Below are 230,686 nucleotides of genomic sequence, written 5' to 3' on the forward strand. Positions count from 1 at the left end.
GGTGGCCGAGACAGGCGCTCAATCCTTCCCATCCCATAACCCACAGCACCGATGCGCTTGAACCAGAGTTGACGCCCAAAATCAAATTCCCCCGGAATATTCGGAGCCGGCGGTGGCATCACCACAGCGTTCAGCCGGATATGATCACCGGGCAGAATCCCCCCTTCAGGGAGAATATCGGAATCATTTCCCCTGATCACCAGACGTACCCGCAGGGTTTTCCCGGCGCTTTCCGGGTGCAAGGCCGTCGGCAGCGCCACTCCATCCAGCACAATTCGGATGACACCGCCTGTTGTCCTGTCCACCGTGTTGAGTATGCCTTCCAGCAATAGCGGACGGCTTTTTTGTATCACTGTAGGGGTAGCAAGAAGTGCGGTCCGCAAGAGGGCCAGTTGAAACCCCACAACGCCAAATAACACTGCCCAGAGGATACAGGAGACCCAGAAATACCGCCGCCGGGCCCACAGGGCCGCCACAAGCAGTGGTCCCAGGATAATCAGCCCCCCAAAAGGCTGAGGTTCCTTGTCGAGCGAAAAATACAGGCCAATGCCAGCGGCCAGGCATACGGGTCCCCAGAGAAATACCCTTGGCCGTTCGCGCTCCAGTATGCCCTCGAAGAAGCCGGGAACTGTAATTTTTCTCCCCCCCAATCGGCCAAAAAAGACCCTAAATAACAAATAGTTTTAATTTTTTAACACATCGGGCTTCCTTTTTCCGATATAATTATGCTAGAAATCTGCCAAACCTGTTGGATGTGGTGAGTATATAGACAATACCTCCTATCATACGTATCTCCACACACCATGAAATTCAGAGAGTAAATGATCGGGGTTATATGGTAACTCAGAACAAAAAAGTTGTGACCCGTTTTGCGCCTTCGCCGACCGGTTTTCTGCATATCGGAGGCGCCCGGACCGCCTTGTTTAACTGGCTGTTTGCCAAACATCACAATGGCAAGTTTCTGCTGAGAATCGAAGATACCGACCGCAAGCGCTCAACCCAAGAAGCCATCGACGCCATTTTCGATGGCATGTCTTGGCTGGGGCTGCATCACGACGGCGACGTGGTCTATCAGTATGCCAACCGTGAACGGCATGTGGAAGTCGCTCAGAAGTTACTGGCCGAAGGCAAAGCGTATTATTGTTATTGTTCTGCAGAAGAGCTGGAAGAAATGCGGGCCAAGGCCCGCGCCGAAGGACGCCCCATCAAATATGACGGCCGCTGGCGCGACCGGGATCCGTCCGAAGCTCCCAAAGGTGTTGCCCCGGTGGTGCGCTTTAAGGCCCCGCAAACCGGCGAGCAGGTCATTCACGATCACGTCCAGGGCAAGGTGACGGTCGCCAATGAGCAGCTTGATGATATGATCCTGTTGCGGGCGGACGGTTCCCCCACCTATATGCTCTCAGTTGTCGTGGATGATCATGATATGGGTGTGACCCATGTGATCCGAGGTGATGACCACCTGACCAATGCGTTCCGGCAGGCACAGTTGATCCGGGCACTGGGCTGGGACCTGCCAGAATACGCCCATATCCCCCTGATCCATGGCACGGACGGCGCCAAACTGTCCAAACGGCACGGCGCTCTCGGGGTGGACGCCTATCGCGATATGGGCTTCTTGCCCAGCGCGCTGAAAAATTACCTGCTGCGGCTGGGTTGGGCCCATGGGGATGATGAAATCATTTCCGAAGCCCAGGCCATCGAATGGTTTGGCCTGGAAGGAATTGGCAAGTCCCCTGCCCGTTTTGATTTCGCCAAATTGGAAAACCTGAACGGGTATTATATTCGCGAGGTGGAAAGCAACGACACACTTGTGACATTGATCCGCGAACCTGTGGAAAAACAAATTAACCGGGCGCTCACGGAACAGGAAATCGCCCTTCTAGTGAATGCTATGGATGAATTCAAGCCACGGGCCAAGACCCTCAATGATCTGGCAGAAAGCACGGTGTTTCTGTTTGCAAGCCGCCCCCTCGCGCTGAATGACAAAGCGAAAAAATTACTGAATGACGCGGCCCGCCACATGCTGGGCAAACTGTTGCCCCGGCTGGAACAGGTGGAAAACTGGAAAGTACCGGCACTGGAAAACGAAATCAAATCCTTTGCCGAAAATGAAGAATTAAAACTGGGCAAAATTGCCCAACCCTTAAGAGCTGCCCTTACGGGCAGCAATATGTCGCCTGGTATATTTGATGTTCTCGTATGGCTCGGCAAACAGGAAAGCCTGGAGCGAATCAAGGATCAGGCGCAATGACCGTCTCTCAGGGACGGTATCGGGAAAAGATTGTCGACATATAGGTCAGCCTGTAATGGGCCCTTCATATATGTTGGCTAATCATAACGACGCGGAAAATGGCCTGACATCAGGGTCCGTAGACTGCATAACAGACTGAAGGAAAGGAAGTGGGATTTATGTCGAATACAAGCGAAAAACTAGTTTCATCAGAAACTGCCAAACTGACAATTGGGGACAAAACCACTGAACTGCCGATTTTCAAAGGATCCACGGGGCCTGATGTCATTGATATTCGGTCTCTTTATAAAGAGACCGGTATGTTTACCTATGACCCGGGTTTTACCTCCACGGCCAGCTGTGAATCCAGCATCACCTATATTGACGGTGATGAAGGTATACTTTTGTATCGGGGCTACCCCATTGATGAACTGGCCAACAAAAGCGACTTTATGGAAGTCGCTTATCTGTTGCTGCATGGAGAGCTCCCCAATCAGGCGGAAAAGGAAAAATTTGTTCATGACATCACTTATCACACCATGATTCATGAACAGATGACCAAATTCTTCTCTGGTTTTCGCAGGGATGCGCATCCCATGGCCATAATGGTCGGTGTTGTGGGCGCCATGTCCGCCTTTTATCATGACAGCACGGATATCAGCGATCCGATCCAGCGCAAAATCGCCTCCTATCGCCTGATTGCCAAAATGCCGACCATTGCGGCCATGTCCTATAAATATTCCGTGGGGCAACCCTTTGTCTATCCGCGCAATGACCTGAATTATGCGGAAAACTTCCTGTATATGACATTCGGCGTGCCCACATGCGAACCTTACCAAGTCAATCCGATCCTGTCCAAGGCCATGGACAGGATCTTTACCCTGCATGCGGATCACGAACAGAACGCCTCCACCTCTACTGTCCGTCTGGCCGGCTCTTCCGGGGCCAATCCGTTTGCCTGTATCGCCGCCGGGATTGCCTCTCTGTGGGGGCCGGCGCATGGCGGCGCGAATGAAGCCTGCCTGAATATGCTTCAGGAAATCGGTCACACCGACAACATTCCGGAATATATCAAACGGGCCAAGGATAAAAACGACCCGTTCCGTCTGATGGGATTTGGTCACCGCGTTTATAAAAATTATGACCCCCGCGCCAAGGTCCTGCAGGCAACGGCTCATCAGGTGCTTGCTGAACTGGGGATCGAAAATGATCCGCTGCTGGATGTGGCCCGGGAGCTGGAGCGCATTGCCCTGGAAGACGAATATTTCATTGAGAAAAAACTTTACCCCAATGTGGACTTCTATTCCGGAATCATCCTGAAAGCCATGGGCTTCCCCACTGAAATGTTTACGGTGTTGTTTGCGCTGGCCCGCACAGTTGGCTGGGTTGCCCAATGGGGAGAAATGATTGAGGACCCGACCCAGAAAATCGGTCGTCCCCGCCAGCTTTACACCGGCGCCACAGCCCGGGAATATATACCAATAGATCAACGCTGATCCGCAGCGGAATACCCCTCCTAAAAAAGAAAGCCCGGCTTCAGCCGGGCTTTTTCTGTTTACGAGAGATCCTAGAGTGAATTGATGAACGCATCATTCACTCTAGGTTTTTACTCCGGATAGCGATGCGTCATCGCCTTTACTGTTCGATAAGTTCGATCATATATCCGTCGGGGTCCTTGATAAAAGCGATAACCGTTGTCCCGTGTTTCATGGGTCCGGGTTTGCGCGTCACTTCGACCCCCGCCGCATCAAGCTCCTCGCAGACTTTATAGATGTCCTTGACCCCAAGAGCGATATGACCAAATCCATTGCCCAGATCATACCGTTCCTCCTGGCCCCAATTATGCGTAAGCTCGATAACCGTATTGTTTTTTTCATCGCCATATCCCACAAAAGCCAGGGTAAACTTGCCTTCGGGATAATCCTTTTTACGCAGCAACTTCATCCCCAGCTTATTGCAATAAAAGTCCAGCGACCTGTCCAGATCCATCACACGGATCATGGTATGCAGCAAACGAAATTCGCTCATGGAAGACCTCCATTTCGGATAAAGCCTAAATTTTTCAGCTTTCGGCAATCATCGCCGTATAAGTGGCTTCCGCCACGACCTGCCCGGCCACTTTTCCAATCCCCTTGAATTTCCATACACTGCGGCGGTTTTGCTCTTTACTGACATGAAGCTCAAGCCTGTCTCCGGGCACAACAGGCTTCCGAAACTTGGCGCCTTCGATAGACATGAAATAGACGAGCTTGCCTTCTGCTTCCTCACCAAGGCTGAGCATGACAAGCGCCGCCGCAGTCTGAGCCATGGCTTCCACAATAAGAACCCCCGGCATCACCGGTTTCTGAGGAAAATGTCCCTGGAAAAAAGGTTCATTCATCGTCACATTCTTAATGCCCGTGGCCGCCTCTCCCGGCACAATATCCTGCAACCGGTCCACAAGAAGCATGGGATACCGATGCGGTATGACTTCCATAATCCTTACTACATCAACTTCTGCCGGGATTTCTTTGATTTCCTCGTTCATGATATTCCATTCTTTCTTGTCGTGGATCTTGAGAACAATTGCCGACTAAATAAAGCTTTTACTCCTCAAGCGCAAGTTTGATGAAAACAAATACCCCGCGTCAATGCGGGGTATAAGTGTACCATCAAAATAGGTGACGGCTTTTTCTTACTTGCCTTCAACCTGGGGCAATTCCACCTTAACAGTGGGCAGAACCTGATCCAGTTGCTCAATGACCTTTGTGGTCACGTCAAGCCCCGGCACCTGCTCAATAATCAGGCTCTTATCCATAATTACTGTGGCCCCGTGTTCATTGAGTACTTTCTGCAAAATGGGCTTCAGGGCCCGCTGCACTTCGTTCTGGGCATTGACCAGAGCGGCCTCCATTTGCCGCTGTTTGAGCTGAACTTCCCGCTGCACGGCAACAACCTTGCCCTGGAATTCCCTCACCTTGGCCTCATAGGCCTCCTTCTGCATAATGGATCTCTGGGTTTTAAGAGATTCCTCTTCTTCTTTCAGCTGTTTTTCCTTCGCCGCAATTTCATTCTGAAATTTCTGGCGAATCTGGTCCAGCTGTGCCTGGATATCCTTACCGGCAGCAGAATTGAAACGCACCATGCGCGTGTCAATCACCGCAATGACTGCTTTAGGTAAAGTTTCCGCATAGAGGTGTTTGATTCCTGCCATAAACCCGATGGTTGAAGCAAGCGCCACCACCGTTGCTAATCTTGTAAAATGTCTCATTAAAACCTTGTTCCGATGTTAAATTGGAAAAATTCTGTTTTGTCCGCCTCATCTTTAAGCAATGCCTTGGCAAAGTCAATCCTGAAGGGACCAAAAGGCGACATCCAGGAAAAACCGATACCAGCGGATACCCGCGGAGAAACGCTGTCCCCGATGACCTGGTGAGTAAGGCCAGTGGCCGCATTCACCAGAGATGGCGGCTCATCAATTCCAAACAACGCCCCCGCATCAACAAAGGCGCTGGCCTCGATCCCCATTTCCCGTGCCCCTGCCCCCAATGGTACAAACAGTTCGATGGATCCCGTATAATAGGTATTTCCGCCAAGAGCATCGCGGGTGATGCTGTCACGCGGTCCAACCCCTCCCCGTTCAAATCCGCGCATTTTCGGGGTTCCAAGGAAAAACCGGTCACTCAGACGCACATCATCACTGATGCCGAAGACATTGCCCCCTTCTACGCCTACATTGAAGACCCAGTTGCCGAAGAACGGATGATAAAAGTCATAACTCGCCCGGCTGCGCAGATATTTAGTGTTGCCGCCAAGCCCCGCAAAGTCCTGGTTAAAGACAAGCCGCTGCCCCCGGCTGGGATGCTGACGATTATCCAGCGTATCATAAGACAACCCATACCCGATGGAGGAAGTGGTGAAATCTCCCCGGTTACTTTCTAGATAGGGACTGCTGGAGATAAATGTGGTTTCCACTTTGTCCCGACGGAAGGTATACCGCGAACTCATCACAATATATTCGGTCACCGGAAACGCGGTTCTCAGACTCGCGCCATAGGTCTGCTGAGTGAAATCAGCTTCAAGGAAGTCTGTATCCCGAACAAAAAGATCAACACCGGCCACCACGGCCCGATCCATGAAATAAGGCTCTGTAAAGCTGATATCTACTTCCTTGCGGAAACTGGAGATTCGCGTACCAAGACGCAGGCTCTGCCCCTTGCCCATAAAGTTTCGCTCCCCGATACTGAAATCGAAAAGGAAATTTTCACTGCTTGAAAAACCGGCCCCCACGGACAATTCACCTGTGGCCTGTTCTTCGACAGTCACTTCAAGAATGGTCTTGTCCGGCGCGCTGCCTTCGACCTGTTCGATGGTGGCTTCCTTGAAAAAACCCAAGCTCTTGATGCGGATTTCCGAACGCTTCACCTTCGCAGAGTTATAGGCATCGCCTTCCACAAGACGCATTTCCCGACGGATTACCTTGTCATGGGTGCGCACATTACCGGTAATATTAATTCGCTCCACATAGACCCTGGGCGCCTTGTTCACCACATAGGTAATGTCCACAGTCCGTTCCTTACGGTTACGCCGGACTCTGGGGCGGACGTCCACGAAGGCATACCCCTTAAGACCGGCCACATCGGTCAACAGTTCGACTGTCCGGTCAATCTGGGAAGAATTGTAGATGTTGCCTTCTCTGGTCACCACCAAAGGCTCCAACAATTCGGATTTCAGGTCAGGAATTCTGCTGTCAACGGTTATTTTGCCGAAAGAATAAACCTCACCTTCTTCAACGGTAATATTGATAAAGAAATGCTCCTTGTCCCGGGCCAGCTCCGCGACCGCCGAAGTAATGCGGAAATCCGCATACCCTTTGGATCGGTAAAAATCACGCAGCAACTGTTTGTCATAAGCCAGGCGATCGGGGTCATAGGTGTCTTCAGAGGTCAAAAACTTCCACCAGCGGCTTTCCTTGGTCGCCATGACGCCGCGCAGGTCGTCGTTATTAAAGGCTTTGTTGCCCATAAAGTTGATTTTGCCGATTTTGCTTTTCGGCCCTTCGCTGATCTCAAAAACCAGATTCACCCGGTTCTGATCCAGCTGGATAACCTTGGGCTCGATGGTCGCCGCAAACCGTCCCCCCCGGCGATACACTTCCAGAAGCCGCTGCACATCCGCACGCACCTTGGCCCGCGAGAATACGATCCGCGGCCTAAGCTGGATTTCTTCATACAGCTTGTCGTCTTTTTTGTATTTGTTCCCCTCGAAAGCGATACGGTTGATGATCGGGTTTTCCACCACTTCCACCACCAGGGTATTGCCGGCTCGGCCGATTTTTACGTCTGAAAACAGCCCGGTATTGAAAAGTCTTTTAAGTGAAATATCGACTTTCTGCTCATCATAATCCTCCCCCTCGGAAACAATCAGGTAGGATTTAATGGTTTCGGCTTCGATCCGTTGGTTCCCAACGACCTGAATAGACTGAATCGCATCTCCATAGGCGCCGGTTTGCGCCAGACCACCCGATACAGGTCCCAGAAATGAAAATGTTAATGAACAAACAAATCCAAGAGTAATAAAAAAGCGATTTTTCACCGGTACTGTTTCCTGCTTATTTATATTCTTTGTTTATATAAGCCGGTTATCCCACCAAGCCCATAATGTCATTCAGCGTGGCAAACACCATTAACCCGAGAATGAGAATCAATCCAATACGAAATCCTAATTCCTGGGTTTTTTCACTCAGTTTTCTCCCCAAAGCTGCTTCGAAACCGTAAAACAGCAGATGTCCCCCATCCAGCATCGGTATCGGCAAAAGGTTGATAATACCCAAATTTATCGAAATCATGGCAATAATCGAGATATAGGAAAATATGCCTTGCTCAGCAGATTGGCTGACCACCTGAGCAATCTTGATTGGCCCGCCCAGTTCCTTGGCGGAACGGTCTCCGAACAAGATCTGCCCCAACCCCCGAAACGACATTTGAATAATGTCCCAGGTCCGTTCGACGCCGGCCCAGAATGCTGCGGGCACACTAAGCTCACGGATTTCTGAACGCCCTACGGAACGCACCCCGATAAGGGCAACCCGTTGAATATTTCCGTACCCGTCATCCACTTCTTCAAGGCGCGGGGTCAGGCTCACTTCAATGAGACGTCCGCCCCGGTCAATCTCCAGACTGACCGGTTCCTCCAGATTGAGCATGATTCGGGTTTTGATGTCATTAAAGCTTTCGACAGCAACCCCATCCACAGAAACAATACGATCATTCGGCTGTAATCCGGCCTGTTCAGCGGGGCTTCCGGGCACCACCTCATCCACAATCGGCGGCGTATAGATCTGCCCAAAAGTTATGTAAAACGAGGCCAGAATCAATACCGCCAGCAACAGATTTGCAAAAGGACCGGCAAAAACAATCGCCGCGCGTTGCGGTAGGCTTTTATAATGGAAGGCGACCTTTCGTTCTTCCTCACTCATATGGGGAAGGGAGCCATCAGGAGTGCTGGCGGCACTGGCATCGCCAAAGAATTTGACATATCCCCCCAGCGGAATATAGCTGATCTTCCAGCGGGTTCCTTTCCTGTCAGTCCAGCCCCAGATTTCGCGACCAAACCCGATGGAAAACACCTCTACCCGCACACCGCACATCCGGGCCACAATGTAATGGCCCCATTCATGGATAAAAACCAGAACGGAAAGGGCGACGATAAACGCCCCGGCATAAAATATAAACGAAAATAGAGTATCCATGACCCGTCTTTATTTCTCTATCAGTTCGCCGGCAACACGTCTTGCTTCCTGATCCACATCCATCACAGTTTGCAAACATGTCAAAGGGGATGCCCCTATCGTCTCCAGCGTTGTTTCAACGATCCCGGCAATATCCAGGAACCCTATTTTCCCCTCCAGAAATGCATATACGGCAACTTCATTCGCCGCGTTGAGGATAGTAGGCGCACTTCCCCCGGTTTGCAATGCCTCTCTTGTCAATTTTAGGGCCGGGAACTTGTTAGTATCGGGTTCGGAGAAGTCCAACCGGCCCAACTCCGCCAGGTTAAGCTCTTTTGCCGGGGTTTCGATCCTTTCCGGCCAAGCCAGGGCATAGGAAATAGGCGTGCGCATATCGGGTGACCCTAATTGCGCCAGGACGGAGCCATCCACATAAGACACCATGCTGTGAATAACGGATTGCGGATGTACAAGGATATTGATCTGATGTTCTTCTACCGGGAACAGGTGATATGCCTCGATCAGCTCCAGCCCCTTATTCATCATGGTGGCTGAATCCACAGAAATCTTGGCCCCCATATCCCAGTTGGGGTGGGAAACGGCTTCACGGGGGCTGACATACGCCATTTCCTCGCGGCTTTTGGTGCGGAACGGCCCGCCCGAAGCGGTCAGGGTGATATGGGCCACCTTCTTCGGTTGGGCAAAATCAAAAACCTGAAAAATCGCATTATGCTCTGAGTCCACCGGCAGCAGGGTCGCATGATGATCACGCACCTCTTTCATCATCAATTCCCCCGCACAAACCAGGCATTCCTTATTGGCCAGCGCAACCGTCGCGCCCCGACGCACCGCATTGAGCGTCGGCCGCAGCCCCGCGGCGCCGACGATGGACGCCATCACCCAATCCGCCTCCATCAGGGCCGCCTCGCTCAGCGCCTGCTCACCTGCTGCGGCGATAATGCCGGTTCCCGCCAGAGCGGTCTTCAGCTCCGCATATTTCGTTTCATCGGCCAGGACCGCCATGCGGGCCCCGAAAGCGATAGCCTGTTTTGCAAGTTTTTCTACATTGCTGTTGGCGGTCAGAGCCAGAACTTCAAACCGCTCCGGATGCCGCCGGATTAAATCCAGCGTATTGCAACCAACTGACCCTGTGGATCCCAGAACGGTAACCCTGCGAACCGCATTGTCCTGTTTTGCATCCGGCATTCCCATGAAATTCAAGCTCCTACAGCATGAAATAATAATAGGCGGCAACAACCGGGGCCACAAAAATAATTCCATCCACCCGGTCCATAACTCCCCCGTGGCCGGGAATAATAGCCCCGGAATCCTTGACGTTGAAATGCCGTTTCAGGGCGGATTCAACCAGGTCTCCGACCTGGCTCCACAACGCCATGAGACAGGCCGCAACGGCCATCATCAGCAAAGGTGTAAATGCCATGACATATGCCGCTAGGGTTCCGGTTATCCCGGCAAACACCATACCGCCAATCAGTCCCGCCCAGGTTTTTTTCGGGCTAATTCGGGGCGCCAGCTTTGGCCCGCCAATCTTTTTACCGGCAAAATAGGCACCGGTATCCATCGACCAGACAATAATCATCATCCATAAAACAATCAAGCCGCCCTGTTCTTCATAATGGCGCAGATAGATCAGCCCCACCCCCGGCAGAACGGCATAAAGCAGGCCCACAAGGCCCCAGACAAGGCTGGCACCACTCCGCCATGCGACAAGGAGCAAAACCGCCACATACGCCGCGACCCACTCCCCCTTCGGCGAGATTGCCTCACTGGTGGCATAAGCCGCCGCCAGCAGTCCTGCAACCTGCACCGCAAAGAGGAGCCAGGGGGTGCGTCCTTCACAAATGTTGTCCCATTCAAACAGAATCAGCCCAGCCATCAGAACCACAAGCAGAAAATACGGCAGGCCGCCATACAGAATCGCCCCAACAGCGATAGGCAACATAACGCCTGCGGACAATATTCTGATGGTAAGGTTATTCATGGGCGCCCTGACACATCCGACATGCGAGCGGCTCAGGGCCGCGCCCCGTAGCGGCGTTCGCGTTTGTTGAATTCCTCTATGGCGCCCTGAAGAATATCCTCGTTGAAATCGGGCCATAAAGTATCAATAAAGATAAACTCCGAATAGGCCGCCTGCCAGAGCAGAAAATTGCTCAACCGCTGTTCGCCACTGGTGCGAATGATCAGATCCGGATCCGGTATGTCCGCCGTATACAGATGATCGGAGAAGAGTTTCTCATCAATCATGTCGGGGTCAATGTCCCCGGCCTTGACCTTGCGGGCAATTTCCCGAGCGGCACAGACGATTTCTGCCTGTCCCCCGTAATTTAGGGCAAGGATAAGCTGTAATCCGGTATTCTGGCGGGTTTTTTCTTCCGCCTCAGCAATCAGCTTGAGGATCGAAGGACTCAACCGGTCACGCCCGCCGATAAAACGCAGACGCACATTCTGACGGTCCAGTTCGGTGACTTCATTCTGAAGGTAATGGCTCAACAGCCCCATCAGATCCCTCACCTCATCTTCGGGCCTTTTCCAGTTTTCCGATGAAAAGGCATAGAGGGTCAGATAGTTCACCCCCAGCGAGGAACAGGTCCGGACACAGTTCCGGACCACTTCGGCCCCCTTGCGGTGTCCGGCAACCCGCGGCAAGAGGCGCTTTTTGGCCCAACGTCCATTGCCATCCATAATGATGGCAATGTGTTGCGGCGGGGTCAGCGCCCCTGCCTTGGCCGAAATTCTGCTTGCCTCTTTCACCACGTACATGCACAAATTCCTGTAAAATCCCGTCAAACTTGCATGATTTCTTTTTCTTTGGCGGCTGTCAGCCGGTCAATTTCGGCGATTTTTTCATCAGTCAGTTTCTGAACCTTGTCGGCCAGAACTTTTTGTTCATCTTGACTGATTTCACCATCTTTTTCCAGCTTCTTGATGTGATCCATGCCGTCGCGTCGCACGTTACGCACGGCAACACGTGCCTGTTCCGCATATTTCCCGGCAACCTTGGTCAGTTCCTGACGACGTTCTTCATTCAGCTCCGGTATCGGGATGCGCAAAGTTTGACCGTCGACGACCGGATTAAGGCCCAGTCCCGCGTTACGGATCGCCTTTTCCGCGGCGGCCACCATTCCCTTGTCCCAGATCTGCACCGAAATCATGCGCGCTTCCGGTGTTGAAATCGTGCCGATCTGATTGAGCGGCATCTGTGAACCATACGCTTCAACCACGACCGGATCCAGAAGATTCACGGACGCGCGGCCGGTTCTCAGGCCGGAAAATTCGGTTTTCAGATTTTCAATAGCGCCCTGCATGCGCCGGTTCAGATCCTTTAAATCAAGCTCAGAAGACATGACTATTCCTCCTGACATATCTTGGTAAACTGGCCCTCATCCTTAAGGACTCGGGCGAATTCACCGGGTTCGTGAATTGAAAAAACAAGAATGGGGATGTTATTTTCCCGGGCCAGCGCGATAGCCGAAGCATCCATGACCTTCAAATCCTTGGTCAGCACCTCACGATAGCCGAGCTGTTGATATCGTTTTGCGGTCGGATCCTTTTTGGGGTCCGCCGTATAAACCCCGTTGACCTGGGTGCCCTTCAGCAGGGCATCGCAATTCATTTCTGCTGCCCGCAACGCCGCCGCCGTGTCCGTGGTGAAAAAGGGATTGCCGGTGCCGGCCGCAAACACCACCACCCGGCCCTTTTCCATATGGCGGATCGCCCGACGCCGAATATAGGGTTCACAGACCGAAGCAATGGGAAATGCCGACTGAACCCGCGTATCCACATCTATATTTTCCAGCGCATTCTGAATCGCCAGAGCGTTCATCACCGTGGCCAGCATGCCCATATGGTCTGAGGAAGTCCGGTCAAACCCCCTGGCCACGCCGGTCATGCCCCGGAAAATATTTCCGCCGCCGACCACAAGACACACTTGCACCCCCATTTCCCGAACCGTTTTGATTTCCCCGGCCACCCGGGTCACCATATCCGGATCAATTCCGTATTCCTTGTCGCCCATCAGGGCTTCGCCGGAAAGCTTCAGGAGGACGCGTTTGTATCGAGCCTCATCAGACATTTTGGCCACCTTGATTCAGATAGTAGTTAACATCATGCCACCCGGATGATTTGAGTCAGACAGGGCACAACTTTATTGTTATTGTGCGCATCTTGCCTGAGCCGGGGGCATAAGTCCATGATGAATAGAAAAATCGGGTCCATCTCTTCTGTATTTTTCACACAGGAGAAATGAACCCGACGAAATTTTCAGTTAATTGCCGGCAGCGGCAGCCACTTCGGCGGCAAAATCAGATTCTTCTTTTTGAATGCCTTCCCCCAGCACCAGGCGAACATAACCGACAAGTTTGATGTCTTTCCCGGCTTTTTTGGCGACATTTTCAACAACCTTGGAGATTTTGGTCTCTCCGTCAATCACGAAGGTCTGTTCCAGCAGAACCACTTCCTCATAGAATTTACGGATCCGCCCTTCGATCATTTTTTCAATGATATTGTCCGGTTTGCCGGATTCACGGGCCTGTTCGACAAGCACATTGCGCTCACGCTCCAGCAGCGCCGGATCAAGGTCCTCAACACTGAGCGATTGCGGCGCCGTGGCCGCCACATGCATGGCTAGCTGTTTGCCAAGAGCCTGAAGTTCCGCTTCGTCAGCCTCTGATTCCAGCGCCACCAGCACGGCGATTTTACCCATATTATCGGCAACGGCGCCATGAATATAGGACGCCACAACACCTTTATCCACTGACAGCCCGACAGCCCGACGGAACGTCATATTTTCGCCAATAGTCCCCACGGCTTCCTTGATTTCTTCTTCCACGGTGCGGTCCGTACCCGGATAGGGCGCATTTTTTGTTGCTTCATAATCCCCATTCTGGGTCAAAGCCACGCCAGCAATATTCCGCACCAGCGCCTGGAACTGCTCATTACGAGCCACAAAATCGGTTTCCGAGTTTACTTCAACAGCCACGGCCCGAGGACCTTCGGCGGCCACAGCCACAAGCCCTTCGGCGGCCACCCGCCCGGCTTTTTTCGCGGCTTTGGCAATACCTTTCTGACGCAACCAGTCAATCGACGCTTCCAGATCCCCATCGTTTTCCGCAAGAGCCTTTTTACAATCCATCATACCTGCGCCGGTCTTTTCGCGCAGCTCCTTCACAAGTGCAGCAGTAATTTGAGCCATTTTTCTTCCTTGATGCGTTCTTTAAAATTAACGAATTACAGGCCCCGGATCAGAGCGGCCCAAACACCGCCACACAGATTTGGGACCTGTAACACCAATGAATTTCTTTAAGAAGCCTGCTGTTCGCCGGCTTCAGCGTCTTTGTCCGTGCCTTCTTCCTGGGCAGTCTCTTCTGCGGCGACTTCGACAGACGCTTCTTCCTCTGCGCCCTCAGCCTGATCATCGGCCGGCGCCCCTTCTTCCGTCGGCAGGGTTTCTACGGCAACGTCTTCAGACGCCCCAATATCCACACCCTGCTCTGTCAGTTCTTGCTGAATGCCATCAAGAACCGCATCAGCGACCAGATCGCAATACATCTGAATGGCGCGGGTGGCATCATCATTGCCAGGGATCGGGAAGTCCACATTGTCCGGATTGCTGTTGGTGTCCACCACGGCTACAACCGGAATACCCAGCTTCTTGGCTTCCTGAATCGCCAGTTCTTCCTTATTGGTATCAATCACAAACAGGATATTGGGCAGCCCCCCCATATCTTTGATCCCGCCAAGAGACCGTTCCAGCTTCTCCTGTTCCCGGGTCAGCTGCAGGATTTCTTTTTTGGTCAATCCGGAATGTTCCTGACCCAGAATCTCCTCAAGATGCTTCAGACGCTTGATGGAATTGGAAATCGTCTGCCAGTTGGTGAGCATCCCGCCGAGCCAGCGATGGTTTACATAAAACTGGCCACAACGTTTTGCCGCTTCGGCGATGGGTGCGGACGCCTGGCGCTTGGTCCCGACAAACAGCACTCGCCCGCCAGCAGCGGTGACGTCACGGATCTGCTCCAACGCCCGATGCAGCAGCGGTACGGTAATAGACAGATTGATGATATGAACCTTATTGCGAACCCCGAAAATATATTCGCCCATACGGGGGTTCCAACGGTGAGCCTGATGGCCAAAATGCACACCAGCTTCCAGCAGCTGGCGCATGGTAAAACTTGGCAACGCCATATGTTTTCTCCTTTTCCGGTTAATCCTCCGCGAGTTTGGCTTCCCGATCCCTTCGGGAAACACCGGAAAGTCGGCCCCGATATGTGGGGGACTAACTTCATACCCGCGTGCGAAGTAAAGGCGTCTTACGCCGAAATGATCAGAAGATCAAGAAAAATATACAGCCGCCGCAGCTTGGGGGCTTTTATGCATTGATGACCGCGTCATCGTGACCTCTCGAAGCCCCCTGCCGTCGCTCCCGCGCAGGCGGGAGCGGCGATCCCGCCATGTTGTCTTATAAAAAAAGCTGGCGTGCCGCGCCTTCTCCAAAAAAACAGAACGGCACTGGGATAGAGCCGCTCTGTCGAGATTAAAGGTTTCTTTTTGTTTTGGTTATACCTTCTTTATTTATCTTTATGTCTGTCAGGCACCCGGTTCGCCTCACAGGGGGAATACCCCTCCTCTCTTTATTTCGGTTGTTCCGGATTTCGGTTGTTCCGGTCCTTTCTTTGCCCTGACATTTGTCAAGTGATAGTTATCAGGAAACGGTAGCCGGGACCGCGCTAATATCTCAAGCAGGTCCCGGACCCGTTCATCGTTTCAGGCATCGTTTCAGGACCGCACCCGGCGGCGCATGACACCGATTCCGACCAGGCTCATCCCCAGCAGGCCAAGAATGGCCGGTTCGGAAATTCTCATGGCGGTTACATTGACCTGGGTTTGCAGGGTTGTGAACCCGTCTTCAGCGGCGGCAAACCCCCGGCATCCCGGCGCCAGCCCCACAGAGGCACAATCATCCGCGTCCAGATTGTCCAGAGCGCCCAGATCCAGAGTCACCGTATATTTATATTCGTCGATGATGAAACTGAAAGACAGGTTTTCCGGGTTGGTCAGTGCATAAATATCCGCGCACGGATCGCCCAGCGGATTGGCGCAAGGTTCTGCATTGAGGGTTTCCTCAAACACCACAAACAAATCAAATTCCACCGCCGGCAAAGAAGAACCGGCCGGCATTGTTGGCGTCATCACCACAGAATCCTCTATGGTCACGGAAGTCAGGCTGTCGCCCGTGATCACATTATTATAATGGGTGAGTGTCGCCGCATCCTTGGCGGGGCCGTTGGTGACCAGTCCCGTCACTGTGGTAACCCCCGTAGAGCCGGCTGTCGGGTTATTGACATCGGCAACAAAGTTCTGATCACTCAGGACCAGGTGGCTTTGTTGGTTCTCGGGGTTTGCCGGCGTACCCCAGGACAGTACCGTTCCCGTATTGGTCACGGCCGCAGCCGGTTCCTCATCAACAAACGCCGCCGTGGCTTCCAGGGTCCATTCGGTAATCAAAGCCGCTTGTGCGGCCTGACCGATCACCATACTGCCCAGCGCAACGGTGACGCCATACATAATTTTCTTCAGATTGTTCATTACAACCTCCTCAACCAGTGTCGTTAAGTTTTGTACCGGGAACAGACCTTTCTCCCATTTCTCCCCTTGAAAGATTTGACCTGGCTTCCTCAAATACGCCAGAGACAAAACCAAAGACACAGATACTGGAGATACGGAACTAAAGATACGGAACTTGATCAGGGATAAGGATGAACCAAGACTGTTCGCAAAAAAATCAAAAACTGGGCTTTGCAGCCTGATATCATAATTTCATGAATGATGCTGTTAAGTAGCAAATACCATGCCATCTTTAAAAGGCTCATATATTATAAGAAGTTGCGGATATACCCTGTCCCCGCATGGCCACAACTGTAATAAATTCCGACACCCCTTTTGCCGAAAAACAAGGCGCAGCGCGGTATAAGAAATATTTTTTATCTTTATTTCAAGGCATTAGGAAAATAATCTAGATCGTAAAGCAGGAGCGACAGCTGTCAAAAATCTTTACACATTATTTTAAGGCAGAAAAAGACATTGTCTTACAATATCTTGGCAAGGAGCCCCCAAGACACCCGCAAAATGCATCAGAATTTCCGATTATTTCACGGGTTTATGGGCCATCCCGGGGTGAGTGTTCTTCTGATCCACTTCATCATATCCTGCATCTTCGCGGATTTTCCGGAACACGCCCTGCGCGCCCTTGACGATTTCCGGTTTAACCGTGACAATCCGATTGTCCGTCAATTGGTGCAGCGCCTCGGCAACGGTTCTGGCCCGACCCAGTTTTTTCAGATTCATCATGGTTGGAAACATCAGGGTCCCCCTGGATTCCTCGATCAGTTCAAGCGGCCGGACCCAGCGGACCTCAACCGCTTCCCTGCCATCGGGGCTGGCCACCTGCCCTTCCGGGGCCATGCACAGAAAGAACCGGGTATCAAAGCGTTTGGGATATTGTTCAGGCGTGATCCAGTGGGCAAAAGGACGGCAGTCCCGCACCGATAACTTCAGGCCGGTTTCAGCCAGAAATGTCCGGACATCAAGACGGTTTTCCAGAAATTTCCGACGGTATTTCCGGTCCAGTTCCGCCCGAACCGCCTCATCAACCAACCGGCCGTTGCGTTCCCCAATAAGAAGACCGGTTTCTTCAAAAACCTCTCGCAACGCAGCGTAGCGCATGCCCCGAAACATCTGAGGCAGGTCGTCCTGATGGGACTCGGGGTCTGCTTCTTCTGCTTGCCGATCCGCGGGATCCACCTTGCCACCGGGAAAAACATAGGCCCCGCCGGCGAATTTGATATTCTGGTGGCGTTTCACCATCAAAATTTCAAGCGTGCCGTATTCGGGGTGACATTCCGCACCGTCCCGGATGATCATAATCGAGGCGGAATCAACAGGTTTTACAGGCGTATCAGTCATGAAGGCAGTCCCGGCGGTTTCATATTCATTGTCAACTCCATCAAGCTATAAGCCCCGTTACAGGCGAAGGAAAGGTGAATGTCTTTTCAGGATGAGAATAAATCTGCATACCCCCTGCTTGAACCAGGCTCTGGCAAAAATTATCAAATCTCCTTAGCGTCCAGAATACCTTTCATGGTGACCAAGGCATTGCGCACGGGCGGGGAAATCGTATAGCCATCCGGCAATTCAATATCCACATCATAATCGCCCGCGTCCTCGACTTTCAGTTTGAAGGTGACGGTGCCCCGCCCGCCTTTATAGTTGTCCAGTAAATCCTTGACCGCCGCCAGAGAAGTGGTCTCTTTCAGATAAATTTCCAGCCCCTTGGCGGTACGGGCCGCCACCGCGTCGATGGCTTCGATGCCCTGGGCGGTCACCCGGAGCGACCCGTCGTCACTAAAACGCACTTCGGCCGTGATAACGACGGACGTTCCAACCTCAAGAATGGGTCTGGCGGCATTCAGCACCTCGGAAAACAGGGTCACTTCATACGCCCCGGAACTGTCCGATAGGCCCAGAAAGGCATATTTGGTCCCGCGCTGGGACCGTTTTTCCTTGATGCTCTGGATGGTTCCGGCCAGCTTGATCGTGCCGCCTTTGCCGCGCGCGCTTTCGGCCATCTGGGTGGAAGGCACCACCTTCTGACGTTCCAGCACCTTGCTATAGGCTTCCAGAGGATGCGCAGACAGATAAAAGCCCACGGCATCCTTTTCATAATTCAGCCGGTCAATCAGCATCCAGTCATTGACCTCCGGCAGCACCAGTTTCGGTTCCTCCACCACATCGCCGAACAGGCTGACCTGGTCGCTGTTGCGTTCCTGGGTGGCGGCGCTGGCCTGCTTCAGAATCAGTTCCACGGACTGGAACACCTGAGCCCGATTAGGATTCAGGCTGTCCAGTGCGCCGGATTTGGCGAGGTTTTCCAGAGCACGCTTGTTGATATATTTGGTGTCAATCCGGCGGCAGAAATCGGCCAGATCCTTGAATGGACCGTTTTTCTCCCGTTCCCTGATCAGGCTTTCCATAGCCGAGCTGCCAACATTTTTGAGAGCCGCCAGCGCATAACGCACCCCCCTGAGCACCCCATCGCCGCGGGCGCCGCCGATTTTCTCCTCATCTTTTTCGCCCTCAATAATCTCCACAGAGAATTCAACTTGAGAAGCATTGACATCCGGCGGCAGGATTGGAATATGCAAGCTGTTAAGCTCTTCCTTGAACACATGCAGCTTGTCCGTGTTATTCAGATCCAAAGACATGATCGCCGCCATGAATTCCACCGGATAATTGGCCTTGAGGTAAGCGGTATGGTAAGCCACCAGCGCATAGGCCGCCGCATGGGATTTGTTGAAGCCGTAGCCCGCGAATTTCGCCACCAAATCAAAAATATGGGCCGCCTGTTTGGGATCAACGCCCTTCTTTTCGGCCCCTTCCTGAAACCGCAAGCGCTGTTTATCCATTTCGGAGGCGATTTTCTTCCCCATGGCGCGGCGCAGCAGGTCGGCCTCGCCCAAGGAATAATCCGCCAGAATTTGGGCAATCTGCATCACCTGTTCCTGATAGATGATCACCCCATAGGTTTCCATCAGTACATCTTTGAGCAGCGGATGCAGATAATCCGGTTCTTCCTCGCCATGCTTACAGGCAATATAGCGCGGAATATTGTCCATCGGACCCGGACGGTACAAGGCGACAACGGCGATGATGTCTTCGAACTTGTCCGGTTTCATCTGAACCAGAACATTCTGCATGCCCGTGCTTTCCAACTGAAACACGCCCACGGTCTTGCCGCTGCCCAGAAGTTCATAAGTCGGCCCGTCATCCAGGGGCACTTGCGAGAGATCTATGGAAATGCCGCGCCGGGCGATGTTGTCCACGGCCTTGTCCAGCACGGTGAGCGTCTTGAGCCCCAGAAAATCGAACTTAACGAGTCCCGCCTGTTCCACAAATTTCATATTATACTGGGTGACAGGCATGTCGGATTTGGGATCGCGATAGAGTGGCACCAGCTTGTCCAGCCGCCGATCCCCGATCACCACACCCGCCGCATGGGTCGAGGCATGGCGGTACAGCCCTTCCAGTTGCAACGCCATTTCAATCAACCGCGCCGTGGTGGGATCGCTGTCCCGTTCCTCCTGCAAGCGTTCTTCCGTCTCCAGGGCTTCCGCCAGCGAAATCGGATTGGCCGGATTGCTGGGAATCATCTTGGACAGCCGGTCCACCTGCCCATAGGGCATTTGCAGCACCCGCCCCACATCACGCACCACGGCCCGCGCTTGCAGTTTTCCAAAAGTAATGATCTGCGCGACCTGGTCATGGCCGTATTTGTCCTGTACATACCGGATCACACGGTCACGCTTTTCCTGACAAAAGTCGATATCGAAGTCTGGCATGGACACCCGTTCGGGATTCAGAAACCGTTCGAACAGCAGACTGAAGCGCAGCGGATCCAGATCAGTGATCCGCAGCGCCCAGGCGACCACCGACCCCGCCCCGGACCCACGTCCAGGTCCCACAGGAATGTCGTGATCCTTGGACCATTGGATAAAATCGGACACGATCAGGAAATACCCCGGAAAGTCCATCTTGATGATAATATCCAGTTCATATTCCAGCCGCTCGAAATAAGGCTTGGCCTTTTCGCGGCGCTCCTCATCGCTTTCGTCACCGGTAAAGACATGCCTTTCCAGCCGCTTTTCCAGACCTTCCCGGGCATAAAGACGCAATGTTTCAGCTTCCGACGTGTTTTCATCGGCCGTAAATTTGGGCAAAATCGGATCAACAGTCGGCACCTTGAACGCACAACGACGGGCGATGACCACCGTGTTGGCCAAAGCTTCGGGCAGATCCGAAAACAGCTCCGCCATTTCCTCAGGCGACTTGAAATAATGTTCTGGGGTGAGCTTGCGCCGGTCCTCCATCTCCACATAGGCGCCTTCCGCGATGCACAGCAAGGCGTCATGGGCCGCATACATGTCGCGGACCGGAAAATATACGTCATTGGTGGCCACCAGCGGTACGTCATGGTCATAGGCAAAATCCAGAAACGTTTCTTCCGTCGCCTGTTCCTCCGGCATGTCGTGACGCATGAGTTCCAGATAAAGGCGCCCTGGAAACAGCTCTTTCAGCTTTAGAAGAATCTGTTCCGCCCGGTCCCGTCGCCCTTCAAGAAGAAAACGTCCTATGGGACCCGCTGGTCCACCGGTAAGACAGATCAGTCCCGCCGTCCGGCCTTCCAGGACGTCCAGGTCGATCTGCGGCGTTTCGTGACCATCTGATTCGAGATGCGCCTTGCTGACCAGTTCCATCAGATTGTGATAGCCTTCTGTGGTCTGGGCCAGAAGTCCAAGCCAGCCAGGTTCGGGGGCCCGTTTCGTCTTGCCGCTCTCCTCTGCTTCATGGCGAATGGCCAGCGACGTACCCACAATGGGTTGAATGCCTGCGGCCGGCAGGGTCAGTGACGCTTCCAGCATGCCAAACATGTTATTGGTATCGGTGATCGCCACCGCCGGCATCCCGAACTTGTGACAGAGCTCCGGCAGCGCCTTGATATGAATGGCACCTTCGGACAATGAATATGCTGAATGAACTCTTAAATGAATAAATTTATGTTCTGTCATCAATTACATGACTTCTTTAAAGTGAAACTTTAAGATTGGAAATACCCGATAATACCCGCGGCAAGAACAGATTCGCACAAATATTGACCTGCATAAATCATATAAAGGCGAAAGCTCCGTCCCTCAAAAGCAAAACTGAGCGAAGAATTGGCCGCCAGAAGGCCGATCCCGACGATCAGGCCCATCACCAGACTCCCTGTGAAGTCCAGATTGGCCGCGGCAATAATAACCGCCAGGCTCAGCGCAAAAACCACACATACACCGCCGGCCAGAATCATTTCCCGTGTCGGATCACTCAGCGTTTCAGGCGACAGGCCGACTTCCTTCATCCAGACCTTACCAAACAGGAACGGGGAATACCACAGACCGCCAAGAATGAATTTGGCGACTGCCGCAAGAAAAATCGCCAACATATTCAGTGAGTCAAGTCCCATGATTCGCCCCTTTTCCCTAGCCCAGAATATCCACCCTTGATGTCGCCAACTATCACGATGAGAGGTTATGCCGGGTGCAGCGTCCCTTCGCGCAGTATAACACATCGATCCATTTTCTGGGCAAGATCGTAATTATGGGTGGCAATCAGCGCGGCCGTCCCCTCCTCCCGGGAGATACCCAGCAGAACCTTCAGCACCTCTTCCCCGGTGGCTTCATCCAGGTTTCCGGTCGGTTCATCGGCCAGCAGGATTTTGGGTTTATTGGCCAGCGCCCGGGCAATGGCGACCCGTTGCTGCTCGCCACCAGATAGGCGGCTGGGGCGGTGCTTCAATCGTTCCCCCAGCCCCATCTTTTCCAACAATTCCCCGGCCCGCGCCTCGGCCTCCTTTCTGGGGCGGCCGGCAATCATCTGGGGCATCATTACATTTTCCAGGGCGGTAAATTCTGGCAGCAGATGGTGAAACTGATAGACAAACCCGATCTCGTGTCGGCGGATCCGGGTACGCCGGAGATCCGACAGTGCATTACACGCCACCCCGTTGATGATCACCTCGCCCTGCTGGGCTTTTTCCAGGAGTCCGGCGATATGAAGCAAGGTGGACTTGCCCGCCCCGCTCGCTCCCGTCAACGCCACCATTTCCCCCCTGTTCAGGTGAAAGTCGACACCCCGGAGAATATGCAAATCCACGTCACCCTGGAAAAAATGCCGATGAATCCCCCTCAACTCCAGCGCCACGGAAGTTTCGTGTCCTGTCATCTTCGTCGCCACGGTTTCCGTCTTGTTCATGATATCTCCTCGCTCATATCCCTCATTCATATCTTAGGCCCCTCATTCATATCTCAGGGCCTCGACGGGGTCGGTTTTTGCCGCCCGCCAGGCAGGATATAGCGTGGCAAGAAACGTCAATGTGAGTGACACCGTAACCACGGCGATCACTTCATCGGGCTGGATGATGGCTGGAATTTCCGAAATAAAGCGGATTTCCGCGTTCCACAATTCCGCGCCGGTGGCCGTTTCCACGAAATCCACTATATTTTGAAGATTATCGGCCACCACGACACCGCCCGCCAGCCCCAGAAAAGTGCCCAGAATACCGATCAGGGATCCGGCAATAAAAAACACCCTGAGAATAGAAGCGCGTGAAGCTCCCATGGTTCTAAGGATAGCAATATCCTTGTTTTTGCTTCGCACCAGCATGATCATGGTGGAGATGATATTAAACACAGCCACCAGAATGATCAGAGTAAGAATGATGAACATCACATTGCGTTCAATTTGCAGCGCATTAAAAAAGCTGCGATTGAGCACCCGCCAGTCAATCAGTCGTCCCTGAAGCCCCAACTCCCGGATTCGTTGCTGAACGAAGGGATAGGTCTCCTCAATGAGATCCGGATGAGTGAGCGTGAGTTCCAGATACTGAACGCTGTTCTCATACTGGAAATATTTCTGGGCCTGATCCAGAGGAATAAAAAAATAGCTGCTGTCGTAATTATATTCGCCGACTTCAAATATGGCCTTGATTTCATAACTGGCTAGGCGCGGTACGGTGCCGAAGGCTGTAACCCGTCCCTTGGGCGTAATCAGGGTGATCAGACTGCCAATCTCCAGCCCGTAAGTATCCGCCAGGCGTTTACCAATGATAATATCGTGCTCCCCTGTCCCGAAATCCGTCAGGGACCCCGCCACGATGTTTTCTGCCACCAACGGGCGATGGCGCAGGTCTTCGGGCCGGATGCCCCGCACCATGGCGCCGGTGGCATAGTCGCCAAAAGACGCCATCACCTGCCCCTCGATCACCGGGTCCACCCGTACCACATTCTCCACAGTCGATAAGGCAGAAGCCGCCGCATCATAATCCGTCATGCGTCCGGCATAGGGCTGATACAATAAATGGCCCTTGAAGCCGATGACCTTGGACAGGATTTCCTCCCGAAATCCCCCCATGACTGACATGGTAACAATCAGGGCAGCCACACCCAGAAAAATCCCGACCAACGAAAAAATCGCAATGACGGAAATAAATCCCTCATGCCCTTTCAGTCTCAAATACCGGAAGGCCAAAGTCCACTCAAAGGCCCGAAACATAAACCGTCCTTTCCCGGCTTTCGACAGAGCCGAAATTATACATCATGGCGCGTGAGCACAACGAATACAACAAGACAAACTGCTGCGGCCATGACTGATTGGGCCATGCCATTGCCGTCTGTGGACCGCCATCCCCCTGCCCCGAAACAGGCGGGATCGCGATGACGCCTGACGAACATTGCCCTCACGCCGCCTGCCCCCGTTATGCCTTTGCGGCAAATCTGTTCAACACCTCGTCCACCGCCATTTCTTCACGCTGACCAGTGCGACGGTTTTTGATCTCGACCACACCTTTCTCCAGCCCCTTGGGCCCCACCACCACCTGCCAAGGCAGTCCAATCAGATCCATATTGGCAAATTTCATGCCGCCCCCAACATCCCGGTCATCATAGAGCACCTCAATGCCGGCCCTGAGCATTTTTTCATACAGATCCTCACTGGTCCGGGTACAGGCCTCATCCTTGGCCCGGAGATTCACCAACCCCACCTGGAACGGGGCGACAGCTTCCGGCCAGATTATACCGGCCTCATCGTGATTGGCCTCGATCAGCGCCCCCACAAGACGGGAGACCCCGATGCCGTAAGAGCCCATTTCCACGGTTAGCAGATTGCCATCCGGTCCCGTAACCCGGGCATTCATGCTGTCGGAATATTTGGTCCCGAAGTAGAAAATGTGCCCCACTTCGATGCCTTTGGCCACCCTTAAGTCTTCCGGGGCCACCGGGCAGTTCGCGGGATCGTGTTTTTCCTCTTCCATGGCATACAGGCTTTGAAGCTGGCGAATGGTTTCGGGATCAATATCCCCGGTCAGTTTATCCAGTTCGAAACCTTCGATCGCCTTGTCATAATACAGCGTGCTTTCACCGGTCTCCGCCAGGATCTGAAATTCGTGGCTCAAGTCTCCGCCAATCGCGCCGGTATCCGCCTTCACCGGAATGGCCACCAGTCCAAGACGGGCAAAGGTGCGCAGATACGCCACATACATTTTGTTATAGGAATCACGCGCCCGCTCCTGATCGAGATCAAAGCTGTAAGTATCCTTCATCAGAAATTCCCGGCCGCGCATAACCCCGAAACGCGGACGGATTTCATCACGAAACTTCCACTGGATATGATACAGAAGCTTCGGCAGGTCCTTGTAACTTTTGATGTTGTTCCGGAACAGATCCGTGATCATTTCCTCATTGGTCGGCCCATACAGCATTTCCCGGTCATGCCGGTCAGTAATCCGCAGCATTTCCTTACCATAGGCATCATAACGACCACTTTCCTGCCACAGCTCCGCCGACTGGATTGTCGGCATCAACAACTCCTGCGCCCCGGCCCGATTCTGCTCTTCACGTACAACCTGTTCGATGTTGCGTAATACCTTTAGCCCAAGCGGCAACCAGATATATATGCCGGCGCTCGTCTGGCGGATCATGCCAGCCCTCAGCATCAATCTGTGAGAAGCGATCTGAGCTTCAGTGGGCGTTTCTTTTAACGTGGGCAGAAAATATGTGGACAGACGCATTTTTTAACTCTGTTTTCTGTTTTTCGCAGTGATGAGTTTTGACTATAGTCTCTGTTATTAACAGGCTTTTTGCGGACTGCAATTATCTTTTCAGGGGAAGCTCAAGTTTTTCTGCCTCCCCTTCGGCACACAGCCGATGAATTTGAGCATAATAGGCTGGCGCTATCGGTTTGCCATTGAAATAGGCCAGGCCGTCGCGCACCTCCACATATCCCAGAATCATTTCCTGTTTCAATCCCGGATGACGGGCATAAAGCGCATTGTCCAGTTCTTTTGCCGTATCAAGAACCAGATAAAATGAAATTTCCGGCAAGACGTCAAACGCCCGGTTGTTCTCAAGATCCGCTGGGGGCACTTTGCGCCCCTTCACATCCACCCCGGGCCGGTAGGTCACATCTTCTTCTGGAACATGGCGGGTCAAAGAAACACAATCCTGTTTTTTGATAAGAATCGCCTGACCAGCCAGGGCCGTCTCCTGAAGCAGAAAAAGTCCAACTGTCATTGTGGCAAAAAACGCACATCTCATCAGTGATCCTTTCTATCCCCCTTTATTGTATACAATTTTTTCACCTGACCCGCATGTTGCAATTTTACAACAAAGTGGGAAAAATTGAAGTTTCATTAAATTTTAAAGATGACAAGCCGAAAGGACTGAACTAACGTTTCTGTCAAACGGGAGGCCCAAGTTTGGGGAGGGAAAAGCCTACACAAAACCAAACACGGGTAACATAAAAAAAGAAAAAGAAAAACCGGCAGAACGGTCTTAATAAAAATAAATAGAAAATAAAAAAAGCAAGGTCATGACCTTGCTTTTTTTATGGCTGTTCCCTTTTGAAAGCGGGCTGGCCGTGTCGGCTTAGAATGAATTGAGCCAACCTATGCACAATTCACTCTAGACAATCTGGTCACTCTAGACAATCTGGATCAGTTCGTATTTAACCACCATCCAAAAACACAGCCAGACAATAAAAGCCAATCCGGTGGTAATCAGCATCTTACGGCCAATCTGTGGTTTGACTGGAGCGCCTTTTTCGATGCCCTCGGGCAGGTTCGCCTGGTCTTCGCTTTCATGATGATTGCGAACGCCGAACGGTAAAACCATAAACAGGATCAACCACCAGGAAATCGTGAAAACCACAATATGACTGACGACACTCATCAGGCGCTCCTTGACCTCAAACCTCTTCCAGTTCCACCAGCGTGCCACAGAAATCCTTGGGATGCAAAAAAAGCACCGGCTTACCATGGGCACCAATCTTGGGTTCACCATCCCCCAAAATACGCATCCCGTCCGCTTTCAGCTTCTCTGCCGCCGCCCTGATGTCTTCAACCTCGTAACAGACATGATGAATGCCGCCGGCCTGATTTTTGGCCAAGAAACCTGCAATGGGGGAGTTTTCGCCCAAAGGATACAACAGTTCGATCTTGGTATTGGGCAGTTCCACAAAAACCGTGGTTACGCCGTGATCCGGCTGATCCACGGCTTCTGAAACCTTTGCCCCGAGCGTATCCCGATACAAGGTTGTCGCTGCATCAAGGTCCGGCACGGCAATAGCCACATGGTTCAGTTTTCCAATCATTGTTATTTCTCCCAATTGCACGATGTTTCTTTTTCGTCATTTCAGACGCGACAGGCTGACCACGGTGACAGGGCCTGTTTCGCGTTCGGTATATGTTTTCGCGGCCCGGCGGGCGGCAATTCTCACTTCTTCCTTCAGAAAACTGTCATCCTTCAGAGCCCGGGCAGGAAGCCTGTTCAAAACGTCCTCCACATTGCGGCGTATCTGCCGTTCCAGCCCCCCGTCCCCCTCATCCGCCAGCCCCAGAATGGTGATTTCGGGCACACAGGCCAGTTCCAGGTTCCGGTCCAGAACCACAGACACAACCAGACCCCCATTATACATCAGCCGCCGTCGGGTCACGATGGCCTCATCCTCGTCGGAAATCAGAAACTGACCATCCAGCGCCACCCGGCCATGTTCCACCTCATCAATGATTGCAGCTTCACCCGGCGCCAGCCGAATTAACGCGCCATTGCGCGGCACCACCACCTGCCCGACGCCAAGATCCCGGGCCAGTTCCGCCTGACGGGTCAGATGGCGCAGTTCCCCATGCACCGGCACGGCGATTTCGGGACGAATCCAGCGATACATTTGGGTCAGTTCCTGCTGTCCCGGATGACCGGACACATGCACAAAAGCATCCTTTTCCGTGATCACCTCTGCGCCCTTTTCGACCAACAGATTATGCAGCCGTCCCAGCACCAGCTCGTTGCCCGGGATAATTTTGGAGGAAAAGACCACCGTATCCCCCGCATTCAATGCAATATGGCGATTGGTGTCCTGAGCAATACGCATCATTGCCGCCCGTGCCTCTCCCTGACAGCCAGTGCAAATATACAACACCTTGTCATCAGGCAGATAACCAGCTTCCTCTTCATCAATCACCGGTGGGAAATCCTTCAGATACCCAACTTCCCGCGCAGCGGCCACATAACGTTTCAGCGACCGCCCCACAAGACAAAGATGGCGTTGACCGGCTTCGGCCACCCGGGCCAGTGTTTCCACCCGGACCACATTGGAGGCAAAAGTGGTGCAGAAAACCTTGCCCTTTTTATCTGAAAGCAGGCGGATCAGGCTCTCTCGCACCGCCTTTTCCGATCCTGTGGGTTGTGTATTGAAGACATTGGTCGAATCACAGACCAAGGCCAACACGCCCTCGTCCCCCATCCGCTTCATTGCTTTGTGATCCACAGGATCACCGATCAGCGGGTCCGGATCCAGTTTCCAGTCTCCGGTATGAAACACACTGCCCAGCGGCGTTTTGATCCGCAGGGCATTTGGCTCCAGAATGGAATGGGTAAGCGCCACCATCTCGATGCTGAAAGGGCCAAGCTCTATTCTTCCGCCCAAGGGCACCTCATGGACTACGGCCTCTTTCTCCAGCCCCAGCTCCTGCAATTTCCCCTGCAAAATCCGGGCGGTAAAGGGAGTGGCGTAAATCGGGCATTGAAGTTGCGGCCAGAGATAAGCCACAGCCCCAACATGATCCTCATGGGCATGGGTAATGACCAGTCCCAGAAGACGGTCCCGGCGTTTTTCAATAAAGCTGACATCCGGCATAATCAGATCAATCCCCGGCAGATAAATATCCGCGAAGGAAATGCCACAATCCACCATCAGCCAGTCCTGATCCCCCAGCGGACCATAGGCGTAAAGATTGAGATTCATACCAATCTCACCAGATCCGCCCAAAGGCAGAAAATGAAGCTCGGGAGTATGTTTTGATTTAGCCATGATCACATTTTGGATTTTGAGTTGCGCACATAAATCTCAAAAAGCCCACGTGTGGTCAATTCCTGATCGACAATTTCAATAATGTCGGTGGCGTCACTGAACAGCGGCGCCAGCCCGCCAGTTGCCAACACCTTCATCGGTTTTGCCGTCTCTGTTTGACGAAATTCCGCCTGAATGCGGGCCACAATCCCCTCAATCAGTCCCACATAGCCCCAAAAGATCCCCGACTGCATGGCGCTGATGGTCCCGGTGCCGATCACCTGCGGCGGTCGTTCGACGGCAATACGCGGCAATTTGGCCGCCGCCATATGCAGTGCTTCCACCGAAAGGTTCACTCCCGGTGAAATCACCCCGCCATGATAGTTTCCATGTTCGTCAATCACGTCGAAAGTGGTCGCCGTACCGAAATCAATAATGATCATCGGGCCACCATAAAGCCTTTGCGCCGCCACAGCATTCACCAGCCGGTCCGCGCCTACTTCCCGGGGATTGTCCAGCTTGACCTTAATGCCAAGCTCCACGCCATCTTCGCCCACCACCAGCGCCGTACAGTTAAAATACCGCCGACACAACAGCTGCAGCGGAAATAGCGCCTGGGGCACCACCGTCGCGATAATGGCTCCATTAATGCGACCCGGATCCACATTTTCCAGATTCATAAGCTGTGCCAGCCAGACCATATATTCATCGGCCGTGCGGCTCGCGGAACTGGAAATACGCCATTTGTGGCGCAGTTCCTTACCGTCATGGAGCGCAAAAACGATATTGGTATTCCCCGCATCAATGGCAAGCAGCATGTCTGATCCCTCTAGGATGATCTGGGAGCGAAAAAAACATCACCGGCGGTGATTATTCTCTGGCCCGTATCTGTTTCAACTTTTAACCCGCCGGTAACATCAAGGTCAATAAATCTTCCGGTAAATTCCTCCTGCGGCAGGCGAACCGTGATGTTTTGCCCAAGCCCCTCTGCCTTGTCCAGCCACGCTGTGCGGATAACGGAAAAGCCATCGCCTTTCCAGCGCCCGATCCAGTAGGCCATAGAAGACGCCAGAAGCTCCAGAGCCTGTTCGGACGTGACGTTCATCCCTGCCGCCATATTCAGGCTGGTCGCCGGATAGAGGGCCTTTTGCGGGTGCGAAGCAAGGTTGACACCAATGCCGATAATCACAAATTCCGGCACGGATGAACCTTTCGCCGCTGCGGCCTGGGATTCCAGCAGGATCCCGGAAACTTTCCGGCCGTCCAGCAGCACATCATTGGGCCATTTGCATCTGGCCCGACTGTCGGACTGCACCAGATCCGCCACCACATCCCGAACGGCAAGGGCCGCGACAAAAGACAGTTGTGATGATGTCACGACGTCACCTTCCCCTTTCAACAACAGGGAACAAAACAGATTTCCCCGTTCAGAAACCCATTCCCGTCCTCGACGGCCACGGCCCGAAGACTGTTCCCGCGCCATAATCCATAACGGCGGCGTTGCCCCCGCAGTGGCCTGTCGTTTGGCTTCTTCATTGGTGCTGTCCAAAACGTCAAATGCCTGAAGGCCGTAACCCTCAGGCATTGAAATGTGTGTTTTTATCGTCATCGGCTCAGGCCATGAAAAACATCATGACAACAGCGCCCTTGCCGCAGCCTGCGCACCTTCAAGGATTGGCGTTGAAACCTGCGGCAGAACAAAAACCAGCACCAGGGCAGCTGAAACCCCCATCACCAGACGCATTTCAAGGGACTGTTGCGGCAGGAACGCTTCCACCGGTTTGTCGAAATACATCACCTTGACAATGCGCAGGTAATAATAGGCGCCAATCACACTGGCCAGCACCCCGATCACGGCAAGGCCATACAGGTCGGCATGAATGGCAGCGGCAAAAACATAAAACTTGCCCCAGAACCCGGCCAGCGGCGGAATCCCCGCAAGGGAAAACATAAGAATGGCCAGCACAGCCGCCATGCCCGGCCGGGTCTGCGCCATGCCGGAAAGATCGGCGATGTCCTCGACCATGCCGTCCTTGCGCCGCATGGACAGTATCACACCAAAGGTGCCGATATTCATCACCAGATAAATGGTCATGTAAATGATCAGACCGCTAATGCCTTCTTGCGTGCCGGAAGCCAGACCCACCAGGGCAAACCCCACATGACCAATGGAAGAATAGGCCATCAGACGCTTGATGTTGGTCTGCACAATGGCCGCCGTGGATCCCAGAATCATGGAGGCAATGGCCATGAAGACCAGGATCTGGTGCCAGGAGTCTTCCAGCGCCCCGAACGGAACAAACAGAACCCGCACCAGCAGAGCCATGGCCGCCACTTTTGGCGCCACGCTGAAGAATGAGGTAATCGGCGTCGGGGCGCCTTCATAAACGTCCGGGGTCCACATATGGAACGGTACCGCAGAGACCTTGAACGCCAATCCCGCCAGAACAAACACCAGCCCGACAATGGCACCGATTGTGCTGTCCTGTGCCGCATGGGCCGTCGTCTGAGTCAGCGCCTCGGCCACCGTCATGAAATTGGTGCTGCCCACAAAGCCGTAGACCAGGGAACTGCCATAAAGCAGCATGCCAGAAGACAAGGCGCCGAGCACAAAATATTTCAGGCCGGATTCGGTGGACCGTTCTGAATCCCGACGAACGGCGCTCAGCACATAAAGACTCAAGGACTGCAACTCCAGCCCCATATACAGCGAAATCAAATCATTGGCCGAAACCATCACCAGCATGCCAAGAGTCGCAAGCATCATCAGGATGGGAACTTCAAAACGTTCCTCCTTCAGCTCACGGAAATATTGCAGGGACATGATCACCGCCAGAATGGCGGCCAGCAACACCAGCCCCTTCATAAAACCGGTAAAGCCGTCCACCACAAACATCTGGGCAAATGTCAGGGCGCGCCCTTCCCCGTTGCCCAGGACAAAGAACAGCGTTACCATCATCACAGCCACAGCAAGCCAAGACACCAGGCCCGTGGACCGGTTGCCCCGAAACACGCCTAGCATCAACAGCGCCATAGCGCCGAGGGCCAGCAGGATTTCCCCCATGGCGGGAGCAAGATCAGGAAGCATTGTTTGTGTCATTTCTTCTTCTCTCTTTTCCTTAACGCGCAGCCTCAGCCAGCCTGAAGGCGTTCATGGCAGTTTCATGATTCTGGATCAGATGCTCAACGGACACATGGACAAAATCCAAGAAAGAGGACGGATAAATCCCCATCCACAGGGTAAAGATCACCAATGGTGCAAAGACCAGAACTTCCCTGGGGGTCATGTCCCGCAATGCCTTAAGCTCCTCTTTCACCAGATCCCCAAATACCACACGCCGGTACAGCCACAGCATATAGGCAGCCCCAAGGATCAGACCTGTTGCGGCAAAGAAAGTGGCCCAGACATTAACTTTGAACAGCCCCGCCAGCACCAGGATCTCACCGACGAAATTGGCCGTCCCCGGCAAGCCCACGGACGCCATGGTGAAAAACATGAAGACCAGGGCATATTTCGGCATGTTATTGACCAACCCGCCATAACGGGCAATTTCCCTTGTATGCATACGGTCATAAATCACCCCGACACACAGGAACAAGGCGCTGGACACAAACCCGTGGGCCAGCATGACAATAATCGCGCCCTCGATGCCTTGCGTGTTAAAGGCAAAGATCCCCAGCGTCACATAGGCCATATGCGCCACCGAGGAATAGGCGATCAGCTTTTTCATATCTTCCTGCATCAACGCCACCAGCGAGGTGTAGACGACCGCCACACAGGACAGCGTATAGACCAGCCACGCGAGTTCTTCGCTGGCCACCGGGAACATGGGCAGGCTGAACCGCAGGAACCCGTACCCGCCCATTTTCAGCAGAATACCCGCCAGGATCACAGAACCGGCCGTAGGCGCCTGAACGTGGGCATCCGGCAACCAGGTATGAACCGGCCACATGGGAACCTTGACCGCAAAAGAGGCGAAAAATGCCAACCACAGCCAGGTCTGGGCGTCCACCGCAAAATTATATTCCATCAGCGCTGGAATGTCCGTGGTGCCGGCCTCAAGATACATATACAACAACGCCAGCAGCATCAGCACTGACCCCAGCAGCGTATACAGGAACAGCTTGTATGAGGCATAAACACGTTCCTTGCCGCCCCAGATGCCAATGATCAGGAACATGGGGATCAGGCCGCCCTCGAAAAACAGATAAAACAGAACAATGTCCAGGGAGCAGAACACACCCAGCATAAGGGTCTCAAGGACCAGGAAGCTGATCATATATTCTTTGATGCGCACCTTGACTGAATCCCAGCTTGCCAGGATACACAGCGGCATGATCAGCGTGGTCAGCAGCACAAACAGCACTGAAATGCCATCCACGCCCATATGGTAACTGATACCGCCGCCCAACCATTCAGCCTTTTCCTCGAACTGGAACCCCGGATCGGTTTTGTCAAACCCGAACCACAGCACCAGCGAAAAGACGAAGGTGGCCAGCGTGGTCAACAGCGCCGCATTTTTGGTGTTGCGCGCAACGATTTCTTCTTCGCCGCGGATCAGCAGAATAAACAGCACTCCGACAAGCGGCAAAAAGGTAATGGCCGAGAGGAAAGGAAAATGTTCCATGATTTAATTCCCCCCCACGATAAACCAGGTTGTGAAGGCCGCCACGCCGATCAGCATGGCAAAAGCATAATGATACAGATATCCGGTTTGCATTTCCCTGAACTTCCGGGCTAGTGCAACAACGGTCGCGGACACCCCATCAGGACCGTAACGGTCGATGGTTCCCAGATCTCCTTTTTTCCACAGAAACGCACCTAAGCGCTTTGCCGGTCGGACAAAAAGAAAATCATAGATTTCATCCACATACCATTTGTTGAGGAACAGATTGTAAAGATATTTGAAGGTCCGGGCCGCCGCCGCCGGCGTTTCCGGCGCCAGAATATAGCTATAAAATGCGACGGCAAAACCGGTAACCATGGCAATGAACGGTGACCAGACCACCCAAGCCGGCACATGATGTGCCGCTTCCATGACATTGTCCCCCAAAACCTTAAGCGACGTGCCCCAGAAGTCCTCATAATGATGGCCGGTGAAATATTCACTGAAGACAAAGCCAGAGGCAATGGCACCAACCGCCAACAGGTAGAGCGGAATCAGCATTACCTGCGGACTTTCATGCACATGATCCTGCACCTTCTTGCTGGCGCGGCTTTCCCCAAAGAACGTCATGAACACCAGCCGCCAGCTGTAGAAGCTGGTAAACAGCGCCGCCAAAACCCCCATGGCAAAAGCATAATCGCTCATGCTAGCCGAAGACGCAAAGGCGGATTCAATGATCATGTCTTTGGAATAATACCCCGCGAAGAACGGGAAACCGGTCAATGCCAGGGTACCAATGGTCATCATGGCAAACGTAATCGGGATCTTCTTCCACAGCCCTCCCATTTTGCGCATGTCCTGTTCATCGCTCATGGCATGGATCACCGACCCAGATCCCAGGAACAGAAGCGCCTTGAAAAAGGCATGGGTAAACAGATGGAAAATCGCCGCGCCGTAAGCCGATACCCCAAGCGCGAAAAACATGTATCCCAGCTGGGAACAGGTGGAATAGGCGATCACTCGCTTGATGTCATTCTGGGCCACACCGATGGTCGCAGCGAAAATCGCCGTGGACGCACCGATAAATGTCACAAAGGCTAGGGCATCCGGGCTGTATTCAAAAATCGGGGAGCAACGCGCCACCATAAACACGCCTGCGGTCACCATGGTTGCCGCATGGATCAAGGCGGACACCGGTGTCGGGCCCTCCATGGCATCCGGCAGCCAGGTATGTAGCCCCAGCTGTGCCGATTTGCCCATCGCGCCAATAAACAGCAGAATGGAAATGGTGGTGATCAGATCAAGCTCCATGCCCAGGAAATAAATGACGTTGTCCGTATAGTCGGGCACGGAGGAAAATACCGTCGTGAAATCCAGGCTGCCAAATGCCATGAAAATGGCAACAATGCCAAGGGCGAAGCCGAAGTCGCCGACCCGGTTCACCACAAATGCCTTGATGGCAGCCGCATTGGCGGACGGTTTTTTGTACCAGAAACCGATCAGCAGATAAGAGGCCAAGCCAACACCTTCCCAGCCAAAAAACAGCTGCAGGAAGTTATCCGCCGTCACCAGCATCAACATGGCGAAAGTGAACAGGGACAGATAAGACATGAAGCGCGGAATGTGCGGATCATGGCTCATATAGCCCACAGAATAAATATGCACCAGCGCCGACACTGTCGTGACCACTACCAGCATCACAGCCGTCAGTGTGTCGATCCGGAACGCCCAGTCCAGTTGCAGATCCCCGGACGAAATCCAGTTCAGCACGGTCACATACGCCTCCTGATGACCCAGCGCCACCTGGCCAAAGGCGATCCAGCTGAGCAGCGCGGAAATCACCAGAAAACTGCAGGTGACAATTTGCGCCCCCCGGTCACCGATCTGCTTGCCGAAAAAACCGGCGATAATCGCCCCAAGCAGGGGCAGGAAGACAATTGCCTGATACATTCTTATTATCCTTTCATCAGATGGATGTCTTCCACGGCGATGGTGCCGCGGTTGCGGAAATAAATCACCAGAATGGCAAGGCCAATGGCGGCTTCACCGGCCGCCACGGTCAGGATGAACATGGCGAAGACCTGGCCCATCATATCCCCCATATAGGCCGAAAACGCCACCAGGTTGATGTTGACCGCCAGCAGCATCAGCTCGACGGACATCAGAATGATAATGACATTCTTTCTGTTCAGGAAAATACCGAAGATACCAAGGGTAAACAAAATGGCAGCAACGGTCAGGTAATGTGCTAATCCGATTTCCATACTTCTACCCCTTATCTAAGCGCCCTGACCGGGTTTGACTTTTACGATTTCATAGGCATCGCTGCGACGGCGACGCACCTGTTCGGAAATATTCTGCTTTTTGACGCCGGGCCGCTTGCGGTGCGTGAGCACAATAGCGCCAATCATGGCCACAAGCAGAATCATGCCCGCCATCTGGAACAAGAAGATATAATCCGTATACAAAAGGCGCCCCATGGCGACAGTGTTGCTGACCTCCTCCGTAATCGGGGCCTGCGTCGCAGAAAGAGTGGTCATGTTGTCCGAAAACTGCCAGCCGGCCACCACGAGGGCAATCTCCGCCAGCAGAATAAGGCCGATGGTCGCCCCGATCGGCAGATAAGACTGGAATCCTTTACGCAGTTCCACAAAATCAATATCCAGCATCATCACCACAAACAGGAACAATACCGCCACGGCGCCCACATAGACGATCACCAAAATCATGGCAAGGAATTCGGCACCCAGCAGTAGGAATAAGGCCGCCGAATTAAAAAACGCCAGGATCAGGAAAAGCACCGAATGAACGGGATTACGGCTGGAGATCACCATTAGGCCGGACAACACCGTAATCGTGGCAAAGATATAAAAACAGATTGTAACGATCATGGTCTTTCCTTACCGGTATGGAGCGTCGAGTTCGATATTCTTGGCAATTTCGCGTTCCCAGCGTTCCCCGTTGGCCAAAAGCTTTTCCTTGTCATACATCAGCTCCTCGCGGGTTTCCGTGGCGAATTCGAAATTCGGCCCTTCCACAATGGCGTCCACCGGGCAGGCTTCCTGACAGTACCCGCAATAGATACATTTGGTCATGTCAATGTCATAGCGGGTCGTACGGCGGCTGCCGTCTTCACGGGGTTCCGATTCAATGGTAATCGCCAACGCCGGGCAGATCGCCTCGCACAGTTTACAGGCGATGCAGCGTTCCTCCCCATTGGGATAGCGCCGCAAGGCATGTTCGCCACGGAAACGCGGACTCAGCGGACCTTTTTCGAATGGATAGTTAATGGTCGCTTTCTTGCGGAACATATATTTTAACGTCAACCACATTGCTGAGCAGAATTCGCTCAACAGAAATGTGCGTGCTGCGTGATCTAGAAACGCCATAATATCACCCGTCTCCTAGCCAATCTTGTCCGTAAAGGCAAGCAAGTAGAGGCCTGTCAAAAATACCCACAGTAACGAAATCGGCAGAAACACCTTCCATCCCAGACGCATCAACTGGTCATAACGATAACGCGGAACCGTCGCCTTGACCCAGGCAAAGACAAAGAAGAAAAACCAGATCTTTGCAAACAGCCAGATCGGCCCCGGAATGTAATACAACGGCGCCCAGTCAAAAGGCGGCAAATACCCGCCAAAAAACAAAATGCTGGTCATGGCGCACATCAACAGGATGTTGGCATATTCCCCAAGGAAAAACAGGGCAAAGGCCATGGAGGAATATTCCACCTGATACCCCGCCACCAGTTCCGCTTCCGCTTCGGGCAGGTCAAAGGGCGGCCGGTTGGTTTCCGCCAGTGCAGAAATAAAGAAAATCACAAACATGGGAAACAGCGGCGACAACCAGAAACCGTTCACTCCAAGAAAGGTGTTGCGCTGGGCTTCCACAATGTCTACCAGATTGAGGCTTTGCACCACCATCAGCACCGTCACCAGCACAAAGCCGATCGAGACTTCATAAGACACCATCTGCGCCGCAGACCGCAACGAGCCGAGAAAGGCATAACGCGAGTTACTGGCCCAGCCGGACATGATGATGCCATATACGCCCAATGAAGAAATAGCAAACAGGTAAAGCACACCCACATTGATGTTGGCCAGCACCATTTCCGCACTCCACGGAATGACCGCCCAGCCCACCAGGGCCAGAATAAAGGTCAAACACGGCGCCAACAAGAAGATGCCCCGGTTGGCACCGGCCGGAATGATCGTTTCCTTAAGAAACAGCTTCAGGCCGTCAGCAAAGGACTGCAAAAGCCCGAAAGGGCCCACCACATTAGGGCCCCGGCGTAACTGCATGGCGGCCCAGACCTTACGGTCCACATAAACGCTCATGGCCACACATAACAGCAGCGGCAAAACAATCAGCAGAATCCAGCCGATAATGTTCAGGGTGTAAACCAGCCCTGAATTCAGCGAAACACCGAGCAGATATTGAAATAAATCACCCATGGGTTCCTGTCGCCTCCTCAGCTTCAGTATGGCCATTAAAAATCGCGCTGCATTCTTCCATGATCCGGGAAGCGCGGGCGATCGGATTGGTCAGATAAAAGTCGGTTACCGGATAGACAAAGGGCTGATCCAGAATGTCTCCCGCTGTGCCGAACTCACCCCAGGAGCTTTGCGGTTTAACGTCCAGTTCAGCGAAATGCGGGTAGTCGGCATACAGTTTTTCCCGAAGCTGTCCCAGCGTATCAAAGGGAAGGGTTTTGCCCAGTACATCGGACAGCGCCCGCAGGATTGTCCAGTCCTCTCGTGCGTCGCCGGGGCCAAAGATTACCTTCAGCGCCATCTGCACGCGGCCTTCTGTATTCACATACAGACCGGATTTTTCCGTATAGGCCACACCCGGCAGAATCACATCGGCGCTTTTCACACCTTCATCCCCGTGGCTCCCCTGATAAATAACAAAGGCCTTGTCCAGACGGCTTGAATCAAACTCATCGGCGCCCAGGTTGAAGACCACTTCGATATCCCCGTTTTCCACGCCATCGAAGATCGCCTCTATGCCGCCCTCACTGGTCAGGCCCAGATCCAGCCCCCCCACCCGGGCCGCCGCCGTATGCAGTACGTTAAAGCCGTTCCAGTCGTCGCGAATCATGCCGAATTTTTCGGCAATATCCCGCGCAGTCTTGAGGATGGCAGCACCGTCTTCACGGGCCAGCGCCCCCTGTCCCAAAATCAATATGGGTTTTTCGGCGGCTTCAAGAACTTTTGCAAAATCATGGCTGCCGGACAGGATATCGTTGAGCACAACCGCGCTGTCACCCAGATGATCCAACTTATAGGTCAGATCAACTTTCGGCCCCACTGCTGCGATCCGGAATCGCGGATCATAGGTCCGGCGTCTAATACGGGCATTGATAATCGGCGCTTCCTTGCGCACGTCACTACCGATGATCAGGCAGGCATCCGCCTCATCAATTCCGGCAATACCCGTATTGAACAGATATGCCGCCCGTGGCGCGGCGGGCAGTTTGGCGCCATCCTGACGGCACTCAAGTTTTGTCGCCCCCAGAGAGGTCAGTAGACCTTTAAGGGCATACATGCTTTCCACATCCTGAAGGTCACCAACAATACCGGCGATTTTGCTGCCATCAAGGCCTTTGAGCCTGTGGGCAATGGTCTCAAATGCCTCTTGCCAACTGGCTTCCACCAGTCTGCCGTCCTTACGCACATAAGGGCGGTCCAGACGGCGAGCTTTCAGACCGTCCACGGCATGGCGTGTCTTGTCGGAAATCCATTCCTCATTCACATCTTCATGAAGACGCGGCAAAATCCGCATCACTTCCCGTCCGCGGCTGTCGGCCCGAATATTACTGCCAACGGCATCATGAACGTCGATGGTTTCCGTGTGCTTCAGCTCCCAGGGTCGGGCCTTGAAGGCATAGGGTTTGCTGGTCAATGCGCCCACGGGGCACAGATCCACCACATTGCCGGACAGTTCAGAACCAAACGCCTGTTCCTGATAAGTGGTGATTTCCATATTCTCCCCCCGCCCCACGGCGCCCAAAGCCGGAACACCGGCCACTTCATCGGCAAACCGCACGCACCGGGTACAGTGAATACAGCGGGTCATGATCGTCTTGATCAGCGGCCCCATGTATTTTTCCTTAACCGCCCGCTTGTTTTCATGGAAGCGATTCTGCCCCATGCCATAAGCCACTGCCTGGTCCTGTAGGTCACATTCCCCGCCCTGGTCGCAGATCGGGCAATCCAGCGGATGATTAATAAGCAGGAATTCCATCACCCCTTCGCGGGCTTTTTTCACCTTTGGCGTATTGGTGCGGATCACCATGCCATCACCTGCGGGCATGGCGCAGGACGCAATCGGTTTGGGTGCTTTTTCCATTTCCACCAAGCACATGCGGCAGTTCCCGGCAATGGACAATCGCTCATGGTAACAGAAACGGGGAATTTCAATCCCGACCGCCTCACAGGCCTGTAAGACGGTCATACCGTCTTCTACAGTTACCTCAATTCCGTCAATCGTCAGCGTTGGCATATCCTACTCCTACGCAGCCTGTTTTTTATATTCTTGGATGCGGCGTTCCACCTCGGGGCGGAAATGACGCATCAGGCCCTGGATCGGCCAAGCCGCGGCATCGCCCAGCGCACAAATGGTGTGCCCTTCCACTTGTTTGGTCACATCCAGCAACATGTCAATCTCTTCCAGTTCTGCATTGCCGGTGACCAGACGTTCCATGACCCGCCACATCCAGCCGGTGCCTTCACGACACGGCGTACACTGGCCGCAGCTTTCATGTTTGTAAAAAGCGGACAGCCGGGCAATGGCCTTGACGATATCCGTGGACTTGTCCATCACAATCACTGCCGCCGTGCCAAGACCGGACTGCACATCCCGCAGGCTGTCAAAATCCATGCGCACATCATCACAGATGCTTTTGGGCAACACCGGAACCGAGGATCCCCCCGGAATCACCGCCAGCAGGTTGTCCCAGCCGCCGCGCACGCCCCCGCAGTGTTTTTCGATCAGCTCCTTCAGGGGAATACCCATTTCCTCTTCCACCGTGCAGGGGTTGTTCACATGGCCTGAAATGCAGAACAGCTTGGTTCCAGTATTATTCGCCCGTCCCAGTCCCGCAAACCAGGCCCCGCCCCGACGCAAAATAGTGGGCACTACAGCAATGGATTCCACATTATTCACCGTGGTCGGGCAGCCAAACAGCCCCACATTGGCCGGGAATGGCGGTTTGAGGCGCGGTTGACCTTTCTTGCCTTCCAGACTTTCAATCAGCGCAGTTTCCTCACCGCAGATATAGGCTCCAGCCCCCCGGTGCACATAAATATCGAAATCATAACCGCTACCGGCGGCATTTTTGCCAATCAGCCCCGCCGCATAGGCTTCCTCAATGGCCGCTTCCAGAACTTTGGCTTCCTGAACAAATTCGCCACGAATATAGATATAGGCTGCGACAGCGCGCATGGCGAAACCGGCCAGCAGGCAGCCTTCGATCAGCTTGTGCGGATCATGGCGCATGATTTCCCGATCCTTGCAGGTGCCCGGCTCGCCTTCGTCTGCATTGACCACCAGGTAATTCGGCCGGCCGTCGCTTTCCTTGGGCATGAAGGACCATTTCAGCCCCGTGGGAAAGCCCGCCCCGCCCCGGCCGCGCAAACCGGACGTTTTCACTTCCTCAATAATCCAGTCACCGCCTTTTTCCATCAGCGCCTTGGTACCGTCCCAATCGCCGCGTTTCTTTGCAGCCTCAAGCCCCCAGCTCTGAAAACCGTACAAATTGGTGAAGATACGATCCTTATCTGCAAGCATTATCCCTCACCTCCTTTACCGACATCCCCGGAAGCTGTATCCTTCGCAAAATCCTTCAACGTTGTGGGCCCGCCCATGGGACAGCAGGTAAACCGCGCCGTCTGGGGCCCGGCCTTGGGTTTTTCCCCCGCCTTGATGGCCCGGATAATCTGTTTCGTGCTGTCGGCATCAAGGTCTTCATAATATTCACCGCCATAGGCCATCACCGGCGCATTCACACAGGCCCCGGCGCATTCCACTTCCAGAAGGGTAAATTCACCATCTTCCGTAGTTTCACCAAATCCAATGCCCAGCTCTTCCTTGCAGGCGGCCACCACATCGTCAGCCCCCCTGAGCCAGCACGGGGTCGTGGTGCATACCTCGATCACATGTTTGCCCACCGGTTTCAGGTTGTACATGGAATAAAAGGTCGCCACCTCATGTACCCGGATATAGGGCATGTCCAGCATATCCGCGATATATTCCATGATCGGCACGGTAATCCAGCCGTTATTCTGCTCCTGCGCCTTGTGCAGCAGAGGCATTACTGCGCTCTGCTGGCGGCCTTCAGGATATTTGGCAATCTGTTTCTTCGCCCATTCCAGATTTTCCGGCGTGAACTCGAACTTTTCTGTTGGCTTGATACTCACGCTCATCGGTCAATTTCTCCGAACACAATATCATAAGACCCGATCAGGGCCGGAACGTCGGCCAGCATATGCCCCTTGGCAAGATGGTCCATGGACTGCAAGTGGGCAAATCCCGGCGCCCGGATTTTACAGCGATATGGCATATTAGATCCGTCAGATACCAAATAGACGCCAAACTCGCCTTTCGGAGCCTCCACGGCAACATAAACTTCGCCTTCCGGCACCTTGAAGCCTTCGGTATACAGCTTGAAGTGATGAATCAGGGCTTCCATGGAATTTTTCATTTCCGCCCGGCGCGGCGGCGCTACTTTTCGATTCTCCGACAGGACCGGTCCCTCCGGCATTTTCTCAAGACACTGTTTGATGATGTTTACACTTTGCAGCATTTCTTCCAGCCGCAAGATGAAACGGTCATAACAGTCGCCATGTTTGCCGATCACCACATCAAAATCCAGCTCATCGTAACAGTCATAAGGCGCAGCCTTGCGAATATCCCAGGCGATACCACTGCCACGTAACATGGGACCGGAAAAGCCCCAGGCCTGGGCGTCTTCTGCGCTGACCACACCAATATCCACATTGCGCTGCTTGAAGATCCGGTTTTCCACCACCAGAACCTCCATTTCCGCAAGGATCTTTGGATACTCTTCACAGAATTTCATGATCCTGTCCGCCAGACCGGCCGGCATATCCTGATGAACGCCGCCAGGACGGAAATAGTTGGCGTGCAGCCGTGCCCCGCAAACCGCCTCATAAAATTCCATCAGCTTTTCCCGTTCCTCAAACAACCACAGAATCGGGGTCAGCGCCCCCACATCCATGGCATGGGTGGTCACATTCAGAATGTGATTGAGGATCCGGCCAATTTCCGCAAACATCACCCTGAGATACTGACCACGTTTGGGCACTTCCAGCCCGAGCAGTTTTTCAATGGCCAGCACAAAGGCGTGTTCCTGATTCATCGGCGAGACATAATCAAGACGGTCAAAATAAGGGATCGCCTGCAAGTAGGTTTTGTGTTCGATCAGCTTTTCCGTCCCACGGTGCAACAGACCGATATGAGGATCGCTGCGCTCCACCACCTCGCCGTCAAGCTCCAGAACCAGACGCAGCACACCGTGCGCTGCCGGGTGCTGAGGTCCGAAATTCAGGTTGAAATTCTTGATATCAACTTCGGTCATCACTTACCCTCCTGCCCTTTGGCTTTCTCAGCAGCCTGTCCTTCAGCCTTCTCATCTCCGGGCAGAATATATTTGGCCCCTTCCCAGGGACTCATAAAATCGAATTTGCGAAATTCCTGCGCGAGCTTCACCGGCTCATACACCACACGTTTCTCTTCCTCGCTATAACGCAGTTCCACATAACCGGTAAGCGGGAAATCCTTGCGCAGCGGGAATCCCTGAAATCCATAATCAGTCAGGATACGGCGTAGATCCGGATTGCCGTCAAACATGATGCCGTACATGTCCCAGGCCTCCCGCTCATACCAGCCGGCGGAAGGAAACACCTCAACCACAGAGGGAACGGGGGTTTCTTCATCGGTCTGCACCTTGACCCGGATGCGCTGATTCTGGGTAATGCTCAGGAGATGATACACCACATCGAAACGTTTGCCGCGCTGCGGATAATCCACACCACACAAATCAATCAGTTGGGTAAACTTGCAGTTGGTATCATCCCGCAAAAAGGTGAGCACTTTGACGATCTGGTCCGCCCGCGCCAAAAGTGTGAGTTCATCAAGAGCCACAATCGTACCGGTGACTTCATTGGGCAGGGCCCCTGCAATATGTTCGCCGAGCTCTTTGAGCGTCTCTTCAATACTCATATCGCCTCTCCCGCCTTAACGATCAATGGAGGCCGTACGGCGGATTTTTTTCTGCAATTGCAGAATACCGTACAGAAGCGCTTCGGCCGTCGGTGGACAGCCCGGCACATAAACATCCACCGGCACAATACGATCACAGCCGCGCACGACCGAATAGGAATAGTGATAATAACCGCCGCCATTGGCACAGCTACCCATGGAAATTACATAACGGGGTTCGGACATCTGGTCATAGACCTTGCGCATGGCGGGGGCCATCTTGTTGGTCAGCGTGCCGGCCACGATCATCACATCCGACTGGCGCGGTGAAGCCCGGGGGGCAAAGCCGAACCGTTCCACATCATACCGGGGCATGCTGGCATGCATCATTTCCACAGCACAGCAGGCCAGCCCAAAAGTCATCCACCACAGGGACCCGGTTCGGGCCCAGGCAATCACATCATCAAGCGAGGTGACGACGAATCCCTTGTCAGCCAGCTCATCGGAAACGGACTTAAAATACGCATCCTGCTCAAGACCGGCCAGTTCCGCCTTGAGGTCGGCTGAGCCCACAGCAGAGCCCGGAGATGATAGTTGCTGAGACATGTTTACTCCCATTCCAGAGCCCCTTTCTTCCACTCATAGATAAAACCGATGGTCAGAATACCGAGGAACACCATCATGGACACAAATCCAAAAATGCCGATATGTCCGAGCGCCACGGCCCAGGGGAAGAGAAAGGCCACTTCCAGGTCAAAGATGATAAAAAGGATAGAGACCAGATAAAACCGCACATCAAACTGACGGCGCGCGTCGCCAAAGGCTTCAAAACCACACTCATAGGCCGAAAGCTTTTCCGCATCGGGGGCTTGCTTGGCCAGCAGCATGGGAAGCGTGAGAAAGACTCCCGACAGCACAATGGCGATCACAAAGAAAATAAGAATTGGAAGATATTCGAGCAGCATTTCGTTCATCTGTGCCCTACCTTTTCATAACTATAGTCCTCAGGCAGGTTTTCCACCCATCCACCAGAACCACTGCCTAAAAGATTCCGGCGCCTCGCAGGATTTGGACATACATAACGCAGTCAGGTTCAAGATGAAACATATAACTTGTTTTGCGCCAAATCCCCCGCCGACCACCCGTTGTGATCAACGTGAACGTTATGGGCCTGTTAATAGACTCTCAGAGGAGAAATTGCCAATAATTTTTTGGTAAAATCGGAAATAAAAATACCCCCCGCAAGACAACGCAGATCCCGCATGAGTCGGAACAAAATAATCCGCGTTGCCAAATTCCCCCACCCCCCTTCTGAAACCTATTCACAATTCACTCTAAAAGACAACACAAAACCGATGCGCCTTGTGGCCTTTTATACCAGGGCTTCTGCAAACGGATCCTGAAAAAAAGGTAAGCTCCTGAAATACGGAGATAAATTTAAAAGACTAGAAAAAAGAAGATAAGGAAGTTATGGCGGGAGTGACGGGGCTCGAACCCGCGACCTCTGGCGTGACAGGCCAGCGCTCTAACCAACTGAGCTACACCCCCCGGGTGCGTGCGACTGATTTAGGGGATGACCCCGATCAAGTCAAGCAACTTTTTTTGTTTTTTTACACGACAAAACAAACAAACTAAGTTGCTGTAATCTTTGAAGGAATGGTGGGCGGTGAGAGACTCGAACTCCCGACATCTTCGGTGTAAACGAAGCGCTCTACCAACTGAGCTAACCGCCCGTTTTTTCCTTCATCACGGCGTCTTGTCACCGTGTGGCTGCATATCTAACGCCTGTTCACAAACTTGTAAAGAATAAAAAAGACGGTTGGCAAAAAAAATGCCAACCGTCTTTAAAAACAAGCAGAATTACTTGTTTACAGCGTCTTTAAGCGCTTTACCTGCCTTGAATTTCGGCTGTTTGGAAGCCGGAATCTGGATTTTTTCGCCTGTGCGGGGGTTACGACCCTCGCTCGCAGCACGTTCTGCGACACTGAAAGTCCCAAAACCTACAAGGCGAACTTCGTCACCAGAGGACAGAGATTCAGTAATAGCATTGAAAACACCGTCCACAGCCTGTGCTGCATCTGCTTTAGAGATATTAGCGGCTGAAGCGACGCTGGCGATAAGATCGTTCTTATTCACTATCTTCCCCTTTTTGTGAGTATACTTGAACTGGTTATGAAGCGGTTGCAGTTTAGACAGCATTTTTTGTTCCGTCAAAGGGAAAACCCACCAAAACTGCGGTTTTTTGCAATAAAGTTTGCTTGACATTGACAGAAAAAAACTTTTACGGCCCATAAAAAACGCCCGGTTTCCACAACCGGACGTTTTAAAGACGGCTATCGTCCCATCCATAGGGTTCACTGGCCAGGACTCAGTTTTGCAGCCCCTCGAAAACGGCCCCGGTTTTAATGGCGCACCCGCTCTTCAAAATCAGAATCGTCGGCATTTTCAGCCAGTGGCGCAACCGGTTCCACATCTTCCGGATCAAGCGGAATAAGCGGGGAAACCAGAGCATGTTCCAGCACTTCTCCCACCGCGGAAACCGGCACGATTTCAAGTCCCTTTTTCACATTATCCGGAATTTCGGCCAGATCCTTTTCATTGTCGATGGGGATCAGCACCTTCTTGATCCCGCTTCTGAGCGCCGCAAGGAGTTTTTCCTTCAGTCCGCCAATGGGCAGCACCCTGCCCCTCAGACTGATTTCGCCAGTCATGGCCACATCCCGGCGCACGGGATTGTTGGTCAGAACTGAAACGATAGAGGTGATCATGGCCACCCCGGCCGACGGGCCATCCTTGGGGGTGGCTCCTTCGGGCACGTGAATATGAATATCCGTCTTGTCAAAAGTGCCCGGCTGGATGCCGTAATCCAGAGCCTTGGAGCGAACATAGCTCATGGCCGCGCGGATCGATTCCTGCATCACATCGCCGAGTTTTCCGGTAATGGTGGTCCGTCCTTTACCCGGTGAAACAATCGCTTCGATGGCCAGGATATCCCCACCCACTTCTGTCCAGGCAAGACCGGTGGTCACCCCGACCATATCGGTATCTTCCAGTTCTCCGAAACGGAAGCGTTTCACACCGGCATATTTTTCCAGATTGCGGGCGGTGATGTGGACGCTTTTCTTTTTGCCAATCACGATTTCCTTCACCGCCTTGCGCACCAGATTGGCGATTTCACGCTCCAGGTTACGCACTCCGGCTTCGCGGGTGTAATAGCGGATCAGGTCCCTCAGCGCCGCTTCGGAAATAGACCATTCATTTTCTTTAAGACCATGATCTTTCTGCTGCTTCGGCACAAGATGCCGTTTGGCGATTTCCACCTTCTCATCCTCGGTGTATCCCGACAGGCGAATAATCTCCATACGGTCCATCAAGGGCTGCGGCATGTTCAGGGTATTGGCCGTGGTGATAAACATCACATCGGACAAGTCATAATCCACTTCAAGATAGTGGTCGTTGAATTTGCTGTTCTGTTCCGGGTCCAGAACCTCAAGCAGGGCAGACGCCGGATCACCGCGATAATCAGCGCCCATCTTATCAATTTCATCGAGCAGAAACAGCGGATTACTCGATCCGGCTTTTTTCATGTTCTGGATAATCTTGCCGGGCATGGACCCGATATAAGTCCGGCGATGCCCGCGAATTTCGGCCTCATCACGCACGCCGCCGACAGAAAAGCGCACAAAGTTACGCCCTGTCGCCGTGGCAATCGACTTACCAAGAGACGTTTTCCCGACACCCGGCGGCCCCACCAGACACAGAATCGGCCCTTTAAGCTTCTTGGCCCGTTGCTGAACCGCCAGATATTCCAGGATACGCTCCTTGACCTTCTCAAGGCCATAATGATCCTTGTTCAGAATCTCCTCAGCCTGTTTGAGATCGCTTTTGACTTTGGATTTTTTGCCCCACGGCAAAGACAGAAGCCAATCCAGATAGTTACGAACCACTGTCGCCTCTGCGGACATAGGGCTCATGGATTTCAGCTTTTTCAGTTCCGCATTGGCTTTTTCGCGGGCTTCCTTGCTGAGTTTGGTTTTCTTGATTTTTTCTTCAAGCTCGGACAGCTCATCACGGCCGTCTTCGGATTCCCCCAGTTCCCGCTGAATGGCTTTCATCTGCTCATTCAGATAATATTCGCGCTGGGTTTTTTCCATCTGGCTTTTGACGCGACGGCGAATCCTTTTCTCCACCTGCATCACGCCGATTTCCGCCTCCATATACCCCAGAATCTTTTCGAGCCGCTGCTCCACATCAGGGTTTTCCAAAAGCTCCTGTTTGTCGGCAATCTTCAGCGACAAATGAGATGTGACCACATCCGCAAGCTTTTCCGGTTCTTCTACCTGTTTTACAGAGGCCAGCACCTCGGGCGGAATTTTTTTGTTCAGTTTAACGTATTGATCAAATTGCGAAACCACGGAACGGGCCAGAGCTTTGACCTCATTCTTTTCCGCACTGACCGTCGGAATATTTTCCACTTCCGCTTCAAAAAAAGCGTCATTATCCCGGTATCTTACAATACGGGCACGACGGTCTCCTTCCACCAGAACCTTGACCGTGCCATCAGGCAGCTTCAGCAGTTGCAGGACATTGGCTAATGTCCCCACCTGATAAATATCCTCGGTCCCCGGATCGTCCTGATTGGCGTCTTTCTGGGACACCAACAAAATCTGCTTATCCTCTTCCATGACATTTTCAAGGGCTCGCACAGATTTTTCGCGCCCGACAAACAGCGGCACGATCATATGTGGAAACACCACAATGTCTCTTAGAGGCAAAATCGGAAATACAGTGCTCATAGGCGTCTATTCTACTCGCTAAGTTGAGATATAACTGTGTAATTCATACACAGGAAGTAAGAACGAACCAGGAAAGTTTCAAGAGCGAAACGGGTTTTTCTGCGCCGGAACGCGGGGCCTGGCGTGTTATCGCCCGCAAGCAATCGCCCCCCTTTACGCCTCATCCCATCCGGTACAGTCCGGCATGAGTCGGCGTGGACCGACAGGTCCGGGCAAAAACCCCTCAGGCCCCTGCCCCGACTTCTTCTTTTTTCTTGTCAGTATAGATATAAAGCGGTTTGCCTTTGCCTTCGACCACGTCGCTGTTGATCACAACTTCTTCGACACCTTCAAGGCCCGGCAATTCAAACATGGTATCCAGCAAAATATCTTCCATGATGGACCGCAGACCACGCGCCCCCGTTTTCCGGGCGATGGCCCGACGGGCAATGGCCAAAAGCGCATCATCGGTGAAGGTCAGCTCGACATCCTCCATGGCAAACAGGCGCTGATATTGTTTGACAAGCGCATTTTTGGGTTTGCTGAGGATTTCGACCAAGGCATTTTCATCCAGATCCGTCAGGGTCGCCAGCACCGGCAACCGGCCAATAAATTCAGGAATGAGCCCGAATTTCAGCAGGTCCTCAGGCTCCAGATCCATCAACAATTCACCGATTTTCTGCTCTTCGGCGCTGCTAACCTTGGCCCCAAAGCCGATGGATTTTCCTTCACGGCGTTGGGCAATGATCCGGTCCAGTCCGGCAAAGGCCCCGCCACAGATAAACAGGATATTGGTCGTATCCACCTGCAGGAACTCCTGCTGCGGATGTTTGCGCCCACCCTGAGGCGGCACGCTGGCGACCGTGCCTTCCATGATTTTCAGCAAGGCCTGCTGCACCCCTTCGCCGGACACGTCGCGGGTAATGGAGGGGTTGTCGGATTTACGGCTGATTTTATCCACTTCGTCAATATAGACGATCCCGCGCTGGGCCCGTTCCACATTATAATCAGCGGCCTGCAGCAATTTCAGGATAATGTTTTCCACATCTTCACCCACATACCCCGCTTCGGTCAGGGTCGTGGCGTCGGCCATGGTGAAAGGCACATCAATAATCCGGGCCAGTGTCTGGGCCAGCAATGTTTTACCACATCCCGTGGGCCCCACCAGCAGAATATTTGATTTCGCCAGCTCCACATCGTTATTGCTGCCCGCATGTTGCAGCCTTTTGTAATGATTGTGAACCGCAACAGACAAAACCTTCTTGGCCTGGTCCTGGCCAATTACATAATCATCAAGCACGGAAAGAATTTCCAACGGTGTCGGCACACCATCACGGGATTTGGACAGCGCCGTCTTGTTTTCTTCCCGGATAATATCCATGCACAATTCGACGCATTCGTCGCAAATAAACACGGTAGGTCCGGCAATCAGCTTTTTGACTTCATGCTGGCTTTTGCCGCAGAAAGAACAATAAAGAGTACTTTTTGATTCGCCAGAATTTGTTTTAGTCATATGGTCCTGTTCCTAATAGCTTCCTGATATATGCTACTCCGACTGGGTACAAAATCTCAATACCTTTTATGCCCCGTTGTCACCATCCGCCTGCACCGCCGGACCTCTGCGCCATCATCTCAATGCCAAGCCTAACGCCGGCTAAGATAAAACAGAATAGATTGCGGTCTGCTCCCTATAGTTAAGGCTTTTTCTGCACATTACAATGGATAAATTCAGTGTAATGGGGAAGTGGAAAAGAATTGATTAACAGAAATGGCAACTTACCGATTATCTGTCTCGAGTCATTCTCGCCCCGGCGAAAAACAGGAATAAAATATAATGAAATATGATGGGAGGAAACCGTTCTGCCAGGGCACCCCCGCTTATGGCGAGGAAATCCAGACAGGAAATCCGGACAGGCCGTACCGGGCGTACGGCCGTGCCAGAACCTGTCGAGACCGAACCAAACCCGTCCATGATTCAGGCTTGACCCAGCCCCCGAGAACCGCCCCCTCAGTCTTCGGAGGGCACATCCTCGCGTTTGACATAAACCTGATCAATCAGTCCAAACTCCCGGGCCTCCTCGGGAGACATGAATTTGTCCCGATCCATTGCCGTTTCAATCACATCAAGCGGCTGACCGGTATGTTTGACATAAATATTATTCAGTCGTTTGCGCAGTTCCAGAATCTCCCGAGCCTGAATTTCAATATCCGCCGCCTGCCCCTGGGCGCCGCCGGAAGGCTGATGAATCATGATCCGGGAATTGGGCAGCGCAAACCGCTGTCCCGGCTCTCCCGCCGCCAGCAGAAGAGAGCCCATGGAACAGGCCTGGCCAATACAAATCGTTGTCACTTTGGGGCGGATATATTGCATCGTGTCATAAATCCCCAGCCCCGCGGTCACCACACCGCCCGGCGAATTAATATAGAAGGCAATATCCTTTTTGGGATTTTCGGCTTCAAGAAACAGAAGCTGGGCCGTAATCAGGCTTGCAACAGCATCATTGACCTGCCCCGTCAGAAAAATGATTCTCTCTTTTAGAAGACGGGAATAAATGTCGTAAGAACGCTCCCCGCGGCTTGTCTGCTCCACCACCATGGGAATCAGGGTGTTCATGTAGGTCTCTGGCATGTCACTCATATTGGTCGTCCTTGCTTTGATCAATAGGCCCGATCTACCCCAACCGGGTTCAGATCCATACTTCTCAGATAAACAAGCGGGCATCGCGACCGACGCCCGCCTCATTACTTTAAATATATTTTCCTGACGTTTGCAACGCTATATCTGTCAGGCCCGAAATCACTCAGGCATCATCTTTTTTGGCTGCGGTTTTCTTGGGTGCAGCCTTTTTGGCTGGAGCTTTCTTAGCAGCGGTTTTCTTCGCAGCCGGTTTCTTTGCAGCAGCCTTCTTGGCCGGTGCTTTTTCTTCCGCACCATCCTCCGCAGCGTCTTTGGCCGGTGCCTTTTTCGCTGCAGCCTTCTTCGGTGCGGCTTTTTTGGCGGCCGGTTTCTTTGCGGCGGCCTTCTTCTTAGCCTTGGCGGCCGCCTCAGCAGTTTCGTCATCGGCCTCAATTGCGGCAATCAGGTCATCCCGGCTAACTTTCTTCTCAGACACTTCCGCCTGCTCAAGAATAAAGTCCACCACCTTTTCTTCATAAAGCGGTGCACGGATCTGGGCCAAGGCATTGGGATTTTTCTGATAGAATTCAAAAACCTGTTTTTCCTGGCCCGGGAAACGCTGGGCTTCCTGGGCGATCTGACGGGTTACCTCGTCCTGGGTCACCGTAATCTCATTTTGTTGACCGATCTCAGACAACAGCAACCCCAGCCGCACACGGCGTTCGGCAATGGCTTTGTATTCTTCTTTCACATCGTCTCCCGGCTCTTCCACCTCTTCGGGTTTCAGATCCGGGTTTTCCTGGACAGCGTCGCGGTACAGATCCATTTTCAACTGATTCCAGATCTGTTCAAATTCCATCTCCACCATCCCGGCCGGAACCTCAAAGGAGACCTGTTCGGCCAAAGCATCCAGAAGCGAACGCTTCAGGCATGTGCGGGACAGGTTATCTGTTTCAGCAGAGAGCTGCTTCTTAATGGCATCCTTGAGTGCATCCAGATTTTCCAGTCCCAGTTTCTGAGCCAGTTCGTCATCCAGTTTGGCGTCTTCCGGTTTCTGAACTTCCTGAACGGTTACTTCGAAGACAGCCGCTTTGCCTTTCAGGTGTTCGGCATGATAATTTTCCGGAAACGTGACATTCACGTCCTTTTTATCCCCGGCCTTAACACCGATAAGCTGCTCTTCAAATCCCGGGATGAAGGTGTTGGAGCCCAGCACGAGCTGATGTCCTTCACCGCTGCCACCGTCAAAAGCTTCACCATCAATCTTGCCGACAAAGTCGATGACAACAGCGTCGCCTTCTTTGGCTTTATAGGTTTTGGCAGCTTTTTTATAGTTTTTCTGCTGGCTGGCAATACCTTCCAGAGCGGTCTGAACCTGTTCTTCTTCCGGCTCCGCCACCAGTTTTTCCAGCTTCAGCTTGGTCAGATCGGGAATGGAGAATTCGGGAACGATTTCCACCTCCATCGCATATTCCAGATCCTTGCCCACATCATAAGATTCGTCGATCTCGATTTTCGGCTGCATGGCCGGGCGCAGCTTTCTTTCTTCCAGAACTTCCTGGGAGGTACTGTGGATGGTTTCTTCCAGAACCTGTCCCATCATATTTTTGCCATGAAGCTTTTTCAGCAGCGAAAGAGGTGCTTTGCCCGGGCGGAATCCCGGCATTTTGATGTTGGCGCGAACCTTTTCCAGTTCCGCGTCAACCTTTGCATCGATGTCCTGCGCCGAAATAACGACCTTGAACCCGCGCTTCAAACCTTCTGAGTGTGTTTCCGTTACCTGCATTGATCGCTCTGTTTCATTTAGATGTTGATCCTGGGCTGCGCCGACAGCCTGATATTAAACTCTATTCACCTCTGTTTTCAAAAGAATCCAGACGCTCTGCCCGGTTCTTTTCTATATGACACTGGTGCGGGTGGAGGGACTTGAACCCCCACGTCCGAAGACACCAGAACCTAAATCTGGCGCGTCTACCAATTCCGCCACACCCGCCTGTTGGCTCAATGTCACATAAGGCTTTGGCGCCTCTGATATAGGATGGTTTGGATCATGTCCAGATATTTTTCTCCCTGCCCGCCTGCCGGCCGCCCTATTTGACCTGATCGGCCAAATCAGTCAGCACCGCCGGAATCTGGGCGGCAATATCCTCAGACACCAGTCCCGGCCCGAACCGGACCGCCGCCGCGCCATGACACCATACGGCCGCCGCTGCAGCCTCAAAGGCCGGCATGCCCTGCGCCAGCAGCCCCGTCACCAGCCCCGCCAGCACGTCACCACTACCGGCCGTGGCCAAGGTCGGCGGGGCATTTTCCGCAATAAGGGCGCGCCCGTCCGGCGCCGCCACTACTGTATCGGGCCCTTTTAGCAAAATCACTGCACCGCTGCGCTCGGCCGCCGCGCGTGCACTCCGCAATTTGTTATATCCCGGCTGTTTTGCCGACAAATCCGGAAACAGCCGCGCAAATTCCCCGTCATGAGGCGTCAACACCGCTTGCGCGCCGACGGCCTGGCGAGCTTCCTGCTGCAATGCCCCAAAAAGCTGTTCCGGGTTATCCTGAAAAACCGTCAACGCATCCGCATCCAGCACCGCATGACGATTGTGAGACAACACCCGCAGCACCCTGAACCATGTGACCTGATCAACCCCGTTGGCGGGCCCCACACACCATACATTCAACCTCTCGTCCCGCAATAGCGTCTCGAAGGTTTCCGCACTGTCCAACGGCTTGACCATCACCGCAGTGAGTTGTGCGGCATGCGCCGGAACAGCATTTTCCGGACAGACCACGCTGCACAGCCCCGCCCCAATCCTGAGCGCCGCGGTCGCCGCCAGGCGCGCCGCGCCTGTATGGGCCAGCCCCCCGCTCATGACGATAGCATGGCCCCGGTTGTATTTATGCCCCGAGGACACAGGCCAGGGAAAATGATCAAGCCAGGCCCGCGGCGTATTGATCGCTGTCAGGGGGGCGATATCATCCAGAACCCGTGGAGAAATACCAATATCAGTGACAAAAATATCCCCACAAAGATTTTTGCCCGGATATAATACATGTCCGGGTTTGCGCCGGAAAAACGTGACCGTGACATCGGCATCAAGACAGCTCCCCTGCCCGGTTTTCGGATCCCGGGCAACCTGGCCGCTGTCGCCCTCAAGGCCACTGGGTACGTCCACCGCGACCCGGACAGCCGGCATTTCATTGGCCCTCATCACCACGTCCGCCGCTACTCCCTGCAATGGCCGGTCCAGCCCCGCCCCAAACAGGGCATCGACGATGATCCGGTGATCTTCTTTCAAAACATCAGGGGACAACTCCTGAATTTTATCCCCTGCCTCCTCCCGCCACCGCCGGGCCATGACCGCCGCATCCCCCCTCAAGCGGCTCGCCTTTCCCAACAGCGCCAGCTCAACGGGCCATCCCGCCGCCCGAAGATGCCGCGCCACAACAAAACCATCCCCGCCATTATTGCCGGGGCCGCACAGGACCATCACCGGCCCCTGGTCGTATAAATCAAGGATTTTGCGAGCAATGGACAAACCCGCAGCCTCCATAAGCTGAACACCGGGAACCCCTGCTTCCATGGTCAGACGATCCGCCATGGCCGTTTCCGCAACCGTCAGGAGGACGTCACCAGGTGGATATGTCATGATCCATGCTTCCTCGCAATTAGAGTCATAGAGTCAATCTCATCACAATTCGCTTTAGACAGATGCGGAACAATTTTCGCATCCGGAAAACAAGATTGTCATTCCGAGCAAACAAAAATGCAATCCGGAATCCGCCCCGATACAGATATTCATTACAGATATTCATTTTTATCTGCATGAAGTTATCATGACATCGAAATGGACCCCGGATCAAGCCCCACGGTTGTCTGGAAAAATAATCAAGGGCAAACTGTCCTGAAAAAGTCAGCAGCCTGTCGTTCTGCGCCTATGAGCTTCTGCCATGTTGACGCGCAATCCAGTCCATGACTTTTTCTTCGAGGATAGACAGCGGCAATGCCCCGTCTTTCAGCACCACGTCATGATATTCACGGATGTCAAACTTGTCCCCTAGTTCGGCTTTTGCCCGTTCCCTGAGCTCAAGAATTTTCAACATGCCGATTTTATAGGCCGTCGCCTGGCCCGGCATAACAATATACCGTTCGATGGCCTTAACCACATCCCCTTTGGGATTGGGGGTATTTTTCAACAGATAGTCAATGGCCTGTTCCCGGGTCCATTTTTTATAATGGATGCCGGTATCCACCACCAGACGACAGGCCCGCCACAACTCCATTGCCAGCCGGCCGAAATCGGAATACGGGTCTTCATAAAAGCCCATTTCCTTCGGCAGAAGCTCCGAATACAGACCCCAGCCTTCCGTATAGGCCGTATAACCGCCGAATTTGCGGAATTTGGGGATGTTTTCCAGCTCCTGCATGATTGCCAGTTGCATATGATGCCCCGGAATGCCTTCATGATAGGCCAACGCCTCCATCTGATAGGTGGGCATGTCCGACATTTTATAAAGATTGGCATAATAAATGCCCGGACGGCTGCCATCCGGCGCCGGGCGGCTGTAAAACGCTTTGCCGGCGGATTTTTCCCGGAACGGCTCTACCGCCTTGACCAGAAGGTCTGCTTTGGGTTTGGTCAGGAACACCTCATCCAGGCGGGATTTCATCGTATTAATGATGGCTTTCGCCTTTTCCAGATACGCCTGTCGCCCTTCTTCCGTTTCCGGATAATAAAAACGTTTATCCGTGCGCGTAAATTCAAAGAAATCCTGCAGGCTGCCATCAAAACCCACTTTTTTCATGATGTCGCGCATTTCCCCATGAATGCGGGCCACTTCCTTAAGCCCCAGCTCGTGGATTTCTTCGGCCGTCATATCGGTCGTGGTGATTTTGCGCAGGCGGAAATTGTAATATTCCTCCCCATCCGGCAGTTTCCAGGCGCCATCATCAGTGGTGGTTGCCGCCTGCTGGCGCTTGGCAATTTCGATCAGCTTTTCATAAGCCGGCCTCACAGAATTCAGCAATGCGGCTTCGGCACGCGCAATCAATTCGGCTTTCTTGTCCTCGCTGATTTCTATATTGTCCAGCTTTTTCTTGAGATCGGCCAGCAGCGTATTGTCCTCACCGTCATCAAAAGGTGCCCCGCTCAGGATATTCTTGGCATCATCTATGACATAATCATAAACAAATTTCGGCGGCAGAATGCCCTTCTCCTCACGAATGCGCAGTTGCTCGAAACGCTGTTCCGCCATATCCTTGAATTTTTCAAGGCGGGAAACATATCCTTCTGCCGCCTGCTCATCCTTGATCACATGAAAATTGACCAGAAATGCCGGGGTCTGTGACTGCCAGCCATACATCTGATTCAGCGGGTAAGAATGATGCCGCCAGCGATAGGCTTCGATTTCCTCCTCTAGAGCCCGCTCCATCAGCCGGTAGCTGAGCTTTGTGGCTTCGTCCAGTTTGTCATAATCAAATTCGGATTTGAGCCGCGCCAGGTTTTTCCTTGCCCGATCCAGCTCCTTTTGCGCCTGTTCTTCGGAATAATCATCCCATTCGCCGGAGTTCTCCATCATGCCCAGATAAGTCTGAAATTCCGGGCTGTCATTGACAGATTCCATGAAGACCGCTTCAAAAAACTGATTAGCGCGCTGTGATTCTGTCTGAACTTCGGCCTGAGCGGCAGCTTGCGACTCACTTGTTTCGGTATGAACCGTTTTATTCGCCTCGGAACAGCCGGAAAGAGCCAACAACGCCATGACGGCTACAGTAGAAAGCATATGTGATTTCATTGAGACGTATCCCCTTATATGTGTTTTTTGAATGAATTACTCAGCCAGCAGAGATTATCAGATGAAGGGAATTTGTACAGACTGAAGGGACTTATCTGAAACAATCTGATTGGCTGCCCCCAAAAATTCGGGCTTGCAACTCAATCAACAGCGCAGGTATGCAAGGGGATCAGAAAGAAGGGAATGGGGCGAGTGACCGGGATCGAACCGGCGACCTCAAGAGCCACAATCTTGCGCTCTAACCGACTGAGCTACACCCGCCCCAAGAAGAATACCGCCCTTTTACGTTCAGTTTCGACAAGCGTCAAGAAAAGTTTTTACTGGACCCCAAACTAGGGCAAAAAATACCAGAAAAAAGGCGCAGCATTCTGCGGAACAGCTCCAAAACCTCCCAGATTGCCTATTATTTCATCAAAAAATGCACTTTTTTTAATCAATCTGGGGCCTGCCCCCACAAGAATACCTTGATTACCCACCTTTCGCAAATTGGCACGATACGTGCTTATATGAGCTGCGTACGGGAAAATCACAAACCGCGCATGGATATCATGCGCCTGAATCTTCCCATACATGAATTTAACCATATAAGCCCTTTTAGGAACGGGAAGCGTCCATGAAAAAGATCGAAGCCATCATCAAACCGTTTAAACTGGATGAAGTGAAAGAGGCCCTGCATGAAATCGGCCTCACCGGCATCACGGTGACTGAGGCAAAAGGTTTTGGTCGCCAGAAAGGACACACGGAATTATACCGCGGCGCAGAATATGTCGTGGATTTTCTGCCCAAGGTCAAAATTGAAATCGTCCTGAGCGACGACCTGCTGGAACGAGCGCTGGAAGCCATCCAGCAGGCCGCAAAAACGGGCCGGATTGGAGACGGCAAAATCTTTGTCAGTGACATTGAACAGGCCATCAGGATCCGGACCGGCGAAACCGGCGACGAGGCCGTCTGACGCAACGGTCTGTGGCGTTTGGTCAAATCAGTAATACCCATAACCAACTTACAGGAAAACAAGAGAATGTCCGACGTAAAAACTATTCTTGAGACCATTAAGGAAAAAGAAATCGCCTTTGTGGATCTTCGTTTCACGGACCCCAAAGGAAAATGGCAGCACCTGACCATGGACGCCAGCGTCGTGGATGAGGACATGTTCGAAGATGGTGTCATGTTTGATGGATCCTCCATTGCCGGGTGGAAAGCCATCAATGAATCCGACATGATTCTGAAACTTGATCCGGCATCAGTAACCATGGACCCGTTTGTCGCCCAGCCCACCATGGTGATTTTCTGTTCCGTGGTCGAACCCTCCACCGGCGAAGGTTATAACCGGGATCCGCGCTCCACTGCCGCCCGGGCCGAAGCCTATCTGAAATATTCCGGCATCGGTGATACCGCCTATTTCGGACCGGAACCGGAATTCTTCATGTTCGACCATGTAACCTTTGATGTTCAGTATAACAAAGCCTTTTACGAACTGGACGACGTGGAAGGCCCCTATAACTCCGGCAAGGATTACGAAGGTTCCAACTATGCCCACCGCCCGGCCATCAAAGGCGGATATTTCCCGGTAGCTCCAGTGGATTCCGCCAGCGACATTCGCGGCGAAATGGTCTCCATCATGAAAGAGCTGGGCCTGCCGATGGACAAACACCATCACGAAGTAGCAGCCTCCCAGCATGAACTGGGTATGATGTTCGGCACCCTGTTGCAGACTGCCGACCGTGTACAGATCTATAAATATGTGGTCCATCAGGTCGCGCACAGCTATGGCAAAACCGCAACCTTTATGCCCAAACCCGTGGCCGCCGACAACGGTTCCGGCATGCATACCCACCAGTCCATCTGGAAAGACGGCAAACCTCTTTTTGCCGGCAGTGGTTATGCCGACCTGTCCGATACGGCACTATATTATATTGGTGGCATCATCAAACACGCCAAAGCCATCAACGCCTTCAGCAACCCGTCCACCAACAGCTACAAGCGGCTGACTCCGGGCTTTGAGGCGCCGGTTCTGCTGGCCTATTCCGCCCGTAACCGCTCCGCTTCCTGCCGGATCCCCTACGCAACAAGCCCGAAAGCCAAACGGATTGAGATCCGCTTCCCGGACCCGACAGCCAACCCGTATCTGGCCTTTTCCGCCATGCTGATGGCCGGCCTGGACGGCATCGAGAACAAAATTCATCCGGGCGATGCCATGGACAAGGATCTTTATGCTCTGCCGCCGGAAGAGCTGAAGGAGGTGCCGACGGTTGCCGCTTCCCTGCGCGAAGCCCTTGAGGCACTGGATGCGGATCGTGAATTCCTGAAAAAAGGTGATGTCTTCAGCGATGACCAGATCGACGCCTACATCGGCCTGAAGATGGAAGAAGTGGAAGCCGTGGAACTCACACCGAACCCGAAAGAGTTCGAACTGTATTATTCCGCCTAAGGTCTTGCGGAAGTTTTTGTTCTGATATAAACCTCTGCATGTGCATGAAATTGGGGGCCGGCCTTGCGTTAGTAAACGTCGAGGCCGGCCTTCTGCATTTACGGATCTTATCAGAAAATTAATGACTCGGTGCTTAGAGTGAATGACGGCTTTCACGTCTGCACCATGGCATAATGAACATCTAATTCTGTAGAGAAAATCTGTACTCCATGAACACCGGCAGCTCTGAAAATACAGCTTATCTCGAATTTCAGAAGAAGGTTTCAGGACAAAATATCAATCCTCAAACCTTGCTGGCGACCGATTACCTTAACCATTTTAATGAAGTTCACATGTTGCTGGAAATGCTGCCGGACATGCCGGAATGTCTGGAAGATGTCCAACACTGGAGTCCGAAAAGTTATCAGGAACATTTTCGGGACAGCGTGTTTCAGGCCAAAGACCTGGCCATTGAGGCCTATGAACATGCCCCTGATGAACATCGCCTGCCCTTTGAAAAAATTGTGCAGCGCATGGATGCCTTGATTTTGCAGACCGTCGCCCAGGTTTCCGCGGCCGTCGCCGAAAAAAACGGGACCGAACTGCACAAAATCATCAAGAATTACAGCCCGAAAATGCAGAAATTGATTGATGAGTGCAGCGCCATTATCAATGGTGCCCGTCCGGTTGTGCATCAGGAAGACATCGACAGCTATTTTTCCGAAACATCCAGGGCCGACGACCTGTTTGACTAGAGTGAATTGTGCATCGGTTGGCTCAATTCACTCTAAACCTTATCCGTCAAGGCCTGAACCGCGAAAACCAAGCTCACAGAACTCAACAATCCTGTTCCGGGTATCCTGCCAGTTCCTGGCCTTGCAATGGCCATGGGATAGGATGCCGATCCTGTCAATATGATTAATGGTGTGATGCATCACCCCAAGTATGAAATGAATCCGCCAGTAAATATCCTCATCCGACATATCGGGATACAGATCCTTGATATGCGGCACGAATTTGTCAAAAACTGCCACCTCCTCTTCAAGAACATTGGCCATGTCGCTGGCTTCTTCCAGATAGGCGCGGGCCAGAAAACGAATATAAACCCCCGTTTCCTCATCATACAGCCACCGAATGGGCGGCGAGATCAACGCGCTGATAATCTGCCGGATTGGCAGTGGGTTACCCTGTGTTTCAGCAGCTTGGGCATATTCAGCCAGCAACTCAAGACGTTCCCGGTTCATGGCCTTGGCCCGGCGCACATACACCGCCTGGAACAATCCCTGTTTTGATCCGAAATAATAATTGACCGCGGACAGGTTAACACCGGCCTCCGTGGTCACTGTTCTGACAGAAACGCTCGCAAAGCTGCTGGTGGAAAACAGTTTTTCTGCTACATCAAGGATGCGTTCCCTAGAGTCCTGCCTCGTATTTGTTTTTTTGTCCATCTCGCGGTCTTTATATTCATTATAAGGTGTTATGGATGTATCTGCATTTAAAACAGACGTTTAAAACCAGTGTACGCTCATATCACTTTTTTGTTAAGTCCGAAAGAAAATTTCTGTCCTATTCTCAGTCGGTCCATAAAAAAAAGTAGGCTTTGGCCGCCATAACGATTATTAAAGGATAACATCACTCCACCCTGTATATTTTGACAAGTGTGAACCATAAATTGATGAAAAAGTCTTATCTGACAGCATTGGGCATTGTTTTATTAATTATCCTTTGGGTTCTTTCCGGTGTTCTGTTTCAAACGGAGGAGGCACCGGGAAACGAAGCCGCAGATAAAGCGTTATCTGCAGATGGCTCATCCCGGGATATCATGACCGTGAGTGTGCACAGCCTTGCCCCTTTGCCATATACTCGAAAAATTATTGTCCGCGGCCATACCGAAGCCATTCGCCAGGTCACCCTCAAAAGCCAGACCAAGGGGCGGGTGGAAGCTTTGCCCGCTGCCGAAGGGACACGAGTGAAAAAAGGTGATGCGGTCTGTCGGCTGAGCATCGACGACCGCCAGGCCAATTACGAGGAAGCAAAGGCACTGAAAAAACAGCGGGAACTGGAGTATAACGCGGCCCGCCAACTGGCTGAAAAAGGGTTCCGTGCTGAAACCAGAACCGCCGAGGCCAAGGCTCTCCTCGAGGCCGCGATTGCGCGCGTGACCCGTAGCAGGCTGGAACTGGACTATACCACCATACGGGCCCCGTTCGATGGTATCGTAAATGAACATTTTGTCGAGGTGGGCACTTATCTTCAGGAAGGCGACAGTTGTGCCCTGATTATGGAGGAAAACCCTTTTCTTGTTGTGGGTGAAGTGGCAGAACGGGAAATATCCTCGCTTCGGGTTGGCGGGCCTGCGCAGGCCCGTTTGTCAAGCGGACGCATTCTTCAGGGAAAAATCCGGTATATTTCCGCAATCGCAGACCCCAATACCCGGACATTCAGAGTGGAACTTGAAGTGGAAAACCCTGACAAGGTCTTACGCGATGGCATTACGGCCGAGCTGATCATCCCCACGGAACAGACAGAAGCCTTTCATATTTCATCGGCCAATCTCGTTCTGGACGGCGCGGGCCGTGTCGGTGTGCGCACTGTGGGGGACGATAATATCGTAGATTTTGTACCGGTGGAAATCATCGGTTCCGATGATAATGGTATCTGGATTACCGGTCCGACGGAAGGCGCAGCACTTGTGGTGGTTGGACAGGATTTCGTCAAAGAGGGGCAGGAAGTCAAAACAGCACCGTATGAAGGGGCTCTCCCATGAATAGCATTATCAACGCTGCCATAGAACATTTCAGGGTTGTCCTGCTTTGCCTGTTCATTATTTTTGTGGGCGGACTGATTTCCTATGCCAACACGCCCAAGGAAGCGGAACCGGACATCACCATTCCCATTATTTATGTGCATATGCATCATGACGGTATCTCGCCTGAGGATTCCGCCCGTCTGCTGATCAAACCGATGGAGGTCACGTTAAGAACCATCGAAGGGGTCAAGGAACTGCGCGGCATTGCCCAGGAAGATGGCGCCAGCCTGGTGATCGAATTCAATGCGGGAATTGATCCGGATCAGGCAATTCTGGACGTCCGAGAACAGGTAGACAAGGCCCGCTCCGAATTGCCCGATGAAACGGATGAACCCAGCGTTACGGAAATCAATTTCAGCGAGTTTCCGATTATCAACATCGTCCTTTATGGCGATGCCCCCGAACGTGCGCTCTATACCATCGCCCGGAACCTGCGGGATGATCTGGAAAGCATTCCCAGCGTTCTGGAAGCCAAGGTGACCGGGGACCGGGAAGATCTTCTGGAGGTCGTCATCGACCCCTTGCGGTTGGAAAGCTACAAACTTTCCCATACCGACATTCTGTCCGTGGTGAGCAACAATAACAAGCTCGTCGCCGCAGGTTCCCTGGATAACGGAACGGGCCGTTTTTCCGTCAAGGTTCCCGGCATCTTTCAGAATGCCCAGGATGTATATGACCTGCCTGTCAAGGTTTCCGGAAACAGCATCGTCACCCTGTCCGACGTGGCGGAAATCAGACGCAGCTATAAGGACCCGACCAGCTATTCCCGGTTCAACGGCAAACCTTCGATCAATATTGCCGTCAGCAAACGGGCCGGCCAGAACGCCATTGACACAGTGGAAGCGGTCAAGCGCCTGATTGAAACCAGAAGCCAGAACTGGCCAACAGGCATAAATTATACGTTTGTGGGCGACAGATCCGAAGAAATCAACAATTCCGTCAGCAGCCTGGAAAACAGCGTAATTTCGGCCATCCTGCTGGTGGCGGTGGCCATTGTTGCGGCGCTCGGCAACCGTTCCGCCTTGCTGGTGGCGATTTCCATTCCCGGATCTTTCCTGCTGTCCATCTTCCTGATTTACATGTTCGGTATGGCCATTAACCAGGTCATCATGTTTGGCCTGATCCTATCGGTGGGGTTGCTGGTGGACGGGGCCATCGTGGTCAGCGAATATGCCGACCGGAAAATGCAGGAAGGCCTGCATAAAAAAGATGCTTACCGCATGGCCTCACAACGCATGGCCTGGCCGATCCTCTCATCAACAGCAACCACGTTGGCTGCATTTTTTCCGTTGTTGTTCTGGCCGGGCATTGCCGGGGAATTTATGAGCTATCTGCCGCTGACCCTGATTTTCACACTGTCCGCCTCTTTTCTGATGGCATTGATTTTTATGCCGACACTGGGTAGTAAAATCGGCAAAAAAGCGGACATCGAGGACGACACTGTCGCCCAGCTTGCCGCTGGTCATTTTGATGTCAAAACCCTCAGAGGCTTCACCGGCAGCTATGTACGTCTGGTGGACCGTTTGATCCGCCGCCCCTTCCGACTGATTTTTGTGCTGTTTGCCCTGCTGTTCAGCATCGTGATCCTTTTTGTCCAATCCGGCACCCCTGTTGAATTCTTTCCTGAGGATCAGCCGCAGCAGGTCGCCCTTCAGGTTCATGCTCGCGGCAACATGTCTTTGGATGAAAAAGATGTGCTGGTGCGCAAGGTGGAAAACCTGATCACTGATGTGGAAGGTATTGAAAATATCCAGTCGGAAACTCTGGCTACCGTCAGTACTGGCTCCAACGCCACAGAAGACGTCATCGGCAAGGTCACCGTTCATTTTGATGACTGGGATCGGCGGCGGCGTTCAGATCTAATTATTGAAGATCTGCGCCAGCGGGTGAGCAACATCCCCGGTGTTCTTGTCGAGGTGGTGCGTCCTGATTTCGGACCAACCCAGGGCAAGGATATTCAGATTGATGTGAGGGCCAACGATGTTCACAAAGCCCGTCAGACGGCAGAAATTATTTTCCAGCATATGGAGCAGAATGTGCAGGGCCTAATGGATCTGGACACCACGCTGCCACTGCCCGGCATTCAATGGGAATTACAGGTGGACCGGGCGTTGGCCGGTCTGTATGGCACCGACCTGCTGAATGTGGGGAGCATGGTTCAGCTCGTCACCAACGGCATCAAGGTGGGCGAATATCGCCCGGATGATACGGATGACGAAGTGGATATTCGGGTGCGTTTCCCGGAACAATACCGTACACTTGACCAGCTGGATGACGTGCGCGTCAACACCCCCGAGGGCCTGGTCCCGATTAGCAATTTTGTCCGCAAGGTCGCCGAACAGAAGATCAGCACCATTGAACGTATTGACACTATGCCCACCTACAAGATCCGCGCCAATGTGGTGACCCAGACGGAACGCGGCCAGAAGGTGCAGGAACTGATGTCCTGGATCAAACAACAGAATTTTGACCGCAACGTCCTGGTCAAATTCGTCGGTCAGGACGAGGATCAACAGGAATCGGAAGATTTTCTCGTCAAGGCATTCATGATGGCCTTGTTCCTCATGGCGTTGATCCTTGTGGCCCAATTCAACAGTTTTTATCACGCCTTCCTCATTCTTCTGGCGGTGCTGCTGTCCACTGTCGGGGTTCTGGCCGGAATCATGATTTTTGACCGGAATTTCGGGATTATCATGACCGGCGTCGGTATCATTTCCCTGGCCGGGATCGTGGTGAACAATAATATTGTGCTGATTGATACCTTCGCGCGCCTGAAAAAAACCGGCATCAATCCCTATATCGCCATTGTCCAGACCGTGGCCCAACGCCTGCGTCCGGTGCTGCTGACCACCTTCACCACGGTTATTGGACTGGCACCCATGGTGTTTCAGGTCAATATTGATTTTACGGCCCGGAATGTGGAAATCGGCTCCCCCTACTCGATCATCTGGGTGGACCTGGCAGTTGCTGTTTCGGTGGGACTATTGTTTGCTACGGTGCTCACCCTACTGTTGACCCCGTGCATGCTGGCCGCCCGGGTCAAGGTTGAGAATTATTTCAAGAAACGCCGCGCACAGCATCAGGATAGCGAAGACGACCCCTCCCGTCCCGCCATGGCGGGAGGTGAACTGGGGGAGAGCGGAAGACTGGGCAAGACCAAATCGGCTGTTTCAGAAACGGTTTCGGAATAACCGCCGGCAGCAGGGCTCTGCACCATTTTCCCGTCGTCGCTTTTTATCCATTTTTCATTCATGCTTCAGGGCAGTTTTGCTTTTTCTGACGGCAAAAGGGATAGACAACAGATAAAATACGCCAAGAACCGACAGGGTAATCCACAAATGTGTAACCAGCAGCGACGCAAAAATCGCCACGCCGAGGAAATAAAACATCACATATTCCCGGTGAATGGCGAGACGTTTGAAACTGAAGGTGGGAATCTTGCTCACCGCCAGAAAGGCAATCAGCGCCACATAGGCGGAACAGAATATGGGATTCCGAAATAAGGCCCAATCCGTTTCAAAAGAAAGAATCATCGGCCACAAGGACAACGCAGCGGCCGCCGGCGACGGGATTCCCGTGAAATAAGTCTTGGCTTTCTTGGCGCTGGATGGTTCCTGCCCCTGGGCCGTGTTAAACCGGGCCAGCCGCAGGGCCATACAGATCACAAAAGCCAGCGCCACAGCCCAGCCCACGCCCTTGATGTCATTGAGCACCCACATATACATAATCAACGCCGGTGCCACCCCGAAAGACACAATATCAGACAGGGAATCCAGTTCTGCGCCAAAACGGCTTGCCCCTTTCAGGAGCCGGGCCACCCGACCGTCAAGACCATCAAAAATTCCGGCCACGATTACCGCCACCACGGCGGCCTCCCACTTGCCTAGAATAGCAAAACGCATGCCGAACATGCCCGAACACAGCGCCAACACCGTAATCACATTGGGCGCCAGACTCCTGAGCGGCATAATCGGCATATGCCGGGCCGCATCCCCCGCCGCTTTTCCGGCCTGGGCTGTGGTGTCGGCTTTGTTTTTGTCGGAGTCTTTTATCGGGTGAATATTGGTCACCGGATTTCACCTTCACGATCACCTTCGCGCGACTTTTCATTGCCGAGAACCGTTTCCCCGGCAACCGCCCGCTGGCCCACACAGACTAATGAACTCACCCCCTTGGGCAGATAAATGTCAACCCGACTGCCAAAACGAATCAGACCAAAGCGTTCGCCGGCCTTGACGGTCTGGCCATCCTCCACCCAACACAAAATACGCCGGGCCACCAGTCCCGCAATCTGGACAAAGGCGATTTCCTTGCCGCTTGCGGTTTTCATCAAAATGGCGTGCCGTTCATTCTCCTCGCTGGCCTTGTCAAGCGCCGCATTGAGATATTTCCCCGGTGTATAGACCTGTCGGACGATCTGCCCGTCAGCGGGAATGCGGTTAACGTGCACATCAAATACATTCATGAAAATGCTGATTCTGACACGTTCCTCATCCCCCATTTCCAGTTCCGCCGGCGGGACGGCAGGACCCACAGACTGCACCACCCCATCCGCCGGACTGATGATCAGTCCTTCCTTGGTCGGCGTTACCCGGTCCGGATCCCGGAAAAAATAAGCACACCACAGAGTCAAAATGACCCCCAGCGGTGGCAGAAAAGGCACTTCCATCAAATACAATAAAATTGTTGCGACGGCGAAGGCGCCCACAAATTTATATCCTTCCCGATGAAGCGGGACAAAAACCGAAAGGAGTGAATCCATAAGCCGTAACCTATATCGTTAAAAGATAAGCTGTTCTAAAATTCCAGTCTGCCTTCATTTTTAAATCAGTATGGCAGGCTCATCAAATGCTTTCAGCGTTTTCTTTGGGTCTTTTTTGTTCGTTTTCCTCCAACGCCTCCAAAAGTTCCATCGCTTCCGTGGCTTCCTGCTGCTTCCGCCACATGCCGTAATACAGCCCCTTATTTTCCAAAAGCTGTTGGTGCCGGCCCCGTTCGACGATCTCACCCTGGTCCATCACCAGAATTTCATCGGCCTCAATGATTGTCGACAAACGGTGCGCAATAATTAACGTTGTTCGGTCCTTCGCCACCATTTTCAGAGCGGCCTGAATGTCCCGCTCCGTATGACTGTCCAGGGCACTGGTCGCTTCATCCAGCAACAAGATGGACGGGTTTTTCAAAATCGTCCGGGCAATGGCCACCCGCTGTTTTTCCCCCCCTGATAATTTCAGGCCACGCTCGCCTACTGGCGTGTCATATCCTTCCGGAAGTGTCCGGATAAAATCATCAATCTGCGCCAGCCGCGCGGCCTCTTCCACCTCTGCATCCGTGGCATCGGGCCTGCCATAACGGATATTGTAGCGGATGGTGTCATTGAACAATACCGTATCCTGGGGCACCACCCCAATATGCCGACGCAGCGACTCCTGGGTAACGAGACGAATGTCCTGGCCGTCGATTTTCACGCTGCCAGCAGAGATATCATAAAACCGAAACAGGATTCGCGAAATGGTGGACTTTCCGGCCCCGCTGGCGCCGACAATGGCCGTCATCCGCCCCGCGGGAATATGAAACGACACATTTTTGAGGATCGGGCGGTCTTCGCGGTAATGAAAAAACACATTTTCAAAGGACACTTCACCGCCCCGGATCTCAAGATCCCTGGCATAGGGCGCATCCGTAATCTCCGGTTTTTCGTGGATAATGGAAAACATCTTTTCCATATCCACCAGAGACTGTTTGATTTCCCGGTATACAAATCCCAAAAAATTGAGCGGCATATAAATCTGAATCAGCAGCGAATTGACAAGCACAAAATCCCCGATGGTCAAACGCCCCTCCACAACCCCGCGTCCTGCCATGATCAACACAATCATCAGCCCCGCAGAAATGATGGCGGCTTGCCCCACATTAAGGAAAGTCAGTGAAAGCTGGCTCCTGACCGACGCTTCCTCATACCGTTTGAGCGCCTGATCATACCGGCGGCTTTCATGAGGTTCATTGCTGAAATATTTGACAGTTTCAAAATTCAGCAGGCTGTCAATGGCCTTGGTATTGGCTTCGGTATCCTGTTTGTTCATCTCCCGGCGAAATTTTAGCCGCCAGTCCGTTACGTACACCGTAAATCCGATATAACTCGCCAGGCTCACAAAAGTCACAAGCGCATAAAAAAAGCCGAACTTGGCCCAGAAAATAGCGGAAATCAGAACCAGTTCAAGAATCGTCGGCAGGATATTGAACAGCATAAATCGCAGCAGAAAATCAATACCGCGCGTGCCGCGTTCAATAATGCGGCTTAAGCCTCCCGTCTTTCGTTCCAGATGGAACCTAAGCGACAGATTGTGCAGATGACGGAATGCGTTCAGCGCAATATTCCGCATAGCGCGCTGGCCGACCCTGACAAAAACAGCGTCTCTGAGTTCACCAAACAACTGCCCCATAATACGCGCCGTCCCATATCCCAAAATCAGCCCCAGCGGCAGAACCACCGCCAGCGTTTCAGCATCCCCTCCTCTATTTTCACCGGCCAGAATGTCCACCGCTTCCTTGAAAATAAACGGCACATATACCCCGATCAGCTTGGCAACCACCAAAAAGGACAGCGCCAGAACCACCCGAAAACGCAAAGCCATCTGCCCCTCCGGCCACAAATAAGGCAGAAGCGACTTGATCGTTTGCCAATGATTATCTTGGGGGGATGGGGAACTCCGGATTGTTTCGGTCATAAATATCAGCCTGATTCTGAGGGGTTAGAGAGAATGGGATAACCTTATTTACCCTATTTTAATGGGGGCGGCGTAAGCTGTCACCGTAGAAGCGTGTTTGCGGTGATGGAGTTTTGAAGTGTCCAACGTTCAGAGTCAATATTCCCGACATGATCAGTTTGACGAGACAGGGGCGATCAGGACCAAATCGGCCAGCATATATGAACTGGACCGGGTGCTGGAGCGCCTGGCCGCGGAAGTCAAAGATCTGGATTTAAACTCCCCCCTGAATTTCAGCTTTATGTGGCATGACATCCCCTTTGCCGGCCAGATCCTGACCCTCAAGGAAAACCGGCTTCACGAACTGAACCTTGTCGCCAATATCGGCCATCTGACCTATAGTGCAGAAGATATTGTCCGGCGCCGGAAAATGCTAGAGATCTTTTTGCCGCTTGTCGAAAAAGGCGAATTCACGATCAACCGCCACAGCCAGATACAGCTTATCGCCCAAACGACTTTCAAGGGCGGCATGCAGGCGAAAAACATTATGACGGCAATCACCTTTACCCTGCTCGACATTCAACCGAAATTGCAGGAAATTGCTCACCGCTTTGTCTAGAGCGAATTGAGCCAACCTATGCACAATTCACTCTAAGATCAGGCGGAAGAGCCGGACAGAGGTCAGCTACCAGCCGTCGCCTCTTCCTGTTCTGGTTTTTGAGGCAGGGTGAATTTCTGACCGGGATAGATCAGATCCGGGTCGCGAATAATATCCCGGTTGGCGCCGAAGATGAGCGTATAATGAAAACCGGAGCCATAAAGTTTGCGGGCGATATGCCACAGACTATTGCCCGGACGCACTACAATTTCGCCCTTCGCCCGGTTCGGATCCATTTTCAGGGCCGGGTCAAAGGGTTGTTCGATGCGCACTTCCACATCGTCCCCTTCCAGAAGCTGATCCAGCCGCAGAACATGTTCGCCGGGACCAAGGTGATGGTTAAATGTCAGGGTCCAGTTGCCGTCCTCATCCCCGGTCACTTCGCCAAGATAGCCGTTATCCAGATAAACACGAACAGAGCTGCCCGGCGCGGAGGTTCCGGAAATCATTACCTTGCCTGCATCGTCATAATCCAGAGAGTCAAGGCCCAGCCCCTTGGTCATATCCCCCAGGTTAACCCGGGCAGGTTTTTGCAATACTTTGCTAGGCCCGTGACCGGCGCGCGGGCTCAAAATCGCCACCACACCTTCCGTTTCGTCATCAATAAAACGTTGTTCATCCCGCTCGGGTACCGCCACAATAACCACGTCGCTGGAATAAATGTCAAAATGCCCCGGCATCTGGGATTTCAGGCTCAGCTCCGTCGGACCGCTGGGCAGGGGATCGTCAAAAATCAACACCCATTCGCCATTGCGGTCGGCGACGGCCGCACCGATCTGCCTGTCCCAGGCATAGACATAAACATCGCTGTTGGGTTCCGCCCGACCCGCAATCACTCCCGTGCCGTTACGGCTGATCCGCACAATATCAAATGTTGGGATAATGGTTTCGGCCACCTCATCGGGGGCGATTTCCACCTGGGTGGTTTTTACTTCTTCTTCACTGAGCCTGTCAGAGGTAAAAAAATCCGTCCGGTCGCCGTCCAAAAAGAAAATAATCCAGATTACAGCGCACACCGCCACCACAGCGAGTAGAACCAAGCTTACTTTCAAGGCCCAGTCCGAACTGCCGGTGTCTCTTCTCTGCGGTGTTTTCCTGAATTGCTCAGCCAAAAAATTATACCGATATTACTTACATGACACATCATTCATATATAACGCCTGCCCCGGACTTTCCAGACTGAATTTGAATTTCTGGATCAGCGTAGCCTTAAAAATATTTTCTATCGTCAAATTTCGGCAAAACTATGTCTGTAGCTTGAGAGTGAAAAATGGTATTTTAATAGAATGAGTATTACAGCTTATGCAGACCTTTATGCAGTCTGGACTTCTTCCAACCCGACCTTTTGCAGCCCGATTTTTCTCGGTCTGAGACATTCCCGTACAAACAGAATCTGAACATGTTGAAAGGACGTATATGGCAACAATAAAATCTCTGTGTGTGTATTGCGGCTCCCGAACCGGGAATAAAGAAAGCTATAAGATGCTGGCAGAACAGCTTGGCCAGATTCTGGCAGCAAACCACATTCGCCTGGTCTATGGCGGCGGTAGTATCGGTCTTATGGGAATTGTCGCCCGCAGCGTCATGGCCCATGGCGGAAAAGTGACTGGCATTATTCCACGTCATCTGGACATCCAGGAAGTGGGGGAAAAAAACATTACCCAGCGCATTGTGGTCAACAACATGCATGAAAGAAAACGCCAGATGTTCGATCATGCCGATGGTTTTGTCATCCTTCCCGGCAGCATCGGTACACTGGACGAAACCATTGAAATGATCACCTGGAAACAACTGCACCTGCATGACAAACCCATTGTACTGATTAATCACAACGGGTATTGGGACCCCCTTCTGGACATGCTGCGTGATATTGTATCCGAAGGTTTCATGAACAATGGCACCCTGTCCCTGTTTGAAGTGGTGGATACTGCCGAAGAAGTCTTACCCCTGCTGCGCACCCTGCCCGAACCGCGCATAGATCCGAAAAACACCCTTTTTTAGACCGATTCTGTTGTTTCGGGACTTCCCTGATGGCAAGTCCGGTGTTATGTTGCGCCACACAACGGAGCAACCCACCTGCTCTGACAAGAACCATTTCCGACAACCCGGCAATCATCAGATTGCCATTGAAGCGAATAAGGGGTCATTATGGCTAAAATTAAAGTTGACAACCCTGTCGTCGAGCTTGACGGCGACGAAATGACACGCATCATCTGGGCCTGGATCAAGGAGCGCCTGATCCATCCCTATCTGGATATTGATCTGCATTATTACGATCTTGGCATTCAGAAACGTGATGAAACAGACGACCAGATCACGGTCGATGCCGCCAACGCCATCAAGGAGATTGGCGTTGGTGTGAAATGCGCCACGATTACCCCTGACGAAGCCCGCGTAAAGGAATTCGGCCTGAAACGCATGTACCGTTCTCCCAACGGCACCATCCGGAACATTCTCGGCGGGACCGTGTTCCGCCAACCGATTATTTGCAGCAACATTCCGCGGCTGGTGCCCGGCTGGACCGATCCGATTGTCATTGGCCGTCATGCCTTCGGTGACCAGTATCGCGCCACCGATTTTGTGGTGCCGGGCAAGGGCCGTCTGACCATCAAATTTGAGCCGGAAGACGGCGGCGAGGTGATCGAGCATGAGGTTTTCCAGTTCCCGGGCGGCGGGGTCGCCATGTCCATGTACAATCTGGATGAAAGCATTCGCGATTTTGCCCGCGCCTGCATGAACTATGGTCTGGATATGGGCTGGCCGGTCTATCTCAGCACCAAGAACACCATCCTGAAAGCCTATGACGGGCGTTTCAAGGATCTGTTCCAAGAAGTTTATGAAAACGAATTCGCCGACAAGTTTGAAAAAGCCGGTATCACCTATGAACATCGTCTGATCGACGATATGGTGGCCTGCGCCCTGAAATGGAACGGCAAATTCGTCTGGGCCTGTAAAAACTATGATGGCGACGTACAGTCCGACACCGTGGCACAAGGGTTTGGTTCCCTGGGCTTGATGACCTCCCGCCTGATGACGCCGGACGGGAAAGTCGTGGAATCAGAAGCCGCCCACGGCACCGTGACCCGGCACTATCGCATGCACCAGGCTGGCGAAGAAACCTCCACCAACCCCATTGCATCCATCTTTGCCTGGACCGGCGGTCTGAAACATCGTGCCAAACTGGACAACAATGAAAAACTGGCCAATTTTGCCGAGACACTGGAAAAAGTCTGTGTCGATACGGTCCAATCCGGCTATATGACCAAGGACCTGGCCCTGCTGGTGGGACCGGATCAGAGCTGGCTGACCACCGGCAAATTCTTTGACAAGATTGACGAGAACCTGAAAGCCGCCATGGCCTGATCAGGGAAAAAATCCAATGTTGAGGCCCGCCGCTCCGGTGGGCCTTTTTATATCTCTTGTTATATCTCTTGGGACGGGTCCTCCTCCGGCTGGCCGTAATCCTCCATGATCCAAGCCTGTTCCCGGATCCGCCGGTTCAATGTCGGATGGTTTTCCATCAAATGGTGAAAGTCATTGGCTTCCAAAACCAGGAGCTGACAGCGGGACTTGGCGATATAACTGGCCGGAAGCACCGTATTTTCATACAAGGAGCGCGCCCCGAAAAACGCCCCTTCCTTCAGGGTTACCACCCCCTTCCGGTCGCGACGCGCCACTTCCCCCGAAACAATCAGATACATGCGTTCGGCTTTGTCCCCCATATGCGCAATCAGCTTGCCTTCCGCAACCACCCGCGAGCGCAGATATTTGGCAATGGTAGTGATCAGCGAGGCATCCAGCCCCCGAAACAACGGCACGCTGGCCACCAACCCCCAACGCACCACAAATTCCCGTCGATGGATTTCGCTGGAAAATCCCGAAGCAATAATGGCAATGGGCAAGGCAAACATCCCCAGACCGAACAACATGACAAAACTGCCGAAGAATTTGCCCGCCACGGTGACCGGCACCACATCGCCATAGCCTACGGTGGTCAGGGTGGCAATCGCCCACCACATGGCTTTGGGGATGTTACCGAAATGCTCTGGCTGGGCATGGCGTTCCAGATAATAGATCAGGGTCGCGGAAAACAGAATGAGCCCCAGCATAATAATCAGCGCCGCCAGCAGCGCCCGGCGTTCCTCGTAAATCACATTGGCAAGAGTGCCCAGCGCCGGGGAATAGCGCATCAGTTTGAACAACCTCAGAAAACGGAACACCCGCAGAATTCTGAAATCAATGCCCAAAAAGGAAAACATCACGGTCGGCGCAATGGCGATAAAGTCAATAATCATCAGGGGGGTGAACAGAAAGCGCCCCCGGAAGGCGGCCTGTCCACTGGCATCAGGACTTTGCCGGTATTCCACACATACCCAAACCCTGAGCAGATATTCGATCCCAAAAATTATCAGGGAAAAAAATTCAAACCACAAGAATTCAATGTGGTAGTTCTGCTCCAGCGGCTGCACGGTCTCCAGCGCGACAGCAATAATATTCAACAGGATCAGCAACACCATAAAAACATCAAAAATCAGCCCTGCAGATGTGCGCGTGCCGCCAATCTCCATGATTTCAAAAAGTCTGCGTCTCAGCCCCCTGCCCCGCGCCTGCATGGTTTTCATATCCCCTCCAGAAAACAAAAAGGCCACCGTTACGGCAGCCTTCTTGGCCTCACTCTCACATGTCGCGGAGCAGCCCCTCCACGGCGTTTAACGCCTCTTGCGCCCTGGTCCCGTCAGGTCCGCCGGCCTGCGCCATGTCCGGGCGACCGCCGCCACCCTTGCCGCCAACCGCCGCCGCCCCGGCCCGCACCAAATCGACCGCATTGATGCGTTCCTTGAGGTCATCGGTCACTGCCGTCAACACGGCAGCCTTGCCGTCATTGACCGCCACGAACGCAATCACGCCGGACCCGATCCGGTCTTTGGCGGCATCGGCCAGCCCCCGCAGATCCTTTGCTGGTACGCCGTCCAGCACCTGTCCGAGAAAGTTATAGGCTCCGACTGTCCGGATTTCCGGTCCTCCGGCCGTCCCGCTGCCGCCCATGGCGATTTTCTTGCGCAGATCCGCAATTTCCTTTTCCAGGGCCTTGCGTTCCTCCAGCAGGTTTTTCACCCGCTCCGGCAACTGCTGCACCGAAATTTTCAGCAGCGCCGTGGCCTCCTGCAACAGGTCCTCTTCCTGTGCCACAAAATTCAGTGCTGCCGCGCCGGTCACTGCCTCGATACGCCGCACCCCGGCGGACACGGCGCCTTCGGAAATGATTTTAAACAGGCCAATATCGCCGGTACGGCGCACATGGGTTCCACCACATAATTCAACGGAAAAATTGTCCTTGCCCGCTGTAGTCGCTCCCAAAGACACAACCCGTACCTCATCGCCGTATTTTTCACCGAACAGGGCGATAGCGCCGGCCGCAATGGCCTCGTCTGGTGTCATCAGATGGGTAACCACCTCGCTGTTCTGACGGATCACCTCATTCACCTGCTCTTCCACGGCCCGGAGCTCCTTATGGCTCAACGCCTTGGAATGGCTGATGTCAAAGCGCAACCGATCGGGGGCCACCAGTGACCCCTTCTGTGTCACGTGCTCGCCCAATATATTGCGCAACGCGGCATGCAGAATATGAGTGGCAGAATGGTTGGCCCGCAGCTTGTCGCGGTTTTCCTCATCCACTTCCAGATGAACAATATCTCCCACCGAAACGCTGCCCTGTTTCACCACACCATGATGTACATGCAGCGCCCCAAGCTGTTTTGACGTGTCCTGCACCTCGATCAGCAGACCGTCTGGCCCGGTGATCATGCCCACATCCCCCATTTGACCACCAGATTCACCATAAAACGGGGTCTGGTTGGTGATCACGGCCACCTTATCGCCCTGGCCTGCCGCAAGGATTTGTTTTCCTCCCACCACAAGATCAAGCACCTTGCCTTCGGATGTGGTCGAATTGTAGCCTACAAATTCCGTGGCCCCATGTTTTTCCCGCGCCTCGAACCATATGTCATCTGTGGCGGTCTCACCGGACCCTTTCCAGGCGGCGCGGGCTTCGGCTTTCTGTTTTTCCATGGCCTTGTGGAAACCGGCCTCATCCACACTCAACCCCTTGCTCCGCAAGGCATCCTGGGTCAAATCCAGTGGAAAACCATAGGTATCATACAGCCGGAACGCCACTTCACCCGGCAAGGCTCCCCCTTCACCCAGGCGGGAAACTTCTTCATCCAGAAGCTTAAGGCCGCGCTCTAGCGTATTTTTAAACCTTGTTTCTTCCAGTTTAAGGGTTTCTCTAATCAGCGCCTCGGCCCGGGTCAGTTCCGGATAGGCCTGTCCCATTTGCGCCATAAGCGCAGGTACCAGCCGGTACATCAGCGGTTCGCTGCACCCGATCATATGGGCATGACGCATGGCCCGACGCATGATCCGCCGCAGCACATATCCGCGCCCTTCATTGGACGGCAAAACACCGTCGGCGATCAGGAAACAGCAGGCCCGCAAATGATCCGCAATCACCCGATGGGACACATTGTGATCGCCATATGGGGCCACGCCGCTGAGTTCCGCGGAGGTTTCGATGAGATGGCGGAACAGGTCGGTTTCGTAATTGTCGTGGACCCCCTGCAAGACGGCGGCAATCCGTTCCAATCCCATGCCCGTATCAATGGACGGTTTGGGCAACGCGACCCTGTTGCCACCGGCCTGCTGGTCATACTGCATAAACACCAGATTCCAGATCTCCACAAAGCGGTCCCCGTCTTCCTCCGCACTGCCTGGTGGGCCGCCCGGAATATCCGCCCCATGATCATAAAAAATCTCGGAACAGGGACCGCACGGACCGGTATCTCCCATGGACCAGAAATTGTCTGCAGTGGCAATACGCACGATCCGTTCTTCCGGCAAACCGGATATTTTCCGCCACAGGTCATAAGCCTCGTCATCCTCGTGATAGACTGTAACCATGAGCCTGTCTGCCGGCAGGTCATATCCTTTGGTAATCAGATCCCAGGCGTAAAAAATAGCTTTTTCCTTGAAATAATCACCAAAGGAGAAATTCCCCAGCATTTCAAAAAAGGTGTGGTGACGGGCGGTATACCCCACATTGTCCAGATCGTTGTGCTTGCCGCCTGCGCGCACACATTTCTGACTGGATGCCGCACGTACATAATCGCGCCGCTCCACGCCGGTAAACACATTCTTGAACGGCACCATGCCCGCATTGGTGAACATCAGGGTCGGATCGTTATGAGGCACCAACGGGCTGCTGGGCACGATCTCATGGTCGTTTTTTGCAAAATACTCCAAAAAAGCACTGCGGATGTCGTTGGTGCCTTTCATATATGCCTTACCCTTTCTGTCACTTATCTGCGGGACCGGGGGTCAGATCCGTCGAATTGGCCCTTTCCCCTCGGTGCCATCACCCTTACATCTTGATAGCCTTTTACCTTGTGCCCCTTTCCCTGTCCAGTGCTGTCTCATGGGGAACCACACCCCGGAACTCTATCTGGAATCATATCATGTCTTTTATCCTACTGATATATCCCCGGCATGCTTGTAAACAGTTTACAGTGAAGTGTTATGAGATGGCTTCCAGACCTGGTCAGTCCAGTGTGGGGAACGTGAAGTTCCTGTCATTAATTATAGAAATAGAAAAGACATATAAAAAATGCCGCAGGTGAACATGTAAACACGTAGACATGTAAAAAAGGCGCCGCATGGCGACGCCTGAAAGTCGGATTAAAACCCGGAAACTCTCTTACTCCTCGTCTGCGACTGCCCCGCCGTCTTTCAGCATAACCTCGTCCAGAATGCCGGAATTTTTCCGCACGGCCTGTTCAATGGCCTGGGCAACTTCCGGGTTTTCCTTAAGAAACCGTTTGGCGTTTTCCCGGCCCTGGCCGATCCGCTGGCTGTCATAGGAATACCAGGATCCGGACTTTTCCACGACCCCGGCCTTGACCCCGAGATCAATCAGTTCACCGGTTTTGGAAATACCTTCCCCGTACATAATGTCAAATTCTACCGTTTTGAACGGTGGGGCCACCTTGTTCTTGACCACCTTGACCTTGGTCTGATTCCCGACGATTTCGTCCTTTTCCTTGATGGCGCCCGTCCGACGAATGTCCAGACGCACCGACGCATAAAACTTCAGCGCATTACCGCCGGTGGTAGTTTCCGGACTGCCATACATAACACCGATCTTCATGCGGATCTGGTTGATGAAAATCACCATGCATTTGGACCGGGAAATGGAACCGGTCAGTTTCCTGAGGGCCTGGCTCATCAAGCGGGCCTGCAGCCCCACATGGGAATCCCCCATTTCCCCCTCCAGTTCGGCGCGCGGGGTGAGCGCGGCCACACTGTCGATCACCAGGAGGTCCACCGCTCCGGAGCGCACCAGCGTATCGGCAATCTCCAGCGCCTGTTCCCCGGTGTCCGGCTGGGAAATCAGCAATTCATCAATATCCACCCCCAACTTGCGGGCATAAACCGGGTCCAGGGCATGTTCCGCATCCACAAAAGCCGCCACACCACCAGCCCGCTGAATTTCCGAGGCCACATGCAACGCCAGCGTGGTTTTCCCGGAGCTTTCCGGACCATAAATTTCAATAATTCGTCCTTTGGGCAATCCGCCAATGCCGAGCGCAATATCCAGACCGAGGGAGCCGGTGGAAACGGCCTCGATATCCACGGCCGTATTGTTCTGCCCCAGCTTCATGACCGATCCCTTGCCAAAAGCCCGTTCAATCTGCCCCAAGGCCGCTTCGAGCGCTTTTTGTTTATCCATGTTTTCCTGTCCGACCAGTTTTAATTGTGTTGTCGCCATGTTGCGTCTCCTCTTATTCCATAGCCTGTGGCAGGTTGCAAACAGGTATAATGTACACTATTTGTTCTATTTTACAAGAACATTTTTAACTTATTGTTTTTAAATTGTAAAACATAAAATATTCGATAAATGTTCTCGTAACGTGAAAAAATCAACAACATAAAAAAGCGCGCCTTGAGACAAAACGCGCCAGAATCAAGCAGAATCAAGAATCAAACAGAATCAAGCAGAATCAAATCGAAACAGCCAAACCAAAAAAGGACGGGCCGGCAACCGCACTCAGTTTTCCAAAACTTCCTTCACCTGCTCGGCCAACTGTTTCAGGCTAAAGGGTTTGGGTAGAAAATTAAAATCCTCCTGCCCCATGCTTTTGTCAAAGGCGTCTTCGGCATAGCCGGAAATAAAAATCACCTTCAGATCGGGGTTGGTTTCCCTGATTTTTTTCACCAGGGTCGGCCCGTCCATCTGCGGCATGACCACATCGCTGATCACCAGATCCAGCTTGCCCTCCAGTTCCTCCACCAGTTGCAGCGCCTTGTCACCGCCGCTGGCTTCGAAAATCTTGTATCCCTTATTCTTGAGCGCGCGCGAGGCAAACATGCGCACAGCGTCCTCATCCTCCACCAGAAGAATATTGCCCTTGCCGGTCAGATCTTTGGCTGCCTTACCCGCCCCTTCCTCACCACCGGCCGGAGCTTTTTCCCGGCCGGCCTCCTTGTGAATCGGCAGATAAATGCTGAACACCGTTCCCCGGCCCAGTTCGCTGGTCGGGAAAATAAATCCGTCGGTCTGCTTGACAATGCCATAAACCGTAGACAGGCCAAGCCCAGTCCCCTTGCCCACCTCCTTGGTGCTGAAAAAGGGTTCGAAAATCTTGCCCAGATGTTCCTTAGGGATCCCGGTTCCGGTGTCTTCCACTTCCAGAAGGACATAGTCATTGGGCGGCATGACCTTGTACCGCTGGCTGATTTTCAGGGATTCCTTATAAGAAACATTGCGCGTGCGGATCACGATCCGCCCGCCATCCGGCATGGCGTCACGGGCATTTACACATAGATTGATGATCACCTGCTCCAATTGCCCCTGGTCCACTTTCACCAGGCCCAAATCACGCCCGTGTTTCATCTCCAGTTCGATATTCTCCCCGATCAACCGCCTGAGCAGGTTGGACAGTTCCGCCAGCACGTCGGTAATCAGAAGAACCTTGGGACGCAACGTCTGCTGGCGGGAAAAGGCCAGTAGCTGCCGGACCAGATTGGCCGCCCGATTGGCGTTCTGTTTGATCTGGATGATGTCGGAAAAGGACTGGTCTCCCGGCCCATGGCGCACCAGCAGCAGGTCGCAGAACCCGGTAATCGCTGTCAGCAAGTTGTTAAAGTCATGGGCAATTCCCCCCGCAAGCTGCCCCACGGCCTGCATCTTCTGGGATTGAGCAAACTGCAATTCCAGGCTTTTCTGCTCCGTCGTGTCAATCAGATACAGAATGGCCACAGCGTCATGACCGGCAAAATTTTCAAGCCGGGTAATATAAAGTTGGCCCCGCTTGTCGGCATCTCCCTTGAAATTGACATCCGCTACGGTATTGGCCGCGCCGGAAGCGATGGTATCATCCACCTTGCCCAGAATATCCCGGTAATCCTCAGCTTCGATAAAGTCTTCGAGCGTTCTGACCTTACCCAATCCCAGATCCCGAAGAAAGTCTCGGAAAACATTGTTGCGTTCCAGCATCTTGCCGCGGGTCGTCACAACGGCAATTCCGATGGGAGAATCCGTGAAAAACCGATCAATCCCCACGCCTTTTTCTCCTGAGACGGACATGGTCGAGTCCGACGTCATATCCGGATTTCTGTCCACGCCACTTTGGGTCACGGCATAACAGGTCAAGTCCTGTTTCTCAAAAATAGAGGCCAGCGCCTTGATCAGCAGGAAATCCAGCACCATTTTCCGCCCCCCGCGAGACGTCAGGGTTACCCGTTCCGGGACTTGTCCGCCCCCCGTACCAAACAGTTCCGAGAACGACGCCGGCAAGGCTATTTCACCGGCGTCAAAAGGTTCCAGAAATTCCTGCACCACAGCATTCATGAAGATGACTTCATGGTGGTCATTAACCGCCAGAAATCCCTGCCCACTTTGCGCCAGAACGGCCCCAATATCTTCCAAACTGATCCGACGGTCCCGGCCCGTGTGCAGGCTTCTTTGGTGTCCCCTATCGGGAGAGACCATCCAGCGGATATAGCCTTCTTCCTCCTTTTCCCGCTCCACAGTCAGGCACAGCGCGTGTTTTTTCCCATCACTGCTGAGGATATCCACTCCCATCTCAAAGCTTTGCCCCCGCGCCATGTTCATGACCGTTACATCCAGTTCGGCCCGCTCCGCCTTATCGGCAAAATTCATGGCCAGAGGAGAGACGATACGATTGTCACTCAGCTGTTGCATCAATTGACGGTAGGCCGTGTTGCAATAGATCGTTTCGCCCCGACGGCTGGTCAGCAGATAGGGGACTTCCGGCGAAACATCCGCTTGCGGAGAGGCGACATCAGCCTGATCCAGCGCCCGCATATACTGTTTCAGGATATAAATCATGATCCCCACCGTCACCAGCACCGACAGGGCGGCCAGGAAAATACCCAGCTCAGGACGGCCGAATCCCAGGCCCAGAAGATAACAGGCCAGCCCCGCCAGAAGACCCGTCCCGGCCAGCGCCACAAGAAACGGATAATCTCTGCGGGGACCCTTCACCAAATTGAAAGGACGGGACCGAGCGTGTTGTGAAGGTCTGGGACTGATGTCATTCATGATCTTGGTCTTATCTTTGCCATGTGGATTGATGAGAAATATCGCATATATCCCAAAGAAGTTTCAAACAAGTTTACAATGCCTCCCCCTTCTCCTGTACCTAATTGTGATGAGATGTCATCGTCATCTCGAGTGAGCGTAAGCGAACGCGGCAATTTTTGGGCCTTGTCCTCTTGAAATTCTTTGAGACCATCCCTTATCCTTCTTCCGTAACCGCTGCTGTTGGACGATAGGTTACCCGTTCCCCTTTTTTCAGGCGCAAAAGATAACTGATCACCTCCGCCACGGCCTTGTAATGTTCAGGATGGATTTCCTCATCCACCTCCACCACCGCATAAAGGGACCGCGCCAAAGGCGGGTTCTCCAAGACCGGAATCTCATGTTCCTCGGCAATTTCCCGAATTTTCAGGGCAATATGATCCATGCCCTTTGCCACCACTTTCGGGACGTCCATTTCTCCATGTTTATACTGCATGGCCACTGCATAATGGGTCGGGTTAGTGACCACCACATCCGCCTCCGGCACCGCACTCATCATCCGGTTTCGGGCCCGCTCCATTCTGATCTGCCGCAGCCGCGCCCGGACCATAGGGTCCCCTTCGGTTTGCTTCAACTCGTCCTTGACTTCCTGTTTGGTCATCCGCAACTGCTTGAGAAACTGAAACCGCTGGAACAGATAATCAAAACCGGCAATCAGTGCCATGATCGCCACCACGCCGCCGAGAATCCGGAGCACCATCAAAAAAACAATATCCACAGCTTCCGAAATCTCATAGGTCATCATGACTTCAAGCTGATCCCGTTCCGGCCAAACCAACAAAAGTACCACACAGGCCACAATAATGATTTTGAGCAGGGATTTCAGGAACTCCACCACATTCTGCATGGAAAATAACCGTTTCACACCGGCCAGCGGGGAAATCTTGCTCAGCTTGGGTTTGATTTTTTCGACGGAAATCATGGGCCTGTGTTGCACCATCGCCCCGGCCAACGCCCCCATGATGAGCAAAATCACCGGCAGCACCATAAAAGCAGCGACATCCAGAAATAGTCCTGCCACATAGGTTTCCAGGCCGGGTCCATCCATCGGCACCGCATAGGAATATTCAAAAACCCGGGCCAGAAGATTACCTATGCCCCTCATGGCACCGGAAGCAGAGACCAAAATAATCAGAGTTGCCGCCAGAAGGATAAAAAAATGCCTGACCTCCTGGCTTTTCGCCACCTCCCCTTTCTCCAGGGCATCCTGGAGTCTCTTCTGGGTCGGCTCTTCTGTCTTCTGGGATTGGTCCTGATCTTCCGCCATGAGATCGTCCGCCTTTTTGCATCACGCCAGAAACTGGCCGATTCCCTTTTCCATATATTCCAGGAACCACGCCATCGCCGCGCCGATCACAATCAGAAAAATAAGAAATCCCATTATGATGTTCAACGGCATGGCGATAAAGAACACCTGCAATTGGGGCATCAGCCGGGCCAATATACCTAGGCCGATGTTAAAAATCAGGCCATAAACAATAAACGGCATGGCAATCTGCACCCCCAACCTGAAAGCCCCCGCCACGGTGTCCAGTACCTGCTGGGCAAAATCAGTAATTTTAATGTCCGAGCCGGCAGGAAACAGAACATAACTGTCGCGCATAGCCAAAATCATCATATGATGCAGATCCGTCACCAGAATAAGCGTCGTCCCCACCAGTGTGAGAAAGGTCCCCATTAGCGCGCTTTGTGCGCCCTGTACGGGGTCAAAAGCCTGGGCCACCGCCAATCCCGTCTGCATGGCGATAATGGTGCCGGCCACATGCAGCGCGCTGGCAATCAGGCGAATGGCGGTCCCAATCAGCAGCCCCACCACCACTTCCCGGAAGATCAGCATGAAAATACCCAGTGGCGTTGCCGGTAGGTCCGGTAGCGCAGTGCGCACCACAACATAAATCAGAAGCGAGACCCCCAGCGCCAGAATCAGCCGCACCCGGATTGGCACTGCCGTCTCCCCCAAGGCAGGAAGCACCATAAAAATACTTCCAAGTCGTGAAAAAACCAGCAGAAAACCAAAAATTTCCTGCGGCAGATATAAGCTAAACAAGACCTATGATCCGTTCGGCAATACGTTGCATGAAAGCACCCAGGGTTTCCCCCATAAACGGCAGGAAAAAAAACAAAGAAATAAAAATGGCCACAATTTTGGGCACAAAGGTCAGGGTCATTTCCTGGATTTGGGTTAACGCCTGGAACATGGAAATAAACAAGCCGACCACCAGGGCCACAATCATCACGGGACCAGCCACCTTGATCAGCACCCACAGAGCATCCTGCGCCACATCAATAACATCTGCCCCATTCATTTAAGCGGATCCTTTAGTTTCAGAGCCCGTAAAGTTTCATGCCCTTCAGATGGGCATTTTGATAATGTCCTGATAGGCAGCAATCACCTTATCCCGCACGGCCACCACCGTTTCCAGCACCATTTCAGCATTCTGCACATGGGTAACCACATCCACAAGATCGGCCTGTTTGTTCAGGGCCTCAATTCCCACAGATTCACTTTTTGCAATGCTGTCCGCGGCATCGCTCAGACTTTCCTTGAGAATAGCGCCAAATGACGCCGACCCTTCAGCTTCCGCCGACCCGACAGGAGAAATTTTTTCGATCTTCTCGTCCGGACCGGCAATCCCCTGATTTTTCAGGGCACTTGAATAGGCGTTAACGGCGTCCAGAGCTTTGATATTCATGACACAGTTTCCTCATTTCCCGTGTTTAGCGCAACAAGTCGATCGTTCGCATGATCATGTTTTTGGACACATCAATGGCATTGAGATTCGCCTCATAGCTGCGCTGGGCCTGTTTCATGTCAATCGCCTCCACCAGGCTGTTGACATTGGGGGTTTTGATATAACCGTTTTCATCCGCCGCCGGATGCCCGGGATCGTATCGCAGACCAAAATTGCTTTGATCGAATTTGACATCATTCACCTTGACCCGCTGCACCCCGAGTTCACGGTCCAGTTCATTCACAAAGGTCACAACCTTGCGCCGGTACGGGTCCTGATCGGGTGACAGGGCTACGGAATCCGCATTGGCCAAATTTTCGGAAATCACGCGCATCCGCACTGTCTGGGCTTTCATCCCCGCCGCAGATATCATCATGGCTTTTGACAGGTCCATCTAAGGATCTCCTTAATCAGCTTTTCTTGAATCAGCTTTTCTTAAATCAGCTTTTCTTGCCCAGGGCCGTTTTCAAAAGCCCCACATGCTTGCGGTACAAATTAACCGCCATGGTATAGTCCATCTGGGTTTCCGTCATCTTCATGAGTTCATCCTCAAGATTAACGGCATTCCCATCAGGCGACGTGCTCATATAGCGGGCCTCCACCTTTTTGATTTCAAAAGACGCACCAGCGCCGCCATTCGGCTTCATATGTTCTTTCTCGTCAACCTGCATCTGCAGGGTGCCGGACGTTGAATAACGGTCCACATGTGCCTTGAAACTGACGTTCTTCAGATCCTTGGGGATATATCCCGGTGTATTGGCATTGGCAATATTCTGTGCCAGGACCTTCTGTCGTTCATTCAGCCATTCCATTTTCTTGCTAAGTGAACTGAAAAGAGAAATTTTGTTCAGGTCCATTCCACAACCCTTGCTTCCTGTATCGTATTTTTCCGCCTTCCCCTCACGATTGGGCTGGATGCACAAAATACGAAATGAGCCTTACGATACTACACCCTGCTGTTATTGTGGAGAGATAAAATTAACATTCTGTTAAGTTCCGGCACCAGGATAAGTTTCTCTTAACCATATTTGTCTTTAAAGAGTCACATAATGGCTGACAAGGCCGCCAGCCTATGATTAATATCTGGGATTAATATCTGGGATTAATATCTGTATCGACCGAAAAAACCGGTGCTAAGCCCCAAAAGATTTCAAACGAAACCGGACCGAAAGCATGACAGGAAACGACGCCCCATTTTCTCAAAGACAAAAGGCCCAAAGACAAAAGGCAGTAGCCCTGAGTCAGGCGGGGAACCGGGAAAACATTCCCCGCATTACCGCCACGGGATTTGGGGCAAACGCCGAAAAGATCCTTGAACTCGCCTTTGCCAGTGGTGTCAAGGTCAGACAGGATGAGGATCTTGTCTCCATTCTGTCCAGTTTCGACGAAGGCAGCCTGATTCCCTTGGAAGCCTTGCAAGCCGTTTCGGAAATCCTGAGTTACCTCTATAACGAACCGATCAGACTGCAAGAACAGAAATATCACGAAATGGCCCGGAAGGATCAGCCGCCCACACCGTCTGGCACAACCCGCAAAGGGGAAAACTGAATGGACATTGCAGCCTATATACAGTTTATCATTGCCTTGCTGTTTGTGATTGGCCTTATCCTGCTTCTGGCTTACGGCGCGAAAAGGCTGGGCCTGGCGGCCCGAGTGACCATCAACTCCCCCAAAGCCCAGGAACGCCGGCTGAATATTGTCGAGGTATTGACAGTTGATTCCAAACGCCGGCTGATGCTGATCCGGCGGGACAATGTAGAACATCTTATCATGCTGGGAGTGGAAAAGGATCTTGTGATCGAACAGAATATTCCCTGTGAGTCCGGCCTGGACAGCTCCGCAAAGGCCATAAAAGAGACCATAAAAAAGAGCTCAACAAAAATCAGGCAGACATCATAATGTTGACATTACGCAGCGTGTGTAAAGACAACCGCTTTTTCCGGTATTCCTTATGGGCCGTGGGTGGTCTCTCTCTGATCGTTCTTCTGTTTTTTGCCGCCTCTCCCGCGCTGGCGCAACAGTTCAGCCTGGATCTTGGGGAAGACGGCACCCTATCCGGCCGGGTTGTGCAGCTGTTGATGCTGATGACGGTGCTCAGCCTGGCCCCGGCCATTCTGGTGGTGGTCACCTCCTTCACCCGCATCATTATTGTCTTTTCGCTGCTCCGCAGTGCGCTGGGCACCCAACAGACGCCGCCCAATGTGGTGCTCATCAGTCTGGCCCTGTTCATGACCGGTTTCATCATGGCTCCCACCTTAAAGTCGGCCTATGAGGAAGGAGTCAGTCCGCTCATCGAGGAACAGATCAGCGAAGAAGAGGCCTTTGATAAAATCACCCAGCCTTTTCATGATTTTATGATGCGTCATGTTCGCGAAAAGGACTTGCAGTTGTTTGTGGATCTGTCGGGCCGGGAACCACCGGCGGATCGGACCTCCACCCCGTTTGAGATTCTCGTACCGGCCTTCATGATCAGCGAATTGCGCCGGGCCTTTGAAATTGGTTTTCTGATTTTTGTGCCTTTTATTGTGATTGATCTGGTGGTTTCATCAATCCTGATGTCCATGGGCATGATGATGTTGCCGCCCATTATGATTTCTCTGCCCTTTAAGCTGATCTTTTTTGTGCTGGTCGATGGCTGGCATCTCATTGCCGGAAGCCTGATCCAGAGTTTTGGCACCTGAAGGCCCTGATCTTGGAAAGTTAACTACCGCTGTTTTCCCCGTCTGGTCTGGTGGAAAATTCGTTGCGGTAGCTATCCATGAAGGTTTCCAGCCGCTCCACACTGGCAATACTCTGGGTCAGGCGTCGCACATCTGCCCCGCTATCCTGCTGCTGGGCCGTGATCACCTCAAAGGCTTCCGCATATCGCCCCCGTTCCATCAACGGCATATAGCGTCTGCGAAGCACCTCAAGCCCTTCCTTGTCTTCTGCCAACGACAACGCCACAGCCAGACGCAGCACCGTCTGCCTTTCATCCAGCGTCAGATCTTCGGGATTTTCCCAGCGCCGGCCCAGCAGTTTGTTATTCTGCTGAACCACCATCGGCCAGTTCTCCGCATTCCAGTAAATATCTGCCCGCAACCGGTCCACATCGGGGCCTTCCTCCTGCTGCAAGAGGACTTCGGCCTCTTCAAACCGGTCCAGCTGAATAAGCGCCCGGGCCTCAATCAATCGTCTTCTGCGCTCAATATCCTCTGGTGTTTGCGCCTGACGCGTCGCCCGCAGGATTTTCAGGGCCTCTTCCGGTTTGGCATCCAGAATATAGATCATCGCCAGCCGGCTCGCCACATCCGCCTGAGCCACCCCTTTCAAGCGATAACGGATCTGGTGTTCAAGAATTTCCGCCGCCTTGCCCAGAAGATCCACCGACACCAGCCGGTCTGCGAGCCGGCGGGCCATATTGTCGCCTGCCGGGCCCAGCGGGGTCAATTCCCGAAAATCATTATAAAGGGCGACCGCCTTGATCGGGGCCAGCTTGTCCGCTTCACCTTCCAGAAACAGCTTGCGGTAAATATCGGACATTAATGTTGTCAGTTCCCGGGTTTTGGCTGATCTTTTGAAATAGGTCGCCGCCTGTTTTAGGGTTTCCAGACCGGTGCGATATTCCTGCTGCGCAACATAAAGTTCCCCCAACCGGGCCAGAAGGCGCAGTTCAAAATCGTCCCCCCGCCAAGCATACCGCAGTTTTTCCAACCGGTCGATTGCCTCTGCCGGCGTGATCTTGCCGGTTTTCAGTTCCAGATTGGCCAAAGCAAGTCGGGCCCAGGCCGCGGTTTTGCGCACCCCGGCCTTGATCACCTTTTCATATTCGCCCTGGGCCTTTTCCATATTACCGGAATCTTCGGTCAGACGCGCTTTCCAGTAGTCCAGTTCCGTCACCTGTTCCGCCGACAGGGGATAACGTCGAAGGATCTTGATCTGCTCATTCATAAATTCCCGATCCCCCGTCCGATAGGCCGCACGGATTGCCGCCAGCACAAACCTAGCACGGTCAGCCGCCTCATGCAGCGACAGGATATCTGCCCCTCTTCGGTAGTCCTCCAGGGCTTCACGATCACGCCCCAACGCCTCATTGGCGACAGCCCGCCACAAATAAGCATCCAGTTCCGTCTCCAGCGTCTTGTGGGTCAGGTGGCGGACCGCCTCTTCATAACGGCGCAAATGAATCTGGGTTACGCCCAACACCGCCCTGAATTCCGGTGTTTGCAACAGTTCCGGATCCCGTTCCAGCATCAGTTGTAAAATGCCATAGGCATCCGGCGCATATCCGTTGGCAAGATAAAACCGCGCCAGATCCCAGCGGGCCATGTTGCGTTCATCTTCACTGGATTGAGACAGCCTATAGAGAAGATTCTTGCGATTGGGGTTATATCCCGACGCCGGATCGGGACCCTCCCGCCATTTTCTGAAATCAATCAGCCTTATTTTTTCAATCCCGTCGGTCTGTCGGGCGTCGCCTTGGTCAATATCGAACTGATTGGACAAACGACTTTTGGACAGGGCCAGGCCTTGCTCTGTAGCTATTCCCACACCGTTTCTGAACCGAGTGACCTGCAACCGGTCGGCATGAAGTTCTACAGCCACGCCTTGCGCCGTTTCCAACACCGTAAACTCGGTGAATTCACGGGGCTTAATGACCCCCTGAGAGGTTTCCAAAGCCGGGATGATGGCCAATTCATCCCCAATCACCGGATCCTGAAGGCGAAAAACGGACCCCGGCGCCTCAAAAGCAAAAAAGAAGTTCTCCCCATGGCCGCTGCCGCGCTGCTGGCCATTGCGGATGGGCAGTTTGGCGGTAGCATAACCGGGCTGAAGATAAACCTTCCAGTCGGTTCCCTTACGATCCACCTTGACAAAATATCCCGGTGTCAGACTGTATTGCAGGACCGTCGCATCCGGATGGTCAATCTCCCTTACTTCATGAACAATTTTACCAAGTCGCGCCCTCAAGGCGGCATGGTCAAAGTCAGCTTGTTTTTCGAAAACCACCCATAGCAGATCATGACGGGTAAAGATGGCCGCCCGCACCTTTTCTGGCCAGGGATAGGTAAGCGTTAAAGCATTACCGGCGTCTTCAACCCCAACCAGCAGCCCGCCTTCGTGATCCACAGGTTGATTGCCTGAAGAAGAAGGAAGAGAGGCCTGCTCCACTTCGACAGAAGCCACCGCCGGGGACGTCGGCTCTTGGTGCAGTTTTTTTTGTTGCAAGGCGGCTTTCCCGCCCCCCCTGTCATTGGTTGCCCTTTCCTGTACCGGAGCCACCTCGATAATGTCCACCGCAACTTTTGTCCCGTCGCGGAAATGATGCAGCCTGCCCGGCTCAAGAATGTCCAGCGTGACAACCAGACGGCCTTCATCCTGTCTGTATCGGGGATTGCCGAAGAACCGCAATGGCCTGTTTTGCAACCTGCCAAAATCAGGAACAGCGTTGCGCCCAAAAGTGATGCGCAGTGTATCTTCGGACAACACCGGCGTGTAGGACACGCGTTCGGCCCAGTCAAATACAATCCGGCTGAAATTGGGATGATCCGCGGACCGGACAGTGAGCGGAACCTGGGCGACGGCCTCGACTCTTCCCCCCATCACCAAGATAAGCGCCAGAACAGGAATCAGAGCAGGCGCCAAAATCCACATTCCGAAGATTCTGTTCGTCTTTTTCTGGAAATAATGCCCGCACACCATCATGTTTTCTTACACACACCCCGTTCACTCAGCAGTTATTCAGCCCGGTCTTCCTTATGCCGGTCTTCCTTATGCCGGTCTTCCTTATGCCGGTCTTCCTTATGAACGACAATATCCACCCGCCGCGCCAGAACATATCGTTCATGCAAGGGAATTTCAGGATCAAGTTCCTTAAACCGTGACGGACCGTTGCCATAGGCTTCAATTGCCTCGGGATACCCGGCCTGACGGATAATGCGTGCCACGGCAATGGCCCGCACCAACGACAATTCCCAGTTGGTGGGATAGCGCACCCCCGTGGTTGGTTCAAGATCCGTATGCCCAACCACGACAATTTTGTTGGGAATGTTGCGTAGTGCCCCGCCCAGCTCCAGCAGCGCCCGATAGGCTTCCGAGGGCAATTCCGAGCTGCCTTTTTCAAAAATCATGTCTGTGGGCACGGATATGGCCAGACGATCATCCAGAACCGTTACCGTACTGCGTTTCAGCAAGGGGTCATATTGCAGTTTGTCTTCAAAAACCTTTTTCAGATACATTAGGCTCAGGGCCGGTTCCTTGTGCACAAGCGCCGTTTCCACCTTTTGCCAATCCGTATCGTCAATTTTCGCCCGTTCAGGATTCAACTGTTCGCTCAGTGATTCCACCACAGCCTTCCATTTGGACACCTGGACCGAATTCATGGAAAACATCAACACAAAAAAGGTGAGCAACAGCGCCAGAAGGTCAGCAAAAACAATCATCCAGCTGCTGGCCACTTTTTTGCGGCTGACGTTCACCCCCTTCTCAATCATTCCGCCCCCCTCCTACGGGGAAAAAAGGCTCTTCCTGCCTTTCCAGGCTTTGAATCGAAGAGAGTCTCTCCCGGTTATAAAAGGTGATTTCGACTTTGTTCTTGTCTCCCTGTACAACGCCTGTTGAAATTTGTTCCTCAGGCACCCCCATATTTTTTAACCGATGGACTATAGCGCCAGCCCGGAGAATATGCAGATCTTCCCAGTATTTCGGTCCCTGGGGCAAATCGCGACCGGTATAGACAAGAAAATCAATTTCCCGTCGCTCAGCGGTCCGCCCACCTTTCAAGAAAGCCGCCAACTGATTAAGGAAGTTCTGCTGATCCAAGCGGAACTGTGCCGTCCCGCGCTCAAAAAGGTCATTGGCCTCAAATTTGACCACAATGATATGGCCGCCCTGGGTCGGAAACTTGCCTTCAAAACCAACAAGCGAGGCAAACACCCCCTGAATCTGGGCATAAAATTCATCGTTGGGAGTTTGCGCCTCAGGATCAGAGGTCACGTCGACAAAATCCGCCTCCGGCTCGAATGGATTTTTGAAAGCCCGGGTCACACTCTCCGTCGCGGCCGCCACCCGGTTTTCTTCCTGGTTGGAAATCGAATTCATCACCATAAAAAAGGCCAGCACAATCAGATACAGGGATACAAAGATCCCTGTTGTCTGGTCCGAAGCCCCCTTAGAGGTGTCATTGTTTTCAGAAGACCCCGGAAGGTTTTCGGTATATCCAGGAAGTCGAAAGTTTTTATCCATATCGGGGGACTACCTGATTTTCACCATTCATAAAACAGGCGTCATTGATGTCAACCGGCCCGTTAACCATAAGTGCAGCCAGCCTATACAATATTGCCCTCACAATCAATCAAAGCTCGCCAGTAACGCATCAATCGCATCTTGGTCATTGGCCTCATGCGACAATTGTGGGCCGTGCAACAGTTCGTCGTGGTCCATTTCTTCTGGTACTTTATCAACAGGGCACTCTTCCGGCAGTTCCGTATCACCAATGGCGCGAGCCAGTTCCGCAAGTTTTTCTTCAAGATGCTTAAGGGTATTGACCACCCTGCTGACGCGCTGTCCCGTAATATCCTGAAAGCTGGACGCCTCAAAGATTTTGGTCGAAATGGCTTCTAGCCTTTCTGCCAGTTCCCCTTTTGCCCCAGCGGCCAGTTCGCCGATCTCTTCCGCCGCATCCATGATGCTGGAAGCGGCCTCTTCCGTGGCATTCACCACTTCATCCAGTTGGTCGGAAGCCTCGGGGATTTTATTTTCGCTCAGATGCTTGGGGCGGATTTGCGAAATGTCGATCTTGGCCTTTTCAATAAAATCCAGAAGTTCCCGGAGTTCATCCTGAAAATGGATGTCAATGAGGGCGACATCTCCTTCAAAGCTCCCCATGACCTCCCCGACAATTTTGGTAACATCCCTGACCGGCACCTGATCACCGAATTTCTTACGGATACTGTCAATCCGCTCTTCAAGGGCGACGATATTGGAACACATAACTTTCCCCTTGCTCCTTGCTGATTGAGGATTTTTTATCCCTGTAGCCTAACAAGGAGTTCTTAATAGCCGGTTAAATCTGCGGTTTTGGACTTAAGGCCTACCCCTCTATGTCGGGAAGTTGCCGTCGGGTCGCCAGCTCTGTTGTCAGTTTTTTTGCAATTTCCGGCGACATATCGGACAGGATAGCGCCCACATTCTTTTCTTTCATTTTTTCCACAATACGGATCAGAATATCCATATCCAGTTTATCAAAGATGCGCGCTGCATCCTTGGACTTCATGGACGAATATGTTTTCACAAGCATATCGAGCTGGGCCTGCTCGCGTTCATCATGAATTTTCAGCAACCCTTCGATGCGGCTTTCAATTTTTTTCAGGGACGCGATTTTTTCATCAATGCGGTTTTCTGTAGCCTTCAACAGCTTCTCCCGCATATCCAGCTCCCGGGACCGGCGTTCAAGCTCTTCACGTCGTTCGGCAAGATCCTGCAAAATCTGAACTTCGGAGCGGCTCCAGACAGCAGGATAGCCCGCCTCATCTGTTATCGCGTCCACAGCCCCGCCCGTTGCGGCCTCAGCCGGGGACGATGTGTTTTCTGTGGGGGGGAGTTGAGTTTCACTCGACGCAGTCTGGTCCCCGGCTGTGGGTGTTACTGCCTCAAGGGTACCGGCCTGCGGTTCAACATTCTCAGCATCCTGGGCCATCGACGTTTCGATGCCCACGGCAAGGTCATAGACCCGGATGCCAAAAAACATCACCAGAACCACAATCATCAAAGGCAACAATCTGAACCCACGCATCTTAAAGTTTTTCCTTCCGTTCCCGCGATATGCTCTCGCTATATGCTCTTGCTATATGCTCTCTGGCAAGTTAACGAACATTTCTTAATGTTTTCAGAATGTCATTTTCCGGTTTTGGGTTTTTCTCTTCTTCCGGTTCCTGCATCTGATCCACGGCCGTACGTCCCTGAGCCAGCCCCTGCTCCAAACGGTCCGCCAGCGCCGTGCCCACATCGGTCATCACCGACAGTTCATCTGCAATACGTCGCGCCTTACCCAAAAGTTCACTCAGACGGGCTTCCTCCTCGCCAAAGGAAGATTTAAGGGTGGCGATGCTTTCCTGGGCCCGGGCCGTGGTCTCATTAAGCTGGCGCACTACCGCTGCCATTTCCTGCTGGGCGCCCCGAAATCTTTTCAGACGATTGTTGAGGATAACGCTGTAGACGATCAGTACGGCCAGAAGTAACAGCACCGCGGCATCAATGACCAGTTCCAGCCCCATCTTCTTATCCTCCTGCCATATGGCGTTTGATCTGATGAATTTTGACCGCTACATACCGCCCCATGCGCCCAATCTTGCCACGCATCATCGGCACACCGGAACAGCGGATGTCAATATCCCCGTCCGGGACGGCATTCAATAGAAGTGTCTGCCCGACTTCCAGGCCCAGAACCTCGCCCAGGGTCATGGTTTGTTCGTCCAGAACGGCTTCCAAAGACACATCGGTCTGCAAAAGTTCGCTGGCCAAGTGATTTTCCCAGATGGTATCCCGGCCGAATTTCTCCCCCATATAACGCTGTAACAGCAGTTCGCGCACGGGTTCAATGGTGGCATAGGGTAGCACCATTTCCAGACGGCCGCCCCGGTCTTCCATATCCGCCCGCATTTTAATCAACAACGCCGCATTGCTGGGTTGGGCAATGGTGGCAAAACGCGGGTTGGTTTCCAACCGGTCAAGCGTAAACGTTACCGCGCTCAACGGCTCAAAAGCCGCGCACAGGTCTTTGAGTATCACCTGCAGCATCTGTTCCACCAGCGTATGCTCAATGGTGGTGTAGGGCCGCCCTTCGATCCGCATGGGCGCCGTCCCCCGCCGCCCCCCCAGCAGGGCATCCACCACGGAATAGATCAGATTGCTGTCAATGGTGATCAGGCCGTAATTATCCCATTCCTTGGCTTTGAAAACCGCCAGCATCGCCGGCAGTGGAATGGAGTTCAGATAATCTCCAAACCGGATCGAAGTCATGTTATCGATGGACACCTCGAAATTGTCCGACGTAAAATTCCTGAGCGACGTAGACATCATCCGCACATAGCGGTCAAAAATGATGTCCAGCATGGGCAGGCGTTCATAGGCCACAAGACCGCTGTTGATCAGCGCCTGAATACCGGATTTTGTGGTGTCATCATCGTCGTCGCCGTCAAAGCCGAGAAGACTGTCGATCTCATCCTGATCCAGAACCCGGTCCGCCCCCATGGCGGCAGCCATATCTGTCTCGTCATCATCAAAGCCATCTTCGCCGGCTTCCGCGGCGGCCATCGCCTCCCATTCGGCGGCAACGGCATCATTGTCAATCTCGTCTTCAGCCATGACTTCAGCTATCCGTTGATCAGAATTTCCTTAAAAAGCACGTCATGAACGCGAGTGGGGTATACGGCTTCATTGACTCGGATCAGCAACTCTTCCTTGAGGCGGAACATGCCCGCCGATCCGTTCAGATCCTCAACCCGCAATTCCCTCAGATAAACCTGAAAATTATCAATGATCCGGGGCAGTTTCTGCTGCAAATCCTCCAGTGAGCTTTGTTTGTCCACTTCAAGAGAAATGGTCAGCTTAAGATAGCTCGGCTTCCCCCCTGCGGTATTCAGATTAACCAGCATAGGATCCAGATCAAGAAACAGCAATTCTGTGGGTTCGTTGGCTTTCGCCGCCGCCAGGGCCGCTTGCTCTTCCCCGGCCGCAGCATCATTGCCATCTTCACCGCCAAGCAGCATCAGAGCAAGGCTTCCCCCCCCCAGAAGAAGCAGCGCCGGCAAAACAATAAACAGCACGATCTTCTTGCCGCTGATTTTCTTTCGTTCCAGCCCCTCGGCAAGGTCTTCATCATTTATTTCATCACTCATGCGCTATTTGACGTCCCTTAAAGATCTGCAGAATATAGTGCTTTTGCCCAACTTATCGTTCGATAGTTAATAACTCGTTAGGATATGTCCCAGGATATGCCCCTATCGGGACTTGACCGCTTTTTTCCGCTGCTTCGTCCCTTGCGCATATGGCTAACACATTATGGTTAACGCCGTGTGTCTAACATACCAGCAAGTGCCCCGGCCAGCAAGTAATCCGGATTGCAACAAAGATATGTTCTCCCCAAAACCATGCCACAACCATAAATGAGGAAATTCCTGCCCGGCAAACTCTGCCAATTCTCCTGGGATCCTCGCCCATAAACACCCTATCCCTTTGTTTTATATAGATAAAAGAATCTGGCACACTCCCTGCATGTAAAACGGCGAAACAGGTGACTGGCTAGAAGGAGCCAAGACATGGACACAAATATTTATGTTGCTTTATCCCATCAGGTCGCCATGCGCCGACAGATGGATATTATCGCCAACAATGTTGCCAATATGAACACCACCGCTTTCAAAAGGGAATCGGTGATGTTCCGCGAATATGTCAATGACGTAAAAGGGGCATTACCCCACTCCCTGCGTAATGTGGCCTTTGTCCAGGATTATGGAATTTCCCGCGAAATGAGTGATGGGGAATACCAGACCACAGGGAATCCCTTTGACGTCGCCATCAGCGGTAAGGGCCTGTTCAAGGTACAGCGGGACAACGGTGACATCGCCTATACCCGCAATGGCCGGCTGGCCCTGGCCGAAGACGGCACCATTGTCCTGTCCACCGGACAACCCATCCTCGATGCGGACGACAATACCATTCAGCTTCCCTCCCCGGCCTATTTCAGCGGAATCGAATTTGCCAATGATGGGACCATCTGGTCCAAGGAAAACGGTATCATCGGCAAACTGGCCATGGTGACCTTTGAGGACACATCAAAATTGAACAAAATCGGGGATAACTTGTTCATCACCGATCAACCCCCCATTGAAGACCCCGATTCCCGGCTGCTTCAGGGGGTAACCGAAAGCTCCAATGTCCAGCCGATTGTGGAAATTACCAAAATGATCAATGTCACCCGCTCCTATATCCAGATGGCCAAGATGATCGAGGATGTCCAGAATTCCCAGAATCAGGCCATCAACCGGCTGACACGACTTGGCTAACAGGGATCAGAAAACAGGAAAAAGATCATGAAAGCACTCAGTATCGCAGCAACCGGCATGTTGGCCCAGCAGCTTAATGTGGAAGTTATTTCCAACAACATCGCCAATATGAACACCACAGGCTTTAAACGTCAGCGGGCAGAGTTTCAGGATCTTCTGTATCAGAATATCGAACGGGTGGGCGCCGCCTCTTCCAATGCCGGGAATATTGTGCCCAGCGGGATTCAGATCGGTGTGGGCGTGAAGGCCGGCGGCGTATACCGCATTACCGAACAGGGCGAACTGGTCAACACCGACACCCCTTTTGACATGGCCATCAACGGCAGCGGTTATTTCCGCATCCAGCTGCCCGATGGCCAGGATGCCTATACCCGGGCCGGTTCTTTTCAGCTAAGCCCTCAGGGCCAACTGGTCACCCCCGAGGGGTATGTGGTCTCCCCCGGCATTACCATCCCGCAGGACGCCATTGACATTTCCATCAACCCTGAAGGCGAGGTTCAGGTCAAACTGGCCGGACAGATCGACCCACAGGTGGTCGGACAGCTGGAACTGGCCATATTCCCGAACCCGGCCGGTCTTGAAGCCACGGGGCAGAATCTGTTCCTGGAAACGCCGGCCTCCGGCGCCGCCAATGTGGGCACCCCCAATGAAGCCGGTTTCGGGGCCATTATCCAAGGGTTTCTGGAAACCTCCAACGTCAACTCGGTGAGCGAGATCACCTCCCTGATCACCGCCCAGCGGGCGTATGAAATGAATTCCAAGGTGATCAGCTCCGCCGATGAAATGATGAGCGTCACATCAAATCTGAGATAAGGGTAAAACACGCCATGACCCGAATTAAATATATCTGCGCCGGCCTCCTGTGTACCCTGGTCTGGATGACCGGGTTTCCCGCAGCTCCGGCTTATTCGGCGAGGGCGGACATTGCCGAAATCAAATCCGAAGCCCAGGTCGATGACAATGTCATCACCCTGGGGGATCTGTTCGATAACCTTGATCAAAAACAGAACCTCTGGGTGATGGACGCCCCTCTGCCGGGCCGCAAAACCTATGTCCCCGCCAGCTATCTTGTGCAATTAACCCGCCAGCACGGCATTTACTGGCGCAACCCCCGCGCTGTGCGGCAGGTTGTGGTCACCCGGACCGGCACGCTTGTGGAGCCGGCCGAACTCAAAACCCTGATCCAGGAGCAAGTCATCCGCCAGCATGCGGACCGCAACCGCCAGGTCAGCCTGTATGGCATGGGGCAGAAAATTGTCCTGCCGCTGGGTTATGACATCCAGGATCTGCGTCTCAGCCGGCTGGACATTGACGGCGGCAGTGGCAAATTTACCGCCGTTATCGAATACCCCGCGGGCAACAACACCTATCGTGAAACCCGCCTTCATGGCCGGCTGGAAGAAGTCACTCGTGTTCCGGCCCTGCGCAACGCCGTTCATCCCGGCGCGCCGATCACCCGTCGGGATATCACCTGGATTACCGTGCCAGCCATCATGGTGCGCAAGAATGTGGTGACCAGCCTGGATGATCTGATCGGCATGACCCCGCGGCGGCCGCTCAAGGCTGAAAACATGATTCGGGTTTCCGACCTCAAGCGCCCGGAAATTGTCGAGCGGGGCAAATTGGTGAACATCACCTATGCCACCGCCAAAATGACCTTAACTGTTTTGGGAAAAGCCATTGAAAGCGGTGGCAAGGGCGATGTGATTCAGGTGATGAATACCGCCTCCCGCAAAACAATCGACGCCGTTGTGACCGGGCCTGCCGAAGTTCATGTCATTGCGGCGGGCAGCAATCTGGCGGCGCTGACCGGAAAATAAGACCGGACCATAAAACCGGAAGATGAAGGAAATTCTGATGTTGAAAAGTCTTGTGAAAATTTGCGGATCATATTCCGGGCCGTACCGGAAGAGAATTTTTGCGCGGGGCGCCTTGATGCTGTTGTCCAGCTTCGCCCTGGCGGGCTGTGGTGCCGTGGACCGTATCGCCAGCATCGGCAAGGCCCCGGACCTGGCCCCTATTGAGGCAGATTCCGTGGTGCCACAAAATGCACCGCCGGAAAAACAGGTGGTGGTCTACCGCCACCCCCCGGCCCCCTATGCCGCCACATCGCACCCCAACGCCAACAGAAACAATTCCCTGTGGAAGATCGGTGCCAAACATTTCTTCAAAGACCAGCGAGCCAGCCAGATCGGTGACATCCTGACCGTCAACATCACCATTAATGACGAAGCCACCATCAATAACAGCACAACCCGCAAACGAACCAATTCGGACAAGGCCAACTCAACCAATTTCCTGGGCCTGGAAAGCAAGCTTGGCGACGTTCTACCCGATGCGGTCGATCCGGCCTCGCTGGTGGACATGGGCAGCACCACCAGCAACTCCGGTTCCGGCACCGTGGATCGCAAGGAAGAAATCAAGCTCACCGTGGCGGCGGTCGTGACCCAGATCTTGCCCAATGGCAACCTCGTCATCCAGGGCCGTCAGGAGGTGCGGGTAAATTTTGAAGTGCGCGAACTGACCATTATGGGGGTGGTTCGGCCGGAAGACATCAGTTCCACCAACACCATCCAGCACACCCAGATTGCCGAGGCCCGGATTTCCTATGGCGGTCGGGGACAGTTGACCGATGTGCAACAACCCCGCTACGGCACACAACTGTTTGACATTCTGTTTCCCTTCTAGAGTGAATTGTGAATAGGGCAAGAAAATATTTGTGTCTGCTGAGCTTCAGCATATTTCATCGCCAAAAAGGCCGCCCCAGAAAAGGGCGGCCTTTTTTGTATCGTACAAGAACGGCTTCAGGATGACTTTTGCGGATAAAGCCAGCCTTTAAACAGGGTGGTGAGCCGGGGCATGATCACGTAGGTCATCAACAGAATCTGGAAAACACACTGCACGACAATCTTGACCTCTACCGGCCAGTGACCGGCCAGCGGCGCCAGCAGCGTGTTGACCAGCAATACCAGAGCAACAACTGTGGGAATCATAATCACCACCATTTTCCAGCGCGGCGGCGGTGCCGCTTCGGGCACTTCCGCATAAGGAAACCAGAACTCAAAGCCCGTGGCTTTGGCGATTTCCGTTTCCCCTTCCACAAGGTCCTCATCCCTAAGGCGTTGCAGAAACGCGGCGCGCACCGGGGATTGTTCCCAGGCCTGCTGATGTTCATGGCTGTCGAAATGCAGCATAAAAACATAACGGCCGCCGGTGGTCACACTGGGGCGGAAAATGCTTAAATTCTGATGGCCCATAAACTCCCGGGCCGCCAGGGACACCTCCTTCGCCCAGCGCTCATACGCCTTTTCCCGCCCGGGCTTGACCTTGCGGGAAATGGTGACCGTCACCGGTTCATTGTCCTGCTCGGGGCAAATTTCAGGGGTTTTGAGTGCTTCTGCGTACATATTCCGACCTTTAAGACTTGTCTTATAAAAAGGTAAGCCATGCACACAGGAAAGACCAGATGCGTGTTACGGCAGTCTGCTATGCACTCAATGCAGATCAAATGGCAGATCAAATACGCCGACCACAAGCAAAAAAACCGCCACCCTATTAAAAGGAAAGCGGCTATGACGGCACAGGGGGAAACGTCATCGAGAGCCCCCGCCTATGTCTTTCCCTGTTATATTTTTTTCTTCAAGGCTTTTGACAAAGTCTTCCAGAGAATTCTGAACCGTTTCTGCCTTTTCGGGCTTAAGGTCAGGCGAAGACGTATTTTTTTCCAGGTAAACAATTTTCAACCTATCCACCTGGGCGGTAATCGCCTCATATAATTTGGGAAGATCAACCGGCTTACTGACATAACCGTTCATGCCAGCCTTCAGATACACATCACGGTCCCCGGCCATGGCGTTCGCCGTCAAAGCAATGATCGGCACGTCTCTGTTTTCCCCGTCCATCGTCCGGATGGCGCGCACCGCCTCCACCCCATCCATCTCGGGCATGTGAATATCCATCAGCACAAGATCAACCTGTTCCTGGTGCAAAGCTCTCACCGCCTCATGCCCGTTCGTCGCATAATGGAGACGAACCTTCGGCACCTTCAACATGGATTCAATCACGGCTCTGTTAATGCTGTTGTCCTCGGCAATCAAAATGGAAACCGGCGCCTCTGCCACAAGCCGTATTTTTTTCCCAATGTCCTTATTGGCCCCATATCCAGAGGCTTTGATAATCTTTGTCTGCGGCGTTTTGGCAAGACGGAGCGTAAACCAGAAATTTGTTCCCTTGCCAGGAACGCTGGTCACATCTATCTCCCCATCCATCAATTCCACCAGTTCCCGGCAAATAGACAGCCCCAATCCCGTACCGCCATATTTCCGGGTCGTGGACGCATCCGCCTGATTGAACTTGTCAAACAGAAAGTGTTTCTTTTCCACATCAAACCCGATGCCCGTGTCCTGAACTTCGAAACGCAACAGTCCATATTCTTTATTTTCTGACAACAAAGTCACCCGAACCAGAATGCTGCCTTTTTCGGTAAATTTCAGGGCATTGCTGATCAGGTTATGCAATAACTGCCGCAGGCGAACCGGGTCACCCTTCCAGATATCCTCAAGCTGGTCGTCAATCAGCACCTTAAAGGTTAGCCCCTTTTCCCGGATTTTCGGTTCCCACAGATTGGAAATGCCCTCCAGCGCCTTCCGCAGGCTGAATTCTATGGACTCCAGCTCAATCTTCCCCGCTTCGATTTTGGTCAGGTCCAGAAGATCATTCAGCATCCGCAGCAGGGAAAGGCCGGAATCCCGCGCCGTTTTAAGATATTCCCGTTGCTGGCGGGTCATGTCCGTATCCAGCAGCAAGGAAATCATGCCCAGCATGCCGTTCATAGGCGTGCGGATTTCATGGCTCATGGCGGCCAGGAAATCAGTCTTGGCCTTATTGGCCTTTTCCGCCTCAAAGCGGGAGCGGAGATTCTCCTCAAACACCTTCTCATAAGCCGCCTGTTTGGCGCTAAGCTGTTTTTGTGTGGCTTTCAGTTCAGCAATATGTTTTTTTAGTTCCTTCTCATGCGCTTCGGCCAACGCCTTGCCTTTGAGGGCTTCGTCCGCCAGAATCTGGTTCAGGATCTTCAGTTTCACGGAATGGCGGATATTGTTTTCAATACTGCGGGCGAGAATATTGACGAAAATCGTATAAAACGACACCATGCTGGCCATTTCGGTGTGTCCCGCGACAACCAGATACAGAATCAACGCCATCAATGGCGGCAGATTGAAGGCCGTATACGCCTTAACATAAGAAGCCGAGGATACAAGCGCCCCCGCCGTCATCCCGGATATGACAAAAACAATAATCAGAATATCTTCATACTGAGTGGCCTGAAACAACAGCCCCACAGTACTGGCCCAGACGAGCCCCATGAGGAAGGTTCCGGACAAAAAAATCCTCAGCCATTTGCCCGGAGACTTTTCCCAATCGCTTTTCCTGAAACTGTACCATGACAGAAAACGATAGGCGCTGACCAGATACACCCCCGCATACCATAATTCCATATATTTTTCGAAAGGCGGCTTGTGCATAGCCAGAAACAGGAAAGTGGCAATCAGGATATTGCTGAACGCAATCAGCACAATATGTTTGTAAAGAAGCCCCACCTGCTCGATTTGAAAAGCGCGCCGCAGATCATGTGGCGTCACATCCTTAAGATATGACGTTTCCGGATAATGATCTTGCACTGTGGCAACGGTCCTAGACAAACGGGTCGACTCCCATAGATATTCCTCAGGGATATTGCTCGGGATACGCTATTTCGTTTTTCTTAAATTTCCGATAATACGTGCAACCGGAAGACAGAAAAATCGCCGGAATGTCCTGCCCTTATACCACAACAAAAAAGCCGCTCAAAGGAGCGGCTTTTCCCAGAAGAAAATATCTTACTTAGCGGGAGTAGAACTCGACAATCAGGTTCGGTTCCATCTGCACAGGATAGGGAATTTCATCCAGTGCCGGCTGACGCAGGAAGGTCACCTTGCACGGGTCCTCCACCTGAATATAATCCGGAATGTCACGCTCGGCAGACTCCTGGGCCTGAAGCACCATCGGAATGTTGCGGGACTTTTCCCGAATTTCGATCACGTCGCCGGGTTTAACCTGATAGCTGGGAATATTCACTTTTTTGCCGTTCACCAGCACATGGCCATGGTTCACGAACTGACGAGCCGCAAAAACAGTCGGCACAAATTTGGCCCGGTAGACCACCGCGTCCAGACGCCGCTCCAGCAGGCCGACCAGGATTTCCCCGGTATCGCCGCGCCGACGGTCGGCTTCTTTATAAATGCGTTTGAACTGTTTTTCCGTAATATTACCGTAATACCCTTTCAGCTTCTGCTTGGCGCGCAGCTGGATGCCGAAGTCGGACAGTTTGCCACGCCGGTTCTGACCATGCTGGCCCGGACCATATTCACGGGAATTGACGGGAGATTTCGGACGTCCCCAGATGTTTTCACCCATCCGGCGGTCAATTTTATATTTGGCCTGAATACGTTTTGTCATCTTTCGAATCGCTTCTGTTAAGAGTTAAAAGTCAGCGCCATAACCCGGTTTTCCAACTATCTAAGACATTTCAGAAAACGGATTATGCAACCCGGGACCTTCCCCCGGGTCATTCGCATTGGCCGGACTATACGCAACTGAAGAAACCTGTCAATAAAAAAGCCTGGAAACCTGGTTTTTTATGCCACAACGCCCCGAAAATTCCACAACGCCCCGAAAATTAAAGGGCGCGCCATTGCCATGTGCGTCATGATGGATCATACCCCGAAGAAAGCCGCGGCGCCTTGTTTTATTCCTTTTCGGGATTTCCGTCTGTTTCCCGCGCCGCTTTTTCCTGTTGCCAGCCCGCCCCTCCCATGGTGGCGAGTGCGCGGATCACGCCCCGGAGGGTGCTGACCTCCTGATGGGTGAAACGAGCCCGGGACAGCATATTGCGCAGATTACGGATCATCACCGGCCGGCGTTCCTCATGGCGCAAATACCCGCTTTTCATCAGTTCGCTTTCCAGATGATCAAACAGTCCTTGCATCTCCTCACCCGTGGCCGGCCGGGTGTCCAGCTCGGGAATATATTCTGCCGGCGTCTCGTCCCCTGCCTGAAACCATTCATAGGCCACCAGGACCACCGCCTGCGCCAGATTAAGACTGGCAAAGGCCGGATTAAGCGGCACCGATACAATTGCGGCGCAAGGCGCCACATCCTCGTTTTTAAGCCCTGCCTTTTCCGGGCCAAACAACACCCCAACCTTGTGCCCCTGACTTACCTGTCGGCGCATCAGGTCGGCGCATCTGCGCGGCGTAATCACGGATTTTTTCATATCCCGCGACCGCGCCGTGGTGGCATAGACATGATGCAGATCGGCGGTCGCCTCGGCTGTAGTGGCATAAATGCGGGCATTGTCCAGCACCACATCTGCACCGGCCGCCGCCGGCCAGGCCGCCGGGTTAGGCCAACCATCACGCGGCGCCACCAGTCTAAGATCGGTCAGGCCGAAATTATACATGGCGCGTACCGCCTTGCCGATATTTTCGCCAAGCTGCGGCCCCACCAGAATAATTGCCGGACCGTTATCATGAAGGATTGCGGGTTGTGTATGGTCTGTGCCTGCCATGGGTTTTCTGACTGCTCACCTTATTCAATTCTGATCCAGGTGGATTTGGCCGCCCCCAGCAAATCGCCATTATGATCAAAAATGGCCGCGCCTGAGAACAGCTTGCGGCCGTCGCGGCGGATCGGCCAACTGATCACAATATAATCCTGCGCCACGGCAACCTCTTTTAACAGCGCCAGATGCTGCCGGCCAATCAGGGCTTTTTCACCGGGTTCAAAAATTGCCCAGGCCGACGGACAATCCAGCACTGCCGCCATCTGCAAGGCGGACACCGTTTCACCCTCGTCGGCCAGATACAGGGACGGCCGCCAGACACAAGCCAGAAGCCCGTCCTTGCGTCCCGCCACCGGTCCGGACATCAAATGCGGGGCGTCACGGGGATCCCGCCTATCGCCGCAGACATAACAGTCGCGGAACGGATTATAGCCCGGAAACACACAGGCTTTTTCCGCCGCCAACGCCTCTTCATAAGTGACAGCCGGGGGAATGTCCTTCAGCACCGCGTCAAGATCATAAGGTTTTCCCTCCACCAGAAGCGTATCGTCCTGATGGAGGCGGGACAGGCCGTCCTGTCGGGACAGATTGAGCGGAACGTCCATGGGGATCGGTTTATACAGGCTCACTTCCGCCGCCATGGGATAGTCCTGCCCCAAAGCCTGAAGCGCAAGGCCAATGCAATAGCCCCCATTGGCACCAAATGGCGGTCCCTGAAACCGTTTGTCGATGGTGATCTGTTGTATCATCTGGACTTATTTCCGTTCCCATGTGGTGCCATCCGGGCCATCCTTGAGGATCACCCCCTGCGCCGCAAGTTCGTCCCGAATCCGGTCAGCCGTGACAAAATCCTTGTTTTTCTTGGCTTCGGCGCGCTCTTCGATCAGACGGTTGACTTCGACCTCCTCGATGGCGTCTTCCCCCCCCGCCATGGTAAACCAGTCGTCCTGGTGCAACAGGCCGAACATATTGGCCGCCGCCTTCAGTTCCTTCACCTTGCCCTCCCGCGCCAGCGCGCTCAGAACCGCAATGGCTTTCGGGGTATTAAGATCATCTCTGAGCGCCTCCAGAAAGTCTTCCGGAATATCTTCTTCCGTGGCTTCGACCCCTTCGGTCAGGCGGTACCAGCGGTCAAGCTGTTTCTTCGCCTGGTCAATGCCGTCGCGGCTGAAATCCAGTGGCTGGCGATAATGGGCGCTGAGCAAAGCGAGGCGAATGGCCTCTCCCCGCACGCCTTCTTCCAAAAGCTCATGCACGGTAATAAAGTTGCCCAGCGACTTGGACATTTTTTCGCCCTCGACCGTGAGATAGCCGTTATGCACCCAGTAACGCGCCAGCGCCGCCCCGCCATGAGCACAGCGGCTTTGGGCGATCTCATTTTCATGATGCGGAAAAATCAGATCCAGTCCGCCGCCGTGAATGTCAATGGTTTCCCCCAAGGTATCTTCAATCATGCAGGAACATTCCAGATGCCAGCCGGGCCGACCCCGTCCCCAGGGACTGTCCCAGCCAGGCTGATCGGCACGGCTGGGTTTCCACAAGACAAAATCGGATGCATCCTTTTTATAAGGCGCCACCTCCACCCGGGCACCGGCGATCATCTCTTCGCGGTTGCGGCCGGACAGTTCGCCGTAATTTTCCATGCTTGGCACATGAAACAGCACATGGCCATCCGCCACATAGGCATACCCCTTGTCGATCAGGGTCTCGATCATGGCAATCATCTGCGGGATATAGTCGGTGGCCCGGGGTCTAAGGTCCGGTAATTCGGCATTCAGCGCCCCCATATCCTCCTCATAAATACGGGTATATTTGGTGGTAATGGCCGAAATATCCTCACCCGTTTCCTGGCTTGCGGTGATGATCTTGTCGTCAATATCGGTGATGTTGCGGGCGTAAGTGACTTTCGGAAAGTCATGACGCAACAGCCGGGCCAGAAGATCGAACACCACCACCGGGCGCGCATTGCCCACATGGGCGTAGTTATAGACGGTCGGTCCGCAAACATACATTTTCACATGATGCGGATCCAGCGGCACAAAGTCTTCTTTCTTTTTGGTCAGCGTATTGAACAGTTTCATGCCGTCTCCCCCAAAAGCCGGGCGCGCACCTTTTCCCGCCCGATAAGCGGCAACAGCGCCCCCATTTCCGGGCCATGATCAAGCCCTGTTATCGCCTGACGGAGCGGCAGGAACAGGGCTTTGCCCTTGGCCCCCGTGGCGTCTTTCACAGCTGTGGTCCAACTTTTCCAGGTGCCCTCGTCCCAGTCTTCTTCCGGCAGCAGTTCTGCCGCCCGCGCGGTAAAGGCCGGGTTCTCGATTTTTGGACGAACCGGCCCCTCTACCAGCGCCCGCCACTCCTTCACATCCCGCAGTTTTTTCAGATTGGGACGCACCGTCAGCCAGAACGCCTCACTGACCCCGGTCATTTCCGGCCGGGTTTTCACCTCATCATAGCTGGTGTCGTGCAAAATCTTGGCATTCAAGACATCCAGGTCATGCGGATCGAATTTCGCCGAAGACCGGCTGTATTTACCAAAGTCAAAACTTTCCACCAGCGGCTCCAGGCGGCAAAACGGTTCAATCGGGTCCGACGATCCCAGCCGCGCCAGCAGGCTGTTGATCGCCATGGGTTCGTACCCGTCTTCCTCACGATAGGCCTGGATGCTGGCGCTGCCAAGCCGTTTGGAGAGCCCTTCCCCACCCTTGCCGGTGAGCAGCGAGAAATGGGCATAGGCGGGCACCTTGCCGCCCAGGGCCTCAAAAATCTGCGCCTGAACCGCGCTGTTGGTGGCGTGATCCTCACCACGCATGATATGGGTGATGCCAAAATCAATATCATCCACCACCGAAGGCAGTGTATAGAGATAAGACCCGTCCTCACGGATCAGGATAGGATCACTCACTGCGGCAAGATCAAAACTCAAATGCCCCTTCACCAGATCGTCCCATTCTATGCGGGCCGGAAGCTCCAGCCTGAAGCGCCAATGGGGCTTGCGTCCTTCCGCCTCATACGCCTTAATCTGTTCCGGCGTGAGGTTCAGCGCTGCCCGGTCGTAAACCGGTGGTTTGCCCTGTCCCAGCTGAATCTTGCGTTTAAGGTCCAGTTCCTGGGCCGTTTCATAACAGGGGTAAAGCCGGCCGGCGGCTTTCAGCTTTTCTGCCGCCGCGTGATAGCGGTCAAAACGGTCCGACTGCCGCACTGTTTCATCCCAATCTAGCCCCAGCCATGTGAGATCTTCCATAATTCCCCGGACATATTCCTCGCTGGAACGCGCCGTGTCCGTATCATCCAGACGCAGCATGAAGACGCCCTTCTGCTGTCGGGCAAACAGCCAGTTCACCAGCGCGGTGCGGATGTTTCCCACATGAAGCCGGCCCGTGGGGCTCGGCGCGAAACGAACTTTTACCGTCATAAACTATCCCTGACCTTTGATCTTTGTGTCATGGCCGCATTTTCCGATCATACTCATACCGGGATTTATGATTTAATCAAAGAATTTTTCAACCGCTCACTTGGAACGAATGGAATGCGATTGACTCTCGTCTTCTGACTCTAAAATGCGCATCATATGTGTCTCAGGCTCTTTGTATCTCAGGCTCTTTGTATCTTAGGCCCTTCGAAATTTCAGAGTCAAAATGATGTACAATTCACTCTAGGCATCCAGATCGCGCAAACGGGCGTTGCGGTACCCATTGGTGATCGGATACCTGCGTTCCCGACCGAAACTGCGGCGGGTGATCTTGACCCCCGGCGGGGACTGGCGCCGTTTATATTCCGCCACATACAGCAGATGTTCGATGCGGGCCACCGTTTCCGCATCATGGCCCTTCTCAACAATCTCGTGGAAGGCCATTTCCTTTTCCACCAGACATGCCAGAATATCGTCCAGCACCTCATAAGGCGGTAGGCTGTCCTCGTCCTTCTGGTCCGGCCGCAGTTCCGCGCTTGGCGGTTTGGTAATAATATTTTCCGGAATGACCTGGCCCGCCGGTCCCCGCGCCCCGCGGGGATGATGTTCGTTGCGCCAGCGACTGAGCCCGAACACATCCGTCTTGTAAATATCCTTGAGCACGGAATAACCGCCACACATATCGCCATACAGTGTGGCGTATCCCACGGACATTTCCGACTTGTTCCCGGTGGTCAGCAGCATGTGGCCAAACTTATTGCTGAGCGCCATCAGCGTCATACCGCGAATGCGGCTTTGCAGGTTTTCTTCAGTGCTGTCCGGTTCGGTTCCGGCAAAGGCCCCGGTCAACATTTGCGCCATGGCCTCCACGGCCGGCACAATGGGGATATTGTCAAGACGCGCCCCGATCATGGCCGCGCAGTCAGCCGCATCCAGCAAGCTTTCCTGACTGGTATATTGGGAGGGCATCATCACCAGATGCACCCTTTCCGCCCCCAGAGCATCCACCGCCACCACGGCGCTCAAGGCACTGTCAATGCCCCCGGACATCCCGATCACCACCCCGGGGAAACGGTTTTTTTCCACATAGTCCCGAAGCCCCAGCATCATGGCCTGATAAATATCCGCGTAACCTTCACCATAAGGGTGCACGTCGCTTTTTTCACACCCCCAGCCCGCTTCTGTGCGCTTCCAGGACAACACTTTCACCTGCTCCTGCCAGCACCGCCCCTGAAAAGCCAGATGATAATCCGCATTAAGGACAAAAGAGCCCCCGTCAAACACCAATTCGTCCTGTCCGCCTATCTGGTTCACATAAATCAGCGGCAGACCGCTTTCCTTGACCCGGCGCACGGCGAGATTCAGGCGTTCATGATGTTTATCCGTTTCAAAGGGAGACCCGTTACTGACCACCAGAAGTTCCGCTCCGGTTTCGGCCAGACACTCGGTCACTTCCGGATACCACATGTCCTCGCAGACCAGCACCCCCAGACGCACCCCGCGAAAATTCACCGGTCCCTGCAAGGGGCCGGGCCGGAACACCCGCACTTCATCAAACACCCCGTAATTGGGCAAGTCATGTTTGTAGCGTATGGCGGCGATTTCTCCCCCGTCCAGCAGGATCAGGGCGTTGTACAACCGGCCATTCTCCTCAGCCCAGCAACTGCCAATAAGCATGGCCGGTCCACCGTCACCAGTGACTTTGGCCAGACGACGGACTTTAGCCATCGCCTGGCGCTGGAAAACCGGTTTGAGGACAAGGTCATCCGGCGGATAGCCGATGAGTACCAGTTCACTGTAGACAACAAGATCTGCCCCCTCCTGCGCCGCCTTATCCCGGGCCTCGAGGATTTTCCGGGCATTGCCTTCAATATCTCCGACAGTGGGATTAAGCGTCGCCAGGGCGATCTTCAAGTTATTTGTCATGAACCTGACCCAACACCTTGATCAAGAAACTTTTTTCATCTCCGCATTCCGGGCATCCCGTTCTTCTTTCAGGCTTTCGGCGATCAGGAAGGCCAGTTCCAGAGACTGGCTGGCGTTAAGCCGCGGATCACAATGGGTGTGATACCGGTCCGCCAGTTTTTCATCCGTAATCGCTTCCGCCCCGCCGATGCATTCGGTGACATTCTGACCGGTCATTTCAAAATGCACACCACCGGCATAGGTGCCTTCACCCTTATGCACCTTGAAGAAACTGCGCACTTCCTGCAATACCCGGTCAAAGGGGCGGGTTTTGAATCCGCTGGTGGATTTGATGGTGTTGCCATGCATTGGGTCCGACGACCACACCACCGTGCGGCCTTCCTCCTTAATGCGCCGGATCACCGGCGGCAGTTTGTCTTCCACCTTGTCCGCGCCCATACGACAGATCAGGGTGATGCGCCCGGCTTCATTGGACGGGTTGAGCTTGTCCAGGATGCGTATCAATTCATCAAGATCCGTGGTCGGTCCCACCTTGACACCAAGCGGATTTTCGATACCCGACAGAAACTCCACATGCGCCTCATCCAGAACCCGGGTCCGGTCTCCGATCCACAACATATGACCGGAGGTGTCATACCATTTCCCGGTGGTGCTGTCGGTACGGGTCAACGCTTCTTCATACCACAGCAGCAATGCCTCATGGGATACATAGAAGTCCGTGCCCTGGAATTGCGGCAATTCAGCATTGACCCCACAGGCTTCCATGAATCTGAGCGCTTCGTCAATACGGTCCGCCATATCCTGATATCGTTCTGCTGCGGGGCTATTGCTGACAAAATCCAGATTCCACTGATGCACCTTGTGCAGGTTGGCAAAGCCCCCCTGGGCAAAGGCCCTGAGCAGGTTCAGAGTGGCCGCCGCCTGACTGTAGGCCCGGCTCATACGCCGGGGGTCCGGGATACGGGCTTCGGGTGTAAAATCAATACCGTTGATGATATCGCCGCGGTAGCTGGGCAATTCCACCCCGTTCTGGACTTCCGTTGCGGCACTGCGCGGTTTCGCAAACTGGCCGGCCATACGCCCCACTTTTACCACCGGACAGGACGCCGCAAAAGTGAGCGCCACCGACATCTGCATCAAAACCCGGAATGTATCGCGAATGTTATTGGCGTGAAATTCCGCAAAACTTTCTGCACAGTCCCCCCCCTGCAACAAAAAAGCCTTGCCCGCGGCCACATCCGCAAGCTGGCTTTTCAGGCGCCGGGCCTCGCCGGCAAACACCAGCGGCGGAGAGTTCCGCAGTTCTTCTTCCACAGCCTCAAGCTCTCCCTGATCGGGATATTCCGGAACCTGCCGGATCGGCTTTGATCTCCAGCTGTCAGGTGTCCAGGTCTTCGTCATCACGTCATCCATTCACATTTAACTGTTACGATTTTGTCATCATTGCGCACCTAATGGCGGCGTTTTTAGATACGCCTGGGCCCATCATATAAGCCTCTTCCAGACTGAATACCAGAAGAAAGCTAGAAAACCCCTATTTTATTCCATTGCGCAGAACTGAAAAGAAATATTATTTCATCAGCACAAATTCTTCCGCGGAGGACGGATGAACCGCCACTGTGCTGTCAAACTGCGCCTTGGTGGCCCCGCATTTCAGCGCAATAGCCACCCCCTGAATGATTTCCGCCGCATCCGGTCCGATCATATGCGCCCCAATCACCTTATCCGTGCTTTTTTGCACAATCAACTTCATCAGGGAGCGTTCCTCCCGTCCCGGCAGGACATATTTCATGGCGCGAAATTCCGAGCGGTACACCTCGATATCCTCACCGAACTTTTCCCGGGCCTCTTCTTCACCATATCCCACTGTGCCGATGGGCGGCTGCGAAAAAATCGCCGTCGGAATATAGTCATAATCCACCCTGGTGGGTGTTTTGTTGAACTGGGTCGCGGCCAGGGCCGCCCCTTCCTTGATCGCTACCGGAGTAAGCTGGACCCGGTCGATCACATCGCCCACGGCAAAAATATTGTCGATGTTGGTTCGATATTCCTCATCCACAATAATGGCGCCGTTTGGTTTCGTCGCTACCCCCAGTTCCTCAAGCCCCAGATTTTCCACATTGGGGACCCGACCGGTGGCATACATGACAGCGCCAACCTCAAGAACAGACCCATCAGTAAGTTTCAGGCTCAAGCCGCGATCTGTCTTTTCGATTGCCGTTACATTGGTTTCAACGCGCACCTCCACGCCTTTTTTGCACATTTCCATATTCAGTTTATCACGAATTTCCCGGTCGAACCCTCGTAAAATCTGTTCCCCCCGATACAAAAGTGAGGTCTTGACACCCAGCCCGTTGAAAATGCCCGCAAATTCCACAGCAATATAACCTCCGCCCACCACGGCGATACGATCCGGCAATTCTTCAAGGTGAAACGCTTCGTTGGAGGTAATGGCATGCTCGATGCCGGGAATATCCGGCAATTGCGGCCGGGCTCCGGTGGCAATCAGAATCTTGTCTGCTGTTACCGTCGTTGTGCCCTCAGCCCCCCTCAGTTCAATGGTGTGACGATCCACAAGCCGACCGCGGGCCTCAATCACCTCCACATTGTGGTTCTTGAGAGTATTCAGGTACAACCCGTTCAGCCGGTCGATTTCCTTATCCTTAGCCCGCACCAGTTCAGGCCAGTTGAATCTCACGCCATCATGATGCCAGCCATATCCCGCAGCATCTGAAAAATGTCCTTTAAATTCAGAAGCATAAACAAATAGTTTTTTAGGTACACACCCCCGGATGACGCAAGTGCCACCAACCCGGTAGTCTTCACACAAACCGACTTTGGCTCCATAACTGGCGGCCATGCGGCTGGCCCGCACCCCGCCGGAGCCAGCGCCTATAACAAAAAAATCATAATCAAACATCATATTGCGTCACTCTAAGTTTATCAGAAATATGATTATGACATCGTGTATAGCATGAAAATATCAAGTGACTGAGCGAAAGAATGCGGTATAGTCGGGAACAACTCTTTGTGAGCTTCTCTTGTTCGGACACATATAAAGGGGGATTTCCATGACCAGAAAACGCCTCACCTTGACCTCACTTCTGGGCGTTGTTGTTATAATTTTGGGCGTACTTCCGTATTTTTTCGGGGATAAGGCCCGTGAAACGCTGGAACAGCAGGCCGCTGTCATCTCCGACATCCCAGGATATGCCCTTGTCATCAAGGACTATGAACAAGGTTGGTTTACTTCCCATGTTGTTTTTAACTTCGGGTTTGACGCCCATACAATTGAAATTATGGAAGAATCCGAAGCCCAGAATGACGCTGAACGCGTTCTGCTGGATCTGCTCAAGGCGGGAGCGGATTTCGAGGCAACCGTGGCCCATGGCCCCGTCACCTTCCAAAACGGTCTGAACTTTGCCTTGCTGAGCCTTGAAGGCCGGCTCAAAGATATTGATTCCCAACTCTATCAGGATTTCCGGAAACTGGCCGGAGTGCCCAATTTTCTGAACTTCCATACTGTCATCGCGTATAACGGCGTAACCACCGCCGATGTAACAAGCCCTGCGTTCAAAGCCGCCCTTCCTACAAATCAGGAACAGCAAATCACCATTGAATCCGGCGGCCTGACCAGTCACACAACCGTCAATGCGGACGTCACTCATTACGTCACCGAGGCAAAAATGCCTCTGTTCAAATTCGAGGCGACCGAAGGCGGCATCATGTTGAAGGATATGTACCTGTCCATGCAAGCCGACAGACTAAATGATTATCTGTGGCTGGGACAGGGGGAAACAGAAATTGGCGAAATAACCGCTCTTGTCGCGGGTAAGAGTTCATTTTCCCTTAAAAACCTGAAAACCACCCATGAAATCAACCGCGAGAGTGATGACACCCTTCAGGCCAGTCTTAAAATGACCCTAAGCCAGGCGGGCGCGGGGGGTAACAATGTAACCGACGGTATTCTTGATCTGACTTTCAATCGCCTGGATATTGACGGCTTAACCCGCTATGTCGAGGAAATCCAGGCCATCTCCCTGACGGAAGACGATCAGCCTCCCCTCACAGAAGAAGAAATTGCCCAGAAGACCATGGACATTATTTCCAGAACCGGTTTCCTTCTTGCGCAACGCTCCCCCGAAATGAGCATCAACAGCCTCAAATTCAAGTTTGGCGAGGGGAATTTCGCTGGTATCGGTACCGTTGCTCTCAAGGGCGAAGGATTGAAAAAGCTTGAAACCCTGAATGATCCACAGACCCTTCTGTCACGACTGGCCGTAGACCTTACTGCAGGATTTGATCAAGCCCTGGCTGAAGCCATCGTAACCATCGGCATGAAGCAGCAGATGGCGGGCACCGGTATCGACATGAGCCATCTTCCGGAAGAACAGCTACAACAGGCCGTCAACATCCAGACAACACTGATGTTACAGACCTATGTGAATCAGGGACTTATTGTTGTTGATGAAGAAAACGGCCTCTATAACGCCCATATTGAAATCAAGAACGGCCAGCAGCTGATCAATGGCAAGCCACTGGATATTCCGCTGGGTCAGTAAGCCGTCCCGCAAAAATTATCCTCCCCTGGAAATTATCCGGCCCTCAGGCCGGCATCAGATCACAGGGGGCCGTCATACGGTACTGGTCGGATTGAAACGGATAAGTGCCGTGCCAAGTATAAGAGGGGAAGAATACCTGCATGCCCTCTTGGGGTTTGATGATTTTGCGGGGAAAGTTCCGGTCTCCCAGATCGAGATTGGCTTCCCCGAATTTGACCCAGCCGGACTTGTCCTGCTTCCCGTCGGCCCGTTTCACTTCATCCGGCAGGGAAACATAATACGGTCCGCTGACCCAGCCTTTGGGGTGCACGTGATTGGTATGAAACCCTTGGCTTTTCAGGCGGCAGGACCAGGACCCGCTAAACGTAATATCGCCGCTCAAACGCCGGACCACAGGATGGGCCGGATCATCGGGCAATCCGGCCACATAACGCCGGGCCGCGTCGTATACGGCCTGCCTCAGTTTCCGGATCACCTCATGTTTTTCCTGATACAGGCTGCCTACCGTCTGGGTCCCGCCGCGCAGAGTCTGGTCCAGGGGCTGGCGCTGGAAGACATGTTTTTCATTCAGAACCTCGGCCAGCGCCTCGTTAAATTCATCCAGCGACGCATATCCTTCTGGCACTTCGATTTCGATGCCGCGCACCAGACGATCATAGTCATTCAGCCAGAACTCCCGTTCGTCCTCTGTCAGGCGCCAGCACACACCCCGCAGCGCCCACATGAGCTGATCATCGGGGTCGATTTTTTCCGCCTCGTCAAGCTGCCGGTGGGCATAGTCCAGATCCCCTTCGGTGATCAACAACTTTGCATATTCGATATGAAACTTTTCCTGCCCCGGCTGTTTCGCCACACAGCGTTCATAATAGTCTTTGGCTTTATCCTTTTCCCCGACCAGAGCATACAGTTCCGCAAAAGCAAAGTCGATTTCAGGCGCATCCGGGAATCGTTGCCGTGCCTGCAGAAGCATTTGCTCCGTCCGGTCCGGCATGCCTGCCTGATTAAGAGCCGTTGCATAACTCAACGGCAGGTCCACCACATCCGGGCGTTGTTGCATGGCCCATTCATAGGATTGCAAAAACTGATCCTGCCTTTCGGCTTCCCAGAGAATGTTGTTTAATATCTTATGGCTTTCCAGATGAGCCGGATCCAGTTCCAGAATTTTCTGATACGCCTTGATCGCCTGCTCCACATCCCCTTCTTCATGAAACACTGCAGCAAGATTCTGCCAGCTCTCCTGCTGCCGGGGATTGCGTCTTAGAACCTCAAAAAAACACTTCTTGGCCTCACCAAGTCTTTTTTCATCCCGCAACAGACCACCCAGATTATGCAGGGCCTTCACATTGTTGGGGTTCAAGGAAACGGCTTTTTCAAACGCCTCAATGGCGTCATCCATCCGGGTCTGCTTTTTAAGGCACAGGCCCAAGGCGTTGTAATAACGGCTGTTCTTGGGATTGAGTTTCAGCGCCTGCTTCAGTTTCTTCAGAGCTTCCTCAAACCGCTCCAGCTTATACAAGGCCACCCCCCAATTGAACCACGCCTCCGCAAAACGGGGTTCCTGTTTCGTGGCTTTTTCATAATGGGGAAGAGCTTCCTCAAGCCGCCCCATATCCGCCAGAAGATTGGCATAGTTCCCCTCAACCGCCGGGTTTTTCGGATTGGCTTTCAGAGATTTTTTCAGAAAATCCTCTGCAGCGGCATAATCGCCCGCCTGCTTGCGAAAAAGCCCCATAAAATGCAGGGCATCCGGCTGAGCGGGGTGGGTCAGGAGAATCTGCTTACAAAGCTGCTCCGCTTCAGCAACCCGGCCCGCCTTCTGAAATTGCAAAACGGTTTGCAGTTTTTGGTGTAGCGTATTTTGAAACATGCCTTCTTGTAACACAAGATAGCCCCAAAAAGAATTGATATAAATTAACCCTTTCGGGGGTTCCGAGGTCTTATTTCTAACTCACTCTACCGTTACCGATTTGGCAAGGTTGCGCGGCTGATCCACATCCGTGCCCTTGGCCACCGCGACATGATAAGACAACAACTGTACCGGAATCGCATAAAGCAGCGGGGTTACAAACTCATCAAGCATCGGCAGTGCAATGGTAGCTTCCGCCTCCTCGCTATCAGTTTTGGCCCCCTGTTCATCAGTGATAAAGATCACCCGGCCCTTTCGGGCAATAACTTCCTGCATGTTGGAAACGGTTTTTTCAAACAACCGGCCCGTGGGTGCAATTACAATAATCGGCACGTTTTCATCAATCAGGGCAATGGGACCGTGTTTCATTTCCCCAGCGGCATAGCCTTCGGCATGAATATAGGAAATTTCCTTGAGCTTCAGTGCCCCTTCCATGGCGATCGGATATTCCGGGCCGCGCCCCAGGTAAATCACGTCCCGCGCCTTGGCCACATCATCGGCCAGCGCCTGAATGGCTTCGTCATGGTTCAGCACCTCCGCCATGCGCGCCGGCACTTCGGTCAATGCCTGGCACAGGCGTTCTTCTTCCCCATGGTCAATCTGTCCGCGCGCCTTCGCCATGGCAATGGCCAGACAGGCGAGCACCGCCAGCTGACAGGTAAAGGCCTTGGTGGACGCCACGCCCACCTCCGGCCCTGCATGGGTGTGAAGCACCATGTCGCTTTCCCGTTCCATGGAGCTTTGTGGCACGTTGACTATGCTGAGAATATGCTGACCCTGCGCCTGCGCATAACGCAGTGCGGCCAACGTGTCGGCCGTCTCCCCTGATTGGGAAATGAAAATGGCGAGCCCGCCTTTGGGCATGACCGCTTCCCGATAGCGGAATTCGGACGCGATATCCACCTCCACATTGAGCCGCGCCTTTTGTTCCAACCAGTATTTGGCCACCATGCCCGCATAATAGGAAGTACCGCAGGCTATGATGGTTACCCGGTCGATGCCCGCAAGATCAAAGGGAAACTCCGGCAATGTAATCTTGCCCTGCAAGGGATCAATAAGTGTGCCCAAGGTCTGCCCGATCACGGTGGGCTGCTCATAAATTTCCTTAAGCATAAAATGGCGATAATTGCCCTTGTCAATCATACCGCCGGAAATGGTCGCCATCGTAACAGGGCGAATCACTTCGCGCCCCGCCTCATCAAACAGGCGAGCGCCATTGCGGGTCAGTTCCACCCTGTCGCCTTCCTCCAGATAGGTGATCTTCCGGGTCAGGTGCGCCAGGGCAATGGCGTCGGAGCCGAGATACATTTCTCCCTCGCCATAGCCCAACACCAGCGGGCTGCCGCGCCGGGCGCCGATCATCAGGTCCTCTTCGCCATCAAAGATCATGGCAAGTGCAAAAGCCCCTTCCAGGCGTTTCAGGGCCGCTTCTGCGGCGGCACGGGGATCAAGCCCCTGGTCCAGAAAACTGGTGATAAGATGGACAATGGTTTCCGTATCGGTTTCCGTTTCGAACTGATGCCCGGCGGCCGAGAGTTCTTCGCGCAAATCACGGAAGTTTTCGATAATGCCGTTATGGACAACGGCCACACGCGGGGTGGCGTGGGGATGGGCGTTCTGTTCCGTCGGCGCCCCGTGGGTGGCCCAGCGGGTGTGTCCAATACCGATCGTGCCCAGCAGCGGGATTTCCCGCAGGCGCTCTTCAAGATTGACCAATTTGCCCTGGGCCCGGCGACGGTCAATTTTTTTCCCATCATAAAGCGTGGCGATTCCAGCCGAATCATACCCCCGATACTCCAGCCGTTTCAGCCCCTCCATGATCCGGGGCACCACCTCCTCTTTGCCAATAATCCCGATAATTCCGCACATGGTTCTGTTCCTGCTGCTGCATTATTTTTTATGTTTTTGCTGTTTGCTCCGGAAGCGGGCCGCCCAGCCGCCCAGTTCCTTCTGTTCCGCCCGGGTTACCGCAAGGGCATCGCCACTCACATTCCGGGTGACGACACTGCCGGCGCCGATAATGGCTCCCTCACCAATCACTACCGGGGCCACCAGCGACGTATTGGAACCAATAAAGGCTCCCTTGCCGATTTCCGTTCTGAACTTATTGAACCCGTCATAATTGCAGGTAATGGTTCCAGCACCGATATTGGCCCCGGCCCCCACATGGGCATCCCCAATATAGGTCAGATGACTGACTTTGGCCCCTTCTTCGATGACGGATTTCTTGACCTCGACGAAATTCCCGATCTTGGCTTTTCGGCCAACGTCTGCTTTGGGCCGGAGCCGTGCAAATGGCCCCACAGAGGCCCCTTCACGCACGACCGCCCCTTCCAAATGGGAGAAGCTGTGGATGGTCACATTGTCCTCAACAACAACGCCCGGTCCGAAAAATACATTGGGGCCGATCACCACATCCTGCCCTATTTTCGTGTCATAGGAAAAATACACTGTGGCCGGGTCCAGAAGGGTTACCCCTTCGGCCATAAAATGATCCCGCATGCGGGCCTGAAAAATCGCTTCAGCTTCGGCCAGTTCTTTGCGGGAATTGATACCCATAACCTCCTCTTCGGGAGCCTCGACCACTGCGCAGGATTGTCCGCGTTGCCGCGCAATGGCAACAATATCTGTCAGATAATATTCCCCAGAGGCATTGGTATTGCTGATTTGCTCCAGAAGATCAAATAACATCCGGCCATCCACTGCCATAATGCCGGAATTGCACAAGGTAATCTGCCGCTGTTCCGTTGTGGCATCCTTGTGCTCTATAATCGCTTCGAGCTCCCCGCTCTCGTTCAGCACAAGACGACCATAAGCCTTGGTATCCTGGGGCCGGAAACCCAATACAACAACGGCCGGCGCTTTCCCGTCCGCCCGAGTGCGGGCAGTCACCATGGCCATCAGGGTATCTTCTGTCAGCATCGGCACATCACCATACAGAATCAGCACATTGCCCTGAAAATCTCCGAGCGCCTCCCGTGCCATCTGCACGGCATGCCCGGTACCCAGCTGCGGCTCCTGGACAACAATTTCCGCCTGATCACCTATGGTAGCCTGCACCTGGTCCTTACCTGCCCCGACCACCACTATTTTTTTAACAGGATTCAGTGCCTCCAGACGATCCATAAGGTGCAGTAACATGGGGCGGTTGGCCAGAGGGTGAAGCACCTTATGCAGAGAGGATTTCATGCGGGTTCCCTTGCCCGCTGCCAGGATAACAACTGCCAGATCAGAAGAATTCATGACTTGTATTCTTTATTCCATTATATAGTACCAACACTGAGCTCAGGAAATCCGGATTGTTCCGGCATGGCATCCATCGCCCCGTTTTCGGGCACTTTGCCACAAGTTTCCTAAAATTTGTATAACTCAAATGTCTTATTCCATGGTTCAGAAGAAATGTCAGCGTTTAATGTCGATTTTATGTCAGAAAAACTATCCGCGGTGCTTTTTGATCTGGACGGCACCTTGGTGGACAGCGCCCGGGATCTTACCCTGAGCCTGAATCATGTGCTGCGTCAAACGGGACGTCCCGAAGTTTCATTGGATGAAGTGCGCCATATGGTTGGACACGGCGCCCGGGCCCTGATCATGAAAGGCATGGAAAAAACCGGCGACGTACCGCCGGAGGAAGAAATTGATCAGCTTCAGGATATGTTTCTGGCCTATTACCAAGCCCACATGTCTGAGGAAACCGTTGTTTTTCCTGGTGTGCACGATGCGCTCAGCCGCCTGAAAAAAAATGGTATTGATCTGGCTATATGCACCAACAAATCAGAGCTCCTGACCCATAAACTGCTTGAGGAACTGGAACTTGCGCCATACTTCACCGCTGTCACCGGCGGCGACAGTTATCCGTTCAGGAAACCGGATCCCCGCACCCTGCTGGCAACCCTGGAAAAAATGGGTCAGTCTGCCGAGAAAGCGCTGATGGTGGGGGATTCCGCCAATGACATCGAGGCCGCCCGGGCGGCGGGTCTTCCCGTCATCGGGGTATCCTTCGGTTATACGCCAGTCCCGGTTCAGGACCTCAAACCGGATATAGTCATTGATCACTATAACGAATTTTTTCCCGCCCTATACACAATTCACTCTAATGTTCCTGTCCCTTGAGCCGCCGCAGGGTTTTTGTCGCCAGATGTCGACTGAGCAGAAGCGGCGGCATCCGCAGAGCATGGGCGCGCAGATACAACAGCTTACAAGACAGCCAACACAGCAGTCCCTTGCGCGGGGCCAGAAGGGCTTCTGGCACCGCAACATCCATAAAGCGGCGCAGAACGGGCGGCGGCTCAGCACCTTGAAGAGCCTCAAAAGCCTGTTCCGGGATCCGGGTGTCCAGAAGCCGGGCGCAATATCGCAATGTATAATAAAGCGGACGGCTGAGACCAAGCTGTTCTGCGCGGCTGGTAAGCCGTTCCCAAAATCCGGGCATCGTCCCGAATTCAGTCAACATGTCATGCTGTTCCAGAAGGTTTCTTAAAGCACCCGCAATCTCACCGTCATGAAAAAGATGCACACTGCTGTGCAGGATCATGTCTTCTGGCGCAAACACCCTCAGCCCCGGTTCGATCTCCCGGCTGGCCGCCCACATCCGGGAAATATCAGGGGTTAAACGACTGGTCAGTGGCAGGATGGTATGATGTACATCGGTACTCACGCCCCGGTCCGGGTGCCGCAGCGGGGGCAATTCATGGGCCCACTGCCGATAATATTTCTGGTCATATTCGTCTGTCACATGATGCACCCATCCGGCATCAAGCAACATTTTTTCCACCGTCTCCAGACGGTCGCGGGCCACCAGGATATCAATATCCGCACTCAAACGCCCCCGCGCCGCCTGCAAACCGCATTTGATATAGGCCACGCCCTTCAAGAGCAGAATATCTCCCCCATCATCAAACAGCGCCCGCTGGATGCGATTGACTTCCCAGACGATCTGTCGCTGGCGCGCCTCGCTGACCAGCTTGGCAGATGTCAGCAGATCCTGCACCTTTGGCGGCAACAGCGACCATATCTCGGTTTTTTCGGCATCCGCCGCCAGACGGCCAGACAGGCTGTGAAGATGCGCAAGAAACAGGCAGGCGTTCCACTGAGCCGGGCTGAACTTCGGCATGTCTTGCGGGCGGGTCAGCGCACGCAGCAGGATATTGTTTTTAATCGCGGAAAACTGTGACATCGGCCCCCTACTCCGGCACTTCACGATCCATGATCCGGTTCACCAGATCAACGCCGTCCTTTAAGGTGGGGTAAACAATTTCCCGAACTATGGACTGATCCACAATCCGGCCAATGGCCCGAAAGGCTTTTTCCCCAATATCCGCATAATTGGCCGAAGACAGCACAAGTTTAAAAAAGGCCATAGGCCGATTCATCGTCCGTATTTCAGGTTTGGCGGACGGGTCAAAGACCGGGAAAATCACCGCTTTTACCGGAGCTGGTTGCATCATATGCCGTAAGGAATCCGAAGGCGGGCGCAAATAACATATGGTGCCTTTGGGGGTGCCTTCATATTCGGGGCTGAAACGCTCTGCTTCTCCCACCCAGGCCTTCATGACAGGGATCGCCTCATTTTTCAGGGAAATTGGCCGCGGATAAGGCACCAGTTCCGCTGTTTGCAGATCCGCCATGCCGAACTCGTCGGAAAACAACCGCCATCCGGCATAGGCCAGTCCCGCTGATAGCGTGCTTTTGCCACTACCCGACATGGCCGGCATGATCACAGCCTTATTATCCCGACTCACCACCCCGGCATGAAACAACAAATAATGGCGGCATCCTACCGCAATCTGCCAGTTCAGGCCCATTTCCGCCGCCACCGCTCCCAGACGCGCCGGCAAAGGAATAAAGTGATCATTCATCAATGTTTCCACATAGGCTTGGGGCTTGATCCAGCGACGATAGAAGGTACGCCCGAACACATGTAAATGGCTGTTCAGAATTGTCCTGTCGGCATCGCTGACGGGATAGTCCCGGTACAAAGACAGAAATTCTTCCCGCACCCGCGCAAAACCAATACGCACATTGACGGCAAAATGCCCCACATTCACCACCAGTCCATCGGTGGAAAGCAATTTGTGAGCGTGTTTTCGGGGAATCTGTCCCACGGTCATGTTCAAGGGGGCAGTAATGTTCATGAGCCCTCTATATACCCAAAATATGAATGATCGCCTAATAAGGGAAGTCTACGCAGCGAAAAAAAGAAACGTCAATGTAAAACAATGCCTCATTCTCTGCCAGTCGGCTGCCGGACAGGCTCGATAAGGCCCATTTTGTCAAATTCTTTCAGCGTGTCGAGAATCTGTTGCCCCAGGGCCGCACTCAAAGGCTGGCCCATAATATTCTCCAGCTCCCGCAGAATATCACCCAGCGAACAGGAGTGATCTTCGATTATCGCCAACACCTCCCGCGCCAACTCGTTCATGGCTTGGGTATGCCCTGAGCGCGTATCATAAATGACATAGGCATCATCCCAGTGCTGCCATAAAAAGCGGGCTGTATCAGGAACCCTGAATACAGCCTTTTCATAAAATGCCATCACAATACAATACCCCCGGTTTTACCCCCTCGTGCTCCAAAAACAAAATTGTCGCAGGCCCCGGATATTTCGCCCGACAGCTTCCCTGAGCTCTCCCGTGCCTTAAGGGGTCCAGTCAATATCCCCGATTTCCGTCAATTTCTGCGTAAGAGCGGACGTTGAAATGGACGTCAGGCAGGACAGACCATCCTGATAAGACGCATGTTCTTTGAGATAGAACCAATGAGACGCCTTGGTGCGGTCAAAATCAACCCATTCATTGCGGTTTTCTTTGACCCGCAGACCAAGCTGGTCAATGTTTTCATACAGATTGGCAAAACACCGCCCATCAGATACCAGTCCCGGGTTAACGCCCGTGGCCCAGGCATTCCCTGCGCTCAAGGTGATCGCCAACGGCGCCATGGCCGCGCCTGTTTTCAATAACCGGCGACGATGCGCTCTTAACTGTTCTTCCGAAGTAAGAGAGGGCGATACTCCCGCACCAGAACCAGTTTTATGAGTGTTTAGATCTTCCATTATTCCAGCCTCATGAAATTGTGCTGTTCAAAAAATGTCGCCAGTGCCAAAATGCTGAACTGTCAAAATACTGAACAAAACTATCGGTTTAATGCCATATGCTCACTTTATATGCAAAATAGGGGCCATATGTTATTCCCTTTAAATTACAATAAGTTACCAAATAACGCCACGAAGAAAAAACCCAATGTGTAAATTATTCCGACACCCGTTCCTATAATGGGCCAAAATGCAGGGTTTTTCAAATAAAGTTTTGTCTGACTAAAAAATAATAAAAGGCAAAAATGTTATTTTTTTGTGACAAACGTGACTTTACCCGTAACACAGGATAGGTTTTCGCAGATTTTGTTTTTTTGCACTGGACAGAGATGACAAAAAAGAACAGCACATTCCCGTCCCTTCCCCGCGAGCTCAGACCTTTGCTTCTGATGCTTCCGCTTGCTCTGGTGCTGTCCTTGCTGATCTATCTTGAGACCATCAGCGTTACAGTGGCGTTTGTGTTGTCCATAGTGTTTATTTTGTGCCTGTTTCAGTTGAGCCGCAAATATGAACAGGAAATGGCGGAGTTGCGCCGCAAAATCATTTTACAGGAACATGAAAGCCGCGACACCAAGGCCTCGCAACTTCTGCTGACGAGCATCATGGAAAACCTGGCTGACCCGTTTCTGCTTCTGGACGCCCGCAAAAGAATCCTCATGGCCAACAAATCCGCTCTGGATATGCTGGGCCATGATATCCTGCGCAAGGATCTATCTCTTTTTATCCGCAGTCACGAAGTCAATGACGCCATCGGGGAGACCATTGAAAGCGGAACATCACACACGGTGGAATATCTTTATGGTAATGTGATGCCACGCAATCTTCTGGTGCGGATTCATGCCCTGGACATTCCTTCGCAAGATCCCGCCTCCAGCCTCAAACGTTATATATTTCTCTCTATTTATGACATTACCCCCATTAAGCAGGCGGAACAGATGCGGGTGGATTTTGTCGCCAACGCCAGCCATGAACTACGCACCCCCCTTGCCTCGATCCTGGGATTTGTCGAGACATTACAGGGCCCGGCGCGCAACGACAGGGAGGCCCAGGACCGTTTTCTCAAAATCATGTATGATGAAGCCTGCCGCATGACCCGGCTGGTGGATGACCTGCTGTCACTGTCCAAAATTGAACGCGAAGCCCATATCCCACCTTCAGGCATGGTGAATCTGCCCACACTTATTGACAGCGTCGTGGAAACCCTTGCCGTCAGGCTTCGAAAAAAAGACATGTCGGTTACGTTTCGCAATGACGATCATATAGACATGGTCCCCGGGGATTATGATCAGCTCACCCAGGTTTTCCAGAATCTGCTGGACAACGCGATCAAATACGGACGGGAAAACAGCGAAATCGACATTCGACTTTATAAAGAAACCGCCACCCCTCCCCTGGATGTTCAGACCTGCAACGTTTCTATCACGAATGCCGGCGCAGGCATCCCCCCGGAACATATCCCGCGCCTGACCGAAAGATTTTACCGGGTGGACACCGCCCGGTCCCGCAGCCTTGGGGGCACCGGGTTGGGGCTGGCCATCGTGAAACATATTCTTCAGCGTCATAAGGGACATATCCGTTTTGAAAGCGAGGTCAACAAATATACCCGCGTCACGGTTTCCCTGCCCCAGACTAATTCTGAGGCTCCCCCAAAATAATCTTCCTCAGTTTGGCGCCAGACTCCTGCCATATTTTCCGAGCGTCATAAAACTTTAACAAAAGTGTCGCATATCAGTCACCGAGGTTGCTTAGTGTCCAGTCCAAGGAAAAAACAGCCCTCCTGTTCAGAGGTAGTTTTTTTCGAATGGAACCCAACACAGTCACACAAAAATCTTCGGAGATAGAAACGTGCTGAAAAAATCCTTATTCACACTGGTCAGCGCCGGAACACTTGCATTGACAATGGCAACAGCAGCCGAGGCCCGGGACCAGATTCGCATTGTCGGATCCTCTACCGTCTTCCCTTTCGCTACGGCGGTTGCCGAGGAATTTGGTCGAACCACTTCCTTTAAAACACCGGTCGTAGAAAGCACCGGCTCCGGCGGCGGACTAAAGCTGTTCTGCGCCGGAATCGGGGAAGGCCACCCGGACATCACCAATGCCTCCCGTCGTATTAAAAAGTCCGAAGTCGAACTTTGCACCTCCAACGGCGTTAATGATATTGTCGAGGTTAAAATCGGCTATGATGGCATCGTTCTGGCCAACTCTAAAGAAGCCGCCCCGATGAAACTGTCTCTGAGGGACATCTGGCTGGCCCTTGCCGCGGAGGTGCCCGTAGGTGGTTCTATGGTCGCCAATCCCTATAAATACTGGAACGAAGTCAACCCCAACCTTCCCAAGAAAAAAATCGAGGTTCTGGGCCCGCCGCCGACGTCTGGGACACGTGACGCCTTTGTGGAACTGGCCATGGAAGGCGGCTGTAAAACCTTCCCGGAAATCAAGGCGATGAAGAAAACCAACAAGAAAAAATATAAAGCCATCTGTCACACCATCCGTGAAGACGGCGCCTATGTGGAAGCCGGGGAAAACGACAACCTGATTGTGGGCAAACTTCAGGCCAACCCCGATGCTCTAGGCATTTTCGGGTACAGCTTCCTGGACCAGAACAGCGATGTGATCCAAGGCAGCATCGTCAATGGCGAACTGCCCACTTTTGAAAAAATTTCCTCCGGCGCTTATCCGGTATCCCGTTCCCTGTATTTTTATGTGAAAAAGGCCCATGTGGGCAAAATTCCGGGCATCCAGGAGTATCTGAATGAATTCACCAGCGAAAAAGCCATGGGCGACTTCGGATATCTGGCGGAAAAAGGGCTGATCCCACTGCCGAAGGAAGAAAAACAAAAATACCGCAATGCAGCCGAAAAGCTGATAGCATTGCAGATGTAAGAACATCCGTCCGGGCCGGTCTCTTGATGACCGGCCTGGCATTATTCCGGCGGAGACACCGGAGCGCTTGACTGGATATAACCGACAACGCAGCGTTACACATGAATATATATTTACTTATATTGATCCTGGGAATAATCTCCACCGTTTCTTTCGTATACGGTCGCAGGAAGGCTCTGGTTTCCGTCCAAGGAGAAATCAGGTTTCTTCATTCTCTGCCCAATCATTACGGCTGGTATGCCGCCATGGTTGGTTTAGTTCCCGGTCTTTTTATCCTGCTGATCTGGCTGGTTTTCGGCTCGACGGTCATTGACAATCTGGTATTGTCCCATATTGCGGCCTCCACTCAAGATCTTTCCAAATTTGAACTCAATGTTCTTTTAAGTGATATTCACAATCTGGCCAAAGGCGACGCCATCTCACGCGCTGTCACCACCGAATTACGCAACGCTGCAGATTATTATATACATGTTTCCCAGTCGGTTTTCTGGATTGTTTCATTGTCGGCTATCGGGGTCACCGGCCTGTGTGCCTTGTTCGGCGTGTATCAGGTCGACCCGGAGCTGAGATCCCGCAACTATCTGGAAGGCATCATCCTGTTTTCCCTGGTGGCTTGTTCCGTTATCGCTATTCTGACCACCATCGGCATTGTCTCCTCCCTTGTGGTGGAAACCATGAGATTCTTTGACAAGGTGTCGGTCACAGAGTTTCTGTTTGGTCTGCAATGGAGTCCACAAACCGCGCTGCGCGCCGATCAGGTGGGAAGTTCTGGCGCGTTCGGAGCCGTACCTTTGTTTGTGGGCACCCTGCTGATTACGGTGATCGCTCTTGTGGTTGCCGCGCCGATCGGCCTGCTGTCCGCCATCTACATGACCGAATTTGCCAGCCGCAAAACCCGTAGTTTTTTCAAACCTCTTCTGGAGGTTCTGGCGGGCATCCCCACTGTTGTCTATGGTTTTTTTGCCGCCCTTGTGGTCGCTCCTGTCATTCGGGGCACAGGCGATATTCTGGGCCTTGAAATTGCTTCCGAAAGTGCCCTGGCGGCCGGTCTGGTCATGGGCATCATGATTATTCCCCTAATGTCTTCCCTGTCGGACGATGTTATTGCGGCAGTCCCCCAAAGCCTGCGGGACGGGTCCTATGGTCTGGGCGCGACCAAGACGGAAACCATTCTGAATGTGGTGCTGCCGGCGGCGCTGCCTGGTATTGTCAGCGCTTTTCTGCTGGCGGCCTCACGCGCCATTGGTGAAACCATGATCGTGGTGATGGCCGCCGGCATGGCCGCCAACCTGACCTTCAACCCCCTTGAAGCCGTAACCACAGTGACGGTCCAGATCGTCGCCCTGCTGACCGGTGACCAGGAATTTGACAGTGCAAAGACCCTATCGGCCTTTGCGCTCGGGCTTGCGTTGTTCCTGATCACGCTAGCAATGAATTATCTGGCCCTCCATGTGGTGCGTAAATATAGGGAACAATATGACTGATCTTCCTAAACCCAATTCTCCCGATATTTTCAACGAGCCCACGGCCTGGAAGACGGAGGCCATGAAACAACGCGTGGCCCGGCGTTATCGCAAGGAAAAGATCTTCAAGGCGCTGGGCCTTGCCGGGCTGCTGTCGGCCTCACTAGCCCTGGCCGTACTGCTGGGCAGCGTGCTTTCATTAGGCTGGAGCGGTTTTATCGAAACCCGCATCAAGCTGGATATTTATATGGATCCGGCCATTATCGGCGACATTAACTCCTCTTCCGGCGCCGAACAGGTTCAGATGATCCAGCGAGCCGATTATGCGGCGCTGCTGCGTGAAAGCCTACGCCAGAAATTCCCCGACGTTAAACAGCGCGGCGATGTATTTGCCCTGATACGGCTGGTCAGCACCGGTGCCCGGGACGAAATCCGCCAAAGACTGCTGGATAACCCCTCTCTTATGGGACAAACCGTGTCTATGACCCTGCTGGCATCCAGCAGCGTCGACATGTTCTTCAAAGGCAAGATCCGCCGGGATGTACCACAAAATGAACGCAAGCTGTCGGATAAGCAAATCGCCTGGATCGACCATCTCGACGCCGAAGGCCGCATCAGCCGGGGAATCAACTGGCAATTCCTCAGCAGCGGCGATTCCCGCGAACCAGAACTTGCCGGGATCTGGGGGGCTGTGGTGGGGTCATTTTACACACTTCTGGTCTGTTTCCTGGTGGCTTTTCCTGTGGGTGTGGCCTCCGCCATCTACCTGGAAGAGTTTGCGCCGAAAAACCGCTGGACTGACCTGATCGAAGTCAACATCAATAACCTGGCAGCCGTCCCATCCATCGTATTTGGCCTTTTGGGGCTCGCCATTTTCCTGAATGTGTTCAATCTGCCACGCTCTGCCCCCGTGGTCGGCGGGCTGACATTGGCGCTGATGACCCTCCCAACCATTATCATTGCCGCCCGTGCGGCCATCCGGGCCGTACCGCCCTCGATCCGGGATGCGGCCATAGGTCTTGGCGCCTCACCGGTACAGGCTTCTTTCCATCACGTTTTGCCACTCAGCATGCCTGGTATTCTGACAGGCACCATCATCGGCATGGCCCAGGCCCTTGGAGAAACGGCCCCCCTGCTGATGATCGGCATGGTGGCGTTTATCGTCGATATTCCTCAGGGTATCACTGAGGCGGCAACGGCCCTTCCCGTCCAAATTTTTCTATGGGCGGACAGTCCGGAGCGAGGCTTCTTGGAAAAAACTGCCGCGGCAATTATCATATTGCTGGGTTTCCTGATTATCATGAACGGTCTCGCCATCTGGCTCAGACAAAAATTTGAAAAACGCTGGTAAACACAATGACGATCATGAATGTACCGACCGAAGAGAAAACCCCCCTGATCGACACGCACCCCTGCAAGATACGGGCGCGCAACGTCAACGTCTATTATGGGGAAAACCAGGCCATCAAGGATGTCAGCATTGACATCAATGCCGGTGAGGTTACGGCTCTGATCGGTCCTTCCGGCTGCGGCAAGTCAACCTTTCTGCGCTGTCTCAACCGGATGAATGACACCATTCCCATTTGCCGGGTCACCGGCCAGATCGAACTGGAGGGTGAGGATATTTACAGCAAGTCTGTCGATGTGGTGCAACTGCGCGCCCGGGTCGGCATGGTGTTTCAGAAACCCAACCCTTTCCCCAAATCCATTTATGACAATGTGGCCTATGGCCCGCGAATTCACGGCCTTGCCAAACACAATACGGAACTGGATGAAATTGTTTTTACCAGCCTGCAAAAAGCCGGCCTTTGGGATGAAGTCAAGGACCGCCTTGACACCCCCGGAACGGCCTTGTCCGGCGGGCAGCAGCAACGTTTGTGCATTGCCCGCACCATCGCCGTCAACCCGGAAGTGATCCTGATGGATGAACCCTGTTCCGCCCTTGATCCCATCGCCACTGCCATTATTGAAGAACTCATCGACGAGCTTAAAGGGCGCTACGCCATTGCCATTGTTACCCACTCCATGCAACAAGCGGCCCGTGTCTCCCAAAAAACGGCCTTTTTCCATCTGGGCAGTCTGGTCGAATATGGGGATACGGTCAACATCTTTACCAATCCTGAAAAAGAGAAAACCAAGGATTATATCACAGGGCGCTACGGATAGAATTTGAGGGTAACGTTAATGACCTTGACGAGCCAGGAAAGAAAACATGAGCGAAAAACATATCGTATCGTCATTTGACGAGGACCTGAACCAGCTTCGCCGCAAAGTCGTCGAAATGGGCAATCTGGTGGAAGAACAGTTCGTCCGGGCGGGAGAAGCCCTGTCCCAGCGTGACCAGGAACTCGCGGCAGAAATTCTTAAAACGGATAGTCTGATCGACCAGCTTGAGCTGGACATTGAAAAGTCTGCTGTGGAAGTTATTGCCCTGCGGGCTCCAGTCGCGGATGACCTGCGGGAAGTCATTTCCACCATCAGAATCAGTTCCGCCCTTGAACGAATGGGGGATTATATCAAGAATCTTGCCAAACGGCTGTCCGTGCTCAGCAAGATCGACCATCTTCCCGGCAGCGCCGCGATCATCAACCAGATGATCAGCATCATCAAAACCATGGTTACTGATATTCTTGACGCCTATGTCAATCGGGACATTCAGAAAGCCATTGATGTCTGGAACCGGGACCAGGAAGTCGATAGCCTGTATGACAGCCTGTTCCGGGAACTTCTGACCTACATGATGGAAAATCCGCGCTATATCACAGCGGCTACACACCTATTGTTTATTGCCAAAAATATCGAGCGGGCCGGGGATCATTGCACCAATATCGCCGAGATTATTTATTACATTGCCGAAGGTGAGCTTCTCGAACTCAAGCGCCCGAAAAAGGACGCCAGCAGCTTCGTCAATATTGAGTTTCATGAACCCGAAAACTGAAGAGAGCCATGAGCGCACATATTTTATTAATTGAAGATGACCTGAATCTTCTGGAACTGGCCAAATACAATCTGGAGCAGGAAAGATTCCGGGTTACCTGTGAAACCGACGGCGAAGAGGGCCTGATCAGTGCCAAGGAAAATCCACCTGATCTTATCCTTCTGGACTGGATGTTGCCCAATCTGTCAGGTATCGAAATCTGCCGCAGACTGCGCCGGGAAAACGCCACCAAAAACATCCCGATCATCATGCTGACGGCCCGAACCGAAGAAACCGATCGCATTCGCGGCCTGGAAACCGGGGCAGATGATTACATCACCAAACCCTTTTCCCCCCGCGAACTGATTGCCCGGATCAACGCCATCCTGCGTCGTATTCGCCCGGCCCTGACCGGCGCAACCCTGGAATATGCCGGCATTGTCATGGATACGGCTTCACACAAAGTGACCCGCAATGGCACTATGCTGCATCTGGGCCCGACTGAATATCGCATGCTAAAACATTTTATGGAAAATCCTGGCCGGGTTTTCTCCCGCGAACAGCTTCTGGATTCAGTCTGGGGCAATGATATTTATGTGGAGTCCAGAACAGTGGACGTTCATATCAGACGCCTGCGCAAAGCCCTGAACATAAATGACATGCCCAATATCATTCGCACGGTCCGTTCTGCCGGTTATGCTCTGGATAAAGACAGTTAGTGCTTTCCCGGGGGAACTGTAAAACTTTTTTGCAAAACTGTCGGTAATTTTTACATTTTCCGGCAGTTATCTTTTTAGGGAAAGAAGAGGTTTCCCTTAAGCTTATGGAAATCAAGGCACTTCTTATACTGGCATATTTTTTGTATATCTCTGTTTTATGGTGTCTGTATCGACAGATTTTGAAAAGCATAATCGCAAGACAGGTCCGATAAAAATACCGCTGGTCATCATAGTTTATTAACTATAAAATATTATGGTGACGGCTATAAAGGCTAACTCATTGATTATTTGAGATCTATTATGGATGATAACAGTGATAAAGATGAAGAAGACCGTCTCTCCATGCGCCAATCCGTCATGATATGGATTGTCGGCGCAATTCTGGGATGGCTTGTCGCTGTTGCATCTGTATATACAGCACTCCGCGCCCCTGACAGCGACATCGCCTCTGACCAGCCCGCATCACAAAACGATGTTTCCCCCGAAGATGCCGAACGCGTGCAGGAAATCATGCCCGCTGCGGGATCGGACGAAAAAAAGAAACCTTCAAAAGATGACCCGTAATACTTGGGGACGGGTGAATTGGGATCAAATTGACTGGTTGCCCTCATCCGGTTACTTTCAGTCCGAAAGACCGGCCTTTGCCAACATATTATGGATGTAAACCACCGGAATGGCATAGGAAATGCCGCTGGGCTGGCTCAGGGCATTTTCCTTAGTTCCTTTTACCTTCACACTGTTGATGATGCCTTCGACCCGGCCGCTATAAATGTTATAGACGGGGCTGCCGCTGTTTCCCGGATACGCTGTCGCATCCAGCTGATAGACATCAAAACGGGGCTGGGTGATAATCTGAACGTCAAGATACCGGGCGGAGGGTTGAGGGATTACAATTGGTGTCACCGAGGAAATAATTCCCTGATGCGTGACCGGATACAACCCCAACACCGCGCCGATCGGATAGCCGGTAAAGGCGACCGCCGTTCCCGCTGGTTGCAGGGCGCCTGTGCCCAAGGCAAGCTTGGGTAATGCCCCGCCCGCAATCTTCAGCAAGGCCACATCATGCTTGTCATCCCGGTCGATAATCTCCACATCGCGCACATCCGGATTTTGTCCTTCCCCCACCAGAACCACAATTTTTTCACCAGGTTTCAAACGGGACTTTTCAGGCAGAACATGAGCATTGGTTACAATATGACGACCTTCGGAAACCGCAAATCCGGTGCCACGAAGCTGTATCCGGGGGGAATTAAGCGGGTGGTAGATTGCAATGCCGACAATGGATTTTTCAATCCGTTTGACCAATCCGGGAAAATTCTGGTCGACGTCATGCGCCAAAGCCACATCCGCCCTACCCGCCCAAACCAGGATCATTCCCGTCAGAAAAACAAACCCAACAACTAATTGACGCATGATCATTCCTTGTCTGATTTTACCATTCCGGGCAACCGGCCAAGCGGCCTCAAATCCCGAGGCCTTTTCTTTTCTGTTCCCTTATCGCACCAGTATATTGCGCAATTCTGGCAGATGATGAATTGCCCGTTGCAACTCCTGGCGCGCTTTTTCCAGCCCCCCATCCTCAATCGGAATGGAAAAGGCCATAATGGCGGAATCCAGTCTCCCATTAAACAGTTTTGCCAGAGCGTCTTGAAGTTTCGCTTCATAAGCACTGGCCGTGATTTTATCATTCACCCAATAGGCATACCATACAAGGCGGTTCCCCTGGCGGGAATGAAGCGTCACTTCGGCAAAAGGATAATCATTATCCCCGCGCTGAACCGTCACCCTTCGTCCTGACGTGCGGTTCCACATGGTCGGGGCGGCAACACCATTGCCATAACGGATCATCTCCTTGTCCCGAAACTGATACGCATAATACGCGATATATAGATCCAGTTCCAGCCCGCTCCCATTCACGATTTTGCGAAATACTTCCCGGTCAGCGCCTTCAAAATAGGGCCGCCACTGCGTTGGCGGCGGCATATCTGTCCACCCCGGCAATACAATGTGATCCAGATGTCGGTCCGCGCTTTGCTGAGACAGCCTGTCTTCAATGTGGGCGCTATATAACGGTCCGACCATCAGAGCGGCCACGGACAGAGAAAGAACTCCGCCGACCCGGCCCCAGGAAACCGGGAAACGCGCCTTTTCCCAGAACGGCTTGTCAAAATCCGTATAGGGATCATTCAGGGCGCGGTTGGTAAAAGTCATGGAAATGGAAATAAAAATCACCAGGACAATGGCAAAAAACAGCCAGCCATAAACCAGGTGATCGGTGCCCACCGCATGTTTCATGCCGGAATAATACCCGATCAACACAATACCCGTGGCCCTGACGCCATTGGCGATCACCGGAACCGCAACAGAAAGCAGGACAACGATAATCTGCCGCCCTAGGGTCTTATAGGCAAGATTCGCCATAAGGAAGCCAAGCGCAATCGTGGCGATCAAAAACCTCAGCCCCGCGCAGGCTTCCGCCACATGAAACTTGCCGCCGGGAATGGTCAGAAATACGCCCTCCACATAAACCGGAATATCCAGAAGGTGAAGCGCCGCCACCACAAAATCCGTTGTAATATCCTGTAATGTGGGGATCAGGAATTCTCCTGTGGGAATTAAGAACAGCAAATAGAAAAAAGGAAACAAGAACGCTGCCACCACCCGGAGCCCAAAAACGGCCAGTATGCTCCCCTGAAGGGCAAGAATCAGGCCCGTCTGGCGCACCACATTGACATCAGCCAAGTCCCCCATCAGCCACACCGCCCCGGCCCCCAGAATCCAAAGCGTCCCCCAGAAACTGGCCTGCGGCACAATTTTCTGAAACGCCTCGCGACGTTCATAAACAACATAGCCAACAATCGGCAGGATCAGCAGACAATAATTATAATAGGGATCATACCACCAAAAATTGACCAGTTGGGTCACCGTGTCCCAGAACCCCCAAATCAGCAGAAGCACCAGGCCGGCCCACATCAATATGGCCCTGATCCAGTGATCCCTGTTCTCTACTGCAAATTCACGATTCACCCTTTTTCCCCATCCAATAAACCATGTCCGGCGGACGCTTTCCGTCCTACTGCTCCATTTTTCTGGCCTATTTTTCTGGCCTATTTTTCTGGCCCATTTTGCCTTCCCGTTTTCTCTCCCCTTCTGTTTTGGAGAAGACGGAGCCGCAAACACGGTGTCCTTATCCCAGAGACCGTGAAATCATGGGGCCCAGCAAATTCGCCACCGGTAAAGGCAATTTCCGCCAGGTCCGGATCATCAACTGATATTTCGGATTCAGAGGATTGATGTCAGGAATCTGCTGCCCTTCTCTGAGATAATATTCATAATGCAGGGGACGCGGCTCAAACCCCCAGTATTTCTTGAAATTAAATGCCCCGGTCCCGTTTTTGCTGCGCCCAAAGTCAAAAATCCGGCATTGCCGTTCTGCGACTGCCCGCGCCATCACGGACCAATACATAAAGTCATTGGCGGCATAGTGACGGGCCGCAACGGTGCCTCCGCCATAATAGGGAAAGACCTCGTCGCGGAAATATATGCTCATGACACTGGATAAAGCTTGCCCATCTTCGGTGCACACCGTCAGAATTTCACAGTCCTTGCCAAACTGTTCCTTCATCTGCCAAAATAGTGATTTGGGGAAAACAGGCGTGCCTAGATTGCGTACACTCTCTGCATAAAGCGCATAGAGCCTGTCTACTGTTTCGTCTATTTCCGCCCGCAGGCGCGCCTTGATCCCCTTGCGCACCATCGCCCGCTGTTTACGGGGAATGGCCTTCATATTGTCCTCATTATCGGGGGAAAGCTCCTTCCGAAAGGTGGAATACAGGCTGTCTTTACAGGGCCAGTCCGCATGGGCCTGGTCCATATTGCGCAATTCCACATAATCCACCTTGAGCTTCACGGACAGCCGGGCGCATTCTTCATCCAGCAGCGCCAGAACTTCATCATCATCCGCCAATGGCCCTCCATAGGTGGAAAAAGCCATGGAAAGCAGCGCGTTACCGAAAAGACGGCTTTTCACATGAACCAGTGGTAAAAGACCACGAATCCTGCCGCCCTGCTCCACATACATAAAATACAGGGGATGGCCCATGCTTTTATAAACCGCCCGGCCCCAGGCCGCCATATGCGCGGCGGTACCTTTCGGGTGAGCCAGAACATAAGCGTTCCACACACTACAGTCCTCTTCAGGCGAAAGATATTTTACCTGCATGACAGCTTCTCCCCCGCGGCGTGGTTCCGGAGAAATACCTCATCCATCCGTCCCCAACGAAAATCCCGAAGCACCTTACGCAGTTTTTTTTCCATCACCCCCAGATTGGTATAATGGCGCAGCCGTGATTTCAGCCCGGCCTGAGTCTGACGGGGTTGATCCGGGTCGATTTCCCACGGGTGGAAATAAAAGATACAGGCCTGTCCATCCTTGCGGTTGACTCGCTTCATCGCCATCTTGCTGATCCCATAAGGCAGCAGCCGGAAGTACCCTCCCCCGCCACAGGGAATTTTCCGTCCGGCCAATTCCACGGTCGTCACCGGCATCTCCCGAAAATCCCGGTCGGCCAGCGGACGAAAGGCAAAACGCGGCGCTTCGGGCATCCCATAATGGTCATGTTTGATGGGATAAATACTGGAACTGTAGGCATAACCGGCCTCGGCCAAAACCTCCAGCGCCCAAAGGTTTCGCGAGCCGATGGAAAAGCTGGCCGCCCGGTAGCCGCGAACGGGCACGCCCCCCACATCTTCAAGCAGCGCCTTGGAACGTCTGGCATCGTCCTGAAACGCCTCGCGACTCTGGTCCGTCACCCGCCAGTGCGCCATGCCATGACTGGCCAGTTCATGACCGGCATCAACAATCCGACGGATCAGGGCGGGATACCGCTCCGCCACCCAACCTAAGGTAAAAAAAGTGGCTTTAACGTCAAAATCCTCAAACAGCGCCAGCACCGCATCCGTATTGCGTTCGACACGGCACGGCAGACTGTCCCAGTCCTCCCGGCGAATATCGTTCTCAAAAGCACCGACCTGAAAATAGTCTTCCACATCCACGGACATGACATTTGTGATCTCTTTGCCGCCTGCAACAGGCTGAGAACTTGCACTCTCCCGGGTCATATCCGTTATTCACCTTTGTTGCCGTTTTTGGTGCCGTTCTTGCCCAGCCACACCGAAGCCATGTCCAAAACCGCCTTAATGGTTTCGTCATGCACCTTCACATATTTTTCCAGTACATTAAGGCGTCTCTCCATTTCCGCAGCATTGAGTTCGGACAACCCGGCGGGGGAAGAGGAACCGGCAACAGGCGCGCCATCCACCTGTCGGCGGACCGAAGACGGACTTTCCAGGGGCCGGGTGGCCAAAGCGCTTTCCTGCTCCATATCCGCAATCACGTCATCCACTACCTTGTCGGTGACTTCGTGCAGTTCCTCAATGGCTCCGAAAAGCAGAATCCGGGAACACAACGTATTGAGGCGGCGCGGGACCCCTTGGGTATATTCATATATTTTTTGGAAGGCTTTTTCCGTAAAGCTCGGATCTTCCTTCCAGCCAACCAGGCGAAGCCGATGAAGAATATACTCCCGGGTTTCCTCATAGGTCATGGCCTGCAAATGATGGGTGGCAATCACCCGCTGACGCAGCTGTTCCAGCTCCGGGTCAAACGCCCATTTGTCACGAAATTCGGGTTGTCCCACCAAAAAACTTTGCAATAAAGCCCGGTCGCCTTTCTGGAAGTTGGACAACATACGCAGTTCTTCCAGCGCCTTGGTCGGCAGGTTCTGCACCTCGTCAATCAGCAGCAGCGCTCTTTTTCCCTGTTCATGATTGCGGGTTAAAAACCTGTCAATATCTTTGAGCAAAACGGACTTTTCCTTGCCTTCCACATCCAGACCGAAGCCTGCCGCGACCATTTTGAGAATATCGTCTGCATTAAGGTTGGTGGTGACAATCTTTGCGGCGACATATTGATCCCGATCCAGCTCCTCCAGAAGATGTTCCACCAGCGTGGTTTTCCCAGCGCCAATTTCACCGGTAATAATGATAAAACCTTCCCCTTGGCTCAACCCATATGTCAAATAGGCCATCGCCTTGCGGTGTGTGCTGCTATCGAAATAGAACCGCGGGTCAGGTGTTAGCTGAAAGGGTTTTCCCTCTAGGCCATAAAATTCTGCATACATCGCGTTACCTAAAGGCTCGCCCTGATCGACAAGGAAATAAAATTGGACGCCCTGTTAAACAGGGGGAAGCGGCTGCCTTCCCGGTCGGAATGCGTATAACTCAATGAAGAAGTCAGGGATTCCGACAGACGGTAAGACATATTAGCCGAAGCTGTCCAGAATTTGTCATCCACGGCCGTATCCTCAAAGTTCGAAAGATTGTACGTTCCGCTGGTGCTGACGGACAGGCGCGGGCTCAGTCTTCTGGTCAAGCTCAAGGAACCCACCCATCTTTTTTCATCCAGCTCGGACACCTCGCTCTCAAAATCTCGATAAAAACCACCGACAGAGAACGTAGTTCGCCCGCGGGTGCCGGTTAAGGTGAGCCGCCAGGTTTTGGTGCGCACAAGATTGTCGCTTACAAAAAGCTGCCCTGGGATCAATTCTCCCGTAAATTCATCAATCAGCGCATCCCCCAGAACCAGAGACTGGAACGTCTGAATCCGGTCATCATAGCTCAGGGAAATCTGGGTCTGCGCCGAAATTCGGTAAAAGGCATCAACGGCAAAGGTATCGCCGTCATACTGGTTGCCATACCGGAACGATAACGAGGTTCGCGGACCGGGGATAAGGCGGAAACCGGCGTCCCAGACAAACCCGTCAAAATCGGCAAAAATGCTGTTCGCCTCACGTTTTGTATAGCCGGCGCTGCCCAGAAGGGTGAACATTCGGCTGAAGCGATAACTCAGGCTAAGACGGGTACCGTAAGTTTTAAAGTCGGAAGTTGTTTGCCGTTCCTCAAAAGAATAATCCGCCGAATATACCCAGCCCAGGCGGCTGAAATCCGTCCCGCTTGCCAAGCTAAAATCGGCGCCGTAGCGGGTGGAGTTACTCAGAAACACCCCCCCCACTGTTGTTTCGTCGGCATCGCTGCGCACATGGGAAACCGTACCGCCCAGCCGGGCCGTGGCAAAACCACCGAAGCGGTGCTGGACATAGGGATTAATCTGGTAAGCCTGAACCGTCGAGCGGTTTTCCGTCCGGTTTGCCTCCACACTGGCAATAGCGGCACGGCGGTCCAGGAACTGCTGGCTGATCCGGGCGGCAGCATCCACAAAAAACAGATCCCGGACCAGTTCGCTGGAAAGGTTTCCTTCCAGACGATGACGGAATTCATCCTTGTCGTCTTCGGCGCCGGGAAAATAGAAATAATTAGGGGTATAGCTCAACGTGGTGTTCAGACGCGCCCCTTCGCCTGTGAGCAGAAGCGTTGGTGAGACCTGCGTGACAAAATCCCCCTGACGTTCCGCAGTGTCGAGATTAACATTATCTGTATAGGTTTCGGTAACGGTCAGAGACGGCGCCAATCGCCAGGTTCCCCCAAAGGCCGTCTGGGAAAGACAAAGCCCCATCACGACCGGAAACAGCGTTCTGACAGACATAGACATGGTGTATTTATACATATTTACCCGCCCTGGATATTGTTATTAGTTAGTTATACCCATATCCATAATATGAGCTGAACTTCTTCTTGCCGCTTGAAAAACGTGACTTGTTCAGCAGCAAATTGATATGTTCACAGGAGCTGATCATGGAAAGAGCTTCTTTCAGTTCCTCTTCCCGGGTTCTGTCGGCTTCCACGATATACAATACCTGACCGACCCTCAGCGCCAGTACAGAGGCTGAACTGTTGGCCAGAACAGGTGGGGAATCAACGATAACCACCCTGTCGGGATAGCGTTTGGCGATTTCATCAATCAACTCTCCCATGCGCTCACTGGCCAGAAGTTCGGTGGTCAGTTTGTGTTTTTTTCCTGCCGGCAACAATGACAGATTGGGCACGTTGGTCCGCAGCAGACAATCGGCCAGGTCCAGCGTTTCATCCTCGATCACATCAATGAGCCCTTTTTCCGCCTTCAGGCCCATCCGTTTCAGAACATCGGCCTTGGCCACATCCGCATCAACCAGAAGCACCGTCAAATCCCGCTCCATCGCCATACTCATGGCCAGACTGATGGCACAAAACGTCTTGCCCTCCTCTGGCTGGGTGCTGGTCACCATGATGATATTGCCGTTAGGAATCGCCGCCTCTCCTTTGGCAAAGGCATTCAGCAGCAGACTGCGTTTGACAATTCGGAATTCCTCGGAAATCTGCGAATGGTCCCCGTCTACAACCAGAATATTCTGCTTTTTCAAGTGTTCCATGTCAATTTCGACTCTTCGGCTTTGCTTGCGGGAAGGTTTCTTTTCCGCAGGCGCCTGAGCTGTCTTGGAACTTTCGGAAGTCGTTGAGGAAGCCGCAGCGGGCGCTGACTCGGCGGCGGCGCTGTCTTTCTTCTCCTCCCCCTCGGCAGGTTTCGCCATTTTCTTGGCAGCCCGCTCCACCAGCGCTTTCATTCTTTTTGAGCTTTGCAGCTGCTTTTTCGATCAGACTCATATTTTCAACTTCTTATAATTGAATTTAGACCGCTTAGACGTAATACCAGTCCATCACCGCATAGACACTGATACAGGAAATAAACAGGCCGACCAGCATGATGGAAAACAGAACCAGCCGTCTTTTCCTCCCTCTCAACTCCTCAGGTGTGGGAATTGCCGAAATACTCCCCAGAACAGGAAGGGAGAGAACATCCCGCAATTTCTGTTCTGTGGAAAAAGTTGAATGCATCTGGCTGAGCAGAAAAGCCACACCAACCCCGGCGCCAAGGCCGACAAAAAGCACACCGACCACAAACAGCAGACGGTTCGGGCTGCTCGGTTCACGGGCTTCCTGCGGGGGCTCAATCACCCTGAACTGCACCCGGTCAGATTTGGTTTCCAGATCCTGTGAAATCCGCGCGGATTCCCGTTTCGCCAGCAGTTTGTCGTAATTGCTTTTAATAATACCGTAGTCCCGGTTCAGTCGGGCCAGTTCGGCTTCAACCTCTGGCACGCGTTGGGCAAAAGACGCCAGCTGTTTCACCTCGGCTTCCTTCTGTTTCAGCCGAGCCTCCAATATGGCGATTTCCCCCTGCAGGTCGATCACCTTCATATTAATTTCGTCATAGACGGGATTGGGGCGAACCCCCACGGTATTCTGGAGTTTTTCCGTATCCCCCTCTTCCAAAGCCTTGGAAATTTCTTGCTGTTCCGCCTGCATCTTCTTGCGCAGATCTTCGATCTGCCCGGTAATAATCCGGACATCCGGATGTTGGTCCTTGTACCCCCGGGCATAAAGCTCATCCAGCCGCCGCTCCAGAATGGCAATGCGTGAAGCCAGATTGCTGCTAGAGCCGGGCGCCGCCCCACCCACTTCCGGCCCCAGTCCTGAGGTAGCCGGCAGATAGGGGGGAATATTTTCCAGATAGGTGGTCAGTTGCTTGTATTTGTTGTTATATTCGCTGATCTGGTTCTTTACGGTCGCCACCGCCTCTTGGGCCGCACGCATTTTTTCAAAATAGGTCATCCCCCTATCCGATAGATAAGACATGTTTTTCTGTTTGAATTCTGCCGTGCGCTGTTCGGCGATTTCCATCTGTTCCTCATATTCACGCAACTGTTCCTCAATGAAACGCAGGGCAGAAGACAAATCCTTGCGGCTGTCCCCCAGCTTGTCTTCAATAAAGATATTCAGAAGCGACTGCACGACTTTCTTGGCAATCGCAGGATTGGGGTGTTCGTAGGAAATCTCAAACAGATTGGCCCCCTGGACATTGATCTTGATATCCTTGGCCAGGTCATCAATCAGTTCCTCCATCTCATCTTCCGTCGTGACGGTCAGATCCAGATCCGTCATCCGCACCACTTTTTCCAGATTAGGGCGGCTGATCAGCGTCTGGCGCATCATCATAATCTGGCCGTAGATATTGTTGGACACCGCAAGACCGCTCATCAGCGGCTTAAGCATGGTTTCCGCGTCCACGTGGATCTTGGAGCTGGATTTATACTGATTCGGGATCTGAGCCACAAAAACCCAACCGGCAATACAAACCACCCAGGATACGATCAGCGCGAAATGCCGTTTCCGCCAAACGCCATAGAGTAATGTGAGTAGTTGCTGATAAATCTCGTTCATAGTTTAAACTTGTCCGCTTCCGGTTGAAATTCTGTAACGTTAAAAACGGAAATCCCGGGCCACAGGTCACCCCGCCGCCCGGAGACTATGCGTCTTAGAAGAAACTTTCCGGAATGATGATCACATCCCCCGGGTTGATTTTGACATTGGCACTTACATCGCCGTCTTTCAGTAGGTCGTCGATCCGCAGGCTGTATTCACGCTGAACCCCGTTTTCCACACGGGCCAACACAGCCCGGTTGCCGGCCGCAAATTCCGTGGTCCCCCCCACTTCGATCATCAGATCCAGCAAGGTCATATTCGCCCGGTATGGAATGGCCCGCGGCGAGGTGGCAGACCCCACCACGCGCACTTGCTGGGCGAAGGGACCACTGAACCCGCTGACAATAACGGTCACAATCGGGCTCTGAATATATTCTGAGAGTTTTTTCTCAATATCCCGGGCCAGTTGCGTAGGTGTACGACCGGTCGCCGGCATGTCATCAATCAGCGGTACGGAAAAGCGCCCGTCGGGACGGACTGTGACACTGGTGGACAATTCAGGATTCCGCCAGACGAAAATCTGCAAGCTGTCAAGAGGCCCCACCACATATTGCGGTCCCGGCCCTTCATCAATCGGTACAAAATTGGCTGAAGGAAGATTGTCTCCTCCCCCGCCTGTACACCCTGCCAGAAACGCCACCCCCATAATTGCTGCAATTTTTGTAAGAGCAGCCCTCATGTTTTTCATTTCCTGAATTATGTTCTTCACAGCGTATTCCCTTCCATCTTACTTATCTGTTTCTTATGACTTCAATGCCCCGATCAGGTCCCCAATTGCCCGACAATATCAGATATGTTTATCCGGAAAGTATTAAATTTATGCAAAAAAATTGCACAAAAATACCTAAATATTCGCCAGACGGTTTGAGCACATGCGGTGTGACATTAATTTCTGACAATATCATACATCATTTTTCCCCTATAAGTCCAATGCCGTATGACCAACCTTGAAGGTCTTACAGATGCCGGTTCATCCACAGTTCCAGCATACAAATATCCCAGGCCAGACTTGCCCCCGGATCCCCTGGGGTCCGGCTGGCCCGGATCACCTGGTCCAGAAACGCCTCTTCCAGGAATTTTCTTTTCTTAAAGTCGTTTAAGGCATCACATACCAGGTCATTGAGCCTGCGGTCCTTGTGAACCCAGGCAAAAAAGGGCAACCCAAAGCCGTGCTTTTTCTTTCGCAGAGTGGCGTCAGGGAGGAATCCCTTCATGGCATATTTAAAAAAGTAACGTAATTTCTGCCCGGGCAGGAGCACGTCAACCGGAATGCCCGCGGCAAATTCCACCAGTTCATCTTCAAGGAAGGGATAATGCACCTCCACCCCCGCCAATCGACACATCTGATTTACTTTACGCAAATCATTGTCCGCCAGAGTAATCTGCAGATCCAGATGCATCATTCGCTGCAGCATATGTCCCTGATCATGCCGATGATAGGTGTTCCGGGTCAGCTTGAGCGGCATTTCCGGATCCAACCCTTCCCGACATTCCGGCCGGAAGATTTCCAGCGGTTCGACCCCCGCGATAAAGCTATAGGAATAGAGCCGGTCTGGCATCGGAGTGGCATAACGACGCGCCAAACGATGCGCCCGGGAAGCCACCGGCAGATGCTGCATACCGGGCAGCGACAAGATCGGTTCCAGAACATACCGTCGGACAGGTTCGGGAATCAGACCATAGGCTTCGATCTTTTTCATCATGACATAGCGTTCGTTACCGGCAAACAGCTCATCACCCCCATCTCCGGCCAGCAACGAAGTCACCCCATTTTCCCGCGCCATTTTGGCACAATAATAGGCGGGTATGGCCGAGGTATTACCATAGGGTTCGTCATAAATATCGGCGATTTTTTCCGCCACGCCGAAAATATCCTGCGGCGTCAGAAACAGCTCATGGTGATCCGTCTGAAAATGTTCGGCCACGATACGGGCATAACCGCTTTCATCATATTTCGGTTCATGAAAGCCGATGGTGAAAGTTTTGCCTTGCCGGTTATGTTTCATCATCAGCCCGGCGACCGTGCTGCTGTCCAAGCCCCCGCTGAGAAACGCCCCCAGATATGTGCGGTCGGTTTCCGCCAGGATACGATTGAAACTTCGGTCCAGAACCTCCCAGAGCCGCGCCCGCCACTCGTCCTGATCCCCCTTGCGCTGATCGGTATAGGGCATGTGCCAGTAAAATCCGCTGCTAACCCGACCTTTGCGATAGCGCACATATTGCGCCGGTTCCAGCTTCTTCATACTGTCATAAATGGTGGTCGGCGCCGGCACCACAAAATAATAGAGATAATTATAGACCGATTGGGGCGTGACTGTTGCGGATACGGTTGGAAACAGTTTCACTGAATCCGTCACGGTCGAAAAAACAAACTCGCCATTCGCCCCCAGTGCATAACACAGGGAATGGATGCCCATGCGATCAATAGCGATTAGCGTTTCCCCGGCCTCCTGATCCTGCAACGCCACCGACCACGGCCCCCGCATGTGGTTCAGAACATCCAGGCCATATCGCCGGTATCCTTCGATAAGAGCCGCTGCCGGCCCCTGCGCGCCGGCAATATCCTGCAACTCTTTTTCCTGCCAGCGGATGGTGCCGCTGGTGGCGGCCATCAGGGCACCGGAGCGGGCAAGGTTGCCTCCCTCCGCGGCCGGGGTCACGCCCAATGCACCGTGTTCCGTGGACACCCCGCCAATTTGTTGTAGCAAATGCCCCTCATGGGGACCACGCACCAGTTTTTCCGCCATCCTGCGGATCAACTCATCCGCAGGATTATTTTCAGGAGCCCGCCCCTGCCACCCGGAAAGTCCAGCCATGTTTCCCCCCCTATACCAGAACTTCTTTTGGCGCCTCATGTCCCAGAAACGCCGTGGGACTGGCCGTAAGACCATATGCCCCGGACTGGAACAACACCACATAATCCCCAACTTCCGCCACCGGAAGAGACATTTTGTGTCCCAACAGGTCCAGCGGCGTACACAGGCAGCCGACAATGTTGGCTTCCTCCGTTTCGCGGCCTTGCATCCTGTTACCGATAACAACCGGATAATTTTTGCGAATAACTTGTCCGAAGTTGCCGGACGCCGCCAGATGATGATGCAAACCACCATCGGTCACCAGAAACACCTGCCCGCGGGAGATCTTGCAGTCCAGCACACGGCTGACATAAATGCCGGCTTCCCCCACCAGATAGCGCCCCAGCTCGATCACTACCGCGGCCCTTGGCAGCTTGTCCCGAAAGGCCGGCAGCAAATTCCCAAGCCCTTCTCCTACAGCTCCAAGATCCAGAGGCATATCGCCGGGGAAATAAGGAATGCCGAACCCGCCACCAATATTAACCTTACGGGGTTCCGTGGGAGCGTGTTCAGCCAACTTCATCGCCAGAGCCAGGGTCTTTTCCTGGGTTTCCAGAATACTGTCTGCCCGCAGGTTTTGAGAACCGCTGAAAATGTGGAACCCTTCAAAATCCAGATCAAGGGTTTTCAATTCCTTCAGCATATCGGGTACCTGTTCGGCATCCACGCCAAACTGTTTCGGGCCACCACCCATTTTCATGCCCGAGGCTTTCAGTTCAAAATCAGGATTGACCCGGATCGCAACCTTCGGCCTGATCCCCTGTTGCCTGGCAAGATCAGCGATCCGGCGCATCTCGCCAAAGGACTCCATATTCAACACCACGCCGGCGGCAATGGCCTGCGACAGCTCCTGATCGCTCTTGCCCGGCCCGGCAAAGCTGATCAAATCCGCCGCCATGCCCGTGTCCAGGGCCACTGCCATTTCTCCGGCCGACGCCACGTCCAGCCCATCCACCAGCGATGCCATATGGTGTACCACGGCCGGCATGGGGTTGGCTTTCATGGCGTAATGCAATTGTATCTCTGCCGGCAAAAGCTTGCGCAGGCGACGCACCCGTTCCGTCATCAGCGCCCGGCTATAGGCGAAAAAGGGCGTACGGCCCACCCGCGCCGCCAGCCGGGAGAGGCCAATGCCCCCTACGGTGATTTCCCCGTCAACAACGGGAAAGCCTGAAATCGGCGCATGTTCAGGTTTCTTGGTCATTCTTTCTGTCCCTGGGTCCTTGCATCTGTTGTTTTTATTCCTGCTGTTTTATTCCGGCTCGGTAAGCTCAGCCGCAATGGCTTTACGATCAATCTTGCCGTTGGGATTACGCGGCAATGTGGACCATTCTATGACCCGGTGTGGCACCATGTAAGAGGGCATTTCCGCCCGGCAAAATGCCAGAAGAGCATCCGTGTCCACTTTTTCCCCGCCCTTTTGTCCCTTCGGAGGGCTCACCACAATCCAGATGGCCTGCCCGAGCTGTTCATGGGCCACGCCGATGGCCGCCACTTCGCCCACCAGACCGCTGGAGAAAACAATTTCCTCCACTTCCGTCGGACTGGTGCGATAGCCGGACGTCTTGATCATTTCATCACGTCTGCCGATAAAATACAGAAATCCGTCCGCATCCCGCTTGACGGTATCCCCGGACCACACGGCAATTTCCGGATTGGGCAGCCCCGCCGGCTGTCCCGGCGCCGGCCGAAACCGCCTTGCCGTCCGTTCCGGATCATTCCAGTACCCCAAACTCACCAGCGCCCCCCTGTGCACCAGTTCCCCGGGTTCATCCACACCGCACAATGTTCCGTCCTCGCGCACCACCAGAATCTCCGCATTGGGGATCGCCCGGCCCATGGAGTCCGGAATCCGGTCTACTTCTTCCGGCGGCAGATAAGTGGACCGGAAGGCTTCCGTCAGGCCGTACATCAGATAGACATCCGTTTGCGGCAATTTCTGGCGCAGCGTCCGGGTCACTGGCACAGGCATACGCCCGCCGGTCGTCGCAATATAACGAAGTGAACCAACCACTTCTTCCGGCCAATCCAGATCGGCAAGCTGAATCCACAAAGGCGGTACACAGGTGATGCCGGTGATCCGGTGTTTTTGCGCTTGGCGGATGACATCCCGCGGCAGCAGGTAATTCATCAGCACCACAGTGGCCCCCACATAAAAGGCTGTGGTCAGCTGACTGAACCCCGCATCGAAACTGAGCGGCAGAACGCTCAGGATCCGGTCTTCGGACGTGTTTTTCAGATAGCTGGACACGCTTTGCGCCCCCACCACCAGATTACGGTGCGAAAGCACCACTCCTTTGGGCAGGCCCGTACTTCCCGAGGTATAAAGAATGGCCGCCATATCCGCGTCAATGCCGCGGTGAAAGCTGCCGTGCCAGCTTTCGCCCTGCGCCATAAATCCCTCATAAGGACGCACCTCTGCCCCGCATGAAGCAGGCGCATCGGGACAGACGCCGGTCAGGATCACATGCTCCAGGTCCGCACATTCCCGCAGATCTCCGACCAGCGCTTCAAAGCGGTCCGGGCTCGTCAGCAGGAAACGCACATTGCAGTCTTTGAGGATATACGCCACCTGGCGGGGTTTGAGCGCCGGGTTGACCGGCACAAACACACCGCCCGCTGCAGAGGCCCCGAACAGTGCGCAAACGGTTTCAAACTGTTTGGGAAGATAAACCGCCACCCGGTCATTTTTCTGCAGGCCTGCCGCCATCAGGGCCCGCCCGAAGGTTTCGAGCTGGTGGCAAAATTCCGCATAACTCCACTGTGCCGTCTTATAGATCAGTGCGGTTTGATCCGGTACCCTGTCGGCATGTGCTTTTATAAAATCATATAACTGGATATTCATTTTTATTTAATTATCAGTAAGATATAAGTCTGTGCGTTCCTGATGAACCTTAGCGGCCAATCGTTAGAAAAATATGAATGGATAAAACTTAACAGCATTTTACCCGTTACCAAATGTTAAACAATCTATATTCTTCTTCCAGAAGAATAATCACGCAGAAAATAATCAGGGCCAGACAATCAGGGCCGGAAGGCGTCATGACCAGCATGAAACCAATCATAAATGAAAAAACACGGCAGTGGCGACCCGATGGGCATTCCCAGACCACGACCATCATGAAGGGGGGGCAATCTTATTACCGCCCTATTCCCATGCCGCACGCACCGGTTTTTCCTGTGGCGGATTTTTCCGAATTCAAATTATGGGGAACACGACAGCCTTCACAGTTTGACGCGCCGCATCTGGACCATTTCATCGCCGCCCGATATGCTCTTTTCGCCGCCCTCAAAGATATGGAATGTCAGCCAGGAGACGAAATCCTGATCCCGGCCTATCATTGTAAAGCTATGATCTATCCGGTCCTGAAAGCGGGAGGCCGGCCGGTCTTCTATAAAGTCAGGGAAGACTTGAGCGCTGACCTGGATGACCTGGAAACAAAACTCTCCAGACATACAAAAGCGGCCCTGTATGTCAGTTATTTCGGGTTTTTCAGGGACATCGAAAAATTCCGCGCCTTTTGCAATAGCCACAACCTGCTGATGATCGAAGATTGCGCCCATGCCCTGTTTGGTCACAACAACGGCATAGCGACCGGATCTTTTGGGGATTACGCCATAGGCAGCGTCAAAAAGTTTTTGCCCGTCTCCTTAGGCGGCATTCTGACCTCCCGCAACGTCTTGAAACGGGGCCTTGCCCGGCGGCGCCCTGCATTGCAAGAGAATGTTAAATTTTTCTACAATACCCTGGAAAGATCGGCCCAATATGGTCGCCATACAGGGGCGGGGCACCTTGTTCATCTTCTGGAGAAACTCCGCAGGCCTGCGGCACCTCCCGCCTCTGCCGACCTGCCTGTGACCCCCGAAAGCCAGGATATGGAAAATCGTTTCATTGACGAGAAGACAAATCATTGTCCGCCACTTGTCACCTATTGGGCAGAACGGCTCTGTCATCAAAAAAGGCTCGTGCAAAAAAGACGGGAGAATTACCAACGTCTGCTCAGCCATGTCAAAGGGATGACACAGCTCAGGCCGCTTCTGCCGCAGTTACCCGACGGGGTTGTCCCCTATATGTTCCCGCTTGCGCTAGATAATCTGGAGAGGGTCTTTCCTTTTCTGGAAGATGGCGGGCTCCCCTTGCAGCGGTTTGGACAGTTTCTGTGGCCTGATAAAACCGTCGCCGCCTGCCGCAACAGCCTGTTCTGGTCCCGTCATGTACTTCAACTCCCCTGCCACCAAGGACTGAGAAGTGAAGAAATAGACTGGATGATCGAGACCGTGCTGCGCTGTCTGGATAAAGCTGCTTAGCGAAAGAAACCGCGTTAACCCGTTTGCCAATCTGGAATAGAATATGTTTGTAGAAGAATATACCCACTATGATCAAATTCCCCCGGCCTATGTCCAGGCCTGTATGGAACATAATCAGAATTTATTCTTTGACCCGCAATGGTTCGCGCTGCTGGAAAAACATATTGTCCAAAATGGCACTGCGGTCAAATATCTATGTTTTCTGGATGAACGAAAAAAAATCGAAGCAATTCTGCCCTTGCTCATCACAAAAACACACCCGCGGAACCTTAACAGTTTTGCCAATTTTTACAGTCTGGATTTTTCCCCCTTATTCACCAAACCCATCCATCAGTGCGGCAAAACGATCAAAAAAATCGCCGAATATTTTTGCCAGCATGCCGCACACTGGGACAGTCTGCACTTATTCCCCGTAGATGCCGACAGTCTGGCGATAATCCAGCTGGAACACGCCTTCCGGGAGAAAGGGTTCGAAACAGTCTTCGACTTTTTTCATCATAACTGGATATATATCAATCCCGGCCTGGAATTTGCACAGTTCCTTGCCCGAAAATCAAAAAAAATACGGGATATTTCCCGCCTCGAACGCAAACTGTTCAAGGAACATAAAGGGGAAATAAAAATCATTCGGACATCGGACAAAAATCTGGAGAACTATATACGTGACTACACCAAAGTCTATGATAACAGCTGGAAGGACAGTGAAAACTATCCGGGGTTCATTCCCGACCTGATCCGGTTGTGTGCGGAAAAAGAGATTTTGCGGCTGGGCATCCTTTATCTGGAAGACATTCCGGTCGCCACCCAACTGAATATTCATCACAACACAACCACTCTGATTTACAAACTCTGTTATGATGAGGCGTATAAATCAAAATCCGTAGGTGCCATTTTGTCGAAAAACATGATGCAGGTCGCCTTTGACGGGGACCGGGCGACATTTATTGATTACGGTTGCGGTAATGACGCATACAAAAAAGACTGGATGTCCCACAGGCTAGAAAAAAAGTCTTTAAAAATTTTCAACAATAATTTTAATGGAAAAAAGGCGGCTCTGAAAAACAGGGTGAGCAAAATTCTCGATCTCCTTCGAGGACAAACCCCATAAAGTCCGGACAGGGGCTTTTCACCCTTTGTTAAATGTCGCTCCTATAGTATAAGAACCCGGTTTTGCATATTTTGCATGAATAAAGATCAACACAGGATAAGGCTTGAAAGATGTCAGCAGTGGAAAATGTCAGGGAAATTCTGAAGGCTACACTTCAAATCGGAGAGCGGGCCGACGCCCTGACTCCCGATACGCCTTTGCTCGGCAATATTCCCGAACTGGATTCCATGGCTGTGGCCATGCTCGTGACTTCCCTGGAAGAACATTTCGATATCTTCATCGAAGATGATGAAATCAGTGCGGAAACTTTTGAAACTTTCGGGGCCCTGTGTGATTTTGTCGAAGAAAAAACCGCGGCCTGATCCAGCCCAACGGGGGTGAATCCCTTTGCAACCTTTCTTTTTTAACAGCACCGCCGGCCAGTTATTCGGGAATTATTTCCCCGCGACCGACGACTGCGAGGCCAAAGGCGACATTCTGTTTTTCCCCCCTTTTGCCGAAGAGCTCAACCGGTCCCGCCACATGATCAGCCGTCAGGCGCGGGCCTTCAACCGCCTGGGATACGGCGTTCTTCTGGTGGACCTGTTCGGTACCGGCGATAGCGCCGGCAGCTATGCCGAAAGTTCCTGGGAAATCTGGATCCAGGACATGAAAACCGCCTGCGACTGGCTTGTGAACCAAAAAAGCCGGCCCATCGCCTTCTGGGCTCTGCGCAGCGGCGCCCTGCTGGCCGCCGACCTGGTTCAGCGCTACCCTCAACTTGCATGCCATCTGTTGCTTTGGGCGCCGGTCAGCCAGGGCAAGGCCTTTATCGCCCAGTTCCTGCGGATCAAGATAGCGGCAGACCTGGCCGAAACCACAACCGGGACTAAAGACGGCGACGAAACAGAAAATGCCCCCCTTGGCACCCGCGACATGTTGGCCCTGCTGCATCAGGGCCACACGCTTGAGATCGCCGGGTACCATCTCCCCCCCGCATTGGCTCTGCCCCTGCTGGAGATGTCTCTTACCAGCTTTGCGTTGCCGCCAGAGACTAGAATAGACTGGTTTGATGTGTCCCCATCGCATACTGCTGGAATCAGCCCGGCGGCCCGGCGGGCCATAGAAGGCTGGCATAAACAGGGGCTCGACGCCACCGCCCACAGCGTTAAGGATGTACAGTTCTGGGCCCTTCAGGAGCCGGAATGGGCCAAAAATCTGATTGAAGAGACCTCAAAGGTCATGATGGAGATGACGGACCTATCGGAGGTGGCCTCATGTTAAGGGCAAGACCATGACGGAAACCGCCTTCTGCTTTAAAATCGCCGGAGACGAGGTTGTCGGCATTATTCATACCCCGGACCGGCCGACCACGGACACCGGGCTGCTGATTATTGTCGGAGGGCCGCAATACCGGATCGGCGCCCATCGTCAATATGTGCATCTGGCCCGCCATTGCGCTGCCGCCGGCATTCCGGTGATGCGCTTTGATTATCGCGGCATCGGGGACAGCACGGGCCATTATCCCGGTTTTCAACAGGTCACGCCAGATATTCATGCGGCCATTGATGAATTTCTCAACCGGTGCCCGGCCATCAGGACGGTGGCCGTCTGGGGCCTGTGTGAAGGCGCTTCGGCCTGCCTTTTGGGCACACAGGAACATCAGGCTGTCAGCCGCCTGATACTGGTCAATCCATGGGTCCGCTCCGACAGTGGTGAAGCCAGGGCCTATGTCAAACATTATTATCTGGCCCGCCTGAAACAACCGCAATTCTGGAACAAGCTGTTTTCCGGAAAGCTTGACCTGGGCCAGGCCATCAGGGGCTTCCTGAGCAATCTTGTCCGCATGTTCAGGCCCGCCCCCCCCCTTTCCGGCACACCTCTCCAAAAGCCGAAAACCAGTGCCACAGAAAAAACCACCGAAGATTTTTCCGCACGCATGTGTGAGGGACTGGCGCGTTTTTCCGGCCGTGTCCTACTGATCCAGAGTGAACGGGATCTGGTCGCCCGGGAATTTGACGATTTGATCCGCCGGTCTCCCTCCTGGCGAACATTGTTCAAAACCCGCAAGATCGACAGGGTCGATATTGCCGAAACCGACCATACATTTTCCAGCGAGAAATGGCGACAGGCCGCGGCGGAAACCACCAGCCGCTGGATCCTGTCTGAGTAAGGAGCAGGGGTAAAAGATGGGTGGATATCTTCTTGTTTTCGGCCAGAACGGCCCGTTATCCCCGTCCCCGACGGTCCCGGAAAAATGCCTTGACGTCATGAACCGGGCGGGGTTTGCCACCCCGAAACAGCTCACCCTGCCGGGCCTTTCGCTATATTATTATGATAAACTAACCTCTCCCGGTTCCACCCTGTTTGAAACCGATACCGGCGATTTCTGCTTTTCGGTGGGGACCCTTTTTTACAAAGGATCATATGGCCGGCGGGCCTCAGAACGGCTTTATAAAGAGTTTGACCCCGAACGCCTGCTGCCGGAAACTCTGGACGGCAGTTTCACAGCATTTGTGTATAAAGGCGGCCGGCTGTATATGTTTTCTGATCCGCTGGGCACCTATCGCCAATATCATACCGCCGATCACCGGGTCTGGAGTTCCTCCTTTCTGGTGACTGTGGCCGCCGCAAAGCGCCTCACGCCCCTGCCGCAGGCAATATATGAATATGTGTTTCAGGGAGCGACCTATGGCCGCGACACCCCGTTTCAGGAAATTCATATGACTTGTGGCGAGAAGCTGTATGAGTGGAACCTCACTGCCCCCTCTCCAAGCCCTGTGATCCGGAACCGCCCCTTCTCCCTTCCCCGGGAGGCCGGCGCCCTGTCCCGGCAAGACGCGCTTGCGGCCTGCACCGAACGTTTACAAACGCAGTTTACCACCCTAGTAGAACATTTCGGAGACCGGATTGATACAGCCCTGTCCGGCGGATATGATTCCCGTCTGATGCTGGCTCTGCTGTTTCAGGCCGGCGCGCGCCCCCACATTCATGTTTATGGCCGCGATCAGGATCCCGACGTGCAAGTCGCCAAAGCCATTGCCCGTGGGGAAGGTTTTCCACTTTCGCATACGGACAAGTCTCACGCCCCGCGTCCCGCCCCGGAAACCTACCGGGAACTCGTTGAGCGGAACTTTTATGTCATGGACGGCCTGCCCAATGAGGGACTGTTTGACAATGGTCAGAATATCGAAACCCGCCGGGAACGGGTCGAGCACGGCAAACTGGCGCTCAACGGCGGCGGCGGAGAAATTTTCCGGGACTTTTTCCATTTGCCGGATCGTTCCTTTGAAGATCGGGATGTGGTCCGCAGCTTTTATAGCCAATATGATACGCAGGATATCACCAACATCTTTCAGGAAGACACCTATCGCGCGACGCTTGCCGCCAAAATCCGTGCTGCTCTTGGTGTTAAACAGACCCGCCTGACCCGTACCGAGGTGGAAGCCGTCTATCCCTGTTTCCGGTTGCGTTACTGGATGGGCCGGAATACTTCGCTGAATAACCGCTTTGGCCCTGCCCTCACGCCCTTTACCGATTATCAGCTTCTGAAATACGCTTTACAGGTGCCCCTGCAAGACAAATATCACGGCGATTTCGAAGCCGCCCTGATCCGTCGGATTAGTCCGACTCTCGCCGTCTATTCTTCAGATTACGGGTATGATTTTACCGGCCCCGCCCCCTTTAGGGCACGATTGAGAAACCGGTTGGATATTCATCGGCCGATTTTTATCCGGGAACGCAGTTTTGCGCTAAAAAACCGCTTGCGTCCGCACCCGCGGCCCTGTTACCTGGACCCGACCTATGCCGGGCAGATGGTTGATTTGTCTGCCCCCGTGATGGCGGACTATTTTAACCTGAAACGGCTTCATCACCCGGAACAACTCAATCGGGTCTACAGCCTAGAGCTGGTGATGCGATTTGCCCGTACAAAAAACGTTTAACCCTATGGCTGTAAAGGAAGAGCCAGCCTGTCCCGCATCTGCAAGGGGGTGAGGGCTTCCCCGCCCAGATCATTCAGGAAAAAATCAAAAAATTCTTCCATATTGTTCAGGAAATCCTGCAACTCCCCCTCTGTGCATACATAGGGTGATCCGCCCACCATCAGGCTGGAACTGTGGTAGGCGTAATGAAACGCAAAATGCCCAAGCCTGGCCATACGGCGGACCATGCGAATCTGATCAGCGGCAGAGATGCCTTCTGGCGTCAGAGGAATACGTTCCAGAAGGCGCAGTTTCGAAAGCACCCCGGCCATGAGGGAACGCACCCCCGACTGCCCGGCCAACCGCGGGTACAGAACGCTGCCCCACCCAGCCAGAAGGCCGTCATACCCCCGGGCGTTGGGCAGTTCCAGAAGCGTTTTTCCTGCCGCCTGGAAAAAATAGGGTTGTGTTGGCAGGCCGCGGAAATCCGGCCCTTGGTCGTGGGAAAAGTCCGTATCCGCCACCACGCTGGCATCAATTTCATAACCAAGTTCTGCCAGGATACGCGCCGTATTCTTTCCGGCCCCATAGCGCCCGGCCTTATAGATCACTGGCCGTTGACCGAACCGTGTGGTAATCAGGTCCGTGAGGCGTTCCAGTTTGGCTTTTTCAAGACCATAGGGCAGATTGCCCGGATAGGAATTGTGCCGGTTCACCTCTTCCTCATAAGGCGGGTTGACCCAGGGATGCAGATGCGCCCCGATCAGGCAGGTTCCCGCCTCGGCCCATTCACGCAAGATGCCCACCGCGGTTTCATCTTCCGCCACGGCATAATCGACCACATAGGTGGGCACGATTCCGTAACGATGAAAAATGTCCTGGGCTTTATGCTGATGGCGGATACAGGTAACGGAACGGCTGTTGCGGTCAAAAGGCGCGCCCCAGTCAAATTCCTCTTCCGTGTCAATCACGACAATAAGACAGGGCGCCTTTTCCGGTGCCCTGGTCCTGATTGGCTGATTTTCATGAAACATTGCGGCCTGACTTTGGTCTTGTTTTCCCGGTTTTGTTTTTTGCGGTCTGATTATCCTGCCCCCCAGCGCGGTTCTGCCTAGGGTCGAATTTTTTACTCTGCCGCGGCGCGTAATCATCTTTTTTCACGGCAAGATACATGACGTAAAGGATCATGAAAATAAATCCCGCCATGACGATCTGGAACATTTTTATCTCCTGAAATATTTTTCAGTATTTTTAAGACAAAGCAATTTCAAAAATGTTAACTAATAGTCTTTAATGATCAAGATGATCGTGGTGATTAAAATGATCATGACGATGCAGACCACAAACCATAACAGAAACCTGATTCATGCGTGATATTTTTCTTTTTGTGATCATCTTCGGCCTGATCCCGGTCATGCTGAAATTCCCGCAAATCGGGATTCTGACCTGGTCCTGGGTATCCTATATGAATCCGCACCGACTGGCCTATGGTTTCGCCTATGATTTCAACTTTCTGGATTATATTGCGCTGTTTGCGCTGCTGGGCATGCTTTTTTCCAAAGAAAAAAAGATTTTTCCCCGCCATCCGATCACCTATCTGCTGGCGCTTTATTTTTTCTGGGTCAGCCTGACCACCCTGTTTGCCATCAATCATGAAGTGGCCATTCCCAAATATATAACGCTGGTCAAGATTCTTCTTTTTACCTTCGCCACGCTGCTGATCATGCAATCACGGGTAAGGATCAATGCGCTGATCTGGGTTATTGTGCTGTCCATCGGCTTCTATGCCTTCAAGGGGGGCATTTTCACCATTCTGACCGGCGGCAGCGGCCGGGTGTGGGGCGCGCCGGGAAGCTTCTTTGGCGACAACAATCATTTTGCGCTTGTTCTGCTGATGATTGTGCCCATCACCATTTACCTGATCCAGGTAACGGAAGACAAACGCCTCAAGATCGGCCTGGCGGTACTGACCATGTGTGAAATTATGGCGATTTTCGGCACCCAGTCCCGCGGGGCGCTGGTGGGCATGGTCTGCATGTTCACCTTTTTCGCCTGGAAAGCCAAAAAACTCTGGATTCTGGTCATTCTGTTTCCTTTTCTTGGCGCCATTGGCTTTATGTTCATGCCGGACAGCTGGAAAGAAAGAATGGCCTCCATAGAAAGATATGAAGAAGACGCCTCGGCCCAAGGGCGGCTCACCATGTGGCGGGTGGCGATTGATGTGGCCAATGACAATCCGGTGTTGGGCGGCGGGTTCAATGTGTTTTATGATGACGGCGTGCGCACCCAGTATCTACGTCCCGGGGAGGAGGGCCGCGCCGTCCACAGTGTGCATTTCGAGGTGCTTGGCGAACACGGTTATGCCGGTTATCTGATTTTCTTTATGCTGGCGCTAACCACCTATCTTACCGGCAATCGGATTATTAGGGAAGCCAAAGCCAACCCCCGCTTTAAATGGTGTGGTGAACTTGCCGCCATGATCCAGATCAGTATGGTCGGCTATGCTTCGGCCGGCGCCTTTGTCAATCTGGCAACATTTGACCTGTATTATCACCTTGTGGCCATAATGGTGATGACCAGGGTAGTAATGGCCCGTGAAATGACTGCGGAAGCGGCCACAGAATACCCCAAGAACAGAACATCGGGCCTGCAACAGACAGGCTCCGCACACTCAACAGGAAAGATTGCGACAACATGACAAAAGTTATTCATCTTATTGCGGCCGCCCGGCCCAATTTCATGAAAATCGCCCCCTTATATCATGCGCTCAGCAAACAGGACTGGTGCACGGCAAAAATCATCCATACCGGACAACATTATGACGCCAACATGTCCGACAGCATTTTCGAGGACCTGATGCTGCCCAAACCCCATTATCACCTGGGTGTGGGCGGGGGCACTCATGCCTATCAGGTGGGCAATGTGATGATTGCCTATGAGAAAATCTGTTTGGAACAGGAACGCCCGGACCTTCTGGTGGTGGTTGGCGACGTGAACTCCACCGCCGCCTGCGCCCAAGTGGGGGCCAAACTGCATATCCCCGTGGCCCATCTGGAAGCAGGCTTAAGAAGCGGCGACCGCCGCATGCCGGAGGAAATCAACCGGCTGGTGACCGACGCCATCAGCGACTATTTGTGGACCCCCTCCCCGGACGCGGATGAAAATTTGCGCAAAGAAGGTCATCCCGACAGCCGTATCCAGCGGGTCGGCAACATCATGATGGACAGTTTCGAACTGCTCAGAGAGCGCATTGAACGCGAAAATGCCCCGGCCCAGTTTGGACTCACCCCCGGCAAGTATGGCGTGGTGACCATGCACCGGCCGTCCAACGTAGATGAAGAAGCGACTCTGACCTCACTTATGGAACAGATCATGGCCGTGGCGGCCAAGGTCGAGCTGCTGTTCGCCGTGCATCCACGCACCCGCAAGAATCTGGAAAAATTCGGCCTGTGGGACCGACTTGCGGCAACATCCGGTCTGCACCTCACGGAACCGGTGAGCTATGCGCCGTTCATGAGCCTGGTGAAGGACGCCAAACTGATCATCACTGATTCCGGCGGTATTCAGGAAGAGACCACTTATCTGGGCATTCCCTGCCTGACACTCAGAGAGAATACCGAACGCCCGGTCACGGTAACAGAGGGCACCAATCGCCTCGTGCCTACGGCAGAATTGCAGCAAAATGTGGAAAAGGTGCTCGCCGGCACCTGGATCACTGGCACCAAACCCAACTTCTGGGATGGCAAAACGGCGGACCGGATTGTAGAGATTATCCAGCGGATGTTCTTGGAAAACTGATCTGTTACAGCTTAATTTTTCACCAGTTCAGCGCATCCTTTCATTAAAGGATGCCTGAACAGGGTTATGTTTGGATTGTCTCGCAGCCACATTTCAACGGCCTTTTGTTCCCCCTCACGCACAAAATCATCAAGAAAAATATGCGCTCCTGTTTTCAGCTTCCCAAAAAGCTGTGGACCGGCAGGATATCTTGCATTCTCCGAAACAGACCAAGGCGGACCATCAACCACCAACCCGTCAAATTCAATGTCCGGCAGTTTTTCGTCAATATCATACCAGTTATAGACCTGTCCCTGCAAAGAGACTTCTGTCAACGGGGCTGTAATGACGGTCGCCCAGTCCTCCAAGTCATATTTTTTAAGATTTTCCCGCGAGATATCCGCATACTGTGCATCATTTTCCAGGCTATAGACATGTCCCCGGCCCTTGAGCTTCATGACTTGGGCCAGAACAATGGTGGAAATGCCCGAACTACATTCCAGGATATGATCAACATCCTCACTGGCCGCATAGTCTGCAATCAGTCGCAAGAAGTCGGGGGATGCGGCAAAGCCCATGGTGGGTGGTAGAGAACGCGGAAATTTTAATTCACGATACAAACTGTCCAGAGATTCTATGTTTCGGATGACATTTGTTGACTGTTTCCCCATCTCCTCCTGAAGCATCCAGCAAAACAAGTGAATCTTCTTAACCTTGCGCCATATTAGTAGCAAAGCTGCCAGATTAACAACGAGCAAAAAAAAATATAAGAATTTCCATATTCCCCCCCTTTGTTGGTGATTAAAATAATTTAATGCACGGAATGAAAATATCAGGCAAGCATAGCAAACATTAATTTTTCCAATTGATCTACTCTATTTTCCCAATCATTTCGACGGGCCATTTCTATTCGTGTCTCTGGGGTTCCCACGCCTTTTCCATCTAAAGCCATATCAATAGCGTCCACCCACTCCTTCAATGTATGGCAAATTGCGACAGTATCTGAGAAATATTGCCTTATTATCGGCATAAACGACGTGATCACCGGTTTTCCCGTTGCAAGATATTCATTTAACTTAATAGGATATCCGGCTTGAACCCAATCCTGATCATTCTGGGTATAGAAAATTGCATTAATATCCATCATTCTTAAAGCACTTGGGACGAGTTCCCGTTTGACAGGTCCCAGGAAATGGATATTTTTTTCTTTCTTGCATTTAGAAAAGAATTCACCTGCCACGGCATCAGACAGGATTTGTTTTTCTAAAATATTCCCGATGAAAATAAAGTGTATATCGTCGCGTTGTTTTGCAAGAGTATAAATCGTTTGGAAATCAATTTTAAGATTAATGGCTCCAACATAACCTATCTTAACGCCGGAAATTGAGGTTATTTCATCCAGAAGACTGTCGGTTAACTTAGTAACCTTTCTATATTTGGAGAAATCGACGCCGTTATGAATAATCTTTGGAACAATGCTGCTGTCTGCCACAACCTCATCCCACATTACCTCTGATGCCGCAGTGATAAGATCAGATTTTTTGACCAGTTTTTCTGTAAAATCTGTTTTGGCCTGTTTCTTGCTGAACTTTTGATACACATCATATATATGGAACATCACATAGGGTGCCGCCAGTTCCTCTACATAGGGGTAAAAATCGGGGTGGAAGCAAAAGGTTATAAAGTCGTCCCCCCTTTTCAGACCTGCTTTTTTTTTCAGGTCCCGGCAATGCGCCTTGATGGCCAGCCTGTCCAGGGCCGGAAATTTATAATTCCTCGGCAGAAGTGACCCTGCTTTATAAATTTTCACATGATCTTTTTTTTCCGCAGCCCCAAAAGGCATAGAAAAATCCATGTGGTGATAATATCTGGCACCGTTGGAATAAAGAACAGGCCAGCCCCGCCGCCCCAGACGGGAAAGAATATGTTGACGGTTCATCCAGTTTCCGTCCCAGCCTGTATAATCCAGGGCGATAATCGGGAGTTTTTTCTGTTGGCCACTCATTTAATTTGCCTTGTCTTGATAATCTGTCTTGGTTTTGCCAAATGTCAAACGTAATTTTATCTGCTGCGTCAACCTTTTTTCGAAGGTGGCCGGCATGCCGGACAGCCACCACAAAGACAGCGCCATCAAGGGATAGAGAATGATGCCCGCCAAGATTTTCAGAAAAAGCAGCTGCCAGGACGGGATCGTGAATGCCGCGGTCATGGAGATCAGCACAAAATACATGGTCACTCCGGCGATGACCGGACGCCAAACCACATCCAGAATACGGCTCCATCGCACCTGACAAGTCATCACCACCATCATACTGACCACGAAAAACATAACCACTCCGATCAGGGCCCGCGAATAGGCGACCCCTTCTAGGCCAAAATACTGATAGGCGGGATAAATACTCGACAAGGTGACAATCGCCTGTATCCAGAACATATAGGCCGTGTATTTTACATTTCCGCTTATGGTCAGCATGCTGCCGGATATGCCGTACATGGCCGTCAGCATCGCAAAAAAGACCAGCCCTTCGACCAGCGGCACCACCGGCATCCATTTGTCCCCTCCGCCCAAGAAGAGCGGAATGAATTCTTCGGCCACCGCACCAAACCCTAAAGCCACGGGAACGGCGATAAAGGTCATGGCGTTCAACGCCTGAAGATACGCCGCTATTAGCCTTGGATGATTGTCCTTGATTTTGGCGAGCCCCGGCACCAGGGCCCGGGAAAAAGGCTGCTGGACTTCGGAAATCGTCATGAAGGATAATTCGGTTCCCCATTTATAGAACCCCATTTTCACGGGTCCAACAAGGGACGCTAGAATAAACTTGTCCCCTTCCTGGCTGAAATACTGGGCAATGTTACGGATCAGGACCCATTGCGAAAAGCCCCAAATTTCCCGCCATTTTTCAAGGGTAAGACACGGCCTGTAGCTGATGAAGACATAACTTAGCGCCACCGACACCAGGCCTGCCCAGACCGTTCCCAGAACCAGGGCCATATAGGACCGGTAATAAAAGGCCAATCCAATGGTCACCAAGATAGAAAGCAGCTTGGTCAACACATTGAACATGAAATCCCTACCGAAATTCATATCCTTCTGGAATTTTATGATGCCGATATTCTGCAATCCCCTGAGGGCCGTGCCGGCGGCGATAAAGTAGGTAATGACGGCCACACGGGAGTCTTCATAATAGTCGGCAATAAAGGGGGCCACCAAGACAAGCAGGGCCGCAACCGCGCAAGACTGGAACAAACGAATGGTCCAGGCCGTGTTGAAGTGGCTATCTTCCGCCTTGTTGTTCTGGATCAGCGCCATGTTGACGCCAAACTCGAATAGCAGGCTGACCAGCCCCGACACCACAAGCACAATGGCCACCAGCCCGAAATCTTCAGGCATCAGCAGGCGCGCCAGAACGGCGGAACTGACGAAACCCAGCAGCCGAATTCCCCAGCGCATCGCGACATACCAGATTGTGCCTTTCATGATATCTCCGGACAGGGAGGGCGGCGAGGAGTCAGACATGTTTCGATTCAATCGCGTGTTGTGATTAACAGGTCAGGAAAATCGTCGCCAGAACAGAAGTTGTGCCCGGAACGACCCTTAAATTCGCAGCAGAATAACGTCAAACCACCAACAAATCTTTAAGATGTTGGTTTGGCAGGAAAATTTCTTCACTTTCCCCATGTTTTACCTTACCCCGCCTGTTCTTGCCCAAGGCGTTCTTCCCTGAGCCGTTCGCTTTTGCGTTTTTTTTCGCTTTCGGATTTGAGCTGACCGCAAGCGGCGAGAATGTCTTCCCCGCGCGGCGTACGTACCGGCGCCGAAATGCCGGAACCGAACACAATATCGGAAAACCGTTTGATCTGCCTGTCGTCGGAACGTTCAAAATTGCTGCCCGGCCAGGGATTGAAAGGAATGAGATTAACCTTGGCGGGGATCTTGTACTGTTTTAAAAGCCGGACCAGCTTTCGCGCATCATCATCGCTGTCATTGATGCCTTTGAGCATGATATATTCAAAGGTAATGCGCCGTGCATTGCTGGCACCCGGATAATCAGCACAGGCCTGAAGAAGTTCTTCCAGCGGATATTTGTTGTTGATCGGCATGATGCGGCTGCGGGTTTCGTTATCCACCGCATGCAGGGAAATCGCGAGATTGACCCCCAATTCCTGCCCACACCGCGCCATTTCCGGCACCACGCCAGAGGTGGACAGCGTGATGCGCCGCTTGGACAGGCTGATGCCCTGCTCGTCCATGACAATCTGCATGGCTTTTTTGACATTTTCAAAATTATACAGGGGTTCGCCCATGCCCATCAGCACGATATTGGTCAACCGGCGTCCGTCATGGGGCGTCGGCCATTCCCCGAGGTCATCCCGCGCGACCAGCACCTGCATGACGATCTCCGCCGGGGTCAGGTTGCGCACCAGCCGCTGCGTGCCCGTATGGCAGAAACGGCAGGTCAGCGTACAGCCCACCTGGGAAGACACACACAGTGTGCCCCGGTCATCATCAGGAATGAACACCGTCTCTGCCTCATTTCCGTCCGCATAACGCAGCAGCCATTTTCGAGTCCCATCGCGGGAGATAAGCGCTTCAATAATCTCTGGGCGGCCGATTTCATAATGCTCGGCGAGCCTGGCCCTGAGATCCTTGGAGATGTTGGTCATTACGTCAAAATCTTTGGCGCCGTAATGATACATCCAGCTCCAGATCTGCTGGGTACGCATTTTCACCTGTTTTTCCGGCACCCCGATTGTTTTAAGCCGCTCGGCGATTTCCGCCCGGTCAAGACCGACCAGGGTGCGGTTCTGAGCGAAGGCGCCATCTGCCGTCGGCATCCGCGGCGCCACCACCGGTTCTGTTCCAAGAGGTAAAGTTTGCATCATCCCACGTTCCGAATGGATTGTCTTTCATCCCATGCCAAGATCGCCGTCCTGCCGCCCCCGCCATCAGGTCCTAACGGCAGGCTTTTGTAATGGCGTTATGGGCCGCCGTAAAGCCCGAAAGTGAAAAACGGTAACTGGTGGCATTCCCACGGGAACTGGTGGCATGCATCACCAGGCTTAACCCTGCCTTCATGGCCGAGGCCATAGCATTGTCCTGTTTGGCGTCATAGCCCCAGGCACCATCCCCTTGAGTAAACAGCTTGAAGGTCCGGCTTTTGTCCACCACCATACGCACCGTTGAGTTCTTCTGAAAATTATAGCCCACCACAAAATTTAACTCATTGGAAATCTTGCGGCTTGGCTTATGTGAGACAGTGATAAAGGGATTGCCATGACGCAATGAAGCCGGCATTTTGGCCTTGGGCACAGAAATCATGTAACAGACCTTTTCCCCATTATCCTTTTTCAGAATAAAGGCATCCCAGTCCTTGTAACTGCCCAAAAGCTGGCGACTGTCTGCCTGACTGACAGAGGTGATCCCCAGTCCCAGAAATGCCACCAGACATACTGAAAAAACAATACCGAAGATTTTTTTTTGCATCAGCTCCTCTGAAGTTTTACATCAACCCCGCCGTACAGTAGCAAACTGACGAATCACCCTCAAGACCGACTTTTCCGGTAATGCATTTTTCAGACGACACGCCGGATGCTCTGAGAGGGGGCACTCTGCCCTGTAATGTTGCCCTGTTATGTTGCATGATCCCCCGACATGTTCATGATATAGATAAAAAAGACCAAAATGAGATGATTCACTCCGATAGGGTCTAAAGTACAATAGGCCGGCAAAGCAAAATGGATTATGTGTTGCGAGGCCCTATAATTTTTTTTAATAAAGGTCAATATGTTTCACTTGAAACCATATCGGGTTTGTAATGCGAAAAACAGCAGGAGCTGACAGACAATGAAAAAGGTTTATGAAAGCGCCGCCGAAGCCCTGGAGGGGCTTCTGTTTGACGGCATGACGGTGATGGCCGGCGGGTTCGGCCTATGCGGCATTCCGGAAAATCTGATTGCGGCGCTGCGCGACAGCGGCGTGAAGAATATTACGGCCATCTCCAACAATGCTGGGGTGGACGGATTTGGTCTTGGCATGCTGCTGAACACCCGTCAGATCAAAAAAATGATCTCCTCCTATGTGGGCGAGAACAAGGAATTCGAGCGCCAGTATCTGGCTGGCGAACTGGAACTGGAATTCAATCCCCAGGGCACACTGGCAGAACGTTGCCGAGCAGGCGGCGCCGGCATTCCGGCCTTCTATACCAAAACCGGGGTTGGCACGCTGGTGGCGGAAGGCAAGGAACACAAGGAGTTTAACGGCGAAACCTATATCATGGAAACGGCGCTGGTGGCGGACCTGTCCATTGTCAAAGCCTGGAAAGGCGACAAGGAAGGCAACCTGATCTATCGCAAAACGGCACGCAATTTCAATCCGATGATGGCAGCAGCCGGCAAGGTCACCGTGGCCGAGGTGGAGGAACTGGTGGAAGTCGGCGAACTGGACCCGGATCAGATCCACACCCCCGGCATCTATGTGCAGCGTATCATTCAGAGCAAAGATCTGGAAAAACGCATCGAACAGCGCACCACCCGTCCCCGCCCCGCAACCACAGGAGAATAAACATGCCCTGGACAAGAGATGACATGGCCGCCCGGGCCGCGAAGGAACTGAAAGACGGTTTTTACGTAAATCTGGGAATCGGCATTCCCACATTGGTGGCCAATTATATTCCTGATGGTGTGGAAGTCACCCTGCAAAGCGAAAATGGCATGCTGGGCATGGGGCCGTTCCCCTATGAAGGCGAAGAGGATCCGGATCTGATCAATGCCGGGAAACAAACCATCACCGAATTGAAAAAAACCAGCTATTTTTCCAGTGCCGAAAGTTTCGCCATGATCCGCGGCGGGCATATCGACATGGCCATTCTTGGCGCCATGCAGGTGGCGGAAAACGGCGATCTCGCCAACTGGATGATTCCCGGCAAGATGGTCAAGGGCATGGGCGGGGCCATGGATCTGGTGGCGGGCGTAAAAAAAGTGGTGGTGGTCATGGACCATACCGCCCGCGATGGCAGCCCCAAATTCCTGCATCGCTGCACCCTGCCGCTGACCGGTACCGGGGTAGTGGACATGCTGATCACCACGCTGGGCGTTTTCACCATTGAGGAAGGCGGCGCCACGTTGATCGAACTGGCCCCCGGCGTCACCGTCGAAGACATCAAAGCCGCCACCGAAGCCGATTTCACCGTGGCCGACAACCTGAAATAAAATAATTCCCAAACAAACACTTGCCCCCGGATTACGATCCGGGGGGAAAAAGAGGTCGGCAACGCACCAGACACAAAAAAACCGGGCAGATTTCTGCCCGGCTTCTATAAAAAGGGAACAACTTTATGCAAAATTCTTTGCTACAAAATCCCAGTTAACCAGAGACCAGAAGGCCTTCAGATAATCCGGGCGGCTGTTGCGGTAATCAATGTAATAGGCATGTTCCCACACGTCACAGGTCAGCAGTGGCGTGACATTCGGGTCACTTGCCGGGGTCTGGGCGTCATCAGTATTCACAATCACCAAAGAGCCGTCGGCTTTTTTCACCAGCCAGGTCCAGCCTGACCCGAAGTTACCAAGCGCCTTGGTGGTGAACTGTTCCTTGAAAGCCTCGAAAGACCCAAACGTCGCATTGATTGCTTCGGCCAGGGCGCCGGTGGGTTCACCACCCCCATTGGGGGACAGGCCGTTCCAATAAAAAGTGTGGTTCCAAACCTGTGCAGCATTATTAAACAGCCCGCCATCGGACGTTCTGATGATTTCCTCCAGGCTTTTGTTCTCATAATCGGTGCCGGCAATTAGCTTGTTCAGATTGGTCACATAGGTGTTGTGATGTTTGCCGTAATGATATTCCAGGGTTTCCTGGGAAATATGCGGCTCCAGCGCATTTTTTTCATAAGGCAATGCCGGAAGTTCAAAAGCCATGTCTTTTTTCTCCATACTTGTCGGTTCAACTTAACATTTTGTATCCCGCCAGACCGCACCACACCAGACCGCACCACACCAGATCGCACCACAAAGGACAGAACGCTCCCCGGTGGAAGCCTGGATTGCGGTTTGGAATACCTTGACCAAATAGGCCGGCCCGGCCTGTCGATGACGGCGAAAAGATCCCACGGACCTATCCCCCCGTGTGACGGCATTGTGAGCGGAAAGACGTTCCGCTCGATTTCAATTATCTCTCATATAGGAAGGCCGTCCCGAGGTGCAAGACATAAAATGGAATTTTTCCAGAAAAGCTTTTAGAGCCTTAATAAGCCCTACAAAAAGATTTCGGCGCTAAAGTCTTCCCTGATCTTCGTTGCGTTCCTTCAACATGGCGACCTGAAGGTTCTTCAGCAATAGCCGGGCTTCCTGCGCCTGTCCGGCCATCTCCCCCTTGAGCATCAGTCCGAGACTGTCAAGAGCCGCTTGGGAGGCGGCTGTAAAACGTCCCTGCGCTTCCAGGTGCCGGCGTAACATCCCGGCCAGATTTGTCACCAACGGCCAGCCCAGCATTGCCGCTTCGCTTTCCACCTTGTAGGTCAGCAAAAGCGCCTCTTCAACGTTCCCTGCACTCAGACAAACCTGCATTTCATCAAGCTGCGCGGCAAGGCGTCTGGGGTAATGTCTGGCCTCGACCTCGACAACTTTGTGGGCCCGGTCCAGCAGGGCCTTCACCCGTGGTGAAAATTTACGATCCCCCATGCAGCATCTCCTCCTGACCGTCATCCATGAACTGGTCAATATTTTTTTGCGTCATCTTATCTTGGGTACGTCTTTCCTGACCATCCCAGCATCCGCGGCGGCGGCGGCGATCCGGCCCCACATAGGTTTCACTGCGAATAAAGTCACGCTTGTGCCACAGGGCACTGATCAATTTCAGCATGATCTGTTCCGGGGACACGGGTTTGGCCAATATTTCCGTTACCCCCTTGTCGCGCGCCTGGATAATATTTTCCTCTTCCGTAAAGGCGGTGCATAATATGATTGGCGTCTCAGAAATTTTCTCATCAGAATGCCGGCGAATCCATTCAATCAGCTTCAGCCCGGCTCGGCTGAACTTCATGCAATCCACAAAAACACAGTCATAGCTGAACTTGCGAAGCGCCTTTTCTCCATCCTCAACGGAATGACACAGCGTCACCTTGCCCACATCAAACGCCAGAAGAATATTCATGATGATTTTGGACAGATACACATCACTGTCCACAATCAAGATTCTGGTTTCCGAAAAATCCGGCTCGATCATTGATCACACTTACGCCTTACTGCAGTTCAGTCAATGTCATACTTGGTAAAAGGTAAACCCTTCATTAACGATGAAAGAGAAAAATAAGGAACGCCGGTTCAGCTCCATCCGGATTATTGCTCGGCCCGGGTTACCACGTAGACCCCGGCCCCCAGCATGGAAAGCAGGGCCAAAAGGATAGCGAAATCCGGGGCCTCAGACAAAAAGATCAGATAAATCGCGCTGAAGCTCATAAACACCACCGCAAGGACCTTGGCCCGTCGGGGGATCACGCGGCGTTCCGTCCAGGCCTTCAAGGGCGGTCCGAAGCGCGGATGTTCATAAAGCCAGTTATGGAAACGCTCCGACCCGTTGGAAAACGCCCAAAGAGCCAAGATCATAAAAACCGTAGTGGGCAGGACCGGCAAAAAAACACCGATCACACCGATCCCAACAAAGATGCCACCCAGAAGATTAAATATCCAGCGTCTGGAATGCTCTATCACAGTGACTGAATCCCACCTTAAAATTAATAATGATTATTATATGCATAAATAGCCCCATGTCCAGTCAGCAAATTTCCCTCTGTTCCGATGTTACCCCGATGTTACCCCAATGTTACATTGTTGGATATTCTCTTTTGTAGCACACTCCAATGCTATAAACCATTTCCTCTGTATTTATGAAAATTCCCTTGCGGTTGCTCTTTCCCCTGCCTTTCCCCTTGCCTCTTTTCTCCCTCCAGGGGCTGTGATATATTTCAAACAATCGTTTGAAATATATAAGGATAAAACCATGGCCATGGATCCGCGTCTTGATGACTGGCATCGGATTATAAAAGAAAAAGACCTGACTGGATTACAACAGCTTCTGCATGAGGACGTGGAATTTAACTCCCCCTTTGTCTGGACCCCTTATCAAGGTCGGAACATCACGCTTGGCATCCTGTCCTCGGTGATCAACGTCTTTGAGAACTTCACCTATCACAGGGAATGGGTGGAAGCCAATGATATGGCGCTGGAATTTTCCGCCACTATCGGGGATAAGTCCCTCAAAGGGGTGGATCTCATTCGCTGGAATGATGACGGCCAGATCATTCATTTCGAGGTGATGATCCGCCCAGGCAACAGTTTGATGTTGCTGGCCCAGATCATGCAAAAACGTCTGGCCGCCGCCGGCCTGCTATAAGCCTCCCGGGATCAGGCTGTCTGTTCTTCTGCATAAATCATATGATAATCCGCCCGGGCATATTCTGAATCTTTCCTGAGCGGCGCCTCCACGAATCCGTGTTTTTTATACAAGGCAATGGCCGGAGGCAGTTTTGTACTGGTCTCCAGATACAGATGCCGTCCGCCCCGCGCCCTATAGCGGTTGATGACATGAAGCAGCAACTTTCCCCCAATACCAAGCCCCCGTGCGGCTGGCTTCACCCCCATCTTGCTAACTTCATAAACCCTCTCCCCCATATATTTCAGCGCCACACAACCGACGGCTTCGCCCCCCATAACCGCAAAGTAAATCTCGCCGCCCCTGGCCAGGATTTCCTCTTCCGGATGTTTCAGATTCCGGATGTCCACCTCTTCCATATAAAAATATTTTTCCAGCCATTCCCGGTTGATCTCAAACCAGGCGTCTTTGTATTTCACATGAAAAGGTACAATATCCACTGCGGGGTCGTTTTTTTGGCCCATTTCTTCCAGAACACGCTGATACAGGGAGCGGGAGTTGAGCCCTTTTTCAAATTCCCTGAGCGCCGTCAGAAGATCCGCTTCACTGGCCTGTCTGAGCTTTTCTATCGCCCGCGTCGCCGCCTGCCATAGCGGCGTGATGTCCTGCACCAGGCGCTGCCCCCTGACACTTAACCTTAAAATACGGCTGCGAGCGTCTTCACCAGTTTCCATTTCCAGAAGATCCAGAGACATCAACTGCTTGACAATCTGGCTGACTGCTGAATGGCTGAGCCCTGACAAATCCGCCATTTCTGCAATGCTCAAAGCGCCCTTACGCGACAAGGCATACACCACAGGGAAATACCGCACCCGAAAATCAAAGCCGCCTTCCGCATAGAGTTTTTCCATATCCGCCGCCATCATTTCATAGACGCGTTTCAGGCGGGTACCCAACCCTAGGTCAAAAAAAAGTTCTTCCGGCATGGCTCTTTAAATAGAATCCTGTTTTTTATATTAACATTAATATAAAGTCTTTTATAATTATATCTTAACTCAACAGCAACAAAAAACAGAAAGGCTTGTCCCGGGATAAATCGGCGCTACACTCACAAGGGCTTCAACTGAAACCCCCAAAACAGTATAAAAAACAACTCACAAACAGACCCGATATATCAGAAGAATCGCCCATGGCATTTCCATCGCCCCCTTCCCATCCGCAACAATTCCGAAAGCTACTGATTGTCCATAACCCCCGATCCGGACGCCGGAACCATCACAAATTCCGACAGGTGGTGGAACGCTTGCGCGGCCGGGACCTCATGATCCATATACAACAGACCCGTTTCCCCGGTCATGCCCACGACCTGATCCGCAACGCACAGGGCAAGGATTATGATCTGGTTGTTGTTGCGGGGGGTGATGGCACGCTTAATGACGTTCTAAGTGCTCTCCCTCATCTGAATCTTCCCTTTGCGCTCATCCCGCTGGGCACCGCCAATGTGTTTGCCCGGGAAATCGGCCTTGATGGGTCGGTGGATGCCATTGTCGACACCATTTTTTCCGGCCGCTTGCGGCACATGCGTCCCGGCCTGTGCGAAGGGCGTGAGAAACGGTTGTTTGCACTTATGGTTAGTTGCGGCTTGGACAGCCACGTGGTGCACCATGTCAATGGCGGCTTGAAAAAATGGATCGGAGCGGCAGCCTACGGGATAAAGTTCCTGCACTCATTACTGCGCTATCCGAACATGGCGTGCACCGTGACCCTTGACGGACACAGCCATGCCGCGGCGTCGGTCATTGTCTCCAAAGGCCGGTATTATGGGGGCAATTTCCTGCTGGCTCCCAAAGGAGATGTTTTTAGCAATAATTTCCAAGTTGTGATTTTTCTCAGAACCGGACGTCTGGCCGCATTGTCCTATGCCTTTTCCCTGCTGACGGGAAATCTGGCCAAACGCCGGGATGTACTGATCAGGTCAGCGCATGAAATCAGGCTCGACGCAGCAGACCCCCACCCCGTTCAGCTGGACGGGGATCCCGCCGGCTTCCTGCCCGCGACCATTCGTCTTGCCGATGACAGCCTGAGCTGTCTGGTGCCCGAGGGTCTCAAGGACGATGCATGACGTTCCGGCATTTAAAATCATGCATTTAACAAAGATTTAAACGTTGCACGGCATGGTTATCACGATATGATCACACTCGTGGGCAATAGTCGCATGGGTCTAGAGTCAATCTCATTACAATTCACTCTAGGGGAGCAAGGCTCGCTTAAAAGTGGCCGACAACAATCAATCAGGGGAAGAACAACAAGATGTGTGGCATAGTGGGCATTGTAACCCGTCGGGACAGGCGTCCGGACCCGGCCCTTCTGAAAAAGATGATGGACGCGATTTATCATCGCGGCCCCGATGAAGAAGGGCAGTATGTTGACGCGGGCATCGGCCTGGGGCATCGCCGGCTGTCTATTATCGACCTGGCCAGTGGCCAACAGCCCATGACCACTGAAGACAATCAGGCCACTATCGTCTACAACGGGGAAATATATAATTTCCCGGAAATTCGCAGTGAACTGGAGAATCTCGGTTATCAGTTCCGCACCCATTGCGATACCGAAGTCATCCTCAAGGCCTATCATGCGTGGGGGCCGGAAAGCGTGAAACGCCTCAGGGGGATGTTTGCCTATGCGATCCATGATCGCCGGCAGAACCAGCTCTTTCTTGCCCGGGACCGGCTCGGCATTAAACCGTTGTTTTATGCCAATGTGGACGAAGACACTTTGATTTTCGGGTCCGAGCACAAAGCGCTTATGGTGTATCCGGGGCTGAAACGGACATTGCGCCACCAAAGCATCGAAGAATATTTTTCACTGGGATATGTGCCGGACCCCCACAGCATCTATCGCGACATGCACCGGCTGGAACCGGGCTATACCCTGACCATTGACCTGGATACCGGCCGCAAAACCATGGAAAGATACTGGAATGTCCATTTCGAGCCGACCTATCAGGGCGGATTTGATGAGGCGGTTGCAGAACTGCAAAACCGGATCCGTGAAGCCGTGAAAATCCGCATGGTGGCCGATGTGCCGCTCGGGGCCTTCCTGTCCGGCGGTGTGGATTCCAGCGCTGTGGTGGCGAACATGGCTACCCTGGACAGCAATCCGGTCAACACCTGCTCCATCGCGTTTTCCGATCCGCGCTATAACGAAATTGACTATGCCAATCAGGTGGCCCGGCAGTATAAAACCAATCACTGGACCCGGGAAGTGGATCCCAATGACTATTCCTTGGTGGACCGGCTGATGGATGTTTATGACGAACCCTATGCCGACAGTTCGGCCCTGCCCACCTACCGGGTCTGCGAATTGGCCCGGGAACGGGTGACGGTGGCGTTGTCCGGAGACGGTGGGGATGAAAACCTGGCCGGCTATCGCCGTTACTGGCTGCACATGCTGGAAGAACGTCCGCGCCAGATGCTGCCCTATGGCTTTAGGAAGCGGCTGTTCGGCTTTCTGGGGGAAATCTACCCCAAGGCCGACTGGGCGCCGCGGTTTCTGCGCGCAAAAACCACATTCCAGGGGCTGGCCCGCAATTCAGTGGAGGCCTATTTTTACGGGGTGTCCATCTTTAAAAAGGACATGAAAGAAAAACTTTTCAGTTCCCGCTTCAAGAAAGACCTTCAAGGCTATGAAGCTCTTCAGATTTTTGAACGCCACGCCAGAGAGGCCGGCACCTGTGACCCGCTGTCCCTGATCCAGTATTTGGACCTCAAGACCTATCTGGCCGGCGACATCCTAACCAAGGTGGACCGGGCCAGTATGACCCATTCCCTGGAAGTGCGGGTACCGCTTCTGGATCATCTGCTGGTGGAATGGATCGCCACTCTGCCCCCCGGGTTCAAGCTCAAGGGAAATGAAGGCAAATATATCTTCAAAAAAGCCCTGGAAGGACGGCTGTCCAATGACATTCTGTACCGGCGCAAGATGGGTTTTGCCGTGCCACTGGGCCGCTGGTTCCGGGAAGACCTGAAAGAAAAAATCAGCCAGTCCGTACTCAGCGAACGCATGATGGACAGCGGATATTTCGACCCCGCCTATCTCAGACATCTGGTGGAACAGCACCAGTCCGGCCTGCGCGATTACAGCGCACCGCTATGGACCCTGATGATGTTTGACCAGTTCATGGCCCGCTGTTAGGCGGCGAGCATCCGGGAAGGTCATATGAAACTGCTCACCTTCACATCCCTGTATCCCAACAGCCTACAACCCCGTCACGGCATCTTTGTCCGCACCCGCATGAGCTGGCTTGACCGGATAGGCGATGTAGAGCGCAAGGTAATTGCACCGGTGCCCTGGTTTCCTTTCATGAACCTGTTGCACGGCAGCCGGTTCAGGACCTTAAACCAAATCCCCCGGCACGAAGATCAGGACGGCATTGACGTGTTGCATCCACGTTATCTGACCCTGCCCGGCACCAATCTGGTCAATGTAGCCGACAGTATGGCCCGTGCCGCCCGACCGATGATTGAAGCGCTCTATACCGATGACCAGCTGTTCGACATTCTGGACGGGCAGTATCTTTATCCGGACGGGGTGGCCGCCGCCCGCCTGGCCCGGCATTTCAACAGGCCGCTTGTGCTCACCGCCCGAGGCAGTGATGTCAATTACTGGATGCAGCAGCCCCGCCCCCGCGCCGCCATTCTGGAAGCGCTTGAGGCCGCCGCCGCCGTCATCTGTGTAAGCCAGTCCTTAAAACAGACTCTTCTCAGCCATGGCCTAACGGACACCAAATTGACGGTAGTGCCCAACGGCGTGGATCAGACCCTGTTTCATTCCCGCCAGCCCTCCCCGCCTCAACAGCCGGGATATCTGCTCTGTGTTGGCAATCTGGTGCCGCTGAAAGGACAGGATCTGATCCTTGAGGCCCTGACAATGGTGCCGGACTGGCGTCTGGTGCTGATTGGCCAGGGACCGGACCGGAAAAAACTGCGCCGCCTCGTCCGCGAATTGGGGCTAGAAAAACGGGTTGTTTTTATTGAGCATGTCCATCAGTCGGACCTGGCCCGATATTATGCCCACGCGGCCGCCACGATCCTGATGTCCGTCATGGAAGGCATGCCCAATGTGATGCTGGAAAGCCTGGCCTGCGGTACCCCCGTCATAGCCACCGCCGTCGGCGGCATTCCCGAAGTCATTACCCCCGAAAACGGTATTCTTCTGAAAGACCGCAACAGCGCGACTCTGGCCCAAGCGATACAGGAACTGAAACTGAGGCAATGGGACCGCAAACACATCGAAATGGAGATGGCGGCTTATGACTGGTCCCATGTGGCCCGGCGACAATATGACCTCTACCGGCAGGTGTTGGCGGCATCCCGCTCACTGGAAACGTAACCTTTTTCACATATCCCCCTAGCCAGGACCCTTCCAGCTCTCTATATAGAGCCCAGAAAACGAGAGAACGTAGAACACGCGTACCCATATTCATAACCGGAACAGAATAATGGAATATATTCAAGTCATTGGCGGACTTTTTCTTTTGGTTTACGGGGGCGACTGGCTGGTCAACGGCTCTGTGTGCCTGGCCCAGAAACTCGGCGTTGGAAAAATTGTCATCGGCCTGACCGTCGTGGCGTTCGGCACCTCTGCACCGGAACTAGTGGTCGGCGTTGATGCCGCCTTGTCCGGAGCCCCTACGCTGGCGCTCGGCAATGTGGTAGGCAGCAACATCGCCAATATTCTTCTGGTGATCGGGGTTCCGGCCCTGTTTTATCCGTTCAGCTGTTACAATAAAGAAGTCCGGCACAATTACCTGATCATGCTGGTCAGCACCGCCTTCTTCATCCTTCTGGCCCTGACGGCCCCGCTGGCCTTCTGGCAAGGTGGCTTGTTGCTGATCCTGTTGTTTGCCTATCTTTATCATTCCTATCGTCGGGCCCGCAAACAGCGCGGGCTGGCCTTGCACGCGTTGGAAGATGTGGGAGGCGGACAACCCGCTAAAGAGATGAAAACCTTCCAGGCCACGCTGTATATTCTGGGCGGCATCATCGGCCTGCTGGCCGGGGCTCATATTCTGGTGATGGGAGCCGTCACCATCGCCCAAAATTTCGGAATCTCGGAAGCGGTGATCGGCCTGACCATCATTGCGGTCGGCACCTCCCTGCCCGAGCTTATGACCTCGATCATGGCCGCCAAACATCAACATGGGGACGTGGCCGTGGGCAACGTCCTGGGCAGTAATCTTTTTAACCTGCACGCCATTATGGGGGCAACGGCTCTCACGGCGCCGATCCCCGTACCGGCGGAATTTTTCCGGGTCGATCTGTGGGTCATGGCTGCCGCGGCGCTCATTCTGCTGCCCTACACGATGAAAAAAATATCCCTGAATCGGCTTGGCGGCAGCCTGCTGAGCGTTGGCTATATCGGCTATCTCGCCTATCTCGGGCTACAGCTATAGAGTGACTCTCAGTGAAAGATCATGCGACAGAACCATTTGACCCGGAAAACAGAACACTGTAGTAAGGCTGTTTGATCCGGCCCTTATAGTGCGGATTGTCGCTTCGGATGCAGAACAGGCAGAAAATATATGAAACCAAGCAATCTGGTCAAACCCAGCAATCTAGCCCCTTTAAAGTTTGCCGATGCAGAAAAGGCCATGCGGCATGTGTTTGTGCGGGACCTGATCATAGACGGGTATATCGGCATTTATGATCATGAAAAACAGGCCCCCCAGAAACTCTGCATCAATGTGGACCTGTCTGTGCGGGAAAACGCCCATCCACTTAACGACGACATCAACAATGTGCTGTGTTATGAAAAAATCGTCCGCAACATCCAGACTATTGTGGGCGCCGGCCATATTCATCTGGTGGAGACCCTGGCGGAACAGATTGCCGATATGAGTTTACAGGACAGCCGGGTTGTCAAGGTACGCGTCAGGGTTGAAAAACTCGAAGCTATCCCAAACACCACTAGCGTTGGCGTGGAAATAGAACGCGCCCGCCGCATGTCATAAAAGCGTCACATTTCAAGACCTTATTTAAAATAATCTGTCGGGCGATATAGATTCGTTCCCCCAAAGTTGTGCACAGCGGAAAAAAGCGGGCTTTGAGCAGACCCTTCGTATTATTTTTTTCTAATTTAATATTCTTCATTGTGGCCTTGACATTATTTTTTTTGTTATAAATCAATAAGTTATTCCATTTGCCTAAAAAATAGGCAATTCGATAAAACCTCAAGGTTCCTGCCGGATTATTCGAGATGTCAAAAAGTTATACACTCACTTATCCACAACTTTCGTGGATAGTTTTTCGCCCGACTCTGGCATTGGTATGTTAGCTCTTGATTCAGAAGGGTTTTTATCATCTGATCACAATAATCATTCTGAATAAAGGTGAAACAAGGTATACAGGATCCTGTTGTCCCCATCGTCAATGCAATTATATGACAGGATAACAGCAAAAGGAACTCTGGAACCACACTGGACTCAGGTATTGGACTCAGCCTCATGAATAAAGGCGTCGAGATCATTAAATCTTATCTCAGGACCCTGCCGGGCAAACCCGGCGTGTACCGGATGCTGGATGACAAGGAAAACGTCCTGTATGTGGGCAAAGCCAAGAGCTTGAAGAATCGCGTCGCCAGTTACACCAATCTCAGGGGACTGAGTTACCGCATTGCCCGCATGGTCAGTCAGACCCGTAGCATGGAATTCGTCACCACCCACACGGAAGTGGAGGCCTTGTTGCTGGAAGCGAATATGATCAAGCGCTTCAAGCCGCCCTATAACATCCTGCTTAGGGATGATAAATCCTTTCCCTATATCCTGATTGATACCTCTCACCCTTCCCCGCGGGTGCGCAAACATCGTGGTGCCAAAACAATCGAGGGGCACTATTTCGGCCCGTTCGCCTCTACCAGCGCCGTGAATCACAGCCTGCACATTCTCCAGAAGGCATTTCTGCTCAGAACCTGTTCCGACAGCGTGTTTAACAGCCGCACCCGGCCCTGTCTCTTGTATCAAATCAAACGCTGTGCCGGCCCCTGCGTGGACAAGGTCAGTCCCGAAGAATATGCTTCCCTGGTACAGGCGGCCCATGATTTTCTGAGTGGCAAAAGCCAGGCCATCAAGGATGACCTGACTGCGAAAATGATGGCGGCCAGCGACCGGCTGGATTATGAACAGGCCGCCATATACCGCGACCGCCTCAAGGCGCTGGCCGCGGTACAGGCCCGCCAGGATATTAATCAGGGCCAGGTGGACAACGCAGACATTATTGCCGCTTTCCAAACCGGCGGCAGCACCTGCATCCAGGTTTTTTTCTTTCGTTCCGGTCAGAACTGGGGCAACAAGGCCTATTTCCCGCGGCATGACAAGGATCAGCCCCTAAGCGAGATTGTACCGGCATTCCTGTCCCAGTTTTATGACAACAAACCCCCGCCCAAACAAATTCTGGTCAATTGTCACATGAGTCAGAAAGATCTGCTGGAAGAGGCCCTGTCGCTCAAGGCCGGACATAAGGTCAAGCTCACCTTCCCGCAACGCGGCGACAAATTCCGGCTGGTTGCCCTGGTCGAACAGAATGCCCGTGATGCGCTGCACCGCCGGCTTGCCGAAATGTCCAGTCAGCAAAAGCTGCTGCGCGGTGTTGCCGATCTGTTTGATCTGGACGCCCCCCCGCGGCGTATCGAGGTTTACGATAACAGCCATATTTCCGGCACCAATGCCCTTGGGGCCATGATTGTTGCTGGCCCGGAAGGATTTGACAAAAACGCCTACCGCAAATTTTCCATCAAATCCGAAAACCTAAGTCCCGGTGACGATTTCGGCATGATGCGCGAGGTGCTGACCCGCAGGTTCAGCCGTCAACTCAGGGAGAACCCGGACCGTGATCAGAAAAGCTGGCCGGACCTGTTAATCATTGACGGGGGCAAGGGACAGCTCTCCGCCGCCCTGGCCACACTGGCCGATTTGGGACTTGAGGACATTCCGGTGGTTTCCATCGCCAAAGGGCCAGACCGGAATGCCGGAAGGGAGGATTTTTATCTACCCGGCAAAGAACCGTTCAAACTGCCGCCCAATGATCCGGTGCTGTATTTCCTGCAACGCCTCAGGGACGAAGCCCACCGCTTTGCCATCGGCAGCCACCGTCAGCAACGCGCTAAAAATATGAAAAAATCCCTGCTGGATGGACTGGCAGGCGTCGGCCCGCGGCGTAAAAAAGCGCTTCTGATGCATTTCGGGTCAGCCAAGGCCGTTGCCAATGCCGGCCTTCAGGACCTGGAAAAGGTGGACGGAATCAGTTCCACACTGGCCCGCAGCATTTACAATTATTTTCATGAAAATGACTGAATAATCTGCCAGGGGACAAAGGCTTGGGGCAAATCTTTTGCAAAGCCTATTGGCAGGCCGAATGACATGCCGTATATAGCAAAAGATACAAGGAAAATAACCCGATTATGCTATTTAATCTGCCAAATATTCTCACGCTTGCCCGCATACTGCTGATCCCACTGCTGGTGGGCTCTTTCTATATCGACGGGCACACAGGCAACTGGGTCGGTTTTGCCATTTTCACCCTTGCCGGAGTGACAGACTTTTTTGACGGTTATCTGGCCCGGCGGTATCAGCAGAATTCCAAACTTGGCGCCTTTATGGACCCGGTGGCGGACAAGCTGCTGATTGCGGCCGCCCTGATGATGATGGTCGCCGTGGAACGTATTTCGGGATATTCCGTACTCGCGGCCGTGGTCATTCTGTGCCGGGAGTTTCTGGTTTCCGGGCTCAGGGAATTTCTGGCGGAACTGAAAGTCAGCGTGCCGGTGACCAAGCTCGCCAAATGGAAAACCACCATCCAGATTTTCGCCCTTGGTTTTCTGCTGGTGGGTGACGCCGCCCCGGCAGCAATCCCTGCCATCGTCATTGGGGATACCTGTTTGTGGCTGGCGGCGATTCTTACCCTGTATACGGGCTATGATTATCTGCGCGCCGGTCTGAAACACATGACGTAAGGAAACCTTATGCGACTGTTGTATTTTGCCAGAATTAAAGAACAAATCGGCCAGTCGGAGGAGGACCTGCCATTGCCGGCAAATGTCAGAACCGTCGCTGATCTCCTGGATTACCTGCGCAGCCGGGGGGAGCATTACCGCCGGGCTCTGGCGGATGAAAGCCGTATTCGCCTGGCCGTCAATCAGGTTTATGTCACGCCGGATCATGAGATAAACGAGGCGGACGAAGTGGCCATCTTTCCTCCTATGACCGGAGGCTGAATCATGAAAGTCGCCGTACAAGCCGAAGACTTCCGCCTTGAAGACGAAATCGCCCATCTGCGCGGGACACGGACGGACTTGGGGGCGCTGGTGACCTTTACCGGACTGGTACGGGACTTTCACGGGGAGCGCAAAATTCACCGCATGACGCTGGAACATTTCCCCGGCATGGCGGAAAGGCAGTTGACAGAACTCGCCCACACGGCCATGAGACGCTGGGATCTCCAGGATGTCACCCTCATTCACCGATACGGTTCCCTGGACGCCGGGGAACAAATTGTGTTGGTGATTACCGCCGCAGCTCACCGGCAAGCGGCGTTCGAGGCCGCCCAATTCCTGATGGACTGGCTGAAGACCGATGCGCCCTTCTGGAAAAAGGAATATTCCGATCACGGTACAGAATGGGTAGAAAGCCGGGAAGAAGATACCAAAGCCCGCGAAAAATGGCTGAAAAACCCGTAACCCCCAAAAAAAGCCCTGTAAAACTGTCGGATTTTTTTACAGTTTTGAAACAACCCGACTTCCCCAAATACCTAATCCCCTGATTCGAAACAACTATGCCCTTATGGCATATTATTTGCTTGTAAATACGGGCATACACTAGAAAAGGGGACTGCAAAATGAAAACATTAATGACATCTATCGCCATTGTGGCAGCGTCCAGTGTTGCCGCCGTTGCCGGAGAAATTGTCAGGGTGCCTGAACCCGGAACATTTGGCATGTTTGCCGCGGCCATCGCCGCCGCCGTCATTGGCGCACGCCTGTTGAAATAAAAATCGAGTTTTGTGAGGACACCTGTGAGCGGGACAGAATATTCCCGCTCAGTGTTTTTTGTCCGACGGTTATCCAGACCTGGAACAGGATCCTGTTTCAGGGTATTCTGGTGGCATAGTGTTCAGGACAAGGAATGGTATGCCCCACATGCCACCATGTCCCATATGCCACAAGGAAACGATCAGGCATTATGTGAAAACCGGTGATGGCTGACCTCTTGCATATCGAAAATCTAGGGCATATCGAAAACCTGGAACAGTTTCTGGCCGCCAGTTTTTTTGTTCTGCTGGCCCTTGCAGCGTTTTTGGAAAGTCTGATCCCCCTGCGCAAGAATGCCCTGCCCTTGCGGCAGCGCTGGCTGGGGAATTTCTCTCTCATGTTGCTGAACACCGCCATATTCCGCGGGCTTCTGCCCATGAGCGCCTTTGTTTTCGCCTTATATGTTCAGGAACACCATTGGGGGCTTTTCTCTGCCTTTCCCCTGTCGCCCTGGCTGAGCATTCTCATAACGGTCCTGCTGCATGATTTTGTCAAATATGCGCAGCACGTGCTGTTTCATCATGTCAGGGCGTGCTGGCGGTTTCATCTGGTCCACCATACGGACCAGGATTATGATTTCACTACCGGGTTGCGGTTTCACCCCCTCGAGGCGCTGGTGACCACGGCCAGCACTTTTCTTGTCATTCTAGTCTTGGGACCGCCGGCGCTGGCGGTGATTGTTTTTGAATTCCTGACCATGTTCATCAATTTTTTAAGCCACACCAATATCCGGCTGAATGACCGCCTGGAACGGATATTGCGATTTGTCATTGTCACACCGAACATGCACCGGATCCACCATTCCGCCTGGGAGCCCGAAACCAACAGCAATTATGCCGTGATTTTTTCCTTCTGGGACAAGATATTCGGAACCTATACCGCGCAGGCCCGGGAGGATCAAAAAGATATGATGGTCGGTCTTTATGAATATCGGGACCTCCAGGACCAGAATTTTTTCCGTATGCTGCTTCAACCTTTTCTGAAATTAAAACCCCGGCTTGAATTAAAACCTCAGTTTGGCGATGCGACGAAAAAAGCCACCAGACCTTCCTCCCTACCGGACACCACCCCGGATCTGCCCTGAACCCAGGCCCTGAACCCAGGCAAAGTTTATTCGTCCCGCCCGTCAGTTTTTACAATTGTTCATTTTTTACAATTTTATAGTGGATTTCAAAAATACAACCCTTAATATTATCTTTTGGGGAAACTTTCTATTTTCACATGGTTTTGATGAGAATGAATTCACTCTAGTCATAATTCACTCTAGAAAATTTACCGCATATATTACCTGCCCGTAGGGCGGGGAGCCACTTCCGGATTGGCGGCAATATTCTGCTGATTGTACCGGAAGTGGTTTTTATGCCTTTATCTCTGGAGAGGATATTGTAGACTCTGGTTTTTTCAAAACAATATACGGGGATATTCATGAGCACCTCTGTAAAACACCTTCTTGCTTCTGTTTCTCTTGCAAGCTGTCTGTTCCTTGCTGGCTGCGGGCAAAATGACACCACATCGCAAAACTCTTCTACAGACGCCCCGCAGGAAAAACATCAGCTAGAGTGGGTTTCTGCCGAAGCCGAAAAACGGGCGGATATTTACGCGCCCTATACCCTGCAGGCTGACCTGTCCCACCTGAGTGATAATCAGCGTAAAATGATCGGCCTGTTGATTGAGGCGTCCCAGATCATGGACAACCTGTTCTGGTTGCAGGCTTATGGCGATAAAAACAAACTTCTTGATGGCCTGGAAGACGGCAAACTGAAACATTTCATTGAACTGAATTACGGACCGTGGGACCGCCTTGATGGCGACAAGCCGTTTATCAAGGGCGTTAAGGACAAGCCACTCGGCGCCCGGTTTTATCCCGAAGACATGACCAAGGAGGAATTCGAAGCCTTTGAGCATACGGACAAACGGGGGCTTTATTCCCTGGTCCGGCGCGAGGAAGACGGGAGTCTTAAACTTGTCCCCTACCATGATGCCTTTGCCGCCGATCTGCAAAAAGCCGCCGGACTGCTGAGGGAGGCCGCCAAATATGCGGATCACGACAGGTTCAGGGAATATCTGAAGCTCCGGGCGGACGCGCTGGAAACCGATAACTACCAACCCAGCGACATGGCCTGGATGGACATGAAAACCAATCCCATCGAATTGGTTATCGGCGCCATTGAAACCTATGAAGACCAGCTTTATGGCTATCGCGCGGCCTATGAATCCTATGTCCTGATCAAGGATATGGCCTGGAGCGAACGGTTGAGCAAATATGCCGCTTTCCTACCCGAACTGCAAAAAGGGCTTCCCGTGCCTGCGGAATACAAAGCCGAAATGCCGGGCACAGAGTCCGATCTTAATGCCTATGATGTGGTCTATTACGCCGGGCACAGCAATGCAGGCTCCAAAACCATCGCCATCAACCTGCCCAATGATGAAGAGGTGCAGTTGAAAAAAGGCACCCGGCGGCTGCAGCTGAAAAACGCCATGAAGGCCAAATTCGACAAGATCATGTTGCCCATTGCTGATGAGCTGATTGTGCCGGAACAGCGCCAGCACGTCACGTTCCCGGCCTTTTTCGCCAACACTATGTTCCATGAAGTGGCCCATGGCCTGGGCATCAAAAACACTCTGACCGGCAAAGGCACGGTGCGGACGGCCCTGAAAGAAACCGCGTCCGCCCTGGAAGAAGGCAAGGCCGATATTCTGGGTCTGTATATGGTGACCCGCCTTCATGAAAAAGGAGAACTGGAAGACGGCGAACTGATGGATTATTATACCACCTTCCTTGCTGGCATCTTCCGGTCCGTGCGTTTCGGCGCCAGCAGCGCCCACGGCCGGGCCAATATGGTGCGGTTTAATTATTTTAAAGAAATGGGCGCCTTTGAACGCAACCAAGAAGGCCAATACAAAGTCAACTTCGAGAACTTTCAAAAAGCGATGACCAACCTCAGCACGCTGATTTTGACCTTGCAGGGGAACGGCGATTATGAAGGAGCCAAGGCCCTGTTGGCGGAAAAAGGTGTCGTGGGGGATGACCTGGCCGAAGACCTGAACCGCCTGGCCCAGTCCAATATTCCCGTAGATGTCTATTTCATCCAGGGTAAAGATGTCCTCGGGCTACAATAACTTCACCTGATTGCGTCACCTGATGAATGGACAATTCAGCGTTCATTCATCAGGTATTATTTAAGGTGCCGCCAAGGTCAACAAGCAAAACAAATATGAGGAATTCAGAAGCATGAAAAAACTAATTCTTCTTGTCGTGTTGGTTCTGGCGACATCGTTCACCGTCCAGGCGCAAGAAAACGTTTCCCAAAGTGAAGATGCCAAAGTTGGAGATGTGGTTCCCTATAGCGAACAAGAGTATCAGGCACTTGTGACAAGGCTGGGGAAAGAAAATGACTGTATCTTCATTCGCACCATTGAAAGCTGGACAGATATTGACCGGCGACACCTGATCATTTACGCCCCGACCCGGAAGCGTCCTTATCTTGTCAAGGTTTCCCCGTCCACCTTTAACTTGAAATTTGGCCAGGAATTAGGGATCTTCTCCCGTTCTGATGGCCGGCTCTGTCCCTATGGCGGCGATGCCCTGCTGTTTGAAGATGAAAAGCTGTTCATCTACGGCATTGCCAAACTGACCGAAGAACAGGCAAAGCGCCTAATCGCTTACCGGAACCAGGATAAGAAATAGAGTGACTTGTGAGGGATGGCATGCTCATCACAAGTCACTCTAACCTTCTTCTGCCCACAGAAAAGGCGGCCATAGCCGCCTTTGGGGGAAAATTTAAGTCCGTCAGGGTCAATCCAGGCGACCATGCACCAGATCGTCATAATCCTGCATCAGGGTTTTGCACACATCTCCGACGGTGAATTTGTAAGGACCGATCTCGGACAACGGGCTGACTTCCGCCGCCGTACCGGTCAGGAATGCCTGTTCAAAGTCCTTCATTTCCTCCGGCCAGATTTCCCGGACCACGATTTTGAGACCGCGTTTTTCCGCAAGCTCCATCACCGCCCGCCGGGTAATGCCGTCCAGAACACATTCCACCGTCGGCGTATGCAGTTCACCATCTCGATAGAAAAAGATATTGGCCCCGGTGGCCTCCGCCACGCGCCCCTTGTAATCCATCATCAGGGCATCGTCATAGCCGTTGGCGGCCGCTGCATCTTTATTGAGAGAGGCAATCATGTAAAGCCCCGCTGCCTTGGCATCATTGGGTGCCGTATAAGGTGCCGGACGACGCCAATGAGCCAGTTCCAGCCTGAGCCCCTTGAGTCGGGCTTCCGGTGAAAAATAAGACGGCCATTCCCAAGCCGCAATGGCCACATGAATTTTACTGCCTTTGGTAGCCACTCCCATCATTTCAGAACCACGCCAGGCCACCGGGCGAATATAGGCATCCACCAGGTTGTTGGCTTTGAGCACTTCTTCAACGGCATTGTCAATTTCTTCCGCTGTATAAGGATTCTCAAATCCCAGAATACGCCCCGAGCGCAAAAGCCGTTCGCTGTGTTCGCGGGCCTTGAAAACCTTGCCGCCATAAGCGCGCTGACCTTCAAATACGGAACTGGCATAATGCAGCGCATGGGTCAAAACATGGAGTTTGGCTTCACGCCAGGGAACCAGCTCCCCGTCAAACCAGATGAATCCATCCCGATCATCGAATGGCAAAACAGACATGACGTCACCTCAAAAAAATAAATTATATCAACCTGTTAATGAGGGGGATAACGATTTATCCAACAACAACCCCGGTAACAATGAACAATTATTTCATAATTCACTTGATATTGGTAACATTATAATTAAAATATGTCAACATGACTGACGTATTTTTTCAGCAGGACCCTCCCATTACCCAGATGGACGATGACCAGGTCTTCCTGAAGGGCATGGAACTGCTGTATTTTGCCTATCGGGACTTCATTAGCTGGCCTGACGATGTTCTGCACCACTATGGTCTGGGTCGGGCCCATCACCGGGTTCTGCATTTTGTCCACCGCAATCCGGGTCTCAGGGTCACGGATCTGTTAAGGTTACTCAATATTACCAAACAGTCCCTGTCCCGGGTACTTAGCACCCTGATCGACAAGGGGTATATTCGCCAAAACATCGGTGAACAGGACCGACGTCAGCGGCTTCTGTATCTTACCGACAAGGGAGAGGACCTGCTGACCAAGATTGCCCGGCATCAAAAGGAACATCTCTTGAAGGCCTGTGCCGCGGCGGGACCGGAAGCGGTGGAAGGTTTCTGGAAAGTTCTCACGGCCCTGCTGAATGAGGAAAACCGTGAGGAAGTTCTCGCCCATGTGAATAAACCATGACCGGTGGCCTCCTCCCTGCCGCGGCAGACTTCCCCTAAAGATCCTGTATTTACGGGAGATTAATCTATTTGCGCGATAAAGGCATTCTGTAATCCGTGGAACTTCTGTCATTACAAGCCATTACGGGATGCCGTTCATGCCAGACTTTTATAAAAAAATTTCCACTCTGGACACGTCTGGACGGGTGTTGTGCGGGATTGTCCTGCTATTACCTTTAGTCAGACTTCTCCTGCATCCCAATACGGGAATAATCTCCAGCATCCCCTTGTATTATTCCCACATCAGTCTGGCGGAAGTCCTTTTTATCATTGCTTTTATCCTGACCAAAAACAGGCAAGCTCCCAACGCCCCCTTATTTCCAGTTGTATTCTGGCTGGGCTTCAGCCTTTGGCTCGCGGTTTCTGTATTCAACTTGTCTGTCGCGCCGTCTTATGAAGCGGCGGCATTCAAAACCACTCAATTCCTCATTCATTTCGCCTTTGCGATCACATTGATAAACTACGTACAGCATGCACCAAAAGCCACAGAGATAATTATTCCATCTGTGATTATTGCTTTACTTTTATTCCTGCCGATATTTTTAGGCACAACCTTTTTGATGGCACGTGACAATGAGCACTTTGACTGGGTTAAGTCTCTTCCCGGTTTCAGCAATGTGCGCCATCTGGATTATATGTTAGGAGCAGGGCTCGCAGCTCTGGGCACGCTTCCTCTGACACACCCCCGAATTCTGAACAGCCTTTTACGGGTAACGGCTTTTGCTGTTCTCATGCTAGCTCTTTGGGTTCTGCTATTTTGGACAGGAGGGCGCGGCTCATCAATCGCCGCGATAGCAAGTCTGGGCATTTGCTTAATATGGCTGCGACCAGAAAGATGGCAAAAACTATTCCAGTTCAATTTATTTATCCTGATCCTGGGCGCAGGGATTTCAGCATTTCTGCCTGTACCTGACACCCCTTCCTACGGCTTGTTGCGTTTTCTGACCAAGGTGACCGAAGTAGAAAACGTTAATGCCTTCACTGCCGGGCGCTTGGTCATATGGCAACAAACCATTGACGTCTGGAAGGATTCCCCTTGGTTGGGCATCGGACCAGGACAAACCAGAAATGTCATTGTTGCGGCAAACAACATTTTCACGCATCCCCATAACGTATTTCTACAGGCTTTCATGGCATGGGGAATACTCGGCGGGCTGCCGTTCTTAGCCATTTTTATAGGAAGTCTGTGGTCAATATGGCAAAGTGACGAGCTCAAAAAATCCACTTCAGCCCACCAAATTTGCGGGTTTGCCATGGCACTTGCTATAGCTGTAAATGCGCTGGTGGACGGCACCCTGTATCACCCATATCCCATATTTTTATTCATTCTCGGGATCAGTGTGGCCCTGAAACCAAGCGTAAAAACTCAATCCGCCAGTTCTTTGGAGCGCTCATAAGCGGCACGTACGGCTTTTTCCAGTAAAACCCCCAGCCCCTCTTTATCATCCATCAGCACATTGAGCGCCGCTTCGGTAGTGCCTTTGGGACTGGTGACATTGATGCGCAGTTGCGTGGCATCTTCCCCCGCCTGATCCAGCAGTGCCCCCGCGCCGCTTACCGTGGCTGCCGCCAGTTTTCCGGCGAGCTCAGGCGACAACCCCACATTTTTCCCGGCTGCCGCCAGCGCCTCCACCAGATGGAAGACATAGGCCGGACCACTACCGGATACGGCCGTGACAGCATCCATCAATGCCTCATCTTCGACCCAGTCCACCTGCCCCACCGCAGACAGCAAAATATGACAGGTGTCCTTTTGATCCGGCGTCACATGAGGATTGGCGCAGCCCACAGTGATGCCCCGGCCAATGGCCGCCGGCGTATTGGGCATGGCCCGGACAATCGCCTTGTCCCGGCCCAGACGGTTTTCGAAATAGGTCAGCGTTTTACCAGCGGCAATGGACAACACTACCGCCTGCGAAAGATTCAACGCTTTTACCCCATCCACGGCTTGATCCATCATCTGGGGTTTGACCGCCAGAATCACAAAAGCAGGCTGTAAGGCAGACGGCAAACGATCGGGCGTTGCCAAAATCTGTTGCGGCCCAAGGTCGGGAAACGCAGCCTGGACCTGGCTTGTGGCCGGGTCCACCACCAGCACTGCCCCGCTGGATAGGCCCTTTTTCAGCCACCCCTGTAACATGGCACCGCCCATTTTGCCGCAGCCAATAAGAAGCAGGGGATTTTCAGGAGTAATCCGGGAAAGATCCGTCATGATGATGCCGTCTCATATGTTCTGTTTTGTCACCCCGAGGATACGGGGGATTATCTGTCGCTTAAGCCTGGCCCACGGTTTCCAACATGGCCGCTTCAAGCGCCTCGCGCGGCCCTTTCCCGGCCCAGAGCACAAACTGAAACACCGGATAATAGCGGTTGCATTCTCCCAGAATAACCTGAGTGACCTGCTCACAGAGATGAGCAACATCTTCCATGTTATGTGACAGAAGCTGGGTATTGCGGAACATGATGGTGCTGTCTTCACTCCAAATGCCAAAATGTCCCATCACCAGTCGTTCATTGACCAGGCTCAGCGTTTCCTGAACCGCCGCTTTTTTGCTATTCGGCACCCGCATATCCAGCATGCCGGCCGCCTGCAGCATATTTTCTTCACTCAGCCAGAAATACCGAATATGGAAATCGCACCAATCGCCGCTCACGGCCACCGTGATTTCTTCATCTCCCGCCCGTTCATAAGGCCATTCATTCTGGGCGATAATCATTTCCAGAATATCCAGCGGATTGCCGCCGCTCGCATCAAAACCGTCTATCGTCAGGGATGTCATTTTTTCTTTTTCTCTAACTGAGAGATTTTCTGTTCCAGTTCTTCCAGGCGCGCTGCAAGCCGTTCATTTTCTTCACGAGCCGTCGCCGCCATTTCCCGCACGACCTCATATTCTTCACGGCTTACAAGATCCATATGGCACAGCATATTTTCCAACCGCTGACGGACAAGATGTTCCACCTCCGTCTTGATGCCGTGAAACGTCCCCGCGGCACTCTGGCCGAGCCGGGCCAGATCATCCAGAATTTTGTTGTCTGTTTGCACCTTAGTATTGGTCCCTGTTGTCATACTTCTTCTTTCTGCACTATGGACAATCATGTCCCTGTTGCCAAGAAGAATCCATTTTCGGACCCTTGACTTCCCTCGAAAGCCGGTCATGATAACGGGCAAATGACTGAAAAACAGCGACATCCGGCTCATTCCCATGATTGAAGTTCTTTTATCCTCTGCCCTTGCCTATCCAGAAATCGACCCTGTTCTGATTGAAATCGGCCCGCTGGCGATTCGCTGGTACAGTCTGGCTTATCTGCTGGGCTGGATTCTTGGCTGGGTCTATCTATTGCGCCTGATCCGTCATCGCGGCGCCCCGTGCTCGGCACAAGACATCAGCGATTATGCCGTCTGGGCAATGGCGGGCACCATTCTCGGGGGGCGGCTGGGATATGTGCTGTTCTACAACCTGTCTTATTATCTTGATCATCCGGAAAAAATCCTGGCCCTTTGGGATGGCGGCATGTCGTTTCACGGCGGTTTTCTGGGGGTGGCGCTGGCCACCTGGATCTTCTGCCGCAAACACCGAATTCCCTTTTTCAGGTTTACCGACCTGGTGGCTTGTGTGGCGCCCATCGGGCTATTGCTGGGCCGGGTGGCCAATTTTATCAATGGCGAGCTTTATGGCCGGGTGACCGATGCCCCTCTCGGTATGGTGTTTCCTAGTGGCGGCCCCCTGCCCAGACATCCGAGCCAGCTTTATGAGGCAGCCCTAGAGGGGCTGGGGCTTCTGATTCTGCTCTGGGCGCTGTATAATTTTACAGCGGCGCGCAAAAAGCCGGGCCTGTTGACCGGGGTTTTTCTGATCGGCTATGCTGCCGCACGCACAATTGTGGAAAATTTTCGGGAGCCGGACGCTCATATCGGTTTCCTATGGGGCACGGAACTTCTGACTATGGGGCAGATGTTGTCCATTCCCATGGTGCTGATCGGGCTGTATCTGGTGTTTCGTCCCCAAAAAGCAATATTATAAACTAGGTTAAAAAACCGTCTTACAGTTTTACAGATGACGGATTTCCGGGTGCTGCATGAACAACCTTAAAGACCATCTGATTAACCTGATCCGGCATCAAGGCCCCATTCCCCTGTCCACCTATATGGCAGAGGCCCTGAGTAACCCGGTTCACGGCTATTACATGAAACAGGACCCCTTCGGCGTGAAGGGGGACTTCACCACAGCGCCGGAAGTCAGCCAGATGTTCGGGGAACTTATCGGCCTGTGGCTGGCCCAAAACTGGATCCAGGCAGGGTCACCAGGCAAAATTCACCTGGTGGAACTGGGCCCGGGGCGGGGCACATTGATGCAGGATGCGCTGCGCGCCATGAAAATCGTGCCCGGCCTGATCGAGGCCATCACTCTGCATCTGGTGGAAATGTCTCCCGTGCTGCGCCAAAAGCAGCAAGAAAGTCTTTCCACATTTATCACACCGGACTGGACCCCGCATTGGCACAACCGACTCAACGATGTGCTGCTGCACGCACAAGACGGCCCGCTTTTTCTGGTCGCCAACGAATTTTTTGACGCTCTACCCATTCGCCAGTATCAAAAGACCGAAACCGGCTGGCATGAACGTCTGGTGGCTGTCGCCCAGCAAAAGGCGGAACTGATACCGGTGCTTTCCCCTCACCCCGTGCAGTATAAAGGACTTATTCCCGAGGCGCTCGACAGGGCGGAAATCGGCGCGGTCGCAGAACTTTGCCCGGCCGGCGAATCCATAATAAGGGATATTGCCGAACATGTGCGCACTTATGGCGGGGTGGCCTTGATCATTGATTATGGGCATATACACCACGGCATCGGGGATACGCTTCAGGCCGTCGCCCATCACGAATATACAGATATTTTTGCCGATCCCGGCAATGCGGACCTCACGGCCCACGTAGATTTTGAGACCCTCCAGGAACGTGCCCGTGAAAGCGGTGCCGCCACTTATGGCCCGGTGCCCCAGGGACAGTTCCTGACCACACTCGGCATAGAAGAACGCGCCCAAGCGTTGCTGAGCAAAGCCACTGAAAAACAGCGGATTGACATCATGATGGCGGTTGAACGCCTGGTCGCGACGGAAGAAATGGGGCACCTTTTCAAGGTGCTGGCTGTTGCCGATCCCGGGCTTCCCGTTCCCCCCGGTTTTGAGGGGGGCTGATAATGGATTTCCTCACCAGTCCGCTATTGCTCCATCCCGCTCTGAAACATGGTTTTTTTACCCGCCAGGGCGGTGTTTCCAGCGGTATTTACGCCAGTTTGAACTGTGGCCCCGGTTCACAAGACGCCCCAAAAAATGTGACAGAAAACCGTCGCCGGGTGTGTGAGGCGCTCGGGGCAGAAGAATTGAGCGGCATATATCAGATCCACAGCGCAACTGTCCGGACCCTAGAGTCTCCCTGGGTCACACCGCCACAGGCGGATGCCCTCGTCACCCGTCGCAAGAATATTGCCATCTCGGTTCTGACGGCGGATTGCTGCCCGGTTCTGCTGGCGGACCCGGAGGCCGGGGTGATCGGCGCCGCCCATGCCGGCTGGAAAGGCGCCCTTGAGGGTATTCTGGAAAATACTGTGCAGGAAATGTGTCGCCTTGGCGCCGCGCGAGAAACCATCCGGGCAGCCATTGGCCCCTGCATTGCCCAGAACGCCTATGAAACCGGGCCGGAATTTTATGCCGCCGTTATGGAACGGGACCCTGCTGCGCATCGTTTTTTCAGGCCCGCCTCCCGCCCGGATCACTCTTTTTTTGATCTGGCCGGTTTTGTCAAACACCGTCTTCAGACCGCCGGCCTTGAGCATATTGATCACCTGGAACGGGATACCTATGGCGAACAGGATCTGTTTTTCAGTTACCGGCGCACCACCCACCGCCGCGAAACGGATTATGGCCGGCAAATTTCCGCGATTATGATATGTTCGTGACATCTCACCGGAAACACCGTTTTTTTCCACACCAAAGGCTTTACAGTTTTATTTCACCCTGCTAGCGTCCGGCGCACTTGCGGCAGAGTCGCTTTTTCATGATTTTGCCAGTATAAAAGTTATAACGATCCAGTATTAAGGTATTGTGTAACATCTATCATGAAATCTCAGGGTCAGGTCCATGAAACACCCCTGCACCATATTGTCGCCTGATCCGCAAACATGAATAGAGAGGTAAACCCCCGATGAAACTTCTGTCCGGAAACAGCAACCTGCCCTTGTCCGAAGCCATTGCCGCCTGTCTGGACATGGAACTGACCAAAGCCGATATCAAACGGTTCAGTGACGAAGAGGTCTGGGTGGAAATCAAGGAAAATGTCCGGGGCGAAGACGTTTTCCTGATTCAACCCACATCCTTTCCCGCCAACGATAACGTGATGGAGCTTCTGGTGTGTATCGACGCCCTGCGCCGGGCCTCCGCCAAACGGATTACCGCCGTGATCCCCTATTTCGGCTATGCCCGACAAGACCGCAAACCGGGGCCCCGCACCCCTATTTCGGCCAAACTGGTGGCGAACCTGATCACCACGGCCGGGGCCGATCGGGTATTGACCATGGATTTGCATGCGGGACAGATCCAGGGTTTTTTTGATATTCCCACCGACAATCTATTTGCTTCACCCGTATTGATTAAGGACATCAAGGATAAATATTCTCTCGAAGACCTGGTTATTGTCTCCCCGGATGTGGGGGGCGTGGTTCGGGCCCGGGCCTATGCCAACCGTCTGGGCGTGCCACTGGCGATTATTGACAAACGCCGGGAAAGAGCCGGGGTTTCCGAGGTGATGAACATCATCGGTGACATCAAGGGACGCAACTGCATTCTGGTCGATGACATCGTCGATTCCGCCGGCACATTGTGCAATGCTGCCAAGGCTCTGAAAGACCAGGGCGCCAAGGCCGTCAGTGCCTATGTGGCACATGGTGTCTTGTCCGGCAAAGCCGTAGAACGGGTCACCAATAGTGAGCTGGAAAGCCTGGTCATTACCGACAGCATTCTGGCAACCGAACGTGTGCGGGCGGCTCACAATATCCATCAGATCAGCATTGCCCCGCTTTTCGCCGAGGCCATCAAACGGATCCACCAGGAATTGTCGGTTTCCGTTCTGTTCAGCTAGACCTTATCCGGAGGGTATTCCCGGCGGCCCGTTCGAATACCCCCGTTCGAATAAAACGTCAGAACGGGCTCCGAAATTACCAAAAAACCGTTGAGTTTTTACCCCTGACACGGTAAAAGCGGCGCATCATGGGCATTGGCACCCCTGGAGGCCAATGCCTGAATACATTTATCAAGGAGATTTAAACCATGGCAAATCCAGTTATCAAAGCTGAATTGCGCGAAAAAGCGGGTAAGGGGTCCTCTCGCGCTCTGCGTCGAGCAGGTCGTATCCCGGCCGTTATCTACGGCAACAAAAAAGAACCGGTCACCATTTCCCTTGACCGTATTGCGCTGGTCAAGGAACTGAATACGGGCGGGTTTCTGAACACCACCTATGATATTGAAGTGGGCGGAAAAAAAGAAATGGTCCTGCCCCGTGACGTACAATTCCACCCGGTGACCGACTGGCCGTTGCATGTGGACTTCCTGCGTCTGGCCGAAGATGCCACCATTGAAGTTATGATTCCGGTACACTTCTTGAATGAAGAGGACTGTCCGGGCCTGCGTGCCGGCGGCGTTCTAAACGTGGTTCGCCACGAAGTCGAGCTCTCCTGTCCGGCCAATGCCATCCCTGAATCTATCGAAATCGACATCGCCAAACTGGAGTTGGGGGAAAGCGTCCATATCAGCCATGTGAAACTTCCCGAAGGTGTCACACCGGTGATTACGGATCGTGACTTCACCATCGCCACCATCGCCGCCCCGAGCGGTCTGAAGAGTGCTGAAGCCGAAGCGGAAAAAGCTGAAGTTGAAGAAGAAGGCGAAACAGAAGAAAATAACGAATAACCCTCAAGGATTGGGACAGGGATATTATGCCTATGTTGTTATTGGTCGGTCTCGGGAATCCGGGCAGCAAATATGACAACAACCGGCATAACATCGGGTTTATGGCGGTGGACACGATTGTCCGCCGCCATAATTTTTCTGCTCCAAAGTCCAAGTTTCAGGCCGAGGTGGCCGAAGGCCGGCTGGGAAATAAAAAGGTTCTGGCCCTCAAACCGCAGACTTTTATGAATCTGTCAGGCCAGTCCGTGGGCGAGGCCATGCGGTTTTTCAAAATCGGCCCGGAAAATGTGATTGTTCTGCATGATGAACTGGATCTTCCCGCCGGCAAGGTGAAATTCAAAACCGGCGGCGGTCATGCCGGTCATAATGGTCTGCGCAGCATCGAGCAGCATATCGGCCGCGATTTTCACCGAATCCGTCTGGGAATCGGCCATCCGGGAGATAAATCCCGGGTAACATCCTATGTGCTCAGCGATTTTTCCAAGGCCGAGCAGGACTGGCTGCATCCCCTGTTGGAAGCCATTGCCGATGCAGCCCCGGCCCTCTCCAATGGCGGGGACGCCTTCATGAATGCCCTTGGCATGATTATGCGACCGCCCCGCAAAAAGACACAACCAAAAACAGATCAACCTTCTTCCGGGCCTGCCCCGGCTTCCGAACAAGAAAAAACACAGGACTAAGACATGGGTTTCAAATGCGGCATTGTCGGGCTCCCCAATGTGGGAAAATCAACACTTTTCAACGCCCTGACCAATACGGCCAGCGCGGCGGCGGCCAATTACCCCTTCTGCACTATTGAACCCAATGTGGGCCTCGTACCGGTGCCCGATCCACGACTTGTCAAGCTTGCCACTATTGCCGGCTCCAAGGAGATCATTCCCACCCAGCTCAGCTTTGTGGACATTGCCGGACTGGTGCGCGGGGCCTCCAAAGGCGAGGGCCTCGGCAACCAGTTCCTTGCCAACATCCGCGAAGTTGATGCCATTGTCCATGTGCTACGTTGTTTTGAGGACGACGATATTACCCATGTAGAAGGCCGCGTTGACCCGCTGGCTGACGCTGAAACCATCGAAACTGAACTGATGCTGGCGGATATGGAAAGCCTTGAAAAACGCAAGGACGGCCTGATCCGCAAGGTCCGCGGCAATGACAAGGAAGCCAAGGCCGTTCTGGAAATAGTCGAACGTGCTCTCGGCACCTTGCAGGAAGGAGAACCCGCCCGGAAAACCCCGGTTGACAGCGATGAAGAGCGCAAGCTCCTGAAGGAACTTCAGTTACTCACCACCAAACCTGTCCTTTATGTCTGCAATGTGGATGAGGACGGGGCGGCCGAAGGTAATGCGCTGACCCGCAAGGTGGAAGAAAAGGCTGCCCGGGAAGGCGCAAAAATGGTTACCATCTGCGCCGCGCTGGAAGCGGAAATCGCGCAACTGGATGATGAAGAGGAACAAAAAGCCTTTCTTGCCGACCTGGGGCTAGGCGAGACGGGGCTGGCCCGGGTAATCCGCGCCGGGTATGAACTTCTGGACCTGATCACCTATTTCACCGTGGGTCCCAAGGAAGCCCGCGCCTGGACCGTCCGCCGCAACACCCCTGCCCCCAAAGCTGCCGGGGTGATCCACACGGATTTTGAAAAGGGGTTCATCCGGGCAGAAACCATTTCCTATGACGATTATATCGCCTGCAACGGCGAAGCCGGCGCCAAGGAAGCCGGCAAGATGCGGCTGGAAGGCAAGGACTATATCGTCCAGGACGGCGACGTCATGCACTTCCGCTTTAACACCTGATCATTCCCCAGTACCAGTATTTTTGGCCAGTATTATTGGCCAGTATCATTGACGGGAGCTATTGTCTGCTGTCATCGGCCTGTCCGTCGCGTTGCAGGGCAGGCATCCGCAAACGCCCACCGGCCAGAACGGTATAGGCCCCAAGCGCCGTCACTGATCCCACCAGCATCATCAGGCTCATGGGCAGAATGTTGCCTGTATGAAAAGCACTGGCCAGCGCCCCGAGACACCCGCCAATCACATATTGGGATGTGCCGAACAAGGCATTTGCCGTGCCTGGCTTTTCCGGAAAATTGGAGATAAAACAGGTCATACAATTGGGCATGATCAGACCGGCCGCCCCCACGCTGCCTACAATCAGTGGCACAACAAAAACAAATTCTGCCCGGCCGGCAAGTGTTAGAAAGGCCAGAGCAACCACTGTCAGAAACTGGCTGCACAGTCCAATACCCAGAATCTGGTGCGGGTCAAGAAATTTCAGCAAAAACGGATTTAAGCGGTTCAAAAGCATAGCCGCAACCATGTTCATGCCGAAATAAACCGGAAACATCCCCTCGGAAACCCCGAAATATTCAATATAGGTATAAGAAGAACTGGTCAGGAAAACAAACATCACCCCAATTGCAAAGGACTGAGTGAGCAGATACCCCATCGCGCTTTTATGCGTTAAAACGCCCCAATAATCCTTAAATACCTGGCGAGGGCTGATCGCGCTCAGCACCTTAATGCGCCGTTCCGGCAGGCGCGGCATCACCACGATCAGAATGAGCAAGGCATAAGCGCCAAGAAAAACAAAAATCCATTCCCAGCCGAAATAAGTCAGAATGACAGCCCCGATGGCCGGCGCCAGCAACGGCGCCACCGCCATGATCAGGCCGATTAGGGCAAAAATGCGCGCGGCTTCCTTGCCATCATAGCGGTCTCTGACAAAAGCCGGCGCAATAACCGTCAAACATCCTCCGCCGAACGCCTGCACGAACCGCAAGACAATAATGGCTTCCGCGTGATGTATCAGCGCAATAGCCAGGCTGATGACCATAAAGATGAAAATGCCGATTTTCCCCACCAGCCGCCGGCCGTAATGGTCCGAAAGCGGGCCACCAAGCAACAAACCAAGTCCCAGTCCCCCCAGATAGGTGCTCAAGGAAGTCTGTAATATGTTGACCGTAGTTCCCAATTCCGTCGCCATAGTGGGCAACGCCGGCAGATAAGCATCCACCGCCAAGGGCGACAAAGCGACCATGCTGGCCAGAAGGACTGCCAACTGGCGCGCCGTTAAATCCATTCTCATAATAAATGCCTGATAAATATATAATTCTTAATTCAGGGTCTTGCCCGTTTGACGGTGGAGGTTACTTTATCCTATTCCCGACAAAATACAAGGAACACGAAAAAGCTGTTGCACGACCCCGGCAGAGAAGGCACAATAAGCCATCTTAAACGATCGTTTTATTTTAGTTTGTCCCGGAGAAAAAGATGGAGTACCTCACCCTGGAAGATTTCAAAGTCGGGGAAAAAAAGGAATTCGGGGATTATCTGATCACCAAGGAAGAAATCATCGAATTTGCCCGCAAATATGATCCCCAGCCCTTTCACCTGGATGAGGAAGCGGCGGCCAAAACTCATTTCGGCGGCCTGATCGCCAGCGGCTGGATGACCTGCTCGGTGATGATGCGGATGTTCTGTGATCATTTCCTGAACCGCTCTGCCAGCGCCGGCTCCCCCGGCGTGGATGAGTTGCGCTGGAAAAAACCCGTATTTGCCGGGGATCGCCTGCGCTGTGTGATAGAAGTTGTTGAGGTAACCCCTTCACGATCCCGCCCCTATCTGGGCACCGTTCGCAGCAAGGTTCTCGTGCTCAATCAGAAGGACGAGGTGGTACTCAGCCTGTATAGCATTGCCATGTTCCTGACCCGGGCCGGACTGGAACAGATGATCGAAAATCAGAAGTAAGTGATCAACCATCGGCCTTCGGGATTATTTCGAGCCTCCCGAAGGCCAGCAGAAAGGCAGGCAATCAGGAAAGGCGCCCGATGCGAAGCTTCAGGGGCCATGAAATGTTTCGAGCCTGCGAAACATTCCCCCAGACCCGGCGCATATCCTCCTCAATCAGAGCAAGTGGTGAGTGTCCCGCCTTTTCCTGATACCTTTGGACGGCGGACCAAGAGGAAAAATATCCCATGAGCTGATCAAACGTCCACCGGGCCCGCATGGCAAAACCGGGAATGTCGGCCTCCTCCTGAAAAGGAAACGGCAGACTGGCATACCCCTCTTCCACCAGGCGCCGTTCCTCTGGCCAGTAAGCCCCGAGAATGTCTTCGTAGAGCCTCAGAATCTCCCGATCCAGTTCCGCAAAAACCCCCAACAGGCCATAACTCCATACTGCGATAACCCCGTCGGGCTTCACGACCCGTTTTACTTCCGCATAAAACGCTTCCAGATCAAACCAGTGCAAAGCCTGCGCCACCGTCACCAGATCCACACTGTCGGAATCAAGACCAGACTGTTCCGCCCGGGCCACCCGAAACTCGATATTGTCCGGGCCCGCGGCATGACGGATCTGTTCTGCGCTGCCATCTGTCGCCATCACCTTTCGGAAATGTTCCGCCAGCCCCCGAGCCGCCTGCCCCGTACCACAACCGCAATCCCAGGCTCTTTCCTTTATTGTCACAAGACCGGCCAGATAGGCAAACAGCTCTGGAGGATAAGCGGGACGATACTGCCGGTAGGCGCCGGACTGACGGGAAAAATGATCCTTGAAGTTCACCACCCTTATTTTCCTTCATAAGATGTCAGGGCGAAAACCGGGCACCCCGCCGCCCGCAACCGATTTGCACCGCCAAGATCCGGCAGATCAATCACAAACACGCTGCCCGCAACCTCGGCACCGCCCTCCCGGACCAACTCCAGCGTCGCCAGCGCAGTGCCCCCTGTGGCAATCAGATCATCCACCAACAACACCCTATCCCCGGGCGAGAGGGCGTCCATATGAATTTCCAACCGATCCGCGCCGTATTCAAGGGTATATTCGCGGGAATAGGTGCGGGCGGGAAGTTTGCCGCCCTTGCGCACCGGGACAAACCCAAGCCCCAGATGATCCGCAATGGCCCCGCCCAGAATAAACCCCCGGGCCTCGATCCCCACAACCTTATTGGCGTTATAGCCACGGCAATGAGTAACCAGTTCCTTGACGGCCCGGCGAAAAGCCGCCCCGTCCTTAAACAAGGTGGTCACATCCCGAAACTGTACCCCCTTGACCGGGTGATCAGCAATGGTGCGGATATGGTCTTTCACCCAGCTCATTGTTCCCCGCCTTCCTGCCGGTGACCCAAAACCCGTGCCGTAATCGCCTGCAGACGCGCCATCGCCTCAGGGTCCCGCCTGTCCGGCGCGGTAATCAGCGCCATATCCAGCGCATGGTCACACCCCTTGGCACAAGGATGACGATCCGCGGCCTGCGCCAACAACGGGGCAACAGTCCGGACAAGTTCTTTGCCCTTATCCACATTGCCGGCCAGAACCTTAAGGATATCCTGCACATCCACCGTGCCATGCCCCTCGTGCCAGCTGTCATAATCCGTGACCATGGCCACCGGGCAATAACAGATTTCCGCCTCCCGTGCCAGTTTGGCTTCGGGCATATTGCTCATCCCCACCACATCACACCCCCAGGACCGGTACAGGCGCGATTCGGCCATAGTGGAAAATTGCGGGCCTTCCATCGCCAGATAAGTGCCTCCTCGATGATATGGAATTGAAGCCTTTTTGAGCGCCTGTTCCACAATATCACTTAACGCGCGGCAGGTGGGTTCCGCCACCGAGACGTGAGCCACCATTCCGTCACCAAAAAAACTTTTCTCACGGGCAAAGGTGCGGTCAATATATTGGTCAACAATCACAAAGTCGCCGGGTTTCAGGTCTTCCCGGAACGACCCGACAGCACTGATTGAAAGGATGTCCGTAACCCCCAGACGCTTGAGCGCATCAATATTGGCGCGATAATTAATGTCTGTGGGCGAGAGTCTGTGTCCTCGGCCATGACGCGGTAGAAACACCAGATCCAGACCATCAAGGCGTCCCGTAAGCATCTCATCGGACGGCCTGCCAAACGGGCTTTCCACCCGCTGCCAACAGACGTCTTTCAGCCCATCCAGGTCATACAGACCACTGCCCCCGATAATGCCCAGCCGGGTTTTGTTTAAAAGATCCGTTTCCTTCACCTGTCATTCTCCTTATTGATGTCGTCAGCATACAAAAAGGGCTGCTCAATGGCAGCCCTTTTCTTGAATTTCACAGGAAAGTGAGGCGCTTATTTAAGCTTCCTCTTTAAGGTCTTCGCCTTTCTTGACTCGTGCCCAAACCTGTTTGTTGGCGAAATACAGCAGGATCGTGAGGAAAATCATATACCCAATGACTTTCAGACCCATTTTCTTGCGCTCTTCCAGTTTCGGTTCGGACGCCCAGTAGAGAAAGGTCGCCACATCCTTGGCCATCTGTTCCACCGTGGCTTCCGTGCCGTCAGCATATTCCACCAATCCCTCAGCCAGCGGCGGGGCCATGGCAATCTGATTCCCGGCAAATACCTTATTGTAATACAGGCCCGGCATCAGGACGAAATCTTCCGGAGCATCCTCATAGCCGGTCAACAGCGCAACGATATAATCTTCACCGTAAACACTGTTCCAGGGCATAAACAAGGACAGATGTTCCCGTGCCTTGGCAATCAGTGAGAAATCCGGAGGATAAGCCCCACCATTGGCGGCCCGGGCCGCCTGCTCATTGGGGAACGGCGCCGGGAAATAGTCGGACGGACGACCGGGGCGTGTGAACATCTCACCCTCGTCATTGGGCCCGTCTTCAATTTCATACTCCTTGGCGATGGCCTTGATTTCATCTTCGTTATAGCCCAAGGCGGACAGTTCACGGAAAGCCACCATGTTCAGGCTGTGGCAAGCGGCGCAGACCTCGCGGTAGACTTGGAAGCCGCGCTGCAATGCCGCCTTGTCATAGGTACCAAACACCCCGGCATGCGGCCAGTCATGGCGTTCGATATGCACTTTTTCGCCACCGGCTGCATGGGCTGAGTTCACGCCAAACACAACTGCGGATGCCGCAATAACTGTGAGGCTAATATTTCTGATAGTTTTCAACATATCCTTAGCCTTTCTTCTTGGCCAGCACGGCTTCGGCGATACTGGTCGGCAACGGTTTGGTGGTTTCCGTCCGGCTGATAATCGGCAGCAGGATCAGGAAATAAGCGAAATAGAAAGCCGTCGCAAACTGCGCAAAAGTCAGCACGGTCACTTCAACGCTTCCCACATGCAGCAGCACCTCATCCGGAGACTTGGCGCCCAAGAAGCCAAGAAACAGCCCGTTGATCACAAACAGCCAGAAGAAGAATTTGGTCAACGGCCGGAAGGTGGCAGATCGGACTTTGGAACCGTCCAGCCACGGCAGGGCGAACAAGATCAGGATAGAGGCAAACATGGCCACAACCCCCAGCAGCTTGTCCGGGATAGCCCGCAGAATGGCGTAGAACGGCAGGTAATACCATTCAGGCACAATATGTGCCGGCGTTACCATGGGATCGGCCTCCATATAGTTGTCCGGATGCCCCAAAATATTGGGCATATAGAACACAAAGATTGCAAAGAAAATCACAAAGACCCCGAGCCCAAAGGCATCTTTCGCCACATAATAGGGATAGAACGGCACTTTGTCCTGCGGTCCCTTAGCGTCAATGCCCAGCGGGTTGTTGGATCCCGGAATATGCAAAGCCCAGATATGCAGGATCACCACGCCGGCAATCACAAACGGCAACAGATAATGGAGGCTGAAGAACCGGTTCAGGGTTGGGTTATCCACGGAAAAGCCGCCCCAGAGGAAATACACGATGTCATCGCCAATGACCGGAATAAAGTCAAAGGCACTGAACAGGTTGGTGATCACCGTCGCGCCCCAGAAGCTCATCTGCCCCCACGGCAGCACATAGCCCATAAAGCCCGTGGCCATCATCAGCAGATAAATGATGATGCCCAGGAACCACAGCACTTCGCGCGGCGACTTGTAGGATCCGTAATACATGCCCCGGAGAATGTGGATGTACACCACAATAAAGAACATGGACGCACCGTTGGCATGGATATAACGCAACAGCCAGCCATAGTTCACATCCCGCATGATGTGTTCAACACTGCGAAACGCCATATCCACATGCGGGGTATAATGCATGACCAGCACGATACCGGTAATGATCTGCACCACCAGCATAAAACCGGCAAGAGAGCCAAAATTCCACCAATAGTTCAGATTGCGCGGCGCGGAATATCCGCCGCCCAGCGAACCGTAAATCAGGCCCAGAATCGGCAGGCGTTGTTCAAACCACTTCACGCCCGCGCTTTGGGGCTCGTATTTTTTATCAGCCATAATCCTCTCCTACCCGATTTTTACGGTTGTATCATTGAGGAAGGTATATTCCGGCACCGGCAGGTTTTTCGGTGCGGGACCTTTTCGGATACGTCCGGAAATGTCGTAATGGGACCCGTGACAGGGGCAGAACCACCCGTCGAACTCCCCCATTTGATCCAGCGGCACACACCCCAGATGAGTACATACCCCCACCATAATCAGCCATTCCGGCTTAACAACCCGTTCGGCATCCGGTTGTGGATCCTTCAGTTCCGCCGTGTCATCAGCGCGGGCTTCAGCAATTTCAGCCTGAGTCCGATGACGGATGAATACCGGCTTGCCGCGCCACAGAACCTTGATGGTCTGTCCCTCGGGGATGGCGGAAAGGTCAACTTCGGTTGATGAAAGCGCCAGCACATCGGCGGACGGATTCATCTGATCAATGAGCGGCCAGGTGGCGGCGGCGGCACCTACTGCGCCGGCAGCACCACTGGCAACATAGAGGAAGTTACGGCGTGTAACTTCGCCTGCTTGTTCTTTGTGGTCTTTAGTGGCCATAAAAAAACCCCTCGATGCGAATACGCAGATCAATACTCACGCAAATGACAGTTAAACGGACAGGCCACCGGCATCAATATACCCCTAACAAATACGGCCCTTCCGGCCGCGCCCATCCAAAACATAGTCTGCGAGCACAGGTTTTACTCAGAAAGCCGCCAAGATGCAATGATTTTTCTTTCATGGCGACGCCCGCAACTCTGTGTTAACCTCTTGCGGAAAAAAAAGAGCGGTAAATATCTGGGAATTACGGTAAAAGCGTAGTAAAGAAATTACTGGTTTCCAAGGCTTACAGGCGTATGCAGCATCACTGGCACAAAAAAAAGATACAGCTCACCTACTGGTTCGGGGAATTCCGCCTGTTCAGCAAGTCGTACAAGCTGCACACTTGTAATATAGACTATTTGACCACTCCCCCCTTCGACCCGTCCGGACTTTCCCTGCCCGCCTTATGTGAAACGGAAAATACACCCGGGGTCCTGCTTTATTCATACCCAGTGGGCCATATCGCCGCACGTATTTTCACCTGGGAAAACTATCTCGGCTATTTCATCAAGGATTATCAGCGGTTTTTTGTCAGAATCGATAGCAGTTATGAAGAATATCTGAACAAATTTTCCGCCAAGACCCGTTCCACCTTCCGTCGAAAAATCAGAAAATTCGAAACCGTTTCTGGGGGGATGCTGGACTGGAAAATCTATGCCACGCCTGAGGAAATGGATGCGTTTTATCCGCTGGCCCGCCAGGTGTCCGAAAAATCCTATCAGGAAAAACTGCTGGATGCGGGGTTACCCACCTCAGAAGAGTTCCGGGACGAAATGAAACAGCTGGCGGAGCAAAACCGGGTTCGGGGCTATTTGCTGTTTCATGACGGCCAGCCGGTCAGTTACATGTATTGTCCCATTGAAAACACCTGCATGATCTATGCCTATCTGGGATATGACCCGGACTATGGGCGTTATTCCGTGGGCACAATTTTAATGCTGCTGGTGCTGGAAAACCTGTTTGAAAGCCGGGATGCCGCCATTTTTGATTTCACCGAGGGGCAGTCGGATCATAAAAAACTGTTTGCCACAGATTCCGTAAAATGCGCGAATATCCTGCTGCTGCGCAAATCGGCAGGCGCCCTTTTCTGGATTTACCTGCATTACGGTCTCTGTGGCCTGTCGGAAAACATCGTCCGGGGGCTGGACAAGCTCGGGCTCAAAAACAAACTCAAAAAGTTGATCCGGCGGACGGCCTGAACGCAAACCAAGCATTAGAGTGAATTGTGAATGGGGTGGCCCATTCACAATTCACTCTAAAACAATCCCGGCCCGTCATGGAGAGCGCAAACGACGCAATCCAGTGCATTGGAGCCAGTACATTGAAGAATGGATCGCCACACCCCTTTCCCAAGATATATAGCGCGGGCTCGCGACGACATTCCCCCTTTCACCATCATTGCGAGACGCAAAAACGGCAATAACGGCAAAGCAATCCACGGCGGTTCGGATCAGCTCTTGCGGCGGTAATCTATCCAGTGAGGCATTGGGTCAAGCAGCGGCTGGAAAAGACCTTTCAGATTTTCCGTCGGCAACGTGAAGGCCCGCCAAGGGCGTTTCAGGAGTTCGCGCCCCACCGCCCCTGGCAGGCGGTATTCCCCCCTGGCTTCGTAATGTTTGCCGTCCGCACGGCCCGTGCAATAATCAATACCGGCTTCGACAAAATTCAGCCCTGTCCACATGGCCGCCGGCATAGTGAACCAGAATCGTGGATTACATTCGATGACATAGACTTGGCTGTTACGGGAATCAACACGCATATCAAAATGGGCCACGCCACTGAATTCAAACAATCTGATGATGTCCCGCCCCAGATTTTCGATTTCTTCATTCCTGAGAAAGGACAATGTATCACCCTCATTCCATTTCTGCACCGCCATGGCGATAATCTCTCCCTGATCCGCCAGCAGGCTCAAGTCAATGTCATATCCCGGAATATATTCCTGGATGATTAACGGCGGCTCGCTATAGGGCGCGGGTCCTTCCACATGGTTTTTCAGGCTTTCATAATCCTCTATCTTCACCACCCCATGACTTGATTCACATTCCAGAGGTTTGACAATCAGGGGAAATCCGATTTCCGCCGCGAAGGCTTCAGTCAGATCAGAAGAGCTGGAAATAAGTTTGGTTTTCGGCGTGGCAAGCCCATGAGTCATCAGTATATGGGCAAAACTCCATTTATTATGGATGTTGTTAAGGGTTTCCGCACTGCTGCAAGGGAAACAGCGAATGGCGCCTTTGCCGTCCTTCTCCCCAAAAAAGGAAAGGGTCCGATTGAGAAATGCCGTCGCCCCGATATCCCCGGGAATGATGAGAGAGATATCGTGCTGTTCACAATATTCCCTGATATGGCAGGCATTTTGCTCATCCTGTGCTTTATCCTTACCCCAGGGAAGGTAACTGAATTTATAGGTATGCCGGGAGTATTTCAGGAGATTATCCCGGGCATTGGCCATGACATGGACCTGAGAACACACAGGATAAAGACAATAAAGAACTTTCAGGTTTAACGCTTCGGACCCCGCCAGCAATAAGACGTTCATTGAACTCACCTAATAAGCCACATAACGCGTATTTTATATGCCCGTTCAGGGTACCATGATATGCTAAGCGTTAACAATGCTGTTTATTTTTAGACTGAAATGTAATAGACAAGACTTTCACAAAGGAAACGCCGCCAGTATGCCTGCCCGTCAAAACAATAAATATATAACTGCTTTCAACTACGTCCTTTCCGCCACCCGCCGACATCACCTCAATCCCTTCAGGGCCTTTGCCGATTTTTTTAATTTTGCGGTTTTGAAAAAATTTTCCCCTGTTGAGATTTACAACTTTGACCTCCTCAGCCCCCAATGGACAAAACAAGACCGAAAAGAACTGGTCAGCAAGGAGATCCATTTACGCAACCAGCAAAAAGTGAACCCGGCCGCCTATAGTATTCTGACCGAAGACAAGGTTGTTTTTCATTATTATTGCAGTGCTGCAAGCCTGGCCACACCGCGCCTGCTGGCCGTCGTCAACCGTTTTGGGGCATCCTTTGCTTCTGATCACAGTCCAATTACCTGTTTTGAGGATTTCAGGGCCGCGCTTACGCAAACCGGGACAGGCGTAATCTGTAAACCGGTTTACGGGGCGCACGGCACAGGTATTGTCGGCTTCGACAAAAAAAATGAGGCATATGAGGGGATTCGAAGTGAATTTCCCTCATTGGAAAGTTTTTACAACTATCTGACCACCACAGGCCGACATGAAGAATTCATCATTCAGGAAAAACTCACCGGCCATCAGGAAATTTTAGCTCTGACAGGGAAAAAACAGGTGCAAGGGCTGCGCCTGATCACGGTCATGGACAAGAATAATGAGCCGCGGCTCATTCTGCGCAAAATCAAACTGGCGGGTCGGGACCGTCTGCTGGACAATTTTCAGTTTGGTCAGTCCGGCGCGCTGTTATGCCTGCTTGACGAAAACGGCCAAATTGAAAAAGCGCATGCTTATTGCGCCGAGAAACAGGCCCTCACCTCCATCAGCCATCATCCGGAAACCGGAAAGAGCCTGATCGGTTTTCAGGTCCCCCACTGGAAACAATGTGTGGATCTTGTGCTCAGGGCGCAAAAACATTTCAGGCCCCACAAAACCATTGGCTGGGATGTGGCCATAACGGATGAAGGCCCCCTACTTCTGGAAGGCAACATCTACTGGGATCCCCTCATGCCGATTGAAGGCCCCATGAAAAGCCTGTGCCGAAAATATAGCATAGGTTAATTTTTATATCAGGCCATGTGCTTTAAGTCGGTCCTTGGGCAGGCTAAAGGGGGCCATCGGTGTCCAGACCGCATTGCCCTCGAGAAGGACAGGGCCAGCATCCGTTATCGCAATATCCCAGCCCAGACATTCATGAGGCAGAAAACGCCGCGCCGCCTTTTGCGCCAGGTCAATGATGTCTTGTGGATAGGGAATCCTGAAATCGGCAAACCGCATGCCCGTTTTGGGATGACAATCAATGTCTTCAAGATATCCCACCTGCAAATTCATGCGGCGGACCCGAACCAGTTTTCCCGATTGCAGTTCCAGCTGCGCCAATGAATTTCCGGTTTTTCCGGCATTAAAGGCATCCGCCAGGCCCTCTTCACCAGCCAGTTTGAAAAAACTGAACAGGATCTCGACATCGCCCCCGGCCGTCAAACAGGTGCAGACCCGGACTGTTTGCAACATAGTAAAGCCAGTAAGTTCAGTGATTGCCCGGTGATTACTGAGACGTTCCTGAAAAATCGCCTTTTGAGGCGCTCGGCTCATCAGGTCCAGTTCAAAATCCTCTTTCCGGCATTCCTGGTCCAGTTTTTCCAGAAAACCGAACAGACTATATTTTTCATCCCCATAGACCACATCCCCCTCCGGCGTTTTGTGCAGCAGCTTGATCCCCTGTCCGAGCAGTCCCAGGGATAATTTCACGAGTGTCTCCTGCGGCAATTTCCGGGAAATAAACTCTGACCAGTCTGATTGACTGACCAGAGGCTGGCCGTCTTCGTCCCAACCGCCTTCTATATCATAGACGCCGTAAATTTGCGGGATCGGCAGACCATAATTCCGGCACAGCTGATAAAAAATGCTTTTATCCCCCACCATGCACAAATGAGACCGAGCAATCTTGCGCATATAAAACCGGTCCGCCATTTCCTTGGAAATCGTATTATAATGTGTCCTGAAACTGAAGGACGGGTCCGCAAGACCAAGGAGGTGGATTTCCGCGGGTGAAAACTTGCGGACCAGATAGGCATATAGCCAGTTATATAGGACCTTCAGGGGTCGTGCCCGGTATCGTTGCCACTCATTGCCTACAAACCGGAAAAAATCTCTGCCCTTTGAAATCATACGCATTTTGTGTAACCCCTCCCTTATACAAACCGGCCCCGGATATGGGTCAATATCGCCACACCATGTCGTTCAGTTTATTGTGCAATTTCCGGCCAACCGCATACCATGGCGGCATGGTCAGACAGATATTCTCGGCTTCCTCCTGTGCCCGCCAGCGTTCAGCAGCCGAGGCAAAATCCATGGTTACAAAATCATCCGGGTGACTGTGGATAAAACGGCACAGTTTTTCCAATCGTTGCTGATTCACCCGGTTGCGGGTGAGCTTTTCAAACCGTTCCCCATTCGTTTTAAAATATTCAAACGGATGGGTAAGGATCACCACATTGTCCACCCCGTACCGGCGGGCCTGCCATAAAAGCGCCTTCATTTCCGGCCAGCTGCAACTGGTAATCTGCAAGGTTTTGATATGGGGATTGCCGAACATGCTAAAATCCTGATAGCTGAGCACGGGCAGTTCCATCACCCCTTCGATCTGATGACGCCCTGACATCAGCTGCAATTCCGGTACCTCGGGCCGGAAGACCCCCAGTCCAATGCTGGAAGACAAAGGAATACCCAGTTCCGCCATCACCCGGTATACGGTTCGATCCACATGCAGGCTGCCCGTGCGTAAGGCGAGTGGTTTTTTGCCGGTCCAGCGTTCAAAGACCCTGACACAAAGGTCAAAAATTCTCTTCAGTTCCCCGGTCTCACGGCCGGCACAGGAATCATTTTGGGAAAATGTGCCAATGCTCGGATTCTTATTGAAATGCAGCCAACAAGGATGCACATGAAGCTGCACATCCTGCCCTGCGGCCTGAATACGCCGCACATATCCTTGCATCGGCTCATCGCCGAAATAAAAATAATTGGCACATTCCACAAAGAAAGTTGATTTGGTCTGGTATTTCTGAAAAAGGTCAAGAAGAAACCCCAAGCCTTCTTCCCGCCCCGCCACGGCCCCGCTCACCATAGGGTCAGAGACCGGCAGGCAATCGGGACTGTCAAAAGCCCCGGCTATGCTGAATTCCGTATCAATGGTGATGCTGACTTCTGTCGCCAAGGACATATCACCTTAAAATTATTGCTCCACCCTTTCTACTCAACTATCTTCCTCACAAGGTACTCAACATAGATTTACCTAGGATATACTTATTTTGACGTAGTGAAAAGTATGCAAATTGCTTTATATCAACCGGATATTCCCCCCAATACCGGCACCATGATCCGCATGGCCGCCTGTCTTGGAGTCCCCGTGCACATCATCGAACCCTGCGGTTTTCCGTTCGGGGAGAAAAGTTTTCGCCGCGCGGGCATGGATTACGTAGATCAAAGCACGGTGATCCGTCATAAAAGCTGGCAGGATTTTCAGAACAACCGGCCCCGGGGGCGACTTGTTCTGCTGACAACCCGAAGCCGCACCCCCTATACGGAAATTCAGTATGAGCCCACGGATATCCTGCTTCTGGGCCGGGAGAGCGCCGGTGTGCCGGAAGAGGTTCACAACGTCGCGGACCAACGGGTGCTCATCCCCATGAAACCAGGAACAAGATCATTGAATGTGGCGGTCTCCGCCGCTATGGTGCTGGGTGAAGCCCTGCGGCAAACAGGGCAGTTCCCAGCCTGAAGTATTACTGTCAGATGTATTACAGCCTGATGTATTAGCTGAACGAAAGAGAATAAGCATATGGCTCTTCTGGACGATCCGATTACCCATGAAAGACAACAAAAAGCCAAAGCCTGGTTTGAAACGCTCAGAGACCAGATTTGCGCCGCCTTTGAAAAGCTGGAAGATGAGCTCTCCGGCCCCCTCGCCGAGCGCGCGCCAGGCCGTTTCGAACGCAAGACCTGGCATCGGGAAAATGATCCCGATAAAGGGACCGGGGTAATGTCCATCATGAAAGGCCGGGTTTTTGAAAAAGTGGGCGTGAATGTGTCCACCGTCCACGGGGAGTTTACCCCCGAATTCGCCAGTTCCATGCCCGGTGCTGACAAGGACCCCCGTTTTTGGGCCAGCGGCATCTCGCTTGTCGCCCATATGCATAATCCGTTAGTCCCTGCCGTGCATATGAATACCCGGCACATCATTACCACAAAAAGCTGGTTTGGCGGTGGGGCGGACCTGAACGCCGCCCATCCCGACCCGCGGGATACCGCCGACTTCCATGCGGCCCTAAAGGCGGCCTGCGACCGGCACAACCCCGAATATTATCCCAAATACAAAGAATGGTGTGATGAATATTTCTTCATCCACCACCGTAACAAAGCACGCGGTGAAGGCGGCATTTTTTATGATCAGCTGAATTCCGGCGACTGGGACGCGGATTTCGCCTTTACCCAGGATGTGGGCAAGGCTTTTCTGAATATCTATCCCGAACTGGTGCGGCGCCATATGAATCAGGATTGGACGCCAGAGCAACGCGAGGCGCTGCTGGTCTATCGCGGCCATTATGCAGAATTCAATCTGGTTTACGACCGGGGCACCACCTTCGGCTTGAAAACCGGTGGCAATGTGGAAGCCATCCTCATGTCCCTGCCGCCCGAAGCCAAATGGCCCTGAACCATAGTCCAGTACTGTGGATGGCGCCGCTTCCGTTCGTCATGACGGTGAAGCTGTGCCGTCATCTCCCATATTTTGGGTTTCATTCAGGAGAGCCTGCGCTATCGCCCCCCCGGATGGGGGTGTGGCGATCCATAAGGTTTCATGACCCCGCCATTTCCAACAGGTCAGCCTTGTTTAGGGAAAAGTCGCTCTCAATCCATTTTTGCTCAAGGTTTTTGAGAAGCCGGCCCAGTTCCGGTCCCCTCTCCATGCCGCCCGCCACCAGATCCCGCCCCCGGAGGGGGAATACCGGAATTTCCCAATTTTCCACGACCTGAAGCGTTTTCTTCAAACGGCGCTGATCCGTTCCATTGAGAATGAGATGATAGATCACAACGGTTTTACCGACCTCATAAACCGCTCGCCTCAGTGCCGGTTCTGACAACTCAGGCGTGATGTCAGGACGGGGATGAGCCATATCCTCCAACAGCCCGGTCTCGCGGCTTGAAAGACGCAAATGATGACCCGCCAGACGCGCCTGTTTCGGGTCCTGGGGCAAAAGCGCACACAACCGTCCCAACACATCCCTCCGGCCCGCCATATGCTCATGCCGAATATAAATCAGAAACCGCTCCAGTTCCGAAAACTGCGGCAGGATTTTTTCAAGAATACCGTGTTTCGCCATGATCGGCACAATCCATTCGGCCGCCGGATAAGACAACAGCTTTTTCATTTCCTGCGCCAGACGCTCCCCGGACAACCGGCAGATCATGTCCCGTTTCATAACGCAGGCCTCTACCCCCGCCTGATCCAGCCGGGCTTCCCCGAACTGGGCACCGAAGCGAAAAAACCGCAATATCCGAAGGGCATCTTCTTCGATCCGTTCTTGCGGATTGCCAATGAAGCGCACATGACGGGCCTCCAGATCCGGCCAGCCATTGCAGGGATCATAAAGCGTACCATCCGGGTCCATATAAAAGGCATTGACCGTAAAATCCCGCCGCCGGGCGTCTTCAACCCAGTCATCGGTCAAAGCAATTGTCGCATGACGCCCGTGTGTTTCCACATCCTTGCGCAGGGTCGTGATCTCGAAGGGCTGCCCCTCAATGACCGCGGTAATGGTACCATGTTTCAACCCCGTGGGCACCACCTTGACCCCGGCGGCTTCCAAACGTGACATGCTTTCTTCCGGAGCAAGAGCGCAAGCCATATCAATATCGCCGATCTTATGCCCCATGAGGGCGTCCCGAACACACCCTCCTACAAGACGGGCATTTCTGCCATCCCTGTTAAGAAGAGAAAAAATCCTGTTCAACGCCGGTGTTCTGGCCCACGCCATTTCGCCCGCCGGCAAATGTTTAAAAGGCTGCATCAGCCCAGCTCCTTCAACAAACGGCTGAACCGCACCAACATGGCCGCCGTCGCCCCCCAGATATGGTAACGCTCATGGGGGAAAACATAATAATATCGCTGCTCCCCTTTCCAGACCCGGCTTTCGATAACATGATTCTTTTCGTCCAGAATATAGTCCAGCGGCACTTCAAAAACATCATCCACCTCATTGGGATCCGGTTTCAGGCAGAAATCCGGGGAAACGAATCCTACCACGGGGCTTACGGCAAAGCCGGTCACCGTTTCATAATCCTCCATCGCACCGATTGCCTCAACATAGTCCCCCGTTAAGCCGATTTCCTCTTCCGCCTCTCTGAGTGCGGTAGCAAGAGCGTGATCATCCCCGGGATCACACCGCCCGCCCGGAAAAGCCACCTGTCCGGAATGGGTTTTCAGCGCCGCCGCCCGTTTAGTGAGCAAAACGGTCAGCCCTTCCCTGCGCTCCACAATCGGCATCAGTACGGCGGCGGGCCGCAAGGGCAGATCACGACGGGGCAATGTGTTATGGGGACGGTAAACATCATGATCCCCAAGGGCTGGCCGGGACCAGGCACGCTTGTCCGCCGGCCGAAGCGCCCGCCACATGTCCGGATCATGCAACCGGAAAATTTCTGTAATGGTTTGCTTCATTCCGCGCCCATGTCATCCTGTTCCATCTGGCTGTTCCACCTGGGCGAGAGGGAAAAAACACCCCGCACTCCAAACCCCGTAAACATTGTCTTTTTTCTCCACCAGGTTCGCCAATTCATAATAAACCGCACGGCTGATAAGGGCTTCTAGCCGGTCACGTACCAGAAGGTAAGGTGACGGTTCACCTGTTTCCGGATTCACTTCTACCCTGATGGGGTGATCGGCATCTGCAGTCACGTCGTCATCCACATTGGTCCGGAACCTCAAGATCTGCTCCCGGCCTTCCCCCTCACGCGTCATCTCCACCGCCACAAAAGGTTTGTCTTCCACACGAATGCCCACTTTTTCCACAGGCGTCACCAGATAATATTTGCCATCCTCGTCATGACGCAGAATGGTGGAAAACAGCCGAACCATGGCCGGGCGAGAGATGGGCGTCCCCATGTAATACCAGCTTCCATCGCGGCGGATTTCCATGTCAATATCGCCGCAAAATTCCGGGTTCCACAAATGTACCGGCGGCAGGTCCGATTTGGTTTGCCCCTCACGCGCGGCCTGCTCCGCTTTTTTTGCGAAAAGTTCCGGGCGGAATCCGGCGGCAGTGGAGGATGAAGATGCAGAAGCTGGCGTTTTCGGTTTGTCAGACATGGCGTTATTTTCCTTTCCCCTATCAATATAGAAAGGGGTAAGGAATTTTTGAAGTCCTGTCACCGCCAAAGCAGAGATTACATCGGGGGTCGGGCCGCTTCCATCAGACCCTCAACCCCGTTCATCGCCCCCGGGACAAGCTCCCGCGCCAGTAGCCGTCTGTCGTCCACAGGCCCGGGCATTTTCACCCCCCGAGCCAGATCCCGGGAGAATCCTACACGGCGGTAATACTCCTCATCCCCGACCAGAATAACCCGCTCATGGCCCAACTCCTTGGCCCGGATCAGCCCATGTTGCATCAGGGCGATGCCATATCCCCGCCCCTGGTGACCCTGGCGCACCGCAATGGGCCCCAAAAGCAGCGCCGGCCATACCTTGCCGCGGTCAGAGCGGATGCGCACGGGCCAGAACCGCAAGGTCGCCATCAGCTTCCCCCCATCCCGGATCACAAAACACAGCTCCGGCAGGGGGGAGACCCCCTCCCGCAGCCGGTAAGCTGTTTTTCTGTGGCGATCAACGCCAAAGGCATCATCCAGCAACTCTTCAATGGCCTCAAGATCGCTGTCTTCTTGCAGGGTTATGTTATACATCATCCGCCCTTTTTACATAAATTGACGGGGGAAGTATCACAAAAGTTTCGGGCTGACCAGCACATTCCTTTTTAAATTAGAGTGAATTGTGAACAGGCTTTAAATGAAAAAGGCGGGAACAAAGTCCCGCCTTTCCCAGCAAAGTCAGAAAAAGATGATTTTACCAGTCAACCTGGAACCGCAGACCAAAGGTATCAACGTCGGTCCCGTCATCCGCACCGCCTTCAATATCGGAGTGGGAATAGTTGGCCATGACGCGGGTATAGTTGTTCAGGTGCCAGTTGACGCCCAAAATCCAGGTTTCCTGTTTGCCACCGTCGATGAGCGCCTCATTGTCCGTGAGGTCAACCACATCATAACGGGCGGCAATCTGCCAGGCCCCCATGCCGCCTTCAAAGACCGGGTTTTTCACTTTTACACGGCTGAACGCGCCTTTTTTATACCCGCGTTCTTCACCGGTAAGGAAATAGCTCAGGTCCACATACCCGCCGTTAAAGGAGGCGTTGTCATCCATAGCGACAAGGTCGGCGCTCTGCCAGGCCCATTCGGCCTGTGCGGAGAACGGGCCCATGCGACCCGCCAGCTCCAGACCGAAGAAGGTGTCGTTATCAACCGCGAAATTTCCGGTATTCACATAGCGGCTGGCCTGGTGGTTGTGTGGGCGCTGGCGATAGCGGACGGTACCGGCCTCATCCAGTTCCCGATACCGTACAGACGCGCCCACATGGACCAACGCGCCATCAAATTTTGCCCCATAGGTGGCCCGAGCGGCGTAGGTCCGGTCCTGTTTGTCACCACCACTGGCCGCATCCCCCTGGAACAGGCCGGCTTTGAAGGTCATGCCATTGTCCACATAGTTCAGGGCAATACCGGTCTGACGGGACAGGCTGAAGGCATCCGTGAAGCTACCGCGTTCCATGAAAGTGATATAACGGGAAGAGGTTTGCTCTTCGAGAGAGTTGGGGGTTTTAAACTGCCCCACCATCACGGAAACCGGTTTCAGTTTCCATTCCAGATAGGCGTCTTTGACTTCCACCTCATCACCGGCAAAATCGGCTTCAAATTTGTATTTGACGTCCTTGAAAACCACGCCTTCCACGCCAAGGCGCGCTGTGCGGAATTCCGTTCCGTCAACCTTGTCTGCGTCAAGGGAATTGCCAGCGGCGTCATCAGCAGACACATTGCCGTAATCCACATACAGACGACCGCGGACTTTCATTTTGAACTTGCCGTCCTTGCTGGACAGTTCCGGCGCGCCTTTCCACTTGACGTTCAGATCACTGCCGCTGTCATCTTTTTTCTCATTTTTCTTGAGGTCATTGATTTGATTCTGCAGGGCGTTGATCTGGCGCTGCAATTCCTCAACGGACTGGGCTGAGGCAGGCGCTGCAAAAGCCACCCCTGAAAGGGCAGTCGCGGCCAGTATAGGGGTCAGACGTTTCCTGATAGACATATTCATGTTCCTTCTGTGGTTATCTTCTGTGGTTATAAAAGTTTCTGGTTCTATACACTTTGGCAGTCAACGGATTACGGTAATCCGGTTTCCTCTCGCATCCGTGGCATGCCCCTTCACTAAACATCATTCGTGAATGAAAAATTATGGTTTTATGACATTTTTGTGACATCTTATGCTGAGCCAGCAAAAAACCAACCGCACAAAAAATAAAGGCCGTTCTGCAACGGCCTTTACATGATGGATCCCTATCCCGGTTTAGCGGCGGCGGTAAAGCGGCAATTTCTCATCCACCGAGGCCTGATAGGTCACAGAAAACCCGTCCAGGCCTTGCAAGGCATCTCTGATGTCCTTGCCTTCCTTGACTTCAAAGGCATTAAACCCGCAGCGCTGCATGTAAAACATCTGATCCCGCATGACATCTCCCACAGCGCGCAATTCCCCCTGATACCCGTAACGTCCCCGCAGCAACCGGGCAATGGAATAACCGCGCCCGTCCATAAAGGTGGGAAACTCCACAGCTATAACAGCAAGGTCATCAAGATCTTCTTTCAAGATGGCCGGATCGGCATCAGAGCCCAGACGCACCCCGACCTTGCCCTCACGGTGCCGCAATTTGTCTTTTTCAATCAGCCAGCGTGCCAAGGGAACAATGACATCCCCCTCCGGCAGGGCCTCGGCTTCTCCCACATGCTGGAAGCTGTCCTCGACGATGGTTTTATGCTTGATGATCTGCATAGACTGCCTCCTTAAACGGTGCCATTCCCACACGCCGGTAGGTATCCAGAAAACGTTCGCCCTCCTCACGAAGTGCCACATAAGTTTTCAACAGCCGGTCAATGGCCGGAACAATCTCCTCTTCCCCAAAGGCCGGCCCCATGATTTTGCCAATGGAGGCGTCATCACTTTCCGACCCGCCAAGGGTGATCTGGTAATATTCCGTACCTTTCTTGTCGACGCCCAAAATCCCGATATGGCCCACATGATGATGGCCGCAGGCATTGATACAGCCGGACATTTTCAGCTTCAGCTGACCCAGGTCATAGAGATAATCCATGTCGTCAAAATGCTGGCTGATCCGCTCCGCTATGGGGATGGAGCGAGCATTGGCCAGAGAACAATAATCCAGCCCCGGGCAGCAGATCATGTCCTGCAATGTGCCTATATTGGGGGTGGCAAATCCCAGTGCTTTAAGGTTTTCCCAAAGTTCCGGCAGATCGTCCTGCTTCACATCGGCCAGCACCAGATTCTGATCGTGAGTGGTGCGGATTTCCCCGAAACTATACTGATCCGCCAGATCCGCCACCGCTTCCATCTGCTTATCCGTGGCATCGCCTGGCGGCACACCCGGTTTTTTCAGGGAAACGATCACAATGGCATACCCCGGTTTCTTATGGGCCACGACATTTTGCTTGTACCACCAGGAAAAATCCCGGTTATCCAGCAGAAGCTGCTCCACCACGGCGGATTTGGCCGGGAGGGTCTCATATTCCGGTTCCGTAAAATGCGCCTTAACCCGGTCGATTTCCGCCTGATCCAGTTCCACACCGCCTTCTTCGAGGATATTATGCCATTCCTCTTCCACCCGGCGGGTAAATTCTTCCAGCTTGAGCTCATGAACCAGGATCTTGATCCGGGCCTTGAACATGTTATCCCGGCGCCCATAACGGTTATAGACCCGCATGATCGCCTCGGTATAGGTCAGCAGGTCCTTTTCCGGCACAAACGCATTGATCAGCTTGCCAACCATCGGGGTTCGCCCCATGCCGCCACCCACATAGACTTCAAAACCGATCTCGCCAGCATCGTTTTTGGTCGCCCGATAGCCGATATCATGGAACAGTATAGCCGCCCGGTCCGTTTTTGCACCGGTAAAGGCCATTTTGAATTTACGCGGCAGATGCACAAATTCCGGATGAAAGGTGGACCATTGCCGCATGATTTCCGCATAAGGCCGCGGGTCGACCACCTCATCCCCTGCGACGCCAGCATATTGGTCAGCACTGATATTACGGATACAGTTGCCGCTGGTCTGAATGGCATGCATCTGCACCGTGGCCAGATCCGCCAGAATGTCCGGCACATCTTCCAGCTTCGGCCAGTTATATTGAATATTCTGGCGCGTGGTAAAATGACCATAGCCTTTGTCATATTTGCGTGCCACATGGGCCAGCATCCGCAACTGACGCGACGACAACAGGCCATAGGGAATCGCCACCCTGAGCATATAGGCATGAAGCTGTAAATACAGCCCGTTCTGAAGCCTTAAGGGACGAAATTCCTCTTCGGTCAACTCCCCGGACAGACGACGCGCCACCTGGCCCCGAAACTGGGCAACGCGTTCATTTACAATTTTCTGGTCATAATCGTCATATATATACATGGTCTTTATCCAATGCCGGGCTGGCCCGGCGGCCTGGTTCGTCTGCTCAGTCTATCCGCTCAGGGCAGACTTCATTCAGCATAAGCGGCTAATTTACCGTATTTTTTAGTGTATTTTATCTTATTCTACACATATATAACCCTAAAAATTATGTTTTTCAATACAACAAATGTGTTTTTCCAAAAAATACTTTTTCATAAAAGCTTCACATGTCCAGGGCAGGATGAGCCAACAACGTTCTGGAAGGAAATATCATGTCTTCACGTTTAACGCTTATCCACAGGATGCAAAAATCACTGTTCCGGACGCTCGCTCTGCTCTTCGGCTTACCCCTTGGCGGCGCTATGATTTCGCTATCCCTTGCGACTTCTTTATCCCATGCCGCCCCCCTTGAGCTCAAAACGCTGGCGACTTACGAAACCGATCTTTTCAAAAAAAGCGCTGCTGAAATTGTGGTGTTCCAGCCCGACACACAAAATATTTTTGTGGTCAACGGTGCCGCCCCTTCGGTTGATGTTCTGCGTCTGACGCCGGGAAACAAACTTGAAAAACATGCCACATTGACCCTGACTGCTGTGGAAACGCCCACCAGTGTGGCGGTGCGCCACGACCTGATCGCCGTTGCGGTCCATAATGACGCGCTTCCACAACGACCGGGCAAGATCCTGCTTTTCAACAACAGCTTTCAAAGAATTTCTGAATTTCCGGCCGGGTCCCTGCCGGATATGGTAAGCTTTACCCCGGACGGACGTTATGTGCTGGCCGCCAATGAGGGCGAACCTCGCGATGGTGTTGACCCGTCAGGCTCTGTGACAATCATTGATTTGGTACATGGGCTGTCCCGGGCACGGGTGATCCAGGCCGGCTTTGAGGGTTTTTCGACCAGGGCACTGATCCGCCAGGGCGTACGTATCGCACCCGGCAAGAGCTTTGCGGAAGATGCGGAACCGGAATATATTGCCCCCGCCGCCGACAGCCGCCGGGCCTGGGTATCCCTGCAGGAAAACAATGCGCTGGCGGAAATCGACCTTGTGGAAGGCCGTATCAGCCGCATTCTGCCGCTGGGGCTCAAAGACCACAGCCACGCCGGACAGGGCCTGGACGCCAATGATAAAGACGGCATCAATATCCGCCCCCTGCCCCTCTATGGCATGTATATGCCGGATGCCATTGCTACCCTCACCCATGAGGACCGCACCTTTATCCTGACCGCCAATGAAGGCGATGCCCGGGAAGAAGAAATCAAGGCCGGGAAAGCCCCCCTGGACGAAACACGTTTTCCAAAGGATCTGGTGGCTGCCTTCAAGAAACTGCGCATTTCCGGCACCGACGGTGACCTTGATGGGGATGGGGACATTGACCGAATCCACAGCTATGGCGCCCGTTCTTTTTCGGTTTTTTCCGAACAAGGCACTTTGCTGTTTGACAGCGGGGACCAGTTTGAACAAATCACTGCTCGTCACCTTGGTAAGGACGGATTCAACAGCGACAATGACGAAGGCGCCAGCGCCGACAAACGCAGCGATAATAAAGGTCCCGAACCGGAAGGGCTCACCATCGGTGTCGTAGACGACAGAACCTATGCCTTTATCGGACTTGAACGGGTCGGCGGCATTATGGTGTATGACGTCACCGACCCAACCGCGCCGCAATTCTCCACCTATATCAACAACCGGGTCTTCAATAAAGAGCTCGACTTTTCCAGAACCGCCGATATCAAGGCCGCCGGCCCGCTGGGACCGGAAGGGATAAGTTTCATCCCGGCCGACGACAGCCCCACCGGCAAACCGTTATTGCTGGTTGCTTATGAAATCAGCGGCACTGTTGAGGTAATGGAAATTAACTGAATCTCAACCAATTTGACCTATATTGGATCAAATAAGACATTTTCCTCCCCAGACTTGGGCGGCTTTACGGAACAGCCGCCTTTCTTTTGGAAGATCTAGAGTGAATTGTGAATAGGGTGGCTCAATTCACTTTAGAATTTGGAAAAATCAGGCTGGCGTTTTTCGAAAAACGCTGTGGCCACCTCCATAAATTCCGGGGTTTTGAGAAGCTCGGCAAAAAGCTGCCCCTCCTCCATCATGCGGTCCTGCATGACCGTATGGTTTTTGCGCAGCAGCCGTTTGGTTTGCAGGATGGCATTGGGGGCCTTGGCCGCGAGCGCATGCGCCTTGGCCAAAACGGCTGCCGCGAAGTCATTGGCCGGTAAAAGCCGTGCCACCAGGCCAGCCTTTTCCGCCTCCTCGGCGCTGAGAACTTCCCCCATCATCAGCATTTCCGCCGCTTTGGCCGGACCAATGGCCTGCGGCAAAAGATAGGACGATCCCGCTTCGGGCACCAGCGCAAGATTGGTGAACGGGGTGCTGAACGTCGCCTCCGGCGTCGCATAAATCAGATCGCTGTGCAACAGCATGGTCACCCCGATCCCTACTGCCAGCCCCTGCACCCCGACCACAATCGGCTTTTCAAAGCGGGAAATGGTTTTCAGGAAACGGAATACCGGCGCTTTCTCGGCATCCTGCAGACCCGCGGCAAAATCCTTCAGGTCATTGCCACTGGTAAACGCATCGCCATTGGCGCGAATCAATACCACACGGATATGATCATCCGCCGCCGCCTCGTCAAGGCCATCACATAATGCTGTATACATTTCATGGGTTATGGCATTTTTTTTATCCGGCCGGTTAAAGGTAAGAATTAATACCCGGTCATCCCGTTCTTTCAGAATATGTTCGCTCATCGCCACAATCTCCCGTTTCCTATACTGCAATGAAGTGTACGCCATTGGCCGGGAAAATTCAAACGGTCGTTTTATAAAAAAACAGAACCCCACAGACATGAAAAAGGGCTGCGACAGGCGCAGCCCTTCGGTAAAGCTTGTCTGCGGGCGGGGTTTAGAAGCCCATGCCGCCCATACCGCCCATGTCGGGCATTGCCGGTGCAGCCGGTTTCTCTTCCGGACGTTCGGCAACCATGGCTTCAGTGGTGATCAGCAGCCCAGCCACTGAGCTTGCGTCCTGCAGAGCGGTACGCACCACTTTGGTCGGGTCGATGATCCCGGCAGCCACCAGGTCACAGAACTCCTCTTTCTGAGCATCATAACCATAGTTGGTGTCGGTGCTTTCCAGAAGTTTGCCAGCGATGACGGCACCGTCCTTACCAGCATTTTCGGCAATCTGACGGACCGGAGCCTCAAGGGCACGGCGCACGATGCTGATCCCCACATTCTGGTCAGCATTTTCACCTTCCAGACCTTCGAGAACACGGCTTGAATACAGCAGAGCCGTACCACCACCCGGGACGATGCCTTCTTCCACAGCAGCGCGGGTCGCATGCAGAGCATCGTCAACGCGGTCTTTACGTTCTTTCACTTCGATCTCGGTAGCACCACCAACCTTGATCACGGCAACACCGCCAGCCAGTTTGGCCAGACGCTCTTGCAGTTTTTCGCGATCATAGTCAGATGTGGTGGTTTCGATCTGGGCGCGGATCTGGCCGCAACGGGCTTCAATGTCTTCTTTCGCCCCAGCGCCATTGACGATGGTGGTATCGTCTTTGGTGATGGTGACGTTCTTAGCAGAGCCCAGCATATCCAGCGTGACACTTTCCAGCTTAATGCCAAGATCTTCAGAAACCACCTGGCCACCGGTCAGGATCGCGATATCCTGCAGCATGGCTTTCCGGCGATCGCCAAAGCCCGGAGCTTTCACAGCAGCAATTTTCAGGCCGCCACGCAGTTTGTTGACCACGAGGGTAGCGAGTGCTTCGCCTTCGACGTCTTCGGCGATGATCAGCAGCGGACGGCCGGACTGAGCAGCAGCTTCAAGCAGCGGCAGCATGGGCTGCAGGCTGGACAGTTTGGCTTCGTGGAGCAGGATATAGGGGTTTTCCAGCTCGACGCTCATTTTTTCCGCATTGGTGATGAAATACGGTGACAGATAGCCGCGGTCGAACTGCATACCTTCCACAACTTCCAGTTCGCTTTCAAGACCTTTGGCTTCCTCAACGGTGATGACACCTTCCTTGCCGACTTTTTCCATGGCTTCGGCAATCATCTTACCAACAGAAACTTCACCATTGGCAGAAATGGAACCAACCTGAGCCACTTCGTCGCTTGAAGAAATCTCTTTGGATTTAGCTTTGAGGTCTGCCACAACCTTTTCAACGGCAAGGTCAATACCGCGACGCAGATCCATCGGGTTCATGCCAGCGGCAACGGCTTTCATGCCCTCACGGATCAGGGACTGGGCCAGAACAGTCGCCGTAGTGGTCCCGTCACCGGCCACATCATTGGTGCGGCTAGCCACTTCGCGGACCATCTGGGCGCCCATGTTTTCAAATTTTTCTTTCAGCTCGATTTCCTTGGCCACAGAAACACCGTCTTTGGTGATGCGCGGCGCCCCGAAGGATTTTTCGAGCAAGACGTTACGGCCTTTCGGGCCAAGCGTAACTTTAACCGCATTGGCAAGTGCATCCACACCGGCGAGAATACGGGTACGGGCGTCAGAGCCGAACTTTAAATCTTTAGCAGCCATATTGAAATTCCTCTATTTCTTAGTCGTGTTCGGAATGAATTATTCGATGATGCCGAGAATGTCGGACTCTTTCATGATCAGCAGATCTTCTCCGTCGATCTTCACTTCGGTACCTGACCATTTGCCAAACAGTACCTGGTCCCCGGTTTTCACATCCAGAGGACGGACAGTCCCGTCTTCACCTTTTACGCCCGGCCCCGCGGCAACAACTTCACCCTGGCTGGGTTTTTCCTTGGCGGTATCCGGAATAATGATGCCACCGGCGGTTTTCTGTTCACTATCCACGCGACGGACAAGAACACGATCATGCAACGGACGAAATGCCATTTTGCTTATTCCTCTTTTAATAAGGTTGGTTTCATTCTACATGGTTGAAATATTAGCACTCACCAAGAGAGAGTGCTAACAGCTGTCTAGAGAAATAGATCTGATCCAGGAAGTGTCAAGGGGTAGTGGAAGATTTTTTTTAAAAAAAACCAGACTTTTTTCAATCCCCTACCCCATATGGGGGAGAGACTGAAAATTACAAGCCGTCTGCTGACATTTTATCCTTTCCGCGTCACAGTTTTGCATCGCAGGTTCGCCTCACAACCTATGCACAATTCACTCTAGTGACCTTATGATATATAGTGATATATAGATGGACTCTATATAAAGATATTAAATAAATATATATCCAAGAAAGTTCTATTATAATAATAGTAGAAGCGCCACAGCCGCCGCTGCCCCCCGTCTTTGACCTGGTTATTTTCCTTCAACCAAACGATTGACCATGGTGCGCATGGTTTTGATGGCGGGTTCCGCCCCGAAAATCTTGGCCCCCTGGATCGCTCCATCAATGATCACCATGAGCTGACTGGCAAAAGAAAACGGATCCCGCATGCCAAGTTCCGCACCAAGCCCCGCATAACGTTTCAATGTGGTTTCCTTATGAGCCCGAATGGTCTGGAAGACCGGGCTTCTTGGATCGGCATATTCGCCCGCCCCCCTCAGAAACATACACCCGTTAAAATCGGGGGAGCGGAACCAGTCCTCATACACTTCGATAATGGCATTGAGGCGCCCCCGGGGTTTCAGGTCCCAGCCCGCCGTTTTCAGACGGTATTGATCGGCGAAAAACTGTTCCTTCTTTTTTAGAGCAGCCACCACCAGATCGTCCTTGGATTTGAAATGATTGTAGAGCGTCATTTTCGCCACGCCTGCTTCCTTGAGAATCGTATCAATGCCTGTCGCGTGATATCCGTAGCGATTAAAAAGTCTGACGGCCGTATCGACCAGATGATCTCTGCGTGAGGACGCCATATTACCTCCGTTATTCTTTGAAATTACAAACTTAATTGGTCCCCTTGCCGGATGCAAGAAACAGTTTCTCATAATCCTGTTGACAAATAGACAGACTTGTCTGTATATATACCATATCTTATGGAGAAACGCGATGACCTACTTTTCTAGTCCCCGCCCGCCCGTTCCGCGCAGCCCCTGCCCGAATTTTTGATTTTTCCCGTCTTCAGCGGCGCCCTCACGGTCACTCTGCTGGGCCTGCTGATTAATCGCCTCTCATTGGGGCATCCCACTTTCACCCTGAAAGGATAATAAAATGTATAAACTTTATGATCTTGCCCTGTCCGGTCACTGCCACAAGGTCCGCCTGTTCCTGAATATCCTGGGACAGGATTACGAAACCGTCCCTGTCGATCTTCTGGCGGGCGAGCAGCACAGCGAGGCCTATCTGCGGCTTAACCCCTTTGGCACCGTGCCTGTGCTGGTGGATGGATCCACCGTGATCCGGGACTCCAATGCCATTCTGGTCTATCTGGCCCTGAAGCATCAAGCAGAGGCCGCCCGGGACTGGTACCCGCGTGATGCCCAGACGGCCGCAGAAGTCCAGCAATGGTTCAATATATCCGCCAACCAAGTTCTGCACGGTCCGGCCAAGGCCTATATCGCCACCGTCTTCACCGGCGATACCAATGAACATGTCCTTGCCGTGGAAAACAGCCACAAACTGTACGCAATTATGGATCCGCTGCTGGCCGGGCAGGACTGGCTTGTAGGGGGACAGCCAACACTCGCGGATATTGCCAATTATTCCTATATCTCCCGCGCCCCCATTGCGGGTGTGGATCTTAGCCCCTATGACAATATTCGCCGCTGGCTGAAAAATGTGGAAAATCTGGATGGTTTTCTGGCCATGCCTCTCCCTAACCCTACCCCTGCACGTGACGAGAGGTGACCCCATGACGTCTTCTCCCCCTCCCTTATCTGCTGCCTCCCCCTTTCACGAGGGGGAGAGCCTGATTCAGGAAAAGGCCGGCAAACGGGCTCTGGTGGAAAAAATAGGCCAGAAATTCATTCGCCCGTTTCTGACTGAACAACAACAGGAATTTTTCAGCAATCTTTCCTATCTGTTCTTGTCTGTTCGGGACCCTAAGGGGTGGCCCCTGCCCACAATCATGGCTGGCGATGTCCCCTTGATTAGCGTTCCGGACAGTCAGCACATGATCCTGCATGCTTTCCCTGAAGACCGCCCCAATCTCCATGCGGGCCAACATCTAGGGCTTCTGGGCCTGGATTTTTCCAACAAACGCCGCAACCGCGTCAATGGCAGGGTTGCGGCCCTGGACGGAGAAAAGATTATCTTTCGGGTGGATCAGGCTTTCGGCAACTGTCCGCAATATATTGATATTCAGGATATTGCGGCCATTCGCTCCCCGTCAGCCCCCCCTATTGGACTGTCTGAAATGACTCCCGCAATCCGTAATGTCATCCGTCGCAGCATCCGTTTTTTCATTGCCAGCGGTTATACCGCCCATCAGAACGAAACGCTCAGCGGCATGGACATGTCCCATCGGGGCGGTCCGCCGGGTTTTGTCCAGACCCCGAACGCCCGGACGCTGATTTTTCCCGATTACGCAGGAAACAATTTTTTCAACAGCCTGGGCAATATCCTGATGGACGGCAGGGCCGGACTCCTTTTTGTGGATTTTGACAGCGGCCTGCGGCTGCGCCTGTTTGGCAAGGCGGACGTCATCTTCGATAATTTTGAAGCGGCCGGCTGGACCGACCCCGGAGATAATCCTGCAAAAACCAGCCCCCCGGAAAAGATGCCCAAAGCCCGGCGGCTGGTCCGCCTCAATGTTGAAAAGATTCTTTATTCACCGGGCACATAAACTCTCTGCGGGTCTTCAATTTCCAGCACCCACAGATCTTCATCAAATTTGCGCTGCCGGGCGATATAGTCTTCCGCCTTGTCTTCCGGTAGCGGGTCGGGACCCAGCGGCGTACGCCATCCCAACCGCCCCTGCGGGTCCCGTCCCTGTGTATACAGAATTGAACCGTCTCCCATCAGATTCTGTTTGATCAGGACAAGCCCCCGATCCACATCCCCCTTGTAACGCACCATGGCGGTGATCAGCCGGCCCTCCAGCTTGCGAATTTCCGCGGAAACCCAGAAAGACGTTTTCACCCGTTCTTCAGTCATAGTGCCCGTTCTTCAGTCATAGTGTTAGACTTTTCCCTGAAGGTTATTATAGATAAGGTTATTATAGATAGTGATGAGGAACCATAACGGGAAGTGAACACGTGTCAATAAGCGGGAATGATCTCTGGTTAAAAAAACTGACCAGCACCATTTGCAAACTGGGGCGGGCGGGTTTTGAACAGACCCTGTTCGACTTGGTAAATCTGGCCGTGAAAGTGGATCATTGCACCGTGTTCATCAATCGCCATGACGGCACCACCGGCCATCTTTTTACCCAAAGCCATCTGGACGAGGAAACCTGCGCCGCCCTCGCCAGCGCCTATGCCGGCGGATATTATGTGCAGGACCCCAATCTGGCACCGCTGGTAAGTTTCAAAACCCCACCCGAAAATGAACAACTCACCGTTCTGGGACACAACGACCCCTCTGCTTACACCTCGGAATACCGGAACCGTTTTTTCCGGAACACCGGACTAATCGACAAGGTATCCAGCCTGCTGCAGACCCGCCAATACAATATTTATTGCAGTTTCTACCGTCTGAAACGCAGCGGCAAGTTCACCGATGCGGAATTTGCAGAATTATCACGACTGCTGCCGCTGCTGACCAATCTGATTTTCAAACATTCCCGGCTCAGGGAATTTCGTGACAAACCGGCAGACCCCATTGTCACCCGTGTGCCGTTGAGCCGCTCTTCCGCGCTGATGGCCAAGGTGCTCAACACCCAGAACGAGGTCTTCGGCCGGCTGACGACACGGGAACGGGACGTCTGTTCGCGGATCTTGCAGGGATATACCTCCGAGGCCATCGCGCTGGAGCTTGATGTGGCCATTTCCACCGTCCATACCTATCGCAAACGCGCCTATGCCAAGCTCGGCATCTCCTCCCAGAATGAACTGTTCAGCCTGTGCCTGGAATTCATGCCAGTAACGGCCTGAATACCGCCGAAAAGCTGATCTGTCCCTGATTTCCTGTTATACTGATCATCCTGTCCCCTTCTGTGAGGACATACAACACGCCCGGAAAAGATTAAGATGTTCAACATTCAGGCGTGTCACCTTACCCGCTTCCACTTAAAAACCGTCATGACTCAGGGAGTTAAATATGAGTGAGAAAAAATTTGCTTCACAGGCTGATCTGGAAGAAAAGAAAATTACCTTTTCCAAACTGTCTGATAACGCCTACGCCTTTACCGCCGAGGGCGATCCCAATACCGGCGTGATCGTAGGCGACAATGCCGTGATGGTTCTGGATACCCAGGCGACGCCGGTCATGGCCCAGTCCGTGATCAAGGAAATCCGCAAGGTGACCGACCTGCCAATCAAATATGTGGTCCTGACCCATTACCATGCTGTGCGGGTTTTGGGCGCCAGCGGTTACAATCCGGAACACATCATCGCCAGCAAAGACACCTATGACCTGATTGTCGAGCGCGGCGAACAAGATTACAAATCCGAATATGAACGTTTTCCACGCCTGTTTAATGCAGTGGACACCATTCCGGGCCTGACCTGGCCGACCATCACCTTCACCGGAGAAATGACCATCTGGCTGGGCAATGTGGAGGTCAAGCTGATGCAACTGGGCCGCGGGCATACCAAAGGAGATACCGTCGCCTGGCTTCCCAAGGACAAGGTTCTGTTTTCCGGAGATCTGGTGGAATTCGGCGCCACACCCTATACCGGGGACGCCTACCTAGAAGACTGGCCGCAGACCCTGGAAAACATCGCCAAGCTGGAACCGGAAAAACTGGTCCCTGGGCGTGGCGAAGCGCTGATGACCAGGGAACAGTGCCTGCAAGGCATTAATGAAACCCGCGCCTTCCTTCAGGATATGTACGGATCCATCAAGGCCTGTCTGGCCGAAGGACTGGACCTGAAAACCACCTACAAAAAAACCTATGACCTTCTGAAACCCAAATATGGCAACTGGGTTATTTTCGATCACTGCCTGCCGTTTGACGTGACCCGCGGCTATGACGAAGCCCAGGGCATTCGGGATCCGCGGATCTGGACGGCGGAACGTGATAAGGAAATGTGGGAAAGCCTCGAAGGCTGACAATTCGACAAGCGGCGCGCCCCTGCCCATTCCTGGCGCGGGCGGTGCCCCTACAGAAGCACTATCAATAGCACATAAATAAAAAGCAGATCATTAATCAAAAAAACAGAAATCAAAAAACAAATTGGGGCACAGGGTGTAGAGAACCACGTAGCAGTTTTTCACGAGGGAGACGATTAAGATGTTAAAAACCTATCAGTGGCCTGAATATGACTATGTGCAGTCCCCCGAACAGAAAGAGGGTAAGGTTCTGCGCCATCCGCTGGTGGTCATTGGCGCCGGCCCTATCGGCATGACCGCGGCCCTGGATTGTGCCCATCACGGCGTCCCAGCCCTGATTCTGGATGACAACAATACGGTCAGCATAGGCTCGCGCGCCATATGTTATGCCAAGCGCCCCCTAGAAATCCTTGACCGGCTAGGGCTTGGCGAAAAACTTGTCAAACGGGGCGTGGACTGGAAAATCGGCAAAGTGTTTTTCAAGGATGATCTGGCTTATCAGTTCGATCTGTTGCCGGAGGAGGGGCACAAAATGCCCGCCATGATCAATCTTCAGCAATATTATCTTGAAGAAGAACTGGTCAAGGCCTGTGAGGCCCAGGAAAATGTGGAACTGCGCTGGAAACACAAGGTCATTGGAATCGAACAGCATAACGATTATGCGGTCCTTGAGGTCGAAACGCCGGACGGGATCTTCACGATGGAAGCCGACTGGGTGATCGCCTGTGACGGCGCCAACAGCAAAGTCCGGGACATGGTGGGGGCAAAATTCACCGGCAAGTTTTTCCAGGACCGTTTTCTTATTGCCGATGTGGTGATGAAAAATGACTTCCCGTCCGAACGCTGGTTCTGGTTCGATCCCCCCTTCCACAGAAACCAGTCCACCCTGCTGCATAAACAGCCCGATGACGTTTGGCGAATCGACTTTCAGATGGGCTGGGACGCCGATCCGGAAGAAGCGGTCAAAACGGAAAACGTCGTCCCTCTGCTCAAGGCCATGCTGGGTGAAGATACGGAATTTGTCCTGGAATGGGTGTCCATCTATCAGTTTGCCTGTCGCCGGATTGACAATTTCCGGTATGGCCGGGTGCTGTTTGCCGGTGACGCCGCGCATCAGGTCTCGCCATTCGGCGCACGCGGTGCCAATACCGGCTTCCAGGATATCGACAATCTGGCCTGGAAGCTGAAACTGGTGATGGATGGCAAGGCCCCCTTTGGCCTGATCGACACCTATCACGAAGAACGGGCCTTTGCCGCCGATGACAATCTGAAGAATTCCACCCGTTCCACGGATTTCATTACCCCCAAAAGCAAGATGAGCCGCTATTTCCGGGACGCCACCCTGCTGCTGGCGGAAAAATATGCCTTCGCCCGCCCGCTGGTCAACAGCGGCCGCCTGTCCATGCCAACCCCTTATGAACATTCATCCCTCAACACCCCTGATGAGGATGTCTTTGAGGGGGATATGAAACCGGGCACCAATTGCAGCGATGCTCCGATCCGCAAGGACGGCCAGGACGCCTGGTTCCTGAACCAGATCGGCGACCGATTTGTCGTGCTCTGCTTTGACGAGGTGCCCGGGGTACAAACCGTCTCCATAGACGGCATCACCGCCGAGATCCTTGTCGTCGGCCGGGATTTTGAAGACAAGGAAGGGTTGCTGGAAAAACGTTACGATGCCCAGCCCGGCACCACTTATCTTTTACGACCGGATCAATATGTGGCCGCCCGCTGGCGCCGCTTTGATCCCGAAAAAATCAAAACCGCCCTGGCCACGGCGACCGGACGGTAGAATGAATTGAGTAAATCTCATCATTATTCACCCTAAAGGGAGACTTCTTATGGCACCTCTCAATCTTGACCCCAACATCGCCAAACCTGATGACTTTTATCAGGAACTGATTGATGCCCAACGCGACCTTGACGAAGATGAGGTCAACCTGATGAACGCCAAACTGATCCTTATTCTGGCCAATCATATCGGGGATATGGACGTGTTGTCCGAAGCCCTGCGCATTGCCCGCGGGGATGACTGATTTTCCAGGCCCGTAAGACAAAACAGATCATCACATCTGAGCCGATTTCTCTTCTGATCTCACCTAACTGCCTCCTTTGGACCCGACATCTATCCTGTCGGGTCTTTTTTTTGGAAAAGGTAAGGGGAAAAATCATCGCTACGCCCGCCCCCTAAAAAGGAGGGGCGGGTCGCGATGAGAGGTTTATGGGGTATAAAGCGCGCCTAAGTCCCCTTTGCCTCAGACTCTCCTTATCTCAGGCTCACTTCATCATGGCATCACGTTTGGCCTTGAATTCCGTGCCGTCGCGCCAGTTGGGAAAACTGTCTTCATTGGCGAGCCTTGCGCCAATGCGGTAGATCAGCTTGAGGTCCTCCACCGCACCGCTGAGATCCCAATCCGGGGAATATTCATCCGACGGCTTATGGTAATCATTGGCGACATATTCCTCATGCTGTTTTAGGAACCACTCCTCGCCTTTCTCCACATGGTCCACGCCCCCGTCGATATAAATGGCCGGCACCCCTACCTTGGCCAGGCTGAAATGATCGGAACGGTAATAGGACCCCTGTTCCGGTGTCGGGTCCGGCCGAGTGACACGGCCCACGGCCTTCACGGCCTGGTCCACATAATCATCCAGTTCGGAATTGCCATAACCGATGACGGTGACATCCCGTGTGGGCCCGAGATGATTGAGCACGTCCATATTGATGGCAGCCACGGTTTTCTCAAGCGGCACCAACGGATGTTCAGCATAATATTGTGACCCCAAAAGCCCCTGCTCTTCCGCGGTTACTGCCAAAAACATTACCGACCGGCGCGGCGGCGTAGGCGCGGATGCATAGGCATGAGCCAGCTCAATCAGGCCTGCTGTTCCCGTCGCGTTATCCAGGGCTCCGTTATAGATCTGATCCCCTTCCAGGCTTTCGTCCTTCCCCAGGTGATCCCAATGCGCCATGTGAATAATATATTCATCGGCCCGGTCTGTCCCAGGCAGGACAGCCACCACATTACGGGATTTCGATTGACGAATCCGGTTATTCAGGGTCAGGGACATTTGGGCCTTGAGCGATACGGCCTTGAAGTCCGCCTTAGTGGCCGTCTCTTTCAATGCCGCATAGTCCAGCCCCGCAGTCTTAAACAGTTTTTCCGCATAATCTCCCGGAATCCAGCCTTCCACCTTGAGACGGTTCATATTCTTGTCTTCCGTCGCCAGGGAGAATTGCGGCCCCGACCAGCTGCCTTCCACCACGGCCCAGGGATAGGCGGCCGGGGCCGTTTCATGGATGATCAGCGCCGCGTCCGCGCCTTGTCGGGCCGCTTCTTCAAACTTATAGGTCCAGCGCCCATAATAGGTCATGGCTTTGCCGGTAAACAACGCCGGATCCTTCGTGGCGAATCCCGGGTCGTTGATCAGAATGACAACTGTTTTACCTTTGACATCCACCCCTTCATAATCGTTCCAGCCATATTCCGGGGCCACAATGCCATACCCCACGAACACCATTTCGGATTCATCCACACTGACCTGCTCCACCATACGCTTGGTCCAGGCCATATATTCCGGGCCATATTTCAGCTCGTCACGCCCCCCCACATGGGCAATAGTCATCACCGCTTCCGGATTGGCGGTGATTTCCACCAGATCCATTTCCTGAAAATAGCTGTCTCCATTGCCCGGTTTCAGTCCCGCTTCCTGAAATTTCTGTTTCAAAAAGTTTACGGTTTTTTCCTCGCCAGGCGAAGACGGGCTGCGGCCTTCAAATTCGTCCGAAGCCAGAATCTGAATATTTGCATCCAGTCGCGCTGCCTGAATGTCCGGTTCCTTTTCCTGTACTGTTTTCTCCTCGCCGCCACAGGCGGTCAAGGTCGCACTCAACATGATCCCCAACAGAATTTTCTTCATGATTTTCTCCATGTTTTTGTTTCCGGAACGCTAGCACAGCGCCTCCCGAAACGGAAGATATAAGGATAAAAAACCCTCTCGACCCAAACAGGCCGCCCCCTTATAGTGCCGGAAAGGAAGAACGTCATGAGCGAATATTGTGAAACTGTCATCATCGGCGCGGGCGTTGTGGGCTTGGCCTGCGCCCGGAACTTGGCCCAGCGCGGCCATGAGGTTCTTGTCCTGGAAAAAGAGACCACCATCGGGAGCGGCATCAGTTCCCGCAACAGCGAGGTGATCCATGCCGGGCTCTATTACCCGCCGGGCAGCCGCAAGGCCGCCTTGTGTGTGCGCGGGAAAGCGCTTCTTTACGCCTACGCAGAACAGCGTCATATTACGCACCGCCGCCTAGGCAAATTTGTTGTCGCCACAACCCCCGAAGAACAGCCCGCACTGGAACAGATCGGCATCCGGGCGCAGGCCAACGGCGTAGGAGATCTGATCTGGCTGGATCGAAACGACTGTCGCCGCCGTGAACCGGCGCTTGCCGCCGAGGCGGCATTGTTTTCCCCTTCCACCGGCATTATCGACAGCCACGGCCTGATGCTGAGCCTGTTAGGGGAGGCCCAGGACCGCGGAGCGATGATTGCCTATGGCAGCCGGGTGAACCGCATCACCCCCGACGGGCCCGGCTTTGTCCTTGAGGTACGCCAAGAAGACGGCACCTCCTTCCCGCTCGCCTGCCGCCATCTGGTCAATGCGGCCGGGCTTGGGGCGGTGCCTCTGCTGCGGCGGATCGACGGATTTCCGACGGCCCGGATTCCGCCGCTATATTTTGCCAAGGGGAACTATTTTACTTACCGCGGGCGCGTGCCGTTTCGGCATCTGATCTATCCTGTACCGGTGCCCGGCGGGCTCGGCATTCATCTAACCCTGGATCTCGTCGGACAAGGCAAGTTCGGCCCCGATGTGGAATGGGTGAAACGGGAAGATTATGACGTGACGGAAAACCGCCGCCCCCAGTTCGCTGCCGCCGTCCGCCGCTACTGGCCGGCAGTTGAGGAAGAGCGGCTTATCCCGGACTATGCCGGCATCCGCCCCAAAATCGTGCCCCCCGATCAGGGGGACCAGGATTTCCAGATCCAGACCGCCGCACAGCACGGCTTTCAGGGCCTCGTCAATCTGTTGGGCATCGACTCCCCCGGCCTCACCGCCGCCCTGGCCATCGCGGAACAGGTTGCAGACACTCTTGACAATCAGGAAGGGTGATGTTTTGCGATAAAATCCGCCACCATATTCCCCACATGAAGAATATGTTTTTTGAGCATATCGGTGGCCCCAGCCACATCTTTCTCCCGGCATTTTTTCAGGATCATATCATGTTCCTGATGGGCCTGTGTGGCGGCATCCTTCAGATTCATCTGTAAACGCTGATAACGATCGGTATTGTCATGCAGCGTATAACAAAATTTCAGGGTCACAGGCGAGTTGGCGGGTCTGTAAAGAGCGGAATGAAACTGCCAGTTGAGATCGGACCAATGGGCCGCATTCATACCGGAGTCCACCGCCTTGTCATAGGCCCTCAGAGCCTTATCCGCAACCGCAATATCCTTATCCGTCATGTTGGGCACCGCCCGTTCAAGCATGTCGCATTCCAACATAGCCCTCAGCCGAAACAATTCCCGGATCTCTTCCGCGTTTAACGGTCTGACCACCGCGCCCCGATAAGGCTGCACCTCCACCAGGCCATCCCCTTCCAAAAGAAAAAGCGCCTCACGAACCGGAATCCGGCTGGTACCAAGATCCTGAGCCAACGCGTCCTGACGCAGACGTGTCCCCGCCGGATAATGGCCTGCCACAATCCGCATTTTCAGGGTTTCGTATATGTCATTTGCCGCTGTTTTACGCAGCCGCGGCCTCTGTCCCGACCTGACGCCCATCTTTGCCCTGTTATGTTCTGATTTTTTCTGAGCTTATACCGGTTTTTACCCGAACTGTAAATTTATTCCCTGTCCCGCATATCATTTCGCAGCCC

213 protein-coding genes and 4 tRNA genes (1 of these 217 cut by a window edge) are annotated in these 230,686 nt (G+C 53.1%); 73 read left to right on the top strand and 144 right to left on the bottom strand.

Annotated elements, in window-relative coordinates:
- Positions 1 to 650, bottom strand: the 5' end (the start) of a protein-coding gene (locus FE788_RS07890) for a ComEC/Rec2 family competence protein (protein WP_168190328.1). It extends 1,510 nt beyond the left edge of the window; the window shows 650 of its 2,160 coding nt (coding positions 1-650); it begins with the start codon at positions 648 to 650; its stop codon lies off the left edge, out of view.
- 185 nt (positions 651 to 835) lie between these two features.
- On the opposite strand from FE788_RS07890, the gene gltX (FE788_RS07895) reads away from it, so the two are divergent.
- Positions 836 to 2,254 (top strand): glutamate--tRNA ligase, encoded by a 1,419-nt coding sequence (gene gltX, locus FE788_RS07895; RefSeq protein WP_138380121.1) that lies wholly within the window; start codon positions 836 to 838, stop codon positions 2,252 to 2,254.
- A 158-nt stretch (positions 2,255 to 2,412) separates the two neighbouring features.
- Entirely contained in the window at positions 2,413 to 3,729 is a 1,317-nt protein-coding gene (gene gltA / locus FE788_RS07900) for a citrate synthase (protein ID WP_138380122.1), read from the top strand.
- A gap of 139 nt (positions 3,730 to 3,868) precedes the next feature.
- Here gltA and gloA read toward each other — a convergent pair whose 3' ends face one another.
- The 51 genes from gloA to FE788_RS08155 all read right to left on the bottom strand — a co-directional run bounded on the left by gloA (position 3,869) and on the right by FE788_RS08155 (position 57,501).
- On the bottom strand, positions 3,869 to 4,261 hold the full coding sequence (gene gloA / locus FE788_RS07905) for a lactoylglutathione lyase (RefSeq protein WP_138380123.1): 393 nt from the start codon (positions 4,259 to 4,261) through the stop codon (positions 3,869 to 3,871).
- A gap of 34 nt (positions 4,262 to 4,295) precedes the next feature.
- Positions 4,296 to 4,760 (bottom strand): 3-hydroxyacyl-ACP dehydratase FabZ, encoded by a 465-nt coding sequence (gene fabZ, locus FE788_RS07910; RefSeq protein ID WP_138380124.1) that lies wholly within the window; start codon positions 4,758 to 4,760, stop codon positions 4,296 to 4,298.
- A gap of 147 nt (positions 4,761 to 4,907) precedes the next feature.
- On the bottom strand, positions 4,908 to 5,483 hold the full coding sequence (locus FE788_RS07915; protein ID WP_138380125.1) for an OmpH/Skp family outer membrane protein: 576 nt from the start codon (positions 5,481 to 5,483) through the stop codon (positions 4,908 to 4,910).
- Positions 5,483 to 7,807, bottom strand: a complete 2,325-nt coding sequence (gene bamA / locus FE788_RS07920) for an outer membrane protein assembly factor BamA (RefSeq protein ID WP_168190329.1) — start codon at positions 7,805 to 7,807, stop codon at positions 5,483 to 5,485. The genes FE788_RS07915 and bamA overlap by 1 nt, the downstream gene beginning before the upstream one ends.
- A 46-nt stretch (positions 7,808 to 7,853) precedes the next feature.
- Positions 7,854 to 8,963, bottom strand: coding sequence for an RIP metalloprotease RseP (gene rseP, locus FE788_RS07925; protein WP_138380127.1), 1,110 nt, complete (start codon positions 8,961 to 8,963; stop codon positions 7,854 to 7,856).
- 9 nt (positions 8,964 to 8,972) lie between these two features.
- Positions 8,973 to 10,154, bottom strand: coding sequence for a 1-deoxy-D-xylulose-5-phosphate reductoisomerase (locus FE788_RS07930; RefSeq protein ID WP_138380128.1), 1,182 nt, complete (start codon positions 10,152 to 10,154; stop codon positions 8,973 to 8,975).
- Between the two features lie 13 nt (positions 10,155 to 10,167).
- The gene (locus FE788_RS07935) at positions 10,168 to 10,944 is read right to left on the bottom strand and encodes a phosphatidate cytidylyltransferase (RefSeq protein WP_168190330.1); all 777 of its coding nucleotides are present in this window, start codon (positions 10,942 to 10,944) and stop codon (positions 10,168 to 10,170) included.
- 32 nt (positions 10,945 to 10,976) lie between these two features.
- Positions 10,977 to 11,726 (bottom strand): isoprenyl transferase, encoded by a 750-nt coding sequence (locus FE788_RS07940; protein WP_138380130.1) that lies wholly within the window; start codon positions 11,724 to 11,726, stop codon positions 10,977 to 10,979.
- A gap of 23 nt (positions 11,727 to 11,749) precedes the next feature.
- Entirely contained in the window at positions 11,750 to 12,310 is a 561-nt protein-coding gene (gene frr / locus FE788_RS07945; protein WP_138380131.1) for a ribosome recycling factor, read from the bottom strand.
- Positions 12,311 to 12,312: 2 nt separating this feature from the next.
- Positions 12,313 to 13,038, bottom strand: coding sequence for a UMP kinase (gene pyrH / locus FE788_RS07950; protein ID WP_138380132.1), 726 nt, complete (start codon positions 13,036 to 13,038; stop codon positions 12,313 to 12,315).
- A 192-nt stretch (positions 13,039 to 13,230) separates the two neighbouring features.
- Positions 13,231 to 14,157, bottom strand: a complete 927-nt coding sequence (gene tsf / locus FE788_RS07955; protein WP_138380133.1) for a translation elongation factor Ts — start codon at positions 14,155 to 14,157, stop codon at positions 13,231 to 13,233.
- Positions 14,158 to 14,264: 107 nt separating this feature from the next.
- Complete coding sequence (gene rpsB / locus FE788_RS07960) at positions 14,265 to 15,149, bottom strand: 30S ribosomal protein S2 (RefSeq protein ID WP_138380134.1); 885 nt, start codon at positions 15,147 to 15,149, stop codon at positions 14,265 to 14,267.
- A gap of 591 nt (positions 15,150 to 15,740) precedes the next feature.
- Entirely contained in the window at positions 15,741 to 16,550 is an 810-nt protein-coding gene (locus tag FE788_RS07965; RefSeq protein ID WP_138380135.1) for a THxN family PEP-CTERM protein, read from the bottom strand.
- Between the two features lie 558 nt (positions 16,551 to 17,108).
- Complete coding sequence (locus FE788_RS07970) at positions 17,109 to 17,927, bottom strand: NUDIX hydrolase (protein ID WP_138380136.1); 819 nt, start codon at positions 17,925 to 17,927, stop codon at positions 17,109 to 17,111.
- Positions 17,928 to 18,070: 143 nt separating this feature from the next.
- Positions 18,071 to 21,586: a DNA polymerase III subunit alpha gene (gene dnaE / locus FE788_RS07975; RefSeq protein WP_138380137.1), complete on the bottom strand. Its 3,516-nt coding sequence runs from the start codon at positions 21,584 to 21,586 to the stop codon at positions 18,071 to 18,073.
- 29 nt (positions 21,587 to 21,615) lie between these two features.
- Positions 21,616 to 22,020 (bottom strand): DUF1761 domain-containing protein, encoded by a 405-nt coding sequence (locus tag FE788_RS07980; RefSeq protein WP_168190331.1) that lies wholly within the window; start codon positions 22,018 to 22,020, stop codon positions 21,616 to 21,618.
- Positions 22,021 to 22,085: 65 nt separating this feature from the next.
- Positions 22,086 to 22,808, bottom strand: a complete 723-nt coding sequence (locus FE788_RS07985; RefSeq protein WP_246057890.1) for an ABC transporter ATP-binding protein — start codon at positions 22,806 to 22,808, stop codon at positions 22,086 to 22,088.
- A gap of 42 nt (positions 22,809 to 22,850) precedes the next feature.
- A complete protein-coding gene (locus tag FE788_RS07990) occupies positions 22,851 to 24,107 on the bottom strand; it encodes a lipoprotein-releasing ABC transporter permease subunit (RefSeq protein WP_138380139.1) in 1,257 nt (418 codons plus the stop codon).
- A gap of 202 nt (positions 24,108 to 24,309) precedes the next feature.
- Complete coding sequence (gene proS / locus FE788_RS07995) at positions 24,310 to 25,620, bottom strand: proline--tRNA ligase (RefSeq protein WP_138380140.1); 1,311 nt, start codon at positions 25,618 to 25,620, stop codon at positions 24,310 to 24,312.
- A gap of 82 nt (positions 25,621 to 25,702) precedes the next feature.
- On the bottom strand, positions 25,703 to 26,146 hold the full coding sequence (locus FE788_RS08000; protein ID WP_138380141.1) for a hypothetical protein: 444 nt from the start codon (positions 26,144 to 26,146) through the stop codon (positions 25,703 to 25,705).
- 384 nt (positions 26,147 to 26,530) lie between these two features.
- Positions 26,531 to 26,779 (bottom strand): DUF1467 family protein, encoded by a 249-nt coding sequence (locus tag FE788_RS08005; RefSeq protein ID WP_168190332.1) that lies wholly within the window; start codon positions 26,777 to 26,779, stop codon positions 26,531 to 26,533.
- 16 nt (positions 26,780 to 26,795) lie between these two features.
- Positions 26,796 to 27,200, bottom strand: coding sequence for a methylmalonyl-CoA epimerase (gene mce, locus FE788_RS08010; protein ID WP_138380143.1), 405 nt, complete (start codon positions 27,198 to 27,200; stop codon positions 26,796 to 26,798).
- Positions 27,201 to 27,236: 36 nt separating this feature from the next.
- Positions 27,237 to 28,916, bottom strand: coding sequence for a ribonuclease J (locus tag FE788_RS08015; protein ID WP_138380144.1), 1,680 nt, complete (start codon positions 28,914 to 28,916; stop codon positions 27,237 to 27,239).
- Positions 28,917 to 28,918: 2 nt separating this feature from the next.
- Entirely contained in the window at positions 28,919 to 29,713 is a 795-nt protein-coding gene (locus FE788_RS08020) for a type III pantothenate kinase (RefSeq protein ID WP_138380145.1), read from the bottom strand.
- An 11-nt stretch (positions 29,714 to 29,724) separates the two neighbouring features.
- Positions 29,725 to 30,480, bottom strand: coding sequence for a biotin--[acetyl-CoA-carboxylase] ligase (locus tag FE788_RS08025; RefSeq protein WP_138380146.1), 756 nt, complete (start codon positions 30,478 to 30,480; stop codon positions 29,725 to 29,727).
- 45 nt (positions 30,481 to 30,525) lie between these two features.
- The gene (nuoN, locus tag FE788_RS08030; protein ID WP_138380147.1) at positions 30,526 to 31,995 is read right to left on the bottom strand and encodes an NADH-quinone oxidoreductase subunit NuoN; all 1,470 of its coding nucleotides are present in this window, start codon (positions 31,993 to 31,995) and stop codon (positions 30,526 to 30,528) included.
- Between the two features lie 19 nt (positions 31,996 to 32,014).
- A complete protein-coding gene (locus tag FE788_RS08035; RefSeq protein ID WP_138380148.1) occupies positions 32,015 to 33,523 on the bottom strand; it encodes an NADH-quinone oxidoreductase subunit M in 1,509 nt (502 codons plus the stop codon).
- A 3-nt stretch (positions 33,524 to 33,526) separates the two neighbouring features.
- A complete protein-coding gene (nuoL, locus tag FE788_RS08040; protein WP_138380149.1) occupies positions 33,527 to 35,452 on the bottom strand; it encodes an NADH-quinone oxidoreductase subunit L in 1,926 nt (641 codons plus the stop codon).
- Positions 35,453 to 35,457: 5 nt separating this feature from the next.
- On the bottom strand, positions 35,458 to 35,766 hold the full coding sequence (gene nuoK, locus FE788_RS08045; protein WP_138380150.1) for an NADH-quinone oxidoreductase subunit NuoK: 309 nt from the start codon (positions 35,764 to 35,766) through the stop codon (positions 35,458 to 35,460).
- A 15-nt stretch (positions 35,767 to 35,781) separates the two neighbouring features.
- Positions 35,782 to 36,393, bottom strand: coding sequence for an NADH-quinone oxidoreductase subunit J (locus FE788_RS08050; RefSeq protein WP_138380151.1), 612 nt, complete (start codon positions 36,391 to 36,393; stop codon positions 35,782 to 35,784).
- A 9-nt stretch (positions 36,394 to 36,402) separates the two neighbouring features.
- Entirely contained in the window at positions 36,403 to 36,891 is a 489-nt protein-coding gene (gene nuoI / locus FE788_RS08055; protein WP_138380152.1) for an NADH-quinone oxidoreductase subunit NuoI, read from the bottom strand.
- Positions 36,892 to 36,906: 15 nt separating this feature from the next.
- The gene (gene nuoH / locus FE788_RS08060; protein WP_138380153.1) at positions 36,907 to 37,959 is read right to left on the bottom strand and encodes an NADH-quinone oxidoreductase subunit NuoH; all 1,053 of its coding nucleotides are present in this window, start codon (positions 37,957 to 37,959) and stop codon (positions 36,907 to 36,909) included.
- Positions 37,952 to 40,012 carry an NADH-quinone oxidoreductase subunit NuoG gene (gene nuoG, locus FE788_RS08065; RefSeq protein WP_138380154.1) on the bottom strand — a complete coding sequence of 687 codons (2,061 nt, stop codon included), beginning with the start codon at positions 40,010 to 40,012 and terminating at the stop codon, positions 37,952 to 37,954. Before nuoG ends, nuoH begins: the two co-directional genes overlap by 8 nt.
- Positions 40,013 to 40,021: 9 nt before the next feature.
- On the bottom strand, positions 40,022 to 41,299 hold the full coding sequence (gene nuoF, locus FE788_RS08070) for an NADH-quinone oxidoreductase subunit NuoF (protein WP_138380155.1): 1,278 nt from the start codon (positions 41,297 to 41,299) through the stop codon (positions 40,022 to 40,024).
- A complete protein-coding gene (gene nuoE, locus FE788_RS08075; RefSeq protein ID WP_138380156.1) occupies positions 41,299 to 41,934 on the bottom strand; it encodes an NADH-quinone oxidoreductase subunit NuoE in 636 nt (211 codons plus the stop codon). Before nuoE ends, nuoF begins: the two co-directional genes overlap by 1 nt.
- Positions 41,931 to 43,109 carry an NADH-quinone oxidoreductase subunit D gene (locus FE788_RS08080; RefSeq protein WP_138380157.1) on the bottom strand — a complete coding sequence of 393 codons (1,179 nt, stop codon included), beginning with the start codon at positions 43,107 to 43,109 and terminating at the stop codon, positions 41,931 to 41,933. Before FE788_RS08080 ends, nuoE begins: the two co-directional genes overlap by 4 nt.
- A complete protein-coding gene (locus tag FE788_RS08085) occupies positions 43,109 to 43,747 on the bottom strand; it encodes an NADH-quinone oxidoreductase subunit C (RefSeq protein WP_138381335.1) in 639 nt (212 codons plus the stop codon). Before FE788_RS08085 ends, FE788_RS08080 begins: the two co-directional genes overlap by 1 nt.
- Positions 43,748 to 43,768: 21 nt before the next feature.
- Positions 43,769 to 44,338, bottom strand: coding sequence for a NuoB/complex I 20 kDa subunit family protein (locus FE788_RS08090; protein WP_210413824.1), 570 nt, complete (start codon positions 44,336 to 44,338; stop codon positions 43,769 to 43,771).
- 2 nt (positions 44,339 to 44,340) lie between these two features.
- Complete coding sequence (locus FE788_RS08095) at positions 44,341 to 44,706, bottom strand: NADH-quinone oxidoreductase subunit A (RefSeq protein ID WP_138380159.1); 366 nt, start codon at positions 44,704 to 44,706, stop codon at positions 44,341 to 44,343.
- Positions 44,707 to 45,203: 497 nt separating this feature from the next.
- Positions 45,204 to 45,280: transfer RNA gene (locus FE788_RS08100), tRNA-Asp, on the bottom strand.
- Positions 45,281 to 45,389: 109 nt separating this feature from the next.
- Positions 45,390 to 45,465: transfer RNA gene (locus FE788_RS08105), tRNA-Val, on the bottom strand.
- 127 nt (positions 45,466 to 45,592) lie between these two features.
- The gene (locus FE788_RS08110; RefSeq protein ID WP_138381336.1) at positions 45,593 to 45,868 is read right to left on the bottom strand and encodes an HU family DNA-binding protein; all 276 of its coding nucleotides are present in this window, start codon (positions 45,866 to 45,868) and stop codon (positions 45,593 to 45,595) included.
- 266 nt (positions 45,869 to 46,134) lie between these two features.
- On the bottom strand, positions 46,135 to 48,528 hold the full coding sequence (gene lon, locus FE788_RS08115) for an endopeptidase La (RefSeq protein WP_138380160.1): 2,394 nt from the start codon (positions 48,526 to 48,528) through the stop codon (positions 46,135 to 46,137).
- Between the two features lie 223 nt (positions 48,529 to 48,751).
- A complete protein-coding gene (gene clpX / locus FE788_RS08120; RefSeq protein WP_138380161.1) occupies positions 48,752 to 50,020 on the bottom strand; it encodes an ATP-dependent Clp protease ATP-binding subunit ClpX in 1,269 nt (422 codons plus the stop codon).
- Between the two features lie 495 nt (positions 50,021 to 50,515).
- Positions 50,516 to 51,145, bottom strand: coding sequence for an ATP-dependent Clp endopeptidase proteolytic subunit ClpP (clpP, locus tag FE788_RS08125; RefSeq protein ID WP_138380162.1), 630 nt, complete (start codon positions 51,143 to 51,145; stop codon positions 50,516 to 50,518).
- Between the two features lie 163 nt (positions 51,146 to 51,308).
- Entirely contained in the window at positions 51,309 to 52,910 is a 1,602-nt protein-coding gene (gene tig, locus FE788_RS08130; protein WP_138380163.1) for a trigger factor, read from the bottom strand.
- 122 nt (positions 52,911 to 53,032) lie between these two features.
- A tRNA-Leu gene (locus FE788_RS08135) sits at positions 53,033 to 53,117 on the bottom strand.
- Positions 53,118 to 53,214: 97 nt separating this feature from the next.
- A complete protein-coding gene (locus FE788_RS08140) occupies positions 53,215 to 54,771 on the bottom strand; it encodes an NAD(P)H-hydrate dehydratase (RefSeq protein ID WP_138380164.1) in 1,557 nt (518 codons plus the stop codon).
- Between the two features lie 286 nt (positions 54,772 to 55,057).
- A complete protein-coding gene (locus FE788_RS08145; RefSeq protein ID WP_138380165.1) occupies positions 55,058 to 56,917 on the bottom strand; it encodes a DUF885 domain-containing protein in 1,860 nt (619 codons plus the stop codon).
- A gap of 184 nt (positions 56,918 to 57,101) precedes the next feature.
- Positions 57,102 to 57,178 (bottom strand) — tRNA-His (locus FE788_RS08150).
- A gap of 71 nt (positions 57,179 to 57,249) precedes the next feature.
- Positions 57,250 to 57,501, bottom strand: coding sequence for a hypothetical protein (locus FE788_RS08155; RefSeq protein ID WP_138380166.1), 252 nt, complete (start codon positions 57,499 to 57,501; stop codon positions 57,250 to 57,252).
- A gap of 29 nt (positions 57,502 to 57,530) precedes the next feature.
- Here FE788_RS08155 and FE788_RS08160 point away from each other — a divergent pair, with 29 nt between their 5' ends.
- The 3 genes from FE788_RS08160 to FE788_RS08170 all read left to right on the top strand — a co-directional run bounded on the left by FE788_RS08160 (position 57,531) and on the right by FE788_RS08170 (position 60,079).
- Positions 57,531 to 57,869 carry a P-II family nitrogen regulator gene (locus FE788_RS08160; RefSeq protein ID WP_138380167.1) on the top strand — a complete coding sequence of 113 codons (339 nt, stop codon included), beginning with the start codon at positions 57,531 to 57,533 and terminating at the stop codon, positions 57,867 to 57,869.
- Between the two features lie 66 nt (positions 57,870 to 57,935).
- The gene (gene glnA / locus FE788_RS08165; protein WP_138380168.1) at positions 57,936 to 59,345 is read left to right on the top strand and encodes a type I glutamate--ammonia ligase; all 1,410 of its coding nucleotides are present in this window, start codon (positions 57,936 to 57,938) and stop codon (positions 59,343 to 59,345) included.
- A 209-nt stretch (positions 59,346 to 59,554) separates the two neighbouring features.
- Entirely contained in the window at positions 59,555 to 60,079 is a 525-nt protein-coding gene (locus FE788_RS08170; protein ID WP_210413826.1) for a hypothetical protein, read from the top strand.
- A 39-nt stretch (positions 60,080 to 60,118) separates the two neighbouring features.
- On the opposite strand, the gene FE788_RS08175 is transcribed toward FE788_RS08170, so the two are convergent.
- Positions 60,119 to 60,772, bottom strand: coding sequence for a TetR/AcrR family transcriptional regulator (locus FE788_RS08175; RefSeq protein ID WP_138380169.1), 654 nt, complete (start codon positions 60,770 to 60,772; stop codon positions 60,119 to 60,121).
- Between the two features lie 374 nt (positions 60,773 to 61,146).
- On the opposite strand from FE788_RS08175, the gene FE788_RS08180 reads away from it, so the two are divergent.
- Both FE788_RS08180 and FE788_RS08185 read left to right on the top strand, forming a co-directional pair.
- Entirely contained in the window at positions 61,147 to 62,091 is a 945-nt protein-coding gene (locus tag FE788_RS08180; RefSeq protein ID WP_168190333.1) for an efflux RND transporter periplasmic adaptor subunit, read from the top strand.
- Positions 62,088 to 65,324 (top strand): efflux RND transporter permease subunit, encoded by a 3,237-nt coding sequence (locus tag FE788_RS08185; RefSeq protein WP_138380171.1) that lies wholly within the window; start codon positions 62,088 to 62,090, stop codon positions 65,322 to 65,324. The genes FE788_RS08180 and FE788_RS08185 overlap by 4 nt, the downstream gene beginning before the upstream one ends.
- 54 nt (positions 65,325 to 65,378) lie before the next feature.
- On the opposite strand, the gene pssA is transcribed toward FE788_RS08185, so the two are convergent.
- The 3 genes from pssA to FE788_RS08200 form a co-directional block, all read right to left on the bottom strand.
- Complete coding sequence (gene pssA, locus FE788_RS08190) at positions 65,379 to 66,203, bottom strand: CDP-diacylglycerol--serine O-phosphatidyltransferase (protein WP_138380172.1); 825 nt, start codon at positions 66,201 to 66,203, stop codon at positions 65,379 to 65,381.
- On the bottom strand, positions 66,200 to 66,895 hold the full coding sequence (locus tag FE788_RS08195) for a phosphatidylserine decarboxylase (protein WP_138380173.1): 696 nt from the start codon (positions 66,893 to 66,895) through the stop codon (positions 66,200 to 66,202). Before FE788_RS08195 ends, pssA begins: the two co-directional genes overlap by 4 nt.
- 82 nt (positions 66,896 to 66,977) lie before the next feature.
- The gene (locus FE788_RS08200) at positions 66,978 to 68,861 is read right to left on the bottom strand and encodes an ABCB family ABC transporter ATP-binding protein/permease (protein ID WP_138380174.1); all 1,884 of its coding nucleotides are present in this window, start codon (positions 68,859 to 68,861) and stop codon (positions 66,978 to 66,980) included.
- Between the two features lie 118 nt (positions 68,862 to 68,979).
- On the opposite strand from FE788_RS08200, the gene FE788_RS08205 reads away from it, so the two are divergent.
- Positions 68,980 to 69,459, top strand: a complete 480-nt coding sequence (locus FE788_RS08205; protein ID WP_138380175.1) for a hypothetical protein — start codon at positions 68,980 to 68,982, stop codon at positions 69,457 to 69,459.
- A 62-nt stretch (positions 69,460 to 69,521) separates the two neighbouring features.
- Here FE788_RS08205 and FE788_RS08210 read toward each other — a convergent pair whose 3' ends face one another.
- Entirely contained in the window at positions 69,522 to 70,550 is a 1,029-nt protein-coding gene (locus FE788_RS08210; RefSeq protein ID WP_138380176.1) for a LysM peptidoglycan-binding domain-containing protein, read from the bottom strand.
- Between the two features lie 364 nt (positions 70,551 to 70,914).
- Here FE788_RS08210 and FE788_RS08215 point away from each other — a divergent pair, with 364 nt between their 5' ends.
- Together FE788_RS08215 and FE788_RS08220 are read left to right on the top strand one after the other, a co-directional pair.
- Entirely contained in the window at positions 70,915 to 71,499 is a 585-nt protein-coding gene (locus FE788_RS08215; protein WP_138380177.1) for an LOG family protein, read from the top strand.
- A gap of 147 nt (positions 71,500 to 71,646) precedes the next feature.
- Entirely contained in the window at positions 71,647 to 72,861 is a 1,215-nt protein-coding gene (locus FE788_RS08220; RefSeq protein WP_138380178.1) for an NADP-dependent isocitrate dehydrogenase, read from the top strand.
- A gap of 59 nt (positions 72,862 to 72,920) precedes the next feature.
- Here the strand turns inward: FE788_RS08220 and FE788_RS08225 are convergent, their stop codons facing one another.
- From FE788_RS08225 to flgB, 10 genes are all read right to left on the bottom strand, one after another.
- Positions 72,921 to 74,120: a cyclic nucleotide-gated ion channel gene (locus tag FE788_RS08225; RefSeq protein WP_138380179.1), complete on the bottom strand. Its 1,200-nt coding sequence runs from the start codon at positions 74,118 to 74,120 to the stop codon at positions 72,921 to 72,923.
- Between the two features lie 55 nt (positions 74,121 to 74,175).
- Positions 74,176 to 76,830 carry an alanine--tRNA ligase gene (gene alaS / locus FE788_RS08230; protein ID WP_138380180.1) on the bottom strand — a complete coding sequence of 885 codons (2,655 nt, stop codon included), beginning with the start codon at positions 76,828 to 76,830 and terminating at the stop codon, positions 74,176 to 74,178.
- Between the two features lie 418 nt (positions 76,831 to 77,248).
- A complete protein-coding gene (gene recA, locus FE788_RS08235; RefSeq protein WP_138380181.1) occupies positions 77,249 to 78,319 on the bottom strand; it encodes a recombinase RecA in 1,071 nt (356 codons plus the stop codon).
- A 279-nt stretch (positions 78,320 to 78,598) separates the two neighbouring features.
- The gene (locus FE788_RS08240; RefSeq protein WP_138380182.1) at positions 78,599 to 81,115 is read right to left on the bottom strand and encodes a hybrid sensor histidine kinase/response regulator; all 2,517 of its coding nucleotides are present in this window, start codon (positions 81,113 to 81,115) and stop codon (positions 78,599 to 78,601) included.
- Between the two features lie 196 nt (positions 81,116 to 81,311).
- The gene (gene flhB / locus FE788_RS08245; RefSeq protein WP_138380183.1) at positions 81,312 to 82,421 is read right to left on the bottom strand and encodes a flagellar biosynthesis protein FlhB; all 1,110 of its coding nucleotides are present in this window, start codon (positions 82,419 to 82,421) and stop codon (positions 81,312 to 81,314) included.
- A gap of 21 nt (positions 82,422 to 82,442) precedes the next feature.
- On the bottom strand, positions 82,443 to 83,201 hold the full coding sequence (gene fliR, locus FE788_RS08250) for a flagellar biosynthetic protein FliR (RefSeq protein WP_138380184.1): 759 nt from the start codon (positions 83,199 to 83,201) through the stop codon (positions 82,443 to 82,445).
- A complete protein-coding gene (gene fliQ, locus FE788_RS08255; protein WP_138380185.1) occupies positions 83,194 to 83,460 on the bottom strand; it encodes a flagellar biosynthesis protein FliQ in 267 nt (88 codons plus the stop codon). The genes fliR and fliQ overlap by 8 nt, the downstream gene beginning before the upstream one ends.
- 45 nt (positions 83,461 to 83,505) lie before the next feature.
- Positions 83,506 to 83,847: a flagellar hook-basal body complex protein FliE gene (gene fliE, locus FE788_RS08260; RefSeq protein WP_138380186.1), complete on the bottom strand. Its 342-nt coding sequence runs from the start codon at positions 83,845 to 83,847 to the stop codon at positions 83,506 to 83,508.
- 25 nt (positions 83,848 to 83,872) lie between these two features.
- Positions 83,873 to 84,280, bottom strand: a complete 408-nt coding sequence (gene flgC, locus FE788_RS08265) for a flagellar basal body rod protein FlgC (protein WP_138380187.1) — start codon at positions 84,278 to 84,280, stop codon at positions 83,873 to 83,875.
- 46 nt (positions 84,281 to 84,326) lie between these two features.
- The gene (gene flgB / locus FE788_RS08270; RefSeq protein ID WP_138380188.1) at positions 84,327 to 84,743 is read right to left on the bottom strand and encodes a flagellar basal body rod protein FlgB; all 417 of its coding nucleotides are present in this window, start codon (positions 84,741 to 84,743) and stop codon (positions 84,327 to 84,329) included.
- A gap of 316 nt (positions 84,744 to 85,059) precedes the next feature.
- Here flgB and FE788_RS08275 point away from each other — a divergent pair, with 316 nt between their 5' ends.
- Genes FE788_RS08275 through fliP form a run of 3 tightly spaced genes read left to right on the top strand, consistent with a single transcriptional unit; the run spans position 85,060 to position 86,567 of the window.
- Positions 85,060 to 85,434: an EscU/YscU/HrcU family type III secretion system export apparatus switch protein gene (locus FE788_RS08275; RefSeq protein WP_138380189.1), complete on the top strand. Its 375-nt coding sequence runs from the start codon at positions 85,060 to 85,062 to the stop codon at positions 85,432 to 85,434.
- The gene (locus FE788_RS08280) at positions 85,435 to 85,785 is read left to right on the top strand and encodes a FliO/MopB family protein (protein ID WP_138380190.1); all 351 of its coding nucleotides are present in this window, start codon (positions 85,435 to 85,437) and stop codon (positions 85,783 to 85,785) included.
- Complete coding sequence (gene fliP / locus FE788_RS08285) at positions 85,785 to 86,567, top strand: flagellar type III secretion system pore protein FliP (RefSeq protein WP_138380191.1); 783 nt, start codon at positions 85,785 to 85,787, stop codon at positions 86,565 to 86,567. The genes FE788_RS08280 and fliP overlap by 1 nt, the downstream gene beginning before the upstream one ends.
- A 19-nt stretch (positions 86,568 to 86,586) precedes the next feature.
- On the opposite strand, the gene FE788_RS08290 is transcribed toward fliP, so the two are convergent.
- From FE788_RS08290 to FE788_RS08325, 8 genes are all read right to left on the bottom strand, one after another.
- Positions 86,587 to 89,511 (bottom strand): tetratricopeptide repeat protein, encoded by a 2,925-nt coding sequence (locus FE788_RS08290; protein WP_138380192.1) that lies wholly within the window; start codon positions 89,509 to 89,511, stop codon positions 86,587 to 86,589.
- 92 nt (positions 89,512 to 89,603) lie between these two features.
- Entirely contained in the window at positions 89,604 to 90,359 is a 756-nt protein-coding gene (locus tag FE788_RS08295; RefSeq protein ID WP_138380193.1) for an OmpA/MotB family protein, read from the bottom strand.
- Entirely contained in the window at positions 90,352 to 91,110 is a 759-nt protein-coding gene (locus tag FE788_RS08300) for an OmpA family protein (RefSeq protein WP_138380194.1), read from the bottom strand. The genes FE788_RS08295 and FE788_RS08300 overlap by 8 nt, the downstream gene beginning before the upstream one ends.
- Before the next feature lie 105 nt (positions 91,111 to 91,215).
- A complete protein-coding gene (locus FE788_RS08305; RefSeq protein WP_138380195.1) occupies positions 91,216 to 91,857 on the bottom strand; it encodes a protein phosphatase CheZ in 642 nt (213 codons plus the stop codon).
- Positions 91,858 to 91,957: 100 nt separating this feature from the next.
- Positions 91,958 to 92,659: a MotE family protein gene (locus FE788_RS08310; protein ID WP_138380196.1), complete on the bottom strand. Its 702-nt coding sequence runs from the start codon at positions 92,657 to 92,659 to the stop codon at positions 91,958 to 91,960.
- Between the two features lie 70 nt (positions 92,660 to 92,729).
- Complete coding sequence (locus FE788_RS08315; protein ID WP_138380197.1) at positions 92,730 to 93,140, bottom strand: DUF6468 domain-containing protein; 411 nt, start codon at positions 93,138 to 93,140, stop codon at positions 92,730 to 92,732.
- Positions 93,141 to 93,144: 4 nt separating this feature from the next.
- Complete coding sequence (gene fliM / locus FE788_RS08320) at positions 93,145 to 94,230, bottom strand: flagellar motor switch protein FliM (protein ID WP_138380198.1); 1,086 nt, start codon at positions 94,228 to 94,230, stop codon at positions 93,145 to 93,147.
- An 8-nt stretch (positions 94,231 to 94,238) separates the two neighbouring features.
- Complete coding sequence (locus FE788_RS08325) at positions 94,239 to 94,763, bottom strand: flagellar basal body-associated FliL family protein (protein ID WP_138380199.1); 525 nt, start codon at positions 94,761 to 94,763, stop codon at positions 94,239 to 94,241.
- Positions 94,764 to 95,183: 420 nt separating this feature from the next.
- Between FE788_RS08325 and FE788_RS08330 the strand changes: the two genes are divergently transcribed.
- The 4 genes from FE788_RS08330 to flgH are packed head-to-tail and all read left to right on the top strand — an operon-like array spanning position 95,184 to position 98,618.
- On the top strand, positions 95,184 to 95,930 hold the full coding sequence (locus FE788_RS08330) for a flagellar hook-basal body complex protein (RefSeq protein ID WP_138380200.1): 747 nt from the start codon (positions 95,184 to 95,186) through the stop codon (positions 95,928 to 95,930).
- Between the two features lie 27 nt (positions 95,931 to 95,957).
- On the top strand, positions 95,958 to 96,743 hold the full coding sequence (flgG, locus tag FE788_RS08335) for a flagellar basal-body rod protein FlgG (RefSeq protein ID WP_138380201.1): 786 nt from the start codon (positions 95,958 to 95,960) through the stop codon (positions 96,741 to 96,743).
- Positions 96,744 to 96,757: 14 nt separating this feature from the next.
- Positions 96,758 to 97,750: a flagellar basal body P-ring formation chaperone FlgA gene (gene flgA / locus FE788_RS08340; protein WP_138380202.1), complete on the top strand. Its 993-nt coding sequence runs from the start codon at positions 96,758 to 96,760 to the stop codon at positions 97,748 to 97,750.
- 37 nt (positions 97,751 to 97,787) lie between these two features.
- Positions 97,788 to 98,618: a flagellar basal body L-ring protein FlgH gene (flgH, locus tag FE788_RS08345; RefSeq protein ID WP_138380203.1), complete on the top strand. Its 831-nt coding sequence runs from the start codon at positions 97,788 to 97,790 to the stop codon at positions 98,616 to 98,618.
- 116 nt (positions 98,619 to 98,734) lie between these two features.
- On the opposite strand, the gene FE788_RS08350 is transcribed toward flgH, so the two are convergent.
- From FE788_RS08350 to gor, 10 genes are all read right to left on the bottom strand, one after another.
- The gene (locus tag FE788_RS08350; RefSeq protein WP_138380204.1) at positions 98,735 to 99,337 is read right to left on the bottom strand and encodes an antibiotic biosynthesis monooxygenase; all 603 of its coding nucleotides are present in this window, start codon (positions 99,335 to 99,337) and stop codon (positions 98,735 to 98,737) included.
- Positions 99,338 to 99,523: 186 nt separating this feature from the next.
- Entirely contained in the window at positions 99,524 to 101,632 is a 2,109-nt protein-coding gene (locus FE788_RS08355) for an ATP-binding protein (protein WP_138380205.1), read from the bottom strand.
- A 181-nt stretch (positions 101,633 to 101,813) separates the two neighbouring features.
- Positions 101,814 to 102,428, bottom strand: coding sequence for a 30S ribosomal protein S4 (gene rpsD / locus FE788_RS08360; RefSeq protein WP_138380206.1), 615 nt, complete (start codon positions 102,426 to 102,428; stop codon positions 101,814 to 101,816).
- A 289-nt stretch (positions 102,429 to 102,717) separates the two neighbouring features.
- Positions 102,718 to 103,539 carry an RNA methyltransferase gene (locus tag FE788_RS08365; RefSeq protein WP_138380207.1) on the bottom strand — a complete coding sequence of 274 codons (822 nt, stop codon included), beginning with the start codon at positions 103,537 to 103,539 and terminating at the stop codon, positions 102,718 to 102,720.
- Positions 103,540 to 103,559: 20 nt separating this feature from the next.
- Positions 103,560 to 104,282 (bottom strand): hypothetical protein, encoded by a 723-nt coding sequence (locus tag FE788_RS08370; protein WP_138380208.1) that lies wholly within the window; start codon positions 104,280 to 104,282, stop codon positions 103,560 to 103,562.
- Positions 104,283 to 104,288: 6 nt separating this feature from the next.
- Entirely contained in the window at positions 104,289 to 105,614 is a 1,326-nt protein-coding gene (gene cysS, locus FE788_RS08375; RefSeq protein ID WP_138380209.1) for a cysteine--tRNA ligase, read from the bottom strand.
- Positions 105,611 to 106,948, bottom strand: a complete 1,338-nt coding sequence (gltX, locus tag FE788_RS08380; protein ID WP_138380210.1) for a glutamate--tRNA ligase — start codon at positions 106,946 to 106,948, stop codon at positions 105,611 to 105,613. The genes cysS and gltX (FE788_RS08380) overlap by 4 nt, the downstream gene beginning before the upstream one ends.
- A gap of 240 nt (positions 106,949 to 107,188) precedes the next feature.
- Entirely contained in the window at positions 107,189 to 108,871 is a 1,683-nt protein-coding gene (locus FE788_RS08385) for an NAD+ synthase (protein ID WP_138380211.1), read from the bottom strand.
- Between the two features lie 21 nt (positions 108,872 to 108,892).
- Positions 108,893 to 110,272, bottom strand: coding sequence for a class II 3-deoxy-7-phosphoheptulonate synthase (locus FE788_RS08390; RefSeq protein WP_138380212.1), 1,380 nt, complete (start codon positions 110,270 to 110,272; stop codon positions 108,893 to 108,895).
- Between the two features lie 169 nt (positions 110,273 to 110,441).
- Positions 110,442 to 111,794, bottom strand: a complete 1,353-nt coding sequence (gor, locus tag FE788_RS08395) for a glutathione-disulfide reductase (protein WP_138380213.1) — start codon at positions 111,792 to 111,794, stop codon at positions 110,442 to 110,444.
- Positions 111,795 to 111,942: 148 nt separating this feature from the next.
- On the opposite strand from gor, the gene FE788_RS08400 reads away from it, so the two are divergent.
- A complete protein-coding gene (locus FE788_RS08400; RefSeq protein WP_138380214.1) occupies positions 111,943 to 113,433 on the top strand; it encodes a YdgA family protein in 1,491 nt (496 codons plus the stop codon).
- Positions 113,434 to 113,476: 43 nt separating this feature from the next.
- On the opposite strand, the gene FE788_RS08405 is transcribed toward FE788_RS08400, so the two are convergent.
- The 3 genes from FE788_RS08405 to glmU form a co-directional block, all read right to left on the bottom strand.
- Positions 113,477 to 115,300, bottom strand: a complete 1,824-nt coding sequence (locus FE788_RS08405) for a tetratricopeptide repeat protein (RefSeq protein ID WP_138380215.1) — start codon at positions 115,298 to 115,300, stop codon at positions 113,477 to 113,479.
- Between the two features lie 81 nt (positions 115,301 to 115,381).
- Positions 115,382 to 117,208, bottom strand: coding sequence for a glutamine--fructose-6-phosphate transaminase (isomerizing) (gene glmS, locus FE788_RS08410; RefSeq protein ID WP_138380216.1), 1,827 nt, complete (start codon positions 117,206 to 117,208; stop codon positions 115,382 to 115,384).
- A 21-nt stretch (positions 117,209 to 117,229) separates the two neighbouring features.
- Positions 117,230 to 118,582, bottom strand: a complete 1,353-nt coding sequence (gene glmU, locus FE788_RS08415; RefSeq protein WP_138380217.1) for a bifunctional UDP-N-acetylglucosamine diphosphorylase/glucosamine-1-phosphate N-acetyltransferase GlmU — start codon at positions 118,580 to 118,582, stop codon at positions 117,230 to 117,232.
- A 180-nt stretch (positions 118,583 to 118,762) separates the two neighbouring features.
- On the opposite strand from glmU, the gene gph reads away from it, so the two are divergent.
- Complete coding sequence (gene gph / locus FE788_RS08420) at positions 118,763 to 119,452, top strand: phosphoglycolate phosphatase (RefSeq protein WP_138380218.1); 690 nt, start codon at positions 118,763 to 118,765, stop codon at positions 119,450 to 119,452.
- On the opposite strand, the gene FE788_RS08425 is transcribed toward gph, so the two are convergent.
- From FE788_RS08425 to FE788_RS08440, 4 genes are all read right to left on the bottom strand, one after another.
- Positions 119,433 to 120,515 carry a nucleotidyltransferase domain-containing protein gene (locus FE788_RS08425; RefSeq protein ID WP_138380219.1) on the bottom strand — a complete coding sequence of 361 codons (1,083 nt, stop codon included), beginning with the start codon at positions 120,513 to 120,515 and terminating at the stop codon, positions 119,433 to 119,435. The two genes, gph and FE788_RS08425, sit on opposite strands and share 20 nt — an antisense overlap.
- Before the next feature lie 7 nt (positions 120,516 to 120,522).
- Positions 120,523 to 121,473: an HprK-related kinase A gene (locus FE788_RS08430; RefSeq protein ID WP_138380220.1), complete on the bottom strand. Its 951-nt coding sequence runs from the start codon at positions 121,471 to 121,473 to the stop codon at positions 120,523 to 120,525.
- An 89-nt stretch (positions 121,474 to 121,562) separates the two neighbouring features.
- Positions 121,563 to 121,874 carry an HPr-rel-A system PqqD family peptide chaperone gene (locus FE788_RS08435; protein ID WP_138380221.1) on the bottom strand — a complete coding sequence of 104 codons (312 nt, stop codon included), beginning with the start codon at positions 121,872 to 121,874 and terminating at the stop codon, positions 121,563 to 121,565.
- A gap of 102 nt (positions 121,875 to 121,976) precedes the next feature.
- Positions 121,977 to 122,390: a hypothetical protein gene (locus FE788_RS08440; RefSeq protein WP_138380222.1), complete on the bottom strand. Its 414-nt coding sequence runs from the start codon at positions 122,388 to 122,390 to the stop codon at positions 121,977 to 121,979.
- Positions 122,391 to 122,758: 368 nt separating this feature from the next.
- Here FE788_RS08440 and FE788_RS08445 point away from each other — a divergent pair, with 368 nt between their 5' ends.
- From FE788_RS08445 to FE788_RS08480, 8 genes are all read left to right on the top strand, one after another.
- Positions 122,759 to 124,084: a sensor histidine kinase gene (locus tag FE788_RS08445; protein ID WP_138380223.1), complete on the top strand. Its 1,326-nt coding sequence runs from the start codon at positions 122,759 to 122,761 to the stop codon at positions 124,082 to 124,084.
- Between the two features lie 244 nt (positions 124,085 to 124,328).
- Positions 124,329 to 125,312 carry a PstS family phosphate ABC transporter substrate-binding protein gene (locus tag FE788_RS08450; protein WP_138381337.1) on the top strand — a complete coding sequence of 328 codons (984 nt, stop codon included), beginning with the start codon at positions 124,329 to 124,331 and terminating at the stop codon, positions 125,310 to 125,312.
- A gap of 101 nt (positions 125,313 to 125,413) precedes the next feature.
- Positions 125,414 to 126,796, top strand: a complete 1,383-nt coding sequence (pstC, locus tag FE788_RS08455) for a phosphate ABC transporter permease subunit PstC (RefSeq protein WP_138380224.1) — start codon at positions 125,414 to 125,416, stop codon at positions 126,794 to 126,796.
- The gene (pstA, locus tag FE788_RS08460) at positions 126,789 to 128,126 is read left to right on the top strand and encodes a phosphate ABC transporter permease PstA (protein WP_210413830.1); all 1,338 of its coding nucleotides are present in this window, start codon (positions 126,789 to 126,791) and stop codon (positions 128,124 to 128,126) included. The genes pstC and pstA overlap by 8 nt, the downstream gene beginning before the upstream one ends.
- 5 nt (positions 128,127 to 128,131) lie before the next feature.
- The gene (gene pstB / locus FE788_RS08465) at positions 128,132 to 128,941 is read left to right on the top strand and encodes a phosphate ABC transporter ATP-binding protein PstB (protein WP_425462970.1); all 810 of its coding nucleotides are present in this window, start codon (positions 128,132 to 128,134) and stop codon (positions 128,939 to 128,941) included.
- 46 nt (positions 128,942 to 128,987) lie between these two features.
- Complete coding sequence (gene phoU / locus FE788_RS08470) at positions 128,988 to 129,713, top strand: phosphate signaling complex protein PhoU (protein ID WP_138380226.1); 726 nt, start codon at positions 128,988 to 128,990, stop codon at positions 129,711 to 129,713.
- A gap of 8 nt (positions 129,714 to 129,721) precedes the next feature.
- Positions 129,722 to 130,411, top strand: coding sequence for a phosphate regulon transcriptional regulator PhoB (gene phoB / locus FE788_RS08475; RefSeq protein ID WP_138380227.1), 690 nt, complete (start codon positions 129,722 to 129,724; stop codon positions 130,409 to 130,411).
- A gap of 300 nt (positions 130,412 to 130,711) precedes the next feature.
- Positions 130,712 to 130,975: a hypothetical protein gene (locus tag FE788_RS08480; RefSeq protein WP_138380228.1), complete on the top strand. Its 264-nt coding sequence runs from the start codon at positions 130,712 to 130,714 to the stop codon at positions 130,973 to 130,975.
- Positions 130,976 to 131,032: 57 nt separating this feature from the next.
- Here FE788_RS08480 and FE788_RS08485 read toward each other — a convergent pair whose 3' ends face one another.
- The 13 genes from FE788_RS08485 to FE788_RS08540 all read right to left on the bottom strand — a co-directional run bounded on the left by FE788_RS08485 (position 131,033) and on the right by FE788_RS08540 (position 146,368).
- Positions 131,033 to 131,824, bottom strand: a complete 792-nt coding sequence (locus FE788_RS08485) for a S1 family peptidase (protein ID WP_168190334.1) — start codon at positions 131,822 to 131,824, stop codon at positions 131,033 to 131,035.
- Between the two features lie 81 nt (positions 131,825 to 131,905).
- The gene (xrtA, locus tag FE788_RS08490) at positions 131,906 to 133,438 is read right to left on the bottom strand and encodes an exosortase A (protein ID WP_138380230.1); all 1,533 of its coding nucleotides are present in this window, start codon (positions 133,436 to 133,438) and stop codon (positions 131,906 to 131,908) included.
- Positions 133,439 to 133,598: 160 nt separating this feature from the next.
- Entirely contained in the window at positions 133,599 to 134,633 is a 1,035-nt protein-coding gene (locus FE788_RS08495) for a FemAB family XrtA/PEP-CTERM system-associated protein (RefSeq protein WP_138380231.1), read from the bottom strand.
- A complete protein-coding gene (locus tag FE788_RS08500) occupies positions 134,624 to 135,472 on the bottom strand; it encodes an XrtA system polysaccharide deacetylase (protein ID WP_138380232.1) in 849 nt (282 codons plus the stop codon). Before FE788_RS08500 ends, FE788_RS08495 begins: the two co-directional genes overlap by 10 nt.
- A 65-nt stretch (positions 135,473 to 135,537) precedes the next feature.
- Positions 135,538 to 136,593: an XrtA/PEP-CTERM system-associated ATPase gene (locus tag FE788_RS08505; protein WP_138380233.1), complete on the bottom strand. Its 1,056-nt coding sequence runs from the start codon at positions 136,591 to 136,593 to the stop codon at positions 135,538 to 135,540.
- Positions 136,594 to 136,601: 8 nt separating this feature from the next.
- Positions 136,602 to 138,035, bottom strand: coding sequence for a TIGR03016 family PEP-CTERM system-associated outer membrane protein (locus FE788_RS08510; RefSeq protein ID WP_138380234.1), 1,434 nt, complete (start codon positions 138,033 to 138,035; stop codon positions 136,602 to 136,604).
- Between the two features lie 28 nt (positions 138,036 to 138,063).
- The gene (locus FE788_RS08515; RefSeq protein WP_168190335.1) at positions 138,064 to 138,777 is read right to left on the bottom strand and encodes an XrtA-associated tyrosine autokinase; all 714 of its coding nucleotides are present in this window, start codon (positions 138,775 to 138,777) and stop codon (positions 138,064 to 138,066) included.
- Position 138,778: 1 nt separating this feature from the next.
- Positions 138,779 to 139,009 (bottom strand): hypothetical protein, encoded by a 231-nt coding sequence (locus tag FE788_RS14090; protein ID WP_168190336.1) that lies wholly within the window; start codon positions 139,007 to 139,009, stop codon positions 138,779 to 138,781.
- A 33-nt stretch (positions 139,010 to 139,042) separates the two neighbouring features.
- Positions 139,043 to 140,626, bottom strand: a complete 1,584-nt coding sequence (locus FE788_RS08520) for an XrtA system polysaccharide chain length determinant (RefSeq protein ID WP_138380236.1) — start codon at positions 140,624 to 140,626, stop codon at positions 139,043 to 139,045.
- Positions 140,627 to 140,720: 94 nt separating this feature from the next.
- Positions 140,721 to 141,356 (bottom strand): XrtA/PEP-CTERM system exopolysaccharide export protein, encoded by a 636-nt coding sequence (locus FE788_RS08525; RefSeq protein ID WP_138381339.1) that lies wholly within the window; start codon positions 141,354 to 141,356, stop codon positions 140,721 to 140,723.
- A 268-nt stretch (positions 141,357 to 141,624) separates the two neighbouring features.
- Positions 141,625 to 143,484, bottom strand: coding sequence for an asparagine synthetase B family protein (locus tag FE788_RS08530; protein WP_168190337.1), 1,860 nt, complete (start codon positions 143,482 to 143,484; stop codon positions 141,625 to 141,627).
- Positions 143,485 to 143,494: 10 nt separating this feature from the next.
- The gene (locus FE788_RS08535; RefSeq protein ID WP_138380238.1) at positions 143,495 to 144,727 is read right to left on the bottom strand and encodes a pyridoxal-dependent decarboxylase, exosortase A system-associated; all 1,233 of its coding nucleotides are present in this window, start codon (positions 144,725 to 144,727) and stop codon (positions 143,495 to 143,497) included.
- A 48-nt stretch (positions 144,728 to 144,775) separates the two neighbouring features.
- Positions 144,776 to 146,368, bottom strand: a complete 1,593-nt coding sequence (locus FE788_RS08540) for an acyl-CoA ligase (AMP-forming), exosortase A system-associated (protein ID WP_138380239.1) — start codon at positions 146,366 to 146,368, stop codon at positions 144,776 to 144,778.
- Positions 146,369 to 146,574: 206 nt separating this feature from the next.
- Between FE788_RS08540 and FE788_RS08545 the strand changes: the two genes are divergently transcribed.
- The 6 genes from FE788_RS08545 to FE788_RS08570 all read left to right on the top strand — a co-directional run bounded on the left by FE788_RS08545 (position 146,575) and on the right by FE788_RS08570 (position 152,862).
- Positions 146,575 to 147,831 (top strand): DegT/DnrJ/EryC1/StrS family aminotransferase, encoded by a 1,257-nt coding sequence (locus FE788_RS08545; RefSeq protein WP_210413834.1) that lies wholly within the window; start codon positions 146,575 to 146,577, stop codon positions 147,829 to 147,831.
- A 43-nt stretch (positions 147,832 to 147,874) separates the two neighbouring features.
- A complete protein-coding gene (locus tag FE788_RS08550) occupies positions 147,875 to 148,939 on the top strand; it encodes a GNAT family N-acetyltransferase (protein WP_138380241.1) in 1,065 nt (354 codons plus the stop codon).
- Between the two features lie 110 nt (positions 148,940 to 149,049).
- Positions 149,050 to 149,301 carry an acyl carrier protein gene (locus FE788_RS08555; protein WP_138380242.1) on the top strand — a complete coding sequence of 84 codons (252 nt, stop codon included), beginning with the start codon at positions 149,050 to 149,052 and terminating at the stop codon, positions 149,299 to 149,301.
- Positions 149,302 to 149,326: 25 nt separating this feature from the next.
- Positions 149,327 to 150,202: a hydrolase 2, exosortase A system-associated gene (locus tag FE788_RS08560; protein WP_168190339.1), complete on the top strand. Its 876-nt coding sequence runs from the start codon at positions 149,327 to 149,329 to the stop codon at positions 150,200 to 150,202.
- 10 nt (positions 150,203 to 150,212) lie between these two features.
- Positions 150,213 to 151,091 carry a hydrolase 1, exosortase A system-associated gene (locus FE788_RS08565; RefSeq protein ID WP_138380244.1) on the top strand — a complete coding sequence of 293 codons (879 nt, stop codon included), beginning with the start codon at positions 150,213 to 150,215 and terminating at the stop codon, positions 151,089 to 151,091.
- Between the two features lie 16 nt (positions 151,092 to 151,107).
- A complete protein-coding gene (locus FE788_RS08570; protein WP_138380245.1) occupies positions 151,108 to 152,862 on the top strand; it encodes a hypothetical protein in 1,755 nt (584 codons plus the stop codon).
- 2 nt (positions 152,863 to 152,864) lie between these two features.
- On the opposite strand, the gene FE788_RS08575 is transcribed toward FE788_RS08570, so the two are convergent.
- Positions 152,865 to 153,875: a polysaccharide deacetylase family protein gene (locus FE788_RS08575; RefSeq protein ID WP_138380246.1), complete on the bottom strand. Its 1,011-nt coding sequence runs from the start codon at positions 153,873 to 153,875 to the stop codon at positions 152,865 to 152,867.
- Positions 153,876 to 154,207: 332 nt separating this feature from the next.
- On the opposite strand from FE788_RS08575, the gene FE788_RS08580 reads away from it, so the two are divergent.
- Together FE788_RS08580 and wecB are read left to right on the top strand one after the other, a co-directional pair.
- Positions 154,208 to 155,539, top strand: coding sequence for a putative O-glycosylation ligase, exosortase A system-associated (locus FE788_RS08580; protein WP_138380247.1), 1,332 nt, complete (start codon positions 154,208 to 154,210; stop codon positions 155,537 to 155,539).
- A complete protein-coding gene (wecB, locus tag FE788_RS08585; RefSeq protein WP_138380248.1) occupies positions 155,536 to 156,639 on the top strand; it encodes a non-hydrolyzing UDP-N-acetylglucosamine 2-epimerase in 1,104 nt (367 codons plus the stop codon). The genes FE788_RS08580 and wecB overlap by 4 nt, the downstream gene beginning before the upstream one ends.
- An 11-nt stretch (positions 156,640 to 156,650) precedes the next feature.
- Here wecB and FE788_RS08590 read toward each other — a convergent pair whose 3' ends face one another.
- The 5 genes from FE788_RS08590 to FE788_RS08610 form a co-directional block, all read right to left on the bottom strand.
- Complete coding sequence (locus tag FE788_RS08590) at positions 156,651 to 157,289, bottom strand: O-methyltransferase (protein ID WP_168190340.1); 639 nt, start codon at positions 157,287 to 157,289, stop codon at positions 156,651 to 156,653.
- A 161-nt stretch (positions 157,290 to 157,450) separates the two neighbouring features.
- Entirely contained in the window at positions 157,451 to 158,623 is a 1,173-nt protein-coding gene (locus FE788_RS08595) for a glycosyltransferase (protein ID WP_138380250.1), read from the bottom strand.
- Positions 158,624 to 160,099: a lipopolysaccharide biosynthesis protein gene (locus tag FE788_RS08600; RefSeq protein ID WP_168190341.1), complete on the bottom strand. Its 1,476-nt coding sequence runs from the start codon at positions 160,097 to 160,099 to the stop codon at positions 158,624 to 158,626.
- A 209-nt stretch (positions 160,100 to 160,308) separates the two neighbouring features.
- Positions 160,309 to 161,502 carry a dual-specificity RNA methyltransferase RlmN gene (gene rlmN, locus FE788_RS08605; RefSeq protein WP_138381340.1) on the bottom strand — a complete coding sequence of 398 codons (1,194 nt, stop codon included), beginning with the start codon at positions 161,500 to 161,502 and terminating at the stop codon, positions 160,309 to 160,311.
- Positions 161,503 to 161,575: 73 nt separating this feature from the next.
- Positions 161,576 to 162,106 (bottom strand): invasion associated locus B family protein, encoded by a 531-nt coding sequence (locus FE788_RS08610; RefSeq protein ID WP_138380252.1) that lies wholly within the window; start codon positions 162,104 to 162,106, stop codon positions 161,576 to 161,578.
- Between the two features lie 360 nt (positions 162,107 to 162,466).
- Here FE788_RS08610 and FE788_RS08615 point away from each other — a divergent pair, with 360 nt between their 5' ends.
- Both FE788_RS08615 and FE788_RS08620 read left to right on the top strand, forming a co-directional pair.
- The gene (locus tag FE788_RS08615; RefSeq protein WP_138380253.1) at positions 162,467 to 163,183 is read left to right on the top strand and encodes a CoA transferase subunit A; all 717 of its coding nucleotides are present in this window, start codon (positions 162,467 to 162,469) and stop codon (positions 163,181 to 163,183) included.
- A gap of 2 nt (positions 163,184 to 163,185) precedes the next feature.
- The gene (locus tag FE788_RS08620) at positions 163,186 to 163,830 is read left to right on the top strand and encodes a CoA transferase subunit B (protein WP_138380254.1); all 645 of its coding nucleotides are present in this window, start codon (positions 163,186 to 163,188) and stop codon (positions 163,828 to 163,830) included.
- Between the two features lie 123 nt (positions 163,831 to 163,953).
- Here the strand turns inward: FE788_RS08620 and sodB are convergent, their stop codons facing one another.
- From sodB to FE788_RS08640, 4 genes are all read right to left on the bottom strand, one after another.
- Entirely contained in the window at positions 163,954 to 164,535 is a 582-nt protein-coding gene (gene sodB, locus FE788_RS08625; RefSeq protein WP_138380255.1) for a superoxide dismutase [Fe], read from the bottom strand.
- A gap of 354 nt (positions 164,536 to 164,889) precedes the next feature.
- Positions 164,890 to 165,297, bottom strand: coding sequence for a hypothetical protein (locus tag FE788_RS08630; protein ID WP_138380256.1), 408 nt, complete (start codon positions 165,295 to 165,297; stop codon positions 164,890 to 164,892).
- A complete protein-coding gene (locus FE788_RS08635) occupies positions 165,284 to 165,841 on the bottom strand; it encodes a response regulator (protein ID WP_138380257.1) in 558 nt (185 codons plus the stop codon). The genes FE788_RS08630 and FE788_RS08635 overlap by 14 nt, the downstream gene beginning before the upstream one ends.
- Positions 165,842 to 165,954: 113 nt before the next feature.
- Complete coding sequence (locus FE788_RS08640; RefSeq protein ID WP_168190342.1) at positions 165,955 to 166,326, bottom strand: YbaN family protein; 372 nt, start codon at positions 166,324 to 166,326, stop codon at positions 165,955 to 165,957.
- Between the two features lie 289 nt (positions 166,327 to 166,615).
- On the opposite strand from FE788_RS08640, the gene FE788_RS08645 reads away from it, so the two are divergent.
- A complete protein-coding gene (locus FE788_RS08645) occupies positions 166,616 to 167,008 on the top strand; it encodes a nuclear transport factor 2 family protein (RefSeq protein ID WP_138380259.1) in 393 nt (130 codons plus the stop codon).
- Between the two features lie 11 nt (positions 167,009 to 167,019).
- Here the strand turns inward: FE788_RS08645 and FE788_RS08650 are convergent, their stop codons facing one another.
- A complete protein-coding gene (locus FE788_RS08650; protein ID WP_138380260.1) occupies positions 167,020 to 167,973 on the bottom strand; it encodes a bifunctional helix-turn-helix transcriptional regulator/GNAT family N-acetyltransferase in 954 nt (317 codons plus the stop codon).
- 203 nt (positions 167,974 to 168,176) lie between these two features.
- Between FE788_RS08650 and FE788_RS08655 the strand changes: the two genes are divergently transcribed.
- The 13 genes from FE788_RS08655 to FE788_RS08715 all read left to right on the top strand — a co-directional run bounded on the left by FE788_RS08655 (position 168,177) and on the right by FE788_RS08715 (position 181,757).
- Complete coding sequence (locus FE788_RS08655) at positions 168,177 to 169,109, top strand: diacylglycerol/lipid kinase family protein (RefSeq protein ID WP_138380261.1); 933 nt, start codon at positions 168,177 to 168,179, stop codon at positions 169,107 to 169,109.
- A gap of 188 nt (positions 169,110 to 169,297) precedes the next feature.
- Positions 169,298 to 171,181 (top strand): XrtA/PEP-CTERM system amidotransferase, encoded by a 1,884-nt coding sequence (locus FE788_RS08660; protein WP_138380262.1) that lies wholly within the window; start codon positions 169,298 to 169,300, stop codon positions 171,179 to 171,181.
- A gap of 24 nt (positions 171,182 to 171,205) precedes the next feature.
- Entirely contained in the window at positions 171,206 to 172,378 is a 1,173-nt protein-coding gene (locus FE788_RS08665) for a glycosyltransferase (RefSeq protein ID WP_138380263.1), read from the top strand.
- Between the two features lie 109 nt (positions 172,379 to 172,487).
- Positions 172,488 to 173,441 carry a calcium/sodium antiporter gene (locus tag FE788_RS08670; protein ID WP_138380264.1) on the top strand — a complete coding sequence of 318 codons (954 nt, stop codon included), beginning with the start codon at positions 172,488 to 172,490 and terminating at the stop codon, positions 173,439 to 173,441.
- 129 nt (positions 173,442 to 173,570) lie between these two features.
- Positions 173,571 to 173,999, top strand: a complete 429-nt coding sequence (gene folB / locus FE788_RS08675; RefSeq protein WP_138380265.1) for a dihydroneopterin aldolase — start codon at positions 173,571 to 173,573, stop codon at positions 173,997 to 173,999.
- A gap of 492 nt (positions 174,000 to 174,491) precedes the next feature.
- A complete protein-coding gene (gene uvrC, locus FE788_RS08680) occupies positions 174,492 to 176,336 on the top strand; it encodes an excinuclease ABC subunit UvrC (protein WP_138380266.1) in 1,845 nt (614 codons plus the stop codon).
- 107 nt (positions 176,337 to 176,443) lie between these two features.
- Positions 176,444 to 176,995, top strand: coding sequence for a CDP-diacylglycerol--glycerol-3-phosphate 3-phosphatidyltransferase (pgsA, locus tag FE788_RS08685; RefSeq protein ID WP_138380267.1), 552 nt, complete (start codon positions 176,444 to 176,446; stop codon positions 176,993 to 176,995).
- Between the two features lie 9 nt (positions 176,996 to 177,004).
- A complete protein-coding gene (gene moaD, locus FE788_RS08690; protein WP_138380268.1) occupies positions 177,005 to 177,256 on the top strand; it encodes a molybdopterin converting factor subunit 1 in 252 nt (83 codons plus the stop codon).
- A gap of 3 nt (positions 177,257 to 177,259) precedes the next feature.
- Positions 177,260 to 177,718, top strand: coding sequence for a molybdenum cofactor biosynthesis protein MoaE (locus tag FE788_RS08695; RefSeq protein WP_138380269.1), 459 nt, complete (start codon positions 177,260 to 177,262; stop codon positions 177,716 to 177,718).
- Between the two features lie 158 nt (positions 177,719 to 177,876).
- Positions 177,877 to 178,029, top strand: coding sequence for a PEP-CTERM sorting domain-containing protein (locus FE788_RS08700; RefSeq protein WP_138380270.1), 153 nt, complete (start codon positions 177,877 to 177,879; stop codon positions 178,027 to 178,029).
- A 206-nt stretch (positions 178,030 to 178,235) separates the two neighbouring features.
- A complete protein-coding gene (locus tag FE788_RS08705; RefSeq protein WP_138380271.1) occupies positions 178,236 to 179,153 on the top strand; it encodes a sterol desaturase family protein in 918 nt (305 codons plus the stop codon).
- Between the two features lie 341 nt (positions 179,154 to 179,494).
- Positions 179,495 to 181,189, top strand: a complete 1,695-nt coding sequence (locus FE788_RS08710) for a dipeptidyl-peptidase 3 family protein (protein ID WP_138380272.1) — start codon at positions 179,495 to 179,497, stop codon at positions 181,187 to 181,189.
- 112 nt (positions 181,190 to 181,301) lie between these two features.
- Entirely contained in the window at positions 181,302 to 181,757 is a 456-nt protein-coding gene (locus tag FE788_RS08715; RefSeq protein WP_138380273.1) for a DUF6491 family protein, read from the top strand.
- Between the two features lie 108 nt (positions 181,758 to 181,865).
- Here FE788_RS08715 and FE788_RS08720 read toward each other — a convergent pair whose 3' ends face one another.
- On the bottom strand, positions 181,866 to 182,747 hold the full coding sequence (locus FE788_RS08720) for a branched-chain amino acid aminotransferase (protein WP_138380274.1): 882 nt from the start codon (positions 182,745 to 182,747) through the stop codon (positions 181,866 to 181,868).
- Between the two features lie 140 nt (positions 182,748 to 182,887).
- Between FE788_RS08720 and FE788_RS08725 the strand changes: the two genes are divergently transcribed.
- Positions 182,888 to 183,391, top strand: a complete 504-nt coding sequence (locus FE788_RS08725; RefSeq protein WP_168190343.1) for a MarR family winged helix-turn-helix transcriptional regulator — start codon at positions 182,888 to 182,890, stop codon at positions 183,389 to 183,391.
- Between the two features lie 136 nt (positions 183,392 to 183,527).
- Entirely contained in the window at positions 183,528 to 184,826 is a 1,299-nt protein-coding gene (locus FE788_RS08730) for an O-antigen ligase family protein (RefSeq protein ID WP_168190344.1), read from the top strand.
- On the opposite strand, the gene proC is transcribed toward FE788_RS08730, so the two are convergent.
- The 3 genes from proC to FE788_RS08745 form a co-directional block, all read right to left on the bottom strand.
- On the bottom strand, positions 184,796 to 185,641 hold the full coding sequence (gene proC, locus FE788_RS08735; protein ID WP_138380276.1) for a pyrroline-5-carboxylate reductase: 846 nt from the start codon (positions 185,639 to 185,641) through the stop codon (positions 184,796 to 184,798). The two genes, FE788_RS08730 and proC, sit on opposite strands and share 31 nt — an antisense overlap.
- A gap of 61 nt (positions 185,642 to 185,702) precedes the next feature.
- Positions 185,703 to 186,209, bottom strand: coding sequence for a type III secretion system chaperone family protein (locus FE788_RS08740; protein WP_138380277.1), 507 nt, complete (start codon positions 186,207 to 186,209; stop codon positions 185,703 to 185,705).
- Complete coding sequence (locus FE788_RS08745) at positions 186,206 to 186,496, bottom strand: accessory factor UbiK family protein (RefSeq protein WP_138380278.1); 291 nt, start codon at positions 186,494 to 186,496, stop codon at positions 186,206 to 186,208. Before FE788_RS08745 ends, FE788_RS08740 begins: the two co-directional genes overlap by 4 nt.
- A 136-nt stretch (positions 186,497 to 186,632) precedes the next feature.
- Here FE788_RS08745 and lgt point away from each other — a divergent pair, with 136 nt between their 5' ends.
- From lgt to ychF, 7 genes are all read left to right on the top strand, one after another.
- Positions 186,633 to 187,451: a prolipoprotein diacylglyceryl transferase gene (lgt, locus tag FE788_RS08750; protein WP_138380279.1), complete on the top strand. Its 819-nt coding sequence runs from the start codon at positions 186,633 to 186,635 to the stop codon at positions 187,449 to 187,451.
- A 55-nt stretch (positions 187,452 to 187,506) separates the two neighbouring features.
- On the top strand, positions 187,507 to 188,622 hold the full coding sequence (locus tag FE788_RS08755) for a class I SAM-dependent methyltransferase (protein ID WP_138380280.1): 1,116 nt from the start codon (positions 187,507 to 187,509) through the stop codon (positions 188,620 to 188,622).
- A 2-nt stretch (positions 188,623 to 188,624) separates the two neighbouring features.
- On the top strand, positions 188,625 to 189,383 hold the full coding sequence (pgeF, locus tag FE788_RS08760; protein WP_138380281.1) for a peptidoglycan editing factor PgeF: 759 nt from the start codon (positions 188,625 to 188,627) through the stop codon (positions 189,381 to 189,383).
- A gap of 245 nt (positions 189,384 to 189,628) precedes the next feature.
- Positions 189,629 to 190,561, top strand: a complete 933-nt coding sequence (locus FE788_RS08765; protein ID WP_138380282.1) for a ribose-phosphate pyrophosphokinase — start codon at positions 189,629 to 189,631, stop codon at positions 190,559 to 190,561.
- Positions 190,562 to 190,749: 188 nt separating this feature from the next.
- Positions 190,750 to 191,388: a 50S ribosomal protein L25/general stress protein Ctc gene (locus FE788_RS08770; protein ID WP_138380283.1), complete on the top strand. Its 639-nt coding sequence runs from the start codon at positions 190,750 to 190,752 to the stop codon at positions 191,386 to 191,388.
- Positions 191,389 to 191,420: 32 nt separating this feature from the next.
- Entirely contained in the window at positions 191,421 to 192,068 is a 648-nt protein-coding gene (gene pth / locus FE788_RS08775; protein ID WP_138381342.1) for an aminoacyl-tRNA hydrolase, read from the top strand.
- Between the two features lie 3 nt (positions 192,069 to 192,071).
- Positions 192,072 to 193,175, top strand: a complete 1,104-nt coding sequence (gene ychF, locus FE788_RS08780) for a redox-regulated ATPase YchF (RefSeq protein ID WP_138380284.1) — start codon at positions 192,072 to 192,074, stop codon at positions 193,173 to 193,175.
- A gap of 58 nt (positions 193,176 to 193,233) precedes the next feature.
- Here ychF and FE788_RS08785 read toward each other — a convergent pair whose 3' ends face one another.
- Complete coding sequence (locus FE788_RS08785; protein WP_138380285.1) at positions 193,234 to 194,466, bottom strand: multidrug effflux MFS transporter; 1,233 nt, start codon at positions 194,464 to 194,466, stop codon at positions 193,234 to 193,236.
- Between the two features lie 185 nt (positions 194,467 to 194,651).
- Between FE788_RS08785 and FE788_RS08790 the strand changes: the two genes are divergently transcribed.
- The gene (locus FE788_RS08790) at positions 194,652 to 195,128 is read left to right on the top strand and encodes a MaoC family dehydratase (RefSeq protein WP_138380286.1); all 477 of its coding nucleotides are present in this window, start codon (positions 194,652 to 194,654) and stop codon (positions 195,126 to 195,128) included.
- 64 nt (positions 195,129 to 195,192) lie between these two features.
- Here the strand turns inward: FE788_RS08790 and FE788_RS08795 are convergent, their stop codons facing one another.
- The 6 genes from FE788_RS08795 to petA all read right to left on the bottom strand — a co-directional run bounded on the left by FE788_RS08795 (position 195,193) and on the right by petA (position 200,141).
- Positions 195,193 to 195,942, bottom strand: a complete 750-nt coding sequence (locus FE788_RS08795; RefSeq protein WP_138381343.1) for a methyltransferase domain-containing protein — start codon at positions 195,940 to 195,942, stop codon at positions 195,193 to 195,195.
- A gap of 5 nt (positions 195,943 to 195,947) precedes the next feature.
- A complete protein-coding gene (locus FE788_RS08800) occupies positions 195,948 to 196,478 on the bottom strand; it encodes an adenine phosphoribosyltransferase (protein ID WP_138380287.1) in 531 nt (176 codons plus the stop codon).
- Positions 196,475 to 197,395, bottom strand: a complete 921-nt coding sequence (locus tag FE788_RS08805; RefSeq protein WP_138380288.1) for an S-methyl-5'-thioadenosine phosphorylase — start codon at positions 197,393 to 197,395, stop codon at positions 196,475 to 196,477. Before FE788_RS08805 ends, FE788_RS08800 begins: the two co-directional genes overlap by 4 nt.
- 93 nt (positions 197,396 to 197,488) lie before the next feature.
- Positions 197,489 to 198,328, bottom strand: a complete 840-nt coding sequence (locus tag FE788_RS08810; protein WP_138380289.1) for a cytochrome c1 — start codon at positions 198,326 to 198,328, stop codon at positions 197,489 to 197,491.
- Between the two features lie 4 nt (positions 198,329 to 198,332).
- On the bottom strand, positions 198,333 to 199,601 hold the full coding sequence (locus FE788_RS08815) for a cytochrome b (protein WP_138380290.1): 1,269 nt from the start codon (positions 199,599 to 199,601) through the stop codon (positions 198,333 to 198,335).
- Between the two features lie 9 nt (positions 199,602 to 199,610).
- On the bottom strand, positions 199,611 to 200,141 hold the full coding sequence (gene petA, locus FE788_RS08820; RefSeq protein ID WP_138380291.1) for a ubiquinol-cytochrome c reductase iron-sulfur subunit: 531 nt from the start codon (positions 200,139 to 200,141) through the stop codon (positions 199,611 to 199,613).
- Positions 200,142 to 200,440: 299 nt separating this feature from the next.
- On the opposite strand from petA, the gene FE788_RS08825 reads away from it, so the two are divergent.
- Entirely contained in the window at positions 200,441 to 201,385 is a 945-nt protein-coding gene (locus FE788_RS08825; protein ID WP_138380292.1) for a GNAT family N-acetyltransferase, read from the top strand.
- 251 nt (positions 201,386 to 201,636) lie between these two features.
- Here the strand turns inward: FE788_RS08825 and FE788_RS08830 are convergent, their stop codons facing one another.
- A complete protein-coding gene (locus FE788_RS08830; protein WP_138380293.1) occupies positions 201,637 to 202,728 on the bottom strand; it encodes an ATP-grasp domain-containing protein in 1,092 nt (363 codons plus the stop codon).
- A gap of 139 nt (positions 202,729 to 202,867) precedes the next feature.
- Between FE788_RS08830 and FE788_RS08835 the strand changes: the two genes are divergently transcribed.
- Positions 202,868 to 203,947 (top strand): sugar-transfer associated ATP-grasp domain-containing protein, encoded by a 1,080-nt coding sequence (locus FE788_RS08835; RefSeq protein WP_168190345.1) that lies wholly within the window; start codon positions 202,868 to 202,870, stop codon positions 203,945 to 203,947.
- Positions 203,948 to 203,950: 3 nt separating this feature from the next.
- Here the strand turns inward: FE788_RS08835 and FE788_RS08840 are convergent, their stop codons facing one another.
- On the bottom strand, positions 203,951 to 205,060 hold the full coding sequence (locus FE788_RS08840; RefSeq protein ID WP_138380295.1) for a sugar-transfer associated ATP-grasp domain-containing protein: 1,110 nt from the start codon (positions 205,058 to 205,060) through the stop codon (positions 203,951 to 203,953).
- A 43-nt stretch (positions 205,061 to 205,103) separates the two neighbouring features.
- Positions 205,104 to 206,099, bottom strand: coding sequence for a polysaccharide deacetylase family protein (locus FE788_RS08845; protein ID WP_138380296.1), 996 nt, complete (start codon positions 206,097 to 206,099; stop codon positions 205,104 to 205,106).
- 111 nt (positions 206,100 to 206,210) lie between these two features.
- On the opposite strand from FE788_RS08845, the gene FE788_RS08850 reads away from it, so the two are divergent.
- Both FE788_RS08850 and hemF read left to right on the top strand, forming a co-directional pair.
- Positions 206,211 to 206,663 (top strand): tRNA (cytidine(34)-2'-O)-methyltransferase, encoded by a 453-nt coding sequence (locus tag FE788_RS08850; RefSeq protein ID WP_138380297.1) that lies wholly within the window; start codon positions 206,211 to 206,213, stop codon positions 206,661 to 206,663.
- 60 nt (positions 206,664 to 206,723) lie between these two features.
- Complete coding sequence (gene hemF, locus FE788_RS08855) at positions 206,724 to 207,596, top strand: oxygen-dependent coproporphyrinogen oxidase (protein ID WP_138380298.1); 873 nt, start codon at positions 206,724 to 206,726, stop codon at positions 207,594 to 207,596.
- Positions 207,597 to 207,738: 142 nt separating this feature from the next.
- Here the strand turns inward: hemF and FE788_RS08860 are convergent, their stop codons facing one another.
- The 7 genes from FE788_RS08860 to FE788_RS08890 form a co-directional block, all read right to left on the bottom strand.
- Positions 207,739 to 208,950, bottom strand: a complete 1,212-nt coding sequence (locus FE788_RS08860) for a CCA tRNA nucleotidyltransferase (protein WP_138380299.1) — start codon at positions 208,948 to 208,950, stop codon at positions 207,739 to 207,741.
- Complete coding sequence (locus FE788_RS08865; RefSeq protein ID WP_138380300.1) at positions 208,950 to 209,600, bottom strand: CoA pyrophosphatase; 651 nt, start codon at positions 209,598 to 209,600, stop codon at positions 208,950 to 208,952. The genes FE788_RS08860 and FE788_RS08865 overlap by 1 nt, the downstream gene beginning before the upstream one ends.
- Positions 209,601 to 209,612: 12 nt before the next feature.
- Complete coding sequence (locus FE788_RS08870; RefSeq protein WP_138380301.1) at positions 209,613 to 210,248, bottom strand: DUF1285 domain-containing protein; 636 nt, start codon at positions 210,246 to 210,248, stop codon at positions 209,613 to 209,615.
- A 77-nt stretch (positions 210,249 to 210,325) separates the two neighbouring features.
- Entirely contained in the window at positions 210,326 to 210,841 is a 516-nt protein-coding gene (locus FE788_RS08875; RefSeq protein ID WP_210413839.1) for a GNAT family N-acetyltransferase, read from the bottom strand.
- Between the two features lie 157 nt (positions 210,842 to 210,998).
- Positions 210,999 to 212,291, bottom strand: coding sequence for an OprO/OprP family phosphate-selective porin (locus FE788_RS08880; RefSeq protein ID WP_168190346.1), 1,293 nt, complete (start codon positions 212,289 to 212,291; stop codon positions 210,999 to 211,001).
- 258 nt (positions 212,292 to 212,549) lie between these two features.
- The gene (locus FE788_RS08885; protein WP_138380303.1) at positions 212,550 to 213,029 is read right to left on the bottom strand and encodes a DUF934 domain-containing protein; all 480 of its coding nucleotides are present in this window, start codon (positions 213,027 to 213,029) and stop codon (positions 212,550 to 212,552) included.
- On the bottom strand, positions 213,010 to 214,674 hold the full coding sequence (locus tag FE788_RS08890; protein ID WP_138380304.1) for a nitrite/sulfite reductase: 1,665 nt from the start codon (positions 214,672 to 214,674) through the stop codon (positions 213,010 to 213,012). Before FE788_RS08890 ends, FE788_RS08885 begins: the two co-directional genes overlap by 20 nt.
- Before the next feature lie 254 nt (positions 214,675 to 214,928).
- Here FE788_RS08890 and FE788_RS08895 point away from each other — a divergent pair, with 254 nt between their 5' ends.
- The gene (locus tag FE788_RS08895) at positions 214,929 to 216,521 is read left to right on the top strand and encodes a choice-of-anchor I family protein (RefSeq protein ID WP_138380305.1); all 1,593 of its coding nucleotides are present in this window, start codon (positions 214,929 to 214,931) and stop codon (positions 216,519 to 216,521) included.
- A 131-nt stretch (positions 216,522 to 216,652) separates the two neighbouring features.
- Here the strand turns inward: FE788_RS08895 and FE788_RS08900 are convergent, their stop codons facing one another.
- The 4 genes from FE788_RS08900 to FE788_RS08915 all read right to left on the bottom strand — a co-directional run bounded on the left by FE788_RS08900 (position 216,653) and on the right by FE788_RS08915 (position 220,514).
- Positions 216,653 to 217,417, bottom strand: coding sequence for an enoyl-CoA hydratase (locus tag FE788_RS08900; RefSeq protein ID WP_138380306.1), 765 nt, complete (start codon positions 217,415 to 217,417; stop codon positions 216,653 to 216,655).
- A gap of 154 nt (positions 217,418 to 217,571) precedes the next feature.
- Positions 217,572 to 219,212: a chaperonin GroEL gene (groL, locus tag FE788_RS08905; protein WP_138380307.1), complete on the bottom strand. Its 1,641-nt coding sequence runs from the start codon at positions 219,210 to 219,212 to the stop codon at positions 217,572 to 217,574.
- 39 nt (positions 219,213 to 219,251) lie between these two features.
- Positions 219,252 to 219,539, bottom strand: coding sequence for a co-chaperone GroES (groES, locus tag FE788_RS08910; RefSeq protein WP_138380308.1), 288 nt, complete (start codon positions 219,537 to 219,539; stop codon positions 219,252 to 219,254).
- A gap of 417 nt (positions 219,540 to 219,956) precedes the next feature.
- Complete coding sequence (locus tag FE788_RS08915) at positions 219,957 to 220,514, bottom strand: TetR/AcrR family transcriptional regulator (RefSeq protein ID WP_168190347.1); 558 nt, start codon at positions 220,512 to 220,514, stop codon at positions 219,957 to 219,959.
- Positions 220,515 to 220,809: 295 nt separating this feature from the next.
- Between FE788_RS08915 and FE788_RS08920 the strand changes: the two genes are divergently transcribed.
- Positions 220,810 to 221,445, top strand: a complete 636-nt coding sequence (locus FE788_RS08920; RefSeq protein WP_138380310.1) for a glutathione S-transferase family protein — start codon at positions 220,810 to 220,812, stop codon at positions 221,443 to 221,445.
- Between the two features lie 4 nt (positions 221,446 to 221,449).
- Positions 221,450 to 222,382, top strand: a complete 933-nt coding sequence (locus FE788_RS08925) for a pyridoxamine 5'-phosphate oxidase family protein (RefSeq protein ID WP_168190348.1) — start codon at positions 221,450 to 221,452, stop codon at positions 222,380 to 222,382.
- On the opposite strand, the gene FE788_RS08930 is transcribed toward FE788_RS08925, so the two are convergent.
- Complete coding sequence (locus FE788_RS08930) at positions 222,364 to 222,693, bottom strand: DUF1491 family protein (protein ID WP_138380312.1); 330 nt, start codon at positions 222,691 to 222,693, stop codon at positions 222,364 to 222,366. The genes FE788_RS08925 and FE788_RS08930 overlap by 19 nt on opposite strands.
- A 101-nt stretch (positions 222,694 to 222,794) precedes the next feature.
- On the opposite strand from FE788_RS08930, the gene FE788_RS08935 reads away from it, so the two are divergent.
- The 4 genes from FE788_RS08935 (at position 222,795) to FE788_RS08950 (ending at position 226,787) form a co-directional block, all read left to right on the top strand.
- On the top strand, positions 222,795 to 223,631 hold the full coding sequence (locus FE788_RS08935) for a helix-turn-helix transcriptional regulator (RefSeq protein ID WP_138380313.1): 837 nt from the start codon (positions 222,795 to 222,797) through the stop codon (positions 223,629 to 223,631).
- Positions 223,632 to 223,797: 166 nt separating this feature from the next.
- Entirely contained in the window at positions 223,798 to 224,751 is a 954-nt protein-coding gene (locus FE788_RS08940; protein ID WP_138380314.1) for an MBL fold metallo-hydrolase, read from the top strand.
- Positions 224,752 to 224,932: 181 nt separating this feature from the next.
- Complete coding sequence (locus FE788_RS08945; RefSeq protein WP_138380315.1) at positions 224,933 to 226,543, top strand: FAD-dependent oxidoreductase; 1,611 nt, start codon at positions 224,933 to 224,935, stop codon at positions 226,541 to 226,543.
- 49 nt (positions 226,544 to 226,592) lie between these two features.
- A complete protein-coding gene (locus tag FE788_RS08950) occupies positions 226,593 to 226,787 on the top strand; it encodes a DUF2783 domain-containing protein (RefSeq protein ID WP_138380316.1) in 195 nt (64 codons plus the stop codon).
- A gap of 241 nt (positions 226,788 to 227,028) precedes the next feature.
- On the opposite strand, the gene FE788_RS08955 is transcribed toward FE788_RS08950, so the two are convergent.
- Entirely contained in the window at positions 227,029 to 228,672 is a 1,644-nt protein-coding gene (locus tag FE788_RS08955) for a M28 family metallopeptidase (RefSeq protein WP_138380317.1), read from the bottom strand.
- A 126-nt stretch (positions 228,673 to 228,798) separates the two neighbouring features.
- Here FE788_RS08955 and FE788_RS08960 point away from each other — a divergent pair, with 126 nt between their 5' ends.
- Positions 228,799 to 229,920, top strand: coding sequence for an NAD(P)/FAD-dependent oxidoreductase (locus FE788_RS08960; RefSeq protein WP_138380318.1), 1,122 nt, complete (start codon positions 228,799 to 228,801; stop codon positions 229,918 to 229,920).
- Here the strand turns inward: FE788_RS08960 and FE788_RS08965 are convergent.
- A complete protein-coding gene (locus FE788_RS08965) occupies positions 229,908 to 230,591 on the bottom strand; it encodes a GntR family transcriptional regulator (RefSeq protein WP_138380319.1) in 684 nt (227 codons plus the stop codon). The genes FE788_RS08960 and FE788_RS08965 overlap by 13 nt on opposite strands.
- Between the last annotated feature and the right edge of the window lie 95 nt (positions 230,592 to 230,686).

Origin of the sequence: Luteithermobacter gelatinilyticus (genome assembly GCF_005849285.1) — a bacterium.
In the GTDB taxonomy this organism is placed as follows: domain Bacteria; phylum Pseudomonadota; class Alphaproteobacteria; order Sphingomonadales; family Emcibacteraceae; genus Luteithermobacter; species Luteithermobacter gelatinilyticus.

Bases quoted from the DNA above. Each gene is read 5' to 3' on its own strand.
- gltX (WP_138380121.1), top strand. From the start codon at position 836: ATGGTAACTCAGAACAAAAAAGTTGTGACCCGTTTTGCGCCTTCGCCG.
- gltA (WP_138380122.1), top strand. From the start codon at position 2,413: ATGTCGAATACAAGCGAAAAACTAGTTTCATCAGAAACTGCCAAACTG.
- gloA (WP_138380123.1), bottom strand. From the start codon at position 4,261: ATGAGCGAATTTCGTTTGCTGCATACCATGATCCGTGTGATGGATCTG.
- fabZ (WP_138380124.1), bottom strand. From the start codon at position 4,760: ATGAACGAGGAAATCAAAGAAATCCCGGCAGAAGTTGATGTAGTAAGG.
- FE788_RS07915 (WP_138380125.1), bottom strand. From the start codon at position 5,483: ATGAGACATTTTACAAGATTAGCAACGGTGGTGGCGCTTGCTTCAACC.
- rseP (WP_138380127.1), bottom strand. From the start codon at position 8,963: ATGGATACTCTATTTTCGTTTATATTTTATGCCGGGGCGTTTATCGTC.
- FE788_RS07930 (WP_138380128.1), bottom strand. From the start codon at position 10,154: ATGGGAATGCCGGATGCAAAACAGGACAATGCGGTTCGCAGGGTTACC.
- FE788_RS07935 (WP_168190330.1), bottom strand. From the start codon at position 10,944: ATGAATAACCTTACCATCAGAATATTGTCCGCAGGCGTTATGTTGCCT.
- FE788_RS07940 (WP_138380130.1), bottom strand. From the start codon at position 11,726: ATGTACGTGGTGAAAGAGGCAAGCAGAATTTCGGCCAAGGCAGGGGCG.
- frr (WP_138380131.1), bottom strand. From the start codon at position 12,310: ATGTCTTCTGAGCTTGATTTAAAGGATCTGAACCGGCGCATGCAGGGC.
- pyrH (WP_138380132.1), bottom strand. From the start codon at position 13,038: ATGTCTGATGAGGCTCGATACAAACGCGTCCTCCTGAAGCTTTCCGGC.
- tsf (WP_138380133.1), bottom strand. From the start codon at position 14,157: ATGGCTCAAATTACTGCTGCACTTGTGAAGGAGCTGCGCGAAAAGACC.
- rpsB (WP_138380134.1), bottom strand. From the start codon at position 15,149: ATGGCGTTGCCAAGTTTTACCATGCGCCAGCTGCTGGAAGCTGGTGTG.
- FE788_RS07965 (WP_138380135.1), bottom strand. From the start codon at position 16,550: ATGAACAATCTGAAGAAAATTATGTATGGCGTCACCGTTGCGCTGGGC.
- FE788_RS07970 (WP_138380136.1), bottom strand. From the start codon at position 17,927: ATGACTGATACGCCTGTAAAACCTGTTGATTCCGCCTCGATTATGATC.
- dnaE (WP_138380137.1), bottom strand. From the start codon at position 21,586: ATGACAGAACATAAATTTATTCATTTAAGAGTTCATTCAGCATATTCA.
- FE788_RS07980 (WP_168190331.1), bottom strand. From the start codon at position 22,020: ATGGGACTTGACTCACTGAATATGTTGGCGATTTTTCTTGCGGCAGTC.
- FE788_RS07985 (WP_246057890.1), bottom strand. From the start codon at position 22,808: ATGAACAAGACGGAAACCGTGGCGACGAAGATGACAGGACACGAAACT.
- FE788_RS07990 (WP_138380139.1), bottom strand. From the start codon at position 24,107: ATGTTTCGGGCCTTTGAGTGGACTTTGGCCTTCCGGTATTTGAGACTG.
- proS (WP_138380140.1), bottom strand. From the start codon at position 25,620: ATGCGTCTGTCCACATATTTTCTGCCCACGTTAAAAGAAACGCCCACT.
- FE788_RS08000 (WP_138380141.1), bottom strand. From the start codon at position 26,146: ATGAGATGTGCGTTTTTTGCCACAATGACAGTTGGACTTTTTCTGCTT.
- FE788_RS08005 (WP_168190332.1), bottom strand. From the start codon at position 26,779: ATGAGTGTCGTCAGTCATATTGTGGTTTTCACGATTTCCTGGTGGTTG.
- mce (WP_138380143.1), bottom strand. From the start codon at position 27,200: ATGATTGGAAAACTGAACCATGTGGCTATTGCCGTGCCGGACCTTGAT.
- FE788_RS08015 (WP_138380144.1), bottom strand. From the start codon at position 28,916: ATGGCTAAATCAAAACATACTCCCGAGCTTCATTTTCTGCCTTTGGGC.
- FE788_RS08020 (WP_138380145.1), bottom strand. From the start codon at position 29,713: ATGCTGCTTGCCATTGATGCGGGGAATACCAATATCGTTTTTGCGCTC.
- FE788_RS08025 (WP_138380146.1), bottom strand. From the start codon at position 30,480: ATGCCTGAGGGTTACGGCCTTCAGGCATTTGACGTTTTGGACAGCACC.
- nuoN (WP_138380147.1), bottom strand. From the start codon at position 31,995: ATGACACAAACAATGCTTCCTGATCTTGCTCCCGCCATGGGGGAAATC.
- FE788_RS08035 (WP_138380148.1), bottom strand. From the start codon at position 33,523: ATGGAACATTTTCCTTTCCTCTCGGCCATTACCTTTTTGCCGCTTGTC.
- nuoL (WP_138380149.1), bottom strand. From the start codon at position 35,452: ATGTATCAGGCAATTGTCTTCCTGCCCCTGCTTGGGGCGATTATCGCC.
- nuoK (WP_138380150.1), bottom strand. From the start codon at position 35,766: ATGGAAATCGGATTAGCACATTACCTGACCGTTGCTGCCATTTTGTTT.
- FE788_RS08050 (WP_138380151.1), bottom strand. From the start codon at position 36,393: ATGATCGTTACAATCTGTTTTTATATCTTTGCCACGATTACGGTGTTG.
- nuoI (WP_138380152.1), bottom strand. From the start codon at position 36,891: ATGGCGTTTCTAGATCACGCAGCACGCACATTTCTGTTGAGCGAATTC.
- nuoH (WP_138380153.1), bottom strand. From the start codon at position 37,959: ATGGGTGATTTATTTCAATATCTGCTCGGTGTTTCGCTGAATTCAGGG.
- nuoG (WP_138380154.1), bottom strand. From the start codon at position 40,012: ATGCCAACGCTGACGATTGACGGAATTGAGGTAACTGTAGAAGACGGT.
- nuoF (WP_138380155.1), bottom strand. From the start codon at position 41,299: ATGCTTGCAGATAAGGATCGTATCTTCACCAATTTGTACGGTTTTCAG.
- nuoE (WP_138380156.1), bottom strand. From the start codon at position 41,934: ATGAGCGTGAGTATCAAGCCAACAGAAAAGTTCGAGTTCACGCCGGAA.
- FE788_RS08080 (WP_138380157.1), bottom strand. From the start codon at position 43,109: ATGACCGAAGTTGATATCAAGAATTTCAACCTGAATTTCGGACCTCAG.
- FE788_RS08090 (WP_210413824.1), bottom strand. From the start codon at position 44,338: ATGTCTCAGCAACTATCATCTCCGGGCTCTGCTGTGGGCTCAGCCGAC.
- FE788_RS08095 (WP_138380159.1), bottom strand. From the start codon at position 44,706: ATGAACGAAATGCTGCTCGAATATCTTCCAATTCTTATTTTCTTTGTG.
- lon (WP_138380160.1), bottom strand. From the start codon at position 48,528: ATGAGCACTGTATTTCCGATTTTGCCTCTAAGAGACATTGTGGTGTTT.
- clpX (WP_138380161.1), bottom strand. From the start codon at position 50,020: ATGACTAAAACAAATTCTGGCGAATCAAAAAGTACTCTTTATTGTTCT.
- clpP (WP_138380162.1), bottom strand. From the start codon at position 51,145: ATGAGTGACATGCCAGAGACCTACATGAACACCCTGATTCCCATGGTG.
- tig (WP_138380163.1), bottom strand. From the start codon at position 52,910: ATGCAGGTAACGGAAACACACTCAGAAGGTTTGAAGCGCGGGTTCAAG.
- FE788_RS08140 (WP_138380164.1), bottom strand. From the start codon at position 54,771: ATGACATATCCACCTGGTGACGTCCTCCTGACGGTTGCGGAAACGGCC.
- FE788_RS08145 (WP_138380165.1), bottom strand. From the start codon at position 56,917: ATGAAATCACATATGCTTTCTACTGTAGCCGTCATGGCGTTGTTGGCT.
- FE788_RS08155 (WP_138380166.1), bottom strand. From the start codon at position 57,501: ATGGTTAAATTCATGTATGGGAAGATTCAGGCGCATGATATCCATGCG.
- FE788_RS08160 (WP_138380167.1), top strand. From the start codon at position 57,531: ATGAAAAAGATCGAAGCCATCATCAAACCGTTTAAACTGGATGAAGTG.
- glnA (WP_138380168.1), top strand. From the start codon at position 57,936: ATGTCCGACGTAAAAACTATTCTTGAGACCATTAAGGAAAAAGAAATC.
- FE788_RS08170 (WP_210413826.1), top strand. From the start codon at position 59,555: ATGAACACCGGCAGCTCTGAAAATACAGCTTATCTCGAATTTCAGAAG.
- FE788_RS08175 (WP_138380169.1), bottom strand. From the start codon at position 60,772: ATGGACAAAAAAACAAATACGAGGCAGGACTCTAGGGAACGCATCCTT.
- FE788_RS08180 (WP_168190333.1), top strand. From the start codon at position 61,147: ATGACCGTGAGTGTGCACAGCCTTGCCCCTTTGCCATATACTCGAAAA.
- FE788_RS08185 (WP_138380171.1), top strand. From the start codon at position 62,088: ATGAATAGCATTATCAACGCTGCCATAGAACATTTCAGGGTTGTCCTG.
- FE788_RS08195 (WP_138380173.1), bottom strand. From the start codon at position 66,895: ATGGATTCACTCCTTTCGGTTTTTGTCCCGCTTCATCGGGAAGGATAT.
- FE788_RS08200 (WP_138380174.1), bottom strand. From the start codon at position 68,861: ATGACCGAAACAATCCGGAGTTCCCCATCCCCCCAAGATAATCATTGG.
- FE788_RS08215 (WP_138380177.1), top strand. From the start codon at position 70,915: ATGGCAACAATAAAATCTCTGTGTGTGTATTGCGGCTCCCGAACCGGG.
- FE788_RS08220 (WP_138380178.1), top strand. From the start codon at position 71,647: ATGGCTAAAATTAAAGTTGACAACCCTGTCGTCGAGCTTGACGGCGAC.
- FE788_RS08225 (WP_138380179.1), bottom strand. From the start codon at position 74,120: ATGAAAACCATGCAGGCGCGGGGCAGGGGGCTGAGACGCAGACTTTTT.
- alaS (WP_138380180.1), bottom strand. From the start codon at position 76,830: ATGAAAGGCACCAACGACATCCGCAGTGCTTTTTTGGAGTATTTTGCA.
- recA (WP_138380181.1), bottom strand. From the start codon at position 78,319: ATGGCGACAACACAATTAAAACTGGTCGGACAGGAAAACATGGATAAA.
- FE788_RS08240 (WP_138380182.1), bottom strand. From the start codon at position 81,115: ATGAATGACATCAGTCCCAGACCTTCACAACACGCTCGGTCCCGTCCT.
- flhB (WP_138380183.1), bottom strand. From the start codon at position 82,421: ATGGCGGAAGATCAGGACCAATCCCAGAAGACAGAAGAGCCGACCCAG.
- fliQ (WP_138380185.1), bottom strand. From the start codon at position 83,460: ATGAATGGGGCAGATGTTATTGATGTGGCGCAGGATGCTCTGTGGGTG.
- fliE (WP_138380186.1), bottom strand. From the start codon at position 83,847: ATGAATATCAAAGCTCTGGACGCCGTTAACGCCTATTCAAGTGCCCTG.
- flgC (WP_138380187.1), bottom strand. From the start codon at position 84,280: ATGGACCTGTCAAAAGCCATGATGATATCTGCGGCGGGGATGAAAGCC.
- flgB (WP_138380188.1), bottom strand. From the start codon at position 84,743: ATGGACCTGAACAAAATTTCTCTTTTCAGTTCACTTAGCAAGAAAATG.
- FE788_RS08275 (WP_138380189.1), top strand. From the start codon at position 85,060: ATGACAGGAAACGACGCCCCATTTTCTCAAAGACAAAAGGCCCAAAGA.
- FE788_RS08280 (WP_138380190.1), top strand. From the start codon at position 85,435: ATGGACATTGCAGCCTATATACAGTTTATCATTGCCTTGCTGTTTGTG.
- fliP (WP_138380191.1), top strand. From the start codon at position 85,785: ATGTTGACATTACGCAGCGTGTGTAAAGACAACCGCTTTTTCCGGTAT.
- FE788_RS08295 (WP_138380193.1), bottom strand. From the start codon at position 90,359: ATGATTGAGAAGGGGGTGAACGTCAGCCGCAAAAAAGTGGCCAGCAGC.
- FE788_RS08300 (WP_138380194.1), bottom strand. From the start codon at position 91,110: ATGGATAAAAACTTTCGACTTCCTGGATATACCGAAAACCTTCCGGGG.
- FE788_RS08305 (WP_138380195.1), bottom strand. From the start codon at position 91,857: ATGTGTTCCAATATCGTCGCCCTTGAAGAGCGGATTGACAGTATCCGT.
- FE788_RS08310 (WP_138380196.1), bottom strand. From the start codon at position 92,659: ATGCGTGGGTTCAGATTGTTGCCTTTGATGATTGTGGTTCTGGTGATG.
- FE788_RS08315 (WP_138380197.1), bottom strand. From the start codon at position 93,140: ATGGGGCTGGAACTGGTCATTGATGCCGCGGTGCTGTTACTTCTGGCC.
- fliM (WP_138380198.1), bottom strand. From the start codon at position 94,230: ATGGCTGAAGACGAGATTGACAATGATGCCGTTGCCGCCGAATGGGAG.
- FE788_RS08325 (WP_138380199.1), bottom strand. From the start codon at position 94,763: ATGAGTGATGAAATAAATGATGAAGACCTTGCCGAGGGGCTGGAACGA.
- FE788_RS08330 (WP_138380200.1), top strand. From the start codon at position 95,184: ATGGACACAAATATTTATGTTGCTTTATCCCATCAGGTCGCCATGCGC.
- flgG (WP_138380201.1), top strand. From the start codon at position 95,958: ATGAAAGCACTCAGTATCGCAGCAACCGGCATGTTGGCCCAGCAGCTT.
- flgA (WP_138380202.1), top strand. From the start codon at position 96,758: ATGACCCGAATTAAATATATCTGCGCCGGCCTCCTGTGTACCCTGGTC.
- flgH (WP_138380203.1), top strand. From the start codon at position 97,788: ATGTTGAAAAGTCTTGTGAAAATTTGCGGATCATATTCCGGGCCGTAC.
- FE788_RS08350 (WP_138380204.1), bottom strand. From the start codon at position 99,337: ATGTACGCAGAAGCACTCAAAACCCCTGAAATTTGCCCCGAGCAGGAC.
- rpsD (WP_138380206.1), bottom strand. From the start codon at position 102,428: ATGACAAAACGTATTCAGGCCAAATATAAAATTGACCGCCGGATGGGT.
- FE788_RS08365 (WP_138380207.1), bottom strand. From the start codon at position 103,539: ATGGCAGGCACAGACCATACACAACCCGCAATCCTTCATGATAACGGT.
- FE788_RS08370 (WP_138380208.1), bottom strand. From the start codon at position 104,282: ATGATACAACAGATCACCATCGACAAACGGTTTCAGGGACCGCCATTT.
- cysS (WP_138380209.1), bottom strand. From the start codon at position 105,614: ATGAAACTGTTCAATACGCTGACCAAAAAGAAAGAAGACTTTGTGCCG.
- gltX (WP_138380210.1), bottom strand. From the start codon at position 106,948: ATGACGGTAAAAGTTCGTTTCGCGCCGAGCCCCACGGGCCGGCTTCAT.
- FE788_RS08385 (WP_138380211.1), bottom strand. From the start codon at position 108,871: ATGACAAATAACTTGAAGATCGCCCTGGCGACGCTTAATCCCACTGTC.
- FE788_RS08390 (WP_138380212.1), bottom strand. From the start codon at position 110,272: ATGACGAAGACCTGGACACCTGACAGCTGGAGATCAAAGCCGATCCGG.
- gor (WP_138380213.1), bottom strand. From the start codon at position 111,794: ATGATGTTTGATTATGATTTTTTTGTTATAGGCGCTGGCTCCGGCGGG.
- FE788_RS08400 (WP_138380214.1), top strand. From the start codon at position 111,943: ATGACCAGAAAACGCCTCACCTTGACCTCACTTCTGGGCGTTGTTGTT.
- FE788_RS08405 (WP_138380215.1), bottom strand. From the start codon at position 115,300: ATGTTTCAAAATACGCTACACCAAAAACTGCAAACCGTTTTGCAATTT.
- glmS (WP_138380216.1), bottom strand. From the start codon at position 117,208: ATGTGCGGAATTATCGGGATTATTGGCAAAGAGGAGGTGGTGCCCCGG.
- glmU (WP_138380217.1), bottom strand. From the start codon at position 118,582: ATGAATTCTTCTGATCTGGCAGTTGTTATCCTGGCAGCGGGCAAGGGA.
- gph (WP_138380218.1), top strand. From the start codon at position 118,763: ATGTCAGAAAAACTATCCGCGGTGCTTTTTGATCTGGACGGCACCTTG.
- FE788_RS08425 (WP_138380219.1), bottom strand. From the start codon at position 120,515: ATGTCACAGTTTTCCGCGATTAAAAACAATATCCTGCTGCGTGCGCTG.
- FE788_RS08430 (WP_138380220.1), bottom strand. From the start codon at position 121,473: ATGAACATTACTGCCCCCTTGAACATGACCGTGGGACAGATTCCCCGA.
- FE788_RS08435 (WP_138380221.1), bottom strand. From the start codon at position 121,874: ATGGCATTTTATGAAAAGGCTGTATTCAGGGTTCCTGATACAGCCCGC.
- FE788_RS08440 (WP_138380222.1), bottom strand. From the start codon at position 122,390: ATGGAAGATCTAAACACTCATAAAACTGGTTCTGGTGCGGGAGTATCG.
- FE788_RS08445 (WP_138380223.1), top strand. From the start codon at position 122,759: ATGACAAAAAAGAACAGCACATTCCCGTCCCTTCCCCGCGAGCTCAGA.
- FE788_RS08450 (WP_138381337.1), top strand. From the start codon at position 124,329: ATGGCAACAGCAGCCGAGGCCCGGGACCAGATTCGCATTGTCGGATCC.
- pstC (WP_138380224.1), top strand. From the start codon at position 125,414: ATGAATATATATTTACTTATATTGATCCTGGGAATAATCTCCACCGTT.
- pstA (WP_210413830.1), top strand. From the start codon at position 126,789: ATGACTGATCTTCCTAAACCCAATTCTCCCGATATTTTCAACGAGCCC.
- pstB (WP_425462970.1), top strand. From the start codon at position 128,132: ATGACGATCATGAATGTACCGACCGAAGAGAAAACCCCCCTGATCGAC.
- phoU (WP_138380226.1), top strand. From the start codon at position 128,988: ATGAGCGAAAAACATATCGTATCGTCATTTGACGAGGACCTGAACCAG.
- phoB (WP_138380227.1), top strand. From the start codon at position 129,722: ATGAGCGCACATATTTTATTAATTGAAGATGACCTGAATCTTCTGGAA.
- FE788_RS08480 (WP_138380228.1), top strand. From the start codon at position 130,712: ATGGATGATAACAGTGATAAAGATGAAGAAGACCGTCTCTCCATGCGC.
- FE788_RS08485 (WP_168190334.1), bottom strand. From the start codon at position 131,824: ATGCGTCAATTAGTTGTTGGGTTTGTTTTTCTGACGGGAATGATCCTG.
- FE788_RS08495 (WP_138380231.1), bottom strand. From the start codon at position 134,633: ATGCAGGTAAAATATCTTTCGCCTGAAGAGGACTGTAGTGTGTGGAAC.
- FE788_RS08500 (WP_138380232.1), bottom strand. From the start codon at position 135,472: ATGTCCGTGGATGTGGAAGACTATTTTCAGGTCGGTGCTTTTGAGAAC.
- FE788_RS08505 (WP_138380233.1), bottom strand. From the start codon at position 136,593: ATGTATGCAGAATTTTATGGCCTAGAGGGAAAACCCTTTCAGCTAACA.
- FE788_RS08510 (WP_138380234.1), bottom strand. From the start codon at position 138,035: ATGTATAAATACACCATGTCTATGTCTGTCAGAACGCTGTTTCCGGTC.
- FE788_RS08515 (WP_168190335.1), bottom strand. From the start codon at position 138,777: ATGGAACACTTGAAAAAGCAGAATATTCTGGTTGTAGACGGGGACCAT.
- FE788_RS14090 (WP_168190336.1), bottom strand. From the start codon at position 139,009: ATGAGTCTGATCGAAAAAGCAGCTGCAAAGCTCAAAAAGAATGAAAGC.
- FE788_RS08520 (WP_138380236.1), bottom strand. From the start codon at position 140,626: ATGAACGAGATTTATCAGCAACTACTCACATTACTCTATGGCGTTTGG.
- FE788_RS08525 (WP_138381339.1), bottom strand. From the start codon at position 141,356: ATGAAAAACATGAGGGCTGCTCTTACAAAAATTGCAGCAATTATGGGG.
- FE788_RS08530 (WP_168190337.1), bottom strand. From the start codon at position 143,484: ATGGCTGGACTTTCCGGGTGGCAGGGGCGGGCTCCTGAAAATAATCCT.
- FE788_RS08535 (WP_138380238.1), bottom strand. From the start codon at position 144,727: ATGACCAAGAAACCTGAACATGCGCCGATTTCAGGCTTTCCCGTTGTT.
- FE788_RS08540 (WP_138380239.1), bottom strand. From the start codon at position 146,368: ATGAATATCCAGTTATATGATTTTATAAAAGCACATGCCGACAGGGTA.
- FE788_RS08545 (WP_210413834.1), top strand. From the start codon at position 146,575: ATGAAACCAATCATAAATGAAAAAACACGGCAGTGGCGACCCGATGGG.
- FE788_RS08550 (WP_138380241.1), top strand. From the start codon at position 147,875: ATGTTTGTAGAAGAATATACCCACTATGATCAAATTCCCCCGGCCTAT.
- FE788_RS08555 (WP_138380242.1), top strand. From the start codon at position 149,050: ATGTCAGCAGTGGAAAATGTCAGGGAAATTCTGAAGGCTACACTTCAA.
- FE788_RS08565 (WP_138380244.1), top strand. From the start codon at position 150,213: ATGACGGAAACCGCCTTCTGCTTTAAAATCGCCGGAGACGAGGTTGTC.
- FE788_RS08570 (WP_138380245.1), top strand. From the start codon at position 151,108: ATGGGTGGATATCTTCTTGTTTTCGGCCAGAACGGCCCGTTATCCCCG.
- FE788_RS08575 (WP_138380246.1), bottom strand. From the start codon at position 153,875: ATGTTTCATGAAAATCAGCCAATCAGGACCAGGGCACCGGAAAAGGCG.
- FE788_RS08580 (WP_138380247.1), top strand. From the start codon at position 154,208: ATGCGTGATATTTTTCTTTTTGTGATCATCTTCGGCCTGATCCCGGTC.
- wecB (WP_138380248.1), top strand. From the start codon at position 155,536: ATGACAAAAGTTATTCATCTTATTGCGGCCGCCCGGCCCAATTTCATG.
- FE788_RS08590 (WP_168190340.1), bottom strand. From the start codon at position 157,289: ATGGGGAAACAGTCAACAAATGTCATCCGAAACATAGAATCTCTGGAC.
- FE788_RS08595 (WP_138380250.1), bottom strand. From the start codon at position 158,623: ATGAGTGGCCAACAGAAAAAACTCCCGATTATCGCCCTGGATTATACA.
- FE788_RS08600 (WP_168190341.1), bottom strand. From the start codon at position 160,099: ATGAAAGGCACAATCTGGTATGTCGCGATGCGCTGGGGAATTCGGCTG.
- rlmN (WP_138381340.1), bottom strand. From the start codon at position 161,502: ATGCAAACTTTACCTCTTGGAACAGAACCGGTGGTGGCGCCGCGGATG.
- FE788_RS08610 (WP_138380252.1), bottom strand. From the start codon at position 162,106: ATGCAAAAAAAAATCTTCGGTATTGTTTTTTCAGTATGTCTGGTGGCA.
- FE788_RS08615 (WP_138380253.1), top strand. From the start codon at position 162,467: ATGAAAAAGGTTTATGAAAGCGCCGCCGAAGCCCTGGAGGGGCTTCTG.
- FE788_RS08620 (WP_138380254.1), top strand. From the start codon at position 163,186: ATGCCCTGGACAAGAGATGACATGGCCGCCCGGGCCGCGAAGGAACTG.
- sodB (WP_138380255.1), bottom strand. From the start codon at position 164,535: ATGGCTTTTGAACTTCCGGCATTGCCTTATGAAAAAAATGCGCTGGAG.
- FE788_RS08630 (WP_138380256.1), bottom strand. From the start codon at position 165,297: ATGGGGGATCGTAAATTTTCACCACGGGTGAAGGCCCTGCTGGACCGG.
- FE788_RS08635 (WP_138380257.1), bottom strand. From the start codon at position 165,841: ATGATCGAGCCGGATTTTTCGGAAACCAGAATCTTGATTGTGGACAGT.
- FE788_RS08645 (WP_138380259.1), top strand. From the start codon at position 166,616: ATGGCCATGGATCCGCGTCTTGATGACTGGCATCGGATTATAAAAGAA.
- FE788_RS08650 (WP_138380260.1), bottom strand. From the start codon at position 167,973: ATGCCGGAAGAACTTTTTTTTGACCTAGGGTTGGGTACCCGCCTGAAA.
- FE788_RS08655 (WP_138380261.1), top strand. From the start codon at position 168,177: ATGGCATTTCCATCGCCCCCTTCCCATCCGCAACAATTCCGAAAGCTA.
- FE788_RS08660 (WP_138380262.1), top strand. From the start codon at position 169,298: ATGTGTGGCATAGTGGGCATTGTAACCCGTCGGGACAGGCGTCCGGAC.
- FE788_RS08665 (WP_138380263.1), top strand. From the start codon at position 171,206: ATGAAACTGCTCACCTTCACATCCCTGTATCCCAACAGCCTACAACCC.
- FE788_RS08670 (WP_138380264.1), top strand. From the start codon at position 172,488: ATGGAATATATTCAAGTCATTGGCGGACTTTTTCTTTTGGTTTACGGG.
- folB (WP_138380265.1), top strand. From the start codon at position 173,571: ATGAAACCAAGCAATCTGGTCAAACCCAGCAATCTAGCCCCTTTAAAG.
- uvrC (WP_138380266.1), top strand. From the start codon at position 174,492: ATGAATAAAGGCGTCGAGATCATTAAATCTTATCTCAGGACCCTGCCG.
- pgsA (WP_138380267.1), top strand. From the start codon at position 176,444: ATGCTATTTAATCTGCCAAATATTCTCACGCTTGCCCGCATACTGCTG.
- moaD (WP_138380268.1), top strand. From the start codon at position 177,005: ATGCGACTGTTGTATTTTGCCAGAATTAAAGAACAAATCGGCCAGTCG.
- FE788_RS08695 (WP_138380269.1), top strand. From the start codon at position 177,260: ATGAAAGTCGCCGTACAAGCCGAAGACTTCCGCCTTGAAGACGAAATC.
- FE788_RS08700 (WP_138380270.1), top strand. From the start codon at position 177,877: ATGAAAACATTAATGACATCTATCGCCATTGTGGCAGCGTCCAGTGTT.
- FE788_RS08705 (WP_138380271.1), top strand. From the start codon at position 178,236: ATGGCTGACCTCTTGCATATCGAAAATCTAGGGCATATCGAAAACCTG.
- FE788_RS08710 (WP_138380272.1), top strand. From the start codon at position 179,495: ATGAGCACCTCTGTAAAACACCTTCTTGCTTCTGTTTCTCTTGCAAGC.
- FE788_RS08715 (WP_138380273.1), top strand. From the start codon at position 181,302: ATGAAAAAACTAATTCTTCTTGTCGTGTTGGTTCTGGCGACATCGTTC.
- FE788_RS08720 (WP_138380274.1), bottom strand. From the start codon at position 182,747: ATGTCTGTTTTGCCATTCGATGATCGGGATGGATTCATCTGGTTTGAC.
- FE788_RS08725 (WP_168190343.1), top strand. From the start codon at position 182,888: ATGACTGACGTATTTTTTCAGCAGGACCCTCCCATTACCCAGATGGAC.
- FE788_RS08730 (WP_168190344.1), top strand. From the start codon at position 183,528: ATGCCAGACTTTTATAAAAAAATTTCCACTCTGGACACGTCTGGACGG.
- proC (WP_138380276.1), bottom strand. From the start codon at position 185,641: ATGACGGATCTTTCCCGGATTACTCCTGAAAATCCCCTGCTTCTTATT.
- FE788_RS08740 (WP_138380277.1), bottom strand. From the start codon at position 186,209: ATGACATCCCTGACGATAGACGGTTTTGATGCGAGCGGCGGCAATCCG.
- FE788_RS08745 (WP_138380278.1), bottom strand. From the start codon at position 186,496: ATGACAACAGGGACCAATACTAAGGTGCAAACAGACAACAAAATTCTG.
- lgt (WP_138380279.1), top strand. From the start codon at position 186,633: ATGATTGAAGTTCTTTTATCCTCTGCCCTTGCCTATCCAGAAATCGAC.
- FE788_RS08755 (WP_138380280.1), top strand. From the start codon at position 187,507: ATGAACAACCTTAAAGACCATCTGATTAACCTGATCCGGCATCAAGGC.
- pgeF (WP_138380281.1), top strand. From the start codon at position 188,625: ATGGATTTCCTCACCAGTCCGCTATTGCTCCATCCCGCTCTGAAACAT.
- FE788_RS08765 (WP_138380282.1), top strand. From the start codon at position 189,629: ATGAAACTTCTGTCCGGAAACAGCAACCTGCCCTTGTCCGAAGCCATT.
- FE788_RS08770 (WP_138380283.1), top strand. From the start codon at position 190,750: ATGGCAAATCCAGTTATCAAAGCTGAATTGCGCGAAAAAGCGGGTAAG.
- pth (WP_138381342.1), top strand. From the start codon at position 191,421: ATGTTGTTATTGGTCGGTCTCGGGAATCCGGGCAGCAAATATGACAAC.
- ychF (WP_138380284.1), top strand. From the start codon at position 192,072: ATGGGTTTCAAATGCGGCATTGTCGGGCTCCCCAATGTGGGAAAATCA.
- FE788_RS08785 (WP_138380285.1), bottom strand. From the start codon at position 194,466: ATGAGAATGGATTTAACGGCGCGCCAGTTGGCAGTCCTTCTGGCCAGC.
- FE788_RS08790 (WP_138380286.1), top strand. From the start codon at position 194,652: ATGGAGTACCTCACCCTGGAAGATTTCAAAGTCGGGGAAAAAAAGGAA.
- FE788_RS08800 (WP_138380287.1), bottom strand. From the start codon at position 196,478: ATGAGCTGGGTGAAAGACCATATCCGCACCATTGCTGATCACCCGGTC.
- FE788_RS08810 (WP_138380289.1), bottom strand. From the start codon at position 198,328: ATGTTGAAAACTATCAGAAATATTAGCCTCACAGTTATTGCGGCATCC.
- FE788_RS08815 (WP_138380290.1), bottom strand. From the start codon at position 199,601: ATGGCTGATAAAAAATACGAGCCCCAAAGCGCGGGCGTGAAGTGGTTT.
- petA (WP_138380291.1), bottom strand. From the start codon at position 200,141: ATGGCCACTAAAGACCACAAAGAACAAGCAGGCGAAGTTACACGCCGT.
- FE788_RS08825 (WP_138380292.1), top strand. From the start codon at position 200,441: ATGCAGCATCACTGGCACAAAAAAAAGATACAGCTCACCTACTGGTTC.
- FE788_RS08830 (WP_138380293.1), bottom strand. From the start codon at position 202,728: ATGAACGTCTTATTGCTGGCGGGGTCCGAAGCGTTAAACCTGAAAGTT.
- FE788_RS08835 (WP_168190345.1), top strand. From the start codon at position 202,868: ATGCCTGCCCGTCAAAACAATAAATATATAACTGCTTTCAACTACGTC.
- FE788_RS08840 (WP_138380295.1), bottom strand. From the start codon at position 205,060: ATGCGTATGATTTCAAAGGGCAGAGATTTTTTCCGGTTTGTAGGCAAT.
- FE788_RS08850 (WP_138380297.1), top strand. From the start codon at position 206,211: ATGCAAATTGCTTTATATCAACCGGATATTCCCCCCAATACCGGCACC.
- hemF (WP_138380298.1), top strand. From the start codon at position 206,724: ATGGCTCTTCTGGACGATCCGATTACCCATGAAAGACAACAAAAAGCC.
- FE788_RS08860 (WP_138380299.1), bottom strand. From the start codon at position 208,950: ATGCAGCCTTTTAAACATTTGCCGGCGGGCGAAATGGCGTGGGCCAGA.
- FE788_RS08865 (WP_138380300.1), bottom strand. From the start codon at position 209,600: ATGAAGCAAACCATTACAGAAATTTTCCGGTTGCATGATCCGGACATG.
- FE788_RS08870 (WP_138380301.1), bottom strand. From the start codon at position 210,248: ATGTCTGACAAACCGAAAACGCCAGCTTCTGCATCTTCATCCTCCACT.
- FE788_RS08875 (WP_210413839.1), bottom strand. From the start codon at position 210,841: ATGATGTATAACATAACCCTGCAAGAAGACAGCGATCTTGAGGCCATT.
- FE788_RS08880 (WP_168190346.1), bottom strand. From the start codon at position 212,291: ATGTCTATCAGGAAACGTCTGACCCCTATACTGGCCGCGACTGCCCTT.
- FE788_RS08885 (WP_138380303.1), bottom strand. From the start codon at position 213,029: ATGCAGATCATCAAGCATAAAACCATCGTCGAGGACAGCTTCCAGCAT.
- FE788_RS08890 (WP_138380304.1), bottom strand. From the start codon at position 214,674: ATGTATATATATGACGATTATGACCAGAAAATTGTAAATGAACGCGTT.
- FE788_RS08895 (WP_138380305.1), top strand. From the start codon at position 214,929: ATGTCTTCACGTTTAACGCTTATCCACAGGATGCAAAAATCACTGTTC.
- FE788_RS08900 (WP_138380306.1), bottom strand. From the start codon at position 217,417: ATGAGCGAACATATTCTGAAAGAACGGGATGACCGGGTATTAATTCTT.
- groL (WP_138380307.1), bottom strand. From the start codon at position 219,212: ATGGCTGCTAAAGATTTAAAGTTCGGCTCTGACGCCCGTACCCGTATT.
- groES (WP_138380308.1), bottom strand. From the start codon at position 219,539: ATGGCATTTCGTCCGTTGCATGATCGTGTTCTTGTCCGTCGCGTGGAT.
- FE788_RS08915 (WP_168190347.1), bottom strand. From the start codon at position 220,514: ATGGCGTCCTCACGCAGAGATCATCTGGTCGATACGGCCGTCAGACTT.
- FE788_RS08920 (WP_138380310.1), top strand. From the start codon at position 220,810: ATGTATAAACTTTATGATCTTGCCCTGTCCGGTCACTGCCACAAGGTC.
- FE788_RS08925 (WP_168190348.1), top strand. From the start codon at position 221,450: ATGACGTCTTCTCCCCCTCCCTTATCTGCTGCCTCCCCCTTTCACGAG.
- FE788_RS08930 (WP_138380312.1), bottom strand. From the start codon at position 222,693: ATGACTGAAGAACGGGTGAAAACGTCTTTCTGGGTTTCCGCGGAAATT.
- FE788_RS08940 (WP_138380314.1), top strand. From the start codon at position 223,798: ATGAGTGAGAAAAAATTTGCTTCACAGGCTGATCTGGAAGAAAAGAAA.
- FE788_RS08945 (WP_138380315.1), top strand. From the start codon at position 224,933: ATGTTAAAAACCTATCAGTGGCCTGAATATGACTATGTGCAGTCCCCC.
- FE788_RS08950 (WP_138380316.1), top strand. From the start codon at position 226,593: ATGGCACCTCTCAATCTTGACCCCAACATCGCCAAACCTGATGACTTT.
- FE788_RS08955 (WP_138380317.1), bottom strand. From the start codon at position 228,672: ATGAAGAAAATTCTGTTGGGGATCATGTTGAGTGCGACCTTGACCGCC.
- FE788_RS08960 (WP_138380318.1), top strand. From the start codon at position 228,799: ATGAGCGAATATTGTGAAACTGTCATCATCGGCGCGGGCGTTGTGGGC.
- FE788_RS08965 (WP_138380319.1), bottom strand. From the start codon at position 230,591: ATGGGCGTCAGGTCGGGACAGAGGCCGCGGCTGCGTAAAACAGCGGCA.